Genomic DNA, 230,686 nt, shown 5'->3' with positions numbered 1-230,686 from the left:
ACCTTGTTGAACAAAAAACTTCAAGGCAATTTGATGCGTTGTTTTATTATACTGATCAGCAATTTCGACTAAAATTTTATTATTAAACATGCTATTCATCTGCCCTTGACCAAATGGAGCATATCCTTGGTGTTGAACACCATATTGAGCCATTAACTCATGCATCTGCTGTTGTTGCGATAATAAATTGGTTTCAATTTGATTAACCGCTGGGACTATTTTATTGAAGTGAATCAAATCAATTAGTTGACTCCCCGCATAATTTGAAACACCGATTGCTCGAACAAATCCCTTTTGAAATGCTGTTTCTAAAGCTCGATAAGCCTTATATGTATTCCCATATGGCCAGTGGAGTAAAACTAGATCAATATAATCTACCCCTAACTTCTTCAAAGAATTTTCCAGTGCTAACTCTGGGTTTTCAAAATCATTGAACCAAAGTTTGGTCGTCAAAAATACTTCATCTCGTTTAACTGAGCTTTCTTTGATTGCTTGTCCAACGTATGCTTCATTACCATAAGCAGCTGCGGTATCGATTAGACGATAACCGACGTTTAAGGCATTTTTAACGGTTTGTTTACACTCACTTGGTTCAGTGATTTGATATGTTCCAAAACCTAATAAAGGCATTTGAACCCCACTATTTAATTTGATTGATTTCATTATTTTATACCTACTTTATCTTTTTTATTACTTTTGCTGGATTACCAACTGCAATGACTCCAGCCGGTATGTTCTTGGTAACAATTGAACCCGCGCCAACTATTGAGTCATTACCGATAGTTACGCCCGGAAGAATTGTTACATTTGCCCCTACCCAAGCATTTTTCCCAATTTCAATTGATTCAGTATTCAAAATGTTCATCTGTTTAATATCATGATTAGCTGTTATCAAAGTAACATTGGGGCCAATTTGAACGTTGTCTCCAATATTGATGCCACCCAAAGCTACTGTCGTAAGTCCCAGATTGATAAAAACGTTTTTCCCAATAACTATTTTGTTAGCTCGATCAATTTGTGTTGGTACCCAGATCTTGCTTGAAGTCGGAAGACGATCCTTAAATAAACTTGAAAGTAATCCGTTGATATTTGTTTCATTTGTAGGATCTTCTTGATTGATTAAATAACAGAAATGCTTTGATCTTACCATTTCTGCCGTTTCTTCTTGATAGCTGCCACTATTCATGTCATATTGGGTCTTCATCACATTATCGCCTCATAAAAATTAATATTACAGTTAGCAAGTTTACAGCCATTTCATATACATGTAAAATATGAATATTGAATAGAATTCGTTTCGTTTTATGAATAGGAGAACAAAATGGAAACAAAGCATTTACAATACTTTTTAAAGATCATTCAAGAAGGTTCCCTCTCCTCCGCTGCTAATAAACTTCATATGTCACAACCGACATTGAGTCGACAACTGAAATCATTAGAAGAAGAACTGAATACGACCCTCTTTATCAGGGGTCATCGTGAACTCATCTTGACCAAATCAGGAAAAATATTTCAACGAAAGGCTGAACAGCTTCTAAAAATACTAGATCAAACAAAATCTGAAATACAACAAACAGACACAACTGAATTAGTTGGTACCATCACGATTGGTTGTACTCAAACCAATGTGGCCAAATTTATGTCCAAAGTAATTGCGCTTTTCAAAAACGAGCATCCAAGCGTAAAATTCAATATTTATGACCTTAGTGTGAAAGATATTAAGTCCTACCTTGATGACGGGATGCTCGACATAGGATTTATCATGAATCCTTCAGATACTGATAGATTTAATGTTATTCAACTTGATATGGTTGATAATTGGGGCATCATTGTCCCTAATTACTCTCAATTTAGTAACAAAAGTAGTTTTGAAATTAAGGATATTCAAAAATTACCTTTACTGATTCCACAAAATTTGGTTATTCAACTTGATTTATTGAATCAAATGAAGTTAAAGGCTAATTTAATGAATGTTGTTGGAACACAAAATCTTGTCACCAACTCATTAAATTTGTGCCGTCAAGGTACGGCTGATATTTTATGCACTAGCGGTGCTTTACCAGAAAATATAGCTGATTTGAAATTTATTCCCATAAAATCTTTACCAGATATTAGCCATTCGGTAATTTGGAAAAAAGGGATTTCTCAGGAAAGTGCCACAAAAAAATTTCTCTCGCTGATAAAACATAACTCTAATTTAGCAACTCCCCAATCGGAAATTTAGTTCTTGAAGAAGTGATATGACCTCATCAGCCTCCCAGGTAATGCTTCATGATGTAAAAAAATATACTTTATTATCAAATCTCAACAGGCTCAACTGTTGAAGTCTATTTTTGTACTTTCAAACTTTAGGTATGACCCAAAATAGCCCCCAAACCGGTTAATCAATTGGTTTGGAGACCATTTTAAATTTCGAGATTATTCCCTAAATCCCGCCGCTTTTCAAACCGCCTTAGATATCGTTCGGGTCTTCTTCGTGCCGGTCGATTGCCGGACCAATCACCAACGACTCGGCCAGCAGAATCTCGTTATACAACTGAAAAATGTAATCCTGATACTTGACTTCACTTTGCGAAATCATGTCTAGGTATTGTCGTTCTTGCGCGAAGGCGTTGATGAACGCCCGCATCTCCAGCTCCTTTTCGGCCCCGGTAAAGTCGGGGTGGCGTACCACGTCCATCCAAGCCTTGGTGAAGTCGCGCACCCGCGTTTTTTGTTTCTGCGCCCGCAAATCGAAAATCACCGACGTTTTGACGTTTTCCGGTAAATACATCTTTTGAACCGCCTCAATTGCTTGACGCACCATGGTCGTGCGCACCTCGGCTAGTTCCGTCGCCGCATCACGGTTCGTCACGTCCTTGGGTAAGATGAACCGAAAGACCACGGTCGGCACCAACAAACTCAAAATAATCAACGTGCTTTCGGCCATCAACACCAGATTAAAGTCGCCGTGGCGCACGGGCATATCGGCTAACGTGTAGGCCAACGCCAACGTGACGGCGCCGTGGACCCCGCCCAACGCAAAAATCCAGCCGGAACGGTTACTAAAATGCAGCCGCAACCGGCCGAAAACGTAACGCACCATCACATTGATCAGGTACAATAACACGCCGATTCCCAACCAGTTGAGTGAATTGGTGGTGATGCGTTCGTCGGCGATGATCTTTAAAAACATGAAGCCCAATACCACGAACACGATGCTGTTAAAGATCTCAGTAATCATGTTTTCTAAGTCGAACCCCAGGTGAATCTGCCGCGGGTTCAACAGGCGGCTCCGTTGGGCTTCCGCGTTGCTGACCAGCCCGGCGCAGACCACGGCAATGATTCCGGACACCCGAATGGCCTCCGACGCGTAGTACAGGACAAACGGCGTGACCACGTACAACAGGATCTGCGCGTTTAACGAGTTATACGACGTGCGCATCAGAATTTGGCGGAACAGGGTCATCACCCAGGCCGCCACAAAACCGAACAACGCCCCGCCCACCGCCGAAATCAGGAAGTCGACGATGGTTTCTTGGTAGTTGATGTAGCCGTTGACGTACCACAGCGCGGCCATATTCAACAGGATAATGCCGGACGCGTCGTTAAACAGCGACTCCATCTTGAGGAAGACGCCCTCCTTTTGCGGACTCCGCAGGCCGTTGGTCACCGACTCCATGGCCGTCGCGTCGGTCGGCGTGCTGATGGCCGCTAGGATAAAAGCTAACGGTAAGCTAACGCCGGCGGCCGCCCAGACACCAAAGCCCGCCAGAATCAGGCACAGCACCACCAAGATGACGGCGGTTTGGATAATGTGGCGCAATTCCTGGCCCACCGCGTTTAACCGGGTGGCCTGGCCCTCGAAAAACAGGAGCGGCGCCACGATCATCCCGATGAAGATGTCCGAGTTAAACGCCGCCACGTGGTGCCCCAGCACCGGAATCAAATAAATGATGGCGCCCCCCACCATGCTAATGTAACTGACCGAGATTCGGGGAAAGGCCTGCGATAAGAAAATACTAATCACGGCGGTCAACACCAGAATAAAGGTCGAAATCATTTGGCTCATACCAGAGCCCCCCTTCGATTGGCTAGTTAATTAACTAAAATATACCACACACCAGCCACCCCCGGAACTGGAAGACCTCGAGTGAAGGTACCAAAAAACATATTAAATAATTTATACAATCAGTTACTATAATAAGTCCGCCAAATCCCCCATGATAGTTAAGATCCTATCCTAAATTTCCGTGTTGACATCCCCCACTAACCGGCCTACCGTAAGGGGCAAGTTTGAAACCACAATATTTAACGCCAGATCAGGAAGAGTAAGTTAAGCGGCCCCGATGCAGAGATTCTCCGTTTGCTGTAAAGGAGACCCGGTCGTTAACCCAAGATGAGCCTGATTGCTAGTAACCGGTGCCAGCCGATTACCCGACCTTGTGACCCGTTATCGTCACCGACTTTTGGCAACAGAAGTTACGGAGCGGCTGGGCGTGAGTTCAGTCCAAAGCGGGGTGGCACCACGGGAAATCGTCCTCATGTTTACAACATGTCGACGATTTTTTTAGTTCTCAGAGGAGATGGCGTTCATGAAGTATCACAAGTTATACCTAAGTTTTGCGGCGCTGGGGGCAGTGAGCCTCTTGACCCTCGCCGGGTGCGGGCAACAGGCCAGTGGCCACAGCGGGCACGGCAAATACGCGGCCAACCAGACGTTGAACTGGACGGAGCTACAAGAACTCTCCACGGCCGACCTATCGAAGGTCACCGATACCGTGAGTTTCACCATGTTACAAAGCACCCAGGAGGGCCTGTACCGTCTAGACGCTAAGGGCAAACCCCAACTGGCGATTGCCACGCACGCGCGGTTGTCTAACGGCGCTAAGACCTACACCTTCGACCTACGGCACAACGCCCACTGGTCCAACGGCGATCCGGTCACGGCCCAGGACTTCGTCTATTCGTGGCGGCGGACGTTGACACCCAAGACGGCCGCCCAGATGCAAAGTTACCTGTTTCCGGTGGTCAACGCTAAGGCCATTAACGCCGGTAAGCTGCCCGCTAGTGCGCTAGGGATCCACGCGCAGGGGAAGTACCGCCTGGTGGTCAACCTCACCAAGCCGGTCGCCTACTGGAAGACCTTACTGGCCTGGCCCCTCTTCTACCCCGAAAACGCCAAGGTGGTCACCAAGAACGGCAATCGTTACGGGACCTCGTCGGCGCGCGTGGTTTCCGACGGCCCCTACCAACTGACCAAGTGGAACGGGACCAGTAAGACCTGGACGCTGGCGAAGAACCCGCACTACTGGAACCACGCCAACGTGCATCTGACCGCCATCAACTACCAGGTCAACGAAAGCACCACCACCAGCTACAACATTTTCACCGCCAAGAAGGCCGACGAAACGTTACTGAGTGGGCAACAGGTCAAAAATAACCTGAACAACCCCAACTTCGTCAAGCGTCTGCCCACTGGAACCCAACGCCTCGACCTCAACCAAAAGAAGGTGCCGGCCCTGCGTAACGTTCAGGTGCGCCAGGCGTTATCGGCGGCCATCAACCGCCAACAGTTGGTCAAAAACGTCTTACAGGACGGCTCGGTCGCCTCGAGCGGTTTAGTCCCCGTGGGGATGGGCAATAATCCCCAGACCGGTGAGGATTTCAGTCGCGAGGCCGGGGTGCCACAAGCCACCGCTTACGACCTTTCCCGCGCTAAGGCGTTACTGCAAAAGGGGTACCGGGCCACGCACACCCACCAGTTACACCTGACCCTATCCGTGGGTGATGTGGACGCCACCAAACAAACGGCCGAATTTCTCCAGAGTTCGCTGGAAAAATTGCCGGGCGTCAAAATCGCGGTCAAGGCGGTGCCCTACGTCCAGTTGATCAACCAACAAAGCGCCGGGAACTACCAGTTAACGCTAAGCGGGGCCCAGTCCGTCATGGCCGATCCCAACGAATTTCTGGACAACTACCTCACCCACACCAGCGACAACATCACCGGCTTTACCAACGCCCAGTTCGACCGGCTAATGGATCAGGCCGATAACCAAGACGGCAATCAGCCGGCCGTCCGTTGGCAAAAGCTAGTGGCCGCCGAAAAGGTCCTGATGACCCAACAAGCCACGATTCCGCTGTTCCAGCAGGCCAAGTCCCAACTCCTCCGGACGACCGTTAAGGGCATCATCTACAACCCCGCCGGCGTCCCGTTTGACTTCACCCACGCCTACATGGGACGGGCCTAACGTTTCTAACGCCTTACAAAAGCGCCATCTCGAATCTTGTCGGGATGGCGCTTGTTAGTGATCACGTCGTTAATGTAAGAAGTCCTCGCGAATCGGCGTAAAGGCGTCCAGCAACCGGCTATCGTCGGCTAACGGAATGCAACCGTGCTCGTAGTTGCTGGGGAAATAAATGCTATCGCCGGTCTGCACCTTTTGAACCTCGGTGTGGTCGGGATACTTCACCGCAAACAAAAACGTACCGCGCAACACGTACGTGGTCTGGACGTGCACGTGGTGGTGAAACGGGATCGGCGTGTCGGCGGGCACCGCGTGTTCGAAAATCACCAACGCGTCCATTAGCCCCTCACCGTGTGCGCCCACCTGGCGTAGCGTATTATCGTCGACCCGTTCTAACTTTAAATTCTCTGCTTTAAAAAACATGTTGCGCATCCCCTCATTCATCAGTTAAGCGTCCATCGATAGGCTTATGAAATCGATTTCATCCTGTCAACTTAAGGATGCCCCTTTCCCCACCGAATTTCAACACCGATTTAGTCGCGTCAGTTCTGGTGTAACCGGGTCAAAATCGCTTGTAACCGCCGATTATAGCCTAGTTGGGTGGTCAACTGGGTCAAAGCCGTGGCGTCGTGGGTGTTGACCATCCCCTCGCGCAGTTGCCGCGCATACATCGTTAAATACGGCAGTTGGCGGTTCCGTGCTAGGGCCAATTCTGCCTCAACGTCGTACGCCACGTGCCGAAAGTCAACGGTGGGCAGTGCCACACCGTGCGTGGTCACGATGGCGTACTGGGCCCGCAAGTCCGTCGTGAAGCTCGGCCAGTCGGGATAGGGCATTCCCACGGTCCCGGGATTGATGATCAGCTGCCCGGCACTACTCCAGCGCATCAGCTGTTGGTGGGTGTGCCCGTAAACGGCTACGTCCGTCGTGGGCCCCGCCAGCTGATCGAAGGCCGCCTGGTCGCCCACCGGTCGTAAGGTCTTCCCCCAATTTTGCGTGGGCAGGTTGTGGCTGAGCTGAACCGTTAGCCCGTCCACCGTTCGCGTTTGCGTGAGGGGTAAGTGGTGCAGCCGATCAATGTCGGCCGCCGTCAGTTGGGCCCGCACGTAGTCACCTAAGATGGCCAGGTAGATCTTGCGTGGGCGGGCCAGTTGAATCGGCCCGTCGATGGCCTCCAAGAGGTTATCTTCCCAGTTGCCCCGCACGTACGCGGTTAACGGCAATTGATCCAGCACCGCCAGCAGGTCGTGGGCCCCCGGTCCCGGCAAGAAGAGGTCGCCAATCAGCCAAAAAACCGTACAACCGGCTTGCCTGGCGTCGGCGACCACCGCCTTTAAGGCCGTTACGTCGCCGTGCACGTCTGAAATTAACGCAATTTTTGTCATGTCAACACCTCACCTTCTAGTTTGCCACAACTCACGGGTAAATAAACCGTTAGACCCCTACTTTTCTCGGTGAGTCGTCAAACGGCGCCGCGATCAACGGGAACCAAGCGCCCGTCCCGTAAGGCCAGCACCCGGTCACACAGGGCTAACGAACTTGGCCGGTGGGTGACCAGGATGACGGTGCCGGCGTAGTGCTGCCGCACCGTCTTTAAAATGAGGGCCTCGTTAAGCACGTCCAGGTTACTGGTGGGCTCGTCTAGGATTAATAAGGCACTCGGCTGGACCAGTGCCCGGGCCAGTTCTAAGCGTTGCCCCTCCCCGGCCGAAAGTACCGGTCGGTTGGGCGACACCCGGGTGTTCAGTTGGTCGGGCAACCGGCGTACGGTGGCAGCCAAGTCCAGCCAGTCCAAGACCTGCCAGAGCCGCTCATCCGTCAATTGTTCGTCGCGTAAGGTCAGATTTTCTCGTAACGTCCCGGTAAAAATTTGTGCAGTTTGAGGCACGTAGTTGATGGCTTGGCGCACCGCCGCTAACGATAACGTCTCGCCGGCTTGACCGTTAAACGTGACGGTCCCCCGGTCGGCCGCGTACCAGCGCATGATGAGTTTCACAATGGTCGACTTACCGGCCCCACTGGGACCCACCAGGCCGAGGCGTTCTCCCGCCGTCACCGTTAAATCGGTGTGCCGTAAGATGGGCTCCGTGGGCCGCTGCGGGTAGGCAAAGTCCACTTGCTGCAGTTGCGTCCGTTGTAGAGGCCCCAACTGCGCCGAACCCGCCGTCACCCGTGGCGTTTCGTCCAAAAAGTCAAAGACGTTTTGCGCGGCGAGAAGTCCCCCGCTCAACGATCCTGGTAAATTACCCAGCGCTAACAACCGGCTGAACGTGAAGGGAAAGAGAACTGCCCAGACCAACGACAGGTGTTGCGTAACCACGACGCCGATCACGGCCATCAAGCTCAGCACCACGATCAACTGCATGATCACGGCCGTTTGGGTCTGCCGTAACGCCTTTTGCCGGTTCACCTGCCAGTAGGCGTGCGTGGCTTGGTCGAGTTGCGCCAACCGCGTGGACGTGGCTTGATACTGTTGCAGCTCCCGTTGTCCCGTGAGGGCTTCGGCCAGTTGGCGTTGTTCCTGCAAGTCCCGGGCATTGAGCTCGGTGGTCAGCGGTTTTAACCGTCGGTGCGTCGCCAGGGGTACCCCCAGACCAATGCCCGCGTAAGCAATCAAAGCAATTAAACCCAACCAGGGCGAAGCAAGACCAAAAATGATCACGAAGCTCACTGCCGTCAGACTTCCGATCACCACCGGGGCCAGTGTGTGGGCGTAGAAGATTTCAATCAGCCCGATGTCTTGAGCCAGGAGTTTGAGGACGTCGCTACTGCGTTGATCGTCCAACTTGGCGGGGGCTAAACGTAGGAGCTGTTGGTAGGTCAGGTTGCGCAGGTGTGCCAGGATTTTAAAGGCCGCCAAGTGTCCCAGATACTGTTCGCCGAAACGACAAAGCCCCCCGACCAACGCCAGGACCAGTAACCAGACCCACCAGAACGGGATGGGGTGAAACAACACCGTAAACCCGCCCCACAACAGGCCTAGTTGAAACCCGGTGGCGGCGAGTCCGGCCAAAATACTGGCGGCCAGGACCCAGTTCAAGCGGCCAGCGGTCACTAGTAACCGTTTAAATAGGCTCATACAGTCGCCACCTCCTTGAGTAAGCGTTGTTGTGCTTGAACCAATTGGGCAAACGCCGGGACCTGCGCTTGTAGACTGGTAAAGGTCCCTTGCACTAGTCGTTGATCCGTCAAGAAGGCCAAGTGGTCGAGTCGTTGCAGGTCGTCTAGGCGGTGCGTGATCAGAAGTACCAGCTTGGTTTGGGCCAATTGCTGGATCACGGCCAAGATCTGATTGGCGTTATCCGGATCGATGTTGGACGTCACCTCGTCAAAGACATACCCGTCCTTGTTCGCCAAAACGGCGCGGGCGACGGCCACCTGTTGGCGTTGACCCGGCGACAATTGTGCCCCGTTTTCGCCGACCGGGGTGGCGTACCCCGCGGGCAAGTCCGCCACGAAGCGACAGAGCCCCAGATCGTGCAAGCGCTGCTGCCAATCGGCGGTCCGATTGCCCAATAATAAGTTATCTTGAATGCTGCCGGCAAAAAGTTTCGCCGTGGGTCCCAGGTAGACTAGATGGGTTAACCAATCGGTCGGCGCCACCGTCGCCAGGTCCGTGGTGCCGTTGACCAGCACCTTCCCGGCTAAAAGCGGTTGGCGTTGCATTAAGGTTTGGGCTAACGTGCTTTTCCCGCTCCCACTGGGGCCAGTCAGTCCCACCAGTTGCCCCGCCGTTAACGTTAAATCCGTCGTCAGTAAGGGCTGATCAGTGTGGCCCACCGTGCCGGTGAGTTGCAAGCGGGTGACCGGCGCGTCAAGCGTGACTGCCGCCGCGGTTTTCTGGGGTGCCGCGGCCGCGTCGATCACGGCAAACAGGTGCCGTAATTTTGGCAACGTCGACATGAAGACGTGCATGAAGTACCCAAACTGCCGAAAGTCGATCAGCCAGACCGCGGTTAGCGTACCGATGCCCAGCGCCGTACTCAAGGCTAACGTGTGCGCCTTCACCGCGTTGACCTGAGCCAGTAAGAAATAACCAATCGCCCCGTACAGGCAAAAATCCATGATGGTGAGCGACTGGAGCTGATAGCGTAAGACGCCCATGGTCTTTTGCCGGTAGTCTTCCGAATCGGCCGCAAAGTCGCGGGCGTAGCGGTGTTGGCGCTGGTACATGATGAGCGTACTCATTCCTAGAAAGTCGTCGAGAAACCGTTGACCCATCTGGTTAAAACTTTGAATGTAGGCCAGGTTTTGCCGGTTCCCCAGGCCCTGTAACAGGCCCATCCCCATGCCTAACAATAAAATACCGCCGACGGGAATCGCCACCGTCCGGGCGTGAACGCTCAGAACCACGCCAATCAGCACTACCCCGGTTAAGATCAGTTGCAAGATGGTCGGAATGATGGTGTCAAAAAAGATGGTCACCGCTCGCAACGTGCTGAGGTCTTGTTGGAGCCCCTGCATCACGTCGGTTGTGGTCTGCGTCGGCCGGAAGGTGGCGTTTAAAAATTGTTCTTGGAGGTCCTGACTGGCCGCGGCCGCCCACCCGTTGCGGCTCAACCAGCCACTCGCCAACAGGTAAAGTACCGTAACGACTAATTGAATGCCAATTAGACTGAGTAAGCCGACATTAACGGTGCCCCGTAACGCCCACTGCGCACCGGCCCAGACCAACGTGACCACTAACAACCGACTCAACCATTGCCCTAAAAGTTGAACCCCCATTTTCCAGCGTTGGGCCGCCCCAAGCTGCCATAACCGTTTAATCATCAGTCCATGAACCCCTTTTCAAAACTAGTTTTGGTTTAATAATCTCAGTGTGACCCTTTTAATAGGTGAAGGCAATCCGGTAAGTTCCTAATTTATCGCGAGATAATTGAAAGCCTCATCACTTAAATAAGCTAAAAAGTTAGGCCCCAAGTCCGTTTGCTCGTGACTTGGGGCCTAATTGGCTATACTGGAGATGGATAAGTTAATTCTAAGAGAATTAATCACACAACACTGAAGGGAAGTATGACCATGGAGGAACAACTAAAAACACCAGCGGTTTGGATTGACCCCTCTTTTGTCGAACACGCCACAGGAGAAGTGATCCACCTAGCCCCCCAATACTTGGAAGCCCCAAATTACGAGACCTACTTTGCGGCACTCCGGGACCGGCACTACACGCTAATTCCACAAGCGAATGGCGGCCTGAAAGCCTTAGCGCCATTACGCAATAGCCGTTCACAGGTCTCGACGATTACACTAACGCCTGTCGATGAGCATCAACCGCGAACGCCGGCACAACAATTAGCCTACGAACAACGGGACGATGTGGTTCGGGGACAGCTGATTGGTTCGGCTGATTAATTTTGACTCATAATGACTGCTAGTTTGAAGACTGGCAGTCATTTTTATGCTTAGTTTGATCCATCGAGAATGTTAATTTTCTCTACTCACATACAGGGCTCTACAATAGCAAGTTCGGAAATCAGTATAAATCATGATAACCTCAACCAATCCTAGTAGCATAGGAATTATTCTCTTTTGTAAAAGTTCACTCCCACACGCATGTGGGAAATACAAATAGTTAGTTGCCATCTCGGATTGGGCGTAGGAATCACCCCCACACATGTGGGGAATACTTAAAAGCCGTCTCGTTGGCCAGCGACATTTCGGAATCACCCCCACACGTGTGGGGAATACGAACGACCACCTACGGACTTGAGGGCGCCCACGGAATCACCCCCACACGTGTGGGGAATACATACCATACTATTTAAAGGCTTGTCAACGTTTAGAATCACCCCCACACGTGTGGGGAATACAAAAGGGCCAGACAGTTAATGCCTAACCCTTTAGAATCACCCCCACACGTGTGGGGAATACGGGCGGTGATGATGGACCTGATGACCGGTATCGGAATCACCCCCACACGTGTGGGGAATACATTTTAATTCGGATGGACTCCGCCGACCGTGAGGAATCACCCCCACACGTGTGGGGAATACATCGAGTCGGTCTTACGATCAGCCCGAAGGTGGGAATCACCCCCACACGTGTGGGGAATACTAAGAGTCAACTGGATTTTATAGACTAATCTAAGAATCACCCCCACACGTGTGGGGAATACTAATCGCCCCCAGCCAAGTGTTGGGCGATAAGTGAATCACCCCCACACGTGTGGGGAATACCGGCTTGTTTTCTTGCATTTCATGGGTTTAATGGAATCACCCCCACACGTGTGGGGAATACACATCAACACTAAAAATTGATTTCGTTGAAGTAGAATCACCCCCACACGTGTGGGGAATACAAAAAGCGGCGGGGGCGCCCGTCGCTTTCGTCGGAATCACCCCCACACGTGTGGGGAATACCCATCAATTTTAATATGATAACGTGGCAAATCAGAATCACCCCCACACGTGTGGGGAATACAACCAAGCTATCTTCATGGCATAGTCAGTGTTAGAATCACCCCCACACGTGTGGGGAATACGCCAATGGCTTGGCGGCCGGAAGGCTAACCTGAGAATCACCCCCACACGTGTGGGGAATACTTAACCGTTTAAGCGATAATGAGCAGAACTTTGGAATCACCCCCACACGTGTGGGGAATACAATCGCATCTATGAACGGAGGTACTAAATAATGGAATCACCCCCACACGTGTGGGGAATACTAACGCAAGTTGCAAAAACACTAGGCGTTTCTGGAATCACCCCCACACGTGTGGGGAATACTTTATATGGTCGTCTTTCAAAGAGTGCGGCTGGGAATCACCCCCACACGTGTGGGGAATACCATAATCAGACCCCCTTAAGATTGATGGTGATGGAATCACCCCCACACGTGTGGGGAATACTACTCGCCAAACGGAATCCCGTACTTCACGTACAAGAATCACCCCCACACGTGTGGGGAATACCGGGCCGATTCGGTCCGTATAATCCGACGTGCAGAATCACCCCCACACGTGTGGGGAATACAGACGGCAAGACCGAAGCTAGACGGATGGGTGAGAATCACCCCCACACGTGTGGGGAATACTACCTTGGGGCGGCTTGATTAGATATTTCATGGGAATCACCCCCACACGTGTGGGGAATACTTCAACGTCCGTATCAATAGCCGTGTCACCTAAGAATCACCCCCACACGTGTGGGGAATACTGAAGGATTTAGATCCGCCAGCCCGTCGACTGGGAATCACCCCCACACGTGTGGGGAATACACTAAACAAATCCCGTTAAATCGGCATTCCTAAATTCGGAAATCACCGTTTTTTATTAACTTGTCCGCTAAAGCCAGGGTTGCCTGAGCGTCAGCTAGTGCGTGATGCGGATCAGCGTTCTGAATTTTATACTTTTCTAGAACTGTCGCTAATCGGTAATTATCTAAAAATTCCTGAGCATTTTTAACCGTTGGCATTAAATCACGAAAAGTATTCGTCAAATTTGGTTGTTCAACAAATTGATAGCCAACGTTTAAGAACTTTTCGTCAAAGCCGACATTATATCCAACAATTGTCAGGTCCTGAACGAACTCGCGCAAGTCTTTCAATGCCGTAGCCAAGTCCACGCCTTGAGTCTGTAACTGTTCAGTTGTTATCCCGGTCAGTGCCGTAATCTTTGACGGGACCGTCCCCTCAATTTGAATCAGCCGTTGAAATGATTCCACCTGACCGTTGGCGTTGCGTTTTACCGCACCAATCGACATAATTTGGTCCTGCACACTTTTGAGTCCGGTGGTTTCGAGGTCCAAGACCACCAGCGGGGATGGCAATTGAACCGTCTTCGTTGCGACAGATGCTACCGCTTTCTGCACTTGACGTCGATGAGCCATAGTTTTCGCCTGATGAAATTTAGCAGCGTTACTGAATCCTGGTTTTACCGGTGTCTTCGGGTGCTTCAAATGCATCATCAATGGAACTCCATCATAGTCCACAACTTGACGGTCTTGACGCGTCGTTCGGAAAGTGTAGCCCAACTCGCTATTGGTATTGTAAGCCAGCGTGGCTTCACCATGACCGATATTTTGTACGATGCGGTCCCATAGCAAGTTGCGAATCCGTGCACTAACGTTGCCCACATAGACACCAGTTTGAATTTCTTGGGTCCATTTAGTTAGATCGCCCCGTAACGCCGCGGGGACCTTAGTTAACGTCACCACAATCATCGGTCATCTTCACCAACTTCTTGATACTGGACACCCATCTTTTGTAGGCCCAATTTATCATCCCAAAGGTTAACCAAATCAGCCTCATCAACCTCGTCAGTTACACCCATTAGGGTCTTCAAATCCGCGACCATCCGCACTAACAGTTTCCCATCGCGGAACGCATCGCGCATCGCCAAACGGGTCTTGGATCCGATATCCTTATCCTCACCGTACTGGGCAGCCATTTGAAACGCCACTGGAATCGAAGTATCCGCCTTGTACAAATCCGCAAAGTCATAAACGAAGGCCAAATCATGTCCCGTGTGTACGAAGCCTAGGCCGGGGGACGCCCCCAAGGCGACAATAACGCTATAGCTCAACCCATACAAGGCTTGATGAGCCGCAGTCAATGCTTGATTAATTGGTGTTCCTGATTCAAAATTATTGGGATCATAGGTCCGCCGCGTCCAAGCAACGTGCGTTTTTAGAGATTGTTCCCGGTATACATTTCTAACCCGCGCACCTTCTTTACCCCGTAGTTCCTGCATGCTTAATCCCGATACGTCTTGGTCGGGAAAACGCATCTGATACATCTTGCGGGCAACGGCCACGCGGGTACGTTGATTCGAGACCAGTTTAGCTTGGGCCTGTAACAAGCGCGACGAATGATTCAACGCTCGGCCGTGCGCGTATTCACGCACCCCTTGTTCGCCAACCCACACGACACCAGTCCCCGTATCACCAATCAGTTCCATTGCCCGATGAGTGACGTCTACACCCGGCCCTAACATCAAAACACTAATCATTGCTGCGGGAATACAGACGATTCCCCGTTGATCTAACACCTGAATGGCGCTATCTTGACGGTTTAACTTAGCGTGTTCCAGGTAGAGAAAAGAAATTCGGTCACGGACTCGTCCCAACTCGGACAGCTCGGGCTTTTTAGCGCCAATTTTCTTTTTCATCATTCGCTACCTTTCCGGAATTACCGTCATCAGACCCATGCCAAATGCTTTTTCACGGCCGAGGCCTTGCGTTAACGTGGTCTTAAACGCCTCAACGTCCGTTACCCGTAAAAGGCCTTCAAAAGTTACCCGACTAAGACGCACGCTATGTTCCTTTTTATGGTGTAATACCGGCCAATCCCGCGCGACGATATCAAACGCCCGGCTAACGGGAGCCTCTGGCTCATCAACGATTTCTTGTTGAACTAACTCAAACCCACTTGCCGCAGCCCGCTCAATCAGCCAGTTTCGTTGCTGGTCTACCGTAATGTGGGGCACAACCCGTCCCTGTTTTTGACCCGGACGACTAATCTTACGCGAAGGATTAGCCGTCAATCGAAATTGCATAATCTGGCCCGTCTGAATCTTATCTAAGAATGAATCATAGGTTTTGATCATAGCCGTGCCAGTAACTCCGTAGGTCACTAATTTTTGAATATCCGGCTTCTCTTCACTGAGGACTAGTAAGTATTGTTTGCCTCCCAAATTATCCAGTCGCCAAAGGTGGCGGTGACGTTCCTTTTGGGCAATCTCTTTTGGAAAACTCTGTTCAACCCAATTATGGTAAGCGCCTAAGTGAGTTAGGTCTTTTATTTTTTGACGATTACGACTATCAACTTCAACTCGTGATAGATACATACAGCTAACTCCCTTCTAAAGTACGCTAAACGGGTCATGTTCCGTGGCAACCTGGTCAACCTTTTCAACCAGTGAATTGGGCAACGTTACCCGCTCCGTCGCCAACGGTCGAAATCCATAGCGGCGATTACGTTGATCAAATGACTCAACTCGGTCTCTGACCATGACCCGATGCTTATTGGGTAATAACACCGCATCCGCGTACATATCTAACGTCACGGTCGCTGCCTGAGGGTGCCACTTGGTATACCGCTTTTGGTACCAGCCCGACGCCTGCCAAGCCAGCCTTTTTAAGATCGTAATCGGGGTCTGATCGGCAAATTCGCGAATTTGTAGCACCCCCGCGGGAACACTGGCCCGGCGACCAAGAAATAACTGGAACTTGGGGCGTTGCAGTGCCTCATGAATCCGCGTTATCGTGGTTTCATCCTCGCTCCCCACGGCCACCATAAAAACGGCATCCTGGAGATAGTCTCGGTGCGTCAACTTACGGGTGCCCTGCTTCCACTCAACCGTTTGAAACTCAGTCAGGGGCTTGCCTCCTTGGTCCACTCTGACCGCAAAGACCAGGTCATTAAGTGCCAGAATACGGTCATCGTCGCGGCGGTAACCCAGTGCTGCCGCCATCATCCCGATAATGGCGCTCTTGGACGGAAAATCGCCAGAAGTTCGGCGTTCAAAGGTCGCTTGGTTACCATACGACTGCAAAGGTGCCGTGAGTCTAAGCGTTAGTGTCTTCATCCTGAATCGCCTCCGTCAAGCTGCCGGTAACCTTGCTAAGTAAATCAGCTAAGTTCGTCGCCACTTCACCAATTTGAGAATCGGCCTTTCCTAGGACCACGTTCAACCGTGGCGTGTCGACAAATTGTTGGGTCGTTTGATACTCTGCTTCCAACCGGTCAATTGAAGCGGCAACGTAGCCATCACGTGAGTCCACTGGCTTTTCAAAGGCCGAGACCAGGTTAACCGGCGTATCTGGACGCAACGTGATCAGCACATAGCTTGGTAAGGTCTTGTTGGCAAAGGTGTTTTGCTTCCCCGTTGGCATCGACAAGAGAAAATCCTTGATGAAATCAGCAACACCGTGAACCGCATCTTCCGCATTTAAGTTGTGCACTAATTCGTTCACGTTCACGTTGGCGTAGCGATAAAGGGTTGATGAGTTGTATTCAATACTCCCCAGCATGGCCGCACCGGTTTCGTCCTCGCCTTGTAAATCATCCAAAGCCGTAAAGTAGTCATATTCTGGAACAACTTCGTGCGTGGAAATAGCATGGGCCACTTGCGCCGCTGCATCCACGTTTAGTTCCGGATTATCGGCCACCATGCGACCAAATAACGCTAAGTCTAGGGATTGATCACCCTTTAAGACCTTCTTGACTTCTTTTTTATCAAGATCATCGTTAGCCAATAAATATTGGGCCAATTTTTCAAGTTGTCCGCGACTAATCAGTAGCAGCGCACCCGTTTCATGGTCTTTGTTTAGTTTAACGCCCGCCGCCTTGAAGGCCGCGTCAGTCTTAGCCCACGCCGCATCGTCGTCTAACGTGGTGTCTTGTTGCTTCAGTTCGTTGACCAATAATTGGGCAGCTTCCTTGGTCCGTGTTCCGACATCGACATTATCTTCCCGAAAAGTTGAGCGGACGGCACGTTTCCAACTTTGCGAAGAAACCCGTGCTCGCGTCACGCCACCGTACAGAGCCGTCTTTGGGGCACCCGTATCATCTCGGTTTAAGTTAGAGGATGGGACCGTCTGTAACACGTTAATGTCGAGGTATAAGTTTTGAGTAGTCATTAGTTTTTCTTCCCTTCATTTGTCGTAGAACCATTCCAATAGTATTGTTGCCCCCAGTACAGGTGAACCTGATTTGCTTGACGGTTCCCCCACTGCGCGTTGTACAGATCCTGAGCTAGAGCCGCATAATCAATTTTTTGTCCCCGATTATGGGACTTTAAAATACTAATTAAATGGGACAACGAATTGATCATGCTCGTCACGTTCGTTGTTTCCAGCACAGCGCGAACTCGGCGATCTAAGGCAACTTGCTGGCCCTCTTGACTTCGTAATTGAGCTAGGGCCTTAAACAATGCAACACCTTTGTCATCTTCGTCTTTAGCCTTAGCGGAGCCATAAACCATGTGACCCTCGACCCCTTGTTGTTGGATAGCGTAAAACCGTAACGCGGCAAAAATCGCCATTTCCGCATAGGTGGGTTGACCGGTCTTACTCAACATCCCCTCATCCAGGTTAGCCAACATGATGGGCCAGACTGCTTGCGCCCGGTGACCGGTCAACGTGGTGGTACTTCTCAGACCCGCCAATACCGCTTTATTCGGATTACCTTCACGATAAAGCGCCCGGATGATGGTATCCGTCGTCTCCTCAACAGTTTTTTTTACTTTATTTCCCATAATCATCACGCCTTCTTAGTTAGGTTCAAATGGATGTGCACGTTGTAACTTAAGCGACTCTGCGCCGTAAAAATATTGAACGGTCGGTCCTTACTGTCCTTAATCCCCGTAATGTCGCGCGGTGAACTGGTTTCCAGGACGGCCTGTACAGCTTGACGTAACAGGCCCTGCAACTGCAACTTCCAGTCGTTAATTTTAACTTCCCGGTTATCATGACCCGTTAGTTGCGCCAGCCAGTCCTTAAACGGTGCATCTAAGTTCGCGTAGAACTGCGCACTCCATTTTCCCGCAAAGTCACGCGAGTCAATGTCGCGAATCTGTGCAATATCCGCAGCAAAGTGATAAAAATCCGTTCCAACATTCTGAGTCACCTCAACCGCGTCCTCAATTCTGACCGGCCAATGGTCTTCAATCTCCGGATCAAATAGCACATCCGCCTGCATTTGCAAGTCGTCGGCCACTTCTGCGGCCGGTGATTGAGACGTCGCGTTTCCGTCGCTAATCAAAGCAACCGAAGCTAGGGTCAACGGCTGTTCATCGGGAATCACCGTCTCTTCTTGGTGCTTCAACTTCTGCAACCAATCAACCACTCCTGGTTGCCGTTCGGTCTTTTCGTCATTGACCTTAACGTACTGACCAAAGTTCCGCCACATCGAAATTCCCAGTGACCGTAATCCCTTAACGGCGGGTCTGAACTGCTTTTCCTTCTTATCCCACCGCCAAGTGGTCATCGGTTCGATTAACGTATCTTCCGGCGCAAACATGGGGATCCCCGCACTAAAGATATTAGGTTGTTGATCAACCCATTCAATATGTAGAATTCTCGACCAGGCCGTGTAGAGTTCCGATAAATTAGTCGGTTTGGCTTGCTTTTTGCGGTCAGCCACATATTCTTGCACCGTTGTAAATTCCCACACCGGCCGCTGAACCGCCGTAACGTCCAACTTGTCGCCCACTAAAACTAGATTCAGCATCAAGGTTTCAAAGACCGTCTGCCCCTGCGCGTAGACGGGGCCTAACCGGTACAGCCAACCCGCGGGATTCGAAAACTTTTCAGTGGTGACCACTTTGGTTTTATCCGTGACCCCCGTAAAGTTCTGATAAGTAATGAGCCACCGTACCAGTTCATCTATCGGTAATTGATTCTTTAGTGCCCCAGTCTTCGGGGCAAAAACGGCGGGGGTATTGGCACTCTCTGAAATCCGTCGGTTTAACTGTTTAACGGCCACCCGGCCTTTGCCCTTAGCCACCTGCTTATTAGCGGGCACCAAAGCATCGTAATCCTGGGTCGTGACCTGATAAAAGGGATGGTCGCCAAAGAAGTCAAACCGATCAGCATACCGTTGTAAATAGCGAGTCACGATATCGGAAAAGTGGCCCGTCTGATAGACCTGTGTCCAAGTCGCTAATAGGTCGCCTGCCATTTCGGATTCCTCGGTATCATCATCCGGATTCACGTCAATGGCTTGGAACGTATCGTCGTCAAATTGCAACCAGCTATAGGCTTCACCCTCGGCATCGAATCGTGAATACACCGTGGTCAAAATTGCCAATAACAGGCGTAGAATCGCCAAATCCTGGGATTTCATTTCGCCCGCTAATTGGCGGTAATCCTGGGCGTGGGCAAAAAGCTCAATCAATGACACTTTGGTTTCCTGGCTGGTATCCCGCCGGATCACTTTAATCCACGGATCCGTTGTCAGGTTAAAATGTTGTTCAGTCATGCTCATCCTCCTTTTCATAGCTCAGTCCGAGCTTAGTTGAGTACGTTAAGGACCACCTCCCCAAAGTTGTCGTGGCCTGGTCATCTAGCGATAAGGCCAACGCCCCGCGTAACCAAGGACTTAATTGCCAATCGGCAAATTGGTCCCCCGTTCGTTGCTCCAATGTCGTGATTACTTGCGCAACCACTGAATTTCTAGGCGTCACCGCCGTTGGCAACCGCAGCACTTGTTCGGCAATTTCTTGCGGCTTAACGGTATTTAACGGTCGTCCATCGAGCAAATAGTCACCATGGGCCGTATGTTGCACTAAGACAACCTCAATCGACTCCTGAATATCCCGGACCGCCGCACTGGCATTTTGCTCATCCTTGTCCAAGCTTTGGTCATCCCAATCTAACCATCCGTGAATGGTTTGCCCCGCCTTCAACTTGGGTGGAGCCACTTGAAAGACCTTGGAACGGGCTTTTTCGCGATCACGGTCATCCTCAAAGTCTTCCTTGGCCAATTCAATTCCAGCCACTTCATCATCGGTCGCTGGGTCGTACACCTTTTGGACCAGCCGAGAAATATCTCGGGGTAAGGCCACCGTCTCACCTAAGAAATGGTCCGTTTTCATGAGTAAGTACTTTTCGTAGACGGCCTCATTGGCATCTCCGTAATCGCCCGGTCCCTGTACCCCTAGAATAAAGGTTTGGGGGTGCTGCAACGCTACTGGCCGGGTAATTTGATGCCGGTGTAACCGACCGATCCGTTGGAGGATCAAGTCCATCGGTGCGATATCGGTGTACAAAACGTCGAAATCAATATCTAAGGATTGTTCCAACACCTGTGTTCCAATCACAATCAACTTCTTCGGCCGGGTCCCGCCCTTACCAATCGCACGTTGCAGCGCTTGCTCTTGTTTAGACCGGTCGGGAGCGAGAAAAGCCGAATGTAGAACCATTAGTTGAACGTCACCTGGATGAGCTAAAACTAACTTAGCTAACGCCTGAGCCCGCTTGACCGTGTTAACAATCACTCCCGCTACTCCGCCGGCTTGAATCTTTACCATGACGGCTTTGATCAATGCGGCATCGTCCAGATTGAGTCGTTGAATCTGGACCGTGGTGTTCGCCGCTTGACGCTGATTAAAGTCCGTAGTTTGCTTAATCGTCTGGCCATCTACCAAGGTTAACAGGGGATAGGCCTGGGCTTGGTCCCAACCAGCTGGAGCTTGTAACCTTTTTTTGTATTGACGTCCGTATTTTCCTTTTAAATAGGCATAAATCAATTTGTTACGTTTAGCAATGGGAAGCGTCGCCGATAAAACAATAATGGGTACATGATAGGCGCCTAGCCAATTAATTGCTTTATACAGATAACTATTCATATAGGTGTCATAGGCGTGCACTTCGTCGATAATGACAACCTTGCCGCTAAACCCTAGGTGACGGAGGAACAAATGCTTCTTCTTGAGTCCCATCAACAGTAGATTGTCGATCGTTCCCACCGTAAAGTCCGCTAAAATCGATTTTTTCCCCGAGAACCACCCGTTCACGACCACCGCCCCGGCTTCACTTTGGGCCTTGGTCTCAGATTGGTTACCTACTAACTGCTGGTCGTGGTCATACACGTTTGCCGCGTCCGGAAGATTCTGAAAGTTTTGATTAAACTGCTTTTTCCCGTGCATCAAATTAATCGGTAGCTTCTTCCCCTCGGCATTGGCCAACTGTCGGGCCCAGGCTACCACCCGGCTAAACATGGCGTTAGTCGTCGCCTGAGTCGGAAGTCCCATAAAGACCCCATTTCTACCCGTTTTAGCGGCTAACTGTTCGGCGGCGACCAACGCAATTTCGGTCTTCCCCACCCCCATGCCGGCTTCAACGATCACCATTCCAGGGTCCGTCGTGGCTTGGACGGCCTGGGTCATGATCAATTGTACGTCTCGGGCCGTGAAGCCCCAGCGGTCAAAATAAGGATCGCGATGTTGCTGTTGATCCTGACTATCGTTTACCGCCACTTGGTGGGGTTCCCACTTATCCGTGCGTTTCCACGTTAGAATAGCGTGTTGGTAACGGGCCGTTAAATCAACGTCTTGATAAGACTCATCCAACCGAATCAACGGAAACAACGGGATGGTCTGCGCGGCATCTAAATATTCACTCGATGCCAGCCAATCGGCCATAATCAAGAGGCCCTCTAAGATAACGGCCTGGGGCTGATTCACCGTCGGGATTTCCGCGGCATCTTGGTAGCCCGCAAGCTCTAGTCCGTAAGCAAATAATCGTTGCTGAACGTCTTCCCAGTTTAATTTAATCCACTGTTCGCGTTCCCGCTCTTGTGGATCGTCCGGGATACCATCAATCTGACAATAATTGGCTGGGTAATCCTTTAGCTGGCGTTTGGGCGCCCACCGTCCCGGTTTACCGTGATGCCCACCAATAATGGCCCCGATAGCCGCCGGGACGTTAAAACGGTCACTTTCTAGTAAGGCCTCTCCCGCTAGTGCGTGCGGCGATTTTTGGGGAGAAGCTAACACCAAGTTCGTTAAATCGGCAAACCCGTGCCGACTTAACAATTCCAACAATTCGGCATCCAAAGACCGATTACCGTCGTAAGATTTCTTGGTCTGAAACGCTGGGGTGGCCTTGCCGAAATCGTGAAAGAATCCGAGAAATTTAACCAATTTTTGCATCTCTTCATCTGGTAACGTAGTCGTTAAAAACTGGCGTTGCCCCTCGTCTAGCCAATGGTAATATAGCCAATTCATCACATTCGCAGCATCCGTCAAATGGACCACGAGGGGTAACCAGCGCTGTTCCCCGTTTTCCGTATTTTTTTTGGCCCACAGGCTAGTTTCATCAGCAGATAATTTCGAATTCACTATTTTTCACTTCCCAAGTGTTTATATGTATAACGTTTCGTTTTATAATTAAATTGGTAAGCGGTATCATTTTTCGAATAAAGACAACCTTCTATTACCAATAATTTCTGATTATGCCTTGAACTTATATCCTTACTTTAGCACATAAGATTAAAAAATAAAAGATTATCACAAATTAAATATCATAATTACAAGTTCTTTTATTTTTTACCCCACACTTGTGGGGATTACTAAATGCCATCAGATAAAATAGCATAATTACAACGAATCACCCTCACAACCGTGAGGAATATTGTAATTCTAGCATTTTTCAATTGGCCAGAGCAAGCGTCGACTACCCTTTCCCCGGGAAATTCGCCCCTAAGCACCTAATGATTAAAAAACTAGACAGTTCACTTAAAAATTAATCTTTGAGCGAACTGTCTAGTTTTTTAACGTTTTTCCTAATCATCCGTCAACTTAAAAATCGGCACGTCCGGAATCCCCGCATCCCCGGCACCGCCGTCCCCGCTGCTCTTGCGCCGCGGGTGTTGGCGTTCCTGTTCTTGTTGTACCTGCGCCGCCGTGGTCAGGTGTTTTTTCTCCCAATTCAACAGGATGCGGTCCATGTACTTCAGGTTATAGACCTGATTTAACACCGCCTCGCGTAGCGCCAATTGGATCAACTCCGGCTTGTAGTGGTCGACATCCAACCACTGGCTAACCGTGTCCATCTGAATCGGCGACAGCATCTGACCGAATTCCGTTTCGATCTGGTTAAACACCGTCGCCCGTTGTGAATCCGGATTGGCCGCTGGCTGGGTCGCTGTGGCGCTGGTCGGCGCCGTCGAATCCGTGGTGGCCGTCGGCGTCGGTTGGGTCACCTCCGCGTCCGGCACGTGGCTTAGTTTTTCTTCTAACAGCTGGAAATCGTAGCGATCGACCTTTTGCCCCTGATCGTTGGTCACCGTGTTAATGGTCATCAGCTTCTGGGCAATCAGCTCGTGGAGCACCTCGAAGACCCGCTTGGTGTCCCAGCCCAGGTTCTGGGCCAACACGTCACTTTCGGGCAAGTAGTCGCCCCGGTCCAACCACCGTTTCAACTGCAGGTAGACCAATAACTGGTCGGTGGTCATCCCCACCTCTTGAAAATGATCGATCAAGAAATTGGCCACGCTGGTCTGGCCGGCCTGTAAATACCGTCGTGTAAACTCATCCATCGGTTGTTCGCTCCTCACACAAAACGGCCGAGCCCGTAAAGGCGCTCGGCCGTTTTTTAATTATCTTAGATTTAGCTTTGCATAAATTCCTTTAACCGCGTCATCGCCGTTAGCAACTGGTCGCGGTCCGCCGCGTAACTCATGCGGATGTGTTGCGGTAAGCCAAACGCCTCACCCGGCACCACCGCCACGTGGGCCTCTTCGAGCACCCGCGTCACGAACTCACTGGTTGTGGTGCAGTGCTTGATGGCCATAGCTTCACGCACGTCAGGGAACAGGTAGAAGGCCCCCTGCGGCTTGGCCACTAACTTGAAACCCGGTAACGCCGTGAGTAACGGGTAAATCGTATCTAGACGTTCCTGGAAGCTGGCGTTCATCTTGGTCACGGACGCCTGGTCACCGGTCAACGCGTCTAACGCCGCGTATTGACTGACCGCCGCCGGATTCCCGGTCATGTGGGAGAGAACCTTGCCCAACGCCGCCGTAACGGCCTTAGGACCGATGACCCACCCGATCCGCCAACCGGTCATCGCGTAGGTCTTGGAGACCCCGTTGATCACGATGGTGTGGTCGGTAATGGCGTCACTCAACGTCAACATCGACGGTTCCGGCGCCGGTCGATCGTAGACCAGATCGCCATAAATTTCGTCGGACACGATCCACAAGTCGTGGGCCACGGCCCATTCGCCGATCGCCTTTAATTCATCTGGCGTATAGACCACGCCGGACGGATTTTGCGGTGAATTCAAGACGATAGCCTTGGTGGCCGGGGTCACGGCGCTATCGAGTTGCGCCGGCGTGACCTTCAAATCGGCCGTCGGGGCCACTTCTAAGACGTGACCGCCCGCCAAACGAATTTGTTCGGCGTAGCTGACCCAGTAAGGTGCCGGTAACAACACGTCGTCGCCGGGGTCCAACATCACTTGGAACAACGCGTACAGCGCCATCTTGGCGCCCGTCGTGACCACCACCTGGTCGGCCGTGACGGTCACGTTTTGCGTGGCCTGTAAATGATCGGCGACGGCTTGACGCAACGGGGCAATCCCCGTCGTCGCGGTGTACCCGTCGACCTGGTCGGCCTCGATGGCGCGAATGGCGGCCTGTTTAATGGCAACCGGCGTTTGAAAGTCGGGTTGGCCGACCCCCAGATTGATCACATCGACGCCGCTGGCCATCAAAGCCTTGGCACGTTGCGACGCTTGAAGCGTGGCCGAGGGCTGCACGGCTCTGGCACGTTGGGCTAATTGTTTCATAGACACCCTCCTCATGAGTTAAAGGTTCGAAATTTGTTGGAGCACTTTTCCATTACTATATTGTAGCGTGAGGTAACATAATTTACCACTCTGGCTCAGGTAACTGATCTGCCAGGCCGGCTTGCCGTTAAAGATACTCAGTGCGGCCGATAGGACCTTCTTGGGATTGCGTTGCCAAGCCTTTTTGAGCGCCACGTTGCGTGACATGCCGTCGCTTTGCTTGAGCACGGTAACGTTCTTGCCCGTTTTCGGTACAATGGCGTACACGTTTTGCTTGGCCTTGTTGGTCCCCGCCACCGTGTAGTAGGTGGTGTCTAAATTCGTCCAGTAAAACTGCGTGGTCTTCGTCAGGTGGCCCGAGTTGCGCGCCACTTTTTCGGCGTGTATCTGGGCCTGGTTAAACGGATGGGTTGCCTTGTGAATCGCGTAACCGCCACTCAAAAGCAACACGAGAATCACCACCAGAATCCCTAATAAAACCCAATGCCGGGGTCGGCGGCGCCGTTGGTACTGTTGTCTCATCAATTTACCATCGTACTCCCTTGTGTTCAATCTGCGTTAATTATATCAAATTTCGGGTGGCGTCACGGACGATGTGGGCGTTTTTTCAAAAAATTTAATCAGTGCCTGCGTCAACGTTCCGACATCCCCGGTAACCCGTGGTAAATCGGCGGGTAAGGCCCGCAAGATGCTTTGGCCGTACTGCCGGTCGACCAACCGCTGATCCAAGATGACCACGGTGCCGCGATCGTTCGGTGTTCGAATCAACCGACCGACGCCCTGACGTAATTTCAAAGTCGCCGCCGGTAAGGCCGCGTTATAGAACGGGTTCTTGCCCGCCGCCTCTAGCCGGGCGTAGTTGGCCTTGACGAAGACGCGGTCGGGCGAATCGAACGGCAAGCGCGTCACAATCAATAGTTCCAGCTGGTCGGCCGGCAAATCGATGCCTTCCCAGAAACTGGCCGCCCCCAGGAGGATCGAATCGTGGCCCGTCACGAAGCGTTTGGTGATGCGCTCCCGACTGCCACTAATCCCCTGCGCTAAGATCTCACGTTGGGCAAATTCCGGTTGGCGGGTCAACTGCTCGTAGACCTGTTCGATCACGTTTAATGAATTAAACAGGATCAACGTTTGTTTGTGCACCGCTCCGGTCAGCTGCGTCAACGCACTGGTCAGGTAGGTCACGTAATCGGCCGGCGCCACTCTACTGAGGTTCGGTCCCGAGTCGGCCAACAACAACTGAGCCTGGTTAGCGTAGTCGAAACTACTGCGCATCCGGTGGGTCACGGCCGCCTCGCGGTCCAGGTCAAACTGGTCGAGCACGTACTGCGACCGTCCCGATGAGAACAACGTTGCCCCGGTCAGCAGCACCGGCTGAAAGGCCGCGTAAATTTGTTGGCGCAAGAAGCCCTGCGTCGCTAGTAAGCCACTCGCCAGTTCCAGGCTGCCCCGGTCGCCCACATGATTGATGGTGACCCAAAAGAGACTGCTGGATTCTCTAGCGGTCGCCTCGTTAAAGATGGCTAAGACGCGTTGCAGGCGCTCGTCGACCAGGTGCACGCGGGTGTCGAGTTGCTCGAATAGGTACCGTTGCGAAGCCACGAACCGCTCCCGTTGTTGGTCGAAACGCTGCCGAATCACCCCGAGCTGTACCAGTAGCTGGGTGTCCCCATCGGCGATCTGGGTCAACGCGTGCTGGAGTTCGTGGGCGTTTTGTGCCAAGTCTTCCGGCGTCACCAATTCTTCAATCGGCGTATTCTGCGCGTTTCCGCGCTTCGCCGCTAGGAAGTTTAAGAACAGCTGGTTGACCACCGCGACTAGCGCCTTTTCCACCTGCTGGCTACTCCTTAAGAGGTGTTGAAGGGTCTGTTGGGTGGCCTGATCACCGTCAAATAAGGTTAACAGACTGGGCCCGATTTCGCGGCTGATATCGCGTTGGATGTGGTGGAGTTCGTTTAAGATCTGGGCAAACTTGACCTTGGTCCGCCGCTGCCGTAACGTGCTGTCCGGTAAGTGCTGGGCCTCATCAACGACCAGGTACGGGTGATCCAGTTGGTCGCCCAAAACCGTAGCGTGTTCGCTCAAGTAGGCGTGGTTCACAATGATGAACTGGGCCTGGGCCAGTTGTTGATCCCGGCGGCGCAAAAAATCGTCGTCATAAAACGGATTATCCGTCGTGACGGTCCCCTCGTGGACGATTTCCTGGAAATACGGCGCCCGGTACGTCGCCAGGTGCAGTTCGTCGAGGTCCCCGGTGGTGGTCATGGTCAACCACACCAAGAGACGTAACTTCAATAGTTGGGTTTGTTTGGAACTTTCGTTAAGCCCTAACGTCACCGCAAACCGTTGTAGGTCCAGGTAGTGTCGACTGCCCTTGACCACCGTGGCGTTGATTGGAAACGGCACAATCTGCCGCAATAGCGGTAAGGTTTGTTCCATTAATTGTTCTTGTAATAACGTGGTGGCCGTGCTGATGACGACCGGTTTACCGATCTGCCCCAGATAAGCCATCGGTAACGCGTACCCCAGGCTCTTACCGATCCCGGTCGGTGCCTCGACCACCATCTGCTTGACGGGGTGTTGGTCACCATTGGCGTAGTTATTATAGATGTAATTCATCATCTTCGCCTGTTCCGGGCGCCATTCCAGGTTTTCCGGCATCAGCTTTTGTTTTTGTTTCTTGGTCTTCGGGTACTTGGCCGGTTCCGTCAGCGGCGTAGGCGTGTCCGCGGCCGCGTGACGGAGGGCCAACCCGTTTTTAACGTACAAATAGTCCGGTAACTTCCGCGGCTTCTGGGCGTTTAGATCCTGGGCCACGCGAAAGAGCGTCGCCGTTTGCCGGGGGAGGTCCGCTTGTAAGTCGATCATCTGCTGGAGGGTCACCAACGGTAAGGCCCGCAACCGCCGGAACAAGAAGATGAAGAGTTCCGCGGTGGCTGAGGCGTCGCTGTCCGCCGAATGCGGGTTATCGTGTTCAATGTTGAAAAAGCCACTCAAGTCCCGCAAGCGAAAACTGGGGGCCGTGGGCAACAAAATTTGACTCAATGACACCGTATCGACGGCCTCGATCTCCAGTTCCGGGTAGCCGACGCGGGCCAACTCGGCGTTAACGAACGGTAAGTCAAAGTTGACGTTATGGGCCACGAAGACCGTATTGGTCAACAGGCTGTAAAGCGTCCCGGCCACGTCGTCAAACAGTGGCGCGTGCCGGACCCGGTGGTTGGTAATCCCCGTTAAACGTGAAATGGCCGCCGGAATCTCGCGGAGCGGATTCACGTCAGTCGTGAAGTGGTTAATAATTTGATTATGCTGGACGAAGACGCACCCAATTTGAATGATGCGATCGCCATCTTGCACACTGGTACCGGTCGTTTCAATGTCGACGACCGCGTAGACCGTGTCTTGATCCATGTCTGCTCACCAATTTCTGCACAAATGCGATTATAACTGGCACTATGATACACCACTTTGCCCCCCAACGCTACGCATCTGGCCGGTAACCCCCGCGGCTCGTCAGTTTTCCGACCATCCCCGAAAAAAATCTTATAGAAAACGTTAATTTTTGCCACTTTTCGGGATTTTGACCGGCAAAACTAGCGCAATAACAATCAGTAGAGTATGATATTCTGGTAGATTAATTCGAAAAAGAAAGCGAGCGATTAGTTTGGGTAGAACGGGCAAAGGCATCAGTAATGCCAAAATCATTCTTCTCGGGGATCACAGCGTTGTCTATGGTCAACCGGCCATTGCACTTCCGCTCCCCTCAGTCACCACCCGGGTGACCATGACCCCGATTTCCAGCGGGCAGACCATGGCCAGCCGCTACTTTGACGGCCCCATCGCTCAATTGAACCACCATCTAGCCGGCGAGGTCCGGTTGATTGCTACGTTGTTGGACCGGTTCCACGGCCACAACACACCGTTTCACATGGCCATCAGTAGTGACCTGCCCGCCGAACGGGGCATGGGGTCTTCGGCCGCCGTGGCCGTGGCCATCACCCGCGCCATGTACGACTTCTTTGACCACCCCTTAACCCGCGAAACGTTGCTCGATACCGCGGCCATCGCCGAAAAGATCACCCACGGCCATCCCAGCGGCATTGATGCGGCCACGGCCAGCTCGGCTACCCCGATTTGGTTGTTGCCCCACCAAACCATCAGTCAGATTCCCTTTAACCTGGATGGCTACCTGGTGATCGCCGACAGTGGCGTCAAGGGCCAGACCGGTCAGGCCGTTGCGGCCGTTGCCCGGCGCAAGACGGTTTTTCCGCAGGTCACGACCCGGCAGATCGACCGTTTAGGTGACCTGACCTACGCCGCGCGCGACTACCTGGCGACCGGGGCCATCACCGAACTCGGGGGCGCGTTGACCCAGGCCCAGGCACAATTGGCTGGGTTAGGTGTTAGCTCGCCCGAACTGGACCATTTGATTCAAGTTGCGTTGCAAGCCGGTGCTTTAGGCGCTAAACTAACGGGAGGCGGTATGGGCGGTTGTCTCATCGCCCTGTGTGCCACCAAGGCCAGTGCCGAGCGCGTCAAACAGGCCGTCTTAGCGGCCGGCGCCACGGCCACCTGGACCGAAACCTTTCACCACAAGGAGGAAGCATGATGACCACAGCCGTTACCGCACGGGCCCACACCAACATTGCGCTGGTGAAATACTGGGGGAAGGCGGATGCCACCCTGATGCTCCCCCAGACCAGTAGTTTATCGTTAACCCTCGACCAATTTTATACGGACACCACGGTGGTCTTCGACCCGACGCTTACGGCCGACCAGATCACCGTTAACCAAGTCCTTTTAGACGAGCACGCGAGCCGCAAAGTCCGCCACGTGCTCGACTTAGTGCGCGCTCAGGCGGGAATTCAGACCTTTGCGCACGTTAATTCCGCCAACCACGTGCCCATGGCGGCGGGCCTAGCGTCTTCGGCCTCCGCTTTTGCGGCGTTGGCCGGAGCGGCGAGTCGCGCGGCCGGGTTAGACCTGAGCGCGCGCGACCTTTCCCGGCTAGCCCGCCGGGGGTCCGGTTCGGCCACCCGCTCGATTTATGGCGGGTTCGTCGAGTGGCACGCCGGTCACGACGACGCCAGTTCGTACGCCGAGCCACTAGTCGATCCGGTCACCTGGCCGATTGCCATGGTCGCGTTGGTCTTAGACGCGCACCGCAAGAAGGTCAGCTCGCGCCAAGGCATGCAAAGTAGTGTGACCACGTCGCCCTACTACCCCGCCTGGAAACAGGTGGTGGCTCGCGATTTAGCGGCCATCAAACCGGCCATTTTGGACCAGGACTTTACCACGGTCGGTGAGATCTTAGAAACCAACGCCATGCGGATGCACGCCCTTACGTTGAGTGCCGACCCGGCGTACAGCTACTTTAACGGCGCGACCTTACAGGCCATGCAAACGGTCCGGGAGTTGCGCGCAACCGGAATCGCTTGTTATTACACGTTAGACGCCGGTCCCAACCTCAAAGTTTTCTGTCAGGTCGCCGACCTCCCCGCCATTACCGCGCGCTTCCGTCAAGATTTAGGCGCCGAACAGGTCATCGTGGCCCATCCCGGCCCGGGCCTCAGCTGGCGGTCATAACGTTAATCCATCAATTTATATGACGGCATACTGATTAGTGGTTACATTAACAGTCGATTTAATAGCTGTTGTCCGCCTCAATTCATCATAAATCATGATTCTACCAGTGACTAACTGGTCAGCATTGCCGCATTAAACCTTATCTATTTATTGGCGACCTCGTGTCGCAGAAGGGACCTGATTTTTTGATTTCCGCCCAAGCACCCGGAAAACTCTATATTGCCGGCGAATATGCCGTTGTTGAGCCGGGGTACCCGGCCATTATCGTTGCGTTGAACCAATTCGTTACGGTGACCATCGAACCCAGCCACGACTACGGTCGCATCGCCTCCAAACAATACCAAGAGAACTCCCTCTACTGGCAACGCCAGGGAAGCGAACTGGTTTTTGACAACCGGGATAATCCCTTCCACTACATCTTATCGGCCATTCACCTGACCGAACAATACGCCCAATCCGTGGGTAAACCGTTAGGCGTCTATCACTTAAACGTGAACAGTGACCTGGATAGCGCCGACGGAAAAAAGTACGGCCTGGGATCGTCAGCCGCCGTCACCGTGGCGACCGTCAAGGCCCTCTGTCAGTTCTACGACATCCAGTTGAGTAAGGACCAACTCTTTAAGTTGGCTGCCATTGCCCATTTGGACGTTCAAGGCAACGGCTCACTCGGCGACATCGCGGCTTCCGTGTACGGGGGCTGGATTGCCTACCGCGCCTTTGACCGTGACTGGCTGGCCTCCGCCCGCAGAGAACTCAGCCTGACCGACCTCCTGAACACCACCTGGCCCGGCCTAGAAATCGAACTCCTGACCCCGCCCGCCCCGCTTCGCCTGTTGATTGGCTGGACGGGAACGCCCGCGTCGACGTCGCATCTAGTCGACCGGATCGCCCTGTTCAAGGCCACCCAACGCCAAAGTTATCACGCCTTTTTGGACGATAGCCGCAATTGCCTGCACCGGATGATTCAGGGCTTTCACGATGGCGACTTGACCGCCATTCAACGGGAGATCACGATCAACCGGCAATTGCTCAACCAATTGGCCCACCTGAGTCACGTCACCATTGAAACCAAACTACTCAAGACCATGTGTGACACGGCCGTCGACCTCGGCGGGGCCGCCAAGTCCTCCGGGGCCGGGGGTGGCGATTGCGGCATCGTGATCATCGACGCCGCTAAGGACCTCGCTCACCTCTTACACGATTGGGAACACCGCGGCATCGAACCGCTCAAATTAAACGTCCACAACGTTATCGAATAAGGAGAAAATCGCTATGGTACTGTCACGCCACGCCCACCGCAAGGACGAACATTTGTCGTTGGCCGAGAAGTTTTACACGCCACAAGCCACCAGTCAATTTGACCAGCTGCGTTTCGTGCACCAGAGTTTACCCGAAATGGCCGTGGCGGACACGGACCTCACGACCCACCTGGGACCGTTGACGTTACCGGTACCGCTCTTGATCGAGGCTATGACCGGCGGCAGTCCGCGAACGGGCCAGGTCAACGCCCAACTGGGACGCATCGCCGCGCAAACCGGGATGGCCGTCGCCAGCGGCTCGCAAAGCATTGCTTTACAAGACGACAGTACCATTGCGACCTTCACGCCGCTACGGGAGAACAACCCCGACGGCCTGGTCTTCGCCAACCTCGGGGCCGGACACACCGTCGCCCAAGCGCAACGGGTCGTCGACCTCCTCGCGGCCGACGCCTTAGAACTCCACGTCAACACCGCCCAAGAGCTGGTGATGCCCGAAGGCGACCGCAGTTTTCACTGGCTGGACAGCATCGGTGAAACCGTCGCGGCCCTAAACGTCCCGGTCATCGTGAAGGAAGTCGGCTTCGGCATGGCGCACGAAACGCTGGCCCAATTGGCAAGCGTGGGCGTGCGTTACGTCGATCTCGGCGGTCGCGGGGGTACCAACTTTGCGACCATCGAGAACTTCCGCCGCCCGGCCAAGGATTTCGACTATCTGGCCGATTGGGGGCAAAGTACCGTGGAATCGTTGCTCGAAGCTCAGCGGGTACCGGACGTCACCACGATCGCCACGGGGGGCATTCGTCACCCGTTAGACATCGCCAAGGCCTTCGCACTCGGCGCCACGTTGGTCGGCAGTGCCGGCCAAATCCTACACAGCCTGATCAAGACCGACGAAGCCACCACGGTTCAACACCTGTTGGCCTGGCAAACCGGCTTACGGACCATCATGACGTTGTTGGGAGTTAAAACCATCCGGGAGCTTCAACGCCAACCGTTACTGTTCTCACCGGAGCTGGAAAGCTACCGGCAACAACGCCACTTAAATTAAACTGACACGACCAAGGTCGCCCTTTTTTGGGTGCCTTGGTCGTTTTCTATCGACAACACTATTCTGGGGGAAATTATTAAATGGGATACTTATTTGGATTAGCCGGCAGTCTGATCAGTCTGGCTATGTTGGGCATCGTTTTGCTACTCGCCATCGCGCATTGGGCGTTTATTCTGCGGGTCATTGCTGGGCTAGTCATTGGCCTAATTTTTCACTATTGGGGAAAACACATCCGTTGGACAAGGCCCATCCAGCCTTACCACACCGACATTTTTCTGCGAGGATCCGACTTAGAGAAACGCCTCGTCCGGCAGCTAGCCTGGCTCGGCTACACCGATATTAAGTCCCGTTCTCGCTTCAAATTAACTTTCGTTGCCGAGTTTCGCGGGTACCGGTTGGGCTTCAACTGTTGTGGTGAGCTGACTCTGACCGAGCTACAAAAAAACGCTCAGGCGCTGACCGCACTGTATTTAGATGAAGTCATCATCGCCACCACCCACCCCATCTCAAAGGAACTGCGCGTCGCCGCTCGCAAATTGCATGTCACCCTATGGGATGAACAGCAACTCGCCAAGCTACCCTTGGTCCCGCCCACCGATACCGAACCGGATGACGTCGATTATTAAGGGAAATGAGTTGCGCTTACCGGCTGTTAGGGCCGTCCCTAGTGCCTTTTAGCTACTTACAAAGCGTTTTCCCGCTGCGAGCTTAGGGCGCTTAACTTAATGAACACTCTAAAAAAATCCGACCAGCTTGATGAGTTCTCATCAGTCTGGTCGGATTTTTAGCAATTGGCTTAATTATTGGGTTATAGCAGATCTTCTGGGTACACCGTAAACCGCAACCCTTTGGGGAAGAAGTTCTTCACGGTCGTCCCCACGACCTTACCGAAGCCCACGGATTGGGCGTCACAAGTTAGTAGGTACCAGCCCTTAGCCGGCGCTTCAGTCAGCGTCAGCGCGTCCCCGTGGACCCACTGTTGCCACTGATCGAGGTCGATGGCTAGCGTATGGGCCGTGCGTTGCGGGTCACTGGCCAACGCCAGGGCGTAAGCCGGTTCAAACCGGTTCTTCTTAAACGTTCCCAGGTGCAGGCCCGGCCGGAACACGTGCGCCCGTTTCAGATCCGGTAAGTCGCTGGGGGCTAAGAATAGTTGGTCCTTGACCGTTACGAGGTCGCCGGTCGGCACCGTCCCCAGAACTTCTCGCGCAAAGGCCTGCCAGAGTTGGCGCTGGTCGTTAGTTAACGCCTGCCCCAACTTGGCGCGTCCCTTGACCTTGTGGACCGGGGCGTCCGCTGAGCGTTGGAGCTTGGCCACAAAGTGTCCCTCACCCCGGAGCAATTGCGGGAACAACCGGGCCGCCTTCGCCAGGTCCGGATTGCCATCGGCCCATTCCGGTCGGGCATCCACCACGCCACCGGTCTTTTCGACGGGCACTAAGGAGAAGTCAGGGAAGGTTTGGACCAACCAGGCCATCATTTGTTCGTCTTCTTCCGGCGCAAACGTACAGGTGGAATAAATCAACTGACCCCCGGGCTTCACCATCTTCACGGCCTCCGTCAAGATTTCACGTTGGCGGGTCGCACAGTCTTGCACGTAGTCGAGGGACCAATAGTCCATGGCCGCCGGGTCCTTACGAAACATCCCTTCCCCCGAACACGGCGCATCCACCAGCACCTTATCGAAGAAGTCGGGGAAAACGGGACTCAACGTGTCCGGCGAATCGTTTAAGATCAACGCGTTGGGCACCCCAAAGCGTTCCACGTTCTCGGCCAGGACCCGGACGCGCTTGCGGTTGATTTCATTGGTCACCAGCAAACCGCGGCCCTGCAGATAACTGGCCAGATGCGTGGTCTTGCCTCCCGGTGCCGCACACAGGTCTAAGACCTTTTCGCCGGGCTGCGGAGCCGCCGTGGCCCCCACGAACATGGCGCTGGGTTCTTGGCTGTAGACGGTCCCGCTCTGATGGGCGAGGCTGCGACCCTTGACCCCGCCGAAGTACCCCCATGGCGCATATGGGACACCGGGGGCGGCGGTCAACTTGGCCGGCACTTGCCGTTGCGGATTGACCCGATAGCCGGCCGTATTCTCATCCGTGGTCAGACTCGCGAAAAAGGCCGGGGCTTCGTCGCCCAAGAGTCCTTGATATTTGGTTATAAAGTCATCTGGTAAATTCACCGTTATACTCCCATCTTGTTAGTTACAACTAACCATTTGTATTCTACATATATCCTATTTTTCCGGATTCAACCGTTCCCATTATACCCGTTTCCTCCGAGCCACACTAGGGAGAAATGGTCGCAATCCCTCCGCGTTTATGTTAGATTAGAAAGACTTAGTCAGTCTAATCTTGTGAGGTGTTCGGAAAATGGAACGAAAGTTAATTGCCCTAGATCTGGACGGCACGACGCTGAATCAACAAGCGCAGCTTAGTCCAAAAACCAAAACCGTCTTACGCGCCGCGCGTGAAGCGGGTCACGTGGTGAGCATCGTCACCGGTCGGCCGAACCGCCTTTCCGCGGACATCTACGATGAGCTTCATTTGGACGGCCCGATGATCAACTTCAACGGCAGTCTGGGTCACGTCCCCCACCACCAGTGGGCGGGCGAATACCAGTACACGTTTGACCGCGGGATTGCCTTTGACCTGCTGGCCCACCAACGCGAACTCGGTATCGAAATGCTGGCGGCCGAAGGAAAAAACCTTTTCTTGGCCATGCAGGATCAGCCCCGCGAAATTGGCTTTTTCCCGTCGGTCCTTAAGAGTAATCAGATTTTAAACCAACAATCGTTAACCCAAAACCCGACCAGTCTGACCATTGCGGTCGCTCGCAGTCACCAGGAACATCTGTTGAGTTACCTGCAACACCACTTCGGGGACCAGATCGATGCGGCCCCGTGGGGTGGCCCGGACTCCGTGGTTGAACTCGGCGTTAAGGGCGTGCAAAAAGCCACCGGTGTGGAGGTCCTGGCCGACCACTACCACGTACAACGGCAAAATATCGTGGCCTTCGGGGACGAACACAACGACGCCGCCATGCTAGACTATGCCGGGTGGGGCGTGGCCATGCAAAACGCCACAGCCACCATCAAGGGCTTGGCCAACGACGTCACCCCGCTAGATAACGCCCACGACGGGTTAGCCAACTACCTCGCCGACTATCTCCAATTAAAAATTGCTGAATAAATGGTTTCTTGGTGCTGCCTCGCTTGATGAGTCAGTACCTTTTTTTGAAAAAAGACAAAATTCGCTTGCTATCAAGTCAACTTGATAGTTTATACTGGCTTCTTGTCAGTTCAGAAGGGAGCAGTTCCATGACCACCTACACCACCAAACAAGTCGCCGACCGGTTAAACATGAGCGTTTCTCAGCTTCAATACTATGACCAGTTGGGAATCATCCCCGACCTGCAACGGACCGCCAACGGTTATCGCCAGTTTACCGCAGCGAACGTGACATGGTTAACGCAGGTCAAGGTGTTCATCGATTCGGGCATGCCGCTGAAAGATATTCAGCGCCTAACGACCTTGGTGCTAGCCGGTAAACGCCAAACGGCGGCTCAACAAAATGCCATCATCGCCGACCACCTGGCCCACCTCAAACACCGGCAGGCCGAAACTGCCGCTCAGATTACGTTTATCGAAAACTTTCTGGCTGAACACCCAACCGATTAAGGAGTCTTGTCTACCATGGAAACCGTATTAGTTTTAGGGGCCACGTCACCTACCGCCCAAGCCTTTATCAACTTAATGGGTCGCGATTATCCCACCGTTCAATTAAAATTATTTGTGCGTCATCCCGCTAAATTACCCGCCGATCAACGCGACCGTTTCCCAGTTATCGTCGGTGACGCCGCGAACTACGCCGACTACTTGCGGGCCTTACCGGATGTCACCTACATCTACAACTCGGTTGGCGGCGTCCACACCGGCAACTGGACCCAGCTGCTCTTACGGGCCATTCAGGAAACCCACGCCCCAATCAAGCACGTGGTCGACATTTCCGCGGGCGGCATCTACGGTGAGTTTCGCTCCGGTTTACGGCCCTACCTCTCGGCCGTACGGACCATGTATCCCCAATACACCCGGGATCAACGTCACAAGTTAGACTGGTATCGTGACTCCGGTTTAGCCTTCACCATTTTTCGCCCCGGTTTGATTCAAGATGGTCCGGAAACGCAGCTCATTACCCACACACCGGACTATCACGACATTCGGGCCAACGAATTCGCCATCAACCGCACCACCTTTGCCCGAGCCGCAGCCAACGCCTTGTTGCATAACGCTTACCCCAACCAAAGCCTATCCGTACATAACGGTGCGCCGTTGGACGAAAGCTAAAGATAATTTAAGTTATGTAAAGTAAAATCCCCAACAACGGTTAGCACCTAACCGCCGCTGGGGATTTTTGACTTACTCGAAGCTTAAGGATCCCTGTATCACCAACGCATCCGGCGCGAGATGGCGACTAAACTGTTGGGTCACCACGTCGGCTAAGGTGTGCGTTAAATCGTGGTCGCCCGTGACGATGGCGTGCGCGTTGCGATAAACCTCTAAGATCACCCACTGGGTCTCATCCGTGGCTACCGTGGCCGCATACACCGCTAACGTGTCCGGCTCACTAAAGGCCAACCGGTCAACGCGCTCACTCACCCGTTGACGAATCGTAGCGGTCTGCCCCGGCTTGGCCGTTAGGAACAGTCCCCGCACGACCAGGTCGTTCGGTCCACTGACCCGTAAGGCCGCCGCCTGGCTTCGTAAAACCTGCGGCGTCAGTTCCAGAACCGTCTTGTCACGCACCACCCGTTGGGCCACTTGCTGGTACTGCTGAAACTGAGGAGACTGCGCGTGAACCTGGTAGTGGTCGTCATCGCGGTACAGTTCAAAGATGTAGTTGGTCGCCCCAAAAACGTCTTGATGGGTGGCCCCCATGGCCAGGGTGCCGGGTTCTTGGGCGATCGAGGTTAACAGGTTATGGGTCCCCACCTGCACAAATTCGGTCCGGTCCTGAGGGTCGATTCCCAGACGATACAATCGAAGCAAGGGTGCGTGTAAGAGTTTCATGGTAAAGCCCGCTTTCTAAAAGGATTTACCTCCATTATACCGAATTAATCGTTTAAAGGGTGTAAGCGTTTTACCCTTTTTGACGGTCACGGCCGGTTTTCTTCCCACAATCAGCCACTTAAAAACGCCCGCGACGATTGTCCGCGGGCGTTTCGGCGATAGCTAGTTAATCTTGATGAAACGCTTGGGTGGCGTTAATCGCCGCTTGCCAGCCCGCGTAGCACTTCTCGCGCCGGTCGTCGGCCATTTGCGGCGTAAACTCGTCGCGTAGCTTGTGCATCTTACGGATACTGTCGATGTTTGGCCAGAAACCCACGGCTAACCCAGCCAGGTAAGCCGCCCCCAGCGCCGTGGTTTCGTTGATGGCCGCCCGCTTGATCGGCGTCTTCAAGATGTCGGCTTGGAACTGCATCAAGAAGTTGTTGTTAGCCGCCCCACCGTCGACGCTTAGGGACTGCAACGCCATCCCCGTTTCCTTGGTCATGGTATCGACCACGTCGCGGGTCTGGTACGCAATGGCTTCGACCGTGGCCCGCACGAACTGTTCGCGCGTGGTCCCGCGCGTCAGGCCAAAGACGGCCCCCCGCGTTTCCTGGTTCCAGTACGGCGCGCCCAGGCCGGTAAAAGCCGGCACCACGTACACGCCGCCGGTGGTCTCGGCGTCGACCGCCATCTTTTCGGACTCGCTGGCGTGCTCGAAGAACCGCATGCCGTCACGGAGCCACTGGACCGCCGACCCGGCCACGAAGATCGACCCTTCCAGCGCGTAGTTGATCTCGCCGTTGAGGCCGTAAGCAATCGTGGTCAGTAACCCGTTGTGTGAGAGTGTCGGCTTGGTCCCGGTGTTCATCATGATGAACGCCCCGGTGCCGTAAGTGTTCTTGACCATCCCGCGATCAAAGGCCGTTTGACCGAACAGGGCGGCCTGTTGGTCCCCCGCGATCCCGGCAATCGGGACTTGGACCCCGGAGAAGGTGTACCCGGCCGTGTAGCCGTAAATTTCCGATGAGGAGCGGACTTCCGGCAACATCGCGGCCGGAATGTCCAACCAGTCTAAGATGTCTTGGTCCCAGCTTAACGTGTTGATGTTAAAGAGCATGGTCCGGCTGGCGTTGGTGTAGTCGGTCGCGTGGACCCGACCTCCCGTTAATTTCCATAAAATCCAGGTATCGATGGTCCCGAACAATAACTCGCCGTTCTTAGCGCGTTCGTGAGCCCCGTCAACGTGGTCTAAAATCCATTTAATTTTGGTGGCCGAGAAGTACGAATCCACCACCAACCCGGTCTTATCGTGAATGGCGTCGGTGTAGCCGTCCGCCTTCAACTGATCGGCAATCGCGCTGGTCTGCTTGGACTGCCAAACCACCGCGTGATAGATTGGTTCCCCGGTCTTCTTGTCCCAGACAATCGTGGTTTCCCGTTGGTTCGTGATGCCGATACCGCGCACCTTGTAGGGCTGAATCTCGGAATCAATCAGCGCGTCGGAAATGACGGACTGCACCGCGTTCCAAATTTCGTTGGCGTCGTGTTCGACCCACCCGGGCTGCGGAAAGTACTGATGAAACTCCCGTTGGGCCTGGCCCGCAATCTGACCGTTTCGATCAAATAAAATTGCGCGGGTACTGGTCGTCCCTTCGTCAATTGCCATCATGTATTGTTGATCATCCATCGTCAGAATCTCCATTCATACGTTCATTAACTACGGGCACAAGGCACCGTGCTGTCACAATTATGTCTAGTATACCGAAAAGATACGGTCACGCCAACAAAAGCCCTCAATAAAACCGCTACCATCCCGACTACCACAGCGTTGGTGCCGGTTTATAAATTTTTCTTGCGCTCACTATCACGGCCGTTAAAAAAGACCGATCGTTCGAATCGACGCTTCCGTCGAAACAAATGACCGGCCTTTTGATGGGCTTACTTTTCGTCGCTCTTTAACACGCCGGCAACCCCGTAACGGTTCGGTTGCATTTCGCGTAAAATCACGTGAACGTGTTCGGCCGGCGCACCGGTATTCTTGGTGACCGCCGCCGTGACGTCGGCGACTAGCGCCTTCAATTGGGCTTGTGAACGGCCCGCAATCAAATCAATGTTGACGATTGGCATACTTCTCGTTCCCTTCTTAACTGAGGATAGGTTCTATTATACCGATAAATTTGGCCTAGAGCAATTCTAATGGGGGTGTTGTTCACTCTGACGGACCCGGAGTTGCTCGGTCTCGTTATAGAATTTCCCTTCAATATCCACGGTACTGACCAGGTTAACGAACGCCCCGGCGTCGGTCTCCTTGACCGCGTGCTCCAAGTCGTAGAGTTCGTAACGCGAAATCACCACCATCAACACGGCGCTGGCCTGATGTCGGTAGGCCCCGACCGACGGCATAATCGTGATCCCGCGAATCAGCGTCTGGTGCAGTTCGTGAATCACCTGGTCTTGCTTGGTGGTCACGATAAAGGCCGTCAGCTTCTGGTGACGGGTGTGAATGCTATCGACCACCCGCGACATCGCGTAAATGGAGATGATGGTGTATAGCGCACTCTCCCAGCCAAATAACGCCCCGGCTAACAAGATAATACTCAGGTTGATTAACATCATCAGCGTGCCGATTGTGCGGCCCGTGGTCTTTTCCAGCACCACGGCGACGATGTCCATCCCCCCGGTCGAAAAGCCATATTTGAGCGAATAGGCGACCCCGACCCCGGTCAAGATCCCCCCGAATAACGCCGCGAGTAACGCGTTATGGGCAATCGAAGTCACCGGAATCAAGATGGACAAGACGGCCGTGGTCCCGGCCACGATGATCGAATAGACCGTAAAGCCCCGTCCCACTTTAAACCACCCCAGTAACCCAATCGGAATGTTGAACAGGATGATGAACCACCCAGTCCCAATATGGAAGCCCATGGTCTCGCCGACCAGAGCGGCAATCTGGGCGATCCCGTTGATTCCCGCACTAAAGATCTTTCCCGGCGTCAAGAAGTCGTTCAAGGCGATCGCGTTGATCACCGACGCGCCTAAGGCCACCAATAACTGGCGCCCACGCTGTTTTAGTTCTAATGCCATTCTCATTTTCCACCCTTCCCGGCAGTGTTTATTGTCACTATTTAACCACATCCCCGGGGCCCTGACTAGCACAAAAAGCACCGTTAAGTGGGCAATTAGCGCGACCCTCTGAGTAATCCTTGGTCTTTCAGCCTATACGAGTTATGCATAAATATTTACTTTCATGAGAATAATAAACAAATTAATGAGAGTTTACCCCTAATCAACCCGGATTATGCAAAAAATGTTAGAATAAGAAGCGTAAATTTATACATATTTTGAAAGGAGCGTCGTCATGAATTATTCCGCTTGTACCAGTATCTTGATTGGGGCGAAGGCGTCCATCGATGGTTCGGTAATGATCGGTCGTAACGAGGATGCCAAGGCCGCTTGGCCCAAACACTTCGTGGTCCATCCCGCCCAAGAGACGGTCGCCGCCAAGTTTGTCAGCCCGGACAACGGCTTTACGATGCCGTTACCGGCGCACGCGGCCAAGTACACCGCCACGCCCGAATGGACGGACCAGTACGGGGTCTTTGAAGAGGCCGGCATCAACGAATACGGCGTGGCCATGAGTGCCACCGAAAGCACGTATTCCAACGACCGGGTCTTAGGCTGTGATCCCCTGGTTAAACGGGGAATCGCCGAAGAGGCCATGGTCACCGTGGTTCTACCGTACGTGCGTACCGCCCGTGAAGGCGTTCGACGGTTAGGCCAACTGGTCGAATACTACGGCACCGCCGAGTCCAACGGGATCTTATTTGCCGATCAGACGGAAGCCTGGTACTTAGAGACCGGCGCCGGGCACTACTGGGTCGCCCAGCGGATCCCGGATCACGCCTACGCCGTCGTGGCCAACCAGATGGCCATCCAGGCCGTTGATTTTCACGATCCGGCTAACTTCTTGTTCGCCACCGATCTGCAACGGTTCGTGGACGAAAATCACCTAAACCCGCACCGCGATCAGTTTAACTGGCGCGAAATCTTCGGGACCCGCGACCAGTCGGATCTGTACTACAACACCCCGCGGGTCTGGTACGGTCAGCACCGCTTCACCCCGCAGGTCGACGCGCAACCGCAATCATTTGACTTACCCTTTATCCAATACGCCGACCGCCAGCTGGACGTCACCGACGCACAGGCCTACCTCAGTAGTCACTTCGAGGGCACGCCCTACGATCCCGTGGGGGCCGGTAGCCCGGCCGACCGCAAACGGTTCCGGCCCGTCAGCTTGGCCAAAACGCAAGAATCCCACGTTCTTCAGCTACGCCCCGCTTTCGAACCGGCCTTAGCCGGCATCCAGTGGCTCGCCATGGGCGTGGGCGCGCAAAGCACCTACATTCCGTTTTACGCCGGGATCGACCAGACACCCGCGGCCTACCAAGCCGGCACGGCGACCTACGATGCCCAATCGGCCTACTGGGTCTACAAGCTGGTCAGCGTGTTAAACGACGCGCACTACCACGAAACCGTGACTCAGTTAACCGCCACCCAAAAGCAACTCCGCAGCGACCTGGCTCACCTGGTGCACCAAACCGACGCGGTCGCTCAACACTTGACTGGCCTAGAATTAACGCACTACCTGACCGCCCAGTCCACCAAAGCCGCCGCATTGGGTATTCAGCGATACCGCGACTTGGCGGCGCAATTCATCACCCAGGCGACTGACCTGGGTCCGCTAAACTATCATCAAGATTTGAACTTATAGACTTGCTGGGACGTTCGCCCCACCAAATGGGAGATTATTAGACAAATGGAAAAGCAAAAAAAGATTAAACTTTCGACTTTAATCTTAATGATTTTTACGGCCATCTACGGCTTCGCTAACACCACGGTCGCTTACGACCAAATGGGCTACGCCAGTATCATCTGGTACATTTTAGCCGCCCTTCTGTTCTTCTTGCCCAGCGCCTTAATGCTGGCCGAATACGGCTCCGCCTTCAAGGAAGCCAAGGGGGGGATTTACTCCTGGTTGGCCGGTTCCATCGGCGAGAAGTGGGCCTTCATCGGGACCTTCATCTGGTTGTCCTCGTGGGTCATCTGGATGCTGTCCACCTCGTCAAAAGTGTGGATCCCGTTATCCACGCTGATTTCCGGCAGTGACCAGACCCAAACTTGGTCGTTGTTCGGCTTAAGTTCCACGCAAACGATCGGGTTACTGGGTATCGCCTGGATCCTGGTCGTGACCTTCTTTGCCACGCGCGGGGTCAGCTCCATCGCCAAAATCTCATCGTTGGGCGGGATCTTCGTGATGTTTCTCACCGCCCTATTCTTCGTGGCCAGCATCGTGATTCTCATTGCTAACGGTGGCCACTTGGCCGAACCCATCAACGGGATGCACAGCTTCGTTGCGTCGCCCAATCCCCAATTCTCCTCGCCCATGGCGCTGATCTCGTTCGTAACGTACGCGGTCTTTGCCTACGCCGGGATGGAATCCATGGGGGGCATCACCGACTCCATGGATCGGCCCGAAAAGACCTTCCCCAGAGGCTTGATCATCTCCACGATTGCCATCACAATTATGTACTCCCTGTCGATCTTCCTGTGGGGGATCAGCACCAATTGGCACGAAATTCTCGGTAAAAACGCCGTCAATTTAGGGAACATTACCTACGTCTTGATGAATAACTTAGGGTTGGTCTTGGGGCACGCCTTACATTTATCCGCCGGTACATCCGCGGGCTTAGGCCACCTGTTTGCCCGCCTGACCGGGTTAAGCATGTTCATGGGGTACTTAGGTTCCTTCTTCGTGCTGATCTACTCGCCACTGAAGTCCTTTATCCTGGGGTCTTCGCCGAAACTGTGGCCCAAGAAGATGACCAAGCTCAACAAGGTCGGCATGCCCGCCTACTCGATGTGGCTGCAGGCCATCATCGTGGCGGTCTTCGTCTTCCTGGTCGCCTTCGGGGGCTCGGCGGCTAAGCAGTTCTACCTGATTTTGACCGACATGGGGAACGTGTCGACGTCCTTCCCGTACCTCTTCTTGATTGGGGCCTTCCCGTTCTTCAAGCGCCGTACCGACCTAGACCGGCCGTTTGAGGTCTACACCAGCCGGTTATGGACCAACGTAATCGTCACGTTAGTGCTGATCGTGTTGGTCGGGGGAATCGGCTTCACCTGTCTCCAACCAATCCTGGAACACGACTACATCACGGCCTTCTGGACCATCATCGGCCCGATCTTCTTCGGGGCCGTGGCCTGGATCTTCTACCGTAACGCCCAAAAACGTTCGGTGGATGACCAAGTCGCTAGCGAAGACTAAGCAACCGGTGCTTCGTTCGCAACCCTCAGTTTAACTAATTGTTCAATGACCTAACCAAAGCCATTTCTCTGGAAATTACCGGGGAAATGGCTTTTTGGCGATCATTTTTAAATTTTGTTCGGGTTTTACGTAAATTCCTTGCAAAATATAACGTTATTTATATTAAATTTAATTAATTTACGATTTAATCTAGACTGAATCAGCTTGAATTGGCTATAATCAGCATGAAAGACGAATAATATTCAACTGAGGAGGAAGTAATGTGCACTGGTTAACCGACTTACTCGCGGCCATTGGGGTCGTTTTAAACGGGATTCCCCAAGGCATCATGGCCATGTCGTTAGGTTTCGCAATTTTTCCCACCCTGTTTTCCTTTATTTTCGCTTCAGCGGTCAACGGCGTCTTTGGGGCCGTGGCCCCCTTATCCTTTCAGGCCGAATCCCTGGCCTTAACGGGAAAACTCGGCCGCGACCTGCGCGAACGGACGTCCATCATCTTCGGTGGCTCCGTTATCATGCTGGTGATCGGCGTCACCGGGACGTTGACCAAGATCGTCGACATTCTCGGCAACAACATCATGGCCGGGATGATGGCCGGGGTGGGCATCATGCTGGCTAAGATCGCCCTGAGTCTGGCCCAGGACCAGCGTTTAGCCGGTGGGCTCTCCATCACCATCGCCATTCTGGTTTACCTGCTCACCAAGGACCTGGTCTGGACCATCGTGGTCTCGGTGATTGGTTCCAGCCTGGCCGCCGTGTTCGGCCAACACTACCGTGCCGAGTTACCGGCCCACGTGACCGCCCGGCGCTTCGTATTCACCAAGCCCCAGGTCAACGTCCGGGTGATCCGGGGCGCGTTGAGCCTGGCCTGCCTGAACATTGGGGCCAACATCTCATACGGTCTGATTACCGGCCAAATGACCGGCCAGAAGCCCAACCCGGTCAATTTAAACCTGTTGACCGGCACCCAGGCTATCGCCGACATGGGGACTAGTCTGCTGGGGGGGGCGCCCGTCGAAGCCATCATTTCGGCCACCGGGAGTGCGCCCGAACCCGTTGTCGCCGGGATCATGATGATGCTACTCATGGCGGCCGTCTTAGCGTTCGGGTGGTTGGGAAAACTTGGCAAATACGTGCCGAGTGCCTCGATTGCCGGATTTCTCTTGATCCTGGGCGTGGCCGTCATTTTCCCGGCCAACGCCGCGACCGCTTTACACGGCGCCAACGGGACCGTGGCCGCTATCACCCTGGTGGTGACCGCCATTGCCGACCCGTTTGCCGGGCTCTTATCCGGTGCCGTCCTCAAATTTGTCTTACCACTACTTGGATTGGGGGTTTAATCCATGACCATGTCACCAACTTATACCTTAACTTTAGGGCCGTTGACCCGGCAGTTACCGATCATGCCCATTAGTCCAAAACTCGCCATCGCCTCATTCGTTCTGTTAGGCGACACCGAATTGACCGACTACGCCGCCAGCGCCCTGGCGCAGAAAATGCCCGCCGATTTCGATTATCTCATCACCATGGAAAGTAAGGGCATCCCGCTCGCCCAGGAACTCAGTCGCCTGACCAACCGCGCGCAATTCGTGGTGCTCCGCAAGTCGCAAAAAGACTACATGCGTGACCCCCTGTCGGTCCCGGTCAACGCCATCACCACCAGCGCCCCCCAGCGGTTATTTCTGGACGGCCTGGACGCCCAAAGCCTCGCGCACAAGCGGGTGGTCATCGTCGACGACGTCATCAGTAGCGGGGGCTCACTCAACGCTGCTCGCGTGTTGGTTCAACAAGCCGGAGCCACCGTGGTCGGTCAGGTCGCCATCTTAGCCGAAGGGGCCGCCGCCCAGCGCACCGACATCCAATTTCTAGCCGAACTACCGCTATTTCCGTTATAACGAGGAGGAATTTTTTATGAAACGTGCGTTACTCAGTGTCTCTGATAAAACCGGCTTAGTGGCCTTTGCCCAAACGTTGCTGGCTCACGACTACGAGCTGGTCTCCACCGGCGGGACCCAGGCCGCCTTAGCCGCCGCTAACGTGCCGGTGACGCCCATCGAAACCGTCACTCACTTTCCCGAAATGCTCGACGGCCGCGTGAAGACCCTGAACCCCCTGGTCTTCGGTGGCATCTTAGCCAAACGGGACAATCCCACCCACCAACAAACGTTACAAGACCACCACATCACCCCCATCGATTTGGTGTGCGTCAACCTCTATCCGTTCGCTCAAACCATCAGCCAACCCGACGTCACGTTAGCCGCGGCCGTGGAACAGATCGACATCGGCGGACCCTCACTGATTCGGGCGGCCGCCAAGAACTACGCCGACGTGCTAGTGGTCTGCGACCCCGCCGACTACGCCACCGTGGGGCAAGCCATCAGTGACGAAGCCACCACTCCGGAACTGCGCCGCCACCTGGCCGCCAAGGTCTTTCAGCACACGGCCCACTACGACGCCCTGATCGCCGATTATTTGACCACCGATGCCGATCGATCCGACGCGCCGGACCCGTTGACCGTGACCTACCAACGGCAACAAGCCTTACGCTACGGCGAAAATCCGCAACAAGCTGCGACCCTTTACCGGGAAAATCAACCGGCACCCTTCTCGATCCCCGCGGCCAAGCAACTCCACGGAAAACCGCTATCCTTTAACAACCTCAAGGACGCCGACGCGGCGTTGGGCCTGATCCGCGAATTTAGCGCCCCGACCGTCATCGCCTTAAAACACATGAACCCTTGTGGTGTCGGCTCGGCGACCACCCTCGAAGCGGCCTGGGACAAATGTTACGCGGCCGACTCGATGTCGATTTTTGGCGGGATCATCGTCTTGAACCGTCCGGTCGACCTGGCCACGGCCACCAAGATGCACCAGCTGTTCTTGGAAATCATCATCGCACCGAGTTTTGACGACGACGCCTACGCCGTGCTGGCCAAGAAGAAAAACCTGCGGCTCCTAACGGTGGACTTCACCACCGCGACCGCTCCCGAACCGGCCGAACTCGTTAGCATTCGCGGCGGCCTTTTGCGGCAGGAACGTGACCACGTGCTGGACGACCCGGTCGATTTTAAAGTGGTCAGCCAGGCTCAACCCACGGCCGACCAGTTACAAGGCGTGCTTTTCGGCCTGAAGACCATCAAGTTTGTTAAGAGTAACGCCATCGTGATCAACACGCCGAGTCAGACCTTAGGCATCGGTCCCGGTCAGATGAACCGCATCGACGCGGTCAAGATCGCCGTCGGCAAGGCCGAAGTCCAGCCGGCCTACGCCCAAGCCGTGCTAGTGTCCGACGCCTTCTTCCCGATGGCCGATTGCGTGGAATACGCCGCGCAACACGGCATCACCACCATCGCCGAACCCGGGGGCAGCATCCGCGACAAAGACTCCATCGCCATGGCCGATCAGTACGGTATTGCCCTGGTCTTCACGGGGCACCGGCACTTTCGTCACTAAGTCATGACGGTCAAAATTTGCGCCATCACCCAACCGTGATGGCGTTTTTTGGCTTTGTCCCTGAACCACGCTTCAATTATAAATTAAAAGTTAAAGTAATTTTTGTGTTACCGATTTCAAAAGAAAAACGATGGGGATTGCTCCATCGCTTTTCTCACTTTAATGCTTAACGCGCGTTAATTTCAATTGCGGGTCCGGTTGCTGGCCAATGAACAACGGCACGCGTTCCTCGATCACGTCACTAAATTCCAACCCGTACCAGCGTGAGGTCGAGACCGAGACCCGTTGCAGTAACAGCCGGCCGCCGATCAATAACCGGTCAATGGTCGACAGGTCGTGGGCGCTGAGGTCTTGGAACTGCTGGTTTAAGATGACAAACTTAAAGTTCCCCACCCGCCGGTGTAATTCGCTGGAATATTCCGGCGTTTGACCGTCGATTAGGCCCTTATCCAGTAATTCGTTGACGATCTGACGCAGGTACACGTTTAACCGCTGGGACTTCTTGAAACCCAGGTAGAGTTGGATATCGACCACGTTGCGGGTGCCGTGCAGGTTGACCGTGTAGTGACAGTCGGCCGGCTGATCCGTTTCGTTGACCGTGATGAACCAGTAGACCTTCGCACGTTTCGGTTGTTGGTCCAAAATCGAGTAGATCACCGAGCGTTTAATGGTCTGGTCGGGCCGGACCCGGTTGACGTAGACCAAGTTGGTCGCAAACGTCGGCACCTCCGCATCGTTACTCAACGCCTGCAGTTGCGGCAAGAACGTTGGCAGGTAAACTTCTTCGGCTTCCTTTAAGTTCGCGTCCAGTCGCCGATTGCCCTGATACCAGACCACCATGATGAGTAAGATCAGGCAGGTCAGCAGCAACGTCACGTACCCACCGTGCCAGAACTTCACCAGACTGGCCACTAAAAAGAGACTTTCCAGGGTCCCAAACCCAATCACAAAAATCGTGGCGAGTACCGGGTGCCGGGGTCGCAAGAAGGCGTGCAGCAGTAGCGTCGTCATCAGCATGGTGATCACGATGGCCAACCCGTAAGCCGCCTCCATGTGTGCCGAGGTCTTGAAGAACCACACGATGCTTAACGTGACCAGACACAGTAGCCAGTTGACCGTCGCCACGTAGATCTGACTGGCGGAATTGCCCGGAAACTTGATCCGCAGTTTCGGTAATAATTTCAACCCGATGGCCTCGTGGACCAGGGTGTAGGAGCCCGTGATCAACGCCTGCGAGGCGATGATGGCCGCCAAGGTGGCCAAGAGGATCGCCACGACCTGCCCACCGGCCGGCACCATGGCGTAAAACGGGTTAAGCCGGTGCAGTTGGGCCGTCGTCAGCGACGCGTGGGTCAGTAACCACGCCCCCTGACCCAGGTAGCTGAGCATTAACATGCCGTAGACGAACGGCCAGGTCGCGTAAATGTTCGCGCGGCCCACCTGCCCCATGTCCGAATACAGAGCCTCCGCGCCGGTCGTGGCCAGGAAAATACTGCCCAGAATAAAGATTCCCTGAGAATTGAGCGGACTGGCCAAAAATTTAATCGCGTACACCGGCGACAAGGCCTTTAGCATCCCCGGGGCCGCCAAGAGGTTCCATAGACCCACGCCCCCAATGAAACTAAACCACAAAAACATGATGGGGCCAAACGACCGCCCGATGGAGACCGTCCCGAAACGCTGGATCAGAAATAACCCCAGTAAAATTCCGGTCACGATGCCCAACACCATGCCTTGGTTGGGACTAACGGTCAGTGGTCCTAGTTTGAGCCCCTTCAGGCCTTCCACGGCCGAGGTGACCGTCACCGCCGGGGTCAACGTCCCGTCGGCAAGCAGCGCGGCGCCGCCCAGTAAGGCCGGCCAGATCAACCACTTCGCCCGGTTACGCACCAACGCAAACAACGCAAAGATGCCACCTTCGTGATGGTTATCGGCGTGCATGGCTAGGAACACGTATTTAATCGTGGTAATCAACATCAACGTCCAAAAGATCAACGAGATACTGCCCAATAGGACCGTGGGTTGGAGTGCCCCGGGTTGCCGCGCCGAGGCTAAAATGGCGTTCATCACGTATAACGGTGACGTGCCAATGTCCCCGTACACGATTCCCAGGGTGATCAACATTCCCGCGCCGGATAAAGCCTGCGTCGTTTTCCGCATAACGTCCCACCTTCTTCGCGTTCCATCTTAAACAATTTACCCACTAAATGCCCGTGAAGACGGGTGGTTAACCAGTTGACTAAACCAGAGCCCAACTAATTGAAAAATCAATTGACCCAATTGATTAGTTCGTGTGGGTTTGCTTAGTCACTACGCCTTCTAAGTGCCGCCTTCCACCCTCATCCTCACCGCCACCTACACTAAGCGTTAGAGGGAGGAACACCCATGAAATACGAATTTTTTGCGTCTCAACAAGCCCCGGGTAAACTCATCTTTCACCATAACGATTTTCACCTCGTGCCCACGCACTTTCACGCCGCCATCGAAGTCAATTACGTCTTTACTGGGGCCGAGGACTGGGTCACCGTTAACGGCCAGCGGTACCGGCCCCGCGCCCACGATACCCTGGTGTTGAACAGTAACGTCCCCCACGCCTTTACCCCGGCTAGCGACCGGACCGCCTACGATGCCGTAACCCTGATTTATCCGGCCCAAGAATTAACCGCCCTGTATCCGGCCTTGGCACAACACGTTTTCGCTCTAAACACCGTCCAGACACCGTTCATTCGCCACTCGAGAGCCTATACGCGCTTGCAAGCCACGTTTGACCGTCTACGGACCGTTCACGCGAGACAAGCCGACCTGGTGGGATTTCCCAACGAAAAGGCGTTGACCAGTGCCTTTCGAGCAGTCTATCACACCACGCCGCTGCAATACCGGCGCCAACTCACCCAGATAAACCGAAATTGACGGTTTTGTCACCTGAAATTTGCCATTTTAACGTTGCTAACGGGGCATACTTAATAATGTAAGCGGATACAAAAAACGATTAATTAAAAAAAGGAAGTCTTCTTAATGTCACTTCATGCCAATCGATTCTTCTCCAATGCGTTGGGCCACACCGTGAGCGTCCAGGTCGTGCTCCCCGAAATTAAAAACGCGCAGCTGCAACTCCCGAAGTTCACTCCGGGTACCCGGTTTCCGACCCTGTGGCTCCTCCACGGTTTGGGCGACGACGATACCGTTTGGCTCCGGCGCGCCGGGGTCGAACGCCTCGCCAACAACTTCGGCGTCGCCATGGTTATGCCCGCCGTCGACCGCAGTTTCTACGCGGACATGACCTACGGTGGCCGGTACTGGACCTATCTGACCCAGGAACTCCCCGACCGGATGCGTTTCACGTTTCCACTGGCCACCGACCGCGCCGATAACTTCGTGGCCGGCTACTCCATGGGCGGATACGGCGCCCTACGTTGGGCGTTAACCCATCCCGAGCAGTTTCAGGCCGCGGTCGCCATGTCCGCTGTCGTGGATCTGCCCAAGTTCATTAAAGGTCTTAAAGACGGGACACTAGGCTACCCCGACGCGCCCAACCCGACGGCCATTTGGGGCGGTCAGGACGTCCACCACTCTGATTTAAATATCGACTGGCTGCTCGCCCATCCGCGGGCCGCCACGGCCGATCTTAAAGTTTACACCACGGCCGGCGGACCCACCGACTTCTTAAACGCCGACAACCTACGCTACCGAACCAAGTTCGCCCAAGCCTTCGGGAACCACTACACCTGGGAACCCGGGACGAACGGCCACAATTGGAACTTCTGGACGCCCCGTCTGGAACGGATCATGTCCTGGTTGCCGCTGAATCAAGGGGGGCAAGCCGTATGAGTCTGCTCATCTTAGCGTTAAGCCTGATCGTTTTAATCCTATTAGTCACCTTTTGCAAGATGAATTCGTTTCTCGCCATCATCATGGCGTCCATCTTTCTGGGCACCTGCCTGGGGCTCCCCGTTGACAAGACCATGACCCTGATTGGCACCGGGATGGGCGCTCAGCTGGGCGGCCTGGTCTTGGTCTTTGCCTTTGGGGCCATCCTGGGTAAACTGGTCGCCAATGCCGGCGGAGCCAAACAAATCGCCGACACGTTGACCCAGAAATTTGGCCACCAGCACATCCAACTGGCCGTGGCCTTAGCCGCCTTCATCATCGGCCTGTCGCTGTTCTTTGAGGTCGGCATGGTCGTCATGATCCCCATCGTCTTTGCCATGGCGCTAGAGGTTCACGAGCCCATGCTGAAATTAGGCCTGCCCATGTTAATGGGGTTAGGCACGGCCCACGCCTTCTTACCGCCACACCCGGCGCCCGTGGCCATCAGTCAGTTACTTCACGCTAACCTGGGCCAAGTGTTAGCTTATGGCCTGTGCTTAGCCGTGCCCTACCTCTTGATCACGGCGGTCCTTATTCCCAAGTTGATTCAACATTGGTTCCCCAAGAGCTTTCGGCAGATCAAATTTTTGCCCGGCGTCGGTGATTTATCCCCCGCACCGACAACCGACCGGCCGTTACCAAGCCTGCGTCTATCGCTAGTCACCGCATTAATGCCCGTGATTCTCATGTCGCTAGGGACGCTATTTACCGCGCTGGGCGTGAAAAATGGCGCCGTGGCCGCCCTGAACAATTCCAGTTTTAGCATGTTTCTCGCGTTGCTATTCGCACTCTGGGCCATGGGGTGGCACCAACACCGGACCAATCAGGCCGTGTTGTCTTCGATCGAAGCCTCCATCAGTAGCATCGGGATGTTACTGTTGATCATCGGGGCGGCGGGCGGCCTCAAGCAGGTCATGCTCGCCGGCCACTTGGCCAATCAAATTGCCGGCTTCATGCTCCACACCGGCTTATCACCGCTGCTTCTCGCCTGGCTCATGGCCGCGTTGATTCGGGTCTCCCTGGGTTCGACGACCGTGGCGGCCCTGACGACGGCCAGCCTATTACTGCCCATCGTCGGTCATTTGACCGTGCCCCTGGCCCTTCTGGTCTTAGCCATCGGAGCCGGCTCCAGCTTCGGCTCACACGTCAACGACGCCGGCTTTTGGATGGTCAACCAGTACTTTAGCCTAACCATTAAGGAAACCTTTGAAACCTGGACGCTGCTCAGTTCTTTGTCCGGGCTGGTCGGGTTGGCCTTGGTCATGTTAATGAGTCTCGTTGTTTAAAATGAAAGCGTTCTCTAATTTAAGCCAATAAAAAAACACCGACCACGAGGGTTGGTGTTTTTTAAGTACGTGCTTAGTTCCGACGGCGTTCTGGAATCCGCGCAGCCTTACCGTTAAGTTCACGTAAGTAGTAGAGCTTAGCCCGACGTACCCGACCTTGGCGGATAACGTCGATCTTAGCAACTCGTGGGGAGTGTAATGGGAAGATCCGTTCCACACCGACACCGTTACTGATCTTACGTACCGTGTAAGTGGCTTGGATGCCCGCACCCTTACGCTTGATAACGACACCTTCGAATAACTGAATCCGTTCGCGAGTCCCTTCAACGATCCGGGCGTGAACGCGAACAGTATCCCCGGCACGGAAGTCCGGTACATCGTCACGTAATTGAGCTTGGTTAATCTTAGCAATTAATTGGTTTTGGCGCATATTTTTTCTTTCCTTTCGCCAACATTCATCCTCAGACTTCGACAGCGGAATGTTGTTTCTGTGGCTAAACAGCCAAAAATAAGTTTAGCATATCTATGAAGCCCTGTAAAGGTTAACTTCTTGACTGCTGATCACGTTTTTCCTCTTCTTCGATCCGCACGTCGGCCAACAAATGCTTCTGTTGCTGGGTCAGGTGTTGGTGGTCGATGAGGTCCGGGCGGCGTAAGTAGGTCCGCCGCAGGGCCTCTTTTTGTTGCCACTCGGCAATCTTTTGGTGGTTACCACTAATCAGGACGTCGGGGACGGTCATCCCGCGAAAGTCCGCGGGCCGCGTGTATTGCGGGTATTCCAGTAACCCGGACGAAAATGAGTCGCCGGGCGCCGATTCGGCGTTACCGAGCACGCCGGGTAATAATCGCACCGTCGCGTCGATCATCACCATGGTGGGCAGTTCGCCCCCCGTCAGCACGAAGTCGCCCAACGACACCTCATCGGTCACCAGGCTACGAATCCGTTCGTCGTAGCCCTCGTAGTGCCCGCACAAAAAGGTCAGGTGCTCCTCGTGGGCGAACGTCTCGGCGACGTGCTGGTCGAAGGTCACCCCCGCCGGATCCGTTAAGATGACCCGGCCCTTAGGGAGGCCTTCCGCGGCAGCCTGTTCCTGCGTGGCGGCTAACGCGTCAAAGATTGGTTGGGGCTGCAAGAGCATCCCCGCACCCCCACCAAAGGGGTAATCGTCCACGTTACCGTGCTTATTAGTCGAATAATCGCGAAAGTTGGTCACCGGCATGGTCAGATGACCGTTTTCGATGGCCTTGCCCACGATGGAATCGTGCATCGGGCCACTAAACATATCGGGAAATAAACTTAAAACGTCAATCCGCATTAGTCGAGCCCCTCCATCAATTCGACCGTGACCCGCTGGTTATCGAGGTCCACGTCCTTGACCACTTGGTCGATCACCGGCAACAACAGGTCGTTTTGACCGGTCCGTTGGACGACCCACACGTCGTTGGCGCCCGGCGACAAGATTTCTTTGATCGTTCCCAGCTTTTCGCCGGCGACCGTGACTACGGTCAGGCCCACGATTTGGTGGTAATAGTATTCCCCGGGCTTTAAATCGTCGGCTTGGAGTTCGTCTTCGGTGATCTTTAACGTGGCGGTCTTGAACCCTTCCACGTCGTTGATCGACGGGTAGCCGGTAAAGCTCAACAGATAAAATTGCTTGTGTTGCCGCACCGTCGCCACGGTCAGCTTAGTTGGTTGCGTGGCGTTGGGCATGAAGGCCCATAAAACGGCCCCCTTGGCGAAACGCTTCTGGGGGAAGTCGGTGGTCGCAATGACCCGCACTTCGCCCTTAATGCCGTGGGTGTTGACAATGGTGCCCACCGTATAATACGTCATGGTTCTACTCCCATCTGTTTTGGACTTGGTGCGTTGTTTATCAATCGAAGACCCCGCACCAGGTCTTCGCGTGACTAATTTAATCGATGATACAAAAAACTCGAGGGAAACGTCGCCGCCTCACTCGAGAGTCTTTGCCGGGCGGTCATCAATGATGAGCCGAACCCGTTTATTGCCGTTGACGCGCACGCTATAGACGATTGTCCGAATAGCTTGGGCGACCCGGCCTTGCTTACCGATGACCCGACCAACATCGTCCGGGTGTACGGCTAACCGATATTCGTAGAAACGATCCGTTTCCGTGGTCGTAACGACCAAATCATCCGGATGCTCCACGAGGGGGCTGACAATTGCAAGAATTAATGCCTTAAAATCGGTCATGGCTAATCACTACTTCTTAGTGTACTTAGCTTCGTGGTATTGCTTCATGATCCCGGCGTTCGAAAGTAAGTTCTTCACCGTATCTGAAGGTTGAGCACCGTTGTTCAACCAGTTCATGATGGATTCTTCGTTTAACTTAACTTCGGCTGGGGTCGCTACTGGGTTGTAAGTCCCAACGTTTTCGATAAACCGGCCATCCCGAGGGCTCCGAGAATCGGCAACCACGATTCGGTAGAATGGGCGCTTCTTAGAACCCACCCGCTTTAAGCGAATCTTTACTGACATGTAGACACCTCCTGTATTTCTTTCAACGTGTAATAATATACCAGTTTCTAGATATGATGTAAAGAGTTTTTTCTTTACACCTTAAAATTAATCGAACGGCCGGCGTAACCAAGCGATCACGTTGGGGGTCAACGCCGCCTGGTGGGTAATGATCCACTCGGAAACCGCACTATAATCGGTGAAATCTAAAACGGGCGCGTGAAAGCCGACCGCCTGTAAGTGCGCCACGAACCGTAAGTCCGCGATCGTCATCGGCGCTTGGTACAGCGGGTTTTCCTGGGCGTGACTGCCCCATTCATCATTTAAAATCGCCAGGGCGTTACGATACGCCGGCGTTTGTAAGAGGACCGCCCGTAATTCGTCGGCCGTTAAGACTGTGGTCATGTCAGATTCCCCCTTAAAGCTTGTAGTTGTGGATCGGCGGCCAGGCTAATCACCCGGCCGGGCGCGTGGTGGACCGAAAATTGCGCCACGGGACTGGTCAGTAGCCAGATGACGTCGAGCGGTAACGGACAGGTCACCCGGTCCTCACCGTAGCCGTCGGTCAACAGAATGGCCAGCTGGCCCGGTTGCCCACCTAGCAGCCGCGGCAAGGCGTCAAAGATCGCCTGAAAGATTGTTCCCCCGCCACCGACCCGGGTAACGTCGGGAACGCGGCCGTTCAGGGTGAAGCTTTGGTGGTCGTGGACGACGGTATCGAACGGGTAAACCCGAATGCTGGCCGGGTAAAGCGCTAGTAACCGGGTTAATTGACTTAACAAATAGGCAATCTCTTGGTTGCCCATCGATCCCGATTCGTCCACAAAAATGCGAATATTTTGCCAGGTCTGAACCGTCTGTCCCGGTAGCTCCATACGCTGAGGCTGGCGGCGGTTAAATCGTCCGTACGCGGGTTGCCGCCCCGCCGGCACCCGACCTAATTGCCGCTGCAAGAGGCCCTGCCAGTTCAGCGGGTGGTCAGCCGGCGTCACGGTCAAGGCCGCCTGGACCTGCCCCGGTAAGGTGCCACGTTGCTTGGCACTCAGCGCCGTCGCCGTGGTGGCGAGGACCTGCTGGCGCCATTGCTCGCGCTGGGCCTGGTCACTCAGTTGACCGGCCTGCCAGCCCAGATGCCCATCGCGCTGGCCCGGTTGCGGGGTGGCCGTCGCGAGCTGATCCACGGCCTGATCGCCCAACCGTTGAGTCGGTGCCGTCCGGCTAGTCGCGGTCGTGGTGGGCGTCTGCGTGGCCCGCCAGTGTCGTAAGGCTTGCCAATATACCGCCGAGTCCTGTTGCGCCGCGACGGGGTGGCCGATGACCTGCTGTAACGTCCGACTGGTCACGGCGTCCGCCGGTAAATCGTCGAGGTAATCGTTGACCGCCGCGTCGGTCGCCCAGCGCACCAAAGAAGCCTGTTGGGGTGAGCGCAGGGCCGCGGCGTAACGGTCCGGGTGATCCCAGACCAGATGCAACACCACGTGCCGCAGCATCGCTAGCCACTGCGCGCCCGTCCAGGCCGTTTGGGCCAAGGCCCGGGGACTGACCACTAATTGCCAATCCGTTTCTCTGGCCCGTAGTCCCAGCGGCGTGGGCCGATCCTGTAGGGTCACGGCCAACTGGCTGAGCACCCGGCCGTAAAACGGGTCGTGTTGGAGCAGGTACATGTCGCTCATTTGAATTAATTCCCGGGTAGCCAGCGCCTGTTGGTTGGCCGGTAACCGGCTTAACCGGGTCAACCGTCCCGAAAGATTCACCATCGCCTACACCTCGATTTGACTGCTACGTTTGCCGATCTGGGTCAGCACCGCGTAAAGTTGGCTCACGGCCGTCGTGGTATTGACCTGTTGGTACAGACTTTCTAGGAGCCCCGGTCGTTGGGCTAAGGTCCGGGCCACCGCAAACTGACCGTCCGGCGCACACAACATCAGTAGCTGCGTGAACCGTTCGGCGGTGGCCGCCCGGGTCAACGGCCAGTCGGCCACCGCGTCAAGGCACTGGATCAACAGGCGCTGTTGCTGGGCCGGATTCAGCGTTTGAAAGGTCGTCACCGCGGCGTCTCGGGTGTAAAGCTGGGCCACGGTCAACGTCGGGCGCTTGGTCCGCACGTAACCGGCAAAGGCCGTGCCGACCGTCGCCCCCAGGTTCCCCACGAGGAGTTCTTGGACGATGGCCGGCGTGCCTAACAATTCCTGGCGATCCAGTTCGCGTAGTAGCCGTGAGACCCGGGCCCAGGCCCGCGGCGTTGGCTGCAGGTCGGCGTCTTCCTGATCGCCCGTTGGCGCCGTAAACAGGTCACTGGGGTTTGCCGTCAGGTAGTCGGTCACTAACGGACTCACGCGCGGTTGGTCGCCCACCCGCGTTTGCGCCCAGGTCAACCAGGTCGGCGTATCGGCCTGCAAGACTAGCCGGGTCGTCCGGTCGGCAATCGCCGCGTCGCCGGGTGTCACCCCGTAATGACTGGTGGTAAAGCCCTGCATGGTCGCGTCCGGATTCTCCGCTAGAATCAAATGGACCTGTTTAGGCAACGTCAAACTATTGATTTGGCGTTGCAAGACCAGGTTCATCAACTCGCTTTGGACCGCCTGGGTTCCCCGGTTGAACTCGTCGAGAAACCAGATAATTTCGTCGTTGGGGTGGTCCTCGGCGTACCGGATCAAGCTGACCAGGGTGTGCGAATAGCCGAACTGTACGTCGGCCAGTTGACCGTAGTGGGCCGTTTGAATAAACGAATCGCTAGTCAGTGGTGGCACGGGAATCACCAAGTCCCCCTTTTCCACCAGGCTGACCACCGTGGTGAAGAGCTTGGCGTGGCGGTGTTGGGCCACGTCGGCCACCAGTGCGGACTTGCCGATCCCGGCTTCCCCCACGATGGTCGGCACGCTGCCACTCGCTAAGACCACCTGGATTGCTTGTAAACATTGTTGGTAGGTTAAAGCCACCTTGTCCGACTCCTTTCGTGAACTGCCCTGAATAATCCTCTATCTGGCAACTGTAATTATAGTCTATTTTACTATATTCCACGCAAAAGGCCCACGAGAGATCTCGTGGGCCCAGCTAGCGTCTATTTTAACTGATTAGCCCAATCAACTCGGCTTAGCCGTTAACTTGCGGCAACGTCCGGCGTTGGAAAAACTTGACGATTTCGACAATGACGACCATCAAGAGGCCGGCTAAGCCCACGATTCCCCATTGGCCCAGGGTCAGCGTCGTCACGTGGAAGATGCCGTTTAAGCCTGGCACCAGAATCGTCATGGCCAGCAAGCCAAAGGCGATCACGATCGCCCAGTTAAAGAACTTGTTGCGCCACACGCCGATCTTAAACAGCGAGCCGTGGATCGACTTGGAGTTAAAGGCGTGGAAGAGTTGGATCAGGCCCAGCGTGGCAAACGCCATGGTCAACGCATCGGCGTGGGCCAGACTGGCGCTGGCGTGTACCGGGAAGGTAATGGCCAGCCAGTACACGCCCAGCGTTAACGCCCCTTCCAGGAACCCCTGGTAGAGGATCCCACCGAGCACCCCGCCGGAGAAAAAGTTGGACTTTCGGCCCCGCGGTGGCCGGTTCATTAAATTACGTTCCAGCGGTTCCACCCCTAAGGCAATCGCCGGCAAGGTGTCGGTCACCAGGTTGATCCATAAGATGTGCACGGGGGCTAAAATCTGCCAGCCCAGCATGGTCATCATAAACAGGGTTAAGACTTCCCCTAAGTTGGCGGACAGCAGGTACTGAATGGCCTTTTGGATGTTGGCAAAGACCTTCCGGCCCTCCTCGACCGCTACCACGATGGTAGCAAAGTTATCGTCGGCTAAGACCATGTCACTGGCCCCCTTGGCCACCTCGGTCCCGGTGATGCCCATGCCGATCCCGATGTCGGCGGCCTTTAACGCCGGCGCGTCGTTGACCCCGTCACCGGTCATGGCCACGACCTTACCGCGTTTCTGCCAAGCATTGACGATGCGCACCTTGTGCTCGGGCGCCACTCGCGCGTAAACCGCGTATTGGTCGACGTTTTTTTGAAACGTCGCCTCGTCTAAAGCGTCCAATTCTGCACCGGTCAACACGGCGTTCGTCTGGTCGGCGGTGATGATCCCTAACCGTTGGGCGATAGCCGCGGCGGTGTCGCGGTGATCCCCGGTGATCATGATGGGACGAATCCCGGCGCCCTTGGCTTCAGCAACGGCCTGGGCGACTTCCGGTCGTTCGGGGTCGATCATCCCCACCAGTCCGGCAAAAATCAGGTCCTGCTCGGCGGTCGCCGAGTCTAACGGTTCCGGTACGGCGGGCACGACCCGGTACGCGAAGGCCAACACCCGAATTGCCTGGGTGGCCAGGTCGTGGTTGGTCGCCAGAATGGCGGTGCGTTGGGCCGCCGTCAGGGGCGTCACGTCACCGGCCAAATCCACGCGCGTGACCCGTTTCAGCAGTTCGTCGGGCGCCCCCTTGACGGCCACCATGAATTGGCCGTCGCCTAGTGGGTGCACCGTGGTCATCAGTTTTCGTTCCGAGTCAAACGGAATCTCGGCGACCCGCGGCAAATCGCTCAACGTTTGGGCCACCGGAAACTGGCGATCGAGTTGGTACTGGACCAACGCCGTTTCCGTGGGGTCCCCGGCCAAACCGTCGGCCAACTGCTGAGTATCGTTACTCAGTAACATGATCCGGGCCAACGGGTCATCGTCCCGGAGTGGATTTTCGGCGGCGGATACTAACTGACCGTTCTGGTACACCTGTTCAACGGTCATCTTGTTTTGGGTCAACGTCCCGGTCTTATCCGAGGCAATGATGTCGGTGCTCCCCAGCGTTTCGACCGCCGGGAGTTTGCGCACCAGCGCGTGGCGTTTGGCCATCCGCTGGGTCCCCAGAGCTAACGTAATGGTCACGATGGCCGGTAACCCTTCCGGAATTGCCGCTACGGCTAGCGAAATCGCCGTCAGTAACATGTCGATCACGTTGGCCGTCCCGCGCCATAGGCCTAAGCCAAAGACCACGGCGGCGATCACCAGGATCAAGACGGTCAAAGCCTTCCCCAGTTGCACCAGGTTGGCCTGTAGTGGCGTGGTGGTCTCGTCGGCGGCTTCCAACATGCCGGCGATGCGCCCCACCTCGGTCGCCATCCCCGTGGCCACGACTACCCCGGTCGCCCGGCCGTAGGTCACGTTACTGGCCATGAAGGCTAAGTTGGTGCGGTCCCCTAAGCCCAGATGATCGCCGGTTAGGACGTCACTGGTCTTTTCAACCGGAATGGATTCCCCGGTCAACGCGGCTTCTTCAACCTTTAACCCGGCCACCTCCACCAGTCGTAAATCGGCGGGCACCACGTCCCCGGCTTCCAGCAAGACGCTATCGCCGACCACCAACTCGTCGCTCTTAACGGTCAGCACAGAGCCGTCGCGGCGCACCGTGGCGTTAGGGGCGGCCATGTCCTTTAAGGCGTTGATCGCCTCTTCGGCCTTGGCTTCCTGAAAGACTCCGAAGATGGCGTTTAAGATTACCACCAATAAGATGATTACGGCGTCGACCAGTTCCCCGGTCAACCCGGCGATAGCGGCCGCCACCAATAATACAATGATCATCAGGTCCTTGAATTGCCCCATAAAGCGTTGTAACAGGGTTGTTTTTTTCTGTTGCGCCAGGACATTCTTACCGTCGCGGGCCAAACGTTCTTGCGCACTGGCGGCACTCAGTCCCTGGTCGCTGGTCTGTAACTGTTGGTAAATTGCGTCGACGGTCTGTTGATACAGCGGTCGTTTAGTCATTGTTAATCCTCCTAAAATTAAACAAAACGTTACCGCGGGGCCCCATTTTCCGGTAAAAGAAAATGAGACCTACGCGTCTTCACCCCGTGGTGAACACACATAAGTCTCACTATTTAAGACCATCCCGGAACGTCTTCTTGCTGACGAAATGGCCACAGACTCGCTGCTAGTTACTCCCTTATGATTAAACTTAGTATACCGGAAGTCGACTAGCCTGTCTACTATTTACGACGCTTACGTTTCAAACGTTTGCGCTTATTCTTCTTCATTTGCCGTGACATGCGGCTCATGGCCATCTTCTGCATCCGGCCACCTAAGCCGCCGCCCATGCCGGTCTGGCCCATCATCTGTTCCATCCCGGACATGTTGCCCTTGGAGACCTGGTTCATCATCTTCTTCATCTGATTGAACTGCTTGATCATCCGGTTGACTTCGTGAATGGGACGGCCGGAACCGGCCGCGATCCGCCGCCGCCGCGAGGGATTCAAGACGTCGGGGTTGGTCCGTTCCTGTTCGGTCATGGAGTAGACCACGGCCTTGAGGTGTTCGATGTCCTTGGGGTCCATCTGGACGTTCTTCAAGGCCGGATTATTGGCCATCCCCGGGATCATCTTCATCAGGTCTTCCATCGGCCCCATCTTTTGAATCTGACTGATCTGATCCACGAAGTCGTTAAAGTCAAACGAGTTCTCCTGGATCTTTTCGGTCAGTTCTTGGGCCTGCTTCTGGTCGTATTCCTGCTGGGTCTTTTCGATCAGGGACAACATGTCCCCCATGCCCAAGATCCGTGACGCCATCCGGTCGGGGTGGAAGACGTCCAAGTCGGTCATCTTTTCGCCTTGCCCGATAAACTTGATTGGTTTGCCGGTGACGGCACGAATCGACAGGGCGGCCCCACCACGGGTGTCCCCGTCTAATTTGGTCAAGACGACCCCGGTAACGTCGAGCTTGTCGTTAAACCCTTCAGCCGTGGCCACGGCGTTTTGCCCGGTCATGGCATCGACGGTCAGCAAAATTTCGTCGGGGTGCGCCAAGTCCTTGATGTTGGCCAGTTCGTCCATCAGTTGTTCATCGATCTGTAACCGCCCGGCGGTATCGATGATCACGTAATCGTTATGGTTTTCTTCGGCCTGAGCTAACCCCTGGCGAACGATATCCACGGGATTGACGTCGGTCCCCAGTTGAAAGACGGGGACGTCGATACCTTGCGCCACTTGGACCAACTGGTCGATGGCGGCTGGCCGGTACACGTCGGCCGCAATCATTAACGGACGGGCCTTTTCTTCATTCTTTAGCTTTAACGCCAGTTTCCCGGCCGTGGTGGTCTTCCCGGCCCCTTGGAGCCCGACCATCATGATAATGGTTGGGATCTTGTCGGACTTGTTCAGCGGAACCGCTTCGGCCCCCATGGTCTTGGTCAGTTCTTCGTCAACGATCTTAACGATTTGTTGGGCGGGGTTCAGTCCTTCGAGGACGTCGGCACCCATGGCCCGGTCGCGGACCTGTTTCACAAAGTCTTTAACGACCGTAAAGTTGACGTCGGCTTCTAAGAGGGCTAGGCGAATCTCGCGCATGGTTTCCCGTAAATCACTTTCGGAAACCTTCCCCTTGCCCCGCAACTTCCGCATCGCGTTTTGTAGTCGTTCGGTTAATCCTTCAAACGCCATTAAATTTGCCACCTAACTTTCATTGTTCTTCGAGATGTTCTAAGCCCGCCACCAGCCGGTTCAACGTCGCGTCGTGCGGATAGTGCTGCGCCACGTAGGTCTGAATCTCATCGGCTTGTTGGTTCCGGGCGGTGAATTCTTGATATAAATGTAATTTTGCTTCGTAGGACTCTAAAATTTTCTCGGTCCGCCGCAGGTTATCGTAGACCGCCTGGCGACTCACGTTAAATTCTTCGGCAATTTCCCCCAAGGAATAGTCGTCACCGTAGTACAGCTGCATATAATTATTCTGCTTAGCGGTCAACAAGGGTTGATAGAACGCAAAGAGAGAGTTGATGCGATAGTTCTTCTCTAGTTCCATAAAGTAAAACGCCCCCTTCGGTAGTGTCACACTCTATTAGAGTACCGATTTTTAGCGCTTTCGTCAATTTTTTTCGCGAACGTTACCGCAAAAACGTGATAAAGCTGGTCGCCTTCCGGTGCTCAATGACCATCAATCTCTGGCAACGTTGTCCTCACTCACAATAGCCATCGAACACTTCAGTCTAATTCCTAGGATAACCAAACAAAAGGACTCCACGAATTTTTCGCGAAGTCCCTTAATTGATCAGCTAAGTTCTATCTCAAAACACACTTACTGATCAGACAAAAATATATTAGCGTTACTGTTATGATCAGTGTGAACTGAAGGCCCCGTCAGAAATGGGCTCAAGGGGGAAAACGGACCCGGCTTAGACCAAGGTCGGCCTTCAAGGCTCGGTTCGGGAGGCTTGAAGCCGTGTCCACCCCGTTCCAGCCATCTCTGACGGGTTTGGAAGTGCCGAATTCGTCTGTTAAGATTCGTCCTAATCGCCGACCAAATTAATTTTATCGCTAAGACTTATTTTGCTTTATCCAACGCTGATACGTCGATCAAGCCCTTGAAGAGGCCGTAGACGAACTCGTTTGGATCAAACGGCCGTAAGTCGCCAATCTGTTCGCCCAGCCCGATGAACTTCACGGGCACGTGTAACTCGTTGCGAATCGCTAGCACGATCCCCCCACGGGCGGTCCCGTCGAGCTTGGTCAAGACGATTCCCGTTACGTCGGTGGATTCCTTGAAGAGTTTAGCCTGCGTCAACGCGTTTTGCCCGGTCGTGGCGTCCAAGACCAGCAAAACTTCGTGGGGCGCCGTTGGAATCTCGCGGGTAATGATCCGCTTCATCTTGGCCAACTCGTTCATCAGGTTGACCTTGTTTTGTAACCGACCCGCGGTATCCACGAATAGGATATCGTAGTCGTCGCGTTTGGCCTTTTGCACGGCGTCAAACACCACGGCGGCCGGGTCGGATTGCGGTTTACCGGTCACGATATCGACGTCGGCGCGCTTGGCCCAGACGTCTAGTTGTTCGGTCGCCCCGGCTCTAAAGGTGTCGGCCGCCGCCAAGAGGACCTTCTTGCCCGCTTGGTGGTACCGGTTGGCCATCTTCCCGATGGTCGTGGTCTTACCGACCCCGTTGACCCCGACAAACAGGATCACGGTCGGCCCTTCCGGCGCAAAGTTTAAGGCGTTGCTTTCTTCTTGACTGCCGGCCTGGTCGTAAATTTCGACCATCTTTTCGACGATCACGTTTTGGACGTCCGTCGACTTCTTGGCGTTTTGTAGCTTGACCTCGTTGCGCAACTCGTCGCTGAGTTTCACGGCCATGTCAAAACCGACGTCGGCCCCAATCAACGTTTCTTCCAAATCGTCGAAGAAGCCTTCGTCGACGTGGCGGAAGTTTGCCAGTAAGGCGTTCAGGCGTTCCCCGAACGTGTGCCGGGTCTTCGCCAATCCTTGGTCGTAGAGTTGTTCGTCGCTAGCCGGTTGGTCATCACTGGTGGCCGTTGGTTCAGCGGTCGTGGTGCTCGTGCTTAGCGACGCCGGGCTGGCCGTCGATGCCGTACTGGTACTGGTCGTGGTGCTGACCAGACTAGGCGTCACCGCCGAAACGGAGGCCTCACTGGCCGTCGTCAGACTCGTTGAACTGCGTACAGATGCGCTACCCGTCGAGGCCGTTGACGTCTCGCTAGCCACCGAGGTCGGTTGCGCACTCAACGTTGCGCTCGGCGTGGCCGTACTGGTCAGACTAGAGGTGCTCGTCGACGGGGTCGCGGACACACTCGTTTCGCTGTCTTCGCTGGCCGCACTGACCGAGGTCGTCGAAACGGACGCGACGTTGGTCAGACTCGTACTTGGCATGGCCGTGGTACTGGTCACACTCGTACTGGTCTTGACCCCGCTCACCGAACTGGTACTCTCACTGGTCGTACTGGTTTCGCTAGTGACGGTTTCACTGGTTGGCGTTTCACTCGCCGGGTGCTTGGCGCGCCGGCGGAAAATATCAAATAATCCCATTATGCTTGCTTCCCTTCCGCAGTGGTCTCAGAATCTTGGTTCAAATCCACGGCCACCATTTTGGAGACCCCGGATTCTTGCATCGTCACCCCGTACAACACGTCGGCTTGCACCATGGTTTCCTTCCGGTGGGTGATCACGATAAATTGGGTTTGTGCTTGGAATTGATGAATGTAACGGGCAAACCGGGTCACGTTGGCCGGGTCTAACGCCGCTTCCACTTCGTCTAAGATACAAAACGGCACGGGCTGGACCTGGAGGATCGCAAATAACAGCGTAATCGCCGTTAGCGCCCGTTCACCCCCGGACAAAAGCCCCATGTTCTGGAACTTCTTGCCCGGCGGCTGAGCCATGATGTCGATCCCGGTGGTCAACAGGTCGTCCGGAGCGGTCAAGACTAACTCGGCCGTCCCACCGTTAAACATCTGCTTAAACGTGGCCGTAAACTTGGTCGCGATTTGGTCGAAACTGGTCTTAAAGCGGTGCTTGACCTGGTCGTCCAGCTCACTCATGGTGGCGGTCAATTGGTCCTTGGCCGTCAACAAGTCGTCGCGTTGCTGGGTCAAAAAGTCGTACCGCTCGCGCACGTCCTGGTATTCGTCGATGGCGTTTAAGTTGACCGTGCCGATCTCCGCTAGGCCGCGTTTTAGCAACTTTAATTGCACGGCCAGTTGGTCGGCCGGTAAGTCGCTCAGGTCGGCCTCGGCCGCCGCGAGGCTTAGATGATACTTCTCAGACAATTGATTTTGCTGCTGGTCGATCAACGCGTCGATGCGCGTCTGGTTGACCTGGGCCGTCTTCAAGTCGTCGTTGGCCACCTGCAACAAGCCGGTCGCCCGGTCGTTAGCCGTGTTGGCCGTTTCAAGCTGGTCGTTGACCTGCGCTAAGCGGTCGTTGGCCGTCGCGAGCGCCTGCTTCGTGGTTTGTTGTTGTGCCTGAGCCGCCTTGAGTTGGGCCGCCGCCTCAGCGGGCGTGACTCCCTCTTGTTGGGCCAGCTGGGCTTGTTCTTGGACCAGTTGTTGCTGGTTCGCCTGGGCCGTTTGTAAATCGGCCTGATGTTGCCGCAACGTCTGGCGTTGCTGTTGTTGACGTTCCACCGCACCGGCCACCCAGGTTTGCTTGGTGGTCAGCGTTTGGCGTTGGGTCGCCTGGTGGTCGCTTTCCGTCTTGATTTGAGCTTGCAAGGCCTTTAAATTGGTTTCCTGTTGGGCGATGGCGGCCTGCCCCTGGGTCATCTTGGCCTGTAACTCCGCGTCGGTCGTGCCCTCGGCGCTCCCGGTCGTTTGTTGCAGTTCCACCTGTGCGGCCTGGAGTTGCCGTTTTGCCTGGTTGGCCGCGGTCTGGGCGGCGGCCAGTTGGTCGTCGAGTTGCCGACATTGCGGGTGTAGCGCGTTTAATTGGGTCTGTAACGCTTGACTCCGTTGCTCACTGGCTTGTAAGGCGTCACGCTGCGCCTTGACCTTGGTTTCCTGATCACGAAGTTGCGCTTCCATGCTGGTCAGCGAGGTTTGGAGCTGCTCTAACTCTTGACGTTGCCGTAAGACACTGGTGTGGGACTGCCGGGCTTGACCCCCGGTAATCGCTCCACTAGCACTGACCACGTCGCCGGCCAGACTAACGACTCGGTACCGGTGGTGAATCTGGCGACTAAGCGCCACCGCCGCGTCCAGGTCGGTCGCTAAAATGGTCGTGCCCAACAGATAGTTCAGAATGGGTTGGGCGTTACTGGTGATGGTCACCAGGTCACTCCCCACGCCCACGAACCCGTCGAGGCCAGCCAGCTGACGCCGCGTGGTGGCGTCGAGTTGTCGTTGCCGCACCGTAGTGACGGGCAGAAAGGTCGCCCGACCGGCCCGGTTTTCTCGCAGGTACTGCACGGCTTGCTTGGCCGTGGCCTCATCCGTGACCACCACCTGCTGCAATTGCCCGCCCAACGCGTATTCGATGGCGGTCGTGTAGTCCTTCGGCACCTTGAGCAGTTCGGAAACCGCCCCCAGCAAGCCGGTGAACCGGTCGCGCTGCCGTAAGATTGCCCGCACGCCCTGGTAAAAGCCACCGTATTCCGTGACGGCCGCCTGTTGACTGGCCGCCTGGGTCTTGGCCCGCTGATAAACCTCTAGGGCCGCCTGCCAGTTGCGTTGTAGTTGGCGGTACTGTTGCTGGTGTGCTTGGTACTGACCCGCCTCGGCGTCGTTGGCCTGTTCAGCCTGACTTAGTTGGTCGTGGGCCGCCGTAGCCTGAGCCTTAAGGTCGCTGGCCGCTTGTTGTGTGGCTTGTGCCGTGGCCTGTAAATCACTCAGTTGGGCGGTCAGGCGCTTGCCCCGTTCCTGTTGGCGCGCCTGATCCTGTTGGAGGTACTGGCGTTGGTTCCGCCAAGCAGCGACCTGCTGTTTCTGGTCGAAATAGGCCGTTCGCAGGCTTTCCAACCGTTCACGCAACTGGTCGATCACCTGCTCGGCCGTCGCCGCCTGAAGCGTCTTGATTTCGGCTTGGTGGGCCTTAATCGTGGCTTCGAGGTCCTTGATTGCCGCCGTTTCGGTCGCGATACTTTGCGTTAAGTCCTGCACCCGTTGCTTGGTCGTGACCAGTTCTTGAGCCAAACGGGCCTGTTGGGTCGCCTGGTTCCGTCGTTGCTCGCCGGACAGGTTGACCTGACCCTGGCGTTGTTCCACTAATTTAGTGGCCGTGACCAGTTGGGCCTGCAGGTCGTCTTTTTGCTTAAGCAACGTTTGTTGTTGCTGTTGTAAGGCCTGCACCTTTTGCCCGTGTTGTTGCTGGGCGTACTGCTGTTCGTGGACTAGGCCCTTCTTTTGTCGGACTTCCTTATCCAAATCGGCCTTCTGCGCCATTTCGGCATGTAGCTGGCGGACGAGTTGGGTCCGGTCCAGCTCCTCAAACCGTTTTTTTTGCGCCAGATAGTCCTGGGCTAAGTCGCTTTGCTCCTCTAAGGGCTTCAAGCGCCCCTCGAGTTCGGCAATGATGTCTTCGACCCGGTGGAGGTTGCCCATCGTCTCGTCGAGTTCGCGCTCGGCTCTTTCCTTATGCTTACGGTACTTGTACACGCCGGCGACTTCTTCGACGATGCTCCGCCGGTCTTCCGGCTTGCTGTTGAAGATGGCCGCCACTCGGCCCTGCGAAATGATCGAAAACGAGTCTTGACCCATCCCCGAATCCATCAACAGTTCCGTGATGTCCTTTAACCGACAACTCTGCCCGTTGATCAGGTACTCACTTTCCCCGGTCCGGTAGAGCCGCCGACTCAAGGTGAGCTCCGTGTAGGCACTCTTTAAATAGTGATCGCTGTTATCCAGCGTAATCTCTACCGACGCCCGGTTTAAGGCGTGGCGGTCCGCGGAGCCCCCGAAGATGATGTCGGGCATCTTAGTCCCCCGCAAACTCTTGGCCGACTGTTCGCCGAGTACCCAGCGCACCGCTTCGGCAATGTTACTTTTCCCGCTTCCGTTCGGACCGACGATGCCGGTCATCCCCGGCAAAAAGTCAATTCGGGTCTTATCCGCAAAGGACTTGAACCCGCTAATTTCTAGTGTCTTTAACCGCATCGTGAGCCATCCTTATTCTTCTGCTTTTAAATTTTCCAGGGCGTGACGCGCCGCATTTTGTTCCGCGTGCTTCTTGGAATGTCCCGTCCCTTGTCCGAGCACCTTGTCGTTGACGTAGACCGCCACCTTAAAGGCCAGGTCGTTATCCGGCCCCTCTTCGTCGAGCAAGCGGTAGTCGATGTCGACCGCACCGTGTTGTTGGACCAGTTCCTGCAATTCCGTCTTGTGGTCGAAAAATTCGTCAAACCGGCCTTCGTCGAGCTTAGGGAAGACCACTTGGGTCACGAAGCGCACCACCGTGTCCAAGCCCTGATCGAGGTACAACGCCCCGATAAAGGACTCGAAGATATCACAGAGCAGCGAATCGCGTTGCCGGGCTTGAGCCTTTTCCTCACCCTTACCCAACCGAATGTATTGGTCAAAGTGACACTCACGCGCAAAACTGGCAAAACTATTTTCGTTGACCATCGCGGCTCTTAACCGGGTCAAGCGGCCTTGCGGCATCTGGGGGTACCGCCGGAAGATGTAGTTCGAGACGACCAGTTGCATCACGGCGTCTCCTAAAAACTCGATGCGTTCGTAAAATTTCAATCCCTGGTTCGGGTGTTCGTTAACGTATGACGCCTGGGTAAAGGCCTCATCGAGTAAGGCTTGATTCTGAATGTGTATATCGAAATTATCGGCTAATTCTTGATTTAATCCTGCAATCACGTGCCATTCCTCATTTCTTTTGGTTAGATTGAAAAAGCCCGGGACGAAAGGTTGCGGCCCGGACTCGCTCAATGCTTATTTTTGTGTCCCTTGATGGGCGACAATGTAGTCCACCACTTCACCAATGGTGTTTAACTTCTCGGCGTCCTCGTCGGAAATCTCGGCGCCGAACGTGTCTTCCAACTCTAAGACGAATTCGACGAAGTCAATGGAGTCCGCGTCTAAATCCTGCTTGAAGTTCAGTTGTTCGTTGATTTGATCCCGGTCGACTTCGAACCGATCCGCAATAATGTCCGCAATTTTATCGAAAATCTCTGCTTTTGTCATGTCCAATCCCTCGCTCACAGTATTCAAATAGTAGTCTAACCGTTTTTAGTGACCTTGTCTAGCAGATTCTGCGCCGCTACTTCAGGGTGGCTTTTAGCTCCGCCATCTGGTCCGTATGTTGGTCGAAATAGGTCACCAACTGGTTCGCACTATCCGTCTTCAAGAGTTCTCTGATCTGACCGATCGTGTTCTTGACGGTCGGGGCCTTGGTCGACCCGTGGGTCTTGACTACCGGCGCCTTCAGGCCTAACAACACGGCGCCCCCGTACTGGGAGTAATCCATGGCCGCTTGGACGTTGTGGAAGACCGGCCGTAAGAGGCTGGCGCCTAACTTACCGCCCAGGCCACCGCTCATGATCTCACCCTTGATGAGTTTCAACATGGATAGCGCCGTGCCCTCGATGGCTTTCAACGTGGCGTTACCGGTAAACCCGTCGGTGACCACCACGTCGGCGGCCCCGTTCAAGAGTTCGCGGGATTCGACGTTGCCCACGAAGTTCAGCTCGTCCATCTGGGCCAGCGCGTCGTGAATCGCACGGTGATTCTGGTCGCCCTTGTCGGCTTCGGTCCCGTTGTTTAACAGGCTGATTCTGGGGTTGGTCACGTGCATCACGGACTGGGCGTAATATTGACCCATCACCGCGTACTGGACCACGTTGAACGGTTTGGTGTCGGCGTTAGCGCCCACATCTAACATCACAAAACTCGATTGGTCGGGCTTTTGTAAGACGGGTAGCGTGGTGGTCAAGCCGGGGCGGTCGATACCCTTGATCCGGCCCACGATCAGTAATCCGGCGGTCAAAACGGCCCCGGTATTACCGGCGGAGAAGAAGGCGTCAGCGGCCCCTTCGCGAACCGCCGTGGCGGCCAAGACAATGCTGGAATCCTTCTTGCGGCGCACGGCTCTGACGGGTTCGTCCCCCATCTCGATGACCTCCGTGGCCGGGACCAGCGTGATACGCGTGGTGTCGGTGAGTAACGGTTGGACCTGGTCTGGCTTCCCGTACAGTAAGAATTCCAGATCCGGGTAGGCGTCGCGGGCCAACTCGACTCCCTTAACGATTTCGTCTGGGGCGTAGTCGCCCCCCATAGCGTCAACGGCAATTTTCATGAAGTTTCGCTCCTTTATTAATCCATAGTCGTGGTTTGGTGCGCCGTGGTCGTCAAAAACGCCGCCACGGCTAAATTGGCATCTTGATTCTCCCAATCATTTTCGTCGACCACCGTCTTAGCCACCTGCTGCGCGGCACTTAAGATGTTGAGGTCGGCCACCGGGTCGCCGACCTTAAAGTCGGGCACCCCGGACTGGCGGCGACCCAAGACATCCCCGGCTCCCCGTAGTTCCAGGTCCTTTTGGGACAATACGAACCCGTCGGTGGTGCTAGTCATGGTGGTCATCCGCTCGATAGCCAGTTGGTTCTTGGGGTCGGCAATCAGGATACAGGTCGAGGCCTTCTTGCCCCGACCGACCCGACCGCGTAACTGATGTAACTGGGCTAAGCCAAAGTGGTCGGCGTCGTAAATCAGCATCAACGTGGCGTTGGGCACGTCGACGCCGACTTCGATGACGGTTGTGGCCACCAAGACTTGAAATTCGTTAGCCTTAAAGGCGGCCATGATGGCGTTTTTTTCGTCATTTTTCATCCGCCCGTGTAACAGTCCCACTTTGTAGCGCGGTTCAAATTCCGCCTTGAAGCGTTCGTAAATGGCCTCGGCGTTCTTCATGTCGACCGCTTCGGATTCCTCAATCAGCGGCGTCACCACGTAGGCCTGCGAGCCGGCGGCCAGTTCGTCCTTGACCCGGCGCAACATGGTGCTTTCCTGATTACTGCGAATCCAGGTGGTCTCAATCGGTTGGCGACCGGCCGGCAGTTCGTTGATCACCGACACGTCCATCTCCCCGTAGGCCGTGATGGCCAGGGTCCGGGGAATCGGCGTGGCGGTCATCGCTAGAATATCGGGCTGGGCGCCCTTTTGGCGGAGTGCCTGGCGTTGGTTCACCCCGAAACGGTGTTGTTCATCAATCACCGCTAAGCCCAGATGATGGTAGTGGACCTCGGGTTGGATCAGCGCGTGGGTCCCCACCACTAAGTTTACCTCACCATTGGCGATTTGCGGGAGTAAAACCTTCCGAGCGGCCGGTTTGGTGGCCCCGGTCAGTAACGCCACGTTCACGGGAAAGTCCGCGAACAGCTTGGCCAGGTTGTTGGCGTGTTGTTCGGCCAGGATTTCCGTGGGGGCCATCAACACCGTCTGCGTGCCGGCCGTGATGGCGGCGTACATGGCGATGGCGGCCACCACGGTCTTCCCGCTCCCCACGTCCCCCTGGAGCAGGCGATTCATGTGAATCGGCCGTTTGAGGTCGTAACAGATCTCGTTGACCACCTTTTTTTGCGCCGCCGTCAATTCGTAAGGCAGACTGGCGATAAAGGCCTTCAGGCGTGGCAGGTCGTAGGCCAACTGCTGACCATACAGGGTGTGGTCCTGTTGTTTCATGATCTGCAACCGCAATTCAAACAGGAAAAATTCCTCGAACTTAGCCGTCCGCCGGGCCGCGGCCGCGGCGTTCGCATTGGCCGGAAAATGCATGTCGTGAATCATCTGCTTACGGTGTAATAACCGGTACTGCTCGCGCACGGTCTCAGGGATCAGATCCACAATGACCGGCGCATAGGCCTCATAAGCGGCCGCCACCAGCTTTTTGATGGTGGCCTGGCGAATCTCCTTATTGGCCGGGTAGATCGACCCCATCGCGCCGTTAGCACTGCTTAAGATCTTCATCCCGGACAGGCTCTGCCGTTTGGCGTCGAACCGACCGTAAACAATCAGTTGACTGCCGGTCTCGATCTGATCGCGTAACCACGGCTGATTAAAGAAGGTCACCGGGATGACGTTGTGGTCGTCGAGGAGTAGCCGGAAGTTCAACCGCGTCTTCTTACGCCCGAAGCGCGTCAACACCGCTTCGGCGGCCACCGTGCCCTTCAGGGTGATTTTCGCCTGGTCGGTCAATTCGCTGGGATCCTTGGCCTGCAAGTCCTCGTAGCGAAACGGAAAGTAGGTCAACAGGTCGTTGATATTTTCAATCTCCAATTCCTTTAGGGCCTGGACCCGTTTGGGACCCACACCACTGAGTTCACCGACCGTATCGTTTAAACTCGCCATCCTGCTCGCCTCCTTACGTCTATGGTGAACTACCCGGCCGTAAACGACCGAGCTTCTGGGAACATTGAGGAGTGTTTAGGCTGTTATGTCGGTATTCCGAGTACCTAACTCACAGAACTCAACTTTTTTACCAAGGCTAGTCCCTAGCCTCATGGTTCTTATTAGACCGTTTTTAGTCCTCTATGTAGGATATTAACGGCTGCATTGATATCACGATCATGGTGTGTCCCACACTTTGGACAAGTCCATTCACGAATTTCGAGTGGCTTCTGACCACTTTGAAACCCACAGCTAGAACATTGTTGGCTGGTATAGTTGAGGCTAACTACTCTAAGCTGCTTGCCATACCACTGACACTTGTAATCCAGCATGGTTCGAAATTGGTACCAGCTGGCATTGGCAATTGACTTGGCCAAGTGATGATTGTGCATCAGATTCTTGACTTTTAAATCTTCAATCACAATCACGTCGTAGGCTTTGACTAACTGAGTCGTCAGTTTGTTCAAGTAATCTTTGCGTCGATTAGCGAATTTACGCTGGTAGCGCGCTTTGATTTGCCTAGCTCGCTGCCAGTTTTTATAGTCATTGAGTTCCAGCTTAATCAAGTGAGCTTTATCATGGTTCCACTGAATCACATTAATCTTGGCTTGATGTTTGCGCCGATCAAACTTCCGTTGCCACGTAGTCCCTTGTTGTTTCTCCCAGGGCGCTTGAAATTTAGGATACTTCTGGCCGCCAGAGGTAATCGCTAAGTTAGTTACGCCCAAGTCGATTCCCACTTGAACACCCGTTTTAGGAAAGCATTTAGGATCCGGGAATTCGACTTGAATGCTGAGATAGTAACGTCCTGTAGCGTCATGGCTAACAGTATAACGCTTAACTTGACCATTAACCAGCTGACCCGTTTTACTAGTTTTGATACTACTGAGTTTTGGTAATTTGACTCGACGCTTAGCCACCACTAGTTGCGTACTAGTAGGAAAGCGGCCGGTATACGCCTGTTTAGCTGACCGGCGTGATTTAAAGTGTGGTTGACCACCGCGATGTTTGAACAGCATCGAAAAAGCTTGTGCTAACTGATGATTTACGACCTGTAGGCTAGTTGAATCACTGAGTTTAAGAAAGGGATATTCAATTTTGAGGGCTTTGAGCAGATTATTCATGCCATATTCATTGATGAAATGACTACTTGGATTATTTTTATACCGGGCCTTGGCCATCGCTAACATTTGATTCCAAACAAAGCGATTATTGCCAAACAATTGCCATAACTGGCCTTCTTGAGCTCGAGTCGGATACAGGCGAAGCTTGATACCCTTCAGCATCGAATCACCACCTTTCGCAAAGCCTATCTCATTAGTTATTCAAGTAACTGTTCCAGTATCAGTATATAGCTGCTTTACTAGTAATACGGTTTACAAGTACACGAAAAGGTTAGGGCGATTCATCACGTCCTTAAAAAAACGTGGCTTCTCGCCCAACTATCAATAAAAAAGATTGGACACGGATGTCCAATCTTTTACGAGAATCAGGGTTATTCCACCGAAATCAAGAATGGATAAACCGGCTGGTCCCCTTCGTGAACTTCTGTTTCTAGGTCGCCGTCTAAGTCGGTGACCCGTTGCTGGAGTTGATCCGCCAAATCGGCGTTGGTGTCGGCCCCATAAATAATCGTGACGATTTCACTGTCGTCATCGAGCATGGCCTTCACCGTGTCGACCGCCGTTTCCAGTAGGTCGGCGGCGGTCACCTGAATAGTACCGTCGACGATGCCCATGTAGTTACCCTCTTTGATGTCAAAGCCATCGAGTTGGGTGTCGCGAATGGCGTGAGTCACTTGGCCACTCTTGACCGTACTGAGGTTATCTTCCATCGAGGCCTGGTTATCGGCTAATTCGGCGTCGGGGTTGTATCCCAGCATGGCGGTCATCCCTTGCGAGACCGTCTTGGCGTGCACGATGACCGTTGGGATATCGGCGACCTTCGCGGCCTGTTCGGCGGCTAAGAAGATGTTCTTGTTGTTCGGCAAGACAATGGCGCGCTTAGCCTTCGAGGCGTTAATGGCGTCGACGATGTCCTGGGTACTTGGGTTCATGGTCTGCCCCCCCTGAACCACGTGGGTGACGCCTAAACTCTTAAAGAGCGTGGCTAAGCCGTCACCGGCCACGATCGCAATGATCGCGGTATCCGGCGTTTCGGCGGCTGGTGCGGCTACGGCCGGCGTCGCGGTGGCGGGTTGATCATCGTCTTTATCCATGATGGTCTCCTGTTGCATCCGCATGTTGTCGACCTTGACCTTCGCTAGGTCCCCGAACTCTTGACCCCAGGCAATCACCTTGCCGGGGTGTTCCGTGTGGACGTGGACCTTCACGATTTCATCGTCGTTGACCACCAGCAAAGAGTCGCCTAAGTCGGCCAGATAGTTGTAGAACGTATCGTAATCGAACTTGTGGTCGACCTGCTTGCCACGGCCGATCCGCACCATAATTTCGGTACAGTAACCGTATTTGATGCTGGCCGGGTCCAACTTCCCCTGGGCGCTTTGGTGGTGGGTGGCGTTGATCATTTCGTCCATCTCGGCGTCGTCGGGCTTGTAATCGGCGGTTTCCGCCACCCGGCCGTTCAACGAATCGTCAAAGGCTTCCAGGACAAAGCTCAAGCCTTGACCCCCGGAATCCACGACCCCCACCTGCTTTAAGACGGGTAAGAGGTCCGGCGTGGTGGCTAAGGCGTCGGCCGCAGCCTTGCGGACCGCATCCATGACCACTAAGACGTCATCGGTGTCCTTGGCGGCGTTCAACCCCGCCTGAGCACCTTCCCGCACAACGGTCAAAATGGTCCCTTCGGTCGGCTTCATGACCGCCTTATAGGCCGTTTCGGCCCCGGCAGCGAATCCGTCGGCCAGGTCCTGGGCCGTCAGGGTGGTCTTATCGGTTAATTTCCGCGAAAAGCCCCGGAAAATTTGGGATAAGATGACCCCGGAGTTGCCCCGCGCGCCCATCAAAAGGCCCTTGGCCAGGGCGACCGATAATGCCCCGACCGCCGTAGTATCGGCATCACGTTCGTATTTGGCCCCACTGGCCAGTGACAAACTCATGTTGGTTCCCGTATCCCCATCGGGCACCGGAAAGACGTTTAATGAATTAATAAAATCAGCGTTTTGGTTTAGTTTTTGCGAGGCGGCCTGAACCATCTTACCAAACTCAAGATTAGTAATTTCTGTGACTTTCAACTAAGTATCCTCCTTGACTTTCGGTCGTCTGGTTGGCTAATCCGCCAATACCCGTACCCCTTGGACGACGACGTTCACCGAGTTCGCAGTGACGCCCAGCATCGTTTCCAGGTTATATTTGACTTTAGATTGAACGTTACGTGAGACTTCGGAAATCTTGGTCCCGTAGCTGACGATGACGTACACGTCGATCGCCACACCGTTATCTTCTTGGCGAACGACGACCCCCCGGGCGTAGTTTTCCCGGCGGAGAATATCGTTGACGTTATCCCGAATTTGATTCTTGCTTGCCATGCCCACGACACCATAATTATCAGTCGCGGCACCCCCAACTACGGTCGCAATCACTTCATTGGTAATATCAATTGTTCCGTACTGAGTCTTAATCTTTACGGCCATGGAAATAGCCTCCTTGTCAAAGAATAGAATCTGTTACCATATAGGACGAGTCATGCCAAGTTTAGTGATTCATCTTCCGGCTGAAACCGACTCATCAGCCGCTCATCGACCCACTAAGCCCTACAGGTAAGCTTAACAGAAATTAATCTTACCACAACCCACCGAAAAATAGAAATAGGAACACCAAAAACCACGAGTTGACGCTAATTAAGTGTCAAGTAAAAATCCTTGAAAGAAAATATTGCGTTCCGTAAAATTGTATGGTAAATTAGTCAGGTGAGTAAAAAGCACCTGCTTTTTAAAAAGTAATGAATCCACAAAGGAGGGTTTACGCCATGGCAAAGGATTTTATCAACGGCAAGCGGACGCGCTTCGGTAACAAGCGTTCCCACGCCTTAAACTCGACTCGTCGTGCTTGGAAGCCGAACTTGCAAAAGGTTCGCATCTTAGTAGACGGTAAGCCAAAGAAGGTTTGGGTTTCTGCCCGGACTTTGAAATCAGGTAAGGTAACCCGCGTTTAGTTTTAAACACGGCTTATAAAACAAATGCACGGCTCGGATTTTTCCGGGTGGTGCATTTTTTTGTGCCTGGATTGCCCGCTCATGACCTGACGCCCCAATTCACCACTACTTAATAGGAAAAACAAATTAATCCCCCATGCTAAAATGGCACCCCGACCAACGTCAGGATGCCATTTTTAAGTTACTTATTCGTGGTGCGCCTCGTAGGTGTCACTACTCTGGATGACACACAACAACCCGGTATCGAACCGAAAACGCCCCGTTTCGCCCACAAACTCGTTGCTAGCAAAGGAAATCGCGTACGGAATCGGTTCGTCGTGCAGTTCGTACTTCTCGTCGCTTAAGGTCAGGTGATCGATCGGCGTCAACGGCACGAAGGCCAGATAACGCTTATCGGGCTCCTTATGAATCGTGTACTGGCCCGGCAAGAAAAATGAAATCGTATTCTGTCGGTCAATCAAGCGAATCTGCCCCGCATAGCGCTTGTATTGGGGTTCCAGTACCAAAAACAGGTTGGCCAAGAAGTGATCCAAGCGGCCGCCCGTGGCGCCGTAGATGTCGACCCGTTCGGCGTGGTAGTCGCGAAAGGCCACCATGACCGCCATCTGGGTGTCCGTGAAGTCCTTTTCCGCCTGAGCGGAGCGGACGTCCTTGACGTTACGTCGCACCAGTTGCAGTTCCGGTTCCTGTAAAGAATCGAAGTCCCCGATGGCTGCGACGGGCTGGATATTTTGCTCGATCAACCGTAAGGTCCCCCGATCGACCCCGATCCAGGTCCCGTCAATTTGGGTCAGGTTCGCCGGCCATTCGGCCTTGGGACCGCCCACCAATAGATTAAACGTTCCCCCCCGTGGCATTACTTCGTGGCGTCCTTTAACGCTTGAACCCGGGCAGCCGGATCATCGGCGTTGAAGACGTAAGAGCCCGCAACGGCGACCGTCGCACCGGCCTTAGCACATTCAACCACGGTCTGGTCGTTGACCCCACCGTCGACTTCGATGTCAAAGTTGTAGCCCTTGGCCTTCTTGATGGCGTCTAATTGGGCGATCTTTTCGACCGTGCTGTGCAGGAACTTTTGGCCCCCAAAGCCAGGGTTGACCGTCATGACCAGCACTTGACCGACCATGTCTAAGACGGGTTCGATGGCACTAACGGGCGTCCCGGGGTTGATAACCACTTCGGGCGTCACACCGGCGTTTTGAATCATTTGTAAGGCCCGGTGAATGTGCGGCGTGGCTTCGACGTGGACCCCGATGATATCGGCGCCGGCCTTGGCAAAGTCATCCACGTAACGTTCTGGATTTTGCACCATCATGTGGACGTCTAAGACCATCTTGGTAATGGGCCGGATGGCCTTGACCCAACCGGGACCGTAGGATAAAGCGGGCACGAATTGACCGTCCATGATATCGATGTGTAAGACTTCGGCACCGGCCTGGTCGACCTTTTCGATATCTGGTTGTAAGTTGACATAATCCGCACTTAAAATGGATGGCGCTACTTTAATCATAAATTTTCTTCCTCATTTCTTTTTATTGTAAACAGGTTTTTGGTTCTTTAACAACGTGAGTAACTGCAGGTAGTTATCGTAACGACTCTGCAGGAGGTCGCCGGCCTCTAACGCGGCCTTGACCGCGCAACCAGGTTCGTTAACGTGCACGCATCCCCGGAACCGACACTGATTGGCCAGCGCCAAAAATTCGGGGAAATATTGCCCCAATTCCCGGTAGTCGATGGTCAACGTATCGTAAGACGAGAACCCCGGCGTGTCGGCCACTAAGCCGCCCGCCACGGGCATCAGACTTACCTTACGGGTGGTGTGCCGGCCCCGGTTCAACGCGGTCGAGATTTCACCGGTCGCGAGCGTCAGATCGGGTGAGATGTGGTTGAGCAGGGTGGATTTTCCCGCCCCGGTCTGCCCCATGATCACGGTCTCCTTGTTCGCTAGCAGGTCACGCAACTGGTCTAAGCCCGCCGCGGCGAATGGTTCCCGGCTCAAGATGACCGGATAGCCAATCCGCCGGTACCCCGCCGCCAGGGTCTCAAACGCCTGGTACTGCTGGTCGTCGATCAGGTCGGTTTTGGTCAAGTAGATCACCGGTGCGATGTGGCTGACCTCTAAGGCGATCAGTTGCCGGTCCAACAGGTTGGTGGAAAAATCGGGGGCCTTAACGGCGGTGACCACTACGCCCTGGTCGATGTTAGCGACCGGGGGCCGGGTCAACGCGTTATCCCGCGGCAAAATCTTTAAGATGTAGCCTTCCTTGGGGGTGGAACTTTCGAACTCGACTCGGTCCCCCACCAGCGGGGTCACCCGCTTCTTGCGGAAGTTCCCCCGGGCGCGGGTCCGGTAAAGCTGCCCGTCACTGAAGACGTCGTAAAAACCGCTCAGCGATTGGCGAATTTGTCCCTCCATGACGCACCTCCTTTGACTAAAAAAGCTCAGTTCTCTTTTATTATAAAAGAACTGAGCCATAAATGCAGGTTTTTTCTTAATCTTTCGTGACGTGTTTGTCTTCGGCAATCACGGTCCCGTTCCGCACAATCTTATAAGCGCCGGCTTTCCCGCTGGCCACCGTAAACGGTAACGTTACGGTCGCATCGCTGGTAATGGTCATTTGTTTATAAATTGAACTGAGTTGGTGATCCTGATCCTTCAAATAAATCTGAATCAGGTTCTCCGTCGCCGACGAGGCTACGGCACTGCTGTCGTCACTCGCCGTGTCGCTGGTACTCGACGAACTACTGTCAAACGGGATCCGTACCCGCACGTTGAACTGATCAGTCTCTGGGCCCTTACTTTCGGGACCTCGAGACAGGGTCAGGGTGATTTCGTCCCCCTCCTGCACCACGGCGCCCTCACCCGGCGACTGCCGGATGACCTTACCCTTGTCCACGTCGTTCGAGTAGGCGTAGCGAAAGGCCAGGTTTAGGTTATGCCCGGCGGCGTAGTTCTGCGCTTGGGTCTTGGTCTTATCGGTCAAATCGCTTAACGTGACCGTTTGGGACCCGGTGGAAACCGTAAAGGTGATGGCGGTGTCCTTAGGAATCACCTTTTGGCCCGCCGAGACGCTTTGTTGCATGATGCGCCCGGCCGGCACGCTGGTCGAGTGGACCGATTCGCGGTGGACCTTAAACCCTAACGCCTGAAGCTTCGCGGCCGTACTGGCGTACGCGTCGCCCTTATAGTCGTTGAGCTTATACCGTTGGGGTCCCGTACTGATCCACAGGTCAACCGCGGTATTGCGTTTCAACTGGGTGCCCGAACGGGGTTCCGTCCGGATGATCCGGTGGAGCTTGACCTTGGCACTGGCCGTATGGTGAACCTCACCGACCTTGAGGTGGGCCGCCGTTAGCGTGGTCTGGGCGCTGGTTTGTTGCCGGTCGACCACGTTAGGCACGCTGGTCATTTGGGGCCGAAACAGTGCCACCCCGATCAAGATGCCAACGAGCAGGAAGAACAGGATCACGGCCGCCCAGATGAACCGGAACCGCCGCGGATGCCGCTTGCGATAACGGCCCTTGGCCTTATCGGCGGCCTTTTCACTCGTGGTGTTGGCTGGTTCCGGGGCCGCCGCATCGGTTACCGCTGCCTTGACGGGCTGGTCGGCCGCCGTCAGCTCGCTTAACGCGCTCAACGGCAAGACCTTGGTCTCCCCGTCATCGTCGCCGGCCGGGTTAAAGCGTTCTTCCCCCGCACGACTGGGCGACAGGGCCGTTTGTAGGTCTGTGGCCATCGCCGCCACATCGGGATACCGATCCTGGGGGCGCTTGGCCGTGGCCTTAAAGACCACGTTTTCCAACGCCTGCGGAATCTGAGCGTCCACGGCGCGCACGGACGGGATTTCCGACTGGAAATGTTTTAACGCAATGCTCACGGCGGTCTCGCCCTCAAACGGGACGGTCCCCGTCAGCATTTCGTACAGAATGATTCCCAACGAATAGATGTCCGATTGCTTAGTGGCCATCCCCCCGCGGGCCTGTTCCGGTGATAAATAGTGCACGGACCCCAACACCGTATTGGTCTGGGTCAGACTGTGTTCTGACAGGGTCACCGCGATTCCGAAGTCGGTGATCTTGGCCACCCGTTGCGGATCGATGAGAATGTTTTGTGGTTTTAAGTCGCGGTGAATGATGTTGTGTTCGTGCGCCAGCTTCACGGCACTCAAGATCTGTTCCATAATCTCGATTACTTCTTGATACGCAATCGGAAAATGGGTCTTGATGTACGCCTTGAGGTCGGTACCCTGCACGTATTCCATCACCAGGTACTGCATGCCGTTTTCTTCCCCCACGTCGTAAACCTGGACGATATTGGGGTGTAACAGCTCGGTCGCCGCCAACGCCTCGCGTTGAAAGCGCCGCACGGTACTGGGATCATCGCGTAAGTCTAAACGTAACAGTTTCACGGACACATCGCGGTCTAAGATGAGGTCGTGGGCCAAATAGACGTTGGCCATCCCGCCTTCACCTAACGCCCGGATAATCCGGTAGCGTCCGTTCAAAGTGTATCCGGTCCGCATCAGCTCGCCGCCTTCCCGTGGTTCACCACGATCAACACGGTAATGTTGTCGAGGCCCCCCGCCGCGTTGGCTAAGGCCACCAGGTGGTCACACTTTTCGGCCGCCGTTTGTTCGCTTTGCAAAACGTCCTTGATCTGCGCGTCGTCGACCATGTTGGTCAAACCGTCGGTGCACAGTAGCAACTGGTCGTTTGCAACTAACGGATAGGTGTTCAAATCAAAGTTCGCGTCGGCCGAAATCCCTAACGACCGCACGATGATGTTTTTTTGGGGGTGGTGCCGGGCCGCTTGACGGCTCAGTTCCCCCCGTTTGACCAGTTCGTTGACTAACGAATGGTCCTCGGTCAGTTGCCGTAGCTTGCCGTCACGCAACAGGTAGGCCCTAGAATCGCCAATGTTGGCGACCACGACCTCCGTGGTGAAGTAGACCGCCGCGACTAACGTGGTCCCCATGCCGTTCAGGTCGGCAAACTGGTTAGATTTTTCAATAATGGAGCGGTTTTCGACCGTAATCTGGCCGCTGATCCAGGCGCGCGCGTCTTCGGGCGTTTCCCAGGTCGTGGCTTCAAACTTGTGCCCCAAGTGGGAGACCGCCATGGCACTGGCGACGTCGCCGCCCTGATGGCCGCCGATGCCGTCCGCGATAATGGCGAGGTGTTGGCCCGCCCGGTTGGTAAAGACGTCGACGTAATCTTCGTTATCGGCCCGTTGTTCCCCAATGGCCGTCCGATAAGCAACTTCCATGGTTGACCACCCCTAGTTCTTCCGGCGCAGGGCACTCACGAAGAACCCGTCCGTATCAAAGTCGTCGGGATAGATGGCTAGCGTGTCCGTTTCCCGGTCGCCCTTAACGTTGAGCGTCGTGGTCACCCGGACGCTTTCAAAGTTATCGTGGGTGGCCAAGAACTGCGCCACCACGTCCGCGTTTTCCGTGTCCAGAATCGTGCAGGTACTGTAGACCAGTAACCCGTTGCGTTTCAGTTTCCGGCTGACGGCGTCTAGGATGGCCAGTTGAATTGTTTGGAGGTGTTGGCTGTCTTCGGGCGTCTTATCGTAGCGAATCTCGGGTTTCCGACGAATCAGGCCGATTCCGGAACACGGCGCATCCACTAAAATTTTATCGAAGGTCTGGTTGGCAAACTTCTGATCCACCTTGCGGGCGTCTAACGCCATGGCGTTGACCCGGTCGGCAACCTGTAACCGCGCCGCGTTGCGGGCGATCAGTTTGACCTTCTTTTCGTGCAGGTCCAGCGCCGTGACTTGGCCGCCCTGGTTAGGATCTAGGGCCGCCGCGATTTGGGTGGTCTTACCCCCTGGGGCCGCACAGGCGTCTAAGACCTGGTCGCCGGGTTGAATCTGTAAGGCTTCGACCGGTAACATGGCACTTTCGTCTTGAATGGTCATTTGGCCCTGGTTAAAGAGCTCGCTACGACTAGCGGGTTGCCCGTCTAACCGCAGGCCCTCGCCCGCAACCTGACTCTCCTCAACCGAGAAGCCGGCGATTTCGAGTTCGGCCTTGGCCTCGGTCTTGGTGGTCACCGCGGTGTTGACCCGCACGGATTGCGCGGCGGGTTGGTTGATCGTTTCTAAGATGCTAACGGTCTTGTCCTCACCTAGTTGGTCGATCAACCGCGTCACTAGCCATTCGGGCATCGAATAGGTCACGCTCATCCGCTTTAGCGGGTCGCTGATCTTGGCGACGTCGGGCACGCCTTCACGGTCGATGGCGTGTAAGACCCCGGTGACGAAGCGGCGAATACCTTCGTGGCCGTTATCCTTAGCGTATTGAATGGCCTCGTTAAAGATGGCCCGGTTGGGAATCCGGTCCAGGTATAACATCTGGTACAGCGCCACTAAGAGGACGTTTTCCACCCAGGGTTCGAGTTTTTCGCCGGGTTTCACGAAGCTGCGCAAATAGTAGTCCAGCGTTAAGCGGTGCTGGATGGTCCCGTAGACCAGGTTGGTCAACAGGCGCCGGTCCGCGTCGTTTAAGTCGCTGTGCGCGATGGTTTTATCAAGTTGTAAGTTGGAATAGGCCCCGTTAGCCACGCGGGTCAAACTTTCTACGGCTAAGGAACGTGCGTTATCAATTGTCATTATTCAGCCACCTGTTCGCCCACTGTGAGCGCATCCGTTGAACCGTTCAGAAAGTCCGTGACGCTTAGCTTGGGCTTGCCGGCCGGTTGTAGTTCGTCAATTGCCAAAACCCCGTGTTCGCCGGTCGCAATGGCCAAATGGTGCTTGTCCTTGCTGACCAGTTGGCCCGGTTTGAGGTCGGTCGTTTGATCCAAGACGCGAACCTGCCACAACTTGGTCCGCACCCCGTTAAGGTAGATGTGCGCCGTCGGGAACGGCCGCAACGCCCGGACCTTGCAGTCGATCAAATGAGCGCTCAAGTTAAGGTCGACCCGTTCTTCGTTCGATTTGATGGTCGGCGCGAAGGTCACCAACTTTTCGTCCTGCTTGACCGGCGTAATCTCACCGGCTAACAGTTTCGGTAACGTGGCTAACAGCAGGTCGCGCCCCAGGTCACTGAGCTTATCGAACATGCTGCCCACGTCGTCTTGTTCCGTGATGGGAATGGCGCGTTGGGCCAAGACGTCCCCGGCATCCATCTTCTTTTCCATAAACATGATGGAAACCCCGGTCTCCTCGTCGCCGTTCATGATGGCGTAGTGCACGGGCGCCCCACCGCGGTACTTCGGTAGTAACGAGGCGTGGACGTTGACCGCCGCGACCTTAGCCGCCTTGAGCAACTTGGTCGGCAAGAATTGGCCAAAGGCCGCCGTGACGATCAAGTCGGGCGCTAGGTCGATGGCTCTGGCGAGTTCGGGACTCCCACTTAATTTAGCGGGTTGGAGCACCTCCAAGTGGTTGGCCACGGCCACTTTTTTCACGGGTGAAGCGGTCAACACGTGCTTACGGCCGACGGGCCGGTCGGGTTGGGTCACCACGGCTAAAACGTCGTAGTCGTGATCGATTAAGCTTTGTAAGATGGGCGCGGAAAATTTCGGCGTCCCCATAAAGATAACTGAAGTCATTTTGACACCATACTTTCTTAAATTAAGGAGCTACATAAAGTTCATGGGTTCGGCATCGATGGTCACCGCTAAGCCGCGAGCGGCGCGTTGTGATCCCTGCCGGATCTGGTCTAAGACGGCTTTTAAATGCGGTTCGTGTTTATACTTGATGACTACTTGATAATAATACTTCCGCTTGACCCGCGCAATCGCTTTGGGCGTGGGGCCCAACACGATGGCCTGATCACTCAGACCAGTTTTAACGGCCGCTAGGATCTGATACATCGCCTGCGCCGCGACCTTTTCGTCTTCGTGACTGGCCGTCAGCTGGACGGCGTAGTAGTACGGCGGGTAGTTGCCTTGGTGACGCATGTGCATCTCGGTCACGAAGAACCGCTCGTAATCCTGCGTTTGGGCCAACTGAATCGCGTAGTGGTCCGGGTTAAAGGTCTGAATATAGACCTCGCCGGGTTTCTCGGCCCGGCCGGCCCGGCCACTGACCTGCGTCAATAACTGGAAGGTCCGTTCGCTGGCCCGAAAATCGGGTAATCCCAGGGCGGTATCGGCGTTAAGGACCCCGACCAACGTCACGTTAGGGAAGTCCAAGCCCTTGGCAATCATCTGGGTGCCCAACAAGATGTCGGCGTCGTGGCGACCAAACTGCTTGAGCAGGCGTTCGTGGGCGCCCTTGCGCCGGGTCGAATCGACGTCCATCCGTAAGATGCGGGCGCTCGGTAACAACTTCTGCAGGGCCTCTTCAACCTTCTGGGTCCCGGTCCCGTAGTAGCGGATCTTGCGACTGTGACAGTTCGGGCAAACCTGCGGCACGGCTTCTTCGTGACCACAGTAGTGACACTTCATCAGCCGCGGATTGACGTGGTAGGTCAACGAGATGTCGCAGTTGGGGCACTTCAAGACGAACCCACAATCCCGACACATCATAAACGACGAGAACCCCCGCCGGTTAAGCATCAACACCACCTGTTCGTGCCGGTCAAGCCGTTCCTGGATGGCGGTCATTAACGGCGCCGAGAAATCATCGTCGCCGCTGTGCTGCTTGACCTCCTCACGCATATCCACGATGTGCACCGTGGGCAGCGGCCGGTGGTTGATCCGGTGATCCAGGACTAACCGGGTATACAGGCCCTTGGCCGCCCGCGCCCGCGTTTCTAACGATGGTGTCGCACTGCCTAAGACCACCGGGCAATCGTGATACTGACCACGCCAGAGGGCCACGTCGCGGGCGTGGTAGCGCGGATTTTCGTCTTGCTTATAGCTGCTTTCGTGTTCCTCGTCCATGATGATCAGCCCGAGATGTTGAATCGGGGCAAACACCGCCGAACGGGCGCCGACCACCACCGTGGCCTCGCCCCGGTCGATCCGGCGCCATTCGTCGTACTGCTCCCCCTTGGATAAGCCACTGTGCAACACCGCCACCTGGTGACCAAACCGCGACTTCACGCGGTTGGTCATCTGCGGCGTCAACGCAATTTCGGGCACCAGCATGAGTGCGCTACGGCCCAGCTTTAAGGCCGTGGCGATGCTTTGCAGGTAAACCTCCGTCTTCCCGCTACCGGTGACGCCCTCGACCAGGAAGGTCTGCGCAGCGTGTTGGGTCACCGCCGTATTGATGGCGGTCACGGCGGCGTGCTGCTGGTCGTTTAACGTCAACGGTTTCGTCGGCGCGACCGGTTGTTGGAACGGATCGCGGTAGACCTCTAGTGGTTGGCGTTTGAGCCAGCCCTTGGTCTCCCCGGCCCGAATCACCTCAGCACTCACACCGGCATCCTTGATGACCTTGGCCTGAGCGACCGGCTGGGCCGGTAACTGCTGTAAATACGTTAACAACGCCGCCTGCTTGGGCGCTCGTTTGGCCACGCTGGTCGCTAGTTCCTGTAACTGGCTGGTCGGTAACGTGGTGGTAATTCCCGGCGTGGTCTTCACCGCCGCTTTATCCTTGACCTGGTAGGTCACCGTCACCTTCCCCGCCTGGCGGAGTTTCAACAGCCCGGACAACGTGGTCGGATCGAGCTTAGTGCTGTCAAAGGGCCGCGCCATCCCGTCCGGAAAGTAGGTGGCCCGTTCCTGGGCCGTCAGCTCGGCGGTGGGCGCGATCTCGCGTTCTACCTGGGCCTTCAGCAGGTTAGGCAACATGGTTTGAATGCAGGTGATCCGAAAGGCGTAGGTGGTGGTCGCCAGCCAATCGGCTAACTGCTGTAATTCTGAATTTAATACGGGGGCCAGGTCCAACACCGCTTGAATCGGCTTTAGCTGACCCTCAAATTGCGTGTCGTCGGTAATCCCGACCACAAACCCCGAGACCACCCGATGGCCAAAGGGCACCGTCACGCGCATCCCCGGTTGGAGTTGGTCGCGTAAGGCGTCCGGAATGGCGTAAGAGTAGGGCTCGTTGGTCTGCATGGTCGGCACATCGACGATCACTTGGGCGATTTGCGCCACAATATCGCCCTCATTTCTGGTTAAAGATTTCGGCCACGTGGGTAATCAGGGTCGTGGCGATGGCCCGCTTACTGGTCACGGGCGTCTGCTCGTTGTGACCGTCGGCAAACAAAAAGGTGACTTGGTTATTATCCCCGTTAAAGCCGATGTCGGCTCTGGAAACGTCGTTAGCGGCCAAAAGGTCTAAGTGCTTTTTGGTCAGCTTCTGGCGGCCGTTTTCGAGTAAATGCTGGGTCTCGGCGGCAAAGCCCACCACCACCTGGTCGGGCCGCTTCTGAGCGGCGACGGCCTGGAGGATATCGGGGGTCTTCTTGAGCCTTAAGACCAGTTCGTCGTTAGCGTTGGTTTTTTTGATCTTCTGGTCCGCGGACTCGATTGGCTGAAAGTCCGCCACGGCCGCGGCCATGACTAACCCGTCGGCCGCCGGCAACCGCGTTAACACGGCGTCGGCCAGGTCCTGGGTGCTTTCGATGGGCACCACGGTCACGCCACTGGGAACGGGCAGTTTGGTCGGCGCCGTGATCAGCGTCACGTCCGCGCCGGCCCGCTGCGCCGCCGCGGCGATTGCGTACCCCATTTTTCCCGAGGAATCGTTGGTCAAAAACCGCACGGGATCGAGGCGTTCCCGGGTTCCGCCGGCCGTGACTAGCAGCCGTTTACCCGTTAGGTCGGCGGTCCCGGCAGCTAGGGGCAACGTCGCCAATTGGGCCACGATGTCGGTCGGTTCCAAGAAGCGCCCCTGGCCGGCATACCCTTCCGCCAGTAACCCGGTCGCCGGGGTCAACACTTGCACCCCGTCGGCCAACAGTTGCCGGTAATTCCGTTGCGTCGCGGCGGCCTGCCACATGTGGGTGTTCATGGCCGGCACCACGACCTTGGGCGCCGCGGTGGCTAACCAGGTGGCACTGGCCGCATCGTTGGCCAAGCCGTTGGCGAACTGGGCCATCAAATTAGCCGAGGCCGGTGCGGCTAACGCCAGATCGGTCCAGTCGGCCAATTCGATGTGGTCGATTTTCCCGTCGGCGTGCCACCAGCCGGTGTCGGTCAAGACCGGCGCCTTAGTCAGTGCCGCAAACGTTTCGGCGGTCACAAACCGACTGGCGGCGGCCGTCAACACCACTCGAACCTGGGCGCCGGCGCGTTGGAGTTCCCGCGCCAATACGGCCCCCTTGTAGCTGGCCACACTGCCACTGACGGTTAACGTCACGTGTTTATCCTGAAGCATCGCTAAACCTCCCATTCTGAACAAAAAGGCCAGATCACCCAACGGCAACCTGGTCTTTTCTCAGCCCCAAACTTAGGCGTTCAAATCCTTTTCGTCCGGATCAATCATCAATGCCCCGGCCGCAATTTCTTCTAAGGCCCGGCCGATGGTTTTCGGCGACTTGTAGTCGGTCAGCAACGGCTTAGCGCCGGCGTCCAACTCGTGAGCGCGCTTGCTGGCTAACATAATCAAAGAATACCGTGAATCCACTTGTGCTAATAAATCATCAACTGAAGGATAAAGTAGCATTGTCTATTCGTCTCCAATCATCTGTTCGTAATCCGGCATCACCCGGGTTACCCGTAACCGTTCACTGCGAATAATCATCTGAATGCGTTCGACGGCCTGACTGACCTCGTCGTTGACCACGGCATAGTCGTAGTTGCGCATCATGCGAATCTCACCCACAGCCTTTTTAATCCGCTTGTTAATCACGTCCATGGCATCCGTGCCCCGGCCGATCAAGCGGTGCTTTAATTCCATCAAATCAGGGGGGGTTAAGAAGACAAAAACAGCGTCCGGGCAATTTGCTCGCACTTGCATCGCCCCGTTAACTTCAATCTCCAAAAAGACGTCTTTACCCTGATCGAGGGTCTCATTTACATATTTTAACGGGGTACCATAGTAGTTGTCAACATACTTGGCGTACTCGAGCATTTCCCCGTTGCGAATATTCTCTTCAAACTCTTCCTTAGAAACAAAATAATAGTCGACGCCATTAACTTCCCCCTTACGAGGTTTACGAGTGGTCATCGAAATGGAGTAGGAAAAGTCGGTCGCGCCCGTTTCAAAGAGCGCCTTACGCACAGTTCCTTTACCGACTCCCGAAGGACCCGAGAGTACAATGAGCATTCCACGTTTCGCCATTGTCTAAAAATCCCTTCATTATTTGAATTCTAGTCCGCCCAGTCACGCGTCTTGGCGCCCTTGGCATTTAATCTATAGTTTACTATATTACCACTATTTAAGGTTTTATGGCGGAGTTCGCCCGGATTTTTCATAAAAAAACTTGTTCGCCTAAAAGCCTTGCATTTTAGAACGCACGTTCGTATAATGAGAATACAAACAAACGTTCGAGGTGATCAGCATGCAAAACTCAACCGCGACCCGGTTAACCAATTTAACCGAACGTGTCGCCACCGTTTACAAGGAACTGTTCAACGAGCTCCCCGTGATTAACGGTCAAGTCGTTTATCCGCAGATGCCAGACTTTCAATTAACCTACTTCATTCAACAGGCGCTGAGTCGCCATTACTTCGTGCAACTCCAATTCAAAGCTGCCCCGGAAGTCGCGCCGATGACGGTCAGCGGTCACCTCAAACAAGATGCGGCCGGTCACCTGATTTTGCGGGCCCCACAATTCACCACGATTGTGACGCCCGAATTACTCCGGTCTATTCAACGCGTAAAGCTTTAAACCCGGGATCAAAAAAAGTCTTGCTCAACACAACTGCGAGTGTGTTGAGCAAGACTTTTTAAACGCTATTTGACCTTTTAATTAATCACGGTTACGCCGCCATGCCGTGTAGCTGAGGGTGCCCCCCAGCAATAATAAGCCTAAAAAGACTACATCTGCTTTTTGATCATCAGTTTGTGGTAACCGACTGATAATCGGTTGCTTGCTGGAATCGGTTTTTGCCGTCATCGTGGCCGTAATCTCGGGATGATCACCAACGCCACCGTTTCCCGACTGACTCACGCTTTGTGCCGTAGAGGTTGGTGTCGATTGTCCCGTATCGCCTCCCGTTGTCGTCACGATCACACGGCTAGACGATGAACTAGGCTCACTCGAGTCATTCCCACTTGGCTTGGATCCCGACGGCGTAGAACTAGAATGGCTCACTGACGGAATTTCTGGCACTGAACTAGTCGTGCTTGATGAGGGAATTCCCGGTACCGAAGTCGAGCTACTTGATGGCTCACTTGGCACTGAAGCTGAACTACCCGATGGCTCGCTTGGCACTGAAGCCGAACTACTTGATGGCTCGCTGGGTACCGAACTCGAACTACCTGTCGACTCGCTGGGTACCGAACTCGAACTACCTGTCGACTCGCTGGGTACCGAACTCGAACTACCCGTCGACTCACTGGGTACCGAACTCGAACTACCCGTCGACTCACTGGGTACCGAACTCGAACTACCTGTCGACTCGCTGGGTACCGAACTCAGGTCATCATACTGGCTGACCGGAACGGTACTGGTCCCATTTTCCGGTGCAATCGTAAAGGATACTTGCTTTTTATTCACCGCGTAACCACTCGGGGCTTCAGCTTCACTAAAGTAATAGGCTCCCGCTCTTAATCCCGGAACGGTCAGGTTCCCCTCAGGTCCCGTCACGTACTGCTGACTAAACGTCTTATCGTTCGTACTGTACAGATTATATTTGGCGCCCGACAGCTTTTTATCCGGAGAAGTCGCACTCGTTTTCGCGGCATACTTCGTTAATTGGACGCTACCAAAATAATCACCACTCAGATCGGCTTTAAGTCCCCAATTTAGGGCGGCTAACACCTGCGCACTGGTAGTGGTGCCAGACACTCCCGTATCTCGGCCGGCAGGATAACTGTTGGTCGTCGTCATAATGGCCGTGTTGTACCGTTCACCGTAGCCCGTTAAATCAGAAAGTTTCGTTCTAAAGGTAAAGCCCACTGGTTGATGTACCGCGGTAAAGTCAAACATGATGTTGTTTCCAGAGGGGTTAATTGTATAACTGACATTCTTACTGTAATCATTCATCACAAACGATCCTGGAATGTACGTCTGATACGGGCCTAATTCGTCTAAGATCGTCGTATCGCCAAAATCGTCGCCCCGACCATCAAAAATAACGTTCCAGACGATTTCGCTCGGTGCTGATTCGACTTCATTTAGAGCGACTGATGAAGCACCCCACCCGACCTTATTTAAGTCGTAGCTGCCACTCCCAGCACTACCTGAGCCGCTAGGACCGGTCGTTGAGCCGTCAGAGCCACCCGTACCGCCCCCAGAACCGCTTGGTTCGGTTCCCGTACTGTCGCTAGGACTGATGCTGTTGCTATCCTGACCACTAACCGCGGTGCCGTGGCCCCAAGCACTAATCGAAATGTGACCCTCACGTTTAACGTTAGTGTCCTTCAAGGCGTCATTAAACGTAATCGTCGCTTCATAACTATCCGCCGACACCCTTAACACACCGACGTTAACGTCCTTGACCCCATTAACGGTCGCCTTCACGTAACCAGACGCCGAATCATGGGGGTTATCATTTTGGGGCAGGTAAACCTTCGCCGTATCCCCCGCGTTAACCTGAACGCCATCCGGAATCTTCCAAGTATAGTCAATTCGGTAACGGGTTCCATCTTTTAGGACGCTGTCGTTTGCAACGACCGACCCGTCAGATAAGAGAACAATTTGGGCCGAATCGGCATCCAGACCCGTCGCCTCTATTTCTTTGGCCTGAGCGCTTAAATTGCCAATCATGCATATCGCAACGACCAGCGCTCCCAGCGCCAAACTCAACCACCGTATTTTCCGCCACATACCAATTACCCCTCTTCAACGATTTGTTACACTTTATATTTTCATTATAGCGCAATGGTAGCAATCGTTTAAGAGCAAATTCGTTAACCATAAAAAATAATTCGACAATAAAAAGTACCGTCCACTAGCGATTATTAGCGGACGGTATCATTTACTTAATTGATTGGCGTTTCGCCTTGACCTCGTCCGCCAGCGTCAGCAGTTCGTGCGCGTGCTCCACGGCGAGCTTAGTCACCTGGGTGCCGGCCGACATCCGAGCCAGTTCGTCGATCCGTTTCGTGGCGCTCAAACGGGTCAACTTGGTTTCCGTTCGGTCACCCACGATTTGTTTGGCGATAAAGAAGTGGTGGTCGGCCATCGCCGCGACCTGCGGCAGATGGGTAATACAGAGGACCTGGGAGTTTTGCGCGATCCCACTGATCTTTTCGGCAATCGCCTGGGCCACACGCCCACTGACCCCGGTATCCACTTCATCGAAGATAATCGAGGTCACCCCTTGGGATTCCGAGAAAATCGTCTTTAACGCCAGCATGATCCGGGACAGTTCCCCGCCGGAAGCAATCTTGGCGAGGGGCCGCATAGCTTCGCCGGGATTGGTCCGCAGGTAAAATTCGACCTGGTCCACCCCACTACTCAACAACGGGTGCCCCGTGGGCCGCTCGAAATGGACCGCAAACACAGTCTTGGCCATGTACAGGTCGGCCAGTTCGTGATGAATCGCCGTTTCCAGGTGTTTGGCCGCCGCTTGCCGGGCCGTACTTAACTGGTCACCCAGCGCTTGCAACTGCGTTTCCTGGGCGCTCACCCGGTCTTCCAAATCGTCGGCCGTTTCGTCGGTGGCTTCCATCTGCTTCAATTCCGCCGCAATCTGGTCGTAATATTTTAAGACCTGGGCTTCCGAGTCCCCATACTTATACTTCAACTGGTTGATGACCTCTAAGCGCCGTTCGATCTCATCTAGCCGGCCCTCATCCCATTCCAGCGAATCCAACTGCGACGACACGTCGCCGACAGCGTCGCTTAAGGTGTAGTAGGCGTTCTCCAGGCTGGTCGCAATTTCCTTAAAATCCGGGGCAAAATCCGCGATACCCTGCATGGCCTGCATGGCACTGCCGATTTGATCGTTGGCCCCCGGGACCGTGTCTTCCCCGGTCAAAATGACCTGGGTGCGCTGTAAGGCATCGTTAATTTTCTGGAAGTTATCCAGTCGGTCGCGCTCGGCGATCAGGGCTTCTTCTTCGCCCTCCTGCAGCTGGGCATCCTCAATCTCACTCACCTGAAACTTCAGCATATCTAAGTGCTGGGCCCATTCCTTCTCGTTGGCCCGCCGATTTTCGAGCGTGGCCTTCAACTTTTTATAGGCCCGATACAAGTCCTGGTACTTTTGCCGCAACTGTGCGACCTTCGTCCCGGCAAATTCGTCGAGCATCCCCAGGTGCTTATCCGGTTGCATCAGTTCCTGGTGTTCGTTTTGCCCGTGAATGTCCACGGCGGTCTCCCCGATACGCTTCAACGTACTGGTATTGACCAACATGCCGTTGACCCGGCAGACGTTGCGGCCGTTGGCGTGAATCTCTCGTTGCAAAATCACGCTACCGTCCTCGTGATCGATCCCCAGGTCGTCTAAGACGTGGTAGGTCACCCCGTTTTTCGGAAAAACAAAGCTTCCCTGGATCACGGCCTTGCTGGTGCCGGTCCGTACGAAGCTGGCCGACCCGCGGCCCCCCGCGAGCAAGCCCACGGCATCGATGATAATGGATTTTCCGGCCCCGGTTTCCCCGGTCAGCACGGTCATCCCGTTTTTAAAGGTCACGTCTAAGTGATCGATAATCGCAAAATTTTTAATGGACAGCTCTTGTAACACGTTCTGGCCCCCTATAAACTAAACGACCACCGCTACGTCGTCAGCGGAAGCTGGTCGTGAGTCGTGGTCGTTGCTGATTAATCCGCAAGCATGCGGTCAATCGTCTTTTCTAATTGTAAGGCACCCTGATGGGAAACACAAATCGTCAAGACCGAGCTGTCGTCGCCCACCGTGCCAAAAATAAAGTCGTAACGCATCTGGTCTAACAGTGACGCAATCACCGGACCGTTGCCGGGCAAGACCTTTAAAATCGTAAACTGATCTTGAACGGCAAAGGAGACGTAGGCGTTGCGCAAAGTCCGTTGCAGTTTTTTTTGCGTATCGATCTTTTTTTGCACCGGTAAACTGTAACGGTAGCCCCCGGATTCGGCCGGTAACTTGACCAGTTGCATTTCCTTGATGTCCCGGGAAATGGTGGCCTGCGTGACGTGAATGCCCTCCGCGGCCAGTAGGCTGACAAAGTCCTCCTGCCGTTCGATTTCGCGGGTCGTCAACAATCGCTTCAACAACTGTTGTCGTTCTTGCTTCTTCATACCTAGCCCCCCTTAGCTGCTAAAAAATGCATAAACCTATCATATACCAGCGCTAAGGAATTGGAAAGCATATTCTCATAATTTTCTCATAGTCTATTGTTTTAGGCGCTCATAGGCTGCCGTCACGGTTTGTTCCACCGAAACGGTATGCGCACAAACTGCATTTTTATCAACCGAGCGTAAATGGATCAAAAACTCAATGTTCCCTTCGCCCCCCTTAATGGGCGAAAAGTCCAAGCCTAAAACGCTGTAACCGGTCTGCAGGGCAAAGTCGATGATGCTTTGCACGACGGCCAGATGCACGGCTCTGTCCCGGACGATTCCGTGGGCCCCGACCTGGTCACGGTCCGCTTCAAACTGTGGCTTGATCAATGCGGCCACGTCGCCGCCCACCTTGAGGATGCCCTTCAACGGGGGCAAAATCATTTTCAACGAGATAAACGACACGTCGATCGAGGCGAAGGCCGGTTGCCCGTGAGTAAAGTCGTTCAACTTACTATACCGAAAATTGGTATGCTCCATCACGATGACTCGCGGGTCTTGCCGCAGTTTCCACACCAGCTGATTGCTGCCGACGTCTAACGCGTAACTCAACTTCGCCCCGTTTTGGAGCATCACGTCGGTAAAGCCCCCCGTCGACGAACCAATGTCTAGGACCACCTGGTCGGTCACGTCGATGCCAAACACGTCTAGGGCCTTAGCTAACTTGAAGCCGCCCCGCGACACGTACGGCAACGGGTGTCCCTTACGGTGTAGCTCCGTATCGATGGGCACCAACGACCCCGGCTTATCCAACCGTTCTTCGTTCGTCCCCAGGATCTCGCCGGCCATCACGGCGCGCTTGGCCTCGTCGAGGTCCGTGTACAACCCTTGTTCCACTAATAAATCTGCAACCCGTTTCTTCTTCATCTATTGCACCCGATCCGTCTTAAAGTAACTAAAGAATGCAGCCAACAACGTGGCGTCCTGGTCGGCCGGTAAGTCCGCTAAGGCGTCCTGGCCGTCCGCAATGGTCGTAATCAGTGCCTGGTTGGCCCCGGTCAAGCCCAGCTTCCCCGGGTAGGTGTTCTTGGCCTCCCCGGCATCCTTTTGCGTGGCTTTCCCCAGTTCGGCCGGGGTCGCCACGACGTCTAAAATGTCGTCATAAATCTGGAAGGCCAGCCCGAAAGCATCGGCAAACCGTAAGTACGGGGACCATTGCGTTTGTGGCACTTGGCCCAAAATCAAGCCCGCCTGGACCGCGTAGTGTAACAACGCCCCGGTCTTTTCCCGGTGTAACGTCCGCAACTGGGCCATTGGCAGGTCCACGTGCTCGGACTGAATGTCGCGCGCTTGACCGGCCACCATCCCGTTAGGCCCGGCCGCGTGGGCCAGACCACTTACCAATGCCGTTTGCACCGTCGCCGGTAATTCCGTGGCCGTCAGCCACTGAAAGGCTAACGTCAATAACCCATCCCCGGCCAGCGTGGCCATTCCCGCGCCAAACTTCATGTGGTTGGTGGGTTCACCCCGCCGCAACGGGTCGTTGTCCATGGCGGGCAGGTCGTCGTGAATCAGCGAATAGGTGTGCAGCAACTCCAAGGCCATGACGGGCCGCCAGTCGCGCACCTCGTCAAACGTACCGCCCACCGTGGTCAATGTGGCCACCGTGAGCAGCGGCCGGAGCCGTTTGCCCCCCGCAAGTAGCGAGTAGGTCATCGCGTCGGCCAACCGCGCGTCCGTGGTATCTTCCTTGACAGCGGCGGCCAACGGGGCGTTTAACCGCGGCACCCAGGCCTGTTCAAAGTCACTGAGCCGTTGGCGGGCTTCACTTGGCATCCGAAGTGCCCCCTTGTGGCGTTTCAAACGGCACCTCTTGGTCGTCGTCCGTCATCATGGTGGTCAACGTCTTTTCGGCGTCTTGCAGCGTGGTCTGCAGGTCCTTACTCAGCGCCACGCCCTTTTGAAATTGGGCCAAGGCCTGTTCCAACGGCACGTCGCCCTTTTCCAATTGGGCCACAATGTTTTCTAAGGTACTTAAATTTTCTTCAAAGGTTGGTTGTTGTTCAGTCATGATTTTCCTCCGTTGCTGGTGTAATGGTCTTAATCTCCGCGCTGGCCGTCCCGTCGCTTAGATGAATCGTCGCGGGCCCCGGCTTTAACGCCGCCGTTTGCCGAATGATCTGATCGTCTTGGGTCACGTAACTGTACCCGCGACTCATGATCTTCAGTGGGCTCAGATAATCCAACCCGCTGGCCAACTGCGCCACGTGGGTTTCCTGAGCCGTTAAATACCGGCGCATTTCCGTTTGTAAACGGGTCTGGGTCTGTTGCACCGTTTGTTGTGCCTGGTGAATTCGCGGCACCGGGGACTGACTGGTCAACCGCTGCTGCGCCAGTTGGGTGCGCTGTTGCCAGGTCTGCAGTTGCGTGTGCATCTGCTGGGTCAGTCCCTGTTGGGCCCGGTCTAAGCGCTGGACGTAGGTCTCGTACAACCGTTGGGGCTGCCGGAATACGTAGGCACTCAGCAGTTGGTTGAGCCGCTCTTGTTGGAACTTGATCCGGTTAGCCATCGCGTTGACCAAGCGGGTCCGCTGCTGCTGGAGCTTGATTAATTCGTCGCTTAACACGGGCACCGCCAGTTCGGCCGCCGCGGTAGGCGTCGCGGCCCGCACGTCGGCCACCAGATCGGCGATCGTGGTGTCCGTTTCGTGACCGACCGACGAGATCACGGGCAGTTGGCTAGCCGCAATCGCGCGGGCCACCGCCTCCTCGTTAAACGGCCAAAGGTCTTCGATGGAGCCACCGCCCCGACCGATGATCAGGGTGTCAAACGTGCCGTTGGCGTTCGCCCGTTGAATCTGCCGGACGATGTCGGCCGCCGCGTCGTTCCCCTGCACCAAGGCCGGGTACAGCACGATCTGAGCGATGGGGTACCGCCGCCGGGCCGTGGTGATGATGTCACGAATCACGGCCCCACTGGGACTGGTCACCACCGCAATTCGTTTGGGAAACCGGGGCAAGGGCCGCTTGGTCGCCGTAAACAGGCCCTCTTGCGATAATTGCTTTTTTAACTGTTCGTAGGCCTGGTAGAGTTGCCCCACGCCGTCGGGTTCCATGCGTTCCACGTAGATCTGGTAACTCCCGCTGGGTTCGTACAACGAGATCCGACCCACGACCAGCACCTTCATCCCGGTTTCGGGCGTAAATTTTAATTTTTCAAACGCCGAGCGAAACATGATGGCACTAATCTTGGCGTGGTCGTCCTTTAAGCTAAAGTACTGGTGGGCGTGCGGCCGTAACCGGAAGTTCGAGATTTCACCGGTCAGATAGACCTTGCCCAAATACGGGTCCATATCAAATTTGCGTTTTAAATACTGGGTCAACGCTGTGACCGTTAAGTAATCAGTTGTTGCCACGTTGCTCACTCCACTCACATAAATCAACCGTCTGTTGCATCAACGTCGCGATGGTCATGGGCCCCACACCCCCGGGGACCGGCGAGATGGCACCCGCCACGTCCTTAACGGCGTCAAAGTCGACGTCGCCGGTCAGCTTCCCGTCGGCGCCACGGTCCATCCCCACGTCGATCACGATGGCGCCCGGTTTGACGTCTTCGGCTTTGATTAAATGAGCCACCCCGGTCGCCACGACCAGCACGTCGGCCAGCGTCGTCAGGTCCCGGATCTGAGGGTCGTGCCGGTGCGTTACCGTCACGCTCAAATCCGCGTTCAACAATAAGGCCGCCATGGGCCGCCCCACGATGTTACTGCGGCCCACGACCACGGCACGTTTACCGGCCAGCGGTTGATGCAGACTGTGCAGCATGGTCATAATCCCCTGCGGCGTGCAGGAAACCGGGTAGTGGCCCGGTAAGTTACCGAACAATTTCCCGGTGTTCACCGGGTGAAACCCGTCAACGTCCTTAATCGGAGCGATGGCGTTAAAGATGGCCCGTTCGTCTAATTGCGCCGGTAACGGCGACTGAACAAGGATGCCGTGGACCGTGGGATCAGCGTTATAGGCCGCCACCACGGCCAATAACTCGGCCTGCGTGGTCGTTGCCGGCAGTTCTCGAACTACCGAGTGAATTCCGAGTTGGCCCGCTTTACGGTGCTTATTCCGTACGTAAATGGAACTGGCGGGGTCCGCCCCCACAATAATTACGGCCAGTCCCGGGACCACGCCCCGTTGGGCTAACCGGGTGACGCGGGCTTGCGTTTGGGCGTTTAGGTCTCGTGCGAGTTGTTTTCCATCGATAATCGTTGTCATTTTGCGAACTCCCCTATGTGCTTAAAATTTAATCGGCAACGCTTTCGTCATTGCCCGCCAGATGCGATTAGGTCTAGTGTACCCCCGATTAACGGGGGACCTTAATTGAATCTGCCAACTACCCGTTATAGGCAGCGGCTATCAGAAACAAGTCCTGGGGTATTCGCCAAAGTCATAGGTCAATTTTAGCATATTTGCCGGGGAAATCCCTAGGGTCTGGCTTAAAAGACGACGCGGATAGACAAAAAACGACCACCGCCCTAGACGGTAGTCGTTTCGTTAAAAGTTAAGGTTAGGCTTGTGTCTCGTCCGACGCGTCATCGCCATCTAACGTATGGGCCAAAACCCCGTTGATGAAGCGGCGGGACCGGTCGTCACTGAAGTTCTTGGCCAATTCCAAGGCTTCGTTAACGGCCACCCGGTTCGGTACGGCTTCAACGTGGTCGATTTCGAAAAAGGCCATGCGTAAGATGACCAAGTCGGTCTTGGCGATCCGCTGCAGTTGCCAGCCGGCGCTTAGGTACTGGTTGATCTGCGCGTCTAGTTCCCGTTGGTGGTCTAAGACCCCGGTCACTAAGGTTTGCAGGTAGTCCGGTACCGGCACAATCTGGTCAGGGTCGTCCGTTAATACCCGTTGGTACAACGCCTCTTGATCGGCGTCGCCGTTGGCATTAAGGGCGAATAACATCTGAAACGCCCGCTCCCGAATTTGATGTCGTGTAAGTGTCACGATTGCTCACTGTCTCCTTCATCTGGCTGGTTGAACAGGTGATCAGGATCAACCTGCTGCGCCGTCTTTTCGGGAATGACGCCTTCCACGTGAACGTTGACTTCACGCAAGTCAAGGTCCGTCATGAACAACAATTGTTGCTTCACGCTATCTTGAATGGCTAAAGCAACCTTGGGAACAGCGACACCGTAATTCAGGTAAACGTAAACGTCCACGGCGAGTTCATCACCATCGAACGTCAACTTGACCCCCTTACCGTGTTCCTTACGTCCAAAGAGTTCGTTGACACTATTGGCCAAAGAGCCCCGCATCCGCGCAACGCCTTCGGTTTGACTAGCCGCAATGCCGACAATGATTTCAAGCACTTGTGGCGCGACTTCGATCTTCCCCAAGGCCGGTTCCTTTGATTCTAAAATGATATTCGTATCTTCTGCCATTCGTTGACCCTCCCTTACAGGTTAAACTTTGGTTCAGCCAGATAACCCCTAGGCCCGTGAAATGTAGGTCGAGTCTTGGGTGTTGATGGATAACTTGTCGCCTTCGTTAACGAAGAATGGCACTTGGATAACCAAGCCCGTGGTCATGGTTGCTGGCTTAGAACCACCAGAAGCCGTGTTCCCCTTGATACTTGGTTCCGTCGAAGCGACTTCCAAGACCACCGTGTTGGGCACTTCAATCCCTAAGACTTCGGAATTGTATTGGACTAAGTCCACGTTCATGTTTTCTTGCAAGAATTGGAGTTGGTCCTTGATCTTTTCGTCGGGAACGGAGATTTGTTCGTAGTTGTCCGTGTCCATGAAGACCCGGCTGTCGCCGTCTTCGTACAGGTATTGCATGCTGCGCGTTTGGATGTCGGCTTGTTCCATCTTAGCGCCGGCCCGGAACGTCTTTTCTTGCACGGCACCGGTCCGTAAGTTCTTCAGCTTCGTCCGGACGAACGCGCCACCCTTACCTGGTTTAACGTGTTGGAATTCCAAGATCCGCCAGATTGCGTGGTCCACTTCGATGGTTAATCCGTTTTTAAAATTAGCAGTAGAAATTGCCATAATATTGTCAGCCTCCTAAAAGATGTCTTCTTTATAATATCAATTCTTCCCCCTAAAAAGCAAGACAGGGGGTTAGTTTACAAGATAATTAAATTTCGGGGCACCGTGGTCAGTTTCCGGTGGCCGTCAGCGGTCACCAGTAAGTCGTCCTCGATGCGAATCCCGCCTTGATTCGGGAAGTACACGCCCGGTTCCACGGTGATCACCTGGTTAACCGCTAACACGTCCGGCCAGTTGCGGCCGATGTTCGGGCCTTCGTGGATGTCTAGCCCGATGCCGTGCCCGGTGCCGTGGATAAAGGCGGCGCCGTAACCCTGTTCACTCAGGTAATCGCGGCCCAGCTGATCGAGTTGCCCGCCCGTCACGCCGGGCCGGACCGCCGCCTTGATGGTCTCCTGGGCCGTCTGGACGGCCTGGTAGGCCTGCTTGAGAAAGGTACCGGGATCGCCCAAGGCCACCGTCCGGGTCAGATCGGACGTGTAGCCGTCCACGTAAAAACCACAATCGATGGTGACCAGTTCATGGGCCGCTAACAGCTTGTCGCTGGCCTGACCGTGGGGCCACGCCGAGCGAACACCACTGGCCACGATAGTGGGAAAGCTCTCCCCGCTGGCCCCGTGGTCTTGCATCCACCGGGTCAACCACAACGCGGCGGCGCGTTCCGTCATCCCGGGACGCAAGACTTTAAACAAAGCTTGGACGCCCTGGCTGGTTAACGCCGTGGCCCGTTCAATGGCCGCTAGTTCACCAGGTTCCTTGACCTGCCGCAAATGATCGACCACGTTGGCTAAGGGGACCGGATCAGCCGTAAGGTGTTCGTCTAACCACGCAAATTCCCGTAGGCTTAACGTGTCCTCTAACCCTAACACCGTAGCGTTATCGGCCTGTAAGACGTCGTTGACCGCCTGTAAGTAATTCCGCGTAATCACCAGCGGTACGTCCGGAATCGTGGTCGTTAGCTCGGTTTGATACCGCGCGTCGGTGATGAAGACCACCCGTTTGGCCGTGACCAGAACGTACCCGTCACCGGGCAACACACTGGTGCCGACCAGGTACCGTTGATTGCTCGGGTCCTGAATCAAGAAACTATCGATACTCAAGGCTGTGAACTGGGCGCGTAACCGCTCGATGCGTTCTACCATCGTACATCCCTCCTCAAGGTTGTGAAGCAAAAGAAGAGCCTAAAGCGAATTGGTCTCGCCTCAAGCTCTTCAGTCGTACGAGGAAAACCTCGTGATTATTTAGCTGCTTCTTCGGCAACTGGGTAAACGGATACTTGACGCTTGTCCCGGCCAAGACGTTCGAATTTAACGACGCCCGCAACCTTGGCAAACAACGTATCGTCACCACCGCGACCAACGTTGACACCTGGGTAGATGTGCGTTCCACGTTGACGGTAGAGGATTGAACCACCGGTTACAGTCGAACCGTCGGCAGCCTTCGTCCCAAGACGACGACCAGCAGAGTCCCGACCGTTAGCAGTGGACCCACCACCTTTATGGTGAGAGAAGAATTGTAAGTTCATGTTCATCAGCATTTGTTTCACCCCCGTAGGTTTATTCGGTGACCTCGTTAAAGGTAACGAAGTCTTCATAATTAGTCGCGACGTCCCGTAATCCATCCGCAAAACTCTGGAGTAACGTTTGTCCCTTAAGTTCAGCCGTTGCTTCCAGCTTTGGTGGTAGGTGAACTTCCAGAAAGCCTCCTGCCTGATCACGATTATCGACGGTCACTGGAATCTTAGCGATTCGTTGTAAGCCGTTGACGGTCGTGATTGCAAGCACCGAAACTGCGGCACAAACGATGTCCTGACCATATTCGCCGGCATCGGCGTGGCCAGTGATTTGAAATGAATCGATTCGATCGGATCCGTGATGGATCGTAGCGTGAATCATCCGGACTCGCTCCCTTTTAAACTTTAGGCTTTAGGCGTTGATAGCGTCAATGACAACCTTGGTGTATGGTTGACGGTGACCCTTCTTCGTGTGTTGGCCCTTCTTAGGCTTGTACTTGTAAGTGACAACCTTCTTTTCCAGGCCCTGCTTTTCAACAGTCCCAGTAACAGTTGCGCCATCTACAGTTGGCATCCCAATCTTTGGCGTTTCGCCGCCGACAAAAACGACTTGGTCAAAAGTGACCTTAGCGCCGGCCTCAACGTTTAACTTTTCGACGTAAACAGCTTGGCCTGCTTCGACCTTGTACTGCTTACCACCAGTTACGATAATTGCGTACATCTATGTGCACCTCCTTATAATTAAAGACTTAGACTCGCCGAAGACAAGTGATCGGTTACCCGGTACTTCGAAACTTGTTTCGAGCGGTTGCAGCTGTGGAAGTCCACAAATACAACATGAAAATTGTACTGGAAACCAGTAAGGTTGTCAAGGATTATTTTCAGCACGCTCATCCCCCTTACCAGCAGACTAAAACGAGCCTGGGACTAACGTTCCAGACTCGTTTTTCGTCTGCCACAACGGGCATTAGCGGTTAGTAATCCGACGCCTGCCGGTTTAAGTTCACTTGACGTTTCGCTTCGTATGCCGCCTGGATCTCGTCTTGACTAAAACCCAGGTCAACGAAACCCCACTTGAGGAACAGCCGCCAGGCGTGGCGATAGTCGTCCTGTCGGTGGTCAAAGTGACTGTTGAACAGCATGCGTTTTAAAATTAAGTATTGTTGGTCTAAATCCTTGGCCGGACGACTCTTTTCCAGCGTCATCAGGTCCTCTTCGGTCAGCATCACCAGGTGCGTCCAGGTTTTCTTGGCCGCCACCAATAAGAAGAAGTCTAAGGCGTCCGTGTATTCGGTCAATAGCGTTTCGCGCGCCGTCTTCCCAGTATCGGCCTTGCCCCGGTGGGTCTTCCAAACCTTGAACCACTCGGAGGTGTTGGCCACCTCGGCTAGTTCAACGTCCAGTGCCACGTAGGCGTTTTCAATCTGGCGGGGCCGGGAAAGTTCGATGTCGCGTTCCCGGGTAATCTGTTCGTCGAGCGCAATCGATTGCTGAACCAATTTAGCAAGTTGTAACACGCAAATTCCTCCTAGCTAAAAATCAACGGATCCGACACGATCTCTAAGTCGTCGAGGTTTTCTAAGTACCAGTCCCGCATGAACGGGTAACGCAACAAGATGTCGAACCAGGAAACCTTCTGGTCATCGTCGTGGACCGTCAAGACCCATTCCGGTTGACCCTCTAACTGGTTGTTGAAAATATCGACCACCACGTTGCGATCCAGCTGAATTTGAGCCCCGTTGCCGTTGACCCCGTTGGTTAACATGTACTCGTTCTTGGCGGCCGCCACGAATAACCGGTCCACCACGCCGGCCGGCAAATCGGCCGATCGAACGGCGTAGTTTTGCTGGTTGGCGGCGTCTAACACGTTAAAGTCCACGGAGTACCCGTAGTCTTCCTTCAGGTAGCGGGCAAAGTCCACCAAAATCTGGACGGACGCCTTAACCGTATCGGCGGGCACCGTGTCGTGCAGATCGATAATGAACAACTGGGTCAAAGCGTGGCTGTTGAACCGAAACATCTTCCGGTCCAGGTTCAGGTAGAACAGGGATTGCCCCGTCGCCCGTTCCCGGTAGAAGACGCCCCCGTTTTCGGAGGTCTCCACCCGAAAACTAAAGGTGCCCCGGTCCCCTAACGGCGTTAACTGCTGGGTCAACTCCTCGTGGTGGTCCCGGGATTGGACCATCACGTGCTTCCCCTGGTCGTGGAGTTCTAGCATCCGCGACATGAATAATAGGTAATAATCCGCGTTGCTGTATTGGTGCGGGAAGGTCACGTAATCCGAGTCCAACTTAAAGTCGGCGAGCTGCGTGGCGGCCGCCACGAGTTCGTCGGCATCGTGGGTCTTGATCAACTGATCCATTAATTTCGTAAACGTCAGGCCCGTTTCCAGACCACTCTTGATGGCTTCGTTGTAGTTGAGTAACCGGCCACTCGTCGTCAAGGTTGACGGATCGTTTTCGTTAATCATTCGTCTTCACCCCGCCTTCACTCTTGCCAATCAGGCTGTTCAGGTAGTCCGCATAGAGGCTTTGGTTGTGCGCTTCGAAATGTTCGAAGTCGTCAAAGGCATCCCGAATACTCTGCTTTTCGTAGTTCAAGATGGTGTCTTCCTTGGACAGTACCAAAATCTTGTCATCGTTTTCCTTGATGGCCTTGTGGGCGTTTAGGGCCTTTTCGTCCTGATCGGCCAGTTCGGTCAGTTGGTCCACGATTTGTTGCCGTTCGTCCTTGATCTTACTGGTATCCCACGGCATGCTACTCTTCTGACTGTTTTCCTTGAGTTGCTCGCGGAGCTGGGTCTTTTGGTTGTCCCGGACGGACTGTGCGTCCATGAGCTTCTGTAAGGCTTCACTTTCACTGGAAATCTGTTCGATTCTGGCGGTGTTTAACCGTTGGTGTTGGGCTTCCAGTTCAAACGATTGTTGTAATTTCTGATATTCGGTTTGGTCGAAGTTAAAGCGGACACTGACCACGTCCAGATCTCCGAATAACCGCCGATCCCACCAGTTCCCAAAGTAAATGTGGAAGCGACCGGTCGTGTATTCTTCGTAGTAGAAGAACGGGTAAACGTGGCCTAAGTAGTCAATCAGGTTATCGCTTAAATAGTGGCTGATCTGGGGGTGAATGTTATCGACCAGTTCGGCCAAATGGTTAACGGTTCTTGCGGCGCGGGTTTTTTTGATTTCTTGATAGTAACGGGCCTGGTCGAGTAACTCGTACACTTGCCGGTCGTCACCATGTTGAACCGCTGCCTGTAACGTGCTCAAGTAATCGAGTTTGTTGGCGATTGCCTGGGTTAAGACGTCGGCAGCACTTGCTTGCTGTTCTTGATTTTCCATGAATTATCCCTCATTCTCGTGTTCTTAGGCACTGCCGTGAACATTGGTTATACGTTTATGTTACCAAAAAAACGCGGAGAATAAAGCAGTTTGCGCGAATTTTGGTTAAAAACAACACTTTTTTTATAATCACTTTAATGCCGCGCCGGCCGCCAAAAAACCGTTGGAAACCCTAAGGCTCCCAACGGTTGGTCAACTCAGTTTCAGTTAAATCTGTGACCCTTGACGGTGGCATCACGGCGTTTAGTACAGTTCCAGGTACTGGTCGCGTTCCCATTCGGAAACTTGCGTCCGGTAAGAATTGTATTCCAAATTCTTGGCTTCGATAAAGCTTTGGTAGAGGTGGTGGCCCATCGCGTTACGCATGACCTCGTCAGCCGCCAAGTCCTTCAACGCGTTGTGCAACGTATCCGGCAGGTTGGTGATGTGGTTTTCTTGCCGTTCTTCGGCATCCATCCGGTAAATGTTGCGGTCCACGGCTTCTTGGGGCGCTAACTTGTTGCGTAACCCATCCAAGCCGGCTTCCAAGACTGCCGCAATCGCCAAGTAAGGGTTGGCGGCCGGGTCGACACTCCGTAATTCAAGTCGCGTGGATAAGCCCCGCGAACTTGGGACCCGAATCAGTGGGGAGCGGTTAGACCCGGACCACGCCACGTAAACGGGAGCTTCGTAGCCGGGAACTAAGCGCTTGTAACTGTTGACGATCGGGTTGCAGATGGCCGTAAAGCTCCGGGCGTGCTTCAATAACCCACCCAGGAAGTGGAACGCGTCTTCGGACAGCTGCATGTTCCCCTTCTCATCGTAAAAGGCGTTGCCCTTATCGTGGAACAGTGACATGTTCAAGTGCATCCCCGACCCGTTGATGCCGGCTAACGGTTTGGGCATGAAGGTCGCGTACAGACCGTACTTCCGAGCGATGGTCTTGACCACCAGCTTAAAGGTCTGAATGTTATCCGCAGCCGCTAGAGCGTCGGCGTACTTAAAGTCGATTTCGTGTTGGCCCGGGGCTACTTCATGGTGCGCCGCTTCCACGTCAAAGCCCATTTCTTCTAGGGTCAAGACGATTTCCCGGCGACAGTTTTCACCCAAGTCCATCGGGGCCATGTCGAAGTAGCTTCCCTTATCGTTCAATTCCGTCGTCGGCTTGCCGTTTTCATCCATCTTGAATAAGAAAAATTCCGGTTCCGGACCGATGTTAAAGTCGGTAAACCCGGCCTTACGCATGTCGGCTAAGACCCGAATCAAGTTGTTTCTGGGGTCGCCTTCAAACGGCTTGCCGTCCGGCGTGTAAACTTCACAGATGACCCGCGCAATTTTGCCTCTTTCCGTACTCCACGGGAAGATCATCCACGTGGATAAGTCCGGATAAAGGTACATGTCACTTTCTTCAATCCGCACGAAGCCGTCGATGGACGACCCATCAAACATGAGCTTGTTATCCAATAATTTTCCTAATTGACTAATTGGAACTTCCACGTTCTTGATGGTGCCGAATAAGTCCGTAAACATCAACCGTAAGAACTTCACGTCTTCATCCTTGGCCATCTGGCGAATATCGTCCTTGGTGAATGCCGCTTTTGCCATGCAAATCGCTCCCTATCAAAATTTTATGCCCAAATATCCATTGCTACAGAGGTCGGCGTTGATCCAAGCCGTTTGGGGTGTGCCCCAAGCCGCCTTGCCGAATGAATTCATCCTGCAAGATCCGCCGGACGTCCGCATCCGTTAGCGGGCGTTCCTGCGCCGCTTTACGGGCGGCGGCGGCCTTGGCCTGTTGGTCGTAAATGGCTTTGATGCCCGCCACGTTCACCCCATCATCGAGGTAATCCTTAATTTCCAACAACCGGTCAACGTCGTTTAGCGAATACATCCGTCGATTGCCGTCGTTACGTTGTGGGGTCACTAGCCCTTGTGCTTCGTAGTAGCGAATCTGCCGGGCCGTGAGACTCGTTAATTTCATCACGGTCCCAATCGGCAAAACAGCCAGTGACCGCCGGAGTTCTTTTCCTTTCAACCTACCGGCCCCCTTCAACTATACCGATATCATACCACGCCACCGAAGGGAGTCAAGCTAGGATGTTACCTTTTGTGACATCTACGGCGGAATTTTGCCAATCTTTAGTTAATCGTAAGAACTAATGGGCCAACCACTGGGCGACCCACTGATCGATTTCCTGGCGTTGCGTTGGGTGCTGCACCAAATCGTACCAAACCGCGGTCGTCTGGTGTTTGAACCAGGTTAATTGTCGCTTAGCGTAGTGCCGGGAGTCCTGTTTCACCCGCTCAATCGCCGCTGGTAGTCGGTCGGGCTGTGCCAGAACCGGCAGTAATTCACGGTAACCGATGCCGCTAGCGGCCGGTAAATCGGCCCCTCCTTGTTGGGCCAACCACCGAACTTCGTCAAGTAGACCACTTTGCACCATCCCGTCCACCCGGGTGTTAATTCGCCGATAGAGCAATTGCCGATCGGTCGTCAAGGCTAAGTAGCGTTCATCATAGGTGGGTCCCCCGTTCGCCTGATGGGAGAAGAGTTGCCCCGTGACCTGGATAACTTCTAACGCGCGTACGGTACGGCGAACGTTGGTCGGCGGAATCTTCGCGGCGGCCACCGGGTCCTGGTCGCGTAACCGTTCCCACAGAGCCTGTGGGCCGTGGGCCGTGGCTTCGGCGCGCAGTTGCGCCCGGAGTGCGGGATCACCGGGTGCGGCGGCTCCCAGCGCCAAACCGTCGAAGAGGGCCTGCAAATAAAAGCCGGTGCCCCCGGCGATGATCGGGAGGTGTCCGCGAGCCGTGATTGCCGTGATCAGTGGCCGGGCCGCGGCCACAAACTGGGCCACGGTGAACTGTTGCGTGACGTCACACACGTCGATCAAGTGATGCGGGGCCTGTTGCTGCTCGGCCGGGGTGGCCTTGGCCGTCCCGATATCTAGATGCCGGTAAACCTGCATGGAGTCCCCGGAGATGATCTCCCCGTTAAATTCTTGGGCCAAGGCGATGGCCAGGGCGGTCTTACCAACCGCCGTCGGGCCCACGATGGCTAACACTTTTTCCATAATTCGTCGCTCCTCGTTAACTGCTAAGCTAAGGTTACCATAGGTTTTCTTCCCGTGCCGAGGAAATCGCCGTGCCCCTTAACTTTTCCGCCGCTCAAAGCTAAATCACTAGCTATTTTTCTAAGAACCTTGCATAATGGAAGCGGATAACTAAGTCTCTCAATGAAAGGGGTCTTCTGACCATGAAACATTTTACCAAGGGTTTTCTCTTCGGCGTAGTCGCCACCGCCAGTGCCGTTGCCGGCGCCGTGTTCTCCTTTAAGAAAAAGGTCGTTCAACCGATCGAAGATCAAGAATCCCGGTTCGAAGAAAACCGCAAAAAGGCTAACCGGAAGAGCCATTCCGCTCACCACGGCTACTAGGCCTAACGAAAAAGGGATCATCCCCGTTTAACCCACGGTGATGATCCCTTTTTTGACGATTAATACTTCGTTTTTTTGGTTTTACCTTCCCAACGCGCGTAGCCGGTCTTTAAGATATAGATTTCCTTAAAGTCGTCCTTCCCCAGCGTGATGGCGGCCCGGGTACTCAGCGATTTCCCCTGATCATAGAGGTAAACCGGTAAGTCCGGCCGCAACTGAGTGTGATAAGCCGCAAACGTGGAAAAAGGAATGTTCCGGGCACCCAAAATGTGACCAGCATCAAAATCCTTCTTTTCCCGTAAATCAATGACTTGGGCCTTCCGCATGCCTTCCTGAAAGGTCTTTTCGTCGATAAGCGTGGCGACACGGTTACGGCGCAGAATGGTACTGAGCTGCCAACCGCCCCAACCTACTAAAATTAAAATCAAGATGATGGTATAAATTGTCCACCCGGAAACTGCAATTACCAAAACAAAATCGTCCTTCCTTAACAGCTAGTGCTTAATTAGTTTTTTGGAACCGTAACGCTAACGAAGCGGCCCCGATTACCCCGGCATCGTTCCCCAGTTGCGCTAACCGCAACTTGGTCGTGTCCCGGGCAGCAGGAAAAGCGTTTTCCTGGAAGTAACGCGTCGTTGGTTGTAACAACGTGTTCCCCGCGTTAGAAACGCCCCCGCCGATAATGATGTTCGCTGGGTTCAAGATGTTGGCCACGTTGGCCAGGGCTAACCCGAGGTAGTAGGTCACCCGATCGACCACCTGGTTGGCTAAGATGTCGCCGTTATCGGCCAAGTAGAAGATCATCTTGGACGTGATGCTTTCCTGATTATCTTCCATTTCCTTTAACCGCGACGTGCCCAAGAAGTCCTTGGCCATGTCGGCAGCCACGTGAACGATCCCCGTAGCGGATGCGTATTGTTCGAGACAACCGCGCTTCCCACAGTTACACAGGTACCCGTTCGGTTGAACGGTCACGTGGCCGAGTTCTCCGGCTCCACCGTTGACCCCGTGTAACAGCCGGCCACCGGCGATGACCCCACCACCGACACCGGTACCTAAGGTCACAAAGACCACGTCTTCGTCCTTCTCGCCGGCACCCTTCCAGTATTCTCCGAGTGAGGCGACGTTCGCATCGTTGTCCAACACGAATTGTAAGCCCAGTCCTTCTTGGATCTGGTCGCGGACCCGTTGACGCGTCTTCCAGTTCAGGTTGACTGCAAAGAGAACGGTTCCATTTTCAATATCGACCGGACCGGGGACACCCATGCCAATGCCTAAGAAATCGGCCTTGCTAAATTCTGAGCTCGTGATGTGCTCGTTGATTGATTTAATGATGTTTGGAATAATGTGGCTGCCGTCGTCGTTGGTATCCGTCGGAATACTCCACTTCGCCAGGATTTCCCCGTCGACCGCAATAAAGGCCATCTTGGTGGTGGTCCCACCTAAATCGATCCCAATTAAATTCCGTGCCATAATTCTAAATCCCTCCAATGGATTGGTGCTGATCTTTTGCCCGTTGTTCCTCGATTCGGTGTTCATGCGTGAGAACCAATTTGGCCTGAACGAAGGTTGGTTCGTCGACCACCTTTGCTTGCCGCAGGTGATCTAATTCCAACGCCATGACCTCAATGTCCCACATACGCTTGCCGACGTACACATAAATACCAAAGTTTTTAAGTAGCTGCTGAACATCATATAACGTTCTCATTGTGCCACAACCTCCGTCAAATTGCACGATACATTTTGCAAAATTACTGCGCCATTCCGTGAAGTACTAACCAAACGAAGCCGCCAATCAACACCACGGTAGCGATGAGCCGTTTCACCAGGTTAACTTTACCAATTCTTGGCACGCCCATCAAGTAAGCCGCCAAGAAACCGGCCACCAGGCCCCCGATATGGCCCGCTAAATCAATGCCCGGGGTAAAGAGGTCAAACGCCAGGTTCATCACGATAAACGCTAAAAACGTGTTGGCTAACTGCCGAATCACCGCGTTTTGCCAGAACGATTCACCCAACATCAGAAAGGCCCCAAAGAGCCCGAAGATGGCGGTACTGGCCCCGGCCGATAAACTATCGGAGAAACAAAAACTGGCGATGTTGCCCCCCACACCGGCTAACAGGAAAATGCCTAAGTACCGTAAATGACCGAAAGCGGCCTCCAATTGAATCCCCACGAAGTATAACGTGATCATGTTCATCAGGATGTGGGTAAACCCGATGTGTAAGAAAATCGGCGTAATTAAGCGCCACCACTGACCCTGCTGAATCAGCGCGTTGACCTTAGCCCCAAACGTGATCAACACGTTGATGTTCGTGCTTCCGCCGGCTAAGGTCATGGCCAGATAGACCAAAACCATGATGGCAATCAACCCAACCGTGATAAACGGGGCCTGGTCGAGTTGCCGAATGCGTCGCTGCCAATTTGTCACCAAAAAACTCCCCTCGTTATCCGTTAAGTACCGCGTCTAATAACACGTCAAACGCCTCGACCGGCCACGTGGGCCGAACGGCCTGCTGGGCCGGCAGCGCTAACGCCACCTTATACCCCGTCGTTTGGGGTAAGTAGCGGTCATAGTACCCGCCCCCAAAGCCCAAGCGTTCCCCCGTAGTCGCAAATTTAAGTCCGGGGACCACGATCAAATCAAAGTCCGCTGGGGCAATGACCGGCCCGTCCTGCGGTTCCTGTAAGCCAAACTTGGTGGTCACTAGCGTCGTATCGGCCGTTAACGGGCGAAAAGCCATCTGCCGATGGGGCAGCGTCTGCGGGACCGCCACCGTTTTACCTTCCGCCTGCGCCCGGGCAATAATGGGCTGCGTATTGAGCTCAATGGCGCTACTTAAAGTTGTCGCAATCGTTTGGGCGGCCTGCCACTGGGGTAAGGCCCACAGGGCTTGATAGAGCCGCTCACTGGCTGCTTGTCGTTGGTCGGCCGGCAGCTGGCTTAATGCCTGAATCGTTTGTTGGCGTAATGGGGCTTTTTCCATGTCCGCCACCTCCTTAAAAAATTATGGCACGGGTCTGGGACCAAAGTCTCAGAACTTTTTGTTCTCCGAATATCTAGTATTGAAACGTGCGCTCAAAGGCAGCTGGTTTCGCTTAACCCCGTAAGTCAGATAATCCAGGTTCAGGATTATCCGCCTTACGAACCGTTGTCCATGCTCGCCAGCTAATCGCCTTTTAGCCCACTCTTGTCACTTTATCTTCGATATTACCCGGCTCCCGTAAGAATAGCAACTGACTTGGCGGGACCGGTTCTCAGGTTTTAATGACCGGCCGCTGACGGGAGTAGCTGACCGGTAAAAATTAGCACAAAAAAAGGTGCGGACTTTCGCCCGTACCTCTTACTTAGTTTCACGATGCAACGTTACTTTCCGTTCGCGAGGGCAGTATTTCTTGAATTCTACCCGGTCCGGGTTATTACGCCGGTTCTTGCTGGATAAGTAATTGCGTTCGTGGCATTCCGTACATTCTAAAGTGATGTGGACACGCATGTGGGTAACCTCCCAACTTGTTCAGAATTACAGGCTTGAGCCTTAACTCGTAATATATTACCATTAATCGGCCATAATTACCAGCCCTTATCCAAATAATGTTAAGGAAAATTACTTTACAGGCGTTTAACCCGCCGTATTCTGGGCAGAACCCGCCGTCGTGGCCTTGGTTGGGTTCGTCAACGTCGACGTTGACTGCACCGTCTTCCAGTAGGCCGCATAAATCTGCTTAGCCAGCTTCATGTTGTTGTCTTCATCGCTGGTACTCAAGTTAGGCATGGCTAACGCGACGACCACTTGCGGATCGTTCGATGGCGCGTAGGAGGCCAGACTCAACGTGACCGTCGAATGCCCCTTGTAGTAGGTTTCGGCAGTCCCCGTCTTGGCGGAAATTCCCGGCGAGATCGACGCCAACTCGGCCCCGGTCTTGTAGGTGTTGGTCCCATGAACCACGTCATAGAGCCCCTCTTTGACCAGTTTCTTCTGGGCGGCCGTCATGTCGATGGTGTTTAGGACCTTCGGCGTGACCGTGGACTTCACCGTTCCTAGCTTCCCATCGGACGTGGTCCCCCGGATGGCTTGAACCACGTGTGGCGCGATCCGGGTTCCCCCGTTGGCCACCGTGGACATGTACTGCGCCACCTGCATGGTCGTGTAGGCGTCGTAGTTCCCAAAGGACAAGTCCAAGGCACTCCCGATGTTGGTCCGTGAACTGGACCCTTCCAAGCCGGTGCTTTCGCCCGGTAGGTCAATCCCGGTCTTAACCCCCAACCCGAACTGGTTAAAGTAGCCCCGTTCGATGCTAAAGGCCTTGGTGCTCATGTTGAGCGCCGCCCCCGCCGAATACTTAAACCCGGCTTCCTTCATGGCCAGTTGCATCATGTAGGAGTTAGACGACACTTCCAAAGCGGTTGGTGCGTCCACCGAAATGTTGGCACTCCCGCTGTGGTTGAACCAGGAAGACTTCTTAACGCCCCCGATGTTAATCACTTCATCGGTCAACGTATTGTTCTCGGGTGTGATGACCCCCGACATTAACGCCCCGGAGACCATGGCCCCTTTGACCACGGACCCCATGACGATGTCACTGTTGATGGTCCCTAAGGCGTTTTCGGTCAGTTTCCCGGTCGACGGATCCCGGTCAACCCCGGCGATCCCAATGACGGCCCCGGTATTGGGGTTCATCACGACCGCGTAGGTTCCCGTAGAATACCCGCCGGCGTTAGATTCCGCCGAACGGACCAACTTCTGAAGCTGGGACTGGAAGGTCGAATTAATGGTCAATTGGAGGTTATCCCCCTTCTGACCACCGTACTTCTTAACTTCCTTGGTAATGGTGTTGTTCCCGGCCACTTCAACCTGCTTTTCGGCCTTGGTTCCGCGCAAGACGGACTCATATTCCTTCTCCAGGTAGGACTGGCCCACACTATCGTTTCGAGAATACCCCTGAGCTAACAGTTGGTTGATTTCGTCACTTGGCAGCCCCGTCTTTTCGGAAGACACCGTCCCGATGATCGACTTGATCGATTCACCGTTCGGGTAATTCCGGGACCAACTGGTGCTGACCTTGATTCCCGGCATCTCGGATAAATGTTCCCCAATCTGCGCAATTTCTTGACTGGAAACGTTGGAATCCTTGATGTAGGTGGTCGACAACGCGTAGGCGCCACTCATCTTGGCGAAGATTTCGGCCGCATTCTTCTGCGTCGCGGTCAATTTAAAGCCCGAGTCGTTTTCCAAATAACTCAACGCCTTATTATACCGTTCCGTCGCCGAATACTGCTTGATGTTCGGAATCTTCTTCTCCACGGCGGCCAAATTCTTGGTATTGGTCAAATAATAGTCGATCGATTGTCGCGGCGTCAAAGTACCGGTCGAGACCGTTAAATACTTTCCGAGCCGGTTGGCAATCGAATACATATCCGTGGATAAGACGTTGACGCCCTTGGTATACGCAATGGCCTGGTGGGCCTGGTTACCGACTAAGACCTTCCCGTTGGAATCATAAATCATCCCCCGTTGGACGTTAGTGGTTTCAATGGTCGTATCCGTTTGGTTCACGACCGCCTTGAATTGCGCACCATGAATCACTTGCAGATACGCTAACTGACCGATTAGCGCCGCAAATAACAGGGCAACAATAATGAAAAGAAAGTTTAACCGGAACGGAATCGAGGACTTTTGTGGGCCCCGCGATTGCCGGTTGCGGTTACTAACGCGATTATAAAAATTCTTCACAACAGCTCTGCTCCTTATTGTACTGCTCCTATTTTACCAAACTTCGACAAAGTCCACTATCCTGCCGTCGGAATTTAATCAAAATCTTTAGGTCTCGGCCTAATCGCTCACCCTTAACTGGGCGCAGAAAAGGTAATTTGGTGAGCGACTTTGCGCAAACTCCGGCTCCAGAACCCTGGTTGGGTGAAGCTTAACTGAATCTTTAGCTTCGCCGTCCCCGTTCGGATTGCCCACCGACCTTACCAACTCTCCCTGATCAAGATGAGTTAGCGACTGGTCGGTCACCACTTCGAGCCGGGGTGACCCGGGTGCTGCCGCTGACGGCCCTTTATCTGCCGAAAGCAATCAGCGATTTTAACAAGTTGTAAACTGCCGTTGGTAGGTCCTTACCGGATTCTATGCTATTCTAGATAATTGAAAGCCAAATGTACAGGTTCACTTAGAACCTTTTATAATTTCTAAAGATTGAGGTGGCTAACATTGCCAAAAAAGAAACGACGTTGGGTCCTAACGTCTAAACAGTGGACGTTATGGGGGGCCTTTCTCACGCCTTTAATCATTATGACGGTCTACTTTGCCTACCGGCAGATGGCCCCCTTTGGGTCGAGCAGCTTGCTCACCGTCGATTTAGGACAACAATACGTGGATTTCTTTGCGTACCTACGCCGAACCATTCTGCATGACCCGAGTGCCATTTTTTACTCGTTTAGTAACGGCCTCGGCGGCGAAATGGTCGGTAACTGGGCCTACTACTTACTAAGTCCGTTGAATCTGCTCTTATTATTTTTCCCGGGTGGCTCACTGACCAGTGGGATTTTTCTGATTACCGTCCTGAAATACGGGTTGGCCGGACTCAGCTTTGCGTGGCTCTTACTTAAGGTCACCAAGCAAGACGGTCTGATGGCCATCACCTTTGCCACAGCCTACGCGCTGATGGGCTGGGCCATCGCCAACCAACTCAACATCATGTGGCTCGACGCGCTGATCTTTTTACCGTTGATTTTCTACGGCCTCATGCAATTAATGACGACCGGCCACTGGAAACCCTACATCATCTGGCTACCCATCATGCTAGTCGTCAACTACTACATGGCGTACATGATCTGCTTGTTTCTCGTCCTGGCCTTTATCTGGCTGGCCGCCGACAAGTTTACGACCTGGCGACGCTTCGCCGCTCAAACGGGGCGTTTCGCGGTGGCCTCGCTGATCAGCGGCGCACTAGCGGCCGCGGTCTTACTGCCCACCTGGTGGTCGTTGACGCAAAGTAAGGCCCAATACACCGTGCAAACCTTCAAGTGGCGCTTCGAGCTGTTCCCGTTAAAGACGCTCTCCAAGTTCTTCCTGGGGGCCTTTAACTTCGACCAGATGCCCAACGGTCCCGCCAACATCTTTATCGGGGCGTTAGCCCTATTAGGGGCGCTGTTCTTCTTCGTTGATCGGCGCGTGGCCTTACGGAGTCGGCTAGCGGCCGGCATCGTGACCATCTTTCTGGCCCTCTCGACTTGTGTCCAACCCTTAGACTTACTGTGGCACGCGGGCCAATTTCCCGTCTGGTACCCCTACCGCTTCTCGTTTGTCATTTGTTTTTGGCTCATCTGGTTAGCCGCGCAGACGCTCACGCTCGACTTTCGGCCCGGGCCCATCGCCATCGGACTGGTGACGTTAGTGGTCGCGCTGGGGTGCTACTACGTGGAAACCAACCTCAAGACCTTTAAGTATCTGAAACCCAACCAGTTCTGGTTAGGCATCCTGTTCGTGATCTTCGCCCTAATGCTGACCACCTTCCCGTTCAAAAAACACTGGACCTACCCGTTGATGATCTTCGTCATCGGGGTTACGGAAGTCACGGCTAACGCGTATTTAGACTTAAACAACATTAGCTACGTTTCCCAGTCCGAATACGGTAACTACACCGCCGAACTTCAACGGTTGGTCAACAAGACCCAACAGGCCGATAAGGGCTTTTATCGCATCGGGAAAACCTTCCTGCGAACCAAGGGCGATGCCTTTCAGACCGGCTTTAACGGTGGGTCCGTCTTCTCCTCGGCGCTACCGAAAGCCACGCCGACGTTTATGGGCCACATCGGGGTGCCCGACGGTGACGGGTTCGTCGAATACAGTAACGGGACGCTGCTGACCGATTCGCTGCTCAACATGAAGTACTACTTCAAGGACAAGCAACTGTCCGGCGCTTTGAGCGGGTCCAGCATGCTGCCCGCCTCCAGTAACAAGGCCGACCTGGCCGATTACCGCATCGTGGGCCAGGATCACTGGGCCACGCGCTACCAAAACCCCTACGCCCTACCCATGGGCTACGCAGCCAGCAATCAGATCCTGTCGTTAAAGGATACCACGGCCGATCCCGCCCAGTATCAGGCGAACTGGTTGGCCGCGCTGACCGGCAACGCCCAGGATCAGCACCTGTTCACGGCACAGAACTTTAGTCAGGTCGCCTTCCAAAACATCAACCAGCAAAGCAAGATCACCGGGGCCATGCTACAGAAGAAGGACCTGTTAAAGCCCGGTAGTATCACGTTATCCTTTAAGCCGCAAGACAACGCGGCCTACTACCTGACCATGGGCTCCACGGTCAATCCGCAAAACGCGACCTTCACCTTAAACGGGAAGTCGTTAGCCCAATACCCGACCTACCGGAATACGATCATCGTCAGTGCCGCCGACCACGCGAAGGGCCAGACCATTAAGCTGACCATTCAGCTCAAGAAGGGCTCCCTGTGGTTACAAAACTTCACGCTGTACCGGTTGGACACCACCCGCTTAAAGCAGGCCACCACCCAACTGAAAGAACACCCGTGGCGTTTATCACAACAGTCGGACCGCAAGTTTAGCGGCACCGTCACGGCCACCGCGAACCGGCAGGTGCTCAACACGTCCATTCCGTATTCTCAAGGTTGGCACGCGACCGTAAACGGTCATGCGGCCAAGACCTACAAGACGGTGGACATGTTTACCGCCGTTAAGCTGCGCCGCGGCACCAATCACGTGACCCTGGCCTACTGGCCGCCGTTCTTAAACTTAGGACTGCTAATCAGTGGTGTTACGTTGCTACTGGTTTGCGGTTGGTGGCTGGTGATTGTCCGTCGGCGGCGTTAATCTCACGTTTCCAAACACGTAAAAACGCGAGTACAGCAAATGTACTCGCGTTTTTGTTTGTTCTAAAGTTCGCCATTTTCCGTATAGATGTAGGTCGGACCGTCCGTCTTGGGATCATAGTCCACCGTAAGGTCGTACCCCACGAAGAACCACTCGTCACCTTCAGTAATGTAGTAGGTCACGTCGTCCTTTTTTTCGGTGACCACGGGATCACGGGGCGCATCGTCGGGGGTCATCCCCAACGAGAAGCCTTGGTGCACGGGCGTTTTCCCGTAGACCTTGCCAAAGAAGCGAATTCCCCGTCCCGTCATGCCCATTTCTTCGCGGAACCACTTGCTTGCTGCATCCGTTACCGTAATCTTCATAGTTTTATGCTCCTCTTAACCAGACTGTGAATCCGTTTTCAGTTTCCTTTATACCATGTTTAGGGGCGGTTTGACAAGCGGAATACATCAATTTAATTGTTAACAATTAAATTGATAGCATTATAAAATAACGGAACCAAAAAGGGCCGGCACCCTGGCCGACCCCTTACGCGTTAATCGCGCTTATTCAACTTTTAAGACTTCGACGGTCATGTCGCCACCCGGCGTTGGGAAAGTAACGTTTTCCCCCACGCGGTGCCCTAACAGGCCCTTGGCAATCGGTGAGTCGTTCGAGATCTTCCCCGCCATTGGATCGGCTTCTGCCGCCCCCACGATGGTGTACTCTTCGGGATCTTCGTCGGGAAGTTCCTTAAAGGTTACTTTCTTCCCCACGGTAATTTCATCCTTATCCGTGCCATCGTTATCGATGATTTGGGCGTATTGGAGCATGCGTTCTACCGTGCTGATCCGGGTTTCTAACATACTTTGTTCGTCCTTGGCGGATTCGTATTCGGAGTTTTCCGAAAGGTCCCCGTATGACCGGGCAATCTTGATCCGGTCAATGACCTTAGGCCGTTGAACCATCTTTAAGTCTTCCAGTTCCGTCTGAAGCTTTTCCTTACCTTCTTCAGTCATTGGATACATCTTGTCTTCTGCCACAATGGCCACCCCTTTTACAACTTTAATTTTTTTGAGTTAACGGTTGTCTCCCGTCACGTGTCTGACGTGAACGCGTCAGAGCTGACTCCCCCATCTTAAATGGTGGTATCTTGATTGTCAAAGACTTCTTTGTTCCCGTGCGCTTCCAAAATTGCCCGAATCTTAGTCACCAGCAGGTCGATGGCCACCTGGTTTTCGCCCCCCTCGGGAACGATAATGTCGGCGTAACGCTTCGTGGGTTCCACGAATTGGTGGTACATGGGCTTGACCGTCTTGAGGTACTGACCGATCACGGACTCTAAGGACCGGTCCCGTTCGTTCATGTCCCGTTGAATCCGCCGAATGATGCGAATATCGTCGTCCGTGTCGACAAAGACCTTGATGTCCATCAGGTCGCGGAGCCGTTCGTCATCCAAGATCAAAATCCCTTCCAGGATAATGACGTCGCGGGGTTCCTGGTGAATCGTCTCGTCACTTCGCGTGAACAGGTTGTAATCGTAAACGGGTTTTTCGATGGGTTCGTAACGAAGCAATTGTTTTAACTGGTCGATCAACAGATCCGTATCAAACGTCAAGGGATGGTCGTAGTTGACCGCCTTACGTTCTTCCATGGTCATTTCCGCTTGGTCCTTGTAGTAGGAATCCTGCTGTAAGATCATGATGGAGTGTCCCACTAATTGATTGAAGATGGCCCGACTAACGGTCGTCTTCCCACTGCCGGAACCCCCGGTTACCCCAATGATGATTGGTCGTTTCTTATCTGCCAACACTGTCGCCATCCTTTACTTATTATCGCTTGCTAATGAACTGGTTAATGATTGATGCTGGTCATACGTGGTCGAGAAGTACACCTTCCCGGTCTTGGTATTTGCAATGAAGTAGTAGTAATTCTTGCTCCGAGCCGCGGGGTGCAGCACCGCCTTCACGGAAGACACACTCGGACTATCGAACGGTCCGGGGCCGTAACCCGTGTGAACGTACAGGTTATACGGCGATTTGACCTTCAAATCCTTATAGGTCAGGTTCTTCTTGGTGGTCTTCAACGCGTATTGGACGGCGATATCGGACTGCAAGGCCATGTTAGCGTCGATCCGGTTCAAGAAGACCCCGGCGATCTTATCACGGTCGGTCTGGCTGACCCCTTCGCGTTCGACCAACGAAGCCAGCGTCAACGTCTCCTGGACGGTGAGCTTTTGCTTCTTAATGGTCTTATAACTGGGCTGTAAGTTCTGGTCGGTCTTGGCCACCATCGACGTGATCAGTTGCTTCAACGTCATCTTCTTACCGGCCTGATACGTGGCGGGCGCCAGGTAACCTTCTAAGCGGTAGCGCACGTTTTTGGCTTGCTTGGCCGAGCTCAGTAATTGCGGGTAGCGGGCGGCCAACTGGTTAAAGAAGGTCTGGTCCTTCATCAAGCTCAAGAATTCCTTCTTGGTGAAGTCCGTTTGCACCGGAATCTCGGTGGCCAATTGGTCGACCGTCTCCCCTTCACGAACTAGGACTTTACCGGCCGTACTCTGAATCGGTTCGGCCGACCCCCCGAGTTGTAACCGCTTGGCGATCGTATTGAGCGTCATCGACGGCTTTAACTGGTAGTAGCCCGCCCGAAAGTTCGTGAACTTGTGGGACTTGACGTAGTAGTTAAAGACCATCCCACTCTTAACCACCTTTTTATCTTGTAAGATCTGCCCGATCTTATTCGACGTGGCCCCCATCGGGACGTGCACCTGCACCACGTTTTCGTTGCTGGTGTCTAAGGGTTTTAAGGCCGACTGGAAATACTGATACCCAAAAATACCAATCGCCACTGCTAAAATGACTAATAAACTGGCCACACCCACCATGATCCGGCGACCAAACGAACTACGTTTGGGGCTCTTAGATTGACGAGTAGGCGTAGGATCCGTGCCATTATCCAACTTTTTTCCTCCGTTCTATGCCATAGTCTTCTACATTATACAGAACTTCGAGGCTGACGAAAACCGGCAAGACCCACTTTGACAAAAATGTAATCTTTTAAATCGCTAAAAACGCGCACGATCCCGGAGGACCGCCCGCGTTTTCACCGGTTTTTAACGAACTTTAACGAATTTCAGCGTCCAATTCGTCCTGTAAGCGTTTCGTGACCTTTTCAAAGGCTTGGGTCACCGCATCGTCGACCAACGTGGCGTGCTTGTCCTGATACGTCAAGGTGTAGGCCAAAGACTTCTTGCCCTTCGGTACCTTCACCCCGTCGTACACGTCGAACAACTTCACGGACTGCAGGTAAGCCCCGCCGCGGCGTTCGATCAACGCAACAACCTGTTCGTTGGTCACGTCATCGGCCACCAACATCGCAATGTCGCGGGTAATCGCTGGGTAGCGTGAGATCACGTCGTATTGGTTTTCTTGCTTCGGCATGTCGATGATGGCTTGCAGGTTCAGGTCAAAGACGTAGGTCGCCCCAATCTTGAAGCGCTTGGCAATCGTCGGATGGACCTGACCCATGAACCCGATCTTGTGACCGTGGATTAAAATGTCCGCGGTCCGACCCGGGTGCATTTCCGGCATCTCGGTGTTAGGTTCGTAGGTCACGTCGCCCTTAACCGCCATGTCTTGCAGGTAAGCCGCCACGATGCCCTTCAATTGGTAGAAGTCCACGTCTTGGGCCGGTTGGTTCCAAGCGGCGGGAACGAGTTGGCCCGTGATGGCCCCGGCAATGTGTTCTTCTTCGGCCGGCCGGTCCTGACCCTCTTGACGGTAGAAGACCCGCCCCTGTTCGTACAAGGCTACGTCTTTAACCTTCCGAGCGGTGTTGTAGGCGATATCGTCTAACAACCCGGTGACCATATTCATCCGTAAAACGGCGTGGTCGACGCTCATCGGCCAAGCCAGCTTGGTCAGTTGACTGTCCGGATGGGTCAAGAACATCTGCGCCTTGTCTTCGGTGGTCAACGCGTAGGAAATGGCCTGGTTCAAGCCTAAGCCTTCCAACGATTTGCGCGTGGCGCGCATCAAGCGTTGCGCCGGCGTCAAACGGCCCTGGGTCATTCGACCCGTTGGTAACGTGACAGGTAAGTTATCGTAACCGTAGATCCGCGCAATTTCTTCGAGTAAGTCGGCCGGGATGTGAATGTCGTTACGGCGAATCGGCACCGTGACGGTCAGGTCATCTCCGGCAACCTTAACGGTGAAGCCTAGCGTTTCTAAGATGTGGCTGACCTGGTCCATGGTCAAGTCGGTCCCGAGCACGGCGTTCACGTGCGTCAAGGTCAACGGGATCACGGCAGCTTCGGGCTGGTGGTTACTGCCCACGGCCGTCCCGGTCTGCACCGTCCCGGCTGCCAGGTCGTTTAACATCTGAGCGGCGGCGTCCAAGGCGTCTTGGACCCCGGCCTGGTTGACCCCCCGTTCGAACCGTTGGGAAGCGTCGGTGTGCAGGTGATGCCGTTGGGCGGCCTTACGGATGTGGTCGTGTTCGAACACGGCGGCTTCGATGGCAACCGTGACGGTCTGATCACTGATGGCCGTGGATAAGCCCCCCATGACCCCGGCCAAGGCGATTGGCGCCTGGCTGTCGGCAATCACGATGTCCGTTGGGTCCAACTCGTGGTCGTTTTCGTCTAAGGTGGTCAGGGTTTCCCCGGCCTTGGCGGTCCGCACGTAAACGTCTTGACCACTGAACTTGTCGTAGTCGAAGGCGTGTAAGGGTTGGCCGTACTTCAACATGATGTAGTTGGTGATGTCCACCACGTTGTTGATTGGCCGTAACCCGGCGTTCCACAGGTGCACCTGTAACCACATTGGGCTGGGTGCTAGCTTGATATCGCGCACTAAGCGCATCCGGTATTGCGGAGATAAACTGTCGTCGACGTGCAGGCTCAGTTGGCTGTCGATGGCCTCGCCAGCTTCGGTCACGTGCGGCGTGTCTAACGTCACGGGCCGGTCGTAAATGGCGGCCAAGTCGCGTAACGTCCCGTTTAGACTCAACATGTCCCCGCGGTTGGGCGTCACGTCCAGATCGATTAAGCTATCGTTCATGCCTAAAATGTCGAAGACGGGAGATCCCGGTTGCGCGTCGGCGGGTAAAACGTAGATACCGTCGACGTAAGCCTTCGGGACGACCTCTTCGGGGAAGCCGATTTCCTGTAAGGCACACACCATGCCGTCGGATTCGACCCCGCGCATCTTGGAACGCTTGATCTTCACGTTATCAGCGATTCGGGACCCCGGTAAGGCCACGATCACATTTTGCCCTTCAGCAATGTTCGGTGCCCCACACACGATTTGAGAAGGTTCGTCATCCCCGACGTCGATCTCACAAATGTGTAAATGGTCGGAATCGGGATGGGCCTTGACGCTTAAGACGTGGCCGACCACGATCTTCTTCAGCCCGTCGCTAGGTTTCACGACGCTGTCGACTTCCACGGAAGTCCGTTCAATTTTTTCCGCCAAGTCAACGGCGGAAACGTCTAAATCGAGATACTCTTTAATCCAGTTGTATGAAATCTTCATAGTTGGCGGTTATCCTTTCTTCGTGAATTGGGTGAGGAAACGCACATCGTTTAAGTAGAAGTTCCGAATGTCGTCCACCCCGTACTTCAGCATCGCAAACCGGTCGGGTCCGACCCCAAAGGCGAAACCGCCGTAAACGTCGGGATCCACGCCGGCCATCTTCAAGACGTTCGGGTGGACCATGCCGGCCCCTAGGACTTCGATCCAACCGGTGTTCTTGCAGACGTTACAGCCCTTACCGCCACAGTTGAAGCAGGTGATGTCGGCTTCCACGGATGGTTCCGTGAACGGGAAGTAACTCGGCCGTAGCCGCACGTCGAACTTGTCACCGAAGAGTTCGTGGGCCAGGACTTGTAGGGTCCCCTTCAAATCGGCCATGGTGATGTGTTTGTCGATGACCAGCCCTTCCACTTGATGGAATTGGTGGGAGTGGGTCGGGTCATCGGTATCGCGCCGGTAAACCACCCCGGGGGAGATCATCTTTAACGGGCCCTGGCTAAAGTCGTGCTTTTCCAGCGTCCGGGCCTGCATCGGCGAGGTCTGCGTGCGCATCAAGATTTCCTTGGTGATGTAGAACGTATCCTGCATATCGCGGGCGGGATGGTTCTTGGGTAGGTTCATCATTTCGAAGTTGTACTTGTCTTCTTCGACTTCCGGACCACTTAAGACCTGGTAGCCCATGCCCAAAAATAGGTCTTCAATTTGATCGATAATTTGTTGGATCACGTGAGGTTCACCCTTGGCCACCGGCGTTCCCGGTAACGTGACATCCAGGGCTTCCTTGGCTAACCGCGCGTTGAGCACGGCGTTTTCCAATTCTTCGCGCCGTTTAGTTAACGCGTTGGTCAGGTCATCGCGCACTTCGTTAGCGAACGCCCCAACCTTGGGCCGTTCACTAGCATCTAAGTCGCGCATTCCCCGTAACACTTCGGTGATGGGTCCCTTTTTCCCTAACAAGCTGACCCGGATCTGATTAACATCCTTCAGGTCGCCAGATTGTTGAATATCCGTCAAGCCCTTTTGGCGCAGCTCGGTGAGTCTATCCTTTAACGACATGTTTCATCCTCCATTTCTTCTCATACCAACGATGGGCGGAAGCCATAAAAAAAACGCCCCGTCACTCAATTAAGAGGGACGAAACGCTTCGCGGTACCACCCTGATTCAGCGACGACTAGCGTCACTACACTCAGACATGATAACGGTCATTCACCGGTGGGTCATTCATTACGGTACGTAATTCCCGACCACAACTCAAGAACTGAATTCACTGAGTCCGTTTTGAGGTTTCCTTCCAGTCGTGGAAAACCCTCCCTGACAAAACGGCCCGGTTACTACTTTTCTATCATCGTTTTTAGCTATTGAACTCGGTTTAAGGTTACCGGTTTTCGCGAAACCTGTCAACTACTTCTCGGCCGGTGTCGGCGAACACGACCATTTATCGGACCACGCGTGCACCGCCGTCATGACGCTTTGGAGCTCCTGACCCTTCTGTGTCAATTCGTATTCGATCAACGCGTTATCCGGGAACGTCTGGCGGACGATGACGCCGTTTTCTTCCAGTTCCTTGAGTCGTTCGACCAACACCCGGTCACTACAACGCGGTACTTTATGCGCCAGATCCCGAAATCGTTGGGGTCCTTCCTGTAAGAGGACGTCGATGATCAAGCCGTTCCACTTCTTGCCTAGGAAAGAAAAGGTCCGTTCAAACCGGGGACACAGGGTAAAGTCAACGGTAGCGTCGGTCCCCTGAGTAGACATCATTTGCATCATCTCTTCGCCTCCTTTGCCGTTAAGGTGTGTCGTTCTTGCTTAAGCGTTGGGCGTCAGCTTAGCCCACCACGTGTGCACATGTTGGCGAGCCGGTCCCGAAAATTCGTGAACGGCTTCGTAATCATCCACTAACGAAACGATCATGCTTTCACGGTATTTAGGCACCGCCAGCGTAGCCCCCCACATGTGCTTTAAAATAATATCCTTTTCCATCGGGCTTAAATCCGTTAATTTTTCGGCGTTCCGTAACGCCACGCGTGGATGGATAAAGGCGTGGGAGCCCAGGTTAAACTTCGTGGTGCGCCAGTCGTAATAAAACAAATCGTGCAACAACCCGCCCCGCGCCGTGGCCCGGGTATTTAAATGCAGTTTCTTAGCAATCAAATAACTGTTGTAGGAAACCGAAATGGAGTGATCCAAGCGGTTTGAATGGTGATGTTGGGTGTAGTTCGCCAGTCGTTGAACGGGTTCCTGCGCCAACAAATCAGAAACAAGTGCAAGATATTCAGGGTCATCACGCCAAGTCAGTTTGGTCATAGAATGCTTCCTTTTCATTTAAAATTTGCGATTCTCTCACTATGCTTTAATTACCCTATATCATACTGACTTTTCACCAAATTGCAATGAAAATGTTCTATTTTACGAGGGATTAACCCTTTCTTAACGTTCAGCCAAACAACCGAAACATCACGATTCCGGCCGCGACCGCCACGTTCAACGACTCCGCTTGACCCTTGATGGGAATGTAGAGGTTCCGGGTGGTCAAGCGTTGGAGGTCTGGGGCCATCCCGTTGCCTTCGTTGCCCATCACGACGGCTCCCGTCGTGACCGGGTCCACGTTACGGTAGTCTTGGGCTTGTGGGTCTAAGTTGGTGCCGTAGACCGGCAGGTGCCGGGCCGTGAACGTTTGAATCCAATCGTGCAGGTCGGCTTCAACGAGTTGAATGTGAAATTGACTGCCCTGCATCGACCGTAACACTTTCGGCAGGTAGCGACTCGCACTGCCCAAGCCAAAGACTACGCCGGTCAAGCCCGCCGCATCCGCCGTCCGGACCATGGTCCCGATATTCCCCGGGTCTTGGACCTGATCCAAAAATAGCCAGCCGCCCTGAACCGTTTGCGGGTCGACCGGGGCCGTGGCAGTGATGGGCACCGTGGCAAAGATCCCCTGGGGCGTGTTAGCATCCCCGATGGTCTTAGCGATGCTGTCCGTCAGTTCGAATTGGTCAACGTCGGCCGGCAAGACGTCGGCGTGCGCCGCCAGTTGGTCGGCCGTTCCCAGGATCGCCGTTAAGGGGTGGCGGGCCTGAATGGCCTCCTGGACCAGATGCCACCCTTCTAATAGGTAAGTTTGGGCCTGCTTGCGACCCTTTTTGGTGGTCAAGGCCCGCCACTGCTTGACGCGTTTGTTTTGACTTGATGTAATTTTTTCTTTCACCGCTAGTTACTCCCGTTTTCAAATTTAGCCTAATTTTACCATATTCCTAGGCACACCGGGACGGTCGCTGTATGATGGGACTAAAGTTTTTCGAAAAGAGGTCTCCGTTGGTGCAAACACAACGTTATTTAATCTCGGGTCGTGTCCAGGGCGTGGGCTTTCGCTGGACGGCCAAACAACTGGCCGACCGGTTAGGCGTGACCGGCACCGTACAGAACTTGGGTACCGGTCAGGTCGCCATCACCGCGAGTGGAGCGACCGATGCGTTAGCAAACTTTCGCCGCCACCTGCAACATCCCCAATTGTCCCCCTGGATCAAGGTCGTGGCCTTTGACGTGACCGACCTGCCCTTCCACCGATTCGCCGACTTTTCAATAATTATTTGAAAAAGGCCGCCAAATCAAGTAAGATGTTGGTTGTTCACGGCGTTGACGCCGCATGAGTCCGGGGGAACCCGGGCCCATCGTTAAATTGATAAAGGGGTTCAGAAAAACATATGAAAATCTCCAAGAAAGTTTCGGTGACCGCCGCCTTAGCGAGCCTCGCCCTGGTCCTTAGTGGCTGTGTGCAGACCAAAAACGGTAAGCCCTACGGTTTCGTTTACGACTACTTAGCAGTTCCCGGACAACACGTCATGGACTGGTTAGCCAACATCTTTGGCAACAGCTACGGCTGGGCCATCATCATCCTGACCGTGATCGTCCGGATGGTCCTCTTACCACTGATGGTCAAGCAGATGCGTAGCGCGACCGTTCAACAAGAAAAGATCTCCATGGTTCGGCCCCAGATGACCGCCTTACAGAAGCAACAAAAGGCCGCCAAGACGCCCGAGGAACAGGCCGCGGCTAGTCAGGCCATGATGGCCCTCTACCGCAACAACGGGATTAGTATGACCGGGGGGATCGGCTGTTTACCACTGTTGATTCAGATGCCGATCTTCGCCGCGTTGTACGCCGCCATTCGCTACTCTCCCGAATTGTCTAAGGCCGTCTTCATGAACATTCCCTTGGGGAAAGCCAGTTGGATCTTAGCGTTACTGTCCTTCCTGTCCTACCTGCTGCAAGGGTACCTGTCCATGTTGGGAATGCCCGCGGACCAGAAGAAGCAGATGCGCTACACCCTGCTGATGTCACCCGTGATGATCCTGTTCTTCACCATGAGTTCCCCCGCCGGATTAGGGTTGTACTTCTTCGTGGGTGGGTTGTTCGCCTGCCTGCAAACGTTGATCATCAACTTCTACCGGCCCCGGATTCGCCGCGAGATCAAGGAAAAGATGAAAGACCAACCGGCCCCCGTCATTCCCGAACCCGTCAAGCCAGAAGTTAAACAGGTCACGGCCGCTGAGGTGCACGATCAGAACCGTAATCGGAACCGCAACGCCGGTAAACAGCAACATCACAATCACTAAATGTTAACCAAAAAACACCGACAACCGCATTTAAGCGGCTGCCGGTGTTTTTGCGTTTAACGAAGCCTCAACCCGTGATGCCGAGCTGAGTCTCCCATTTTATAAGTGTATTAATTAGTTGCGTCGGTGACTCCCTGGCGCCGGGCTTGCGTTCGTTGCACTAACCCGCCGTAAGCACACCCCATGCCCACGCATAACACCAGGCAATACAGGGGCAGCCGTTGAATCGAGACACTGTGCAGGAGGCTCATACCGTAGGTCAGCGCACTGACCAGCAAGTAATACCCCAGTCTAAACCAACCACTCGCACTCCCCATGACGGCTTCGTAGCCGATCAAGGCCCGGTTCAGGGCGTTGGGTAGCGCGATGTTCAGGCCCAAAAAGACCAGGAAGAACCCGCCGACCATGCCAAAGGCTAAGTCCCAAGCCGCTGCAACCCACAACAACAGGGCCGCCCCACAGCTCAGTAGCAAGCCACCGACAATGATCTGTTCCGGCGTCCACCGGTTGAGTAACCGGCTCACCAGCAGTGCGCCACTCAAGCTCGCCGCGGCGATACTTAGGCCCAGGGCCCCGTAAGCCAGCGCACTAAACTGAAAGTGGGTTTCAAAGATGAACGGGGCCTCGGCGTAATAGCTAAACAGAATGCCGTTGATGCCCCCGATCAGGATGCCGTAGCCCCAGACCACCGGATCGCCCAGTAAGCGCTGCACGATTGGCCACTGCCGGCTGGTCGCCGGGGCCACTTGACTCGGTCGCGTTTCCGGTAACCGCAAGGCGCTATAGCTTAAAACGGCGCTGGCCATGACGACCAACGTGCCGAAGACGGCCGAGTAGCCGCCCAGCGTCTGCATCAGGCCCCCGATCAACGGGCCCAACGCCGGGGCCAGTGCCATGGCCGCACTGGTCTGGGCAAAAATTCTGGCGCCCACGATGCCCGTAAAACTTTCGCGCATGATGGTCTGGGTCACCACGGACCCGGCGCTGGCGCCAAAGGCCTGGAGCAACCGAAAACCGAGTAACCAGCCAAAGCTGGGGCTCAGTAATAAACCGAGATTTCCCAATAGGTAGAGCCCGACACCACCTAACATGGCGGGACGGCGGCCGATGCGGTCGGCCAGTTGGCCCCACCACAGGACCCCCACGGCGAAGGCCACGAAGTAACTACTCATGGTCCACTGGATCTGACTGGCACTGACCGCCATGGCTTGACTTAAAGCCGGCAAGACCGGCGTAAAAATTGATTCACTGATTTGCGGAAAACCCACCAACACGATAATTAATAATCGGGTCGGGGCTTTCTTCTGGACGTTTCTCACAACAATTTCTCCTTTAAAAGTTAATTTGCGGAAAAACGTCCTGGGCCATCTACGGCCACGCACACCAGAATCTGGTTGTAATTCATGGTGTCACCTCATTTCTGAGGTCTTACTCTACCGGAAAACCGCGAACTTGTCAAAACAGAGTGCGACAAAGGGCGATTTGCTGGCGAGCATGAACGTCGTAAGATGGACAATCCTGAGCCTGGCTTACGGAGTTCAGCGGAATCAGCAGCCTTTTGGCGCACGTTTCAACACCGAATATTCGGCGCACAAAAGAGCCTGAGACTTTTGTCCCAGACTCTTAATGATGACCCTTAATTTTCTGAATGATGATCCTCGTCGTCCTTGGGGGTGTCCTCCAGGAGCGCCGATTTAATGCCCGGAATCTCGTTATTTTCAGCCTGCGCCTGTTCCTTCTTATGCGTTAAAACCTGCGCCTCGTTAGCCGAGAGGATCGGTAACGAAATCCGAAAGACCGAGCCGTGCCCCACGGCACTTTCGATGGTGATCGAGCCGTGGTAGCCTTCAATCAACCGTTTCGCAATCGCTAACCCCAGGCCGTTACCGCCCTTAGTCCGCGAACGCGCCTTGTCGACGCGGTAGAACCGGTTGAAGACCCGGTCCCGGTTGGCCTGCGAGATACCTTCCCCGAAGTCCTGCACGGCAATTTCCACGTTCCGCGAGTCCCGTTCGTAGGACAGATGTACTTCCTTGCGGGTGGTGGAATACTTCACCGCGTTATCCAGGAGGATGATCAGGATCTGTTCGAGGTGATTCCGGTAGATCTGGGCTTGAACCGACTGGTGCACGTCGTCATCTAAGATGAAGACAAACTCCGGATGGATCATCTTGAAGTTGTCGTAAACCTGCGTCACCACTTCGGTCACGTCGGTCACCTCATTGGTAAAGGTAATCTCGATCTGTTCGGCGCGTTGTAAGTCCAACATCTCTTGCACCAGACTCTTCATCCGCTTGGTCTCCTGTAGCGAGGCCTTGATGGACTCGTTTAAGACCTCGGGATCGTCCTTGCCCCACCGGTCCAACATCTCCATGTGACCCTGGATAATCGCCACCGGCGTCCGCAACTCGTGGGAAACGTCCTCGACGAACTGCTGCTGTTGGTCGATGTAGCGCTGGGTGGTGTTGATCATGTCGTTTAACAACTTGGTCAAGTCGCCCAGTTCGTCGTTACGCTTCGATTCGGGCACCCGTTGATCCGTCTGGGGATCGTCGCGGACCGCGTGAATCGTATCGCGAATCGCATCCATCGGCCGCAGTAAAAACGACGCCAGGATGTAACTCAAAATCGCGGCGGCCAACGCGGCGATCAAACCTAAGACCACAACGACTTGGACTAACGTGGCCTGGGTCTCGTGGTAGTCTTGCAGACTATCGACGACCTGCACGTAGCCTAGGATTTGATTGCCCTGCTTGGCGCGAATCGGCGACCGACCGATCAAGCCCGAGCGCCCATTAATTTGTTGGGTCCGGATACTCTGTTGGGTCGACCGTTTAAACGCCGTGGTGGCCGCGTTGCGACTGGTAAACAGGAGATTGCCCGTCCGATCGTAAACCGTGACGGTTTGACTATCGCGGGCCAAGCTGGTGATCACCACGTTACCGTAAGGATTGCCACCCCGCTTAGCTTTGTTATTGACCACCGTAAAGTTCTTCGGCCGTAACAGGTTGTTCACCGTTGAGCCGGTCAATTCTTGTTTCTGCGTGTTCAACTTCTCGACGACGACCCCCAACGTGTCGCTCACGTGGTTGCGTTCTTGGCGCATCAGGACCGTTAGGAAGCTGTTGAAGATCAAAAGAGCGATCACCCCGAAGATGACCAACACCGCCGCGGCCGTCGACAGTGACCATTTCCACTTTAACGAAAAGCGAAAGGTTTGGGGCCGTTTCTCTTCGACCTCAGAGTCTGGTTCTCTCACGACCGCATCACGTACCCTGTCCCCCGGACCGTCTGAATGTAGCTCTTCTGGCCAGGGACATCAATTTTGTTGCGAAGGTACCGGACGTACACGTCCACTACGTTAGTTTCGACTTCGGATTCGTAACCCCAAACCTTGGTTAATAAGACGTCCCGGGCTAAGACCACGTTGACGTTTTCCATCAAGGCCAATAGGAGTTCGTATTCTCGCTTAGTCAGGTTGATCACGTCGTCACCGCGCCGGACAATCCGGTTTTCCTTTTCGATTGTCAAGTCCTTAAACTTCACCGTGGTCTGCTTGGTGTTCTTCTGTTCGCCTTCCAGGTGAATCCGGCGTAACAGGGCCCGCACGCGGGCCAACAGTTCTTCAATGGCAAACGGCTTGACGATGTAGTCGTCGGCCCCGTGATCCAAGCCGGAAACCCGGTCAATCACGGAGTCGCGGGCCGTCATCATGATGATGGGCGTACTCTTGACTTCGCGCACGCGCCGGGCCACTTCGATCCCGTTTAATTCGGGCAACATCAAATCTAACAAAATCACGTCAAAGTCTTGCGATAGGGCGGCTTCTAAGCCCGTCCGACCGTTAAACTGAACGCTGGTTTCGTAACCTTCATGCTTGAGTTCCAGCTCAACGAAGCGGGCCAGATTCTTTTCATCTTCAATAATTAAAATTCGACTCATTACTCTTTAACTCCTCTAGGGCGATTTAGCTGTGTTCACCGGGCTCAGACTTGCTAGCTCGCGAACAACCGTGATTCATTCCAATATTTAATTTTATCATATTTCTTCCTAATTGTGCGGCTTTTGCCTGACCTTCCTGTGAGAAACTCCCTCCACGTAATTATTGAGCAACCCGGCTGAAATGCAACCGGTTGTATCCGTTTTTAAAAAAGTTTATGAAAAGTTAGAAATCGGTTTCTTTCACAAGAAAGGAAGCTCAACTCCCTTTGTTCCGGGATAGTGTGGCCCCTAATTGGTCATGCTGCCTAAATATTTTTAGTTTTTGTTCATTTTTTCACTTGTATTTGCTCACTTTTTAAGTATACTGGGATTGTAGACAAAAAAGAAAAGGGGTTCTTTTCATGAAAGCTGCTGTTATTCGCGATTCTGTTGATGGTTACGTTGATATTAAGGATGTTACGCTCCGCCCAATTACTCACGGTGAAGCCTTAGTTAAGATGGAATACTGTGGGTTATGTCACACCGACCTGCACGTTGCTGCCGGTGACTTCGGTAAGCAACCTGGCCGGATCATTGGTCACGAAGGTGTTGGGAAAGTTATCCAAGTTGCCGACGACGTTGACAACTTGAAGATCGGCGACCGGGTTTCCATCGCTTGGTTCTTCAAGGGCTGTGGCCACTGTGAATACTGCTTGACCGGCCGCGAAACGCTTTGCCGCAACGTTCAAAACTCCGGGTTCACCGTTGATGGTGCCATGGCCGAAGAATGTATCGTTGACGCCAACTACGCCGTTAAGGTCCCAGAAGGCTTGGACCCAGTTGAAGCCACTTCCTTAACCTGTGCCGGTGTGACCATGTACAAGGCCTTGAAGGTCGGTGAAACGAAGCCTGGCCAATGGGTTGAAGTTGTCGGCTGTGGGGGCTTAGGGAACTTAGCCGTTCAATACGCCCACAACGTCTTTGGTGCTCACGTCGTTGCCGTTGATGGGAACCCTGACAAATTAGCTGCTGCTAAGAAGGACGGCGCTGAAGTGCTGATCAACCGGCACGACGGTGACGTCGCTGAACAGATTCAAAAGAAGGTCGGCGGTGTCAACAACGCGCAAATCACGGCCGTTACCCCAGACGCCTTCACCCAATCCGTAAACGCTTTGCGTCCCGATGGGAAGTTAGTTGCCGTGGCCTTACCACAAGGTGACATGCAATTAAACATCGCGAAGACGGTCTTGGATGGCATCTCCGTTCAAGGATCCTTAGTGGGGACCCGTCAAGACTTAGCCGAAACCTTCCAATTCGGGGCTGAAGGCTTAGTTCACCCAATTGTTAAGACCCGTCGTTTGGACGAAGTTAACAATATCATCGACGAAATGAAAGCTAACTCCATTGTTGGCCGGATGGTTGTTGATTTCACGAAGTAAACCCTAATTAAAAACATAAGTTTCACAAATCCCAGCGAGTAACGTACTCGTTGGGATTTTTTGTAGTTCTTTTAATTAAAAATAACTAATGGCTACCCATCGATTAAGCTTCTGGTTTAACCGGTACCCCGGACTAATCGTTCCCCCGTTAAACGGTCAATCTCCCCAATCCAATTTCGACAAAAAACCGATAACTTCATCAGTTATCGGTCGTCAAACGTCTTAACGGATCGCGTATTTAAGGGTGTAAGTCCGGTGATGCTTTTCCTGAACGGTATACGTGAAGTACTTGCCACCCCGGTTGAGCGCCTTAGCCTGTTTCTTCGTCAGTTTAACCGTGAAGGTTCCCTTCTTGATGGTCACCCGTTTAACGATCTGGTGCTGCCGGTTCTTTAAGGTGACCTTGGCCCCCACCCGGCCGTTAACAAATCGGACCTGCCGCGAATTCTTGTGATAGATTCGACCACTAGCTAACCGTGGGGTAGCCGTCGATGCGGGTTTATTGGGCGTGACGGCGACCGGCTTAGTATCATCTTCTAAATGACTGACGTCGCGAGCATAATTTTCAAAAGCTCCCGAAAGGTCATCCGCAAAGGCGGCTAAATCGGTCGCCTGGTCGTCCCAGTCCTCATCCGATTCAACGGTGGCTAAATCCCGCTCCAAGGTCGCCTGATCCCGGGCAGAAAACCGCGAACGAAAGTACTGATAAAGAGACATAAGGCCTTGCTTATCTTGATTATATTCAATCTGTGAATAGGCATTGTTTAGCGATTCCGAATATGCCGCAAAGACACTGTCAAAGGTATCAGACTCAATATCCCCGGCAGCGTAAGCATTAATCCCGTTATCTCGAATAGCGTTAATATTGGTGATGTTCAGGGTCTGACGAATCCACGGACAGCTAAGATCCGCGGCGTCCCGCACGGCCGCTATATCTCGTTCAAACTGGCTTTGCCAGATGGTCGTGACCCCACTCGCCTTAGCTACGTTCTCATGATTAGCCGTATTAAAAGGAATTCCCTGAAATCCTAATTCGCTGCTAATCAAGGTGACTCCCAACGCAGTTGCCATCAATGTCCAAGCCTTTAACTGTTTCTTTTTCAACTCATTCTCCTCCGAAAATCTAATTATTAAGTTAACCCCCTATTATGTTAGCAAAATTTCCGAGGTTGCACCACCTTTTTTCGTAATGGGACGCAAAATTCAGAATAGCGTCCTAATGTTAGCCGAGCTGCCACGGGCTCGGCTGCCGCTGATTCCTTGAACAGGGCTGAGATCATCGGTGTAACTTAAAAACGACTAAGGAGACGGCGGTCCCCTTAGCCGTTTTGCGTAATTCTAGTCAGACTTACTTCCCCCACAGGAACTGAATCATGGTCCGATCGACCTGCGGGTTACTGTGTAGCTTACTGTGCCGGGCGAGCTGCCCCGTAAATTGCTTTTCCGTATACGACTTCTCCCGGTCAGCCACCAGGTACTTCAACGCTAACGACGAAACGTTCGGCACCGTCCCGTCGGTGTGACCGCCAATGTTGCCATAGAGGTTTAAGACCCGCAGCTGGTTAGTTGGCAGCGTGTGCCGCAACTGCGTCATCTGGCGGTACGTGGCGTTCATCCGGTTAGGTTTACCGTTAGGCGCTAATTTTAACCCGGCCGGTTGCCGAATCGCCGCCGGTACCCGACTAAAGTTTAATCCCGCAAAATGCCCGGCGATGTCGACCTGCTTGACCAGCTTGGGCATTTTGACGTTTTGATCATTCTGCAGAGAATAGTAAATCAACGAGATGTTCCCCAGCGAATGGCCGACCATGTTCATGGTCTTAAACGGATACCGTTGCGCCACCGCCCGCACCACGTTGGTCGCCCACTGACCGTGCTTGACGTAATCGAGTTCCGCGTTATTGGCGTAATTAACTTCTACGATCGGATTACGGGCCGAACGGGGAATCTGCCCCACTAAGCGCACGTGGCCCTGCCGATCCACCATGGCGCGAATCACGGTGGTCGTCACCCCGGCGCGTTTCGCGGCGTTCACCATGTGCTCCTCGGCGTGGTAACTACTGCCACCCCCGTGGAAGAAAAACGTCGGCGTCATGGCCTGACGGTACTGTTGCGCCCGTTGCTGGCGCCAAACCCCGATACCGCCCAAAATCACCACTAGTGCCAGGATGATGCCGATTATCCAACGGCGAATTGTTTTAGTCATTGTTAAATGCCCCCTACTTCTGTTCTGAATACCTCCTAGCTTACGCCTTAAAGGCCACTCGAAGTCAAGGGGAAACTCCCCGTCGCCTCTGCCACCAGCGGTTTAAACCACAAAAAAACTCCTAGAAGCCGCGGACTTCATAGGAGTTTTTTCATTTAGGTTTAGTTGTTTGCAGTTGCCTTTGCAACGACCTGACGGCCATCGTAGAAGCCACAGCTAGGGCAAACCATGTGTGACTTACGAAGTTCACCACAGTTTGGGCATGGTGTCAAACCAGGGACATTCAACTTAATGTGACCCCGACGCATACGCTTTTTCGTCTTAGACGTTTTCCGTGCTGGTACAGCCAAAGAAAACACCTCCTTTAATTAAAATTATCCACTAGTGAAAAAATTTTTAAGGCTTACAAAGTGACTACTTATCATCCTGATCAGGGAAGAAGTCTTTGAGCTTTGCAAGACGTGGATCAACAGTTTGATTTTCCGCCTCAACCTTCGCGAGGTCCGCCTCGCTGACAACTTGCCAGCCAGTGCCTTCCGGCATCGCGGCACCTTGCTTTTCGGTATCGGACAGAATGTGCATCGGAATCTGCAAAATGAGGTTATCACCGACAGCCTTATCGAAATCGATAACGTCGTCGGGAACCACCATCACCACGTCGGTTTTTTCAAACCGCTGTGTGGCGGCAGCGTCCGATACGTAATACTCAGTCATCTGAAAATCGACTGGTAAGGTCACCGGTGCTAACGACCGGCTCGACGGAACGGTCAGGGTGGCCTTAATCTGAGCGACCACCACGACGTCCCCTTCGGAAACCACGGACACCAGGCCCTTGGCTTTCACGGGCGTGAGGTCCAAGACCTCGTCGCCGTACCGCGCCATTAAGTCTGCTTTGAGATCCAAAGTTTCCTCGAAGGCTAACGGTTCACTCCGGTGAGTCTTACGTAATTCGGTCAACGACCATTTCATCGTTATCCCTCCAATGCAACGTGATAAATTATACCTGTCAAGCGAAATGATGTCAAGGGAATTTCCTTGATAGTCATTCAGAAAGCGGAAACTTCACCGGGATTCGACCATCGTCTTGGTCGATGCCGGTGATCAGGGTCCGCAAGGTGCCGACGCGAGTGTCTAGGGCGCCGACGCCCCGCTGCCAATCCCGGTCTGCTCTGCTGACTAACGGTAAACTCACGTGCTTTTTAATTTGATGTAAATATTTTTGGCCGACCGGACTATAGCCGAGAACCCGCAAATACCGCGGTCCAGTCAACATCTCGGTCGGTTTCGTTTGTAAAAGGACTGACGCCGCCTGCCGCTGCAGGCGCGTGTAGGTGTAACGCTTAGTTTTCACGGCGTGCATGAAGGTAGTAAAGCTGGTGGCCGTTAACGCCGCTTTCTTCAAGCGGTACTCGACCCCTTCCGTCAACTGATAGAGCTGACCCAGATCCGCCACGTCACTACTGATTAGTTGATACCGCAGCAACGGCCAGAAATCGGCCCAGCTGATCAACTGTGTCGCTTGTAAGGCCGTGAGGGTCGCTGTGGGTACCACGGGTGCCACAAGCGACCAATCACCCGCCAAGGCCGCCGTACGGATCGCCGTGGCACTGGCAAACTGACTATCCGCCCCAATCGTTGAGTCGTTATGCTGACTGCCCCGCCGACTCAACGGCACCAAAGTCAATGGGTCGCCCTGTCGCCGGTTCGCCAGCGCGTAGAAGAAACCCAGGATATCGTTGGCCGCGTTCAGGGTGATCCCCGTTTGGTCGCGCAGATACCCCTGAAACAACGTGGCGTAGGTCTGATCGAAGCGTTTAAACGTCACCGGATCCGTGGGTAAATGCGCCATCAAGCGCTCGTAATCGAGGTCCGGGTGTTCGGTCCCAAAAGCCAACCAGCGACAGCTCAGTGCGCTTAAAAGCCGCACCCCACCCGCCGCAAATAAATGGGCCGGCTGCAGGGCACTGGCCGTGGGAAGCTCGACAATCAGGTCGGCGCCGCCTGCCAAAGCCAGTTGCGCCCGTTGCCACTTGTCCAGTAAGGCCGGTTCACCCCGTTGGACCCAGTTACCACTTAACGCCACGACCACGGCGTCGGCGCCGGTTGTGGCTTTAACCCGGCGAATCTGATCGGCGTGGCCGTTATGAAACGGATTGTATTCGGCAATGATGCCCGCCGCTTGTAACGTCATGCTTACGCCTCCCGCGTGACCTCGAAGAACCAGCGGGTAGTCTGATCGTCGACTTCGGCGTGACCAAAGTCCGCGCTGACCCGGTTCAACGTCAATCCCGCCAACCGCAACGCCTTACGGTAGTCCGGTAGCAGGTAGGTCCGTTCGTGATGCAGCTCCGTGACCTTCCGGTAAGCGTCATCAGCCACATCCTGAATAAAGAAGGTCAGGTCGTGGTCGACCGCGTGGGCTTCGTCCTCAATGCCGTAGCTGGTCCAGATGAAGGCCCGGTGGTCGTCGACGTAGTTGTACATGTACCCCGGGTACACGTCGTCGGTCTGGTGGGGCGTGATCACGTCAAACAGGAACTTCCCCCCCACGTTGAGGTGGTCGTGAACCTGCGTGAAGGCCTGCGTCACGGCGTCCAGATCCGGCAGATAACAGAATGAATCGGCAAAACAGGTCACCGTCTGGTACTGCCCGATGGCACTGAGGTCCAACATGTCACCAGCCATCAGAGGGAAGGTCACGTCGGCTTCCTGCGCGTGCTTAGCGGCTAACGCCAACATCTCTTCGGACAGGTCCAAGCCGCTGACCTGATACCCCTTTTGGGCCAATTGCACGCCCAACCGGCCGCTCCCACAAGCCAGATCCAACAACTCGCCGCTAGTTGGATCGATTCGTGAGGCGACAAAATCCAGCCACTGCGTGTACATGGCTGGATCGAATAAGTCGTCGTAAAGTTGTGCGAAGGACTGGTAAATCAAGCCTCTTCCACCCAAGCACTCAGGTCGACGAGCGGCGCGTCGGACCAGAGCTTTTCGAGGTTGTAGTGGGCCCGTTGTTCCTTCTGGAAGACGTGAATGACCACGTCACCTAAGTCCAGTAAGATCCAACTGGCATCACTCTTGCCTTCGATATCGCGAACCGTGGCCCCATTTTCGGCCAACTTATCGTTGATTTCGTCAGCAATCGCCTTGACCTGGCGACTCGAGTTGGCTTCCATGATCAGGAAGTAGTCGGCCATCAGGCTCACCTTTTGCATGTCTAAGGCCACGATGTTTTCGGCCCGCTTGCTTTCAGCGGCTTTGACCGCAATTTCTAGTAATGCTTTACTTTCCATATAAGTGTTGTTCTCCTCTCAAACGTTCGGGTAGCGTTGAATCCAAGCATTGTACGTCACGAGTGACTTCGGGTAAACGACCTTGCCGCTATGAATGAGATATTCTAGCGTGTGCTTGGCTTGATACGCCACACCTAAACCGAGCTTGTCGGCGGTCAACTGCCGGGCTTGCTCCACCCCGGGGAAATCGCGCGCCGGTTCGATGAAATCGGCCATGTACACGATCTGCTCCAGTGGGGTCATATAAGCGGCACCGGTGGTGTGATGCCGCGTCGCGTTTAAAATATCCTCGTCGGTAATGTGCAATTCGCGCTTAATCAATTCGGCCCCCACCACCCCGTGCCAGATGGGATTGCCATAGGCTAGTAGTGCGGGGTCTAAATCGTAGCGGTGAATCGCGTCGATAAAGTCCTGATCCGGCCGTTGCTTGGCGTAGTCGTGGATCAACCCCGCGATGCTGGCCTTCTCCAAATCAACGTCATTGGCCCGGGCCAACGCCATCGCCGTGGCTTCCACACGTAACACGTGTTGGTAACGACTGTCATTGAGCTGCTCACGTAAGCGTGCTAATAAGTCCGCCCGCGTCCCGGGAAACAGGTGGTGCGTATAGGTCATCTCAGTCACGATATAACAGATGCTCCTTTATATATAAATCCACCATGGTCGGCACCAGATACCGCACGGACTGGCCGTTACGGACTCGTTGCCGAATCATGGTCGAACTAATGCCAATGTTGGGCACGTCGACCCAGAGCACCGGATACGGTGATTCGTGGGCGTAGCCTTGGCGGCAGACCCCCACGAATTGAACCAGCTTGACCAGCTCATCGATGCGGTGCCATTTCGGTAGGTAAGCCACCATGTCCCCGCCGATGATGAAGTAGTACTGATTTTCGGGATGCTGCTGCGTCAACTGCAACATGGTATCGTAGCTATAGCTCAACCCACCCCGTTGCACCTCGGTTAGTTCCAGGTCGAACCGCGGATTATCCGCAATGGCCGCCTTGACCATCGCCACTCTATCGGCCGCGGGAATCGTGAGTTTCCGATCAACGTGGGGTGGCTCGGCATCGGGCATAAACAGCACCTTGTCTAACCCTAATTGGGTGGCCACTTGATCCGCAATCACCAGGTGTCCCAGGTGTGGCGGATTGAAGGTCCCCCCTAAAATTCCAATGCGGCGTTTCTTCGCAGTGGCCGTCATCTGGGTCACCGTTTGCGTACTCGTCCGTTCTGAAATCTTAACCACGCTGTCAAACCTCCCTACATATCTTCAACCACTGGTGAAAAGCGTTGGTTGTCGGCGTCCGTCGCGGGCCGGTACAAAACCAGCACCCGACCAATCGTCTGCACGACTTGAATATCGGTGTTGCCTTCAATGTAGGCTTTGGTATCCGCCACCGTCACCTCGGCGCTTTGTTGCAGATTGATCTTGATCAATTCCCGCTTTTCCAGCGCCCCGGTCAGTTGGTCCAACCAAGTTTCGTTGAGACCGTTCTTGCCCACGGAAAAGATGGGCCGTAAACTATGGGCTTGTGCCCGTAAGTAGTGTTTCTGCTTACCTCGTAACAAATTAGTTTCCTCCATATATATTAAATCATTGCTCGGCGTAACAACACCCCAACGCCTTCGGGGGCCCAACCGGTCACGTTGACCCCGGCGGGCACGGTAATCCATCCTAACCCTTCAAAGACTAGGTCACTCTTGACCGTGGTCTTGAAGGGATGAGCGACTAACGGTGGGAAATCCGTGTTATCCGCTACCGGCGGCGTCAATAAGTCGCCCCGTTGCCGCGCGTAGAAGTCATCGGCATTGGCCAACTTAGTCCGGTGCAGGTACAGGTTATTTTCGAAGTAGGCCGTAAAGCCCGTCTTCGGCCCCTGGTTGTAATCAAACCGGCCGACCCCACCCAAAAAGAGTGTTTGTTGGTCGTTTAACTGGTACACCTTGGGCTTGATCGCCTTTTGGGGCGTCACAATCTTCAGGTCCTTGCCCGTCAAGAAGTGCGCCATTTGTTGGTTTTGAATGATCCCGGGGGTGTCCACTAACACGTGGTCGTCATCCAGTGGCAATTCAATCTTATCCAACGTGGTCCCGGGGAACCGTGACGTGGTGATGAGGTCCTTAACGCCGGTGTTTTGCCGGATAATTTGATTAATTAACGTGGATTTCCCCACGTTGGTGACCCCAACCACGTAGACGTCGCGGTCGCCCCGGTACTTGTCGATCTTTTTAAGTAAATCGTCGACGGATTGGTTGGTCTTGGCACTCAGTAACGTCACATCGATGGGCCGTAAGCCCGCCTCGTTCGCACGTTGACGTAACCAGTCCTGTAACTTACCGCGCTTGAGTGAGCTCGGCATCAAGTCTTCCTTGTTACCGACTAACAGGACTGGGTTTTCCCCGACGAACCGGTGTAGTCCTGGAATCAGACTCCCGTTGAAGTCAAAAATATCCACCACGTAAACGATCAGGGCGTTGGCGTCCTGAATCTGGGTCAGTAACTGCAAGAAATCATCGTCGGTCAAGCCAACGGGCACGATTTCGTTGTAGTGCCGCAGCCGAAAACAGCGTTGGCAATACACTTCTTGGGTTTCCGTTTCCAGGCCCTTGTCTAACGCCGATTGGGGCGTATAGCCCGGCGCCGTTTTGTCCGTCGTTTGGAGCATGGCGCCACACCCAATACACCGTAAGGGTTCCCCGTCAACTAATACGGGGTCAATGTGCTTTTCGTTCATTCAAATCCTCCTGCCAAGTTAATTCTGGGTAGACGTGGCGTAACCGCCACATCACAAATTTTTCGATTAGCCGGTTGCCCTTGGTAATCCAAGCGTCCGACTTCAAGATGGGTTGGACCAACACGCTGCGAATGCCGCTGCGGTTAGCCGCCCAGACGTCCGTCATGATTTGATCGCCAACCATAATGACCTCATCACGGCGAAAATGCCAACGGCGTAATGCCCGTTTCAAGCCCCACGCAAAGGGCTTTAACGCCCGGTGAATGTAGGGTAACCGAAACGGGGCCACCGCGCGGTCGACCCGTTGGCGACTGTTGTTGGACACCACAATCACCTGAATCCCCGCTAATTCTAATAAGTTCAACCAATGACGAAGCTCGGGTGTTCCGTCCGGATTATTCCACGCAATCAGCGTGTTATCCAAATCCGTCAAAACCGCCCGCACCCCCTGGGCTCGTAAGTCTTTAGGGGTCAAATCATAAATGTTGGTAACCATCCACGTGGGTTTTAATCCAGCAACCATGCGGGTGACTCCTCCCTTCGTCCCAATAATATCTAGCACTATATTATACGCAATCTCAACGGATTTTACCACTCCGACCCCTTCACCGGACCCGGTGTGGTTCACCACCCGCTCCGTGCTTTAGGGGTGGTCCACCTTATTAAAAAAGACCCCGCTGATCGCCAGCGAAGTCTTTTTCTCATTAACTGAATTAAGCAGCCAATGCGTCCTTAGCTTGGTCAGCTAAGGCCTTGAAGGCAGCAGCATCGTTCACTGCTAAGTCGGCTAACATCTTCCGGTTAACGTCAATGTTGGCTAACTTCAAACCGTGCATCAACTTGCTGTAGCTCAGACCGTTGATCCGGGCTGCGGCGTTGATCCGGGCAATCCAAAGTTGACGGAAGTTCCGCTTAGTCGCTTTCCGGTCACGGAATGCGTATTGACGGCCCTTCATCACTTGGTCCTTAGCAACCTTAAACAAACGGTGCTTGGAACCCCGGTAACCCTTAGCTAACTTTAAAACTTTCTTACGACGTGCGCGTGTAACAGTACCGCCTTTAACTCGTGGCATAATCTTTTCCTCCTAAATCAATTCAAACATTATGGCGACGATTAACTCGTCAACCCGAAATTTTAACGACCGAATTACTTTTGTAATAAACTCCGGTAAGTCTTGATGGTCGTTTGGTCCATCATCCGGGTCCCACGAAGGTTCCGGCGTTGCTTCTTGGTCTTACCGTGGAAACGGTGAGACGTGTAAGCATTGGCACTCTTGATTCCGCCCTTAGCAGTTACTTTAAAACGCTTGGCTGCAGCACGGTTGGTCTTCATCTTTGGCATAGTACGAAATATCCTCCTTGTGTCGGTAATCGCAAGTGATTACCGCATCAATCCTTACTTTTTCTCAGCGATGGGCGAAAGCATCAGGAACATGCTCCGGCCGTCCATCTTTGGCCGTTGTTCAACCGTTGCGACGTCAGCAGTTTCCTGCGCCATCCGGTTCAACACTTCGCGACCAATGTCTTTATGGGTAATTGCCCGACCCTTAAACCGAATCGATACCCGCACCTTTTCACCCTTAGTCAAGAACTTCTTAGCGTTCTTCAACTTAAAGTTAAAGTCGTTGGTATCAATGGTAGGACTCAAGCGAACTTCCTTAACACTGACCACTTTTTGTTTCTTACGCGCTTCGCGTTGCTTTTTCTGCAACTCGAACCGGTATTTCCCGTAGTCCATGACTTTGGCTACTGGTGGCTTGGCTTTCGGTGCAACCAAAACTAAATCGAGGTTGGCGTCTTCGGCGATCTGCAATGCATCTCGCTTGGACTTGATTCCTAATTGGTCACCGTTGTCGGCAATCAACCGGACTTCGCGTGCGCGAATCCCCTCGTTGACAATCGTGTCGTTTGCTATGGTAATCCACCTCCAAAATAATCTTGAGAATCACATGAGACAAAAAATGCGGGAACCTTTGATGAAAATCAAACGGCTCCCGCAAGAAATTCCAATCTAAAAGATGGAATTAACGTGCATATCCAGCCCAGCAACATGGGGTCACTAGGCGAGAAGCGGTAGCCTCTGCTTAATTTCTCAACTCAACCATCATATCAGGATCGATTGAGCTTGTCAACCACCTTTTAGGGGTTTACAGCGACTAAGGCTTTAATTGTTCCGGCGGCCCACCGTTTAGCCTGGCAGAGAAACGGTTGACGCCCTAACAATCAAACTCACACTTTTTTGACTGACTCTAGACTTTTTTTAGTCTTGGTCTAACTTCTTTTCAACTTTACGTTCTTCACCCTTAGCATCGCCTTCACGACTGTAAGAAGCGATGTCGGCCAAGATTTCCTTCATGAAGGCGTCACTGCTCATAGAAACGGCGTCGTCTTCCCCGTACTTCCGCACGGACACACTGTCGTTGGCCATTTCTTGTTCCCCAACAACCAGGGTGTACGGAATCTTGTGCGTCTGAGCGTCTCGGATGAGGTAACCCATCTTTTCGCCCCGCTTGTCGACGTTGACCCGAATATCAGCAGCCTTCATTTCGGCAGCCAACTTATCGGCGTAAGCCCCGTGCTTTTCTTCGGAAACCGGGATGATCGTGACTTGCTTAGGTGCCAACCAGGTTGGGAAGGCCCCCTTGTAGATTTCGGTCAGGTAAGCGGTGAATCGTTCCATCGTGGAAACCAAGCCACGGTGAATCATGACTGGACGGTGTTCTTCACCATCGGCACCGATGTAGTGTAAGTCAAAGCGTTCTGGCAACATGAAGTCCAATTGGATAGTGGATAACGTTTCTTCGTTCCCCATGGCCGTCTTGGTTTGCACGTCCAACTTAGGACCGTAGAAGGCGGCTTCCCCTTCGGCTTCGACGTAATCCAAGCCCAGGTCGTCCATGGCACCCTTCAACATGTGTTGGGCCTTGTTCCACATCTCGTCATCATCAAAGTACTTTTCGGTGTTCTTCGGATCACGGTAACTCAACCGGAAAGTGTAATCGTTGATGTCAAAGTCCGCGTAGACTTGGACCATCAAGTTCAAGATTCGCTTAAATTCGTCTTGGATTTGGTCTGGCGCCACGAAGGTGTGCCCATCGTTTAACGTCATTTCCCGAACCCGTTGTAACCCACTCAGGGCACCGGACTTTTCGTAACGGTGCATCATCCCAAGTTCAGCGATCCGTAATGGTAATTCCCGGTAAGACCGGATGTGGTGGTTGTAAATCTGAATGTGACTTGGGCAGTTCATCGGCCGCAATTCCAACATTTCGCCATCACCCATGTCCATTGGTGGGAACATGTCTTCGCGGTAGTGAGCCCAGTGACCGGATTGCTTGTACAGATCCAAGTTAGCTAGCACTGGCGTGTAAACGTGTTGGTACCCGTTAGCGACTTCCTTGTCGATGATGTACCGTTCGATGGTCCGCCGAATCGTAGCCCCGTTTGGCATCCAGTAAGGTAAGCCGGCGCCGACCTTCGGATCAACGAAGAACAGATCCAATTGGTTCCCGATCACCCGGTGATCCCGTTCGCGGGCTTCTTGGCGCTTAGCCAAGTCGTCCTTTAATTCGCCATCCTTGAAGAAGACGGTCCCGTAAATCCGTTGGAGCATGGGGTTCGAGGACTTGCCTTGCCAGTAAGCACCAGCAACGGACAAGAGCTTGAAGTGCTTCACATCACCGGTGTTGGCGAGTTGGGCACCGTCACTTAAGACTTGGTAGTCCCCAATTTGTAGGAATGGGACTTGGTCGCCGGCCACGGCCTTGATCAAGTCGGTCGTGAAAGGATCGTCCTTGGCTTGGGCTAAGGCGTCATCCTTGCTTAAGGCAATCCGCTTGATGGCTAACTTATCCTTGGCTAACTTTTCAATGACCACGGCCAAAGCGTCTAATTCGTCGGCGCTGACTTGTTGGTCGTCCTTGTCGGTATCCACGTAGAACCCGTCGTCTTCAGCACTGGCGGCCCCTAAACGAATGCCGGGAAAGTCTTTCTTTAACGCAATCCGGAGCAAAGCGGCAGCGGTGTTCCGTAAAACAACTAGCCCATCCGCGTCACTCTTCGTTACGATTTCGATTTCGCCGTCGCCCTTGAGTGGGGTCAGGTAGTCGACCAAGTCACCGTTATACTTAGCGGCAACGGCCTTTTTTGCTAAACTGATTGAAATGGACTTGGCAACGTCTTCCGGCGTCGTTCCTTCGGCAAAGGATTGAACCTTGCCATCAGGGAATTTAATTGAAATATCTGCCATAATATCTGATCTCCCTTTTCTATATTTGAGTGTCGACGCAAAAAGTCCCCAGCATCCAATTAAGGACACTGGGGACGTCAATAACGTGGTTCCACCCGATCTTCTTCACGGAGACTACGCCCCCGTGAACTCTAGTCGTCGATAACGGAACGAACCGGCCGGAAATTTCCTTCCGACTGCTACCAGAGCGGTAATTCTAACGGGCGTTTAAGGGAACTTCCAATCAAGGCTCCCTCTTCCTGGAAACGGCACCGCTAAAATCGTGTCTCTTGTCTAAGCATTTGTTGCTTCAACGTCTATTAAACACTCGTGGCTAGTCCTTGTCAAGGATAAGTCGTCATTTTTATTGTGGTCGGCGATTAGCCCCCACCATAACGATTTCTCGCGCCAAGAACCGAATTCGTTGCATGAGCCGTTGGGCCTTTAGGGGCTCGTCATCCCCGCGCGTAGAGATCCGCAGGTGTTCGTTTTCCAGTTGGGCCATGGAGAAGTTCGAACTGAAAAACGTCGGCAGTTCCTCTTGCATCCGGTACTCCAGGATCACACCCAATACGTCGTCTCGAACCCACGCGGACATAGCGTCGGCGCCAATATCGTCGATCATCAGGATGGGGGCTTTTTTGATGGCATCCAGTTTATCACCAACCCCGTTTTTGGCGATGGCGTTTTTCATTTCGACCGCAAAGCTCGGAAAGTGAACGAGCGTACTGGAAAACCCGTCGGCGGCCAATTGATTGGCGACCGCCGCTAAAAGGTAGGTCTTCCCCACACCAAAACTTCCCGAGAGATATAACGCCTGGTGCCGGTGATGGGGGCTGTTTTCGTAGTTATCAATGAACTCCGTGGCGGCCATCAACGCTTCCATACGATCGTTATCGTTATCAAAATTATCCAGTTCGGCATTGCGAATGTCCTTGGGCATCGCAATGGCGCGGACCCGGCGTTGCAATTGCTGCTGAGCCTGTTTTTCCATGGTGGCCGCGGTCGGCACGTAGGCGACATCGAGCAGGTGGTTGGCGACGATTAGCCGGGGTTCGTACCCCGCCGCAAACGTCTGGCCGCCCTGTCTGACCTTATCACGCTCCGTGACGAACTCGTAGATCTTAGAGGCCGAACGGGCCAAGACGTCCTCCGCGAGGTCGGCTTGGTTGGTCTGAATAAAGGCCGTGACCTCCGGATCCGCAAACGCTTGGTCCATCAACTGACGGTAGTTATGATTCAGGTGACGCTTACTCATCATTTCCTGCATGGTCTTACTGATATCTTCCATTAGGACTCCTCCTTTCCTTCACGGCGCTGTTTGAACCGGGCAATGCGTTCCGCCAGTTCTTGTTTCTGTTGCGCCGTATACTGAGCCGGCTTCCCCGTCGGTGTCGGGTTAGCCGTCGTTGGTTTCTTCGCCCAATCCGGTAGCGTTTCTCTGACGGTCGGGGTCCCCCCGTTGCGCCGATTTCCCGTCCGGCGGGATTTCGGCTGCTGGGCGGCCTTTTGCCGGTCCCGAATTTTCGCGATGGCTTGCGCCGGCGTTTGAATGCCCGCCTTGCTCCAATCGTTGGCAATCGTGTCGAGTAGGTTTTTATTCAACGTGGGCCGATCCTCATCGACCAGCACGTGGTAGATCATCAAATTCAAGACGCTGGTGGGAAACAGCTGCCGCCCGACCAAATCCCGGACGATGCGTTGTTCCCCGTCCGTGATGAAGCCCCCCGTTTGTTTCTTGATGGCCTGCAAAAAGTTGACCGGTGGGGTCGCCGTGGCGACCTGGATCAACGCCCGCTCTGCCTGACTGGTCTTGGCCGTGGGCGTTGTTGCGGCCGGTGTCGCGGCGGTCGTAGCACTTTGGCCGCGGTGTTGTTGGCCGAACTGCTGGGCAATCAACCGTTTAAACTGCTCCGCGTTGAACTGATTGGTCGCCAAATTAGTGGCCTCCCCGATAAATCGTGCCATGGTGGGTTCATCGATGCCGTAGGTCACGTGTTCCGTCAAGAAGAGTTGACGGTGCACCTGTAACGCCGTTGCGTCGACGTAGGAATGTTCCAGGATTTGTCCCAGCAATTGCCAGTCAAAATCCGTCGGGGCCGCGCCCAGTTTAGGGGTTGTCGGGGTCGCCGGTAAATGTTGACGACTAGCCGTTATTGCTTTCGGCAACTGTTTGAGTTCCCCACCGACCACCTGGAACACGTCCAGAAAGGTCTTGGTAATGTCTTGGCCGTCGGTAGGGGCGACCGCCGGCGTATTTTGGGTGACTAGTTCCTGATAAAAGTCCTCCCCCACGGCGTCTAAGAGTTGCACGCTCAACAGATCGTCGTTAAAGAAGGCCGCCGGCAACAACGGCGCGTGCAACGTATAGGTAAACGTGGTCAGGTCACTGGCCTGCGTCACCGTGGTCGTTAGCAGCCCCGTGGCTTCTAACCGGACCCGCGCGTCGTAAAAGTGGGCCAGATCGACGCCCAGCGTGGCCAAAAGCACCGCATGGCGGTGTAAGTGGTCGCGTTGCGGTAACCAAAAGAGACCGCTAAACGCTCCAGCGGCCAGCGGTCCAATCACGGGTTGGTACAACTGGCTTAACGTCTGCCAGCTTTGTTCCGTGAGGCGATCGGCTAAGCGGACCTCAAAGCCCGTTTTGGGACTTAATTGGTGCCAAGAATCCTCCATTGCCTACTTCGCCTCGCTTTGCCCCTTTTTGTGGTGATTTTCTTTGAGTTTATCCTTATCCAAAATATCCTTCAATTCGTTGAAGAACACCCCGGTATCCTTAAATTGCCGGTAAACACTAGCAAACCGGATATAGGCGATTTCATCCACGTCGACCAGTCGGTTCATGACGTATTCGCCAATCACCTGACTGGAGATTTCATTGACCCCTAAGGCCCGAATCTTATTTTCCACCTCGTCAACGATCGAGGTCATGGCATCCATCCCCACCGGTCGTTTCTCGGCGGAGCGGATAATCCCCCGTAAAATCTTTTCGCGGTTAAATTCTTCGCGCGTCCCGTTTTTCTTGATCACCAGTAACGGGGTCACTTCCACGCGCTCGAACGTCGTGAACCGAAAGCCGCAGCTCTCGCACTCCCGACGGCGACGAATCACCCGGCCGTCGTCGGTGGGACGACTATCGACGACCCGGGAGCCATTGTGATGACAGTGCGGACACTGCATAATTGGTCACCTCATTTGATGTTAAAGTCTATTTTTTAAAATTTGTTCGCGTCAAGCCATTTTACCACTTGTTGATGCGTTTGGGTAATGTCACCGCGATTGTCGATCACCGTATCCGCGGCCGCCACCTTGCGATCAATCGGCCATTGCCGGTCGATTCGGGCCTGAGCCTCGGCGGCGGACAACCCATTTCTGGCCATCAACCGCTGCTTTTGTTGCGCGGGCGTGGTGGCCACGACCATGATCTGGTCGACCCAATCTTGTAGGTACCCCACCTCAAACAGCGTCGGGGCATCCACCACGACTAAGGGGGCCTCTCGGTGGCGATACGCGGCAAGTTGCCGGCGAATTTCGGCTTGAATCAGCGGCGTGGTAATCGCCGTTAAACGGGCTAGCTGGGCTGGATCGTTAAAGACCAATTGGCCCAAACGTCGCCGGTCCAACGTACCGTTAGCTTGGAGGTAGTCGTCTCCAAAGGCCGCCGCAATTTTTTCGAGCCCCAACGTCCCGGGCGCTTCCACGTCACGGGTAATCAAGTCCGCATCGATGATCGGAATACCGGCTTGTCGTAACCAAGCACTCACGGTCGATTTCCCGGTGGCAATTCCTCCGGTCAAACCCCAGACTCTAGTCATCATCGAACATCCCCTCAGCCGATGGCGGTAATGGTTGACAGTGCGGGCAATAGTGCGTGCCCCGCTGGGCGACCTTGATCTTCACGATCTCGGTGCCACAACGCTCACAGGGTTCGCCCTCGCGACCATACACGTGCAGGTCATTTTGAAATTGCCCGGCTTCCCCGAAAGCCGTGGAAAAGGAGTGCACGGTGGTGCCGTGCCCGGCAATGGCCTTCTTGATTTCGGCAATGATGGCCTGCCGCAACGTTTCCAATTGGTCGTCGGTGACCGTATCCACTGGCGTTAACGGGTTGATCTTGGCTAACCACAAGACTTCATCGGCGTAAATGTTGCCCAACCCCGCGATCCGGGATTGATCCAACAAAAACGGCTTAATGATCTTATGGGATTTACCGAAGATTTTTTGCATGTAGGTTAGCGTTAAGGTGTCGGCCGTGGGTTCCGGGCCCATCTTAGCCAACGATGGCAGGGCTTCGGCCTCCGTACCGGTCTTTAACAGGCGCATCCGCCCAAATTTCCGGGTATCCGTGTACCGTAATTCCCGTTCATCGGTCAGGTGAAAGATCACGTGGGTGTGCTTGGTCACGGGACTGCCTTCCGGTTGGACGTCGTACTTGCCTTCCATCCGCAGATGCGACACCATCGTCAGGTTTCCACTAAACCGAAACAGCAGGTACTTGCCCCGCCGATCGATTTTTTCAATTTTGCGGCCAATCAGTTCGGCCGTAAAGACTTCCGGTTCCGGCGTGACCATCTTGGGATAAAAAACCTCCACGTGGTCGATGGTGGCCCCCGCGACTAACTGGGTCAGTCCCCGTCGAACCGTTTCCACTTCTGGTAATTCTGGCATACTGTTTCCTTCTTTCCGCCTACTTCACGTCGTACCAGGTCGGCCCGTAATGGCTGTCGACCTTTAACGGAATCTCCAGTGGCACGGCCGAATCCATGATCTTCGGGACCAGTTTTTCTAACGTCGCCATTTCTTCAGCGGGCGCCTCGAAGATCAGTTCATCGTGGACCTGTAACAGCATGGTGGCCTGCAAGTCCTTAATGGCGTCTTCCATCCGGATCATCGCAATCTTGATGATGTCCGCCGCACTCCCCTGGATCGGCGTGTTCATGGCCGTCCGTTCGGCAAAGGACCGTTGGTTAAAGTTACGGGAATTGATGTCCGGTAAGTACCGCCGGCGGTGCGCGATGGTCTCGACGTAGCCCTGTTCGTGGGCCAGTTGAACCATCCGTTCCGTGTAGGCCTTAACGCCCGGATATTCCTCGAAGTAGGTGTCAATAAATTGTTTTGCTTGTTTGCGGGGAATGCCAATGTTTTGGGACAACCCAAAATCACTGATGCCGTAGACGATCCCAAAGTTGACCGCCTTAGCTTGCCGCCGAATGTTCGGCGTGACCTCTTCATCGGGTCCCAGCTTAAAGATCCGCCGGGCGGTGGCGGCGTGAATGTCTTGGCCTTCCCTGAAGGCTTCCTGCATGTTGGCGTCGTGACTCATGTGGGCCAACACCCGCAGTTCAATCTGCGAGTAGTCGGACGAGAAAATCTGCCAGCCCGGGTGCCGCGGAATAAAGGCCTTACGAATCGCCTTGCCTTCCTCGCTACGAACCGGAATGTTTTGTAAGTTCGGGTCCACGGACGACAGCCGCCCGGTCTGGGTCAGCGTCTGCAGGTAACGGGTGTGGACCTTGTGGTCGTCGGGGTGGATCACCTTTAACAGCCCTTCCACGTAGGTCGACTGGATCTTGGCAATCTTGCGGTACTTCAAGATATTCTCGGCGATTGGCGCATCAGCCGCCAGTTTCTCCAAGACGCCCACGGCCGTGGAGTACCCGGTCTTGGTCTTCTTGATGACCGGCAATCCCATCTTTTCAAACAGGATGTGGCCCAGTTGCTTGGGTGAGCCGATATTGAATTCTTCACCGGCCTCGTTATAAATCGTTTGTTCGATTTCGGCCAACTGCTCGCTAAACTTGCTGCCCATGGCTTCGAGCTCCCCGGCATCCACCGTGATCCCGGCAATTTCCATCCGGGCCAACACGAAGGCCATCGGCAGTTCGATCTCCCGGTACAGTTTAACCTGGTCGTTAGTCTCCAGATCCTTGAAAAGTTGCGCCTTGAGGTGTTCGATGGCGCGGGCCTTGCGCGCGAGATGACTGAAGAAGACGGGATCGTCGTCCGGAATCGCGCGTTTAGCGCCCCGGCCGTAGACGTCTTCGTCGGTCTCCACCTGATCGTAACCGTGTTCGGCGGCCACGCGGCCCAGGTCGTTACTGTTATCGTAGGTGTTCAACAGATACGAGGCCAATAGTAGGTCCCCGTCGACCCCGGTTAAGGTGATGTTCAGCCGGTTTAAGCCCACGTAGGTCCGCTTGGCGTCAAAGACCTGCTTAGGCCGTTGTGCGTCTTCCAGATACCCTTTCAGTGGTTCCTGTTGTAACAACCGCACGTCGCGACTGACCCACCAGTGATCCTGAGCACCAATCACGAACCCGGCAAACTCGGCCAGGTGGTAATTGTCCCCGTCCATTTCCAGGTAGAAGGCACACTCCCCGTCCAACTGAACGCTATTGAGGTTGTCCGCTGTTAACTCGGTGTAGGCGATGTCCGCCAAGCCGGGTAAGGCACTGGGCGTTTCGCCGTCCACGGACAGACCCTGAAGGAACTTCCGGAAGTCCATTTGTTGATAAAAAGCCACCAACGCGTCCATGTCGGGGCCGTTGTAGACCAAATCGTCTAGCGTCAGGTCCACCGGTGCGTCGCGGTTGATCGTCGCTAATTTTTTCGACAAAACGGCGTTAGCGTGATCTTCAACCAAGTGTTCCTTAAGCTTCTTGGCGGTGATTTCGTCGATGTGGTCGTAAACCCCTTCGACGCTGCCGTACTTGTCGATCAGGTCGACAGCCCGTTTCGGCCCCACGCCGGTCACACCGGGATAGTTGTCGGACGTGTCGCCCCTAAGCCCCTTGATATCAATGATCTGTTCGGGCGTGACGCCCAGCTTTTCCTTGACGTAGGCCGGGGTGTAGCGTTCGATCTCGCTAACGCCCTTTTTCGAAATCGCCACCGTGGTGCGCTCGTCGGCCAGTTGGGTCAGGTCCCGGTCCCCGGTCACAATCGTGGTCGTGAAACCGGCTTTCTCGGCACGCTTGGCCGTGGTTCCAATGATGTCGTCGGCTTCGTAGTCGGGCAACTCGTAGGTCTTAATGCCCCGGGCCGTTAAGAGGTCCCTTAGGTAGGGAAATTGTTCGGAGAGTTCCGGGGCCGTCTTGGCCCGGCCGCCCTTGTAATTATCGTACATTTTAGTCCGAAACGTCACCTTGCCGGCATCAAAGGCTACCAGCACGTGAGTTGGATTAACGTTATCTAACATGGTTTCTAGCATCGTATTGAAGCCGTAAATGGCATTGGTGTGTAATCCCTCACCGTTGGTAAACCGGCTCAGGGAATTATACAAGGCAAAAAATGCCTTAAAGGCCACACTGTTCCCGTCGATCAATAATAATCGTTTCTCCGCCATAATGGGCTCCTTTCACGCAACTTAACCGCCGTCGCGTTCGCATATTCTGGCTCTATTTTACCAAAAAAACGGGCAAACCCGAAACAAAACCTAGGTGCTGCCCCACAAAAAAAGTCCCGGCACGCGGCCAGGACTCCTAACACTTCGTTTCAACGGGCTTAGTGAACCTTAGTCGCGGCTGCCACCAAAGATCCCGAAGATTTGTAACAGTTGTAAGAACAGGTTGACGAAGTCCAAGTACAATTGTAAGGCCCCGTTAATGGCGAGCCCCGTCATGGACACCTGATCACCGTATTGTAAGTACATCTTTTGCATTTTCTGCGTATCCCACGCGGTCAAGGCCGCAAAGATAATCACGGCGATAAACGAGAAGATCAACGCAATCATGCTACTCCGCAAGAACATGTTGATGATCATGGCGACGATCAACCCGATCAACGCGGCCGTGGCTTGCGTCCCGATCCGGGATAAGTCACGCTTGGTCGTTAACCCGATGGTCGCCATGGTTAAGAACACGGCGGCACTGGAAACGAACGCTCCGGCCATCGCGGCACCGGTGTACACGTAGGCGTACATCGACACGACCGCTCCGGTCAAGACCGCGTAGACCATCAACCCCACGATGGCGGTGGTTGGCCGCTTCATGGACTGACCCGAGATCACAAACGGTAAGATAAACCAAGCAATCAAGGCAACTAACATGCCCCCACTACCTAACCGCACATTGCTAGCCACCATCAGGTAGGCCGTCAAGGCGGATACTAAGACTGAAGCCCCCATCCAACCGAACATCCGGGTCAAAAAGGCGTTCAGGCCGACTTGGGTATTAATCGTTTCACGGGGCTGTTGTTGAAAATTGTTCATAAAAGCGCTCCTTCTTTCAAATCAATTCCCGACTTAGCTACTGGGTAAACCAGTAACCACTCTTTAAATTTACTAAGATATATTCTACCAAATCTATTCACAAAGGGCCAATAATCTATCTGAAAGTCATCGTTATTGGTCAAAATTAGTTAAACTGGGCGCCGGACACGCCACTAAAAAAGGGACGGCCGTAGCCATCCCTTCGTCAGTTAACTTTAGTTGTTTTTCAGTGATAAATGACTCAGTAATTCTTCGTAAGACCGTTCGTACTTCTGCACGTCACCGGCACCCATGAAGACCACCACGGCATCGTGATAATCCAGTAACGGCGACATGTTGTCGACCGTCAGGATCTCGCCACCCTTAGTGATCTTGGCGGCAAGGTCCTTACTGGACACGGCCCCGTGACTTTCCCGCGCGGAACTGAAGATGTTGGTCAGGTAAACCTTATCCGCTAAGTTCAGGCTCTTGGCAAAGTCGTCCATCAAGGCAATCGTCCGGCTAAACGTATGTGGCTGGAAGACGGCAATAATTTCCTTGTCCGGATACTTTTGCCGGGCAGCGTCCAACGTGGCCTTAATTTCGGATGGATGGTGCGCGTAGTCGTCGATGATGGTCATGTCGGCCATCTTCCGTTCGGTGAACCGACGCTTAACGCCCTTGAAATCGGCTAATTCGTGTTTGATTTCGTCCATGTTGACCTTTTCAAAGTAGGCCACGGCGATGACGGCCAAACTGTTCAGTACGTTGTGTTCGCCGTACAAGTGAATTTCAAAGTTGCCTAAGAGTTCACCGTCATGGTAAACGTCAAAGTTCGAACCCGTGGTCGAGCGCTTGATGTTCTTGGCTTGGAAGTCGTCGCGATCCTTGGTCCCGTAGTAGTACACCGGTACGTCGGTCTTGAGCTTCCGCAATTCGGGATCGTCGCCCCAGGCAAAGATGCCCTTCTTGACCTGATTAGACCAGGTTTCAAAGGCGCTGTAGACGTCGTCGATTCCCTTGTAATAGTCGGGGTGATCGAAGTCGATGTTGGTCATGATGGCGTAGTCTGGCTTGGTGGCCAGGAAGTGCCGCCGGTATTCGTCGGCTTCGTAGACGAAGAACCGCGCGTTCGGCGTGCCCTTCCCGGTTCCATCACCAATCAGGTAAGACGTCGGTGCCACGCCACTTAAGACGTGGGATAACAGACCCGTGGTACTGGTCTTCCCGTGAGCCCCGGCCACCCCGATACTGGTGTAGCCTTCGATCAGGTGACCTAAGAATTCGTGGTAACGGTAGACGGGCAGGCCCATTTCGCGAGCCTTCTTGATTTCGGGATGGTCATCCGTAAAGGAGTTCCCCGCGATCACCGTCAAGCCCTCGTGGATGTTGGCTTCGTCGAAAGGCATAACCTTGATCTTCGCCTGTTCCAACCCGCGTTGGGTAAACGTATACTGCGTGATATCTGACCCCTGAACCTTAAAACCCTTATCATGTAAAATCAGGGCGAGGGCACTCATCCCTGATCCTTTAATTCCGACAAAATGGTACACCGTTGCGTTATCCATTAAATGATCCTCTTTTCTACTCAACTCGGTTCAACTCCAATACCTAAAGTTCCTGACGAGTCGCTCTTCATTTATTTTAGCATATCCCCCACCCCCATAAAAGAACTCGTCCCTTAAAGGAGGTGAGGACTATTCATTTTAAGATGAAAAAGGTGCACCCTGGTCATGGGGTTCGGGCAGATCTTTGCCCAAATCGTCCGGCGTCAGGTAAACTTCACGGGGTTTTGACCCATGTTGGGGTGAGACGTAATGCCGTTGTTCTAGGTCGTCGATGAGGTTAGCGGCCCGATTATACCCGATGGAAAAGACCCGTTGAAGCTTGGAAGTCGAGACGGTTTTTTCCTGGGAAATATACTGCAAAACTTCCGGTAAGAGCTCGTCTTGGTTCTCTTCGTTGGTTTCTTTTTGTAACAAACCTTTTGGCTCGAACGCGTATTGGGGCTTTCCCTGGGTCCGGACGAAGTCGGTGACGCGATCCACCTCGGCCTCGACGTAGGCGCCTTGCAACCGCATCGGCTGGCTGGCCCCGTTACCCAGGTAGAGCATATCGCCGCGGCCCAGTAGGCTTTCGGCCCCGGTGGTGTCCAGAATCGTCCGCGAATCGATCTGACTGGAGACCATGAACGCGATTCGCGTGGGAATGTTGTTCTTGATGGTCCCGGTCACGATGTCGACACTCGGCCGTTGCGTGGCCACTAGCAAATGAATGCCGGCGGCGCGGGCCTTCTGGGTGATCCGCACGATGTAGTCTTGAACCTCGCTGGCCGCCATCATCATCAAATCGGCCAATTCGTCGATAATGATCACGATGTACGGCATCTTTAAACCGGGTTCGTCGTTGGCGTCCGCCCGATCATTAAACTGCTCGATATTGCGGACACCCGCAGCGGCGAGTTTTTCGTAACGTTGATCCATTTCGGTGACGACCCACTTGAGGGCGGCCGCCGCGGCCTTGGGATCGGAAATCACCGGTGCCAACAGATGGGGTAACCCGTCGTACGGCGCCATTTCCACGGCCTTCGGGTCGATCAACAACAACTTGACCTGTTGCGGATTGGCCTTGTAGAGGATCGACAACAGTAACGAATTAATGAAGACACTCTTCCCGGAACCGGTAGCCCCGGCAATCAAGCCGTGCGGCATCTTCCGCAGGTCGGTGACCTGTGGTTTGCCGAAGAGGTCGACCCCGAGGGCCACGGTCAGGGGGGAATCGCTCTGTTTAAAGGCCGTCGAATTCAGGATCTCGGACAGCATGACCGGTCGCGACTTCAGGTTCGGAATTTCGATACCGACCGTGGTCTTGCCCGGAATTGGGGCTTCGATCCGGATATCCTTCGCTGCTAAGGCCAGTTTCAGGTCATCGTTTAAGTTGGTGATCTTATTGACCTTGACCCCTAGCGCGAGGCTGATTTGAAATTGGGTGACCGTGGGCCCCACGGTCCAGTCGGTGACGTGCGCATCCACGTGAAAGGCCTGCAGGGTTGCGTCGAGGACCTCCCCTTGATGTTCGATCCATTCGTCTAAAGCCGCCTCGTCCGGAATCACCGGCTTCGGTAACAGGCTCAGATCCGGGAAGTGATAGCCCCGGGTCGGGGCCGCCTCGGTCGGCGTCACTGGTGCGGTCGTTGGCGCGTCGGCAAAGAGGGCCAGGTCCCGCTGGTCGTTCCCCTCTTCTTGCATGATATCCCCCAACGCCATGCCTAACCCACGTCGGGGCTTAGCCTTCGGTGTCGGCGCGGCTGATGTTTGACTGGGCGTCGCTGACGCGGACGCCGAAACTTGCGTCGCGGTCGCACTGGTTGGGGCGCCGGCTGACGTGGTGTTGACGGGTTCGGTCGCCTGACTGGTGCTCAGCGACTGACTGGATCCCGTTGCCGGGGCACTCGCCGTAGATTCTTCAGTGCGGTCCAGCAACCGTTGAACGTCCCGGTCGCTGGTGCTGGTCTTACTTTCTGATTCCGAAACATCCGCTACTGCCGTCGTCTTGACCGCCTTAGGGGCCGCAACGGGCGTTCCCACCGGCAGATAGTCGACGGGCCGCCGAGTGGGCGTCGTAACGTCCGACACACTACTCGTCGCGGCACTCACCGGATCGGTCGTCGACGCCACTTCTAAGCGTGTGGCCGACGCACTCGGATAAATAATCTCGGTGGGGATCGGTTCCACGAATTGGGCGGCCGTCACCGTACTGGTTGTCACGGTGGTGGCGCTCAGCGAAGCGGACACTGGCGGTTGCGTCGAGATGCTCATCTTCGCCGATTGATTAGTCACCGACTGCTCGCTTGCCTGTGCGGAACGTGCGGGCTCAGCGATCGCCTGGCTAGTCGGCGTCGCCAATTGCGTGGTCGCACTAGCCGTTAAGCTCGTCGTGCTCCCAGACGTCGCTGCAGACGAGACGCTCGGTGTAAAGACCACCGTGGGCGTTTCACTTGCCGGTGCGGTCTCCCCCGGTTGGCCAAAGGTGAAAAACGACGCCAACGGCTTATGTAACCGGTCGATCAACCGTTGGTAACGCTGCCGTTGCGGGGTGGTCTGCTGGGACGACCAATGCAGCTGACGGGGAATTTCGGTGACCTGAAACGGGCGATAACTCCCACTAGCCGGCTGACTTGGTTGTGATTTGGTCGTGGTGGTTGGTTGTAAGTTTTTAACCGCAGCGTGCGCCGCTTCCGCTTCTCGCTGCGTTCGGGCATTACGTTCCTGTCGGTGCTTGACCTGTGAGGCTGCCCGTTGGGTTAAGGGTTCTTCGTGTTGTACAGGGGTTGGTTTTACCGGAAATTTACGGTAAAACGCCGGCCCATCATAGTGTTCCATGTGGCATCCTCCTTGACGCCAGGTGCGCGTCAGTTTTATCTTTTCAGAGGAGCGGGCGTCGCAAAGACGCATTCCCCGATTCCATTGGCAACTCGCTATCGTTGCTAATCTTCCCTATTGTACACAAAAAAACGGGTTGGCGACAAGGCCTGACCCGCTTTCCCTAACATTTCTTAGACAGTTTGTCTTTTCGTTGAAATAACCGCATTAGTCGGCCACGAAGATGGTTTGACCCCGGTCGAAGTCAAAGTCATCACCGACCTGGTAATCATCCGGCAAGATTAACGCACCAGGACGTTGGGGTGCATTCGCTAAGCCCAATTCACGTCCTGAACAGATCATCCCGTTACTTGGCACGCCGCGCAACTCACCGGGCCAGATGATCAAACCGTTGGGCATCATGGCCCCCACCTTGGCAACGACCACCTTGATGTCGGCCTGCATGTTCGGTGACCCACTCACGATTTGGACCGTCTGGTCGTTATCCACCACCGTTTCGGTCACCAGCAGGTGGTCCGAATCGGGATGTGGCGTGGCCGTTTTCACGTACCCCACCACGAATCGTGACCGCGTTTCGGCAACCAATTCACCAGCAAATCCGGCGGCCTCTAACGCCTGGTTTAGCGCCGCGACGTCGGCTGTAGAGAGGGGCACTTGGCCCTGGCCCTGTAGTGCGGGTAAAATTTCGGTGGCCGCTAAGAAGTTGTACCCCAGGGTCTTTTCGGTCGCGGGATCATAAATCCGCGCGATACCGTCGCGGACCGTGTGGGCCTGTTCTGGCGTATCTTGTGCAACGATGACAATCAAAGTATCCCCTAACTCACGGGGATTGTAACTAGCAATTAACATGTCGGGATCCTTTCAAACGGGTTTAGTCGGCAGGCGTGGATAACGAATTAATGAACGTTTCCACTTCCGCCTGGGTCTTACGATCCTTGTTTACCAACCGGCCAATTTCTTGACCGTCGGCGTAGGCAATAAAACTCGGAATACCAAAAACATTTAATTCAGCAGCTAAATCGATGTTCTCGTCACGATCAACCGCCATAAACTTAAAATCGGGATATTCGGCTTCAATCGCCGGCATTGCGGGCTTAATGAACGTGCAATCAGGGCACCAGGTGGCCGAGAAGAACAGCATGGTTTTGCCGGACTTCACAACATCTTTTAACTCCGTCGCTGACATCTTGGGTAATTGTTCCATAAAACAACACTCCTTTATTTAAGTTTAAAAATATACGCCCACCATTATAGCATTTTTAGGCAACTTGTCGAACTTTAAGTTTACAACCGTACACCCTGACACTCCTTTCGCCGGCGCACCCAGTTTCTGACCAGTCGCCACCGCGTCTAAAGTGCCCCCTCAGCCACCCCAACCACGGCGACCGAACTTTTTCGGCTTTTTCTAGCTTTTTACGGGAACTTCCCCGCAATCATTGCTATACTAAAGACAGAAGTGGTGGTAACATTGCCCAATAACCTATTTGCTTAAGGAGGCGGTCGTATGGCTGCTAAAAATGGTCAACTTTATCAATTAAGTCTCGGCGGGGTACTCGGCGGCATCATGGGCATTTTCATCACCCGCTTGTTCAGCGGTCTCACCCATTTGGATCCAGATACGATTTTGGATCAAGTGAAGCGCCAATTTCGCCAAGAATCCCCCATTGAAGGGGCTTGGATTGAACGGCAAACCGTGCCGTTTCAAAAATTCGCGGTCAAGACCCGCGTCTACTACGGGGGCATCACCCGCTATGAAGATGACCAACTGGTCCAATATCAATTCATTGCCGACGCTAAGACCGGTAGCGTTTTAGATATTCACCGTCTCTAAACCGACTTTAATTATTTAATTTATATAGCGTGACCCGAAGACGGGGCCACGCTATTTTTGTGACACAAAAACGGCTAAGCGCAACTAAACGCTTAGCCATCTGGGGCTTAACCTAATTGATTGACTTTAATTTTACTGGCGCGATTGTGGTTGTCGGTCCGGACGACCAACACGTCACACACGGCGTTGGTCACGACGTAACTGGCCGTCGAGCCCATCATCATGCGTTCGACGACGTTCGACCCCGTCGCCCCTAGCATGATCAAGTCGATATCAAACTCCTGGGGTAACGTCCGGGCCAAATCGACCTTGGCGTGCCCGTAGTACACGGACGTGGTAACGTTCTTAACGCCCGCCGCTTCCGCCTTTTGCCGATAACTATCGACGATATCGCTGAACTCCTGACGTGCTTCGTCCATCACCTGTTGGTCGACGTACCCGAACCCAACTTCGGTGGTGCCTAAGCCCACGTAACGGCCACCACTCATGACCGCCGCAATCACCAATTCAGCCCGGTTTCGCTGCGCGACCGCAATGGCTTTTTCCGCCGCCCGCCGCGAGGGCCGCGACCCATCGACACCGACTAAAATCCGCTGATATTGTTGTGCCATCTCGTTTCCTCCTTCGGCCCTACTTGGTTAATTCGTAGGTTGCTTGACCGTAAATGGCCATCGCCTTCAAGAGGTCGGCTTCCGGTTGGAACTCGTCGGCTTGGTGCATGGTGTCGGCCGTGCCGGGGAACAAAGCCCCGAAGGCCACGCCCCGCTTCATCAAGCGACCGTAAGTCCCCCCGCCAACCACCTCGGGTTGGGCCGTGGTGTCCCCGGTCTGTTGCCGGTAAACGTCCATTAACGTGGCCACGATCGGGTCACTCGGATCGACGTAATGGGGCACCATTTCGCGCCCTTGTTCGACCGTGACGGTCATTTGCGCGGTGGCCCGTTTGAGCCCCGCTAAGATCTGCGCCGCACCGGTGCCGGTCGGGTACCGGAAGTTGGTGTTGACCAGTCCCGCCTGGTCGGCCTTAAACGTCATGATTCCGACGTTCATGGTCAAATCACCCATCACGTCATCGGTGTAGTTCAAACCTAACCGGTGTGCCCGGGAATCGTCATGCAGGTCGTTGGCAATCAGGTGCAGGAAGTCCGCGGCGTCGCCCCCAAATTCAAACTGACCCAGGAAGGTAGCCAAATACGTTCCGGCGTTGATGCCGTTCTTCGGTTCCATCCCGTGAGCGGCCTTCCCGACCACTTGAAGGTGCGCCGTGGTCCCGTCAACCGTGAGGTCCCCGGTGACCGGTGCGTGGGCTAAGAACATGTCAAAGCTGGTTTTCAGTTTAGCCGGATCCGGGACCGTGACCGTGACCTCGGCGTCGCGTGGCACCATGTTCATCCGCAGACCGGACTCGAAGGTTTGTAAGGTGAACGGGCCAACGTTGCGACCGCCAAAGTGGGTCTCGAAGGTCACGTTACCCTTTTCGCCGTTGATCAGTGGGAATTCGGCGTCCGGTGAAAAGCCCAGTGTCGGTGCTGGTTCCAAGTCGAGGTAATGGGTCATCCCCGTCCAATCACTTTCTTCATCGGTCCCGATGATAAACCGAATCTTCATCTTCGGGTCGATGCCTTGGTCCTTTAACATTTTTAAGCCGTAATAAGCGGCCAGGGCCGGGCCCTTATCGTCGGAAGTTCCCCGACCATAAAGGTTGCCGTCTTTAGCCGTGAGTTCGAACGGGTCGGTTGACCAGCCCTTCCCCGCCGGCATCACATCGGCGTGTCCCAGGATGGCCAACGTCTGATCGCCGCTCCCGTACTCGACGTAACCCACTAAATTATCTAAATTTTTAACCGTAAACCCATCGCGTTTAGCTAGGTCTAAAAAGGCGATCAACGCCTTGGCGGGCCCGGGACCTAACGGGTAGTCAGCCGTGGCCTGCGAGTCGTCACGCGAACTGTCGATGCCGACTAACGTTTTCAGATCCGCCAGGTAAGCGTCGCGGTAGTGCTGTGCTAATTTTTGCCAATCAATTGCCATGATTGAGCCTCCTCACTGATATCTTGCGGACCGTGCCGCAGGTTACTTATCCCTCATTTTAGCATACCAAGAGAACGTTTTCACTGTAACTTTTCAATCATGCTATACTGAAACTACTTGAAACCGAAAGGAGTCCTCAGGATGCAAACCCTGACCGCAAAAATTTTACCGCAGACCATTCGGCAACGTCCGGCCGATAGTTACAAGGGGACTTACGGACGCATCGTCTTGATTGGGGGTAACCAGAACTTCGGTGGTGCCATCATCATGGCCAGTGCCGCGGCCGTGTACGCCGGCGCGGGGCTGGTGACCACCCTCACCGATCCCAGCAATCAGGGAAGTCTTCATGCCCGGTTGCCCGAAGCCATGTTTGCCGACTATCACGACACTGCCTTACTCACCTCGTTAGTCACCGGTGCCAACGTGATCGTCATCGGTCCCGGCTTAGGCACGGACGCCACGGCGCTGGCCACCTTACAACGGGTCTTTACTTTAGTGACCCCACAACAGACCCTAGTCGTAGACGGTTCGGCCATCACCCTGGTCGCCGAACACCAGTTGGCCCTGCCCGCCGTGCCATTGGTCTTAACCCCCCACCAGATGGAGTGGCAACGGATCAGTGGGATTCGCATCGCCGATCAGACCGAAGCAGCCAACCGACAAATGGTCGACCGCCTGCACGCCACGGTGGTGCTTAAATCCCACCGCACCGAGATCTACACGCCAACTGGCACCTACGAGAACCCACTGGGAACCCCCGCGCAAGCGACCGGAGGCATGGGCGACACCCTCGCCGGCATGGTCGGCGGGTTTCTCGCCCAGTTCAGTAATCCCACCGACGCCGTGTTAGCGGCCGTTTACAGCCACAGCGCCATCGCCGAAGAATTGGCTCGGACCCAATACGTGGTTTTGCCCCACCAGATCACGGAACAGTTGCCCACCTTCATGAAGGCCCACGAGGCCCAAGCGTAGAGCCACACCAATTTCAGCTCAACCAAAATCAGGGACTTCACGTTTTTCGCGAAGTCCCTGATTTATATGCTTTAATTTTTAGCAGCCCATTGCTGAGCGGGTTGGTTCGGAAGCGCTGAATCCTCCAGACCGGGCTTTCAAGACAGGCCCTTAGTCTTCAGACCGCGTTGTCACATCTAACGGCGCGACCAGTGCATCGATTTCCGGCGCGAAGAGCCCCCGATAGGTACCCACGGGTAAATCCCCGGGTAACGCCAAGGGTCCCACGCCCGTTCGGATCACCGGACCGATCAGCTCCGGTAATTGGCTTAGGGCGATCACCGCGGCGGCTACACCCTTGGTGGTACCCACGATGGTCGTGGTTTGTCTCACCGCATCCGGCGTCACCGTTAGATCTTGCCAGGCCACGGCAGCCTTGACCGCCGTTAAATCGGGGGCCACCGGTCCCGTTAACTGGGCGGTCAGCTGGCTGGGCCAGCCGATTTGTTGCAGATCGGTCAAGAAGTGCGGGTCGTCACTGGCCAAGACCAGCCCCGTGGCCTCCTTGGGTAGGTCCGCTAAGGCGGTGAGTTGCCACTGCCGATCGAAGTCGTTGAGCAGGCCGCCCAGGCTCCGGGGAGTCGTCGGGGTCAGATCATCCTGAAACCCTAACGGCCGGTTAAACACCAAGTATTGCGGCTGACGGCCCGTCACGGTCAATCCGTCGACGCAGACGCGATCCGTCTTCGCGACGGTCGTATGTCCCGTGACCACCACGGCGTCGTTAACGGTCACTCGTTCTTGGCGCAACAGGCGCACGATTTGTCGCCGGGTCCCCTGGTGATGCTCGGTTAAGTAGTGTTCCAGATTCATCCTGATTTCCTCCTAACGAATGTGTAAACGTCGGCGTAAGCCCGCGACTCGCGGTCCCATGATGTCGTCGGCCAAGCGGCTGTGGAGCATGGTGTACACGTAGAAGTACCCGCCCACAACGGCGGCCACGGCGACCACCACAAAGCTCATGATCCGGTTATCGCCTAGCAACCAGGTTCCGGCCCAAACCACGGCCCGTGCCAAGCCAAAGGTCACGATCGAGGAGAGTAAAATCCCGTTGGTCCGTTTGGCAATCGTGGCGTAGTTGATCCCGAATTGGTAGTTGAGTGAATGAATAATTAGATAACAGGTGACTAAGAATCCAAGACCGGTCGCCACTAACGGACCAAACGTCCCCAGGAAGTAAACCAACGGCCACTGCACCACGAACTTGACGACGGTACCGACCAAGAAGTATTTTACCGCCCGTTTATTTTGCGAAATGCCCTGCATCAACGCCGACACCACCGTGTACAGGCCCAAAATGATGGACAGATAGGATGAGAACGCCAAAATTGACGCCCCTAAGGCTTCCTGCGCGTGCCCGTAAAAGACGATGTTTAACGGCCGGGCGACCGCCGACATCCCTAACGCACTCGGAATCATCACGAATTCAAACATCAAAAACGCGTTGGTCAGTTGACTTGAAATCTCGCGTTTATTGCCCCGCGTGTAGGCCTCGGAGAGTAGCGGCACTACCGTGATTGCCAGCGCCGAGGCTAACGAAATGGTGATCATGATGATCTTGTTGGCGTTCACCCCGAACAGTGCGAACAAGTCGTTTAGGTAGGCGTCCGTGTAGTGCCCCGCCGCGTGCATGATGGGCGCGAAGGTGTACTGGTCGATCAATTGGAAGATGGTGATCCCGGCGCCCAGGACGATGAATGGGACGGCCTGGGTCACGATTTCTCGGTACAGCTGGTTCGCCGGAACGACTAGTTGGTTGTTACTATGCTGGACTAACGACCGGAAATACCCGCGGCGACGCCAATAGTATACGCCTAAAATCAGCAGGCCACACAACGCCCCGACGGCCGCCGCTAAGGTCGATTGCGCCACGGCGGTGACCCAGTTGCCCTTGAGGACCCGCATGATCAGAAAGGCCGTCACCAGCATGTAAATCACCCGCGCAAGTTGCTCGACAAACTGGGAGATGGCCGAGGGCGCCATTTGCTGGAATCCTTGGAAATACCCTCTGGTCAGACTCATCGTGGGAATGATTAAGATCGCCCAGGCCAACGAATGCAAGACCGGCACCAGGTTGGCATCGCCCCCGGTAAACAGGGAGGCCCCGAAAAACATTAACGCCGCAATGGCGACCCCGGTCCCGAGGGCGATTACCAACCCCCGCTGGTATAATCGCACACTGATCCCGTACTCGTTTAGCGCGTTATAGTGGGCCACCTGTTTGGCAATCGCCGAGGGCACCCCCGCAATCGCCGCAATTAAGAAGAAACTGTAAATGTTATACCCTTTCCCGTAAAGGGCGTTTCCTTGTAAGAAAAAGGTGCCAAACCAAATACTCCAGGGAATAATGTAGACCGCACCTAAAATCCGCGAAAAAATACTTCCTGCCGTCATCCACGCCGATCCCGCAACCATTTGTTCCTGCGCATCCACACTCTGGTTGCCCGGATTATCAGACTTTGCCGCCATTTGACACCCTACTTTCACTTGGTTAAAATTCGAAATTTAGTGACCACGATCTCCCCCATGAAAGACGTGGTAATCAAACCAATATTATACCATAGGGATTTTCTTGCAAGCCCGGGCCTCCGGTTAAGTTTTATGTAATACTTAAGTAAATCCGCCGAGAAAAGTCCGGTTCCCGGCGACCTTCAATTTACCGAATCGCGTCAACAGTGGTATTCTAGAGTATAGGAAGTTAGAAATTAGACACACTGAGCGTTTTTTAAGGAGGCAGACCAGTATGGCACAAACAGTATCTGGAGCAACTGCTACCCCGAAGATGCAAATGTCCCCGGAGCGTGCACAAGAAGTCATTCAAATGACCAAGCGAGTTCGTCAAGGATTCCCGGAACTAAAGGACGTCCCTGACGATCAGTTGCTCTACGCAACTTGGCGGAGCTTTAAGCGGATCGACCAGACCAGTGATAGTGATTATCACCGCATGGCCAACGTATTCTTCCGTGAATTTGACCGCCACTTGCTGAATTACCAATTCTCTAAGGCTGGTGAAGACGACGTGGTTCGGCACCGATTCTTCGCCATCATCACGGAACTGTTCCAATAAGAAATTGATTGAGGACCGGGGCGACCCGGTCCTTTTTTGTGCCTCGTTATGAGGACCACCAATTAGCTAATCGCCTGATAACACTGGCTTTACGGGGGTTCCCCAATTGCTTCTTAACTGGTTTTTGTAGTAGACTAGTCGCAGTCTTAACGAATGGGGGGATGACCTTGCGTTATCTAGCCTTACTAGGCAGTCACGAACAAACGGGCATCACGGCCGGTTACCTAAAAGCCGTACTGGCCGCCTTACCCGCCGACGCGCAAGTTGAAACGGTCTTTTTACGGGACTACGAGATTTACCCGGACACACCCGACCAGCCGTGTCCGGCCCTGGATACGCTGGAGGCCAAATTAGCGGCCAGTGATTTTTGGATTATTTGCGCGCCCACATACTGGGGCGGCCTGCCGGGCGTGATGAAACAATTTTTCGATTGTATGCGGTTTCGCCTAGTCCGGATGAACTCGGTGGGTGACACCCTACCGGGCAAGTACCAGAACAAGCATTACCTGAGTATGACCACCTGCTTTATCAGTTCTTGGGACAATTTCTTTACCGGCATCACCGACCAGACCTTCGTCACCATCGACCGAGTCTTAACCGGCGCCGGCCTGATCAAGGTGGGCGAATTCGTCGGGACCGGCACCTGGGGCACGGAAACCCCTCGACCGGAAAAACTGGCCGAATGTACCCGCTGGGGGCACAAAATCGCTCACCGACCGCGAAAGGATGATAATACCTTGAAACGTTACATATTGCTCTTCGTCATGATTGCCGCCATGGCGCTAGTCACCATGGGCTTGCAGGCCTGGTGGTTCGGGGTCTTTACGCCGGGCAAGTTCTGGTTGACCTACGTCAGTTTCGTGGTGATCTTCTACGTGTTACTGGCGGGTTTGTTACACTTCTTTACCTTTGTACGGCACCGGCGCCGCTAGTCACCTCACGGGTACTGTTTCGTTGGGCGGTCAGTGCCAAAAGCAAATTGCTAGCCGTTGCGCGACTCATCGGCTATACTAATCAGCAATCATGACTACTTTTGCTGAGGAGGTCTTAACGATGAGCCAAACGACCACGATTCCGACCCGCGAGTTACCGTTCAATTCAACCCGCCGATCCCAGGCCAAGCAACTGACGAGCTTCTTTGGTCCCAACCGACCAACGCCCAAGCCAGCGACAAAATAACGTCAAAAATCCCACGGTTACCGGAGCGTCCTTCGGTAACCGTGGGATTTTATTTTAGCTTAGTTTTTAGTTTGCCACGATGTTGACCAACTTACCCGGCACCACGATGACCTTGCTGATGGTCTTGCCAGCCACGTGGGTCTTGACCGTGTCGTCCGCTAAAGCAGCCTGTTCGATGCTGTCCTTGTCGGCGTCCTTTGCGACCTTCAGGTGCGCTCTGACCTTACCGTTGACCTGAACCACCAGCTCAACAACGTCTTCGACCAATTGTTTCGGGTCGTAAGTCGGCCACTTCGCGTAGGCAATCGTGTCGTCGTGACCCATCAAGGACCACAACTCTTCGGCGATATGCGGCACGATTGGCGAAATCAACTTGACGAAGCCTTCCATGTAAATTAACGGTAGGCTGTCCATCTTGTAAGCTTCATTGACGAAGACCATCAATTGAGAAATCGCCACGTTGAAGCGCATCGCTTCGATGTCTTCCGTCACGGTCTTAACGGTCTGGTTGTAGATCTTGTCCAGTTGATTGTCGTTGATCATGGTGACGCGATCACGTAAGTGGTTGTTGTCATCGATCAATAAGCGCCAAACGCGATCCAACCAACGCCGTGAGCCGTTGATACCTTCCGTACTCCATGGTTTGGAAGCCTCTAACGGCCCCATGAACATTTCGTACAGCCGCAAGGTATCGGCCCCGTGTTGTTCGACGATTTCGTCGGGGTTGATCACGTTGCCCTTCGACTTGGACATCTTTTCGTGGTTGGTCCCCAAGATCATCCCCTGGTTAACCAACTTCTGGAACGGTTCCTTGGTCGGCACTACGCCGAGGTCATACAGGAACTTGTGCCAGAACCGCGCGTACAATAGATGCAGCACGGCGTGTTCGGCACCCCCGATATAGAGGTCGACGGGCATCCAGTACTTCAGCTTAGCCGGATCGGCAATCATCTTGTCGTTGTGCGGATCAACGTACCGTAAGAAGTACCACGAACTCCCAGCCCATTGTGGCATGGTGTTAGTTTCGCGTTTCCCCTTACGACCGTTCTGATCCACGACGTTAACCCAGTCATCCAGGTTTGCCAGTGGGCTTTCACCCGTTCCCGAAGGTTCGAGTTGCTTAGCGGCCGGCAGGCGTAACGGTAATTCGTCTTCCGGAACCAACGTGGTTTCGCCGTCTTCCCAATGAATGACAGGAATCGGTTCACCCCAGTAACGTTGCCGTGAGAAGATCCAATCCCGTAACCGGAAGTTGACCTGCTTGTGACCCGCGTCGTGGGCTTCCAACCAGTCGGTGGCCGCGGTCATCGCGTCGGCCTTATCCATGCCGTTTAAGAAGTCGGAGTTGACGTGTTTGCCGTCGCCCGTGTAGGCGGCCGTTTGCACGTCCACATCGCTGCCATCTTCGGGCGCGATGACTTGGACGATCGGTAACTTAAACTTCTTGGCGAAGTCGTTGTCCCGTTCGTCGTGGGCGGGCACGGCCATGATGGCCCCGGTCCCGTAAGACGCTAAGACGTAATCCCCAATCCAGATGGGTAACTTCTTACCGTTGATCGGGTTGATCCCGTAAGCCCCGGTGAAGACGCCAGACTTGTCCTTGTTCAGGTCGGTCCGTTCCAGATCGGACTTGCTTTCGATGGCTTCCTTGTAGGCTTGTACGGCGTCGTGTTGTGCCGGTGTCGTAATCTCATCGACCAGCTTGTGTTCCGGTGCTAAGACCATGTAGGTCGCCCCGAACAACGTATCCGGCCGCGTTGAGTAAACTTCGACCTTCGCGTCGGCGTGACCATCCACGTTAAAGAAGATGCTGGCCCCTTCGGAACGGCCGATCCAATGGCGTTGTTGTTCCTTGATGCTTTCTGGCCAGTCCAGATCGTCCAGGTCGGTCAACAACCGGTCGGCGTAAGCCGTGATCCGCAAGACCCATTGACGCATTGGGACGCGGTAAACGGGATAACCGCCCCGTTCGGTCTTACCATCGACCACTTCTTCGTTGGCCACGACGGTCCCACCCATGAAGTCGGGAGCCCAGTTGACCATGATCTTGTCTTCGTAGGCGAGACCCTTCTTGTAGAGTTGTTCGAAGATCCATTGCGTCCATTTGTAGTAGGATTCGTCGGTGGTGTTCACTTCGCGACTCCAGTCGTAGGAGAACCCTAACGAACGAATCTGTCGTTTGAAGTTCTTGATGTTGTGGGCGGTAAAGTCCTTAGGGTTGTGCCCCGTCTTTAACGCGTATTGTTCGGCCGGTAACCCGAACGCATCCCACCCCATGGGGTGCAAGACGTTAAAACCTTGCATCCGCTTGTAACGGGCCATGATGTCGGTTGCGGTGTACCCTTCGGGATGCCCCACGTGCAGTCCCTGCCCGGATGGGTAAGGGAACATGTCTAGGACGTAATACTTAGGCTTGGTCGTGTTATCCGAAGCCTTAAAGGTTTCGTTGACGCGCCAGTAGTGTTGCCACTTGCGTTCAATAATTTGGTGTTTGTATGCCAAAATGAATCTTCCTTTCCTCTAAGTCCACGTTGTGTCAAAAAAAGCCCCCAGAAATCGCCAATTGGCCAATTTCTGTAGGGCGTTTGAGCGCGGTACCACCTACGTTTTCCCAATGTCTGGGACTCAGTGGCGGATAACGGCGCCAGACGCCCACCTTGCGGCAGAATCACTCGGAGATAAGTTCGCCCACCCGGGTAACGGATTTTCAGCGCCATCCGCTCTCTAGATACCTCGGGTTAACTACTACTTCTCGTCAACGTTTCGTGTTACGTGGTAATTGTCCTAATCTTAGCAAACCCCCTAGCGAAAAGCAAGGCAGCCCCGGGAGTTTTCCCGCCAAATTCCCCGAATCGATTATGCTATACTTGACTCATCAAATTTAATCCAAAGGAACGATGACTTGTGCCCAAAATTTCCCGCTGGCGCTGGGCCCTTACCTGGGGTGCCGGCTTACTTTTTCTTCTTGATTTAGGAGGCATCGTGACCCATCAGGCCTGGATAACGACCCTTGATACGTCCCTGATCCACCTGATTCGTCGCCCCGTTTCAACGGGGGTCACGCAGGGGATGATCGCCATCACCTCGGCGGGTAATCCCCGTTGCGTGGTCTGGATCACCCTCCTGCTATTAGCCGTTTTAGTGATTGCTCGCCGGTTCCGCGCCGCGTTGATGATTCTCATTAACGTCGCCGGTTGGGCCGGGCTGGGCAACACCGTGATCAAGAACCTCGTTCAACGCCCCCGTCCGACCGTCCACCGACTGGTTGCCGCCAGTTCCTATAGTTTTCCCAGCGGGCATTCGATTACCGCCATGCTCCTGTGGGGGGCCGTGATTGTGTTGACCGCCTACTACCTGGCTAATCACCCCGTCTGGAAAACGCTGATCATTGGCCTGGCTAGTTTCTGGATTTTCGCCATTGGCGTTTCGCGGGTCTTCGTGGGAGTTCATTATCCCACCGACGTCTTGGGCGGCTGGCTGCTGGGTTTCTTCTGCTTAACGTTGACCCAGTGGGCGCTCACCCGTAAAGGAAGCGACTTGTAACCATGAATTTACCCAACGCCTTAACTTATAGCCACACCCTGCTTACCGATTGCGTCTATGCGGGCGCCACCGTGGTGGATGCCACGGTGGGCAACGGCCACGATACGGTCTTTTTGGCCCAACTCGTCGGGCCCACCGGTCACGTCATCGGGTTTGACGTCCAAGCCGCCGCCCTGCAACGGACCCACACGCAACTAGTCTTAACGGGCACCGAAAAGCAGGTCGACCTGCACTTGACGGGTCACGAACACGTGGCCGACTACCTGACCTCCACGACTCAGATTGCGGGGGCCATCTTCAACCTGGGGTACCTCCCCGGTGGCGATAAAACCCGGATCACGCAGGCGACCACGACTTTGACGGCCGTGCGAGCCATCCTCCCGCACCTCACTCGGGGTGGTCGGTTACTCTTAATGGTGTATTCGGGCCATCCCGGGGGCTTAGCGGAAGCCACCGCCGTGCACCAATTTTGTACGGCATTACCGCAGCAGACCTACCAGGTTCTTCAGTACGGGTTCATCAACCAGATTCACCGCCCACCATACTTACTGGCCATCGAACGCCGGTAACTCAAAAATCGTCAGTTCCCAACCGAGGGGGAACTGGCGATTTTATTTATGCGGGGCTTCCGTATCCGGGGCCACGATGGTCCCAACGACCGTTTCAATCGACGCTACCAGCGGGCTATCCGGGTTAATGCCGGTATCCGCAAACTTGTCTTCCCACCACCCCACGCGAATCTGTTGGATGGTGTGGACGACCGTGTGACCCTTGGCGGTCAAGTTCAATAACTTGGTCTTTCCCGTGCCGTTTTCCTTACTCAGGTAATCGAGCTTTTCCATCTTATTGATTTCCCGCGTGGCTAACGCCTTATCGATCACGAGCAAGCGAGCTACGTGATTTTGCGTGATGGCCGGGTAATCCCCCACCGATAATAAAATACAGGCTGCCGTCGGGTTGAGCCCTAATTCATCGAATTGACGCTTGGTATCCTTATAGTACTGCCGGTGCAGAATCGAAATGTCCTGCGCCAAATACCCAATGTTCTTCATCAAAATTCCCCCTTTCGAGGCTTACGTGTTGACAAATCAACACAAACGTTTTATCTTTAAACCATAACATGACATTACTACTTACACAAGGAGACGAGTCTAACCATGAAAAAGAACGGTGCCGAAGCTTTAATGCAGTCTATGATCAACCAGGGAATCAAGTACGTCTTTGGTCTTCCGGGGGCCAAGGTCGATCAACTCTTCGACCTGCTTGAATACAGCCAGGATCCCCGAACGCCTAAACTGATTATCACCCATCACGAACAAAACGCCGCCTTTATTGCTTCCGGCATCGGTCGATTGACCGGCAAACCCGGCGTGGTCGCCACCACCTCGGGTCCCGGCGTCTCAAACTTAGCCACGGGCCTGATCACGGCCACGTCCGAAGGCGATCCCGTGATTGCCTTAGGGGGCCAAGTGCCTCGTAACGACGTGGCGCGCTTAACTCACCAGAGTATCCCCAGTAAAGAACTGATGGCCGCGGCCACCAAGGACAGCGTCGAGGTCCAAGACGCCAATAACCTCTCCGAAACCTTCGCGAACGCTTACCAAACGGCGATTGCGCCTAAGGCCGGGGCAACGTTTATTTCATTACCTAAAGACGTCTTAGACGACGCGGTCGACACGCCCGACATCAAGGCCTTAACCCCGATCCAACAGGGAAGTGCCGATGCCGCCGTCATTGATGAGATGGTCACGAAGATCAAGGCCGCGAAGTTACCGGTCATCTTAGCCGGGATGCGGTCCTCCAGTACGGCGGTCACTAACGCCATTCACGCGCTGCTTAAACAATTCTCGATTCCCGTCGTAGAAACCTTCCAGGGCGCCGGGGTCATCTCCCGCGACCTCGAAAAGGACTACTTTGGTCGGGTCGGGTTATTCCGTAATCAAATTGGCGACGCCATCTTAAAGGAAAGCGACCTGGTGATTGCCGTGGGTTACGATCCCGTGGAATACGAGGGCCGGTTATGGAACGTTGATCGGACCGGCGAAATCATCAACTTGGACAGCATCGCCCCCGAAATTTCGAACGACTACCAACCAGACTTAGTAATTCAAGCCGACATCGCCAAAACCCTGACGGCGCTCAGTCAAAGTTTACCAGAAATCGCGTTAAGTGACGCCATGGTTGCTCATTTGAACCAGCTGCGGGCGCATTTCGTCTCCAAGGATGCCGTCCCAGCTACCACGGACGGTCACGGGGTCCATCCCCTAGCCATTGTGCGGGCCTTACAAGACCAGGTCGACGACGACACCACGGTCACGGTCGACGTCGGGAGCCATTACATCTGGATGGCCCGGCACTTCCGGAGCTATAAGCCACGGCACCTCCTATTCAGTAACGGGATGCAGACGCTCGGGGTCGCCCTACCGTGGGCCATCGCGGCCGCTTTGGAACGCCCCAAACAACACGTGGTTTCCGTAGCCGGGGACGGGGGCTTTCTCTTCTCCAGTCAAGAATTGGAAACGGCCGTGCGGTTACACTTAAACATCGTGCAATTAATCTGGAACGACGGTCATTACAACATGGTCCAATTTCAAGAACAGGCCAAGTACGGGCGCGACTCCGGCGTGAACATCGGCAACGTCGACTTTGCCAAGTACGCCGAAAGCTTCGGCGCCACCGGCTTACACGCCGAAACGCCGGAACAAGTCACGGCGGCCCTCAAGCAGGCGTTTGCCACGGACGGTCCGACCGTCATTGACATCCCCGTAGACTACCGTGATAACATTAAGTTTGCATCCACTTTGCTTAAAGATGTTTTGAACTAACTGGAAGAAGGCTAATCAGATGTCCAACACAACTACACTTTATCAACACGGGACCCTCGCGCTTCTGGTCCCCGGGCTACTTGACGGAACCCTGACCATGCGGGAACTCCTGGCTCACGGCGATACCGGGATTGGGACCGGCGAAGGCCTCGACGGGGAACTCATTATCTTAGACGGGACACCGTACCAGATCGACAGTCACGGGAACGTCAACTTGGTCTCGGCCGACTTTACCCTGCCCTTCGCCAACAGTCATTTCGCGGACTACGGGGACTTGATGGCGGTCGAAAACGCCACCCGGGCCGACCTGCAACAACAAATCATGGCCGAAACGCACAGCGCTAATACCTTTTTCTCCGTTAAGATCACGGGGACCTTCACGCAGATGCGCACGCGGGCCGTTCAAAAATCCAGCCAGCCGTACCATTCCCTGGCGAAGACGGCCGAAAAGCAGAGTATCTTTTCTCGTGACACGGTCACCGGGACTCTGTTAAGTTACTACTCGCCACAACTTTTCGACGGCGCCGCGGTCGGAGGCTTCCACAGTCACTTCCTGTCGCAGGATCACGACTTTGGTGGCCACATCTTAGACTTCGCAACGGTCGACGGTAACGTGACCTGGCAACAATTCGACAGTCTCGAACAACACCTACCAACTCAAAGTTCGGCCTACATGACCCACGATTTCGCCCATGACGACATCTTAGGCGATATTCACCAGGCCGAAGGGTAGCTCATTAAAATCAGTGTCCCAATAACGGGGCACTGATTTTTTCTTGCCTTTTTAGTCTAATTAGACTATGATAATTTAGTCCAATTAGACTAAAGGAGTTTTTAGCCATGCAATCCATCTTAATGGTCGGCCAATCGAACATGGCCGGCCGCGGTTTTTTAACCGCCGTTCCCCCCATTTTAAACGACCACCTACGCATGTTGCGTAACGGGCGGTGGCAACAGCTCGCTGAACCGGTCAACGTCGATCGCGAAGTGGCCGGCGTGGGTCCCGCCCCCGCCTTTGCGCAAGCCTGGTCCGCCGACCATCCGGCCGACACGTTAGGGCTCATCCCCTGTGCCGAGGGCGGCAGTGCGCTGGCCGACTGGGCGCCCGACGCGCCGTTGATGCGTCACGCCATCAGTGAAGCCCGGTTCGCCCAAGAAACCAGCGAGATCGTCGCCATTCTCTGGCACCAGGGTGAAAGTGACAGCCTCAATCTGCACTACCGAACGTACCGCGACCAGCTGCGTCAAACGTTGACTCACCTGCGAACGGCCCTCAACCTCCCCACCGTGCCCCTGATATTAGGCGGACTTCCCGCTTTTCTGGGCCAACACGGGTTCGGTCTAAGTGCGACGGAGGCCCCACAAATCGACGCGTTGATTCATCAAACCGCCAGTGATCTCCCTCACACCTACTTCGTCACGGCGGCCGACCTAACCGCCAATCCGGACGGAATTCACTTAGACGCGCCGTCACAACGCCGGTTTGGGGTGCGCTATTACCAAGCGTTTCGGCAACGGGCCGACGTCTTAGCTCCCCTGCCGGATGAACCGCAACGCGTGGCCCAATTGACCGCTCACCCGCTAACGCCCGCCGAGACCCTTTACCTACAGAGTAAGCGGTTCGCCCTAGGTCAGACCACCTTTACCGAATTCATGGCCGCCGTTCGGGCCAGCCAGACGCAGGGGGCCGACGCATGATTCCCTTCTTGATTCTCGGTCTCCTCAAGGAAGAAGCCGGTTCCTACGGCTACGAACTGCTGACCTACATGCGTGAGCGCCACTTCGACTACGTCATCCACTACACGAAAGGGTCGTTTTACTACAATCTGCAGCAGTTAGCGGCCAAGGCCCTCTTGGAACAACTGCCCCCCACCACGTCGGGAACCAAGGAGACGCGCTATCAGCTGACCGCCACCGGAGAGACGGAATTTCGCCGCCTCTTTCAAAAGTATGGCCGAATCAACGACACCACCGCCATGGCGTTCTACGCGGTTCTCCTCTTTGCCGATCAAGCACCCGACTTGATGCCCGACCTGCTTAACTTTCAGATTACCGCGGCACGGGAAAAGATTCGCCTCACGGAGCAGTCCCTGCGCACCACGCCCAACCTGCCCAACAACTATTCTCGGATTCTGGCCAACACGGTCGAACACCACCGGGTCAACCTGCAGTGGTTCCGACAGTTGCAGCAAACCTATCATTAGTTTAGTGAAAACAAACTGCCCGACTAAAAATAGCCGACTGCTCACCCGAGCAATCGGCTATTTTGGCTTCTCTTGACCCTGTAACGACCGCCGTTTAGGACTGACCCAGGTTCCCGAGCCAAAGCCCAGGATCGTTTTTAGAGCCGGAATAAAGGTCATCACCACGGTAATCGGGTTGACCATCCAGTAAAACAACATGTACAACGGCGCAAAAATCAGGTACTTCAGCTTGGCGCCGTGGTGGTCCAGAATTAAGGCCGCTAGCAGCTGCATGAACCCGGCAAAGAGTTCAAAGGTCACGAAGATAAACGACATCACGAACCCGTGAAACAGCCGCTCGTCGTTCCCGGTCACCGCAAAATAAGCCATCAACAACAAAAACGCCACGCCGGTGATCACGAAGAAAAATGACCAGACAATCGACAACGTCGAATCCACGAACATTGATAGTTGGTAGCGGTGTTCAACCGGGTGACGGAGAAATTTTTTGATGTTAGTCAGCCAGACCTCCGTGCCCCCCTGCGCCCAGCGCTTGCGCTGATGGTACAGGTCCCGCAGCGTCTCGGGGACGTTCATGTGAAAGACCACGTTGGGCGCAAACCGTGGCACCGCCCCAATCATCTGGTGGTCCCAGGCGATACTGATGTCTTCGGTGGCCCGGTTTTGCCGGAAGCCCCCCACGTCGATCAGAAATTGCTTGCGGTACAGCGTGTTGGCCCCACTATAGGCGTACATCGAGTCGTTGACCGAGGTCTGGCTCCGCTTGATGACCCCCACGATGCTGGAAAATTCCACGGTCTGGGATTTTCCCAGTAACGTCGTGCGGTTCTGGACGTCCATGTTGGCCGTGACCGCCGAGGTGTTCATGTCCCGCGCGTGGGTGAAGAAGTTCATGTACTTCATCAATGCGTCGGGTTCCGGGATCGTGTCGGCGTCGTTACTCAGGATGTACTCCCCCTTCGCGAAGTACATGCCGATGTTAAAGGCGTGGGCCTTGCCCTTATTTTTAACGATCTCCACGGTCCGTAACCGTGGGTAGCGTCCTTGCAGGCGGGCGATGATGGCGGCGGTGTGGTCGGTCGATCCGTCGTTCATCACCAGGACCTCGAAGTTTTGATAGTTTAATTTTTCAAACAGGTAGGTGATGGTCTCTTCAATCATGACCTCTTCGTTATGCGCCGGGATCATGATGGTGATCATCGGTTGGCGCTTGACCGGAAGGTTGTGCCAATCGGTATCGCGCTTGTTGGTCTTTAAGAACCGGTACGACAGGGAACCCGCGAACCAGAAGAACGACCCGACGACGGGGTACAGGCACAGGACCAACAGACACACATTGATGAGCGTTTCCACCCAGGTCGCTTTTAAGAGACTATCAATAAATAAATTACCCATGGGGTTACTCCTTGTCTAGGTCGTTCAAGTCTTGCTTGGCATACAGGTCGTGAATCTGGTCGGTATCTAGGTTTTGTTCGGGTTGGACGTGGTAGGTCCGCACGTTTTCCCGGAACTCGGCTGGGCCAAACCGCTCATCCATAAACTCGTCTAAAACGTTCTTCCGTTTGCGCTGATTGATGGGGTTAAAGGTGGGCCACTGTTCAACCAAGCGATCGCGCTTGCGATTCTGGATGATGGTCATGCTGACGGCGAAGATACTGGCCATCACGAAGGAAAACAGGAGTAAGACCCCAATAAATTTAATTTCAAAGATCCCTTCACGGTACGACCAGATGTGCCAGATGCGCGGGTCGTAGGCGCCCCAAAAGGCGGTAATGGTCACGCCACAGGGAATAATGACGGCTAACCACCCCAAGAGCGCCACAATCGTTTGCCAGATTTTGCGGCCCCAGTGGCCCTTGGCAAAGTAATCGTCGGTATACAGTTGTTGACGTTGGCGGTCCGTTTGCTCGGTATCAGTGGTGGGACGCGTCGGTTGGGTTTGTTGCGGCACGGGGGATCACTTCCTTTTCATGTTCGGCCGTCGCTTGCGGGTCAACGGGGCGGCCAAAGCGGTACCCCTGCCGTAAGCGAATGTTTAGTTGTTCGGCCAGCTGTTCGTCGGCCTGGTCTTCGATGCCCATCAAGACCAGATTGATGTGGCGGCGCTGGGAAAGCTGGTGCCAAAATTGAAGGTTTAAATCCAGCCAGACGTTGGGATCAGTCTTACGAAAGACCCGCATGGAGCACTTTAACGTATCCACTTCATCTAGTAACCACTCAATGTTACGCAGGTTGTCTAAATCGGCCCCTACGTTGTCAATGTCAAAATGCATTCCGTATTGGCGGGCTTCATGAATGCGCCGTAAGAACAGTGGCTTCTGGTACCCCTGGGTGGGCTTACGGGCGGTGTACTCCACCGCTAGCTTCATGGGTTCGATTTTCGACAACGCCCAGCGGACGAAGTAGCGAAACTCGGGACTCACGATTTGCTCATATTCGAGGTTAATGGATAACGTAATCGGCTCACTGGGTAAGGATTTAAACGTGTCTTCCAGCAGAAAGATCACCCGTTGTAAGGGAAGCGAGCCTAACTCTTGGGGGAGCCGCCAACTGCCATCGGCCTGACGTTGCCGTAAGAGGCATTCGTACCCGGTGACGCGCCCGCGATAGTCGACCTGTTTTTGGATAAAGTAGCGCAAATCAAAATCCTGATTTTCCAGATAATTGTTCGATTGCCGCCGAGAATACCAGAAATAAAAGGTGACTAATCCGGTAAAAAGGAGTGCCGCAACGATAGATACCCAAAATAAAACGTGAATCAATTGATCTAAGCTCATCAGCACACCCCCTTCTCATCCCTACTGCGGAACCAGTTTAGCCGTTATTCAATGAATTTACTCTGTATTAGACTTATTGGATAATTTATTAAGCATTAACAATTATAGTGATTAACGATTCGTTTGGGAAGGAATTTATGAGTTGATGGTGACTCGGCCCTTCGATTAGTCACTATTTGTCTTGGCCTGATTTACTATTGCAATCGTTAATTCGTGATTGGCCGCCGTTCATCTGGATTGTGCTATGATTTAAAGCAGGTAAGTTAATAAAAAATGGTAATTGCGGATTTTTTGAATGCCGACGTAACGGAATTTGTTTAGTGTATTCCCCACATGTGTGGGGGTGATTCTCAGGCCCGACAAATCAACGTACTGGTAGTTTCGTATTCCCCACATGTGTGGGGGTGATTCTAACGACGATCAATTTAAGTATAGCACAAAACCGTATTCCCCACATGTGTGGGGGTGATTCTGATTAAGCAAATTGTCAAACAGTCTTCTGAGAGTATTCCCCACATGTGTGGGGGTGATTCTACTTTTGCCATTTTTACATGCCCTTTCCTGGAGTATTCCCCACATGTGTGGGGGTGATTCCAATTTAATATTTGCTTAAACGCAAGTAAAAAAGTATTCCCCACACGTGTGGGGGTGATTCCGAACCGGTTAATAAACGGGATTGAACGGTCGCGTATTCCCCACACGTGTGGGGGTGATTCTGACCTAGAATAACCGTGCCGCCCTTGTCGGGGGTATTCCCCACACGTGTGGGGGTGATTCTATGCTACTTGCATCATTTCATTTCCTTTCCTTGTATTCCCCACACGTGTGGGGGTGATTCTATCTACGCGTTTGACACGTCGATTTCTAAACGGTATTCCCCACACGTGTGGGGGTGATTCTACCTAATTCATGGGAATCAGGAATTGCAACATGTATTCCCCACACGTGTGGGGGTGATTCCGCCAACGTACTGCAAATGCTGAGATGGAGAAAGTATTCCCCACACGTGTGGGGGTGATTCTCACAAGGGCAAACGGCTGGCCATTCTGTACAAGTATTCCCCACACGTGTGGGGGTGATTCTCCTGACGGGCCTAAGTTCCCTGCAGGGACGACGTATTCCTCACACCTGTGAGGGTAAGCTTCTACCATTACCATCAACTACAAAAAACCGTTAGGCTATAATAGTCTAACGGTTTTTATAGTTATCGTATTCTAAGCCTTCGCGCTGTCTCCTAAAAAGTAAAACCGCGCTACTTTCAAATGGCTTTAAATCAACGTTTGTTTCAAAATATTGTTCCTATTTTGTTCCTGCCGGGCTAGGCGATACATAGATACAGAAAAAAGCCCATTCATACCCCACATTAGAGAATGAACGGGCTTTTCAGTTATGCGTTACGTACCTTGGCAATAACGGCCCAAAGCACATCGTAACTAATTGCTTCCACTAATATCGTCATCGTCACCATGATGCCAAGAACCAACGCATTTTGGAATCCTTGACTCGTAATGCCTCCCAAGATTCCCCCCATAATATAAAGTATAAGAGCAACCGGTACCCACTTAAACGATAATTCAACGCCGCGCAGGGAATAGTGAATCATTAAAACGTAAATCACCAATGCAGTCTCAATGGGTGCTCCGTTGTTATACTCACCAGAATATACCAGCAGGATTAATACCATTGCTAACCAAACTGATGCCAATAGCACATTCGAAATTCTTTCTACCATAATATTTCCTTCTTTCTATTAATTGACACTATGGTAGTAAATATTTATTTTGAATAGCAACCCTAATCCCGGTGATATTATCCTACTTCAATTTTCGAACAAATTTGTTGTTACTCGTAATATACAAACCATTCGCTAATTTCAGTCTCGTAATCTTCCTGTATTTAACGACACGCTTAACATCAAAAATTTGTCCTTTTGGAAATTTATCCACCGACTTATGAAAGGCTTTGTCCCGATAGCGAGTAATTGACGTACGTGCCTTAACTTGCTTGGCAGCTTTCAGGTACGTCGCTTTCTTTGACTTGGCCTTTTGAGTAACAATCCCACTGAGCGAGCCGTCAAAGTCCAAGCTCCCATCAACATGCAGTCCTTTCCAGTTGTCCGTGTACTGCCATGCATTGGCACCATTAACTCCCGGCTGACTAACGCCATAAGCAGCTGGCCAAATGTGCTTGTCAACCAACATACCGCGATGGATACGACTACCGAACCAAGAACCGGGCCCATACACAATAACGTGTGTGTAGCCATGCTTAATCAGATACTTTAGGAAGGCGTTAACCTGGCCCGTCGGATTGTAGGCTAAGCTGGGATCTTCCACATCGATAGCAAGTACCGTTGATTTATCCAGACCAAACCTCTTCACCCATGCTAGGAAATAAGCAGCCTCCGCGCTTCCTCGTCCCTGGAAGTAGTGGTACACGCCCACCGTCTCAAAAACTTTTAGGCCTCGGGCAATCTGATTGCCTGCCTTAGCGTTCAAGTACGTTGTTCCCTCGGTCAACTTAACCATCAACGACTTAGCACCGTGGGCTCGGAGACTTTTCAAATAGGCCAACGAATCATTTTGGTAAACGGCAATATCAACGACGTTCCTAGTCATCCTGATCATTCCCTTCATCGGACACAACTTCTTCTGTAGGTGCTGGGGTCACGAGTGGCGCGTGATTATCCCCACCAGAAACCTTGTAGGCTTGATAGGCCTTTTCTACCAGGCCAGTGATTGTTTGGGCATCGAAATCGAAGCCGCGCTTCTTAAGTTCAATGTTTACGTACCGTTCAGCCTCTTTTCCCCGGTCAGTCTTAGATAAAGCCGATAAAACTGCCATCGTGGGAACCGCGATATCAGCGAGTTCATGGCCCAATTCAAGACCTTTTGAGGTGTCCACAGACGACGCATTCACCTTCTGGGATTCAGAACTACCCGCAGAAGTGTTTCTCGTGAAGCCTAGTCCAGATAAAATCAGCAAAATAATTTGGGCAATTGAATCTATCTGGTCGGATGAAATGGAAAATCCTAATCCGTTGAAAACTGCGACCACAATTGCCGCAAAGAAAAAGACGACCGATAAAATATCGACCGTCGACCGTTTGTTAAAACTCAGCTTAAATTTCTTATCCATTATTAGTTATCTCCTTTAATTGTGCCATATCGATTTCGATAGGCTGCGTTCTCCTGCTTCAATGCCGCGTTCTTCTTCCGAAGGCCGGCATTTTCTTTTGTCAGTAATGCCACTTGCTCCTGCAGACGTCCGACAATCTGGTGATGCTTATCCTGGAAATCATCGTACTCGTTTCCCATCGCGGTGTACTTGTCCTCCAGGTCAGAGTATCGGGACTGCCAGTTAGCATTCTCATCACGCACCGTCTTAAGAATGTACTGCTGCATTTTGTCCTGCTCTGTCTTCGCCTCGTTATTCTCATGTCTAGTCGACCGTCGCGTTTCGAGAATAACGGTCACTAGTGTTACAAATCCCGCAAAAATCGCCGACAGATTTGCTTTCAACCAATCATTCAATCATGTCTACCCCCTTGACTCGCCACCTTAAAAATCCAAGCGAGTGCCAGGATAGAGAAAATCCAGGTCAAATTAAAATGGTAATCAAAAAGCCCACGTAAAGTGAATACGCAGGCTAAGGCACCATAAAGTGGGGCAATCCAGGCAAGTCCAATATTTCGGATCAGACGTTGGTCCCTTAAGACACCATAAAGTAAGATGGCACCACCGATTACCAATGCTACAGCGAACCAGCTACTGGTAATAAAGACTGACCCAGTATTCTCGATACCCGTCGGTGGGGGCGGTGGGGTAACCCGGGGGTCAGCAAGGTAATTATCATTTCGAAAAATGTAAATACCAGCAATTACGCTGATGGTACCAAAACAGAAATAATCATAGTATTTGGTCAGCTTAGATTTCATATAACACACCTCTTTCCATAATCTAGTACATTACGCCATAGATTCAGTATTAGCAGAGGAGATTTTAGCCTCATTAACATCAGTTGTGGCCGACTCGTAATCTTCCCCAGTAATTGATTTAAAGTCGGCCTCAGTAATGCCATCGATTTTGCCTACCTGCCCTCGTAATTTTTCAAGCGTAATGGTTTTCCAAACTTGATAAGCCCACGTATAAATTTGTACCATTTCTAATCATCTCCTTCTGTACTTGAAGCCGTTTGCTTCAACGCCAGTGTGGTGATCGCTTGCTGTACCTGACTTAACCCAGTTGATAAGTTAGTTTGATTTTCCGCCAACTTTGTCGTAGCCGTAGTAGCTTGTACAGTTTTGTCCTGCAAACCTCTCATGGTTGATTCTAGGCTAGTCACAGTGGCAGCTGGTAGGTTTCCCGGATTAAGCAACTGCTCTCCGTCATACCGAAATTTCTTAGAGTATTTCATAAAATTTGATAGCCACCGATTAATTAGAAACACCTTTGTATATCCTTCAGTGTTTTCCGTTTTAAAATCGGTAATAAATCCATCTTCTCCATACAGAATATAAATGAACATTAAACCATTTCCCTTCCTATTTTGCGACCCGCCAACCGGCCCAGGCTGGGTTCGCACCAGAGTAAACATTGATATAGTGATTATATGAAGTATCCAAAAAATCGATATCTTTTGCACCTAATTGTCCCCATGAGCGAACTTTAACAATTGCCCACGGCTCTGACGGCGACGGAGCATTTTTAGGGTGAGAGCCACCAATAATGTATTCACCAGCAGGTAAGGTGTAAAGATCGTCATTATCTGTTAGCCCTCTTCCCCCTGCAATCAATTGCCACGGACCCCATCCTGCACCGGAAACAAAGTTTCGTACTGCGGTGTCACCAGGTTGATTAATGGCGATTTGTGTATAAGAAGCCGCTTGAGGCAAATCTAATGTGGAATAGACAATCCAACTAATATAGCTTCTTCCATTTGGAAAACTTGGACCATTAGTAACACTCTTCATAGAAAAATAGTTCCCCGGAATTAGTTCATCATTTAGATTCGCGCCATCATGAACAATTCCCATGTTTACCATAGGAGACCACTTAGTAAAATTTTTTGTTCCATTAGAGTAATTCCATGCTCTAATGAATCCCATGCCGCTATTAGTATCGTAATATTTTTGGACGCCATTAGACTTTGAATTATCCAAATTTTCAACTTCTAATTCAAACCATCCATAATATCCATCAGGGGTATTTGTGATTCCGTTGGTAGAAGCGCCTGCGCTATACAAACCATTTTCCACAACATCGTTTAAATTTGTTTTATCGGCCAGATGAGTGGTGCGATTAGCATCTTCTATTTTGTTATCTGTATACATATTGGCTGCATTACTGGCTTTAATCACATCATCATTTGTAGCATACCCGCTCAAATCTTGTGCTGGTCCTTTGGGCCCGACTAAAGTCCTCAACCACTGAGCTTCGGTACCCACATAGCCAGCGCCCGTGGCAACTTGATAAGCCGACTTACCATCGGCCCCTTGTAACCGGCCGACGTCCGTCCACTTACCGTCCGTCGACGTGTACAGTTCACCGGCCACCAGGTATCCCGTGCCGTCTGGCTGGTCAACCGGAAGATCCGCAACGGCCGCAACTGTGCCGACCAAGTTTAGTCCAGCCCCGGTCGGCCCGGTATCACCTTTTTCACCCTTGAGGCTTGCCAACCAATCAACCTCGGTACCCGTATAACCACCAGATACCGCCACTTGGTATGCTGAATCACCCGTGGCACCTTTATCCCCGGTGTCACCCTTTAAGCTTGCCAGCCACTCTTCTACGGTACCCGTGTAACCACCGGCCACAGCTACCTGGTAGGCCGAGTCACCTGTGGCTCCCTTAGCGCCGGTATCACCTTTGCCGCCTACGAAGTTCCCTAGGTCGACCCAGACACCATTGGTCCAGGAATACAGCTCAGTGCCAACAAAAAAGCACTGACCCTCTTGCGCCAGTGCCGGTAACTTATCCACTTTACCCATCATGCGGGTGTTGGCCCCGGGTTCCCCTCGGTCACCCTTATCGCCTTGTGGTCCGATAATGCTAGCAAAGTACGTGAACCCTTTGCCGTTATAAAAGAAGACCTTGCCACGGTCAGCACTGGTACCGCCAATCAAAACAAAGTCACCTTGAACAATACTCCCTTGAACATCGTCGTACGCATTCATCTCATCAATCGAGGCAAACGTCTTGGTAAACATTGGCCGATAACTCATCGTATCGTCACCACCTCCCGTTTCAATTGTCGTCCCATCTGATTTATGAAATAGCGGCACATCGGCGGGCGAAATACTTAGTGTGTAAGCCGCGGCTGTATTGATATCCAATCCAGCGAGCGTGATCACAAAAGGTCCACTGAACGTGATATACATACCGTCGGGGTATACAATTTTCCAGTCGTACACTTGCCGATTGCCACTCTTGGTGTAGATAGTATTCCACTCTGGCCCCTTGTAAATAACGCTAAACGCGAGCAAGGCCGTGTTGTTCATCCCGAGATCATAGTGTTGCGTCTCATCACCAAGATTGGTGGTCTCCAACTGCTGCGGTTGTATCCCCATTTCCGGGGTGCTCTTAACGTTGGCGACCTCGATAAAACCGATATCACCATGATTGGCGTAATACAGGCGGGTCCCACTTGAAGACAGCCCCGCCGTCGAATTTACCGTCATGCGGCATCCCCCTAATCTGTTGAATCCGTCGTGTACTTACTCCAAAAATTATCGATAAACGTCTGCAAGTCCGCCTTAACAGCATCCTTGTTGGCGGCAAACAGGTCACGGTCGACGATGGTCATCTGCAAACTGTTGTTGGCGTTGGTCGGTCCCACGCTGGCGTAAAAGTTGGCAACGACCTTATCGTTGGCGTCCTTCGACGTGGCGTTCAGCGTGAGTGATGTGTTAATTGCTAAAGCCATGGGCTAGTCCTCCTTTACAGTGGGAACAACGGTATCGTTCGACTTAGGCTTGGCCTTTAACGCATCGTTCTCTTCCTTGAGCTTCTTGTTCTCCGTCTGTAGCTGAGCGGCCAACACAGTCAGTCGTGCATTCCGCTGTAACAGTTCGGCAATTTCTCCACCGGCCGCACTGCTTACCTGGCTAATGATGATGTCCTTTTGGTCTGGTGCTGATTGCTTTTGTTCATTGTTCATTTTTGATAACCCTCCATTTTTGCGATTTCCTTTACATCGATATCTTGCTTAACTAATCGGTCATTCTCATATCCCCGCCGTTTAGCCATTACCTGCCAAACAAATGAGGCGTTCGGCTGATCAGACTGTACGACAAAATAGGCCTCGCACCGTTGCGCGACCCATACGTGGCTTGAACTATAAGACTGTAGGAAAACCTGGTACGGAATAGTAGTGTTCACAGTGTCACCAAATAAGGATTCGATAGGAATCATTACCTGGCTACTATCATCTGTTGTCGCCTCACCCATATCGCCTAAATAGCTCTCAGCCATTTCGTAAGCTGGGGTCGCGCGAACGCCATCTCGCGTAACATGAATGGCATTTTTTGAGCCGGTTACACTGAAATTACCAACAACACGAAGATCGCCACTAGTGAGCAGTTCACCATTTATGTGAGCTACCGGACCGCCACTCGTGCTAAATCCAATGTCTAAGCCTGAGTAATTTGAACCATCTGCTGAATACGATCTAAGCAAAATACTACCTAACTCTAATACGTCATTATCATCACGATTGTACGTTGAAACATTTAACCCAGATGGACTAAAATCCATGTTTGGGTGTGCTGTATAAGTTCCTCCAAAACCATCAGTAACTTCATGAGGTGTATCATTGTAAATCGTAACTCCGTTTGGAGTAATTGTAATAGCATTTTTCTCAGTAGGGTCGAGAGTTTGCTCACCAATATCACTATCTGATACAAGATTTAAATTCCATCCCGAACTCAATGTAATTGCTGGGGCTCCACCCACAACCGTTTTCCAGTTGATTCCTAGCATACCGGCATACTCTGCATCTGACGAGCTATTCTTGTAATAAATACCACCATTGTCAATTTTCATTACGCTACCTGAATTACTAAAAGACTGAATATCACCAGAATCTACATTGATTTCAAATAAACCCGTACTGTTCTGAATGCTCCCACTCTGAAATTTAACCTGTCCCGTATCGAGATTCAGGCTCAAATTTTTTCCAGACAAAGTGCCTGCCGTAATGTTACTAGCATTCATATTAATCAAGTTAATTACATCCGCGTCCAATGTCCCAGCTGTCAGCTTGCTTGCTGATAACTCTTTAATAGCGGCTCCGGGAATGAATGCATTCCCAGTAAAAGTCACATTAGGAGCATCAAGTAGAATTTCTCCCGATTGAATTAAGGTACGCCCAGCTTCCATATTAATCTGATTGATCACATCACCCGACGTCACCCGCAAATTAATATCGTTGGACAGCTGCGTAATCTTCGAGTTGTACTCATCTTCGCCGACCTTGGTCCCCGCTAGAGCATTGGCCGCGTCCGCAACGTCCCGGGCCGCCGCAATATCTTTTTGCGCGGCATCGACCTTCTTACTAATTTCATCCCCGGTAATGTCAGACGCCAGCGGAATCCATTGCCCCTTACTGTACATGTACAGCTCGGTTGCCGTCCCGTCTGGCTTGTACCACAAGTCGCCCTCGTGCGGCGTTGCTGGTTGCGTTGGCGTATTGTATGTGAACGTCCCCGTCGCGTTAAGTTGCCGAACAATGCCCTTGATGGTCTGCATCAACTGGCCGTGATAGTCCCAATTAGTCGGTGAGGTCACGGTCTCCCCAGTACTAGACACCGCACTGAGACCACCTTCAAACGTCAGTGAATAACTGTTATTCGGCACAATAAACTTGTGACCCGCCGTGTCGGCCACCGTCAACCAGTCCCCAGCTTCCACGGCCGGGTTACCAGCCCAATTAAGCGTGTACGGGTAATACTGCATCTCAGCTAAGACTGACCATATATTCTTCAAGATACTCTCAGTAACAAAATCGTTCTGCAACGTCAATTGTGTCCCGGTGGTCGCCCCGACGTGTAGCGACTTACTGGTCGTATCGTTGGCAGTAGCCTCCCCAGTTGTTTCATCCTCGGTGGTCGTATCCGTTGCCGAGTAGTTATTGGTCTCGGTCAATGGCGTTACTGTTATCCCCGCAATCGCGTAGGGATTTTCGTTTTTGGTCAGTCCATTCATCTCGTAATTGTCCGGGCCAATGGCATACTGGCTCTGGGTAAGACCACGCAAGCACAATTGGCCGCTTCGATCAAACACTACATAGCCCGGCACCAGCATCGCCAATAACCCAAGCACCACCCGATAGGTCTGCCCACTCGGGAGCGTCGTAATCGGGATATTCGGCAAGCGGTCAAAGTTGTCCTGATTAATGGGCACCCCGGCCTGGTTTGCAATATCCAGTGCCATATCGGCTAACGTCGTCGGTACGGTTACCTTCGGCACGTAGACACCTTCCAGCCAACACATCGTGTCCACCGCACTAATGGTCGTCAGCTTATTGTTTCGGTCCATCGAAATATCACCGTCGACGTAAAATACCCCCAGCGGCGCGTACTCGTACGACTTATCCGGCAGTTGAATACCAATGGCGGCCGTTACCTTATCCTTGGCCTGAATACCCTCGACCAAGTCCGAGAACGCAATTTTAAGCGAATCCTCGTAAGTCGTTCCCAGGCCCATTTGTTCCCCGGTCATGGCCGCGGAGTCATAGGTCACGGAAATTAGATCATTGGCGGTAAACTCGCGGTCGCCCACGGTTAGCTTGATTGCCAGTGTTCGCTGGGTACTAGCAAACGCGGCATTAAACGCATCCGATTGTTTTATCAAAGAATCACCTCTTTACTGTTCAACGAAATCACAACTCAGGCCCGACCATGTATACTTGTTTAGATTATCGTTCCAGCTATACGCCGGAGTGGTTCGGTCGCCCACATAAAATGTCTTGGTGACCATGCCGCCTTCTTGCGCGTCCAGGTAGGTGCACTGAAAGAACTCCCCCGTGATGGCCTGTAAAATTGTCTTACACTCTGCCACGGAGAGTGGCGGCCAGCTCAGCGTGAGCTTGACCTTCGACGTGATGCGGTCCCGCGTCATGGTGCCGTTCGCATTCCGCGTCGTTTTACCGTCAATATCTTGGTTGCCCCAAGTAAAATCCTTGGGATTGGGCATGGTGGCCCCGTTGATTGCCAAATAATAACTCACCACTTTCACTCCTTTAGAGGTTCAGCATATTCTTACCATTCTTGCGATTGACCGCGCTAATACCCTTGATGACGTGCGTCGCCAGCGTCTCATCCCCCAACTTAACGATCACTTCGACCGGCTGTTGGTCATTCGACGTTGTTGCCGTTGCACTCGGGTTACTCATCCCCATCATCACGGCATTAACGATGGCCTGTTGCATCCCAGACATACCGTCGCCGCGCATGTCCCCCGTCCCATTGGTTTCGGGCAACTGAGTGTCGGGCACCGCCATGGCTTTCGGCATGGTGATGCCGCCCGCAAAGTTAGCGTGCATGTACTGGTAGGCCTGCCCCATCAGTTTCATAGCCCGTTGCGGCTGACTGAGCGGTAGCACAACTTCGGGGGTGTTGCCCTCCGCGAGGTTGTACAGGCCTTCCTTAGACGTAAAGCCACCATCACGGAAACCATCGAATAAATGGTACAGGCTTGAGAAATCGAAGCCGCCAAACAGATCACCCATGGAAGAGCTGCCCGATGAGTTGCTCTTCTTCTGTTTCTTGGTGACCTTATCGGCGAATGCCTTCAACGCCTTCTCAATCGTGTCAACGGCCCCGCGTTCCGTCATGTCAACGCCACCTTTGGCAATGGAAAGACCGGCCCCACTCAAATTACCGAAACCAACGTAGCGCTCGGCTACCGACTTGATAACTTGAAGCGGGTTCTTAACGTCATCCCAAACGGACCCGATGATGCCGGCCACGTAACTGATGGCACTTGAAACACCCGAACTGATTGATTTACCAATCCCGCCGAGGTCGAAATCCATCTTCGGCATCTTGAAGCTTGGAATATCAATCTTGGGCATCTTAAAGTTAAAGCTTCCAATACCGCCTTTGTAATGGGGAATCGAGCGTAACGTATCGGAGGCACTCTTAATCTTGGTACCCGCCGGAAGGTTGACCATCAAGTTTCGGACGGCCGGGAAAATCCCCTGTTGCCCGTTAGGCAATTGGTAACTTTCCTGGTAAGCGCCGCCCAAACTGTCGTTGACCATCGCGGGACCCCCACGGTGACGACCACCCTGGGCGAAGTGTGGCACGCTCCAGTAGCTTAAGCCACCGGCCATGCCGCCCGCGCCGACGTGATTTAGAATCCATTTCAAACCAGTGATAACACCGTTAACCGCCTTACCGATGGTGCCGACAATCGCGTTAGCAATGGAGGCCGCGGCGCTCTTAATGGCGCCGACACCCTTCTTAAGACCGCCGGCAATCTTGCCACCAAGCGAACCAGCCCAAGAGGCAATCTTCTTGGCTGTCGGCGACTTGAAGGCTTGAATCCAGGTCCCCAACTTCGTACCAGCTTTCTTGACTAGTGACTTGGCGCCGTCGACGCCTTTGTGAATCGTACTGCCGAGTCCCTTGGACCACTTTTTGAGCGTTGATGATGCCTTCTTACGAAAACCATTCACCCAGCCGCCCAGTTTGGTCCCGGCCCTAGTTGCCAACGACTTAGCACCAGCGATTCCAGTGTGGATGACCGAGCCTAGACCCTTCGCCCATTTCTTAATGGTTGAAGAAGCTTTTTTGCGGAATCCGTTCACCCAGCCACCAATCTTAGTACCTGCGGCCGTTGCTAACTTCTTGGCACCGGAAACGCCATCGTGAACCTTGCTGCCAAGCTTACCGGCCCAGGTCTTAATCGTCTTCGAGGCCTTAGTACGGAAGCCGTTGACCCACTTGCCGACCTTTTCACCGGCTTGCTTGGCCCACTTCTTCCCGGCCTCGACCTTCTCGTTAATTCCTTTGCCGATACCTTTGGCCCAGTTAACGGCATCCTTAAGGCGCTTCTTGCCCCATTTAGTGATGGCCTTACCGGTCTTAGTGTCTTTTAGGAACCACGTGGCAATGGTGCCAACCGGATTAATAATGAACTCGGCAATCTTACCCCAGTTCTTCTTGATCCAGTTAATGGCACTGCCCAGCCACTTGGTCACCGCCTTGTAGATGTTGTTCACGAAGGTACGGAATTTCTTGTTGTGTTTGTACAGCAGCACGAAGCCCGCAACTAACGCGGCAATAGCAGCGGCCAACAATACATACGGATTGATAGCCATGACAGCATTTAAAGCACCTTGTGCCACAGCTGCGGCCTTACTCCAAATTGACCAGGACTTAAATCCTTTAACCAAATTCAGAACATTAGTGGCACCCGTTTTGAGTTTTCCCCAGCCCACACTGATCAAACCGCCAGCTGCTTTAGTACCATCTTTTAGTTTCGTCCATGGTGTTGCAGCCAAACTTTTCGCGCTGGCTGCCCCTTCCTTGAACTTACCCCAACTAAGTCCTGAGGTCATATCCTTTAGGGTGCTCCAAGCTTCTTTCAGCTTGCCTAATCCAGTAATTTTATTAAACAATTGCTGAAGTATCGGACCCTTCATTTTCATGAAGTCTAACTTCTCGTTAACCTTGGCTAACCAAGTAACACCTTCTGAAATCTTCTTGGTACCAATCTTGAAGGCAAAAAGGCTAGCCAGGATCCCAGCGAATACTCGAACTGCGTGTTGGTGCTTATCAATCCAGTTTGAGAGCCCGTCAAGTGCCTTGGTAATAAGTTGTAGCGTTCCTATACCCTTACCGCCGGTGTACCCAGCAAATGGCTTAAGAAACGCATTAAATAACGACTTTGCTAGTGGCGCTAATGCCTTTAAAACTGAGTTAACGACCTTGATTACCGCGGCTAACAGCTTAAAGAATGCGGGTAGTGCATTAGTAATCGTAAACTTGGCTAGTGGTAACAGTACATTCTTGTAGCCCCAATCCAGCGCATCCCACACTGTCTTGTTCAATCCACGAATAGACTTAAACAGCGTCTGAATCGACTGCAACAGTGGCCGAAAATCGAGCTTCTTAGCCCATTCAGCAGTCGCCCCCGCCATGTCCTTAATATCGCCAGTAACGTCCTTAACGATACCCAGAATGGTGTGGAAAATGCCTTGCCCAGTCTTACCGGACTTCCAGGCCTTATCCAGCTGACCGGCCAAGTTGCCAATCGTCTTACCAATATCGGTGATGACTTTCAGAATGTTATTGAAAATCTTCGTGCCGTAATCGGCCTGTTCCCACGCTCGCTTAAATGAAACCACAAGCGTATCAGCAAACTTAACGATTTTGTCAAAGGCCTTCAGCCAAGCACTAAATAGCTTGGTCCCGGTGTCGCCCTCGGTCCACGCTTTACGGAACGAGTTGGCTAGGCCACTGACCAGCTTGGCAATATCCGTGAAGAGTTTGAGCAGATGGGCCGCGATACGTTCCCCGGTCCCATCGTTCCAGGCTTCACGGAATGATTTACCAATTTCAATCAGTACCTTAAGCACGGAATCCAGCGCATTCAGAATGGCCCGAATCATCTTAGTACCCGCGCCGTGGTCCTCCCAAGCCTCAGCAAACGCCTTCGCGATATCACCGATGATCAGGAGGACTTGTTTCAGCAGACGCAAGATATCCGTGATTAGGCGAACCCCCGTCTTGCTATCCCAGACCTTGATGAAGGAACGGCCAATATCACCAAGCAAGCGTTCGATCTCTTTGAGTGCGTACTTGAACGCATCAATGACGCCCTTGCCTTCCTTGGCCCAGGCCTCCTTCATCGGCTTGAACAGCTCACCCAGAATCTTCTTGAACTCCTTAGCGGCTGCAATAGCACCACCATAGGCCGCCATGGGTTGCCCAAAGGCGTTGTCCACGTCGTCCGGCATGTTGGCCGCGTCACTCGTTGGCTCTGTGGCCTCCGCAGTCGGCGCCGCCTTGGTCTGCTCTGGCGTGAACGTCTTCGTCTTTTCTAAATCCAAATCAGACGTCGATTTCGTCGGGGTCGCCTTAAAGGTCTTGAGAGCTTCCTTTTTAGCGGTCTTCGGCGTGTAGTCGGGAATATCCTTGCTGACGTCCAACGTATTGATCTCATCGAATCCCATTAAGGAGTTCTTGTATTCCTGATACTTCTTCTTCAGGTCTGCAATCTGCTTCTTCTGCGCGTCGTTCTGTTTCTTGACCGCGGCCGCAGCAGCGGCATTCGATTGTTTAATCTTCTCGTTCTCCGCCTGGACGGCGGCCCGACGCTTAGCGTTAGCCTCACGAATCTGCGCATTTTCTTGTTGCAACGCCTTTCGCTTGGCATCGTTACGGGCCTTTATCTGCGCGTTCTCTGCCTGGACGGCCTTACGACCAGCAGCGTTTCGGGCCTGAATTGCGGCGTTCTCTTTCTGCACTGCCGCCTGCATGGCCTTGTTGTGGGCCTGGATAGCGGCGTTGTGTTGTTGAATCGCCTTGGTGGCCTGACTGGTGGCGGTGGAGGACGCCCCCATTGCCTTTGTCTGTTTGTGCAGACCGGCCGCACCAGCGCGGGCCGTTGCGTTGCTCATCCCAAACAGAGCAGCACTGAAATTAGCTAGCCAGCCCGTGGCCTTAGCCAGCATCTGCATGAACTCATTGAGCCATGGCATGATGGTCGAGTACAGCGGATAGAAAGCGGTCATCAGGTTAGCCTTAATCTGTGCCAGGCTGGCCGCAAACTGGCGGTTCGTCTTGGCGGCGTTAAGTAACCCCTGACTGAACTTCGTGATAGCTTCAAAGCCAACGCCCCATACCAGAAACTGTGCGGGCAGTGACCGCATGCCTTCCTTAAGTTCGGAAAGTGACGACCGAGCCTTCTTGGTTCCCCGGCTAAACTTGTTCATAGAACTAGCGCCGCGGGTGCCAATCTGGCCGATGGGCCCGAGCAACTTACGAGCCTGGCTGCCCATAGAGCGGAGACCAGCCGTGACCCGTGAGATACCTGTAACCCTGCCGAGTGTCGTCATTAAGGTTCGCATCCGGCCCGTTACTGAGCTAATCCGACTGGATAACTCCGAGAATGACTGACGCAGTGTGCGCGTCTTAGCGGACTGCTCGCCCAGTTCAGTGTCAACGTGGGCGGTGGACGACTTTAACGCCTTCTCGCGGTCAGCCAAACGGCCGTATTGATCTCCCAGTGCATCACTGGTATCAATGGCCCTTTGCATCTTGGCCTTAAGCTTAGAGATTTCATCCCCAATACGACGAGACGCGTCGGTCGCAATCGTGGCCTCGGAGTTGAACCCCTTGGACATGTCGTACTTCATGGCGTCCTTCTCGGCTACCTCTAGGCCTTTAATCTTCCGGCGCATGCTCTCGATGTTACCTTCGTTCTCGTCCATCTTGTGAGCGATACGGTCCATCGCGCCTGGAATCGCGGCCATCTCTGACTTAAGTTGACCGGCTAATTGTCGAGCTTGCGTCTGGAAGCGGTGCATCCGGGCTTCGGCACTGGCCGCCTGTTCGTTAATCCGGGACGCCTGCTTCGGGTCCCCAGCGGACAGCGCGGAACTGCCCAGGCTCTTAAGATTCATCATGCGCTCTTGCGCGGCCCGGGCCTGTTCCATCTTGGAATCGATCTCAGACATCATCGCGTCGACCGATTTTACAGTGGTCGTTTTCATTCGGCCAACGTTCCCCGCCATAGTCTTGGCGGCCGTACCGGACCCACTATCGATAATTTCCTTGAACTGGTTCATGGCACTGGACATCTTCTCGTTGAGTCCCTTAACCTGCTCGGCAATTTTATCGATACCTTTATCTACGCTCATTGAATCGCTGGCCTTGTCAGACTCGCCCTTTAGCTTGCCGACAATCCCAGAAAACTTCTCCTGTAGCTCGTCCAATTTTGGTTGAATGTTCGCGGTGTTGATATCGAATAACACTTGCAGTGTTTCCAAATCCATTAGCTCTCACCTCCTTGTTTAGCATTGCGGGCCGCGCGAATCGCTTCGGCCTGCTTCATAAATTCGAGACGGTCCTGCTGCCACTCAGGAACTGCTTCCTTCGGCTGGGCCTCAGTTGGGTCATCGTAGTTCAGGAAACCATACATCTTCTGGATGCTCGGCATCTTGTTAGGTTCATTCATCGCAAAGGCAATCAACTCAGATAGTTTGTGGTCCATGATGCCGCGTTCTCGCAGAGCGTCCATATGCCGTAGACGATTGGCCTCAACTTGAATCACAACTTCTTTGAGCGTCATGTCCCAGTAATCATCGGCGCCCACTCCGGCCCGGACCGCTAGCGGATACATGGCCGTCAACATCTCTGTGACGGTATTGTAGGTCTCTACAGGCTGTTCTCGTCCTGGTCCATCGGTTCCGCGTCCAGGGTAATCTCTTCCGCTTCCACCTTCTTGGCCTTGGAAGTACCCTTGCTGTTGAAAAAACCTGCATCATTGAAGAGGTCGCTTAATGCCAGGAACAGATCCATTGGTGAGTTGCCGTCATCCAAGTATTCTTGGAAAGCCTTGACCATTTCACTATCCTTGACGCCATGCTTTTGATTGGCCCCCTTAAGGACGATCATGATTTCGTTAACTGGGGGGAGTTTCATTCCACCGTCCGCATTCATGAATAGAGACATCGCAGACTTCCCTAACCGCTTTTCAATATTCACCAATGCCTTGCCATCCAGCTTCAAACTCAGGTTTAAGCTACCAAATTGAAACGGGGTTCCCATGCTTGCTACTTTTGCCATAAATATTTTCCTCCAAATTAAAAAGCCGCCCCAGCCAATGCCAGAACTGTGCATTTCATAGGCGACTAAAGTTCTATTCTGCTAAGCGGCGGCCGTTACGGTTACCGCAGTTGTTGCTGTCTTACCACCCGCCGTAGCGGTGACCGTGGCAATACCATCCTTCACACCAGTAATAGTCCCGTCAGCCGTGACTGTGGCAATCGTGTCATCATCGACGCTGTACGTCACCGTCTTGTCGGTCGCATCAGCGGGTGTCACCGTGGCGGTCACCTTAACGGTCTTGCCAGCTTCAACGGATACCGTTGTTGGGTCCAGCGTTACGCCGGTAACCTCAACCTTAGTTGGTGCCACTACTCGCCGCACCAGCCGCGGGTGAATCCCCGAAGTCGGGCCCGTCGGAAACAACCACGGTAATGGTGTAGGTAATCCCACCGTTGACAGCCGCTTCACCCATTTGAATGGAGAAGGACCCGGTAAAGGTTACTTGCATGCCATCAGCGTAGGTGACCCGCCAATTGTATTGCTTCCGGTCCCCAGACTTGCCATGAATAACGTTCCAGGATGGCCCCTTGTATTGCACGGAGAATGCCAGGGAACTTGCGGCATCAATCCCGGCAATTTGCTTGACCCGGGTATCTGATAACGTGGTCACGTCGATATCTTGTGGCGCCCCACCTAAAGCAGGTACCGTCTTGATGTCGGCAACTTCCTTGTAGTCCGTCGTGCCTGGTTCAGCGTATTCCAGCTTAGTCCCGGTAGCGGCCAGTCCTTTAGCAGAGTCAACAGTAGCCGTTGGTGTGTCGGCGAACCGTTGCAGGTTCAACCGGTCAGAATCTAATTCTAAACGCATATTTTTCCTCCTATCGCGTCGCTTGATAGACGCGTCTTAATTCATTATCAACAACACCACTCGCCGTGATGATTGACCGCGAAAATCCGGCTTGATTAGCCTGCTGCACGCTGGTAGCAAAGCCAATTGCTCCGAACTTGTCGGTAATCTCATCAGCAATGGCGGTAATGCTGCCTTGCTTCTTAAACACATCGATTGCGATTTTCCACTTGGTATCCGTCTCGGTCATGTTGGCATCCCGAACGTAGGGTTCCCGCTGGGTGCTGTAGATAGCCATCGGAAACACGGTGATTTTGTCGGGGTACTCGGGGTGGACCTCCTTCAACGCGCTCACCGATTGCAAAATCTCCGCAGTCTGCTTGTTCATGTTGTAGATGTTACTTGCCAAGTTCGCCCAACTCCTTCTGTACGTGTTCCTTGATAACATCTGGTCCATCTTCACCCGCGGTCTTGATTGCTGGTGCCATGAATTGCCGGGCCGGTTGCCCGTTCGTCCGGTAGAACTTACGGTGATTGATGGTAATTTCCGGCAGGCCGTACACCGCATTCAAGTCCGTGTCGACCAGGTCGGCTGGAATGAACCACGGGTGTTGCGTGTACACCGGATTAATCCCATCAGGTAAGTTCTTGGGCGACGCCTCACCAACTAGCCCGGTACCAAGTTCACGATAAGTAGCGACGGGATTGTCGGACCATAGACGGCCGACTACCTTGCCATCGGTATCTTCCATGACTTCGTACTTAAGGGAACTACTCAGTTCACCAGTACTGTGTTGCATGCTCGATTGCAGCTCTCTGACTGCTAGTTCATCGGCCTCTTGCACAATATCGAACGCCGAATCCCACAAGGCGTTGTGGAGCTTCTCCGGCATCTGTTCCAGCTTATGAAGTAGCTTGTCAGTGCCAAGTACCTTAATCTCCATCGTCACTCACCACCCGTTTAATCATCACGTTTACATGGTCCGAGTATGTCAGAATGGCTGTAATGGTGTAATCAGGGTTGGCCACGGCCGGAACGTTCAGGCAAATACCATCATTCTCGTTCTGGCCTTCTACAATCGTATCGCCCTGATACAGCAGGCGCTTCATGTAAGCCAACTCTTCGCCATAAATGGCGGCATTGACCTGGCCCCCCGCTGGCTGTGCATTCACCTTGACTGGCACCGCATCGGCCCAGTTAGTAATAACGTTGCCTTCATCGTCCTTACCGTCCACTTTGCGGCGCAAATAAACCGTTCGCAGGCTCTTACGCGTTAATCGCATCACAGATCACTCCATTTCGCGACCCGGTACCGCCGAAGCGGCCGCTGAATACTCTCAGGAATATCGGTCACGAACGACCGGACAACGTTCCCCTCCGTTCGGGCTGACTCACCCTCGGTATCCAGTCGATTAAAGTACACAACGGCTAACTGTTTGGCGTAAGTCGGCATCCCGCCGGTCAGTACGTCACGATGGGTAAAGTCCAGCACAACGGCCGTCGCATCCTCATACAGGGTAGTGATTAATTCCTTGTCAGAATCATCTGCACCCAGCCGGACCATCAAGTGCTTGATTGCTTCATCATCAACCATTCAGCTCACCTCTAAGCTAACTTGATTGGCTTTGCTTGGAATACTTCATTGGCACCAGGGAACGATGGCAGAGCCACGGCAGAGGCCTTTTCCCAAACGCCCACTGGGTCTTCGCCCGCACTGTAGACCTTGGCAAAAACGTTACCGATGGATTGCTTTTGAACGGCCGGATCATTGAGACCAGTAACTTCGTCAGGTGTTGGGCCAAAAACCTTTTCACCCGGCGTGTCGTCCGACATGATGACAAAGGCATCTTCTGGGAAGTAACGGTGGGAAACCAGCGTGTTACCAACCTGTTCGTTGTACTTATCGTCGTACGTCCGAATGATTGGCAAGCCTTGTGCCTGCATGAAGGCATCGAAGTCGCTTTGACCCAGTGCCCGCGTTGAAGTCCCATAGACCGCCTTTAAAACATTGGCATTCCGCGTCAACAGCCGGTAAATCTTCTTAGACGTCAGAACACGCGTTCCGGTAACGTCCATGGCATCGGCCCAGTCGGTGATATCCTTGATTGGGTCCGCGCTGTCGTTATCCCAGGTCGTGCCACTCTTGCCCGTTAAATCAGCCTTATGTGCGGCCGGCACCTGGTAATCGAAGGTCGCCTTTTGCTTGGTGTCAGGGTCAATAACTTCAACAATCCCAGTTGCCAGGGCGTCCATTGACATCTTTTCAACTTGGGCCAACACGCCTTGTACTAGTGAATCGATATCGTCGAATACCCGGCTTTGCATGTAATTTGCTTCGGCCGCATTCCGGGGACTTTGCAGTGCAATCAGGTCTTCTTCCTTCAATTGCATCTTCCGCTTGATCAAAGCCAGCTCGAGGGAAAGCTTATCGGCTTGCCGACTACCAATCTCGGCTTCCGTATCAAACGCGGAAACGTGCGCAATAACTGGAATCCGATTACCAGCATAGATTTGGTCCAGCTTTAATGACTGGGTTCGTCGTGCCGGGAAAAGTGCATCCCCCATAAATGGCTTGTATTGCCGGTTTCGCACGTAGTCCAATACATCTGGTTGACTAAACAATTCCGCAATCGAGGCGAAACGTTGTAAATTAATAAATTGTCCTCGCATTATCTAATAATGCCTCCCTTACTTAGTTGCGCTGCTGCCTGCGTCCGTGCCACTTTGTGTGGTACTGGTCGTAGTAGCCAACGCGTCAGCGTCCTTGAAGTGAATAGCCGTCATTGCCTTCATGGCATCAGCAGACGGTGCCACTGGCAAGTTCTGGCCCAGTAACCAGCCTCCCACTAACAGTGACGTCATTTGTGGGCCTTCGTTAACGTCGGCCCCATTCAGCAGAATTCCCTTGGCCTTAGCGTCATTGCTTGGCCAAACAGTCCCGGCCGGGATTACCTTGTGACCCAGTTCATCGGTGATGACAGCGGCATTGGTGTCGTCAACCATCGTTGGGAAACTCGTAAACTTCTCCGAGGCCAGGAAATTCGTTTCATTCCACGTAACCTTCTTACCAACGTACATATTGCAAACCTCCTAATTGATTGCCCAGGGGTTACTACCCGCGGGCTTCTGAGCATCGTTGCGCTTATCAGCGATTGTTTCGCCTGCTGACTTCTTGCCTGCGGCGGCACCCGCGGCGCCCGGCGTATTAGCGGACTCAACCAGCTTCTTATCGACACCTTCTCTAACGGCACCTTGATAGGCGGTCTTTAACGTCTGGTACAACGGGTCCAGGTCTTCTACCTTCTTGACGTTCAATGACGCATCAGCAAAGACATCAGCAAGGGACGTCGGAAGACCATCGGCACTCAGGCGCGAGACAATCCCAGCCCGATTGAGCTTGATGTTCATGTCCTGTTCCTTTTGGTCAAGCTCCTTGGCCCGCTTGTCATTGTCGAATGCCTGTTGCTCGGCTGGGGTCATCTTGTCATAGTCCTTTTGCTCGTGGGCTTCTTTCTCCCATTTAGCCTTGGCTTTCTCCAATGTTCCCGCGGTCTTCTTGTCGTACCAGCTATCTAAATCGGACTGACTCTTAAAGACAATCGCGTTAGGATCCGTTTGCTGACTATTCGGATTGTCGGTACCTTGGCCATCGCCCTGGGTATTGGTGTTTGTGTTTTCCGCACCAGTCCCCTGGCCGTCTTCACCGTCTCCATCGCCCTCGGCAAAACGTTGCAGGTCTAACTCCTCGCTATAATTAAGCATTGTGTATCCTCCTCGGCCCACGCACGCTGATTCACTGCATGAAAAAAGCACCCCACACACGCCGAATGGCTCATGTACGATGCTCAGTTCGTGATTGCAGTAGTAGCAGCTCACGCACGCCTATTTAATTGGGTAGTTTTATGACCTGCCTGGGTCAAGTATTAAACAATTGCCAGGTACATCCCCAGCAGAATGACGGCTGCCCACGAAACAATCCCAGCGATACAGATTGCCGCGAATTGTTGGTAACGCTGACGGTCGCCCAATAAGTCTCTATCAAAAAGAGCCAGCAGTGAAATAATCACTACCAGCCCCATAACGATTTGAAATCCTATCACATTATCAGTCCTCACATCGCAACGATTTTAATCTCTCGCCATTGGTCGCGAATCTTCTTGCCATCAATTACATAGTCGAGAATCTCGTCTGGATCATCGTTTGATTTAAACTGGTGCTCGAAGTCACCATTATCTTTTGAAATAATGCTGTTACCTTTGTCGTCAGAACCGATATACCACTCAACACCATTGATTTTAATCTGGACTTCCATGTGAACATCCAATGCGAAACGCAACTCCTCAAGTGAAGTCAATCGGTCTGAATCAGTCTTTACTCGTCTTTCCGTCATCTTTGTTCACAATCCTTTCCGCTAGTGTTAAGGGCCGCCCTGGTGCTTCACGATGTGGCACACTCTTGCCATTCTTCTTGGTAACTTGTAACCACGAATGCGCATGGGGCACTACCTGGTGCACCTTTGGATTACCATGGTCCGTAAAATCAATATCTAAACGTGCCTTACCAGTTTTACCGTAATAACGACGAGATGTCAGCTGGTCATCAACGTATCGGTCAAACACCGAGTTAGCTTCCTGTTGATAAGGGACACTATGCACCTCACCAGAAACCCGCAAGTTATTCAAGGCCGCACGCTCCGTACTAACCTCTCGAACGGTTCCGACTAACTCGTGGTACCCTTCAACATCATTATACTTCATCGCCTGAAACTTATCGAAAGATTCGGGCCCGTTATCCACACCTAAAACATCCTGGTAACGCCGATACTGCTTTAGGTCTTGAGAAGCATTCTGGGACTTGGCACGCGTCGCCGTTATTTCATCTTGGCCATGTTTCTTAATCAGCAGCTGTTCCCAATCTCGATAAGTGGCATCGACCGGTATCTTAATAGCCTTGTTAGCGATTGGGTCCCGCGCTGTCCGATAACCACCGCGCTTAGTCCTGGTAAAGTGGGCCACCGCAATTGTCCGGCAATACGGATGAAATGGCGGATAGGTACCGGCGAAGCCTGCACACTTGGCGTCCTTCACATCGTAGACCCGGCCGTCATGCTCCCGGCAAAACTCGGACGTACGAAAGTCCAACACCGCGAGTAGCGAATACTTCTCGGTGCCGTGCTCCTGCCAACCGCGTAGCTTGGCTTGCCCAGCAAAGTAGGCTGACTCCGTACGGATGAGGCGCCGGGCATCGCTGGCACTGCTGCCAAACTGTTTCATAATGGCTTGCCGCATGTCACGCTCGCTCATGCCACTCATTTGCTTGGCGGCAAAGAGTTGTTGCAACGAATCGGCCAGCTTGTCGGTATCATGCCAGATACTCTGTGAGTAGTTTTTGCCATACCAAGGCGTCTTAAGCATCTGATCCACATAATCGGTACTCAATTCTTTAAAGTGTGTGACCGGCTTATCGTGGGCCACGTCAAGACGCTGTACAACATCCCCCGTCTTAGGCTCAACAAAGTTAATGACCTCGTGTTTATCAATATCGATTGTCGGGACCGTGTCACCTTGATACACGCCGAAATCTCGTTGAGTTCGGCCAATAATTGACTCGGCCGCCGCACGGTCGTAAGCGTCTTGCATAGCATCGATATAATACGGTTTAGACTCCGTTAATTCAACGTCGGCCAATCGCTTAGCGACCACATAAGACTTTGCTCGGAGCAGTTCCAACTGAGTGATACGGTGCTTTACCGCCAGTCCATCAAGATACGTCTGCAATTGCTTCTTAACTTGTTTATCCTGAGTTGACTTAATCAAAGCGTGCAACTGAGCCAACTGCGCGGGAGTTGCCTGGGTATTTAGAATCTTCGCGACCTCATCTGGTGTTAGCTCAGACTTGTCGAGATATCGCTTATACACTTTATCGACCTCACCAACTAAATACTGTTGAGCTTGCATGTAAGCACGTATCAGTACATCAATGTGGTCGGAGCCTTTATCGTACGTCTGTTGTTCTAGCCACAGCGCCCGGCGTTCCCAGTAGGTCAGCTTATCCTTGTCTGCCATGGGCGTCCACCGCTTCAAAGCTAACATTCTTAGGATACTGCTCGGATAGCTGCTGTAATGTGCCCTTAACGGCAAAATAGATTCGTTGGTTACCATGGTCTTTTAATCCAGCCACTACTCGAAAAACGTTTCCGTCATCAGCCACGATTGAACTAACCAAATTGTTAGCTAATAATGAGCACAACGTTGAGACCGACGCGCAAACAATATCATGGCCGTAGGGAGCCTCTAAAGCATGTCCGGTAATTTCAATCATCCCCATTCGCTGACTTGCGAACGTCTTGGTCTCTGTCACCTTTACCTTGATCATCGCGGAATCCCTCCTGTTCGTCATTATCGGTGTCTGGTGCTTGTGGTTCGCCGCCCATGGCTTCCTTTTGCGTCTTAATCTGGTCGGCCGTTTGTTCCTTCATGAGTTCGACCAATTTCTTCGGGTCGTAATCATCAGGCAACCAGCCGTAACTGATGAGCCGTGGAATGATCCCATCAGCGTTCTTGATGTTGGTAATAACATCACTCATATTGATCGGAATGTTCAACGTGAATTGAATCTTAATATCCGTCACATCAACATTCTGTTCCTTCAAGTTCAGCATATTTTGCATCAACTCTAAGCGCCGACGAATGGCTTTCTTTAGCAATGGTTCCTTAGATGAGATCAGATTGAGTAGCGCAAAAAGCTTGTACTTCATAGCCTCGCCGCTTACATTACCAGCGAAGTTCTCATCGTTCATGTTAGGGACATTGGACATCTCATGAATGTCAGCCGTAATGGAATCGGCCAGTACTTGCTGTTGAGACTCATCGAGCGTCTTAGTTAGCCACTCAATTGATGTTCCCTCGTCCTTTGCTGGGAGGTCGTCGAGCATCTTACGCTTAGCTAAATTGCCTTCGATTGCAGTCCCATATGCCAGCAGGATGGCATCAACGAAATTATCCTTATCGGTAATACGATCAGACTGTAGCGAGTTGTACGCATCAATCTGTGAAATTAGTTGCTCGTAGTCACCTTGCTGTTGCCGATTATTTAAGACTTCGGTAATGGGCTCTGATCCCCAGTAATGGCTAGAGTATCGCGGATACCCTTCAGCGTTATTTGAACCATCTACAATATGGCCTGACACGGTCCGATATTGAATCAGACTGTGTGGTGTATAGACACTCACCAAGGCACCATCCTCCGTACCATTGAGTTTGAACTTAGGTACCCAATAAACGCCGAATAAATAATTTTCGTCCTCGGAGTCATCGGTCACCACAAACGTCCGCCGTGGGTCTAGCGTTGCGATGCGTTCCTCCGTAGTCGTGGCATCCACAACGTGTAGGTATAGCATTTCGTACGCCACTCCGTAGCAAGATAGGTCATGTTCTAAATCTGTGTCGTGCGCCGCAATATCCATGCGAGTGAACGCCCGAGTAATTGGATCAACTGGCCCACCATCTTGCGCAACATAGGTAATTGGGCGACCGGTCATCATCCCCACGACCATATCCGTCACATACTTGGCGTAGTTGACCATCACACGATTGTCATGCGCCTGGTTACTACTAAGCGTTCGATCCATGATGGCGTGCTTACCAAGATAGTAGTTATCAAGCTTATCAAAACGTGCAACACGGCTATCCTGCTTATTCATCAAGTCTTTAAGCAGCTCAACTGGTGGATTATCTAAATCCTTTAGCAAAGCCGCATCAATTTTAAATGCCATTGTCATCCCCCTTTCTATCTGAACACCTTCGGCTTGGCCTTGGCAACGGCCTTACCTTGCTTCAATCCCAACTCTTTAGCGTTATCAATTGCAAAATACTTAAACGCATCAGGCGTATGGTCATTTTCCTTGACCACCTTAGGATTGTCGCTGTGAACAGTCTTCTCATCCCACTGGTACTGTCGGTGCTGTTCGATAAAGACCTTATTGTTCTCGGTGTCCAAGTAATACACGCGACCTTGTGCCAGCAGTGACGAAACATAATCAATCATGTCAGCTTCGTCAGTCTTCTTAACGCCGTGCCAACGCTCACTCTTTTCCTTAACAAATTCGTTTCGCAATGCACCTTCAGCAGAATCAATCGTCCGGCGGCGGATACGAACAGGAAACCTCTCATCATTGGCCTGCTCATAATCATAAATTTCCGGTACCAGGTCGCTTGGCGCCTTTTTAACAACCTTCTTAGCTGGTGAGTAATAATAGGTGTCCAACACAATTACCTTGCCCTTAGCAGTTACACCTACGGCAAGACACGTCGTCGCTGAATTAATATGCCCAGCGTCAATTGAATAACTTTTCCAAGCCAACGGATCATCATCAGGCAATTCCTTAATTGGATGAAATAAGTCAGCATTGTATACGTTAGTACCTAATCCAACCTCTTCGCCTAAGTACATCCATCGGTAATAATCGGGGTCATTCTTCTTAACCACTTGGATTTCATCTAAGTAGTCTTGCGACAGAAACCCCAGCACGTCGTCCTTATAAGTCGAGTGATCCACATACCAATTAGTCATCCCTCGCCGTGAATCCGCCCATTGGTTAATCCACTCGTATGGGTTACGTGGCGGGTTATAACTGCAATAGGTAATAACGTGCATCCCCGGTGGCAGCTTCTTACGGGTAAAAGAGAGCCGAACTGTATCGATTTCTTCCCAACTGCCGAACTCCGCTAGTTCTTCAAACCAGAGCCACCGAACATAGCCGTTGGCAATGATGATTGACTTCAATTTCTGTGGATCATCGACACCGCTAAAGTAAAATGCGGTCCCCGTTTTCTTGTGCATGATACGGTATGGGGACGTCGTGAACCTAAATTGGCTTTCAACGTGCAGTTCGTAAATGGCCCACTTGATTTGCTCGTAGACAGACAGCCCGATGTTCTTGCCAACCTTACGCATAACCAAGGCATTGCCGTGTGAATCCATTAAAAAATCCGTAACTAGCTGAATGCTAATCACGGATGATTTAGTTGACCCCCGGCCGCCCTCTAACACCTTATTGAGTGCACCGGAGAACAGAACATCATCGAAATGAGGATTAATCAGATTGTCCAGATTCACGTTGATTTCCATCCTTATTCCTCCGATCGCTCCGAATCAAGTTAATGGTGACGTCATCACCGTCAGCCTTGTTATCCTTCAAATACTTCATGAGTTCAGCCTTAGCCCTCTGGTTATCAAATAGTTTAACCACCAGGCCATCTTTACCACGATGCACCTCTTGCACCAGAGACCAATCAATTTGGTCGCTTGGTTTCAAATAAATATCGGATACATGCTTTTTAATCGGTTTGTCGTTCGTATCAAGTAAGACGTTGCCGTCACTATCCGTAACCAGTTCCGTGTGCACCTTATAATCAATCACATCACCCAAGCTGGCAAACGCCTGTTTTGCATAGCCTTGGGCAATATCTTCAGCAGTCACGTATAGGTCAGCCTTCTGTTGTTCCTTAAGCTCGGCCAATTGCTTCTTTACACTAGTTTTCGCCAGTAGGCCACTACCATTAACATTGGCCGTCTTCCAACCAGACTTATACGCCCTCATGTAGGCCTGAGTGGCATTAAAATCCTGCAAATAAAAAAGGCAGAACAGTTTCTGCTTCTCAGTCAGCTCACTGTTTGCCTCTAGTTCTTTTACCGCTTCTGGTATCTGCTTGGGTGCACCTTTTGATTTTGGATGCACCTTTTTCTTTTGGGGTGCACCCCGCTGCCACCCATTACGTCGCTTCCACGATTTGAAGGTGTTTACGGATATGTCATGTTTATCCGCGATATCTGCGTACGACATCCCCAGCATATAATCTTCGTAAACTTGTTTCTGCTTATCTGTCATGACATATCACCATACCTCCATTAATCAACATTATTGCGAAAACTTCTGTAGTACCTCAATAATCTCTGCGTAGTTTTTTATAAGTTCGCTTTTTACAGGGAGTTTATCTATGTAGTATAAAACTTCTTCATTTAAGGAGCTCGGTGCGTAAATTGACTTGTACTTGAAATTTATTTTCATCAATCGCCCGTTGATGATTCAACTTGGAGAACGTTACGGTCGTTACAAAATATGAAACCGCAGCCGCGACAATCGCACCAATGATGCCACCGATAATATTTCCCCAATATCCTAACCAATCACCAAAACTGCCATGAGGGTCAGGAATAACCTCCACGAGCTTCGCAGCTAATAACGCAACTGCAAACAGAACTATTATTGCCATCGTTGTCCGTAGAATCAGTTTTCGCTTCTTTAACACATTTTTAAATCCATACGCTGCTGATAGTCCTACCAGCAATCCAATCAATCCTGATACGATAATGCGAATTGTGGTCATTATCCTCACCTCATGATAAATACTATCAAAAATACGTATTCATCACAAAGTACTACAAGTTCCATCCAGTCACTATGCGCAAAGAAAAAGGCATCGCCAGCTTTGGCTATGCCTACTCCAATTCTAATAATAATCTTCCGATGAATTGCTAATGGTGGCCGAATCATCCCCAAGGTCATATTGTAATTCATGAACTTCGCCTTTAAGATTCTTCACTTCAATTTTTTTATTGTCACGCATAGCAGTGAGTAATCGGTCACCCATTCCAACCATAATTGCTCCGGGATTCCCGAGATTAGGCGCAACATGTCCAAGCGAAACGCCACCATCTTCAAACTCTTTGCCGTCAATAATGAATTTCATAAATGACACCTCCTGCACCTAATTATACATTGACAGCAAACAAATAGCCCGGAACATTGTCCGGGTCGAACCAGCGTAGTTTCATTTTTGTATTGTTTGTTCTGGTTCTATAAGACCGACGGGACTCGAACCCGCATAATAAAATTGCCCACCAATTAGACCACGGCCTTGCCAACTCAACGAAAGGATCACGACTGAGAAAATTTCTAAAAGCAGTCGCTATGGATTGACGTGGGTTCGGACCACTATCTTTCATCCTCCTGGAGATGAACGCTCTACATTGAGCTACCAATCCAAAACCAGTCTTTCGACTGGCAACTAGATGACCACACACCTACAGTCACAATCAGGCTCTGTTAGACCTGACTGCTATACCGTCAACGGGAATTGGACCCGCTATCAACCACCAGGTGACGGACACATAAGGGGAAAACAACTATGAACCAAATCACAAAGTCTCTTGCCACGCCGGGCAAACCTCTAGGCGAGGATTTGCACCTCGCATGACATGTTGTAAACGGCTTAGGCGCGGATATGGTCGTCATTGACTACTCCACGGGAGAATTACTATCCGTTTACTTTTGTAGGTTGGCAACTACTCGGACCATTTATGCGCCGCCATTTACCATTGCCTTATTCCAAACCTATGTCACTCTCCCACTGCGTCTACCTTTTCCGCCACTAGAGTAAGCAATGTGGGTGAGGTTACCCGCTCCACTATCCCAAGCCGCCGTATACAGCAGACTCGCTTTTGACAACTAGCACCGCAGTTGCTTACTGCGTGGTTGTCACCACATAACGGTAATCCAGGGATTCAAACCCTGGCGCCCTTTTATGTTACGGGCGTAGTTCGTCTACAATTACGGTTAATCGTTTCTATGTTCTGGGTAGGGATTTGCACCCTACAGGATGTGCACTCTGGACTTTCTAAGAAGGCTGCATCCAATCATCTACTTCTCATAGCGTCTACCTATTCCGCCACCAGAACCAAGTCAGCTTATCGTCTCCGATTACCAATCATCTCATGCTACAAATTTACCATCAAAACGGGGTTCAGTTTTCTCGAATTTTTCCACGACTAAACATCGTACAATCCTAACCCCGCCGCGCACTCCTCAATGAACCCATTTCGCAACTCGTAGGCCTTCGCCTTTCCAACGCTTACTAGATCATTGTCAACTAGGCCAGTTAACGTGTACCGTGGATGTCGGCGAAAATACAACTCGGCAATAATCGTCTCAGTATCGTGTCCCACACCGTCTAAGCAATTATCCACGATGGTTCGCTGACGTTTAAGTGCATTAATGCGGCGATCATCATCAATCGTGATAATGGTCCGCAATGGGGCTTCGTTACGGCTAAATGATGCCCGACCACCGCCAATATTTTCGTCGTCCGGCGTCATCGGGTAGCGTAGTTCTTCCTCCCGCCGCTCAATGTACTTGTCAATCTTGGGATAGTCCCGAAGGATGTCCTCCACCTTTCTAACGGTTGATCTCTTCAAGTCGCATCCCCCTAATAATTTTCGTCTCCACCGATTTCACCATACTCATAGCCAAAATTATTGTCAGCACTACCTTCATTTTTCTTTACACAGTACAAAGCTGCTTCGGTTTGACTCTCAAACACGCCAACTACAACAGCACCGTCTTCATCCTCATAGAGAACTACCCACATAGAATCACCACCTAATTTTATCCAAGTCTTCGCCCACATTTAGGGCAATAGTTAATACGAACGCCACACTTGTCATATACCCAGACGTACAATGATTGGCCTGATACCCATACGTCCGCTTCGCTAGTCTCTGAGTCCATAAGTGTCCGTGAATCACCGTGACAATATGGACACTCTTTTTGCTCCTTAGTTTCGTTCAAAATATTTGTCCCTTCCATAAATTAAAAGCTTTAATTAGATTATCTTAAACCGCGTCTCTTTCAATCATTACGGTTGCAATTACCTTTCGTTCACCAGCGCGGTGCGTTTCGCTGTACAGTTCATCCAATCCGCTGAATGTCCCAGTTGCTGTGCCATCAGCAAGATCAACAACGGTATAGTCTCCTTGATCCGTCTGAACAATCATGTAAGTAGACGAATCATCTTGAACCACGTCGCCGACACCGTAGCTCTTTACCATCGCATGTGCCTGATTATCAACAATTTTCATTTTTTGCCTCCTACATAAAATAAGAATTCTAATCAATCGTGATTATGCCCATAATCTCCTAGAAGATCATGGTTTTCCGAAGTTGTTCCAAGAACCACATATCCTGGTTTCTGCTGATAGTCAGTCATATAGGTGATCCAGACAATCCAACAAAATCCGGTATACTTCTTTCCATCCCATTCGCGTAGGTTTAGTTGGTCACCTACTTGATAATCACGATCATTCTTGCGAATTTCAAAACGCTTTCTTCCTGCCATTTGTTCTTCGAAATACTCCGGTAGCACCTTTAAATTATGAATTCTCGCCATGTTCGTCACCGCCAACTACGTCATACGTTCGCTTAAAAATATCCTCGCGAATCGGATACAATTCACCATCGACGCCACGCACAATAACATCACCCAAGTTGGCGTGCATCTTGCCTTCAAGTGTGTTGATGTTCCACCCACCATTGGGCACTTCGTTAATTTTGCGATTAGCCATGGCATTGAATACCCAAACCGGGACTTCATCATCAATGGATAAGTCGATTGCACGCCAAGCATCTAACGTGATTGGCTTCTTACGGATTATCACACTTGTCATTCCTTTCTAATCAGTTTTAAACGCTCGCAATTTTTCTCACACGGCCATTTAACATTTTGAATCGATTGCCATTAACACCGACGCTGGTAACATGCAGTCCAAATTGATTAGCAACTATAAGCGCATCTGCTGCATCCTCAATATCGCTATACTCTTTATTGGTCGTGGTATATTCCTTTACCTTTTTTCCATGTTCAAATAAGCAAATAGTTTTATAGTTCTCATTGTCAAAGTGTGATAACCACCATCGGTTAAATTCACTTTCTTCTGGTCTTAATTTCCCCATTTACTACACCCCCAACGAATCCATCGTGTAGATGGTGAAGTCACAGCGGTAGATAAATAGCCGCTTGCCATTAATCAGTAACGACGTACTACTGGGAACTCTGGTCGCCTTATAACTAACTGTCTTACCCGCAAAGGTCGCAATTGGTTTCCCAGTTTGCGTACGAATTAAAATCACCTTGCTGGCGCCCGTGAACGCATTCTGACACCGATTAACAAAACGATTCATAAATGGGATTGAACTGTCACCATTCGTAACGTTCTCTCGCTTAGGGTATTTGTCCAGTACATTAGTCAAACCGTCCTGATAGGCTACAAGGCTGCTGCCTACGTGGGTAATCTGCTTTCCCCCTAGAGTCAGGTCCAACACGCTAGACTTCTTGATGGTCTTACCTTCCGTATCCGTCTGATCAAACTCAGCATCTCGTTTAATTGATAGCGACTTACCGTGGACAGTATCGATTTTCTGCGCATCGTAATCGTACGTCTGAACGGTCATTGGTAGACCAATAGTCTGCTGCGTAAAGTCCGACTTCAAATTACTAATAGCCTGACAGCCGCCTAACATGATTCCCGTACTAACAACAAGCAAGGCCACAATTAATTTACGCTTCACTTCTCTACCTCCAACTCAACTTCTGGTCGAATTTTCAATGATCCCGGAACAATGGTGTTCAGGTTTAACGACATGCAGCCAGCGTGCAACCATACGCCTGATGCTGAAATCGTTGGCGTTTTGTCGCCTTCATAATCGTAGACGTGCAGCACCTCTTCCATCCCAAAGACAGAGGCCAATACCGGCGTACCATCTACCCGTTTCTGACCGGTTGGCTTGCTACTTACTCGACATTTATCAAGCCGCTTAAATTCGATTCTCATTCGGCCACCTCCGTAACCTGTTCTAGTGGCACTTCTGACATCTTTCCAGTACTTCCTTCGAAGACAGCCATCACAGTTTTTCCACCCGGTCTCGGTACAACACCAAAGCACGTCCCTTTAATGTCTTCCCGGCCATGGTGTACCTGATGTTCCTTCGTATTACCGTCGTTCATCATGAGGCGGCCATCTCGATGTAGACGCATCGCCTTACTGTCAAATGATGATCGATGCCAAATGATTTTTGTCCCACGTTTAATCATGTGTAATCTCCAATCTGAGTTGCTCTAGTGGCAGCTCAATGTACTTTTTCTGATGTTCAATCATGGCGGTCTGGTAGGCCGCACGACTCACCAAGCACCGAACAAATCCGTAATAGCGCCGTTTACCTTCTAGCCAACTCACCTTATCGTGTGGTTCAATCATGGCGTACTACTCCTTCCCGCCGCTTTAATCCCCGTTTGTTCAGGAACCCATACACAGAGCTTCGAGTAGCAAACGCTCGGCCGCCAAAGGTGAACTTTTCATCAGCATTCAGAGCTAGTTGAATTTCGTTAAGTGTCATCTTGCTTGTATCCAGCTTGCTAAGCGCCTCGTCAATCATCTTTTTACTGCGGTGTGGTTCCTTAAAGCCATTTTCATATCTAATTGGTGCCGCAATTTTTTGAATCCGAGCAACGACTTGTTGGGGTGCCCGGCTAATGCTGCCGTAATCATTTTCAACTTTATGCAGCTCCGGCATTAATTCCCGTATAGTTTGGTTACTCATAAGATCACCTCCAAATACAGATAATCGAGTAGCGATGCGCGGCGTCTCGATTAACTCGCATACAGCGCTCACGAGCGTCAGTTAGTGACCCGTAGACAGGTGCAGCATGGACGCCAGTTACCCAGCGTGGCCACCGGGCGGTGTAAACTAGCAAACCATTAATAGAGGTTCTTTCGTAGTGAGTGCCCTCTACAACGGCGACTGCAAATCCAGCCAACTTATTCTTCATATTTTCACTCCTTTAGCGGTTATATACATGATTTTGCTACCGCCAATCCCAACACCTATTCCTCCGTTGAGATAATCGGCTCACCCTGCTCCGTGCGCCAGTTGCCTAGTCGCAGCATCTCCGCAATTTCCGGTGTGACCCGGACACCCTTTAATTGATTTTTCTGCATGAAGGTTGTAATTCCAATGCGATGCTGCTCTTGGTGATGGTCCCGGCACAGTGCCATGACTGAGTTACCAACGTGAGAAATGTGATTCCGATTCCGGCCAATGCCGACTGCATGGACATGGGCAATATCTGCCGGTTTGCCACAAATCATGCACCGATGGAATTTTAAGCACTGAATGTCCCAGCCGTACTGTTCGCGAATGGCGTCCACCGTACGACTAGCAAACGGCACGTTATTCTCGAAACAGAACGCCAGCAAAAATTCAATGAACCGACTAGCCGTTTCAATTGAGCAATCACTTAACGAAAAGTCTTCGTACAATCCCTTTCGTAATGCGTACATACGTTTCAATTGGCTCTTGGTCAATTCGGGGATGTAATTACCACACCAGCGATCAACTTCACCAATCATGGCGTAAATCTTGCGGCGTTGGTCAGCAGTAATGTGACGGCCGTCATCAAATCGGACTTCTACCAGTTGGCCGATGTTCTTTTCGATGAGCCGCCGGTCGGGCGGATCAACATCATTTAAATCGATAATCAAATAGTGATGGAATATACGCCGAATCTTACCGAATAGTTGCATTAGCCAAGTACCACTACAGTCTCTGGCTTCAAGTCAACAAACGCCGTGTTGAAGTATTCCTTAATGGATTCAATCGCAACACTGCGCCATGCACCCGCGTCCGCTTCAAACAATCCACCTTGCATCCCCTGTTGCATCCTGAAAATAAACTCGCTTTGTGGTTGTTCTACCTCGGTAAAAGTCCGGTATGGCGCCAGCAACACCGGATTGGGAACCTTGACCGTGTCTACGTTAGCTGCACCCGTTTGGACGGTAGCGGTCTGCATAACGCCGTCGTCAGATGCCGTGTTTTCGGTTGCCTCCTTGTAGTTCCCGATAAACTTCAACAGGGATGCTCGATCGTCTGTTGGCACGAATTGTGACTGCAGAGCAATGTTTAACGACTCACGGTCGTACCACTTATCAAAGCGGAAACCTTCAAACGTTGGTTCGGCCAACATAAACTCTGCACGTCGACCGTATTCATCTAATGCCGACTTAACAATTACTTGTTTGGGACTCACGACTTGTACCAGCAGTTGTCCACGGCTCCCTGCGTCCTTCACACGCTTTACAAAGTTCACAACGCTGGACAGTGTACTTGTTTCGATGGCTTCAGGCATGTCATTGGGCGTGTAGTGATGAACGTTATCGCCAACGATAAACTCGCGGCCCTTGTCGTCCACTTGAATGGCCTTTTCTGCCCCGTTAACTGCTTGATCGCGTAAAAACTCTAAAGATTCTTTGTCCATCATAATTAGTTCGTCTCCTTTTTCTGTTGTTGAAAGTCAATGACCTTAGGCGCTGGCTTAGCCGATGATGCTTCTTTTTCGACTTGGTCAACATCTTCGCCCGTATCAGTCTTAAGCTTGCTGTCAGTTGAATCGAAGTAGGTCTGGCCCTTGGCCCCACTCTTCAACTCGTTGGCCTCGATGTACCCTGAATCATTACGCCCAACCAACACCGTTGTAGTTGCCGCGTTTTCCGGTACTAGCGCTGCCTTCACTTGGGCATCTAACGTGAGCGTATCCCGGTTCTCACTTGGCGCCATGGTCAGGGTGATTGTGACCTTCCGTTTCTTCTTGGCGTCCGTGTTAGGGTTCAAAATATTGGTCATCACGTCCTTCATGGTGTGATCCAGCTTCTCTTGAATAGCCCCGTTAGCCAATTCAGTCAGGTCAACGTTAATTAGCTTTTGCTGCTTGCTCATACTCATTACCTCTCTTTTCGTGTTCAAATTCTTGTTTCATTCGCCGCTTAAAATTCTCGTTACAGTTAGGACACGGCCCCACCTGCATGCCAAATGGCGACATGGTGTGGATCACCTTTGTTCCGTGGCATAAAGGGCACTCACTCAAAATTCCACACTCCTTCGGTCCGGGGTCACCTCGGTAAACTTCACGATATGCCCCTTAATTCCCTTTTCAATTCGTGATAGCAATTTTGGATTATAGATGGCCGATAACTCACGACTATTCAAGTTTGTAGTCACTATCGTTCGATTCCGGCGATTAAGGACGCCAAAGAGTACGTTCTGGGTAAACTCACTAGCCTCTCGACTGGCACGCTGAAAACTACTCTCAGACCCCAAATCGTCCAACACCAGAAAATCAACGGTCCCCAAAAGGTCGACCATATTTTGTTCCGTGTATTTGCTGTCGGGATAGTCGAAACTACTCTTGATTAGGCGCATTAGTTCATTAATGCTGACAAATAAACACGAAACTGGTGTCTTGGCGTTCTCATTGATGGCCTTAAGCATGGCCAGAGCTAAGTGCGACTTACCTCGTCCCGGTAGTCCCGTAAATAGCGTGTTGTACTTGGCTCCTGCAAGATAGTCGTAGGCAATCTTACGAGCCATGTTCCAATTGGTCTCGGCTTCGGGACTCGCGGCCTTATCGTAGGTTCCAAAGGTTGCCGTCTTCAAATCTGGGTCATCAAAAATGCTGTCTCGAGACAGGACGTCTGTTGTCTTCCGCCGATGCCAGTAGGTCTCAGCATCTTGGGTGACCTTCTGATTACGTTGTGCAATCTTCTCCTTCTGGCACTCAGGGCAGAATGGTTCCTTGCCTGGTAGTCGAATCATGGGGATGTGGTGTGTGGGGCACTTTTGGTTCAGCTTTTGAACTTGGTCCAGCAGTGCAAAGTGCATCGGCCCCTTAGAAGTCGACTCCTCCATACGATTGACCACCTCCTTGTGCTTGATTATTCCGTTGATCACGTCTAGCCCAGTTCCGAATGGTCGCTAGATGATTTTTATATGACTTGCCAGATTGTGCCATGTAACTAGATAAACGCTCAATCCGTGCTTGCCAATCTGGAAATTCCGCTTGGACCTTCTCCATATCCTTATCGCTCAGCAGGACATTTTTGTATTCTCCGTACTTGTGTCTTACCGGCTTAGGCTTCTTGGGCGTGGGAGTGGGTTTGCTAGGTGAGGGACTATTCTCTTCACTCTCCTTAACTAACCTATACTTACCTAACCTAACCTTACCTAACCTAACCTTACCTAACCTATGCGGTCCATTGACCGTCCATTGGTTGTCCACTGGACGTCCAGTTAGCTTTCCTGTGTCAGCACGCGGTTTAGGGGCTGTCAACTCAGCATTGGGAATTACTTTTAGTAGTAAATCCTTATAGATTGAATCAACTTTCCTATCCGCCCGAATACGATTATTTTCTGTCCAATCCGTAATGTAGGAAACCAGATCATCATTCAGCACTGTGACGAATCCCTTTGCCATCAGTAAACGAAGGTCGTCCTCAACGGCACCCGTTTGCCGCATGACTGAGAAAGCCTCAACTACGCCATCATCATCGGCATGTAATCCCAAATGAAAGTACAGTGCTTGACTACTCAACGGCATTTTTAGGAACTTTGCGCTATCCGTTACACGATTACTAAACATTCTTCGTTGCGCCATTTAATCACCTCGTTTTCAGAAGGGTAAATCGTTATCGTTAACATCGATTGAGTCGCCCGTGTTAGCAAACGGATCATTAGTAGTCGAAGGCGGCGTCTGCTGCGGCATCGGCGAGTTCCCGCTCACCCCATTCGAGTTGCTCTGATTTCTGCTTTCCAAGAAAGAAAAATTTTCAACAATCACCTCAGTGACATATACACGATTGCCTTGCTGGTTTTCGTAATTCCGAGTCTGAATTCGGCCTTCAATACCTACTAGTGACCCCTTGTGGAAAAAGTTCGCGAAATTTTCCGCTCCCTTACGCCAAATAACGCACTGCACGAAATCTGCCTCACGCTCACCTTGCTGATTTTTAAATCGCCGATCAACGGCTAAGGTGAAAGTTCCTACCGCCGGCCCTGACTGCGTGTACCGTAAGTCAGGGTCCCGCGTTAGACGCCCGGTTAGTGCTACTTGATTAATCACTTATTACCATCTCCTTCTTGTGGCTTCCCATCCGCCTTATCGCTTAACTGACGGGACACCACATCGATGAGTTCGCGACCTTGGTCATAACTTAGTTTTTCAATCCCACTAACGCCTGATTTGCTGAGATAGAACTTTTGAATCTCAGCAATAGTTTTTTTGCCAAGCTCTGCCATAGACTTAAATAACTTCATTAACTGAGTCATTTGGCTGTTGCTGATTGGTCGTACACTTGGTTGACTCTGTCCACCATTACGTCCATTGGATTGACGTGCTTGCTGGCTTCGCGAGTTACTCTTTACTCCATTCTGCTGGTACTGATGATTGCTAGCCTGTTCTCCATCGTCGTCAACATCTGATGAAATCCCGAACGCGGCCGACAATGAGTATCGGCGCGCATAAGTCTCGGCGGACCCGAAGCGTTGCGCATCTCGCTTGTCGGCAGGAATTGTAAGTGGCTCAAAAACCATGTACTCACCACTGCTGTGGATAATGAACGTCGATACACTTACCGAGTGATCATTAGAGGTAGCCTCTTGCCCCCAACTCAGTCCTTCAGGCAATGCCTCATCGATGGCCGCCTGTACACCTTCTAGGTCAACATAGTTCTTCTTGAAAAAAGGATTCTCGGCCGTCTTCTTTGGCTGCTTAACCTTTGTACGGAATTCGTGCAGGGACTTCGCAATTTCTTTAATAGAATCGCTGGTCTTCATTTTTAATCTCCCTTGATTGGCTTAACAACTAGTGACATAGTCGCTTCCCGCTCTGTGGCACCAGCCAACACCTGACCATCTTCGTTGACGTAACGTCCCGCAACAAAGTGGAACTGCTTCTTAATGGCCGCCTTATCTGGTTCCTCCTTGATTCGTAGCAAGTCGTTCAGCCCTTGTTCCTTGATGCTCTTCACCAGAGCATCTTCGGACCAGTTCACACCAGCCGCTTTTTTTCGGGTTGATACTGTGCCATACGGCGTTTCAATCCGTGCTTTAGGATCTGACTGACGAAGCTCCATCAGGTAATCGCCAAGTAGCCCCTCAAAGAACCCACGGCTATCCTTATTGGCCTGTAGCTGGTTATCGCGCCACTTCTCAATGCTATTAATTTGCTCCTGAGCAATTTGTTTAACATCAGCATCTTTGGTATCTAGTGCACGATACTTGCGCATCGCCCAGGTCGCTGAACTGAGACTGTCAATCTTAAAGCCAGTATCAGTAGATTGTGCTTCATCTAGATCGTGCTGCTCTAGTGCATCCATGTGATTTCCCCCTTAGTTTTCAATTCCAGCAATTGACGTTTCGCCTGATCCAGGTCACGGAAACAAGCTTCAAGGCCTTCATGATTACTCGGGTCCACTGTGGTGTGATTAATAAAGAGCTTTGCGAGACGAATCTCCCCCTTCAGGCACCAGCCCATTAGCGTTTCAAAAGTTCGTTTTATCATTGAAAAATCCTCCGTTTCCGTCTACTATCGGAGTAGACAAGTCTTTGTTTGAGCATTGTCGTCAGGCTCGCTAGCGGTGCAACGCTAGCGGGCTTTTTTGACGTCCGCAAATTAAGTTCACGGAAATACGTCCGTCTTAAATTACGTGTCGTCTCTGGTTTAATGATGATTGCTCCTTTCCAATAAATTCATGACGCGTCATTAGCCACGGAATGTCTGTTTCCAGCACATCAGCCAACCGCTGTAGCGTCTCCACGCCAACGCTACTTAAATTGCCATGCCGCAGATTATTTAATGTTGTACTCGATACGGCACCATCGCTTAGAATGTCCGAATATTTAACATTTCGAACGTCCATCAACACTCGAATATTCAAAGCAACGTTCTCGCCTACGATTACTTTTTCCATCGATGATCACCTCTTTTCATTGACCATCTTTCATAACCAACTCTTATGACACCACCGATGCCGAATACGACAATAAAAATCAGTACCGCGCTCATTTGTCACTCGCATCCACAATAGTGAAGGTGTACTTAAAGCTGTTTGCGTCCATGACCGTGTTAGCGATGAGAATGCCATAGCGGCTGAGATTCTTGATAGATTCTTCTGAAATTTCATTGTGAACGCGCACCGTAGCTTCTGACTTGCCTACAGCGGCAGCCGTTTTGATTGCCGATGCAATCATGTAACTTTCATGGTTCAATTGCTCCCGCTTGGCATCCAATGCCATCTGGCGGGCATAATCGTCTGTGATTGTGATCATCATTGTTCTTCCTCCTAATTAATCAAAAAGTTCGTGACGTACGGCCTTCCAGCTCCCTAGTCTTTCAACGTAACGTCCCACTTCAATACCAATAAAAAGGACAAACCCAAACTTAAATGCAAATGAGATGGATTCCGTTACATACCATCCAATATTCATATCGATTACTCCTTTCACTAATCACCATCGCCTAGCCCGGCATTTTAAATGTGATAATCCTGGTGATCAGCAACAAATTTTTCAACGGCCTTACGCGAATACTTGGGGTACTTGCTTCCCGGAATCGGCGTTTGCGGAAAGCCGTGTTGATTCACAATACTTTGCGTTAAATCATTGCCAACGTGGTAATACTCACGATTGACCTGACTAGCAGTGAGAAGGTCATCTTGTGGTTGCAAGCGTTCCTGTACCTTAGCTGTTACTTCTGGAATCAGAGCCTGCAGCAGTGTCTGAATGACCACCTCACCGATTGCTGAGGTATCTTGCATGTTGCCACCTTCTTTGCGATATAATTTAGTTAATCAATTTATCTGGAGGCTTTAAATATGGCTAGCACTGTTTGTCCTTTCTGTAATCACACTTTCTTAATGGATGGAACGACTTCGAGATCCTTGCACCTTGAATTTGGGAGGAGTGGAGATATGTCTAGACTCGACTTTTCTCCAGTAGATCCTGCGTCATCAGATCGGATTATGCTTAGAATGAATAGATGTCCTAACTGTCATAAAGTTACGGTTTATACTCTAGGACTAGGTGATCAATACAGAGATGTTAAGACTAATATCTATCCCAATTCTGAAGCTAAACAGATACCTGAATATGTTCCTGAGGCCGTACGCAACGATTATTCTGAAGCATATGCCATTCTTCATCTAAGCCCTAAAGCCTCGGCTACATTGGCTCGTCGCGCTTTACAAGGAATGATTCGTGATTACTTTGGTGTTAACGAAAATACTCTTTATGACGAAATTAATGACATTCAGGATCAAGTAACTCCATCAGTCTGGAACACAATTAATGCCGTTAGACGTATCGGTAATATCGGTGCGCATATGGAAAAAGACATTAATCTTATCGTAGATATTTCAGATAACGAATCTGAGAAGCTTCTTAAATTAATCGAGTATCTCGTTAAGAGTTGGTACATTCAACGGCATGATGCCGAACAACTTATGCAGGATATTCAAGGCATTGATGACGATAAACAATCTCAACGCCATAAAGACTAAAGACTATCCTTCGTATCATGTTGCGCTAACAACTTTCCCTCCTTTGAAAAGAATTGCCGAAGCGTACGCATCGGACGTTTATCTGTTCCAGTTCCAATGATCGAGTCAACTTGAATCACGCTCACTAATTCAACATGCTGTACTTTGGAGTTTTCAGAGGGCCATTCTTCTGTGAAACTCTTTTTGCTATCTGACACATTGCATTTCTCCTTCGCCTAAAAACCCATGATTACCGCATATAGTCCTGTGATGGCCGTTACCATTTCTGGAGTTTTATCACCCGAATTAATCAATTCATGAATGTAATCAACAAGCTCTTGTTCAATGTTCTTTTGTTCTGCCAAAATAAGTCCCCCCTATTGTTATGATCTAAAGTTTTAAAAAATTAGATTCGTACTTGATCCTGTTATAGGCGTATTGAAGGCTTGCGTATGCTACATCATGCGTTAAGTCTTCTTTTTTCATGAGTTCAACAATCTCATCACCAACATGTCGACTTGTTTCACCAAACAAATCGCTAACGGGATTCTCTCTTCTAAAATCCTGCAGGTAAGTTGAACGGTTTGCTTCTAATTCGTTCATTCAACCTCGTCCTCCATTCCCAGAAATTTATTGATAAAGTACTGCTGCCCTTTCCCAGTCACCTTGGTGGTCACGCTGACCGTCGATCGCCCATCTGAATGGGTTACAACAGTTTCTTTGACATCAAACAGTTTCATATCCATAGACCGTTGCGTTGGTGTGTTGTACGAATCACCCTTGCGACTGCTGAGGTAATTGTTCTCCCGCATCCACCGGAACAAACGATTCTGACCAATATCGATGCCGTTCTGCTTGATGGCCTTAGCCAACGTGCCAATCAGAATGGATTCTTTAGAGGAAGTCACCGCATCGGCAAACAACGCCTTAGGCTGCATAACTGCATTCTCATCGTGGAGTCGCTGATTCTCGGCTTTCGCCTCTTTGTAGCGCTCTAGTGCGGCAATCATCATATCTGGATTAGACAGCCATTCGGCGGCCGTGTCGGGTGCAACGTACGCACCGTCGCTGCGAATAGATGGAAGAACCGTCCCGGTGACCCAATGCTTAAACCGCTTAGCAGCCGGTAGTTTGCTCGACATGATTAGCGAGTACACACCGGATTCGGTGATAGTAGTCAAATTCTGCCTACCTCCGGGGGTCTCCAAAACGGCGACCCCTTTGTCCTCTGCGTCAACGTGTTTTCTAACCGCATCAGCAGCTCGTGCATAACCTAAGATATTTGCTACATCACGAGCTACGAACTGTGGTAAGCCATCAGCAACAATCGTTCTTACACGAGCCCCTTCAAAATCAAATGGTGTAACCTTATTCATTTTTACTCATCCCCTTTCGTAAAATATTCAATTGAAACACCTAACGCATTAGCAACTTTAGTAATGCTGTCGAAGTTAGGATTGCTATTTTTCCACTTGTAAATAATACCGTTGGCAAGTCCTGCATCATGTTCGATTCGATAAATACTTGTGCCTCGAAGCTTTGCTAATTTTTGAATACGTTGGTAAATATCAATTGCCATACTTCCACCTCCTAAATAGAAAATATTCTACTGATTTCATCAAGCCTCATTGACAATTAATAGATAATAATCTATTATTAGAGCATACGAAATAGCCCAATAACAGGGTATATTTCATGATGAGCTAGATAATAATTCTGTGTGCCCTTCCCAAGCACAAATTCAGTATATTAGATTATTGTCAGCGAGTCAAGCATAAATTAGATTTTTATCAGCTAATAAAAGGAGTATTACTATGCCCTCGCTAAAAGACAGAATAAAGGAACTTTCAGCTAAGCATCATATAACTGTTGCTGAACTTGAACGGACGCTTAACTTTGCTAATGGTTCTATTTCAAAATGGGGTAAGCAGTCCCCTTCGGCCGAAAGACTTCAAAAAGTTGCTGATTATTTTGGAGTTTCCACAGATTATCTTCTTGGTAGGACTAATACACCAAGTTTTACTGCTAAGGATGAGATGGATATACATAAAGTCGTAGACGATATGATAAGCGGACTTTCCAACAAAAATTCCTTAGCGTTTTTAAAAAATAACGGCTCTCCCGTTGATGAAGACGATGCTGAGTTATTAAAGATTTCACTTGAAAACGTAGCCCGACAATCGTTACTATTGAGCCGTAAGCGCAATCGCGAAAATAACGATAAATAAAGCCGGTGGATTAATGCAACGCAGTCAAATTAGAAGAATGGTAGTAGATTTAGTCAAAAAGTATCAAACTAATGATCCCTTAGAGCTTTGTCAGGATCTGGATATCCCTGTGAATTTTTGTGACCTTGGTGAAAATATTATGGGGTTTCGTACAAAAATATATGGCGTTTCATCTATTACTATAAATTCTCGATTAAACTCAACAGAACAAAAAATAACTTGTGGTCACGAACTTGGCCATGATCGATGTAGTCATGACGACAATGCAGATTTCTTGCAGGAATCTACCCTATACTCGCGTACTCTATATGGCACGGAATATGAAGCAAATTGTTTCATGGTAGAATTAATGTTTGCCGATAACAATATCGATGATTATGCAGATACAGACACCGAAGAAGGCGTCCTACGCATTGCCAAAGTTCCCGAGTGGGCAGCCCCTTACGTTGATTGGTCCTATGTACGAAGACTAATCGTTAAACGAGCTTGTGGCGTTAAATGATAGCGATAGCACTATTAATGTAATAATCGTCCAAATACTGATGACGTTAAAAGCTGATTACATAAGGGGGTTGTTTTCTTGAAAACAACAAAGTTAGTAACAGGAATTTTGATGATTATCCTGTCGGTATTTATTTTTATTCAATCATCTGCTGTCGGAGTCAGCGATGCCATCGAAGGTGGGCAACATGCTTCTGGTACATCGGGAATGTTTGTCGCTATCCTTTATTTGGCTAGTGGGATCGTATATCTGTCTACCAAAAAGTCCACTAAAATGGGCGGCGACATCGCATCACTAGTGATGATGGTATTTGCTTGGATTATCGGCTTAGTAGATGTCGGAATCTACGCTGACCTCGTAATTTGGGCATGGTTGGCACTGATTATCGGTGTTGGGTTCTTCGTTTGGCATTTACGTGCCAATCATAAGTCAGAAAATGACGCAACTCATCACGCTGCATAGCAGTCTTAACCAACAATAAAAAATGCGCATCCCCTCCCGCCAAGAAGTTGGATGCGCATACCAAAATACATATCAGTCAGCGAATTTGTTCACTGGCTAGTTTTAAGCAACACATATAAGTGTGTTCCCTTAACATATCTAATTCTAACCTAAAGGAGGTGGTTCCGAAAGACCTATCTCAAAAACGCCTAGCCCGGCAACTTTTGAGAGGAGAAAATTAAAATGAAAAAGTTAAAGAAAGACACTCGTATTTTTGTTTATGAGAATACTCATGGTAGAAAATATGGTGTGAATTTTTATCGCACCGTCATGGGTGTTAAAACCCGACTGCACCAACAAGGATTTGACAATTCTGCTGATGCCATCGACTGGGCCAATCGGTCCGAACGTGAATTACATTTAAGAAACGGCGTAGCACGTAACGTTACCGTCCTGGAGTATTACAAGCAATGGTTAAGACGCAACGAATCATACTGGTCCCCTGACACTTATCACAATTACGTTCAGAAATTTGAAAGTTATATCTTGCCAAAATTCGGCAATGCAAAACTGCGTGATATTAATCGTGAAAACTTTCAGAACTATATTCTCGAACTTGAGACAGTTAAGCGCTCTGCTGGCCGAGTCGGGTACTCTTCCAAAACAATCAGCATAATCAAGGGGTATCTGTCAACCATGCTAAATGATGCCGTATACTCCGGTGTCATCCCCAGCAATAAGTTACGCAATCTCCGTGTAAAAGAAGGCATTGGTATTCGCAACAGTGCTATTTCAAAGGAAAAGTATATCTACGCCATCAAAACGGCGCAACGTGTTCTCTCTCCCATGGCACTCGCCTCATTCTACTTGTCTTTAGTTGCTCTTCGTCATGCAGAAATCCTAGGGATGCAACCTAAAAATATCTTCTCGGATCACGTTCATGTAGAAATTGCGCGGACTCACTGGAAGCCAGAGGGCGGCCCCACAAAGACCCCTGCCGCGGTCCGTGACGTTCCCATCTCGTCTAAGACCTATCAGTTGCTCCAGGAAGCGGTTAAATACTCTCGTCAGGTATATCTGGATGCTGATAAACAATTTACGTCAGACAGCTTTATATTCGTAAATAAAGATGCAACGCCGTGGAACTATACCCGTCTCAATCACATCTTTGATGAGATCTCCGAAGGCATGGGGCAACGAGTTGGTGTCTATGCCACAGGTGATATTTACGTCGATGATAAAGATAACCATCGCGTAGTTATTCGCCACGATGGACATGTTCTGTACAAGTTGGTAGCTGGCAAGACACAAGGTAACTCTAATCAAGTAAAAGTGATTAAGAATATCATGGGAGATGTCACCGGTGCCGAAGTTTCAAACAGTGATGGTTCTAAAGTTATCGTTGACCGCACTATCAGCGACGGTGTTGCCCGAGTCCAATCCGTGAACGCTGCGGGAAAACAAACGGATGACAGTATCATCCCTGAGCACAAGCGCGTTATCATTACCAACAATGCGCACATCTTTCCCCACATGATGCGCCACGCCTTCGCAACGTTTTCAATTCCAGGCGCTGACGATCCCGTCGACGTCATGAAGATTATGGGACACACCGACATGCGGATGACCCGCTTTTACGATAACGGAACTAAGGATGGCCAATCCAAGATTATTTCCATGATGGATAAATTAGCCGAATAATTTTGTTCCTGTTACTTTAAAACAAAAAAATCGCTGTATTCCCTACTACACAAGGGATACAGCGACTGAGGAACAAAATTCGACCGAATTCTCCAATTTTGTTCCTTTTTTGTTCCTTTTATAGGAAAATATAGGATTTAATGGGAAATAAAAAAATCGAAAACGCCGTTAAATCAACGTTTCCGACTCCTAACGAATCCTATTTTGTCTCAATAAAATAGAACCGCGTTAATTCCAAGGCACTGTGTTCCATGACGAGTTCGCCGTGTTCTGCTAACACGTCGGACGCCATCTGGGACCGGTCGGCATACTCGTACGCCACCGCAAGGTCATCCTTGATGGCTTCGCGTGACGTTTCGTTGGTAAAGAAGATTAGTTCTAAGTAGTAGTCGCCGTTGTACCGGTACAGGTTCGACGCGGCACTATCTAAATGCAACACACGCGCGAGACTGACCATATCTTCAAAGGAATGTAGTTTCACGACTTGCGACACCGTTGGTTGATCGTCGTCGTTCAGGTAATCCGCAACATCGTTGGTTTCACTAGCCGCTGGCATCTTCATACTCGAGAAGATATCCTTTTGGCCGTCTTTTTCAAGTAAATGTTCTTTTAACTGATCCGAGACTTGATCGGGGTGCTCCGCATCGACGCTGGCATCCCCTTGTTCATCGTTGTTCTCGGCATCTTGGTCGACGTTCTTACTGATAAACAATTCCAGACCGTTCCGATTAGGCAACACTTGGAAAGTGACCGCATCGTTGTCTTGGAATTGATGATCAACATCGACTTCTTCCAAAATACTATAGAAGAAACTTTCGATTTGTTTGTGATTACCCAGGAGATCCAGGACGGTAATCCCGCGTTCGCTTAAATCATCGTTACCGATAACCACGCGAATCGTATTTTCGTTGATCCGTTCCATTTCCATGAATAACACCCCTTTCTCATGGGTTGGGTATTGTCCTTGATACTCATTCTAAACGTTTTTAATGGCTTGTAAAGTAATGCTCACTAAAAAACTGGACTGCAAGTAGTATTCTCTCACAAATCCAGTTAGATGCAACTAATTCAGCTTATTTTAGCCTTCTGCCCGTTGACGCGCACGGTACCGCGCCAACTCCCGAATCTGTCGGGGTAAGAAGCGGCGGATTTCTTCGTCGTTATACCCCACCTGTAATCGCCGGTCGTCCCGGATAATTGGGCGCCGCAGCAACGTCGGGTGCTTTAGAATCAAGTCATAGAGTGCCTGTAACGGTAAATCGTCCAACGTGCCTGCCAGGTCCTGATAGGCCTTTGAACGCGTCGAAATGATTTCCGCGGTCCCCTCTTCGGTTAACCGTAAAATGGCCTTAATATCGGCAATCGTCAAGGGGGCCGTCAACATATTCTGCTCACGGTACACGATACCGTGGGCGTCGAGCCATTGGCGCGCCTTGCGGCAAGAAGAACAACTTGGGGTCGTATAGAGCATCACAGTCATGGTGGTGGCCTCCCTTATATAACTAATATTTTATAAGAACCATTATATCATGATTAACGTCAGAAAGTAACCCATTGTGCCAAATTTAATCGTAGGGCCGGTTAAATTCGGTACGTGGTGCCCGCTTGCACGACCGCCGTTGGAATTGCGGCCCCCGCTGCGGCCTGGGCTTCGGCCTGTAACTGCGCTAACGAACCCGTTTGGGGCAGATGTGTCAACAACAAACGTTTAACCGCCGCCTCGTGGGCTAATTGCCCGGCCTGCGTCGAAGTCAGATGCCAGGCGGTTCCCTGGTGATCCGCATAAAAGTTCGTGTCGGCTAGGAGCAGATCAACGCCTTGCGCCCAGGTGGCTAGTGCCGGGAAAGCCGCCGTGTCGGCCGTAAAAGCGAGCCGTTTGCCGGTGGCCGTTTCCGTGATGATGGGCGCGTAGGCCGGGACCGGATGATGCGTAGCCCCAAACGTTACGGTCAAGGGACCCAGGGTCAATTGCTGCTGGGGATCGTAGGCGACACCCTTGGTGGCATTTGGCCAGGTCAGCCCCGCAAAGGCATCCGCATCAGCGGTGTGCCCGTAAATGGGTAAGACGGGTTCTTTTTTCGCGCCCGGCGCCAGTTGCCACAGGTACTGTAAAACCCCGACGTCCGCCGTATGGTCGTGATGGTAATGCGTTAACAACACGGCGTCCAGTTGTAGTGGATCCAGATAGCGCTGGAGGGCCGTTAACGCCCCGCTCCCACAATCGAGTAACAAATGATACTGACCACTCGTAATCAGGTAGCTGCTGGTTCCGATGCCATTATACGGGTACCCCCCGTAACATCCTAAAACCGTTAAATCCATGACATTCACCCTTTCGTTAGATGGTTCTTCCTTAGTTTAGCGCGGTATTTTAAAGGTGTAAACGTTTCAGGTCCACCGGTGGCTGGGAGTATAATGGAATTGACAACGAGGAGGGAGTCGTTATGTTACAAAATCTTGCAGTAACGTTTGGTAGTAAGGAAATTCTGACTAAACTGATCGCCGCGCATCCCGACCGTCACCTGATCCTCTTAGGTAGCTCGACCGGTGATGCTGAAGGCCTTCAATTATTAGATGTCTCCGGTCAACCCAGTTTCTTCACCACGCATCTCGACTATCGCGTAAAGCTCCACCAAGGCGCCACCGATTGGCGCGGCTTCTTTAGCTTCAGTTATTTCAAATTCGATCCGGACACCGCCGACGTGTTTGACGCGAAACTCAACCGGTTGGCCGCCAATCCGTTACCCGCCGGTATGCGGGCCCTGTACGTGCTGACCAAGACCACCGATAGTGGGAGTTACGTTCTGTTGACCCTCTGGGACGACGGTCAAGCCTTCTCTCTGTGGCGGCATTCCCCGGCGTTTGCGCCACTCGACATTTACGCCACCAGTGCCAATCACTATCACGCGGCGGGATATCAGCGTTTAGCCACAAAAGCCACCCACTAATCAACCAACTAGGTTCCGGAAATTGCCGGGACCTTTTTATTTTTAGCTGCCGCGCGTTACAATGATCCTATGACTTCATGAAAGGTGGCGATGGCGTGTCGTTTTCATCCGCCAACGCAGCAACAACTAAAATTTCACCGGCTTTACCCTTAACGGCGTCCCAGGCCCGCTTGGTACAAAGGATACTTGATTTCACCACGACGCATCTGGCGACTCCTCAACCTGCTATTTTTACGCTTTACGGGGACGCGGGAACCGGCAAAAGCGTGGTCTTAGCGCACCTTTTTGACCAGCTACAGGTCCGCGCCCGCACAGCGCCGAATTCGCCTTTAGCGGGGACCACCAACTACTTTTTGGTCAATCATCCAGAACTCTTAAAGGTTTACCGCGCCATTGCGGGATCCCAAGCCCACCTGTTCAAAAAGGACTTTCAGCGGCCGACCACGCTGATCAATCAGATTGCTCTGGGTAAGACCACGGCTGACGTCTTAGTGATCGACGAAGCCCACCTGTTACTCTCCCAAGCGGACCATTACAATAACTTCTACGGCACTAACCAATTAACGTCGCTGTTAGCCACCGCTAAAGTCATTATTCTGGTTTTCGACGAAACTCAGGTTTTACGCTTCAAGAGTTTCTGGACGGCGCAACGCTTAGAAGCGCTGTTAGCCCCTTACCCGCACCAAAGTTACCGCTTGACCCATCAATTTCGGATGCAAGCAAGTGACGCCCTCGTCCGGTGGATCAACGCCTTCACGCATCACCAGTTACGGCCGTTGCCCGCAACCGGTGGCCCCCATTATGATCTACGCGTCTTTGATGATGCCGAAGCCATGCGCCAAGCCATTGTTGCGCGGAACCGCACTGTCGGGTTATCGCGAATCGTGGCGACATCGGGCTATCCGTCCACCTTAGACGGCGGAAAACACTACGTTACGGAAGGCCGGTTTCACCTGCCCTGGGACCAATATAATTACACGACCACGCCCTGGGCGGAACTCCCTCAGACCATCGATGAGGTTGGGTCCATCTATACCTGTCAGGGCTTTGATTTAAACTACGTGGGGGTAATTCTGGGCCCACCGATCCGGCTAACGGCTCAAGGCTTAACGGTTGATCTGACAAAATATACCGATGTAGAAACTTTTAAACGGCGTGATGACCTAGATCCCCACCAGGTTACCGCCATCAAACAGCAATTAGTGCTCAATTCAATCAACGTTTTAATGAAACGCGGCGTGCACGGCTTATACCTGTACGCTCACGATCCGCAGTTACGTCACTTTCTCCAACAACGCTGAGACGTCAAAAGGGCCACCTGACAGTCGTCGGGTGGCCTTTCGTATCTGCTTAATCAAGTTGCTCTGCTATGATGTGTAACCGGCGCCAATCAGCCGCATGCCCGTCAACGACACCGGTGAACACCGCCCGCGTTCGCTGTTTCATAAACATAACGGCACCAAAAAAGCCTTCCACTCACGGGAAGGCTTTACCGGACGGTCCGTACGAGACTCGAACTCGTGATCTCCTCCGTGACAGGGAGGCGTCCTAACCAACTAGACCAACGAACCAAATATTGCGGGAGCTGGATTTGAACCAACGACCTTCGGGTTATGAGCCCGACGAGCTACCAGACTGCTCCATCCCGCGATAATAGAATATAAAATTAAGTTTGCAGATAAGTCTCTGCAATGACCCGTACGGGATTCGAACCCATGTTACCGCCGTGAAAGGGCGGTGTCTTAAACCACTTGACCAACGGGTCATATAAAACGGAGAAGGAGGGATTTGAACCCTCGCGCCGCTTGCGCGACCTATACCCTTAGCAGGGGCACCTCTTCAGCCACTTGAGTACTTCTCCATAAATGGGCCTAAATGGACTCGAACCATCGACCTCACGCTTATCAGGCGTGCGCTCTAAACCAGCTGAGCTATAGGCCCATATAAAGCGGGTAACGAGAATCGAACTCGCGACAACAGCTTGGAAGGCTGTGGTTTTACCACTAAACTATACCCGCATTTATATGAGGTTAAGCAATGGCGCGGGACGGAATCGAACCGCCGACACATGGAGCTTCAATCCATTGCTCTACCGACTGAGCTACCGAGCCATTTAAACGGTCCGTACGAGACTCGAACTCGTGATCTCCTCCGTGACAGGGAGGCGTCCTAACCAACTAGACCAACGAACCAAATATTGCGGGAGCTGGATTTGAACCAACGACCTTCGGGTTATGAGCCCGACGAGCTACCAGACTGCTCCATCCCGCGATAATTAGAAAAAGGAGGATGAGAGATTCGAACTCTCGCGTGGTTTTACCCACCTGACGGTTTTCAAGACCGTTCCCTTCAGCCAGACTTGGGTAATCCTCCATATCGCATTGTATCAATGTCCAAAAATGGACCTTGTAGGACTCGAACCTACGACCGGACGGTTATGAGCCGTCTGCTCTAACCAACTGAGCTAAAGGTCCAGTTCAAGTCCAAATCGCGGCGGGGGGGATCGAACCCTCGACCTCTCGGGTATGAACCGAACGCTCTAGCCAGCTGAGCTACACCGCGAAGTGTTAAATAAAATATTCTTATTTAATCGGGAAGACAGGATTCGAACCTGCGACCCCCTGGTCCCAAACCAGGTGCTCTACCAAGCTGAGCTACTTCCCGTTACTATGCACCCAGTAGGAGTCGAACCTACAACCTTCTGATTCGTAGTCAGACACTCTATCCAGTTGCGCTATGGGTGCAAAATAACTTAATTGACTTAACTTAATACCTTTCGGTATTAAGCGGAAGACGGGATTCGAACCCGCGACCCCCACCATGGCAAGGTGATGTTCTACCACTGAACTACTTCCGCATAATAATGCCGACTAGAAGATTCGAACTTCCGACCCCCTGTTTACAAGACAGGTGCTCTACCAACTGAGCTAAGTCGGCATAGTCAGTATCATCTTCAATAATAATCTCAATCGCCTCGCGGCGAATGAGCCCTGACAGGCTCGAACTGTCGACCCTCTGATTAAAAGTCAGATGCTCTACCAACTGAGCTAAGGGCTCAATGGAGGATACAGGGCTCGAACCTGTGACCCTCTGCTTGTAAGGCAGACGCTCTCCCAACTGAGCTAATCCTCCATATACGCGTGGCAACGTCCTATCCTTGCAGGGGGCGATCCCCCAACTACTATCGGCGTGC

Annotated in this window: 239 protein-coding genes, 18 tRNA genes, 2 CRISPR repeat arrays and 2 other annotated features (1 of these 261 cut by a window edge); of the genes, 44 read left to right on the top strand and 213 right to left on the bottom strand. The window is 52.9% G+C overall.

What is annotated here, in order from left to right:
* On the bottom strand, positions 1-663 hold the 5' portion of the coding sequence (locus FD25_RS08770) for an aldo/keto reductase (RefSeq protein ID WP_057803358.1). It extends 174 nt beyond the left edge of the window; 663 of the gene's 837 nt are visible here — the first part of the coding sequence; it begins with the start codon at positions 661-663; its stop codon lies beyond the left edge, outside the window.
* A gap of 10 nt (positions 664-673) precedes the next feature.
* Entirely contained in the window at positions 674-1,204 is a 531-nt protein-coding gene (locus FD25_RS08765) for a DapH/DapD/GlmU-related protein (RefSeq protein WP_057803356.1), read from the bottom strand.
* 117 nt (positions 1,205-1,321) lie between these two features.
* Here FD25_RS08765 and FD25_RS08760 point away from each other — a divergent pair, with 117 nt between their 5' ends.
* Complete coding sequence (locus FD25_RS08760; RefSeq protein ID WP_057803354.1) at positions 1,322-2,224, top strand: LysR family transcriptional regulator; 903 nt, start codon at positions 1,322-1,324, stop codon at positions 2,222-2,224.
* Positions 2,225-2,452: 228 nt separating this feature from the next.
* On the opposite strand, the gene FD25_RS08755 is transcribed toward FD25_RS08760, so the two are convergent.
* On the bottom strand, positions 2,453-4,051 hold the full coding sequence (locus FD25_RS08755; protein ID WP_057803352.1) for a cation:proton antiporter: 1,599 nt from the start codon (positions 4,049-4,051) through the stop codon (positions 2,453-2,455).
* A gap of 523 nt (positions 4,052-4,574) precedes the next feature.
* Between FD25_RS08755 and FD25_RS08750 the strand changes: the two genes are divergently transcribed.
* Positions 4,575-6,230, top strand: a complete 1,656-nt coding sequence (locus tag FD25_RS08750; protein WP_057803350.1) for a peptide ABC transporter substrate-binding protein — start codon at positions 4,575-4,577, stop codon at positions 6,228-6,230.
* Positions 6,231-6,299: 69 nt separating this feature from the next.
* On the opposite strand, the gene FD25_RS08745 is transcribed toward FD25_RS08750, so the two are convergent.
* From FD25_RS08745 to FD25_RS08730, 4 genes are all read right to left on the bottom strand, one after another.
* Complete coding sequence (locus FD25_RS08745; protein ID WP_057803348.1) at positions 6,300-6,650, bottom strand: cupin domain-containing protein; 351 nt, start codon at positions 6,648-6,650, stop codon at positions 6,300-6,302.
* Positions 6,651-6,769: 119 nt separating this feature from the next.
* Positions 6,770-7,612: a metallophosphoesterase family protein gene (locus FD25_RS08740; protein WP_057803346.1), complete on the bottom strand. Its 843-nt coding sequence runs from the start codon at positions 7,610-7,612 to the stop codon at positions 6,770-6,772.
* Between the two features lie 77 nt (positions 7,613-7,689).
* Positions 7,690-9,306, bottom strand: a complete 1,617-nt coding sequence (locus tag FD25_RS08735) for an amino acid ABC transporter ATP-binding/permease protein (protein WP_057803344.1) — start codon at positions 9,304-9,306, stop codon at positions 7,690-7,692.
* Positions 9,303-10,997: an ATP-binding cassette domain-containing protein gene (locus FD25_RS08730; protein ID WP_057803342.1), complete on the bottom strand. Its 1,695-nt coding sequence runs from the start codon at positions 10,995-10,997 to the stop codon at positions 9,303-9,305. Before FD25_RS08730 ends, FD25_RS08735 begins: the two co-directional genes overlap by 4 nt.
* Before the next feature lie 249 nt (positions 10,998-11,246).
* On the opposite strand from FD25_RS08730, the gene FD25_RS08725 reads away from it, so the two are divergent.
* Complete coding sequence (locus FD25_RS08725; RefSeq protein ID WP_057803340.1) at positions 11,247-11,579, top strand: hypothetical protein; 333 nt, start codon at positions 11,247-11,249, stop codon at positions 11,577-11,579.
* Between the two features lie 247 nt (positions 11,580-11,826).
* Positions 11,827-13,442: direct repeats of the CRISPR family, unit length 28 nt; unit sequence GAATCACCCCCACACGTGTGGGGAATAC.
* A 29-nt stretch (positions 13,443-13,471) separates the two neighbouring features.
* On the opposite strand, the gene cas2e is transcribed toward FD25_RS08725, so the two are convergent.
* The 12 genes from cas2e to FD25_RS08665 all read right to left on the bottom strand — a co-directional run bounded on the left by cas2e (position 13,472) and on the right by FD25_RS08665 (position 28,873).
* Complete coding sequence (gene cas2e, locus FD25_RS08720) at positions 13,472-14,386, bottom strand: type I-E CRISPR-associated endoribonuclease Cas2e (RefSeq protein ID WP_057803338.1); 915 nt, start codon at positions 14,384-14,386, stop codon at positions 13,472-13,474.
* On the bottom strand, positions 14,383-15,333 hold the full coding sequence (gene cas1e, locus FD25_RS08715) for a type I-E CRISPR-associated endonuclease Cas1e (RefSeq protein ID WP_057804294.1): 951 nt from the start codon (positions 15,331-15,333) through the stop codon (positions 14,383-14,385). Before cas1e ends, cas2e begins: the two co-directional genes overlap by 4 nt.
* Positions 15,334-15,339: 6 nt before the next feature.
* The gene (gene cas6e, locus FD25_RS08710) at positions 15,340-16,011 is read right to left on the bottom strand and encodes a type I-E CRISPR-associated protein Cas6/Cse3/CasE (protein WP_057803335.1); all 672 of its coding nucleotides are present in this window, start codon (positions 16,009-16,011) and stop codon (positions 15,340-15,342) included.
* A gap of 15 nt (positions 16,012-16,026) precedes the next feature.
* Entirely contained in the window at positions 16,027-16,752 is a 726-nt protein-coding gene (gene cas5e, locus FD25_RS08705; RefSeq protein ID WP_057803333.1) for a type I-E CRISPR-associated protein Cas5/CasD, read from the bottom strand.
* Positions 16,733-17,806 (bottom strand): type I-E CRISPR-associated protein Cas7/Cse4/CasC, encoded by a 1,074-nt coding sequence (cas7e, locus tag FD25_RS08700; RefSeq protein ID WP_057803331.1) that lies wholly within the window; start codon positions 17,804-17,806, stop codon positions 16,733-16,735. The genes cas5e and cas7e overlap by 20 nt, the downstream gene beginning before the upstream one ends.
* Entirely contained in the window at positions 17,806-18,423 is a 618-nt protein-coding gene (gene casB, locus FD25_RS08695) for a type I-E CRISPR-associated protein Cse2/CasB (protein ID WP_057803329.1), read from the bottom strand. Before casB ends, cas7e begins: the two co-directional genes overlap by 1 nt.
* Before the next feature lie 5 nt (positions 18,424-18,428).
* Positions 18,429-20,147: a type I-E CRISPR-associated protein Cse1/CasA gene (locus FD25_RS08690; RefSeq protein ID WP_057803327.1), complete on the bottom strand. Its 1,719-nt coding sequence runs from the start codon at positions 20,145-20,147 to the stop codon at positions 18,429-18,431.
* Positions 20,140-23,010, bottom strand: coding sequence for a CRISPR-associated helicase/endonuclease Cas3 (locus FD25_RS08685; protein WP_057803324.1), 2,871 nt, complete (start codon positions 23,008-23,010; stop codon positions 20,140-20,142). The genes FD25_RS08690 and FD25_RS08685 overlap by 8 nt, the downstream gene beginning before the upstream one ends.
* Positions 23,011-23,453: 443 nt before the next feature.
* Positions 23,454-24,209 carry a DnaD domain-containing protein gene (locus tag FD25_RS08680; RefSeq protein ID WP_057803322.1) on the bottom strand — a complete coding sequence of 252 codons (756 nt, stop codon included), beginning with the start codon at positions 24,207-24,209 and terminating at the stop codon, positions 23,454-23,456.
* Positions 24,210-24,280: 71 nt separating this feature from the next.
* Entirely contained in the window at positions 24,281-25,462 is a 1,182-nt protein-coding gene (locus tag FD25_RS08675; RefSeq protein WP_057803320.1) for a pyridoxal phosphate-dependent aminotransferase, read from the bottom strand.
* Between the two features lie 18 nt (positions 25,463-25,480).
* A complete protein-coding gene (locus FD25_RS08670) occupies positions 25,481-25,984 on the bottom strand; it encodes a cell wall elongation regulator TseB-like domain-containing protein (protein ID WP_057803318.1) in 504 nt (167 codons plus the stop codon).
* Positions 25,985-26,029: 45 nt separating this feature from the next.
* Positions 26,030-28,873 (bottom strand): helicase C-terminal domain-containing protein, encoded by a 2,844-nt coding sequence (locus FD25_RS08665; RefSeq protein ID WP_057803316.1) that lies wholly within the window; start codon positions 28,871-28,873, stop codon positions 26,030-26,032.
* Positions 28,874-29,126: 253 nt separating this feature from the next.
* Here FD25_RS08665 and mvk point away from each other — a divergent pair, with 253 nt between their 5' ends.
* From mvk to FD25_RS08640, 5 genes are all read left to right on the top strand, one after another.
* Positions 29,127-30,071: a mevalonate kinase gene (gene mvk / locus FD25_RS08660; protein ID WP_057803314.1), complete on the top strand. Its 945-nt coding sequence runs from the start codon at positions 29,127-29,129 to the stop codon at positions 30,069-30,071.
* On the top strand, positions 30,071-31,048 hold the full coding sequence (mvaD, locus tag FD25_RS08655) for a diphosphomevalonate decarboxylase (RefSeq protein ID WP_057803312.1): 978 nt from the start codon (positions 30,071-30,073) through the stop codon (positions 31,046-31,048). Before mvk ends, mvaD begins: the two co-directional genes overlap by 1 nt.
* Positions 31,049-31,233: 185 nt before the next feature.
* A complete protein-coding gene (locus FD25_RS08650; protein WP_057803310.1) occupies positions 31,234-32,307 on the top strand; it encodes a phosphomevalonate kinase in 1,074 nt (357 codons plus the stop codon).
* Between the two features lie 13 nt (positions 32,308-32,320).
* Positions 32,321-33,355 carry a type 2 isopentenyl-diphosphate Delta-isomerase gene (gene fni, locus FD25_RS08645; RefSeq protein WP_057803308.1) on the top strand — a complete coding sequence of 345 codons (1,035 nt, stop codon included), beginning with the start codon at positions 32,321-32,323 and terminating at the stop codon, positions 33,353-33,355.
* A gap of 80 nt (positions 33,356-33,435) precedes the next feature.
* Positions 33,436-33,981: a hypothetical protein gene (locus tag FD25_RS08640; protein ID WP_057803306.1), complete on the top strand. Its 546-nt coding sequence runs from the start codon at positions 33,436-33,438 to the stop codon at positions 33,979-33,981.
* A gap of 182 nt (positions 33,982-34,163) precedes the next feature.
* On the opposite strand, the gene FD25_RS08635 is transcribed toward FD25_RS08640, so the two are convergent.
* Complete coding sequence (locus FD25_RS08635) at positions 34,164-35,534, bottom strand: RsmF rRNA methyltransferase first C-terminal domain-containing protein (protein ID WP_057803304.1); 1,371 nt, start codon at positions 35,532-35,534, stop codon at positions 34,164-34,166.
* A 190-nt stretch (positions 35,535-35,724) separates the two neighbouring features.
* Between FD25_RS08635 and FD25_RS08630 the strand changes: the two genes are divergently transcribed.
* The 3 genes from FD25_RS08630 to FD25_RS08620 all read left to right on the top strand — a co-directional run bounded on the left by FD25_RS08630 (position 35,725) and on the right by FD25_RS08620 (position 37,697).
* On the top strand, positions 35,725-36,543 hold the full coding sequence (locus FD25_RS08630) for a Cof-type HAD-IIB family hydrolase (RefSeq protein ID WP_057803302.1): 819 nt from the start codon (positions 35,725-35,727) through the stop codon (positions 36,541-36,543).
* Between the two features lie 128 nt (positions 36,544-36,671).
* The gene (locus FD25_RS08625) at positions 36,672-37,031 is read left to right on the top strand and encodes a MerR family transcriptional regulator (RefSeq protein WP_057803300.1); all 360 of its coding nucleotides are present in this window, start codon (positions 36,672-36,674) and stop codon (positions 37,029-37,031) included.
* 15 nt (positions 37,032-37,046) lie between these two features.
* Positions 37,047-37,697, top strand: a complete 651-nt coding sequence (locus FD25_RS08620) for an NAD(P)H-binding protein (RefSeq protein WP_057803298.1) — start codon at positions 37,047-37,049, stop codon at positions 37,695-37,697.
* 72 nt (positions 37,698-37,769) lie between these two features.
* On the opposite strand, the gene FD25_RS08615 is transcribed toward FD25_RS08620, so the two are convergent.
* The 4 genes from FD25_RS08615 to FD25_RS08600 all read right to left on the bottom strand — a co-directional run bounded on the left by FD25_RS08615 (position 37,770) and on the right by FD25_RS08600 (position 41,486).
* Complete coding sequence (locus FD25_RS08615; RefSeq protein WP_057803296.1) at positions 37,770-38,420, bottom strand: antibiotic biosynthesis monooxygenase; 651 nt, start codon at positions 38,418-38,420, stop codon at positions 37,770-37,772.
* A gap of 166 nt (positions 38,421-38,586) precedes the next feature.
* On the bottom strand, positions 38,587-40,089 hold the full coding sequence (gene glpK / locus FD25_RS08610) for a glycerol kinase GlpK (protein ID WP_057803294.1): 1,503 nt from the start codon (positions 40,087-40,089) through the stop codon (positions 38,587-38,589).
* A 251-nt stretch (positions 40,090-40,340) separates the two neighbouring features.
* Positions 40,341-40,529, bottom strand: a complete 189-nt coding sequence (locus FD25_RS08605; RefSeq protein ID WP_057803292.1) for a 2-hydroxymuconate tautomerase — start codon at positions 40,527-40,529, stop codon at positions 40,341-40,343.
* Positions 40,530-40,595: 66 nt separating this feature from the next.
* Positions 40,596-41,486, bottom strand: a complete 891-nt coding sequence (locus tag FD25_RS08600) for a YitT family protein (RefSeq protein ID WP_057803290.1) — start codon at positions 41,484-41,486, stop codon at positions 40,596-40,598.
* 274 nt (positions 41,487-41,760) lie between these two features.
* Here FD25_RS08600 and FD25_RS08595 point away from each other — a divergent pair, with 274 nt between their 5' ends.
* From FD25_RS08595 to purH, 5 genes are all read left to right on the top strand, one after another.
* Positions 41,761-43,173 carry a C69 family dipeptidase gene (locus FD25_RS08595; RefSeq protein ID WP_057803288.1) on the top strand — a complete coding sequence of 471 codons (1,413 nt, stop codon included), beginning with the start codon at positions 41,761-41,763 and terminating at the stop codon, positions 43,171-43,173.
* A gap of 45 nt (positions 43,174-43,218) precedes the next feature.
* The gene (gene yjeM, locus FD25_RS08590) at positions 43,219-44,727 is read left to right on the top strand and encodes a glutamate/gamma-aminobutyrate family transporter YjeM (RefSeq protein WP_057803286.1); all 1,509 of its coding nucleotides are present in this window, start codon (positions 43,219-43,221) and stop codon (positions 44,725-44,727) included.
* Positions 44,728-44,989: 262 nt separating this feature from the next.
* A complete protein-coding gene (locus FD25_RS08585; RefSeq protein ID WP_057803284.1) occupies positions 44,990-46,066 on the top strand; it encodes a hypothetical protein in 1,077 nt (358 codons plus the stop codon).
* Positions 46,067-46,075: 9 nt separating this feature from the next.
* Positions 46,076-46,621: a phosphoribosyltransferase family protein gene (locus FD25_RS08580; RefSeq protein ID WP_057804292.1), complete on the top strand. Its 546-nt coding sequence runs from the start codon at positions 46,076-46,078 to the stop codon at positions 46,619-46,621.
* A 16-nt stretch (positions 46,622-46,637) separates the two neighbouring features.
* Positions 46,638-48,179 (top strand): bifunctional phosphoribosylaminoimidazolecarboxamide formyltransferase/IMP cyclohydrolase, encoded by a 1,542-nt coding sequence (gene purH, locus FD25_RS08575; protein ID WP_057803282.1) that lies wholly within the window; start codon positions 46,638-46,640, stop codon positions 48,177-48,179.
* Positions 48,180-48,338: 159 nt separating this feature from the next.
* On the opposite strand, the gene FD25_RS08570 is transcribed toward purH, so the two are convergent.
* On the bottom strand, positions 48,339-50,339 hold the full coding sequence (locus tag FD25_RS08570) for a KUP/HAK/KT family potassium transporter (protein WP_057803280.1): 2,001 nt from the start codon (positions 50,337-50,339) through the stop codon (positions 48,339-48,341).
* 225 nt (positions 50,340-50,564) lie between these two features.
* Between FD25_RS08570 and FD25_RS08565 the strand changes: the two genes are divergently transcribed.
* From FD25_RS08565 to FD25_RS08555, 3 genes are all read left to right on the top strand, one after another.
* Complete coding sequence (locus FD25_RS08565; protein WP_057803278.1) at positions 50,565-51,089, top strand: AraC family ligand binding domain-containing protein; 525 nt, start codon at positions 50,565-50,567, stop codon at positions 51,087-51,089.
* A gap of 105 nt (positions 51,090-51,194) precedes the next feature.
* Positions 51,195-52,007: an alpha/beta hydrolase gene (locus FD25_RS08560; protein ID WP_057803276.1), complete on the top strand. Its 813-nt coding sequence runs from the start codon at positions 51,195-51,197 to the stop codon at positions 52,005-52,007.
* Complete coding sequence (locus FD25_RS08555) at positions 52,004-53,332, top strand: gluconate:H+ symporter (protein WP_057803274.1); 1,329 nt, start codon at positions 52,004-52,006, stop codon at positions 53,330-53,332. The genes FD25_RS08560 and FD25_RS08555 overlap by 4 nt, the downstream gene beginning before the upstream one ends.
* A gap of 73 nt (positions 53,333-53,405) precedes the next feature.
* Here FD25_RS08555 and rplS read toward each other — a convergent pair whose 3' ends face one another.
* From rplS to FD25_RS08455, 20 genes are all read right to left on the bottom strand, one after another.
* Positions 53,406-53,762 (bottom strand): 50S ribosomal protein L19, encoded by a 357-nt coding sequence (rplS, locus tag FD25_RS08550; protein WP_057803272.1) that lies wholly within the window; start codon positions 53,760-53,762, stop codon positions 53,406-53,408.
* A gap of 112 nt (positions 53,763-53,874) precedes the next feature.
* Positions 53,875-54,648 (bottom strand): tRNA (guanosine(37)-N1)-methyltransferase TrmD, encoded by a 774-nt coding sequence (trmD, locus tag FD25_RS08545; RefSeq protein WP_057803270.1) that lies wholly within the window; start codon positions 54,646-54,648, stop codon positions 53,875-53,877.
* Positions 54,648-55,166 carry a ribosome maturation factor RimM gene (gene rimM, locus FD25_RS08540; RefSeq protein WP_057803268.1) on the bottom strand — a complete coding sequence of 173 codons (519 nt, stop codon included), beginning with the start codon at positions 55,164-55,166 and terminating at the stop codon, positions 54,648-54,650. Before rimM ends, trmD begins: the two co-directional genes overlap by 1 nt.
* 120 nt (positions 55,167-55,286) lie before the next feature.
* Positions 55,287-55,547 (bottom strand): KH domain-containing protein, encoded by a 261-nt coding sequence (locus tag FD25_RS08535; RefSeq protein WP_057803265.1) that lies wholly within the window; start codon positions 55,545-55,547, stop codon positions 55,287-55,289.
* Positions 55,548-55,556: 9 nt separating this feature from the next.
* Complete coding sequence (gene rpsP, locus FD25_RS08530; protein WP_057803263.1) at positions 55,557-55,832, bottom strand: 30S ribosomal protein S16; 276 nt, start codon at positions 55,830-55,832, stop codon at positions 55,557-55,559.
* A gap of 87 nt (positions 55,833-55,919) precedes the next feature.
* Entirely contained in the window at positions 55,920-56,216 is a 297-nt protein-coding gene (locus FD25_RS08525; RefSeq protein ID WP_057803261.1) for a hypothetical protein, read from the bottom strand.
* On the bottom strand, positions 56,213-57,568 hold the full coding sequence (locus tag FD25_RS08520; protein ID WP_057803259.1) for a vWA domain-containing protein: 1,356 nt from the start codon (positions 57,566-57,568) through the stop codon (positions 56,213-56,215). Before FD25_RS08520 ends, FD25_RS08525 begins: the two co-directional genes overlap by 4 nt.
* A gap of 3 nt (positions 57,569-57,571) precedes the next feature.
* On the bottom strand, positions 57,572-58,750 hold the full coding sequence (locus tag FD25_RS08515; protein ID WP_057803257.1) for an ATP-binding protein: 1,179 nt from the start codon (positions 58,748-58,750) through the stop codon (positions 57,572-57,574).
* Between the two features lie 154 nt (positions 58,751-58,904).
* Entirely contained in the window at positions 58,905-61,565 is a 2,661-nt protein-coding gene (locus FD25_RS08510; RefSeq protein ID WP_057803255.1) for a cation-translocating P-type ATPase, read from the bottom strand.
* A gap of 221 nt (positions 61,566-61,786) precedes the next feature.
* Complete coding sequence (gene ffh, locus FD25_RS08505; protein ID WP_057803253.1) at positions 61,787-63,232, bottom strand: signal recognition particle protein; 1,446 nt, start codon at positions 63,230-63,232, stop codon at positions 61,787-61,789.
* Positions 63,233-63,251: 19 nt separating this feature from the next.
* The gene (locus FD25_RS08500; protein WP_057734328.1) at positions 63,252-63,593 is read right to left on the bottom strand and encodes a putative DNA-binding protein; all 342 of its coding nucleotides are present in this window, start codon (positions 63,591-63,593) and stop codon (positions 63,252-63,254) included.
* Positions 63,594-64,112: 519 nt separating this feature from the next.
* Positions 64,113-65,609, bottom strand: coding sequence for a signal recognition particle-docking protein FtsY (gene ftsY / locus FD25_RS08495; RefSeq protein ID WP_057803250.1), 1,497 nt, complete (start codon positions 65,607-65,609; stop codon positions 64,113-64,115).
* A complete protein-coding gene (gene smc / locus FD25_RS08490) occupies positions 65,609-69,169 on the bottom strand; it encodes a chromosome segregation protein SMC (protein WP_057803248.1) in 3,561 nt (1,186 codons plus the stop codon). The genes ftsY and smc overlap by 1 nt, the downstream gene beginning before the upstream one ends.
* Positions 69,170-69,181: 12 nt before the next feature.
* The gene (gene rnc, locus FD25_RS08485) at positions 69,182-69,880 is read right to left on the bottom strand and encodes a ribonuclease III (protein WP_057803246.1); all 699 of its coding nucleotides are present in this window, start codon (positions 69,878-69,880) and stop codon (positions 69,182-69,184) included.
* A gap of 75 nt (positions 69,881-69,955) precedes the next feature.
* Complete coding sequence (gene acpP, locus FD25_RS08480) at positions 69,956-70,207, bottom strand: acyl carrier protein (RefSeq protein WP_057803244.1); 252 nt, start codon at positions 70,205-70,207, stop codon at positions 69,956-69,958.
* A gap of 76 nt (positions 70,208-70,283) precedes the next feature.
* Positions 70,284-71,318: a phosphate acyltransferase PlsX gene (gene plsX, locus FD25_RS08475; RefSeq protein ID WP_057803242.1), complete on the bottom strand. Its 1,035-nt coding sequence runs from the start codon at positions 71,316-71,318 to the stop codon at positions 70,284-70,286.
* Positions 71,319-71,335: 17 nt separating this feature from the next.
* The gene (recG, locus tag FD25_RS08470; protein WP_057803240.1) at positions 71,336-73,369 is read right to left on the bottom strand and encodes an ATP-dependent DNA helicase RecG; all 2,034 of its coding nucleotides are present in this window, start codon (positions 73,367-73,369) and stop codon (positions 71,336-71,338) included.
* 161 nt (positions 73,370-73,530) lie between these two features.
* Positions 73,531-74,694 carry an RNA-guided endonuclease TnpB family protein gene (locus tag FD25_RS08465; RefSeq protein WP_057803238.1) on the bottom strand — a complete coding sequence of 388 codons (1,164 nt, stop codon included), beginning with the start codon at positions 74,692-74,694 and terminating at the stop codon, positions 73,531-73,533.
* A 209-nt stretch (positions 74,695-74,903) separates the two neighbouring features.
* Positions 74,904-76,601: a DAK2 domain-containing protein gene (locus FD25_RS08460; RefSeq protein WP_057803236.1), complete on the bottom strand. Its 1,698-nt coding sequence runs from the start codon at positions 76,599-76,601 to the stop codon at positions 74,904-74,906.
* A 36-nt stretch (positions 76,602-76,637) separates the two neighbouring features.
* Positions 76,638-77,000 (bottom strand): Asp23/Gls24 family envelope stress response protein, encoded by a 363-nt coding sequence (locus tag FD25_RS08455; RefSeq protein WP_057734312.1) that lies wholly within the window; start codon positions 76,998-77,000, stop codon positions 76,638-76,640.
* A gap of 335 nt (positions 77,001-77,335) precedes the next feature.
* On the opposite strand from FD25_RS08455, the gene rpmB reads away from it, so the two are divergent.
* The gene (gene rpmB / locus FD25_RS08450) at positions 77,336-77,521 is read left to right on the top strand and encodes a 50S ribosomal protein L28 (RefSeq protein WP_057734310.1); all 186 of its coding nucleotides are present in this window, start codon (positions 77,336-77,338) and stop codon (positions 77,519-77,521) included.
* A gap of 185 nt (positions 77,522-77,706) precedes the next feature.
* Here rpmB and FD25_RS08445 read toward each other — a convergent pair whose 3' ends face one another.
* The 11 genes from FD25_RS08445 to gmk all read right to left on the bottom strand — a co-directional run bounded on the left by FD25_RS08445 (position 77,707) and on the right by gmk (position 89,654).
* Positions 77,707-78,378 (bottom strand): thiamine diphosphokinase, encoded by a 672-nt coding sequence (locus tag FD25_RS08445; protein WP_057803234.1) that lies wholly within the window; start codon positions 78,376-78,378, stop codon positions 77,707-77,709.
* Entirely contained in the window at positions 78,378-79,031 is a 654-nt protein-coding gene (rpe, locus tag FD25_RS08440) for a ribulose-phosphate 3-epimerase (protein ID WP_057803232.1), read from the bottom strand. Before rpe ends, FD25_RS08445 begins: the two co-directional genes overlap by 1 nt.
* A gap of 12 nt (positions 79,032-79,043) precedes the next feature.
* Positions 79,044-79,937: a ribosome small subunit-dependent GTPase A gene (rsgA, locus tag FD25_RS08435; RefSeq protein ID WP_057803230.1), complete on the bottom strand. Its 894-nt coding sequence runs from the start codon at positions 79,935-79,937 to the stop codon at positions 79,044-79,046.
* 76 nt (positions 79,938-80,013) lie between these two features.
* Positions 80,014-82,044: a Stk1 family PASTA domain-containing Ser/Thr kinase gene (gene pknB, locus FD25_RS08430; protein ID WP_057803228.1), complete on the bottom strand. Its 2,031-nt coding sequence runs from the start codon at positions 82,042-82,044 to the stop codon at positions 80,014-80,016.
* Positions 82,044-82,787, bottom strand: coding sequence for a Stp1/IreP family PP2C-type Ser/Thr phosphatase (locus FD25_RS08425; protein ID WP_057803226.1), 744 nt, complete (start codon positions 82,785-82,787; stop codon positions 82,044-82,046). Before FD25_RS08425 ends, pknB begins: the two co-directional genes overlap by 1 nt.
* 12 nt (positions 82,788-82,799) lie before the next feature.
* Positions 82,800-84,140, bottom strand: coding sequence for a 16S rRNA (cytosine(967)-C(5))-methyltransferase RsmB (gene rsmB, locus FD25_RS08420; RefSeq protein WP_057803224.1), 1,341 nt, complete (start codon positions 84,138-84,140; stop codon positions 82,800-82,802).
* Entirely contained in the window at positions 84,140-85,084 is a 945-nt protein-coding gene (gene fmt / locus FD25_RS08415) for a methionyl-tRNA formyltransferase (protein ID WP_057803221.1), read from the bottom strand. The genes rsmB and fmt overlap by 1 nt, the downstream gene beginning before the upstream one ends.
* Before the next feature lie 30 nt (positions 85,085-85,114).
* Positions 85,115-87,523 carry a primosomal protein N' gene (gene priA, locus FD25_RS08410; RefSeq protein WP_057803219.1) on the bottom strand — a complete coding sequence of 803 codons (2,409 nt, stop codon included), beginning with the start codon at positions 87,521-87,523 and terminating at the stop codon, positions 85,115-85,117.
* A 10-nt stretch (positions 87,524-87,533) separates the two neighbouring features.
* Positions 87,534-88,748 carry a bifunctional phosphopantothenoylcysteine decarboxylase/phosphopantothenate--cysteine ligase CoaBC gene (gene coaBC, locus FD25_RS08405; RefSeq protein WP_057803217.1) on the bottom strand — a complete coding sequence of 405 codons (1,215 nt, stop codon included), beginning with the start codon at positions 88,746-88,748 and terminating at the stop codon, positions 87,534-87,536.
* 72 nt (positions 88,749-88,820) lie between these two features.
* The gene (rpoZ, locus tag FD25_RS08400) at positions 88,821-89,036 is read right to left on the bottom strand and encodes a DNA-directed RNA polymerase subunit omega (protein ID WP_020089007.1); all 216 of its coding nucleotides are present in this window, start codon (positions 89,034-89,036) and stop codon (positions 88,821-88,823) included.
* Between the two features lie 3 nt (positions 89,037-89,039).
* Complete coding sequence (gene gmk, locus FD25_RS08395; RefSeq protein WP_057803216.1) at positions 89,040-89,654, bottom strand: guanylate kinase; 615 nt, start codon at positions 89,652-89,654, stop codon at positions 89,040-89,042.
* Positions 89,655-89,874: 220 nt separating this feature from the next.
* Here gmk and FD25_RS08390 point away from each other — a divergent pair, with 220 nt between their 5' ends.
* On the top strand, positions 89,875-90,204 hold the full coding sequence (locus tag FD25_RS08390) for a hypothetical protein (RefSeq protein WP_057803213.1): 330 nt from the start codon (positions 89,875-89,877) through the stop codon (positions 90,202-90,204).
* Between the two features lie 81 nt (positions 90,205-90,285).
* On the opposite strand, the gene FD25_RS08385 is transcribed toward FD25_RS08390, so the two are convergent.
* The 21 genes from FD25_RS08385 to miaA all read right to left on the bottom strand — a co-directional run bounded on the left by FD25_RS08385 (position 90,286) and on the right by miaA (position 108,638).
* Complete coding sequence (locus tag FD25_RS08385; protein ID WP_057803211.1) at positions 90,286-92,247, bottom strand: prealbumin-like fold domain-containing protein; 1,962 nt, start codon at positions 92,245-92,247, stop codon at positions 90,286-90,288.
* Positions 92,248-92,458: 211 nt separating this feature from the next.
* Complete coding sequence (gene recN / locus FD25_RS08380) at positions 92,459-94,171, bottom strand: DNA repair protein RecN (RefSeq protein WP_057803209.1); 1,713 nt, start codon at positions 94,169-94,171, stop codon at positions 92,459-92,461.
* 77 nt (positions 94,172-94,248) lie between these two features.
* Entirely contained in the window at positions 94,249-94,704 is a 456-nt protein-coding gene (locus tag FD25_RS08375) for an arginine repressor (RefSeq protein WP_057803207.1), read from the bottom strand.
* Between the two features lie 93 nt (positions 94,705-94,797).
* A complete protein-coding gene (locus tag FD25_RS08370; RefSeq protein ID WP_057803204.1) occupies positions 94,798-95,613 on the bottom strand; it encodes a TlyA family RNA methyltransferase in 816 nt (271 codons plus the stop codon).
* Positions 95,614-96,522, bottom strand: coding sequence for a polyprenyl synthetase family protein (locus FD25_RS08365; protein WP_057803202.1), 909 nt, complete (start codon positions 96,520-96,522; stop codon positions 95,614-95,616).
* Positions 96,512-96,757, bottom strand: a complete 246-nt coding sequence (locus tag FD25_RS08360; RefSeq protein WP_057803200.1) for an exodeoxyribonuclease VII small subunit — start codon at positions 96,755-96,757, stop codon at positions 96,512-96,514. The genes FD25_RS08365 and FD25_RS08360 overlap by 11 nt, the downstream gene beginning before the upstream one ends.
* Positions 96,750-98,039, bottom strand: a complete 1,290-nt coding sequence (gene xseA, locus FD25_RS08355; RefSeq protein ID WP_235807927.1) for an exodeoxyribonuclease VII large subunit — start codon at positions 98,037-98,039, stop codon at positions 96,750-96,752. Before xseA ends, FD25_RS08360 begins: the two co-directional genes overlap by 8 nt.
* A 49-nt stretch (positions 98,040-98,088) precedes the next feature.
* Positions 98,089-98,955 carry a bifunctional 5,10-methylenetetrahydrofolate dehydrogenase/5,10-methenyltetrahydrofolate cyclohydrolase gene (locus FD25_RS08350; RefSeq protein ID WP_057803195.1) on the bottom strand — a complete coding sequence of 289 codons (867 nt, stop codon included), beginning with the start codon at positions 98,953-98,955 and terminating at the stop codon, positions 98,089-98,091.
* Between the two features lie 292 nt (positions 98,956-99,247).
* Complete coding sequence (gene nusB / locus FD25_RS08345; RefSeq protein ID WP_057803193.1) at positions 99,248-99,685, bottom strand: transcription antitermination factor NusB; 438 nt, start codon at positions 99,683-99,685, stop codon at positions 99,248-99,250.
* Positions 99,682-100,122: an Asp23/Gls24 family envelope stress response protein gene (locus tag FD25_RS08340; RefSeq protein WP_057734269.1), complete on the bottom strand. Its 441-nt coding sequence runs from the start codon at positions 100,120-100,122 to the stop codon at positions 99,682-99,684. The genes nusB and FD25_RS08340 overlap by 4 nt, the downstream gene beginning before the upstream one ends.
* Positions 100,123-100,170: 48 nt before the next feature.
* Positions 100,171-100,731 (bottom strand): elongation factor P, encoded by a 561-nt coding sequence (gene efp / locus FD25_RS08335; protein WP_057803191.1) that lies wholly within the window; start codon positions 100,729-100,731, stop codon positions 100,171-100,173.
* A gap of 77 nt (positions 100,732-100,808) precedes the next feature.
* A complete protein-coding gene (locus tag FD25_RS08330; RefSeq protein WP_057803189.1) occupies positions 100,809-101,873 on the bottom strand; it encodes a M24 family metallopeptidase in 1,065 nt (354 codons plus the stop codon).
* A 95-nt stretch (positions 101,874-101,968) separates the two neighbouring features.
* Positions 101,969-102,268, bottom strand: coding sequence for a 50S ribosomal protein L27 (rpmA, locus tag FD25_RS08325; protein ID WP_011667706.1), 300 nt, complete (start codon positions 102,266-102,268; stop codon positions 101,969-101,971).
* A 19-nt stretch (positions 102,269-102,287) separates the two neighbouring features.
* Positions 102,288-102,626, bottom strand: coding sequence for a ribosomal-processing cysteine protease Prp (locus FD25_RS08320; RefSeq protein ID WP_057734263.1), 339 nt, complete (start codon positions 102,624-102,626; stop codon positions 102,288-102,290).
* Positions 102,627-102,656: 30 nt separating this feature from the next.
* Positions 102,657-102,965 (bottom strand): 50S ribosomal protein L21, encoded by a 309-nt coding sequence (gene rplU / locus FD25_RS08315; protein WP_057734261.1) that lies wholly within the window; start codon positions 102,963-102,965, stop codon positions 102,657-102,659.
* Positions 102,966-102,985: 20 nt separating this feature from the next.
* Positions 102,986-103,064: a sequence feature (ribosomal protein L21 leader region), on the bottom strand.
* Between the two features lie 154 nt (positions 103,065-103,218).
* Positions 103,219-103,761 (bottom strand): dUTPase, encoded by a 543-nt coding sequence (locus FD25_RS08310; RefSeq protein WP_057803186.1) that lies wholly within the window; start codon positions 103,759-103,761, stop codon positions 103,219-103,221.
* Between the two features lie 11 nt (positions 103,762-103,772).
* Positions 103,773-104,714, bottom strand: a complete 942-nt coding sequence (locus FD25_RS08305; RefSeq protein WP_057803184.1) for a hypothetical protein — start codon at positions 104,712-104,714, stop codon at positions 103,773-103,775.
* Entirely contained in the window at positions 104,707-105,585 is an 879-nt protein-coding gene (locus tag FD25_RS08300) for a hypothetical protein (protein WP_057803181.1), read from the bottom strand. The genes FD25_RS08305 and FD25_RS08300 overlap by 8 nt, the downstream gene beginning before the upstream one ends.
* Positions 105,586-105,828: 243 nt before the next feature.
* The gene (gene glnA, locus FD25_RS08295) at positions 105,829-107,169 is read right to left on the bottom strand and encodes a type I glutamate--ammonia ligase (RefSeq protein WP_057803179.1); all 1,341 of its coding nucleotides are present in this window, start codon (positions 107,167-107,169) and stop codon (positions 105,829-105,831) included.
* A 43-nt stretch (positions 107,170-107,212) separates the two neighbouring features.
* The gene (locus tag FD25_RS08290; RefSeq protein ID WP_057803177.1) at positions 107,213-107,599 is read right to left on the bottom strand and encodes a MerR family transcriptional regulator; all 387 of its coding nucleotides are present in this window, start codon (positions 107,597-107,599) and stop codon (positions 107,213-107,215) included.
* 121 nt (positions 107,600-107,720) lie between these two features.
* Positions 107,721-108,638: a tRNA (adenosine(37)-N6)-dimethylallyltransferase MiaA gene (gene miaA, locus FD25_RS08285; protein WP_057803176.1), complete on the bottom strand. Its 918-nt coding sequence runs from the start codon at positions 108,636-108,638 to the stop codon at positions 107,721-107,723.
* Between the two features lie 182 nt (positions 108,639-108,820).
* Between miaA and FD25_RS08280 the strand changes: the two genes are divergently transcribed.
* Positions 108,821-109,000, top strand: a complete 180-nt coding sequence (locus FD25_RS08280) for a DUF3042 family protein (RefSeq protein ID WP_057803174.1) — start codon at positions 108,821-108,823, stop codon at positions 108,998-109,000.
* 59 nt (positions 109,001-109,059) lie between these two features.
* Here the strand turns inward: FD25_RS08280 and FD25_RS08275 are convergent, their stop codons facing one another.
* From FD25_RS08275 to FD25_RS08250, 7 genes are all read right to left on the bottom strand, one after another.
* A complete protein-coding gene (locus FD25_RS08275) occupies positions 109,060-109,470 on the bottom strand; it encodes a rhodanese-like domain-containing protein (protein ID WP_083484122.1) in 411 nt (136 codons plus the stop codon).
* A 31-nt stretch (positions 109,471-109,501) separates the two neighbouring features.
* The gene (locus tag FD25_RS08270) at positions 109,502-110,473 is read right to left on the bottom strand and encodes an ROK family glucokinase (protein ID WP_057734243.1); all 972 of its coding nucleotides are present in this window, start codon (positions 110,471-110,473) and stop codon (positions 109,502-109,504) included.
* A gap of 4 nt (positions 110,474-110,477) precedes the next feature.
* The gene (locus FD25_RS08265; protein WP_057803169.1) at positions 110,478-110,708 is read right to left on the bottom strand and encodes a YqgQ family protein; all 231 of its coding nucleotides are present in this window, start codon (positions 110,706-110,708) and stop codon (positions 110,478-110,480) included.
* A 43-nt stretch (positions 110,709-110,751) separates the two neighbouring features.
* Positions 110,752-111,360: a rhomboid family intramembrane serine protease gene (locus FD25_RS08260; protein WP_164480501.1), complete on the bottom strand. Its 609-nt coding sequence runs from the start codon at positions 111,358-111,360 to the stop codon at positions 110,752-110,754.
* 88 nt (positions 111,361-111,448) lie between these two features.
* Complete coding sequence (locus tag FD25_RS08255) at positions 111,449-111,988, bottom strand: 5-formyltetrahydrofolate cyclo-ligase (protein WP_057803168.1); 540 nt, start codon at positions 111,986-111,988, stop codon at positions 111,449-111,451.
* Positions 111,989-112,345: 357 nt separating this feature from the next.
* On the bottom strand, positions 112,346-112,495 hold the full coding sequence (rpmG, locus tag FD25_RS13920) for a 50S ribosomal protein L33 (RefSeq protein ID WP_081721478.1): 150 nt from the start codon (positions 112,493-112,495) through the stop codon (positions 112,346-112,348).
* Between the two features lie 126 nt (positions 112,496-112,621).
* A complete protein-coding gene (locus tag FD25_RS08250; RefSeq protein ID WP_057803167.1) occupies positions 112,622-114,733 on the bottom strand; it encodes a peptidoglycan D,D-transpeptidase FtsI family protein in 2,112 nt (703 codons plus the stop codon).
* Between the two features lie 480 nt (positions 114,734-115,213).
* Here FD25_RS08250 and FD25_RS08245 point away from each other — a divergent pair, with 480 nt between their 5' ends.
* Positions 115,214-117,847 (top strand): YfhO family protein, encoded by a 2,634-nt coding sequence (locus tag FD25_RS08245; RefSeq protein ID WP_057803165.1) that lies wholly within the window; start codon positions 115,214-115,216, stop codon positions 117,845-117,847.
* A gap of 62 nt (positions 117,848-117,909) precedes the next feature.
* Here the strand turns inward: FD25_RS08245 and FD25_RS08240 are convergent, their stop codons facing one another.
* From FD25_RS08240 to FD25_RS08200, 9 genes are all read right to left on the bottom strand, one after another.
* Positions 117,910-118,212, bottom strand: a complete 303-nt coding sequence (locus FD25_RS08240; protein WP_057803163.1) for a HesB/YadR/YfhF family protein — start codon at positions 118,210-118,212, stop codon at positions 117,910-117,912.
* Between the two features lie 183 nt (positions 118,213-118,395).
* Positions 118,396-118,872 carry a transcription elongation factor GreA gene (greA, locus tag FD25_RS08235; protein ID WP_057803161.1) on the bottom strand — a complete coding sequence of 159 codons (477 nt, stop codon included), beginning with the start codon at positions 118,870-118,872 and terminating at the stop codon, positions 118,396-118,398.
* A 95-nt stretch (positions 118,873-118,967) separates the two neighbouring features.
* A complete protein-coding gene (gene udk / locus FD25_RS08230; protein WP_057803159.1) occupies positions 118,968-119,651 on the bottom strand; it encodes a uridine kinase in 684 nt (227 codons plus the stop codon).
* A 3-nt stretch (positions 119,652-119,654) separates the two neighbouring features.
* Positions 119,655-120,791: an endolytic transglycosylase MltG gene (gene mltG, locus FD25_RS08225; RefSeq protein WP_057803156.1), complete on the bottom strand. Its 1,137-nt coding sequence runs from the start codon at positions 120,789-120,791 to the stop codon at positions 119,655-119,657.
* A 163-nt stretch (positions 120,792-120,954) separates the two neighbouring features.
* Positions 120,955-123,366, bottom strand: a complete 2,412-nt coding sequence (gene pheT / locus FD25_RS08220; RefSeq protein ID WP_057803154.1) for a phenylalanine--tRNA ligase subunit beta — start codon at positions 123,364-123,366, stop codon at positions 120,955-120,957.
* A gap of 9 nt (positions 123,367-123,375) precedes the next feature.
* Complete coding sequence (gene pheS / locus FD25_RS08215; protein WP_057803152.1) at positions 123,376-124,422, bottom strand: phenylalanine--tRNA ligase subunit alpha; 1,047 nt, start codon at positions 124,420-124,422, stop codon at positions 123,376-123,378.
* Between the two features lie 71 nt (positions 124,423-124,493).
* Positions 124,494-124,722: a binding site (T-box leader), on the bottom strand.
* Positions 124,723-124,768: 46 nt separating this feature from the next.
* Positions 124,769-125,137 carry a winged helix-turn-helix transcriptional regulator gene (locus FD25_RS08210; RefSeq protein ID WP_162256269.1) on the bottom strand — a complete coding sequence of 123 codons (369 nt, stop codon included), beginning with the start codon at positions 125,135-125,137 and terminating at the stop codon, positions 124,769-124,771.
* 39 nt (positions 125,138-125,176) lie between these two features.
* Complete coding sequence (locus tag FD25_RS08205; RefSeq protein ID WP_057803150.1) at positions 125,177-125,674, bottom strand: HD domain-containing protein; 498 nt, start codon at positions 125,672-125,674, stop codon at positions 125,177-125,179.
* 130 nt (positions 125,675-125,804) lie between these two features.
* Positions 125,805-126,575, bottom strand: coding sequence for a TrmH family RNA methyltransferase (locus tag FD25_RS08200; protein ID WP_057803148.1), 771 nt, complete (start codon positions 126,573-126,575; stop codon positions 125,805-125,807).
* Positions 126,576-126,685: 110 nt separating this feature from the next.
* Between FD25_RS08200 and FD25_RS08195 the strand changes: the two genes are divergently transcribed.
* Positions 126,686-126,961 (top strand): acylphosphatase, encoded by a 276-nt coding sequence (locus FD25_RS08195; RefSeq protein WP_057803146.1) that lies wholly within the window; start codon positions 126,686-126,688, stop codon positions 126,959-126,961.
* A gap of 110 nt (positions 126,962-127,071) precedes the next feature.
* Entirely contained in the window at positions 127,072-127,983 is a 912-nt protein-coding gene (gene yidC / locus FD25_RS08190; protein WP_057803145.1) for a membrane protein insertase YidC, read from the top strand.
* Between the two features lie 110 nt (positions 127,984-128,093).
* On the opposite strand, the gene FD25_RS08185 is transcribed toward yidC, so the two are convergent.
* The 3 genes from FD25_RS08185 to FD25_RS08175 all read right to left on the bottom strand — a co-directional run bounded on the left by FD25_RS08185 (position 128,094) and on the right by FD25_RS08175 (position 131,925).
* A complete protein-coding gene (locus FD25_RS08185) occupies positions 128,094-129,302 on the bottom strand; it encodes a multidrug effflux MFS transporter (RefSeq protein ID WP_057803144.1) in 1,209 nt (402 codons plus the stop codon).
* 317 nt (positions 129,303-129,619) lie between these two features.
* On the bottom strand, positions 129,620-131,242 hold the full coding sequence (locus FD25_RS08180; RefSeq protein ID WP_057803143.1) for a HAMP domain-containing sensor histidine kinase: 1,623 nt from the start codon (positions 131,240-131,242) through the stop codon (positions 129,620-129,622).
* Positions 131,239-131,925 (bottom strand): response regulator transcription factor, encoded by a 687-nt coding sequence (locus FD25_RS08175; RefSeq protein WP_057803142.1) that lies wholly within the window; start codon positions 131,923-131,925, stop codon positions 131,239-131,241. Before FD25_RS08175 ends, FD25_RS08180 begins: the two co-directional genes overlap by 4 nt.
* Positions 131,926-132,326: 401 nt before the next feature.
* Between FD25_RS08175 and adhP the strand changes: the two genes are divergently transcribed.
* The gene (adhP, locus tag FD25_RS08170) at positions 132,327-133,343 is read left to right on the top strand and encodes an alcohol dehydrogenase AdhP (protein WP_057803141.1); all 1,017 of its coding nucleotides are present in this window, start codon (positions 132,327-132,329) and stop codon (positions 133,341-133,343) included.
* Between the two features lie 222 nt (positions 133,344-133,565).
* On the opposite strand, the gene FD25_RS08165 is transcribed toward adhP, so the two are convergent.
* From FD25_RS08165 to FD25_RS08040, 27 genes are all read right to left on the bottom strand, one after another.
* Positions 133,566-134,447, bottom strand: coding sequence for a hypothetical protein (locus FD25_RS08165; RefSeq protein ID WP_057803140.1), 882 nt, complete (start codon positions 134,445-134,447; stop codon positions 133,566-133,568).
* A gap of 244 nt (positions 134,448-134,691) precedes the next feature.
* Complete coding sequence (locus tag FD25_RS08160; protein ID WP_057803139.1) at positions 134,692-135,549, bottom strand: alpha/beta hydrolase; 858 nt, start codon at positions 135,547-135,549, stop codon at positions 134,692-134,694.
* 161 nt (positions 135,550-135,710) lie between these two features.
* A complete protein-coding gene (gene rpmF / locus FD25_RS13915) occupies positions 135,711-135,899 on the bottom strand; it encodes a 50S ribosomal protein L32 (RefSeq protein WP_081721480.1) in 189 nt (62 codons plus the stop codon).
* Between the two features lie 64 nt (positions 135,900-135,963).
* Positions 135,964-136,518, bottom strand: a complete 555-nt coding sequence (locus FD25_RS08155; RefSeq protein WP_057803138.1) for a DUF177 domain-containing protein — start codon at positions 136,516-136,518, stop codon at positions 135,964-135,966.
* Positions 136,519-136,591: 73 nt separating this feature from the next.
* Positions 136,592-137,740 carry a nucleotidyltransferase gene (locus tag FD25_RS08150; protein WP_057803137.1) on the bottom strand — a complete coding sequence of 383 codons (1,149 nt, stop codon included), beginning with the start codon at positions 137,738-137,740 and terminating at the stop codon, positions 136,592-136,594.
* A gap of 2 nt (positions 137,741-137,742) precedes the next feature.
* Positions 137,743-138,486 carry a class I SAM-dependent DNA methyltransferase gene (locus tag FD25_RS08145; protein WP_057803136.1) on the bottom strand — a complete coding sequence of 248 codons (744 nt, stop codon included), beginning with the start codon at positions 138,484-138,486 and terminating at the stop codon, positions 137,743-137,745.
* Entirely contained in the window at positions 138,483-138,842 is a 360-nt protein-coding gene (rsfS, locus tag FD25_RS08140) for a ribosome silencing factor (protein ID WP_057803135.1), read from the bottom strand. The genes FD25_RS08145 and rsfS overlap by 4 nt, the downstream gene beginning before the upstream one ends.
* A gap of 18 nt (positions 138,843-138,860) precedes the next feature.
* Positions 138,861-139,469 carry a bis(5'-nucleosyl)-tetraphosphatase (symmetrical) YqeK gene (gene yqeK, locus FD25_RS08135; RefSeq protein WP_382309063.1) on the bottom strand — a complete coding sequence of 203 codons (609 nt, stop codon included), beginning with the start codon at positions 139,467-139,469 and terminating at the stop codon, positions 138,861-138,863.
* Entirely contained in the window at positions 139,459-140,091 is a 633-nt protein-coding gene (locus FD25_RS08130) for a nicotinate-nucleotide adenylyltransferase (protein ID WP_057803133.1), read from the bottom strand. The genes yqeK and FD25_RS08130 overlap by 11 nt, the downstream gene beginning before the upstream one ends.
* Before the next feature lie 14 nt (positions 140,092-140,105).
* Positions 140,106-140,429 (bottom strand): ribosome assembly RNA-binding protein YhbY, encoded by a 324-nt coding sequence (gene yhbY, locus FD25_RS08125; RefSeq protein ID WP_057803132.1) that lies wholly within the window; start codon positions 140,427-140,429, stop codon positions 140,106-140,108.
* 5 nt (positions 140,430-140,434) lie between these two features.
* Positions 140,435-141,580, bottom strand: a complete 1,146-nt coding sequence (gene yqeH / locus FD25_RS08120) for a ribosome biogenesis GTPase YqeH (protein ID WP_057803131.1) — start codon at positions 141,578-141,580, stop codon at positions 140,435-140,437.
* Positions 141,561-142,103 carry a YqeG family HAD IIIA-type phosphatase gene (locus tag FD25_RS08115; protein ID WP_057803130.1) on the bottom strand — a complete coding sequence of 181 codons (543 nt, stop codon included), beginning with the start codon at positions 142,101-142,103 and terminating at the stop codon, positions 141,561-141,563. Before FD25_RS08115 ends, yqeH begins: the two co-directional genes overlap by 20 nt.
* A 190-nt stretch (positions 142,104-142,293) precedes the next feature.
* A complete protein-coding gene (rplT, locus tag FD25_RS08110) occupies positions 142,294-142,653 on the bottom strand; it encodes a 50S ribosomal protein L20 (RefSeq protein ID WP_057803129.1) in 360 nt (119 codons plus the stop codon).
* 74 nt (positions 142,654-142,727) lie between these two features.
* Entirely contained in the window at positions 142,728-142,922 is a 195-nt protein-coding gene (gene rpmI, locus FD25_RS08105; RefSeq protein ID WP_024746525.1) for a 50S ribosomal protein L35, read from the bottom strand.
* Between the two features lie 54 nt (positions 142,923-142,976).
* On the bottom strand, positions 142,977-143,480 hold the full coding sequence (gene infC, locus FD25_RS08100; RefSeq protein WP_057803128.1) for a translation initiation factor IF-3: 504 nt from the start codon (positions 143,478-143,480) through the stop codon (positions 142,977-142,979).
* A gap of 360 nt (positions 143,481-143,840) precedes the next feature.
* Positions 143,841-145,829 (bottom strand): threonine--tRNA ligase, encoded by a 1,989-nt coding sequence (gene thrS / locus FD25_RS08095; protein ID WP_057803127.1) that lies wholly within the window; start codon positions 145,827-145,829, stop codon positions 143,841-143,843.
* Positions 145,830-146,172: 343 nt separating this feature from the next.
* Positions 146,173-147,099, bottom strand: coding sequence for a primosomal protein DnaI (dnaI, locus tag FD25_RS08090; RefSeq protein ID WP_057803126.1), 927 nt, complete (start codon positions 147,097-147,099; stop codon positions 146,173-146,175).
* The gene (locus FD25_RS08085) at positions 147,099-148,484 is read right to left on the bottom strand and encodes a replication initiation and membrane attachment family protein (RefSeq protein ID WP_057803125.1); all 1,386 of its coding nucleotides are present in this window, start codon (positions 148,482-148,484) and stop codon (positions 147,099-147,101) included. The genes dnaI and FD25_RS08085 overlap by 1 nt, the downstream gene beginning before the upstream one ends.
* Positions 148,485-148,487: 3 nt before the next feature.
* The gene (gene nrdR, locus FD25_RS08080) at positions 148,488-148,988 is read right to left on the bottom strand and encodes a transcriptional regulator NrdR (protein ID WP_057803124.1); all 501 of its coding nucleotides are present in this window, start codon (positions 148,986-148,988) and stop codon (positions 148,488-148,490) included.
* Between the two features lie 35 nt (positions 148,989-149,023).
* Positions 149,024-149,623 carry a dephospho-CoA kinase gene (coaE, locus tag FD25_RS08075; protein ID WP_057803123.1) on the bottom strand — a complete coding sequence of 200 codons (600 nt, stop codon included), beginning with the start codon at positions 149,621-149,623 and terminating at the stop codon, positions 149,024-149,026.
* The gene (gene mutM, locus FD25_RS08070; protein ID WP_057803122.1) at positions 149,616-150,476 is read right to left on the bottom strand and encodes a bifunctional DNA-formamidopyrimidine glycosylase/DNA-(apurinic or apyrimidinic site) lyase; all 861 of its coding nucleotides are present in this window, start codon (positions 150,474-150,476) and stop codon (positions 149,616-149,618) included. Before mutM ends, coaE begins: the two co-directional genes overlap by 8 nt.
* A gap of 19 nt (positions 150,477-150,495) precedes the next feature.
* Positions 150,496-153,153, bottom strand: a complete 2,658-nt coding sequence (gene polA, locus FD25_RS08065) for a DNA polymerase I (protein WP_057803121.1) — start codon at positions 153,151-153,153, stop codon at positions 150,496-150,498.
* Between the two features lie 168 nt (positions 153,154-153,321).
* Positions 153,322-154,017 (bottom strand): Bax inhibitor-1/YccA family protein, encoded by a 696-nt coding sequence (locus tag FD25_RS08060; RefSeq protein WP_057803120.1) that lies wholly within the window; start codon positions 154,015-154,017, stop codon positions 153,322-153,324.
* Positions 154,018-154,232: 215 nt separating this feature from the next.
* The gene (murC, locus tag FD25_RS08055) at positions 154,233-155,564 is read right to left on the bottom strand and encodes a UDP-N-acetylmuramate--L-alanine ligase (protein WP_057803119.1); all 1,332 of its coding nucleotides are present in this window, start codon (positions 155,562-155,564) and stop codon (positions 154,233-154,235) included.
* Positions 155,565-155,702: 138 nt separating this feature from the next.
* Positions 155,703-158,378, bottom strand: a complete 2,676-nt coding sequence (locus FD25_RS08050) for a DNA translocase FtsK (RefSeq protein ID WP_057803118.1) — start codon at positions 158,376-158,378, stop codon at positions 155,703-155,705.
* 207 nt (positions 158,379-158,585) lie between these two features.
* Positions 158,586-159,227 (bottom strand): YtpR family tRNA-binding protein, encoded by a 642-nt coding sequence (gene ytpR, locus FD25_RS08045; protein ID WP_057803117.1) that lies wholly within the window; start codon positions 159,225-159,227, stop codon positions 158,586-158,588.
* A 22-nt stretch (positions 159,228-159,249) separates the two neighbouring features.
* Positions 159,250-159,582 carry a thioredoxin family protein gene (locus FD25_RS08040; RefSeq protein WP_057803116.1) on the bottom strand — a complete coding sequence of 111 codons (333 nt, stop codon included), beginning with the start codon at positions 159,580-159,582 and terminating at the stop codon, positions 159,250-159,252.
* 300 nt (positions 159,583-159,882) lie between these two features.
* Between FD25_RS08040 and FD25_RS08035 the strand changes: the two genes are divergently transcribed.
* Positions 159,883-160,209, top strand: coding sequence for a PepSY domain-containing protein (locus FD25_RS08035; protein WP_057734157.1), 327 nt, complete (start codon positions 159,883-159,885; stop codon positions 160,207-160,209).
* A 107-nt stretch (positions 160,210-160,316) separates the two neighbouring features.
* Here the strand turns inward: FD25_RS08035 and FD25_RS08030 are convergent, their stop codons facing one another.
* Positions 160,317-160,820, bottom strand: coding sequence for a universal stress protein (locus FD25_RS08030; RefSeq protein WP_057803115.1), 504 nt, complete (start codon positions 160,818-160,820; stop codon positions 160,317-160,319).
* Positions 160,821-160,839: 19 nt separating this feature from the next.
* Entirely contained in the window at positions 160,840-162,240 is a 1,401-nt protein-coding gene (gene pepV, locus FD25_RS08025) for a dipeptidase PepV (protein ID WP_057803114.1), read from the bottom strand.
* A 141-nt stretch (positions 162,241-162,381) separates the two neighbouring features.
* Here pepV and FD25_RS08020 point away from each other — a divergent pair, with 141 nt between their 5' ends.
* Positions 162,382-163,212 carry an NAD(P)H-hydrate dehydratase gene (locus FD25_RS08020; protein WP_057803113.1) on the top strand — a complete coding sequence of 277 codons (831 nt, stop codon included), beginning with the start codon at positions 162,382-162,384 and terminating at the stop codon, positions 163,210-163,212.
* 150 nt (positions 163,213-163,362) lie between these two features.
* On the opposite strand, the gene FD25_RS08015 is transcribed toward FD25_RS08020, so the two are convergent.
* Both FD25_RS08015 and FD25_RS08010 read right to left on the bottom strand, forming a co-directional pair.
* The gene (locus FD25_RS08015) at positions 163,363-164,064 is read right to left on the bottom strand and encodes a pseudouridine synthase domain-containing protein (RefSeq protein ID WP_057803112.1); all 702 of its coding nucleotides are present in this window, start codon (positions 164,062-164,064) and stop codon (positions 163,363-163,365) included.
* A 12-nt stretch (positions 164,065-164,076) separates the two neighbouring features.
* Positions 164,077-165,720: a putative polysaccharide biosynthesis protein gene (locus FD25_RS08010; protein ID WP_057803111.1), complete on the bottom strand. Its 1,644-nt coding sequence runs from the start codon at positions 165,718-165,720 to the stop codon at positions 164,077-164,079.
* Between the two features lie 274 nt (positions 165,721-165,994).
* Here FD25_RS08010 and FD25_RS08005 point away from each other — a divergent pair, with 274 nt between their 5' ends.
* The 3 genes from FD25_RS08005 to FD25_RS14400 all read left to right on the top strand — a co-directional run bounded on the left by FD25_RS08005 (position 165,995) and on the right by FD25_RS14400 (position 167,497).
* On the top strand, positions 165,995-166,318 hold the full coding sequence (locus tag FD25_RS08005; RefSeq protein ID WP_057803110.1) for a hypothetical protein: 324 nt from the start codon (positions 165,995-165,997) through the stop codon (positions 166,316-166,318).
* Between the two features lie 167 nt (positions 166,319-166,485).
* A complete protein-coding gene (locus FD25_RS08000) occupies positions 166,486-167,250 on the top strand; it encodes a flavodoxin family protein (protein ID WP_057803109.1) in 765 nt (254 codons plus the stop codon).
* A 121-nt stretch (positions 167,251-167,371) separates the two neighbouring features.
* Positions 167,372-167,497 carry a hypothetical protein gene (locus FD25_RS14400; protein ID WP_263862335.1) on the top strand — a complete coding sequence of 42 codons (126 nt, stop codon included), beginning with the start codon at positions 167,372-167,374 and terminating at the stop codon, positions 167,495-167,497.
* Between the two features lie 66 nt (positions 167,498-167,563).
* Here FD25_RS14400 and leuS read toward each other — a convergent pair whose 3' ends face one another.
* Positions 167,564-169,999, bottom strand: coding sequence for a leucine--tRNA ligase (gene leuS / locus FD25_RS07995; RefSeq protein WP_057803108.1), 2,436 nt, complete (start codon positions 169,997-169,999; stop codon positions 167,564-167,566).
* A gap of 402 nt (positions 170,000-170,401) precedes the next feature.
* Here leuS and FD25_RS07990 point away from each other — a divergent pair, with 402 nt between their 5' ends.
* Both FD25_RS07990 and mnmM read left to right on the top strand, forming a co-directional pair.
* The gene (locus FD25_RS07990) at positions 170,402-171,040 is read left to right on the top strand and encodes a phosphatase PAP2 family protein (protein ID WP_057803107.1); all 639 of its coding nucleotides are present in this window, start codon (positions 170,402-170,404) and stop codon (positions 171,038-171,040) included.
* A gap of 2 nt (positions 171,041-171,042) precedes the next feature.
* Positions 171,043-171,609 (top strand): tRNA 5-(aminomethyl)-2-thiouridylate-methyltransferase MnmM, encoded by a 567-nt coding sequence (gene mnmM / locus FD25_RS07985; protein WP_057803106.1) that lies wholly within the window; start codon positions 171,043-171,045, stop codon positions 171,607-171,609.
* Between the two features lie 42 nt (positions 171,610-171,651).
* On the opposite strand, the gene FD25_RS07980 is transcribed toward mnmM, so the two are convergent.
* Positions 171,652-172,092, bottom strand: a complete 441-nt coding sequence (locus FD25_RS07980; RefSeq protein WP_057803105.1) for a MarR family winged helix-turn-helix transcriptional regulator — start codon at positions 172,090-172,092, stop codon at positions 171,652-171,654.
* Positions 172,093-172,197: 105 nt separating this feature from the next.
* On the opposite strand from FD25_RS07980, the gene alsS reads away from it, so the two are divergent.
* From alsS to FD25_RS07960, 4 genes are all read left to right on the top strand, one after another.
* Complete coding sequence (gene alsS, locus FD25_RS07975; RefSeq protein WP_057803104.1) at positions 172,198-173,865, top strand: acetolactate synthase AlsS; 1,668 nt, start codon at positions 172,198-172,200, stop codon at positions 173,863-173,865.
* A 19-nt stretch (positions 173,866-173,884) separates the two neighbouring features.
* Complete coding sequence (gene budA, locus FD25_RS07970; protein ID WP_057803103.1) at positions 173,885-174,598, top strand: acetolactate decarboxylase; 714 nt, start codon at positions 173,885-173,887, stop codon at positions 174,596-174,598.
* 107 nt (positions 174,599-174,705) lie between these two features.
* Positions 174,706-175,563, top strand: coding sequence for a sialate O-acetylesterase (locus FD25_RS07965; RefSeq protein WP_057803102.1), 858 nt, complete (start codon positions 174,706-174,708; stop codon positions 175,561-175,563).
* Positions 175,560-176,069 carry a PadR family transcriptional regulator gene (locus FD25_RS07960; RefSeq protein WP_057803101.1) on the top strand — a complete coding sequence of 170 codons (510 nt, stop codon included), beginning with the start codon at positions 175,560-175,562 and terminating at the stop codon, positions 176,067-176,069. The genes FD25_RS07965 and FD25_RS07960 overlap by 4 nt, the downstream gene beginning before the upstream one ends.
* Positions 176,070-176,126: 57 nt before the next feature.
* Here the strand turns inward: FD25_RS07960 and FD25_RS07955 are convergent, their stop codons facing one another.
* From FD25_RS07955 to FD25_RS07680, 58 genes are all read right to left on the bottom strand, one after another.
* Complete coding sequence (locus FD25_RS07955; RefSeq protein ID WP_057803100.1) at positions 176,127-177,464, bottom strand: glycosyltransferase family 2 protein; 1,338 nt, start codon at positions 177,462-177,464, stop codon at positions 176,127-176,129.
* Positions 177,465-177,468: 4 nt separating this feature from the next.
* Positions 177,469-178,020: a hypothetical protein gene (locus FD25_RS07950; RefSeq protein WP_057803099.1), complete on the bottom strand. Its 552-nt coding sequence runs from the start codon at positions 178,018-178,020 to the stop codon at positions 177,469-177,471.
* On the bottom strand, positions 177,983-178,846 hold the full coding sequence (locus tag FD25_RS07945; RefSeq protein WP_057803098.1) for an EAL domain-containing protein: 864 nt from the start codon (positions 178,844-178,846) through the stop codon (positions 177,983-177,985). Before FD25_RS07945 ends, FD25_RS07950 begins: the two co-directional genes overlap by 38 nt.
* 322 nt (positions 178,847-179,168) lie before the next feature.
* A CRISPR array of direct repeats spans positions 179,169-179,928; the repeat unit is 28 nt; unit sequence GTATTCCCCACACGTGTGGGGGTGATTC.
* A gap of 305 nt (positions 179,929-180,233) precedes the next feature.
* On the bottom strand, positions 180,234-180,578 hold the full coding sequence (locus FD25_RS07940) for a hypothetical protein (RefSeq protein WP_057803097.1): 345 nt from the start codon (positions 180,576-180,578) through the stop codon (positions 180,234-180,236).
* An 82-nt stretch (positions 180,579-180,660) separates the two neighbouring features.
* Positions 180,661-181,482 carry a GH25 family lysozyme gene (locus tag FD25_RS07935; protein ID WP_371862425.1) on the bottom strand — a complete coding sequence of 274 codons (822 nt, stop codon included), beginning with the start codon at positions 181,480-181,482 and terminating at the stop codon, positions 180,661-180,663.
* Entirely contained in the window at positions 181,457-181,984 is a 528-nt protein-coding gene (locus FD25_RS07930; protein WP_057803096.1) for a hypothetical protein, read from the bottom strand. Before FD25_RS07930 ends, FD25_RS07935 begins: the two co-directional genes overlap by 26 nt.
* Positions 181,985-181,986: 2 nt before the next feature.
* Positions 181,987-182,379 carry a hypothetical protein gene (locus FD25_RS07925; RefSeq protein WP_057803095.1) on the bottom strand — a complete coding sequence of 131 codons (393 nt, stop codon included), beginning with the start codon at positions 182,377-182,379 and terminating at the stop codon, positions 181,987-181,989.
* Positions 182,376-182,783 (bottom strand): hypothetical protein, encoded by a 408-nt coding sequence (locus FD25_RS07920; RefSeq protein WP_225428578.1) that lies wholly within the window; start codon positions 182,781-182,783, stop codon positions 182,376-182,378. The genes FD25_RS07925 and FD25_RS07920 overlap by 4 nt, the downstream gene beginning before the upstream one ends.
* Positions 182,784-182,813: 30 nt before the next feature.
* Positions 182,814-183,008: a hypothetical protein gene (locus FD25_RS07915; protein ID WP_057803094.1), complete on the bottom strand. Its 195-nt coding sequence runs from the start codon at positions 183,006-183,008 to the stop codon at positions 182,814-182,816.
* Positions 183,009-183,010: 2 nt separating this feature from the next.
* A complete protein-coding gene (locus FD25_RS07910) occupies positions 183,011-183,373 on the bottom strand; it encodes a hypothetical protein (protein WP_057803093.1) in 363 nt (120 codons plus the stop codon).
* A 16-nt stretch (positions 183,374-183,389) separates the two neighbouring features.
* Positions 183,390-185,525, bottom strand: coding sequence for a pyocin knob domain-containing protein (locus tag FD25_RS07905; protein ID WP_057803092.1), 2,136 nt, complete (start codon positions 185,523-185,525; stop codon positions 183,390-183,392).
* A gap of 11 nt (positions 185,526-185,536) precedes the next feature.
* Positions 185,537-185,770 carry a hypothetical protein gene (locus FD25_RS07900; RefSeq protein ID WP_057803091.1) on the bottom strand — a complete coding sequence of 78 codons (234 nt, stop codon included), beginning with the start codon at positions 185,768-185,770 and terminating at the stop codon, positions 185,537-185,539.
* 3 nt (positions 185,771-185,773) lie between these two features.
* Positions 185,774-186,004 (bottom strand): hypothetical protein, encoded by a 231-nt coding sequence (locus tag FD25_RS07895; RefSeq protein ID WP_057803090.1) that lies wholly within the window; start codon positions 186,002-186,004, stop codon positions 185,774-185,776.
* Positions 186,001-188,697 carry a hypothetical protein gene (locus FD25_RS07890; protein WP_057803089.1) on the bottom strand — a complete coding sequence of 899 codons (2,697 nt, stop codon included), beginning with the start codon at positions 188,695-188,697 and terminating at the stop codon, positions 186,001-186,003. Before FD25_RS07890 ends, FD25_RS07895 begins: the two co-directional genes overlap by 4 nt.
* Before the next feature lie 12 nt (positions 188,698-188,709).
* Positions 188,710-189,072 (bottom strand): DUF6711 family protein, encoded by a 363-nt coding sequence (locus FD25_RS07885; RefSeq protein ID WP_057803088.1) that lies wholly within the window; start codon positions 189,070-189,072, stop codon positions 188,710-188,712.
* A gap of 13 nt (positions 189,073-189,085) precedes the next feature.
* Positions 189,086-194,851: a hypothetical protein gene (locus FD25_RS07880; protein ID WP_057803087.1), complete on the bottom strand. Its 5,766-nt coding sequence runs from the start codon at positions 194,849-194,851 to the stop codon at positions 189,086-189,088.
* Positions 194,851-195,147 (bottom strand): hypothetical protein, encoded by a 297-nt coding sequence (locus FD25_RS07875; protein ID WP_146999955.1) that lies wholly within the window; start codon positions 195,145-195,147, stop codon positions 194,851-194,853. Before FD25_RS07875 ends, FD25_RS07880 begins: the two co-directional genes overlap by 1 nt.
* Before the next feature lie 86 nt (positions 195,148-195,233).
* The gene (locus tag FD25_RS07870) at positions 195,234-195,644 is read right to left on the bottom strand and encodes a DUF6096 family protein (protein ID WP_057803085.1); all 411 of its coding nucleotides are present in this window, start codon (positions 195,642-195,644) and stop codon (positions 195,234-195,236) included.
* Between the two features lie 81 nt (positions 195,645-195,725).
* Positions 195,726-195,995 carry an Ig-like domain-containing protein gene (locus FD25_RS07865; RefSeq protein ID WP_162256268.1) on the bottom strand — a complete coding sequence of 90 codons (270 nt, stop codon included), beginning with the start codon at positions 195,993-195,995 and terminating at the stop codon, positions 195,726-195,728.
* Positions 195,982-196,494 (bottom strand): phage tail tube protein, encoded by a 513-nt coding sequence (locus FD25_RS07860; protein WP_057803084.1) that lies wholly within the window; start codon positions 196,492-196,494, stop codon positions 195,982-195,984. The genes FD25_RS07865 and FD25_RS07860 overlap by 14 nt, the downstream gene beginning before the upstream one ends.
* Positions 196,495-196,504: 10 nt before the next feature.
* On the bottom strand, positions 196,505-196,882 hold the full coding sequence (locus FD25_RS07855) for a hypothetical protein (RefSeq protein WP_057803083.1): 378 nt from the start codon (positions 196,880-196,882) through the stop codon (positions 196,505-196,507).
* Positions 196,872-197,417, bottom strand: a complete 546-nt coding sequence (locus FD25_RS07850) for a hypothetical protein (protein WP_057803082.1) — start codon at positions 197,415-197,417, stop codon at positions 196,872-196,874. The genes FD25_RS07855 and FD25_RS07850 overlap by 11 nt, the downstream gene beginning before the upstream one ends.
* Positions 197,407-197,757 (bottom strand): hypothetical protein, encoded by a 351-nt coding sequence (locus tag FD25_RS07845; protein ID WP_057803081.1) that lies wholly within the window; start codon positions 197,755-197,757, stop codon positions 197,407-197,409. Before FD25_RS07845 ends, FD25_RS07850 begins: the two co-directional genes overlap by 11 nt.
* A complete protein-coding gene (locus FD25_RS07840; RefSeq protein WP_057803080.1) occupies positions 197,757-198,068 on the bottom strand; it encodes a phage head-tail connector protein in 312 nt (103 codons plus the stop codon). The genes FD25_RS07845 and FD25_RS07840 overlap by 1 nt, the downstream gene beginning before the upstream one ends.
* An 11-nt stretch (positions 198,069-198,079) precedes the next feature.
* A complete protein-coding gene (locus FD25_RS07835; protein ID WP_057803079.1) occupies positions 198,080-199,144 on the bottom strand; it encodes a major capsid protein in 1,065 nt (354 codons plus the stop codon).
* An 18-nt stretch (positions 199,145-199,162) separates the two neighbouring features.
* Positions 199,163-199,552, bottom strand: coding sequence for a hypothetical protein (locus FD25_RS07830; protein WP_057803078.1), 390 nt, complete (start codon positions 199,550-199,552; stop codon positions 199,163-199,165).
* A 12-nt stretch (positions 199,553-199,564) separates the two neighbouring features.
* Positions 199,565-200,236, bottom strand: coding sequence for a capsid assembly scaffolding protein Gp46 family protein (locus FD25_RS07825; protein WP_057803077.1), 672 nt, complete (start codon positions 200,234-200,236; stop codon positions 199,565-199,567).
* A gap of 161 nt (positions 200,237-200,397) precedes the next feature.
* The gene (locus tag FD25_RS14100) at positions 200,398-200,574 is read right to left on the bottom strand and encodes a hypothetical protein (protein WP_162256267.1); all 177 of its coding nucleotides are present in this window, start codon (positions 200,572-200,574) and stop codon (positions 200,398-200,400) included.
* An 11-nt stretch (positions 200,575-200,585) separates the two neighbouring features.
* Positions 200,586-200,828, bottom strand: a complete 243-nt coding sequence (locus FD25_RS07820) for a hypothetical protein (RefSeq protein WP_225428577.1) — start codon at positions 200,826-200,828, stop codon at positions 200,586-200,588.
* Between the two features lie 10 nt (positions 200,829-200,838).
* Entirely contained in the window at positions 200,839-202,539 is a 1,701-nt protein-coding gene (locus FD25_RS07815) for a minor capsid protein (RefSeq protein WP_057803076.1), read from the bottom strand.
* Positions 202,523-202,795, bottom strand: coding sequence for a ribosomal-processing cysteine protease Prp (locus FD25_RS07810; protein ID WP_235807922.1), 273 nt, complete (start codon positions 202,793-202,795; stop codon positions 202,523-202,525). Before FD25_RS07810 ends, FD25_RS07815 begins: the two co-directional genes overlap by 17 nt.
* A complete protein-coding gene (locus FD25_RS07805; protein WP_057803074.1) occupies positions 202,788-204,248 on the bottom strand; it encodes a phage portal protein in 1,461 nt (486 codons plus the stop codon). The genes FD25_RS07810 and FD25_RS07805 overlap by 8 nt, the downstream gene beginning before the upstream one ends.
* A 14-nt stretch (positions 204,249-204,262) precedes the next feature.
* Positions 204,263-205,603, bottom strand: a complete 1,341-nt coding sequence (locus tag FD25_RS07800; RefSeq protein WP_057803073.1) for a PBSX family phage terminase large subunit — start codon at positions 205,601-205,603, stop codon at positions 204,263-204,265.
* Entirely contained in the window at positions 205,569-206,363 is a 795-nt protein-coding gene (locus FD25_RS07795) for a terminase small subunit (protein ID WP_057803072.1), read from the bottom strand. Before FD25_RS07795 ends, FD25_RS07800 begins: the two co-directional genes overlap by 35 nt.
* Before the next feature lie 127 nt (positions 206,364-206,490).
* Positions 206,491-206,862, bottom strand: a complete 372-nt coding sequence (locus FD25_RS07790; RefSeq protein ID WP_057803071.1) for a hypothetical protein — start codon at positions 206,860-206,862, stop codon at positions 206,491-206,493.
* Positions 206,863-206,985: 123 nt separating this feature from the next.
* The gene (locus tag FD25_RS07785; protein WP_057803070.1) at positions 206,986-207,225 is read right to left on the bottom strand and encodes a hypothetical protein; all 240 of its coding nucleotides are present in this window, start codon (positions 207,223-207,225) and stop codon (positions 206,986-206,988) included.
* A 1,078-nt stretch (positions 207,226-208,303) separates the two neighbouring features.
* Positions 208,304-208,729, bottom strand: a complete 426-nt coding sequence (locus FD25_RS07780; RefSeq protein ID WP_057803069.1) for a transcriptional regulator — start codon at positions 208,727-208,729, stop codon at positions 208,304-208,306.
* 11 nt (positions 208,730-208,740) lie between these two features.
* Entirely contained in the window at positions 208,741-208,902 is a 162-nt protein-coding gene (locus FD25_RS14095; protein WP_157050058.1) for a hypothetical protein, read from the bottom strand.
* A 244-nt stretch (positions 208,903-209,146) separates the two neighbouring features.
* Positions 209,147-209,392 (bottom strand): hypothetical protein, encoded by a 246-nt coding sequence (locus tag FD25_RS07775; protein ID WP_057803068.1) that lies wholly within the window; start codon positions 209,390-209,392, stop codon positions 209,147-209,149.
* Positions 209,393-209,424: 32 nt separating this feature from the next.
* The gene (locus FD25_RS07770) at positions 209,425-209,700 is read right to left on the bottom strand and encodes a DUF3850 domain-containing protein (protein ID WP_057803067.1); all 276 of its coding nucleotides are present in this window, start codon (positions 209,698-209,700) and stop codon (positions 209,425-209,427) included.
* Complete coding sequence (locus tag FD25_RS07765; RefSeq protein ID WP_146999954.1) at positions 209,684-209,977, bottom strand: hypothetical protein; 294 nt, start codon at positions 209,975-209,977, stop codon at positions 209,684-209,686. Before FD25_RS07765 ends, FD25_RS07770 begins: the two co-directional genes overlap by 17 nt.
* A gap of 16 nt (positions 209,978-209,993) precedes the next feature.
* Complete coding sequence (locus FD25_RS07760; protein WP_057803065.1) at positions 209,994-210,263, bottom strand: hypothetical protein; 270 nt, start codon at positions 210,261-210,263, stop codon at positions 209,994-209,996.
* Between the two features lie 3 nt (positions 210,264-210,266).
* Positions 210,267-210,878, bottom strand: coding sequence for a DUF5052 family protein (locus tag FD25_RS07755; RefSeq protein WP_202814015.1), 612 nt, complete (start codon positions 210,876-210,878; stop codon positions 210,267-210,269).
* Entirely contained in the window at positions 210,875-211,141 is a 267-nt protein-coding gene (locus FD25_RS07750; protein ID WP_057803064.1) for a hypothetical protein, read from the bottom strand. The genes FD25_RS07755 and FD25_RS07750 overlap by 4 nt, the downstream gene beginning before the upstream one ends.
* 252 nt (positions 211,142-211,393) lie before the next feature.
* The gene (locus FD25_RS14090; protein ID WP_157050057.1) at positions 211,394-211,564 is read right to left on the bottom strand and encodes a hypothetical protein; all 171 of its coding nucleotides are present in this window, start codon (positions 211,562-211,564) and stop codon (positions 211,394-211,396) included.
* Positions 211,557-211,907 carry a hypothetical protein gene (locus tag FD25_RS07740; RefSeq protein ID WP_057803062.1) on the bottom strand — a complete coding sequence of 117 codons (351 nt, stop codon included), beginning with the start codon at positions 211,905-211,907 and terminating at the stop codon, positions 211,557-211,559. The genes FD25_RS14090 and FD25_RS07740 overlap by 8 nt, the downstream gene beginning before the upstream one ends.
* Before the next feature lie 284 nt (positions 211,908-212,191).
* Complete coding sequence (locus FD25_RS07735) at positions 212,192-212,890, bottom strand: putative HNHc nuclease (protein WP_057803061.1); 699 nt, start codon at positions 212,888-212,890, stop codon at positions 212,192-212,194.
* Entirely contained in the window at positions 212,890-213,624 is a 735-nt protein-coding gene (locus tag FD25_RS07730; RefSeq protein ID WP_057803060.1) for a hypothetical protein, read from the bottom strand. Before FD25_RS07730 ends, FD25_RS07735 begins: the two co-directional genes overlap by 1 nt.
* Before the next feature lie 2 nt (positions 213,625-213,626).
* Positions 213,627-214,079: a hypothetical protein gene (locus FD25_RS07725; RefSeq protein ID WP_057803059.1), complete on the bottom strand. Its 453-nt coding sequence runs from the start codon at positions 214,077-214,079 to the stop codon at positions 213,627-213,629.
* A 144-nt stretch (positions 214,080-214,223) separates the two neighbouring features.
* A complete protein-coding gene (locus FD25_RS07720; RefSeq protein WP_057803058.1) occupies positions 214,224-215,048 on the bottom strand; it encodes an ATP-binding protein in 825 nt (274 codons plus the stop codon).
* Positions 215,029-215,793, bottom strand: a complete 765-nt coding sequence (locus FD25_RS14320; protein ID WP_057803057.1) for a hypothetical protein — start codon at positions 215,791-215,793, stop codon at positions 215,029-215,031. The genes FD25_RS07720 and FD25_RS14320 overlap by 20 nt, the downstream gene beginning before the upstream one ends.
* Positions 215,794-215,808: 15 nt before the next feature.
* Complete coding sequence (ssb, locus tag FD25_RS07710) at positions 215,809-216,258, bottom strand: single-stranded DNA-binding protein (RefSeq protein ID WP_057803056.1); 450 nt, start codon at positions 216,256-216,258, stop codon at positions 215,809-215,811.
* A complete protein-coding gene (locus FD25_RS07705) occupies positions 216,255-216,971 on the bottom strand; it encodes an ERF family protein (RefSeq protein WP_057803055.1) in 717 nt (238 codons plus the stop codon). The genes ssb and FD25_RS07705 overlap by 4 nt, the downstream gene beginning before the upstream one ends.
* A 2-nt stretch (positions 216,972-216,973) precedes the next feature.
* Positions 216,974-217,513 carry a host-nuclease inhibitor Gam family protein gene (locus FD25_RS07700; RefSeq protein WP_057803054.1) on the bottom strand — a complete coding sequence of 180 codons (540 nt, stop codon included), beginning with the start codon at positions 217,511-217,513 and terminating at the stop codon, positions 216,974-216,976.
* The gene (locus FD25_RS07695) at positions 217,501-217,698 is read right to left on the bottom strand and encodes a hypothetical protein (protein ID WP_057803053.1); all 198 of its coding nucleotides are present in this window, start codon (positions 217,696-217,698) and stop codon (positions 217,501-217,503) included. The genes FD25_RS07700 and FD25_RS07695 overlap by 13 nt, the downstream gene beginning before the upstream one ends.
* Before the next feature lie 136 nt (positions 217,699-217,834).
* The gene (locus tag FD25_RS07690; RefSeq protein ID WP_057803052.1) at positions 217,835-218,107 is read right to left on the bottom strand and encodes a helix-turn-helix domain-containing protein; all 273 of its coding nucleotides are present in this window, start codon (positions 218,105-218,107) and stop codon (positions 217,835-217,837) included.
* Positions 218,108-218,198: 91 nt separating this feature from the next.
* Complete coding sequence (locus FD25_RS07685; protein WP_057803051.1) at positions 218,199-218,468, bottom strand: hypothetical protein; 270 nt, start codon at positions 218,466-218,468, stop codon at positions 218,199-218,201.
* A gap of 200 nt (positions 218,469-218,668) precedes the next feature.
* Positions 218,669-218,953, bottom strand: a complete 285-nt coding sequence (locus FD25_RS07680) for a hypothetical protein (protein ID WP_057803050.1) — start codon at positions 218,951-218,953, stop codon at positions 218,669-218,671.
* A gap of 153 nt (positions 218,954-219,106) precedes the next feature.
* On the opposite strand from FD25_RS07680, the gene FD25_RS07675 reads away from it, so the two are divergent.
* Positions 219,107-219,694 (top strand): DUF4145 domain-containing protein, encoded by a 588-nt coding sequence (locus tag FD25_RS07675; RefSeq protein ID WP_225428575.1) that lies wholly within the window; start codon positions 219,107-219,109, stop codon positions 219,692-219,694.
* Here FD25_RS07675 and FD25_RS07670 read toward each other — a convergent pair.
* From FD25_RS07670 to FD25_RS07655, 5 genes are read right to left on the bottom strand one after another with little or no spacing between them, the layout of a single operon-like run.
* A complete protein-coding gene (locus tag FD25_RS07670; RefSeq protein ID WP_057803049.1) occupies positions 219,691-219,891 on the bottom strand; it encodes a hypothetical protein in 201 nt (66 codons plus the stop codon). The two genes, FD25_RS07675 and FD25_RS07670, sit on opposite strands and share 4 nt — an antisense overlap.
* Before the next feature lie 18 nt (positions 219,892-219,909).
* Positions 219,910-220,038, bottom strand: a complete 129-nt coding sequence (locus FD25_RS14395) for a hypothetical protein (protein ID WP_263862338.1) — start codon at positions 220,036-220,038, stop codon at positions 219,910-219,912.
* A 25-nt stretch (positions 220,039-220,063) separates the two neighbouring features.
* Positions 220,064-220,276: a hypothetical protein gene (locus tag FD25_RS07665; protein WP_057803048.1), complete on the bottom strand. Its 213-nt coding sequence runs from the start codon at positions 220,274-220,276 to the stop codon at positions 220,064-220,066.
* Positions 220,273-221,049, bottom strand: a complete 777-nt coding sequence (locus FD25_RS07660; protein WP_057803047.1) for a phage antirepressor — start codon at positions 221,047-221,049, stop codon at positions 220,273-220,275. The genes FD25_RS07665 and FD25_RS07660 overlap by 4 nt, the downstream gene beginning before the upstream one ends.
* A gap of 2 nt (positions 221,050-221,051) precedes the next feature.
* On the bottom strand, positions 221,052-221,252 hold the full coding sequence (locus FD25_RS07655) for a helix-turn-helix domain-containing protein (RefSeq protein ID WP_057803046.1): 201 nt from the start codon (positions 221,250-221,252) through the stop codon (positions 221,052-221,054).
* Between the two features lie 235 nt (positions 221,253-221,487).
* Between FD25_RS07655 and FD25_RS07650 the strand changes: the two genes are divergently transcribed.
* The 4 genes from FD25_RS07650 (at position 221,488) to FD25_RS07640 (ending at position 224,545) form a co-directional block, all read left to right on the top strand.
* Positions 221,488-221,901: a helix-turn-helix domain-containing protein gene (locus FD25_RS07650; protein WP_057803045.1), complete on the top strand. Its 414-nt coding sequence runs from the start codon at positions 221,488-221,490 to the stop codon at positions 221,899-221,901.
* Positions 221,902-221,914: 13 nt separating this feature from the next.
* Positions 221,915-222,403, top strand: a complete 489-nt coding sequence (locus FD25_RS13905) for an ImmA/IrrE family metallo-endopeptidase (RefSeq protein WP_083484118.1) — start codon at positions 221,915-221,917, stop codon at positions 222,401-222,403.
* 78 nt (positions 222,404-222,481) lie between these two features.
* The gene (locus FD25_RS07645; RefSeq protein WP_057803044.1) at positions 222,482-222,865 is read left to right on the top strand and encodes a hypothetical protein; all 384 of its coding nucleotides are present in this window, start codon (positions 222,482-222,484) and stop codon (positions 222,863-222,865) included.
* A 222-nt stretch (positions 222,866-223,087) separates the two neighbouring features.
* Positions 223,088-224,545 carry a site-specific integrase gene (locus FD25_RS07640; RefSeq protein ID WP_057803043.1) on the top strand — a complete coding sequence of 486 codons (1,458 nt, stop codon included), beginning with the start codon at positions 223,088-223,090 and terminating at the stop codon, positions 224,543-224,545.
* 199 nt (positions 224,546-224,744) lie between these two features.
* Here the strand turns inward: FD25_RS07640 and FD25_RS07635 are convergent, their stop codons facing one another.
* From FD25_RS07635 to FD25_RS07625, 3 genes are all read right to left on the bottom strand, one after another.
* On the bottom strand, positions 224,745-225,473 hold the full coding sequence (locus tag FD25_RS07635; RefSeq protein WP_057803042.1) for an adaptor protein MecA: 729 nt from the start codon (positions 225,471-225,473) through the stop codon (positions 224,745-224,747).
* Positions 225,474-225,623: 150 nt separating this feature from the next.
* Complete coding sequence (gene spxA, locus FD25_RS07630) at positions 225,624-226,025, bottom strand: transcriptional regulator SpxA (protein WP_057803041.1); 402 nt, start codon at positions 226,023-226,025, stop codon at positions 225,624-225,626.
* Positions 226,026-226,126: 101 nt separating this feature from the next.
* Positions 226,127-226,867: an MBL fold metallo-hydrolase gene (locus tag FD25_RS07625; RefSeq protein ID WP_057803040.1), complete on the bottom strand. Its 741-nt coding sequence runs from the start codon at positions 226,865-226,867 to the stop codon at positions 226,127-226,129.
* 122 nt (positions 226,868-226,989) lie between these two features.
* Between FD25_RS07625 and FD25_RS07620 the strand changes: the two genes are divergently transcribed.
* Both FD25_RS07620 and FD25_RS07615 read left to right on the top strand, forming a co-directional pair.
* Positions 226,990-227,493 carry an antibiotic biosynthesis monooxygenase gene (locus tag FD25_RS07620; protein WP_057803039.1) on the top strand — a complete coding sequence of 168 codons (504 nt, stop codon included), beginning with the start codon at positions 226,990-226,992 and terminating at the stop codon, positions 227,491-227,493.
* A gap of 77 nt (positions 227,494-227,570) precedes the next feature.
* Positions 227,571-228,794, top strand: coding sequence for a DUF2075 domain-containing protein (locus tag FD25_RS07615; RefSeq protein ID WP_057803038.1), 1,224 nt, complete (start codon positions 227,571-227,573; stop codon positions 228,792-228,794).
* A 196-nt stretch (positions 228,795-228,990) separates the two neighbouring features.
* Here FD25_RS07615 and FD25_RS07610 read toward each other — a convergent pair.
* The 18 genes from FD25_RS07610 to FD25_RS07525 all read right to left on the bottom strand — a co-directional run bounded on the left by FD25_RS07610 (position 228,991) and on the right by FD25_RS07525 (position 230,625).
* Positions 228,991-229,064, bottom strand: a tRNA-Asp gene (locus FD25_RS07610).
* A gap of 5 nt (positions 229,065-229,069) precedes the next feature.
* Positions 229,070-229,143: transfer RNA gene (locus tag FD25_RS07605), tRNA-Met, on the bottom strand.
* A gap of 42 nt (positions 229,144-229,185) precedes the next feature.
* Positions 229,186-229,258: transfer RNA gene (locus FD25_RS07600), tRNA-Glu, on the bottom strand.
* A gap of 8 nt (positions 229,259-229,266) precedes the next feature.
* Positions 229,267-229,354, bottom strand: a tRNA-Ser gene (locus FD25_RS07595).
* A gap of 5 nt (positions 229,355-229,359) precedes the next feature.
* Positions 229,360-229,434, bottom strand: a tRNA-Ile gene (locus FD25_RS07590).
* 6 nt (positions 229,435-229,440) lie between these two features.
* A tRNA-Gly gene (locus tag FD25_RS07585) sits at positions 229,441-229,511 on the bottom strand.
* Between the two features lie 20 nt (positions 229,512-229,531).
* Positions 229,532-229,604 (bottom strand) — tRNA-Phe (locus tag FD25_RS07580).
* Positions 229,605-229,611: 7 nt separating this feature from the next.
* Positions 229,612-229,685, bottom strand: a tRNA-Asp gene (locus FD25_RS07575).
* 5 nt (positions 229,686-229,690) lie between these two features.
* Positions 229,691-229,764: transfer RNA gene (locus FD25_RS07570), tRNA-Met, on the bottom strand.
* A 12-nt stretch (positions 229,765-229,776) separates the two neighbouring features.
* A tRNA-Ser gene (locus tag FD25_RS07565) sits at positions 229,777-229,866 on the bottom strand.
* Positions 229,867-229,893: 27 nt separating this feature from the next.
* Positions 229,894-229,967: transfer RNA gene (locus FD25_RS07560), tRNA-Ile, on the bottom strand.
* A 14-nt stretch (positions 229,968-229,981) separates the two neighbouring features.
* A tRNA-Met gene (locus FD25_RS07555) sits at positions 229,982-230,055 on the bottom strand.
* 28 nt (positions 230,056-230,083) lie between these two features.
* A tRNA-Pro gene (locus FD25_RS07550) sits at positions 230,084-230,157 on the bottom strand.
* A gap of 6 nt (positions 230,158-230,163) precedes the next feature.
* Positions 230,164-230,237, bottom strand: a tRNA-Arg gene (locus tag FD25_RS07545).
* Between the two features lie 41 nt (positions 230,238-230,278).
* Positions 230,279-230,350 (bottom strand) — tRNA-Gly (locus FD25_RS07540).
* 7 nt (positions 230,351-230,357) lie between these two features.
* A tRNA-Thr gene (locus tag FD25_RS07535) sits at positions 230,358-230,430 on the bottom strand.
* A 47-nt stretch (positions 230,431-230,477) separates the two neighbouring features.
* Positions 230,478-230,550, bottom strand: a tRNA-Lys gene (locus tag FD25_RS07530).
* A gap of 2 nt (positions 230,551-230,552) precedes the next feature.
* Positions 230,553-230,625 (bottom strand) — tRNA-Val (locus tag FD25_RS07525).
* Between the last annotated feature and the right edge of the window lie 61 nt (positions 230,626-230,686).

It is taken from the genome of Levilactobacillus acidifarinae DSM 19394 = JCM 15949, from assembly GCF_001434835.1.
Classification (GTDB): domain Bacteria; phylum Bacillota; class Bacilli; order Lactobacillales; family Lactobacillaceae; genus Levilactobacillus; species Levilactobacillus acidifarinae.
This window is presented reverse-complemented; position numbering and strand designations above follow the sequence as displayed.

Coding starts and splice junctions, on each gene's coding strand:
- FD25_RS08765 (WP_057803356.1), bottom strand. CDS start 1,204: ATGAAGACCCAATATGACATGAATAGTGGCAGCTATCAAGAAGAAACG.
- FD25_RS08760 (WP_057803354.1), top strand. CDS start 1,322: ATGGAAACAAAGCATTTACAATACTTTTTAAAGATCATTCAAGAAGGT.
- FD25_RS08755 (WP_057803352.1), bottom strand. CDS start 4,051: ATGAGCCAAATGATTTCGACCTTTATTCTGGTGTTGACCGCCGTGATT.
- FD25_RS08750 (WP_057803350.1), top strand. CDS start 4,575: ATGAAGTATCACAAGTTATACCTAAGTTTTGCGGCGCTGGGGGCAGTG.
- FD25_RS08745 (WP_057803348.1), bottom strand. CDS start 6,650: ATGTTTTTTAAAGCAGAGAATTTAAAGTTAGAACGGGTCGACGATAAT.
- FD25_RS08740 (WP_057803346.1), bottom strand. CDS start 7,612: ATGACAAAAATTGCGTTAATTTCAGACGTGCACGGCGACGTAACGGCC.
- FD25_RS08735 (WP_057803344.1), bottom strand. CDS start 9,306: ATGAGCCTATTTAAACGGTTACTAGTGACCGCTGGCCGCTTGAACTGG.
- FD25_RS08730 (WP_057803342.1), bottom strand. CDS start 10,997: ATGATTAAACGGTTATGGCAGCTTGGGGCGGCCCAACGCTGGAAAATG.
- FD25_RS08725 (WP_057803340.1), top strand. CDS start 11,247: ATGGAGGAACAACTAAAAACACCAGCGGTTTGGATTGACCCCTCTTTT.
- cas2e (WP_057803338.1), bottom strand. CDS start 14,386: ATGATTGTGGTGACGTTAACTAAGGTCCCCGCGGCGTTACGGGGCGAT.
- cas1e (WP_057804294.1), bottom strand. CDS start 15,333: ATGAAAAAGAAAATTGGCGCTAAAAAGCCCGAGCTGTCCGAGTTGGGA.
- cas6e (WP_057803335.1), bottom strand. CDS start 16,011: ATGTATCTATCACGAGTTGAAGTTGATAGTCGTAATCGTCAAAAAATA.
- cas5e (WP_057803333.1), bottom strand. CDS start 16,752: ATGAAGACACTAACGCTTAGACTCACGGCACCTTTGCAGTCGTATGGT.
- cas7e (WP_057803331.1), bottom strand. CDS start 17,806: ATGACTACTCAAAACTTATACCTCGACATTAACGTGTTACAGACGGTC.
- casB (WP_057803329.1), bottom strand. CDS start 18,423: ATGGGAAATAAAGTAAAAAAAACTGTTGAGGAGACGACGGATACCATC.
- FD25_RS08690 (WP_057803327.1), bottom strand. CDS start 20,147: ATGACTGAACAACATTTTAACCTGACAACGGATCCGTGGATTAAAGTG.
- FD25_RS08680 (WP_057803322.1), bottom strand. CDS start 24,209: ATGGATGAGTTTACACGACGGTATTTACAGGCCGGCCAGACCAGCGTG.
- FD25_RS08675 (WP_057803320.1), bottom strand. CDS start 25,462: ATGAAACAATTAGCCCAACGTGCCAGAGCCGTGCAGCCCTCGGCCACG.
- FD25_RS08670 (WP_057803318.1), bottom strand. CDS start 25,984: ATGAGACAACAGTACCAACGGCGCCGCCGACCCCGGCATTGGGTTTTA.
- FD25_RS08665 (WP_057803316.1), bottom strand. CDS start 28,873: ATGGATCAAGACACGGTCTACGCGGTCGTCGACATTGAAACGACCGGT.
- mvaD (WP_057803312.1), top strand. CDS start 30,071: ATGACCACAGCCGTTACCGCACGGGCCCACACCAACATTGCGCTGGTG.
- fni (WP_057803308.1), top strand. CDS start 32,321: ATGGTACTGTCACGCCACGCCCACCGCAAGGACGAACATTTGTCGTTG.
- FD25_RS08640 (WP_057803306.1), top strand. CDS start 33,436: ATGGGATACTTATTTGGATTAGCCGGCAGTCTGATCAGTCTGGCTATG.
- FD25_RS08630 (WP_057803302.1), top strand. CDS start 35,725: ATGGAACGAAAGTTAATTGCCCTAGATCTGGACGGCACGACGCTGAAT.
- FD25_RS08625 (WP_057803300.1), top strand. CDS start 36,672: ATGACCACCTACACCACCAAACAAGTCGCCGACCGGTTAAACATGAGC.
- FD25_RS08620 (WP_057803298.1), top strand. CDS start 37,047: ATGGAAACCGTATTAGTTTTAGGGGCCACGTCACCTACCGCCCAAGCC.
- FD25_RS08615 (WP_057803296.1), bottom strand. CDS start 38,420: ATGAAACTCTTACACGCACCCTTGCTTCGATTGTATCGTCTGGGAATC.
- glpK (WP_057803294.1), bottom strand. CDS start 40,089: ATGGATGATCAACAATACATGATGGCAATTGACGAAGGGACGACCAGT.
- FD25_RS08605 (WP_057803292.1), bottom strand. CDS start 40,529: ATGCCAATCGTCAACATTGATTTGATTGCGGGCCGTTCACAAGCCCAA.
- FD25_RS08600 (WP_057803290.1), bottom strand. CDS start 41,486: ATGGCATTAGAACTAAAACAGCGTGGGCGCCAGTTATTGGTGGCCTTA.
- FD25_RS08595 (WP_057803288.1), top strand. CDS start 41,761: ATGAATTATTCCGCTTGTACCAGTATCTTGATTGGGGCGAAGGCGTCC.
- yjeM (WP_057803286.1), top strand. CDS start 43,219: ATGGAAAAGCAAAAAAAGATTAAACTTTCGACTTTAATCTTAATGATT.
- FD25_RS08580 (WP_057804292.1), top strand. CDS start 46,076: ATGTCACCAACTTATACCTTAACTTTAGGGCCGTTGACCCGGCAGTTA.
- purH (WP_057803282.1), top strand. CDS start 46,638: ATGAAACGTGCGTTACTCAGTGTCTCTGATAAAACCGGCTTAGTGGCC.
- FD25_RS08570 (WP_057803280.1), bottom strand. CDS start 50,339: ATGCGGAAAACGACGCAGGCTTTATCCGGCGCGGGAATGTTGATCACC.
- FD25_RS08565 (WP_057803278.1), top strand. CDS start 50,565: ATGAAATACGAATTTTTTGCGTCTCAACAAGCCCCGGGTAAACTCATC.
- FD25_RS08560 (WP_057803276.1), top strand. CDS start 51,195: ATGTCACTTCATGCCAATCGATTCTTCTCCAATGCGTTGGGCCACACC.
- FD25_RS08555 (WP_057803274.1), top strand. CDS start 52,004: ATGAGTCTGCTCATCTTAGCGTTAAGCCTGATCGTTTTAATCCTATTA.
- rplS (WP_057803272.1), bottom strand. CDS start 53,762: ATGCGCCAAAACCAATTAATTGCTAAGATTAACCAAGCTCAATTACGT.
- trmD (WP_057803270.1), bottom strand. CDS start 54,648: ATGCGGATTGACGTTTTAAGTTTATTTCCCGATATGTTTAGTGGCCCG.
- rimM (WP_057803268.1), bottom strand. CDS start 55,166: ATGACGTATTATACGGTGGGCACCATTGTCAACACCCACGGCATTAAG.
- FD25_RS08535 (WP_057803265.1), bottom strand. CDS start 55,547: ATGACCGATTTTAAGGCATTAATTCTTGCAATTGTCAGCCCCCTCGTG.
- rpsP (WP_057803263.1), bottom strand. CDS start 55,832: ATGTCAGTAAAGATTCGCTTAAAGCGGGTGGGTTCTAAGAAGCGCCCA.
- FD25_RS08525 (WP_057803261.1), bottom strand. CDS start 56,216: ATGACCACAGTCTTAACGGCCGACGAATTACGGGCGGTCCTCTTACAA.
- FD25_RS08520 (WP_057803259.1), bottom strand. CDS start 57,568: ATGGTGAATCTTTCGGGACGGTTGACCCGGTTAAGCCGGTTACCGGCC.
- FD25_RS08510 (WP_057803255.1), bottom strand. CDS start 61,565: ATGACTAAACGACCGCTGTATCAACAGACCGTCGACGCAATTTACCAA.
- ffh (WP_057803253.1), bottom strand. CDS start 63,232: ATGGCGTTTGAAGGATTAACCGAACGACTACAAAACGCGATGCGGAAG.
- FD25_RS08500 (WP_057734328.1), bottom strand. CDS start 63,593: ATGGAACTAGAGAAGAACTATCGCATCAACTCTCTCTTTGCGTTCTAT.
- ftsY (WP_057803250.1), bottom strand. CDS start 65,609: ATGGGATTATTTGATATTTTCCGCCGGCGCGCCAAGCACCCGGCGAGT.
- smc (WP_057803248.1), bottom strand. CDS start 69,169: ATGCGGTTAAAGACACTAGAAATTAGCGGGTTCAAGTCCTTTGCGGAT.
- acpP (WP_057803244.1), bottom strand. CDS start 70,207: ATGACAAAAGCAGAGATTTTCGATAAAATTGCGGACATTATTGCGGAT.
- plsX (WP_057803242.1), bottom strand. CDS start 71,318: ATGAAAATTGCCGTTGACGCTATGGGGGGCGACTACGCCCCAGACGAA.
- recG (WP_057803240.1), bottom strand. CDS start 73,369: ATGGCGAGTTTAAACGATACGGTCGGTGAACTCAGTGGTGTGGGTCCC.
- FD25_RS08465 (WP_057803238.1), bottom strand. CDS start 74,694: ATGCTGAAGGGTATCAAGCTTCGCCTGTATCCGACTCGAGCTCAAGAA.
- FD25_RS08455 (WP_057734312.1), bottom strand. CDS start 77,000: ATGGCCGTAAAGATTAAGACTCAGTACGGAACAATTGATATTACCAAT.
- rpmB (WP_057734310.1), top strand. CDS start 77,336: ATGGCAAAGGATTTTATCAACGGCAAGCGGACGCGCTTCGGTAACAAG.
- FD25_RS08445 (WP_057803234.1), bottom strand. CDS start 78,378: ATGCCACGGGGGGGAACGTTTAATCTATTGGTGGGCGGTCCCAAGGCC.
- rpe (WP_057803232.1), bottom strand. CDS start 79,031: ATGATTAAAGTAGCGCCATCCATTTTAAGTGCGGATTATGTCAACTTA.
- rsgA (WP_057803230.1), bottom strand. CDS start 79,937: ATGGAGGGACAAATTCGCCAATCGCTGAGCGGTTTTTACGACGTCTTC.
- pknB (WP_057803228.1), bottom strand. CDS start 82,044: ATGCGGACCGGATACACTTTGAACGGACGCTACCGGATTATCCGGGCG.
- FD25_RS08425 (WP_057803226.1), bottom strand. CDS start 82,787: ATGGAAGTTGCTTATCGGACGGCCATTGGGGAACAACGGGCCGATAAC.
- rsmB (WP_057803224.1), bottom strand. CDS start 84,140: ATGACAATTGATAACGCACGTTCCTTAGCCGTAGAAAGTTTGACCCGC.
- fmt (WP_057803221.1), bottom strand. CDS start 85,084: ATGACTTCAGTTATCTTTATGGGGACGCCGAAATTTTCCGCGCCCATC.
- coaBC (WP_057803217.1), bottom strand. CDS start 88,748: ATGCTTCAGGATAAACACGTGACGTTAACCGTCAGTGGCAGTGTGGCC.
- rpoZ (WP_020089007.1), bottom strand. CDS start 89,036: ATGCTACTTTATCCTTCAGTTGATGATTTATTAGCACAAGTGGATTCA.
- gmk (WP_057803216.1), bottom strand. CDS start 89,654: ATGGCGAAACGTGGAATGCTCATTGTACTCTCGGGTCCTTCGGGAGTC.
- FD25_RS08390 (WP_057803213.1), top strand. CDS start 89,875: ATGCAAAACTCAACCGCGACCCGGTTAACCAATTTAACCGAACGTGTC.
- FD25_RS08385 (WP_057803211.1), bottom strand. CDS start 92,247: ATGATTGGCAATTTAAGCGCTCAGGCCAAAGAAATAGAGGCGACGGGT.
- FD25_RS08375 (WP_057803207.1), bottom strand. CDS start 94,704: ATGAAGAAGCAAGAACGACAACAGTTGTTGAAGCGATTGTTGACGACC.
- FD25_RS08370 (WP_057803204.1), bottom strand. CDS start 95,613: ATGAAGAAGAAACGGGTTGCAGATTTATTAGTGGAACAAGGGTTGTAC.
- FD25_RS08365 (WP_057803202.1), bottom strand. CDS start 96,522: ATGCCAAGTGAAGCCCGCCAACGGCTCAGTGACTTTGAACAGGCCTGG.
- FD25_RS08360 (WP_057803200.1), bottom strand. CDS start 96,757: ATGACTGAACAACAACCAACCTTTGAAGAAAATTTAAGTACCTTAGAA.
- xseA (WP_235807927.1), bottom strand. CDS start 98,039: ATGGACCCGTATTTGGGCAAGGTCTATCTGACCGGTGAAATCTCGAAC.
- FD25_RS08350 (WP_057803195.1), bottom strand. CDS start 98,955: ATGACAACGATTATCGATGGAAAACAACTCGCACGAGACCTAAACGCC.
- FD25_RS08340 (WP_057734269.1), bottom strand. CDS start 100,122: ATGGCAGAAGATACGAATATCATTTTAGAATCAAAGGAACCGGCCTTG.
- efp (WP_057803191.1), bottom strand. CDS start 100,731: ATGGCAATTTCTACTGCTAATTTTAAAAACGGATTAACCATCGAAGTG.
- FD25_RS08330 (WP_057803189.1), bottom strand. CDS start 101,873: ATGGTAGAACGCATCGAGCGGTTACGCGCCCAGTTCACAGCCTTGAGT.
- rpmA (WP_011667706.1), bottom strand. CDS start 102,268: ATGCTGATGAACATGAACTTACAATTCTTCTCTCACCATAAAGGTGGT.
- FD25_RS08320 (WP_057734263.1), bottom strand. CDS start 102,626: ATGATTCACGCTACGATCCATCACGGATCCGATCGAATCGATTCATTT.
- rplU (WP_057734261.1), bottom strand. CDS start 102,965: ATGTACGCAATTATCGTAACTGGTGGTAAGCAGTACAAGGTCGAAGCA.
- FD25_RS08305 (WP_057803184.1), bottom strand. CDS start 104,714: ATGATTAACGAAAACGATCCGTCAACCTTGACGACGAGTGGCCGGTTA.
- FD25_RS08300 (WP_057803181.1), bottom strand. CDS start 105,585: ATGGAAAATCAAGAACAGCAAGCAAGTGCTGCCGACGTCTTAACCCAG.
- glnA (WP_057803179.1), bottom strand. CDS start 107,169: ATGGCAAAAGCGGCATTCACCAAGGACGATATTCGCCAGATGGCCAAG.
- miaA (WP_057803176.1), bottom strand. CDS start 108,638: ATGGAAAAAGTGTTAGCCATCGTGGGCCCGACGGCGGTTGGTAAGACC.
- FD25_RS08280 (WP_057803174.1), top strand. CDS start 108,821: ATGAAACATTTTACCAAGGGTTTTCTCTTCGGCGTAGTCGCCACCGCC.
- FD25_RS08270 (WP_057734243.1), bottom strand. CDS start 110,473: ATGGCACGGAATTTAATTGGGATCGATTTAGGTGGGACCACCACCAAG.
- FD25_RS08265 (WP_057803169.1), bottom strand. CDS start 110,708: ATGAGAACGTTATATGATGTTCAGCAGCTACTTAAAAACTTTGGTATT.
- FD25_RS08260 (WP_164480501.1), bottom strand. CDS start 111,360: ATGGTTTTGGTCTATCTGGCCATGACCTTAGCCGGCGGAAGCACGAAC.
- FD25_RS08255 (WP_057803168.1), bottom strand. CDS start 111,988: ATGGAAAAAGCCCCATTACGCCAACAAACGATTCAGGCATTAAGCCAG.
- rpmG (WP_081721478.1), bottom strand. CDS start 112,495: ATGCGTGTCCACATCACTTTAGAATGTACGGAATGCCACGAACGCAAT.
- FD25_RS08240 (WP_057803163.1), bottom strand. CDS start 118,212: ATGAAGATTACGGTAACGGATGCAGCAAGCAAGTGGTTCCGCGAAGAA.
- udk (WP_057803159.1), bottom strand. CDS start 119,651: ATGGCGACAGTGTTGGCAGATAAGAAACGACCAATCATCATTGGGGTA.
- pheT (WP_057803154.1), bottom strand. CDS start 123,366: ATGAAGATTTCATACAACTGGATTAAAGAGTATCTCGATTTAGACGTT.
- pheS (WP_057803152.1), bottom strand. CDS start 124,422: ATGTCGTTAAAGGATAGACTCACCGAGCTGCGCCAAAAGGGCTTGACG.
- FD25_RS08210 (WP_162256269.1), bottom strand. CDS start 125,137: ATGATGCAAATGATGTCTACTCAGGGGACCGACGCTACCGTTGACTTT.
- FD25_RS08205 (WP_057803150.1), bottom strand. CDS start 125,674: ATGACCAAACTGACTTGGCGTGATGACCCTGAATATCTTGCACTTGTT.
- yidC (WP_057803145.1), top strand. CDS start 127,072: ATGAAAATCTCCAAGAAAGTTTCGGTGACCGCCGCCTTAGCGAGCCTC.
- FD25_RS08175 (WP_057803142.1), bottom strand. CDS start 131,925: ATGAGTCGAATTTTAATTATTGAAGATGAAAAGAATCTGGCCCGCTTC.
- adhP (WP_057803141.1), top strand. CDS start 132,327: ATGAAAGCTGCTGTTATTCGCGATTCTGTTGATGGTTACGTTGATATT.
- FD25_RS08160 (WP_057803139.1), bottom strand. CDS start 135,549: ATGACTAAAACAATTCGCCGTTGGATAATCGGCATCATCCTGGCACTA.
- FD25_RS08155 (WP_057803138.1), bottom strand. CDS start 136,518: ATGAAATGGTCGTTGACCGAATTACGTAAGACTCACCGGAGTGAACCG.
- FD25_RS08150 (WP_057803137.1), bottom strand. CDS start 137,740: ATGACGTTACAAGCGGCGGGCATCATTGCCGAATACAATCCGTTTCAT.
- rsfS (WP_057803135.1), bottom strand. CDS start 138,842: ATGGAAAGTAAAGCATTACTAGAAATTGCGGTCAAAGCCGCTGAAAGC.
- yhbY (WP_057803132.1), bottom strand. CDS start 140,429: ATGGAGGAAACTAATTTGTTACGAGGTAAGCAGAAACACTACTTACGG.
- yqeH (WP_057803131.1), bottom strand. CDS start 141,580: ATGAACGAAAAGCACATTGACCCCGTATTAGTTGACGGGGAACCCTTA.
- FD25_RS08115 (WP_057803130.1), bottom strand. CDS start 142,103: ATGGTTGCTGGATTAAAACCCACGTGGATGGTTACCAACATTTATGAT.
- rplT (WP_057803129.1), bottom strand. CDS start 142,653: ATGCCACGAGTTAAAGGCGGTACTGTTACACGCGCACGTCGTAAGAAA.
- rpmI (WP_024746525.1), bottom strand. CDS start 142,922: ATGCCAAAGATGAAGACCAACCGTGCTGCAGCCAAGCGTTTTAAAGTA.
- thrS (WP_057803127.1), bottom strand. CDS start 145,829: ATGGCAGATATTTCAATTAAATTCCCTGATGGCAAGGTTCAATCCTTT.
- dnaI (WP_057803126.1), bottom strand. CDS start 147,099: ATGGAAGATATCAGTAAGACCATGCAGGAAATGATGAGTAAGCGTCAC.
- FD25_RS08085 (WP_057803125.1), bottom strand. CDS start 148,484: ATGGAGGATTCTTGGCACCAATTAAGTCCCAAAACGGGCTTTGAGGTC.
- nrdR (WP_057803124.1), bottom strand. CDS start 148,988: ATGCAGTGTCCGCACTGTCATCACAATGGCTCCCGGGTCGTCGATAGT.
- coaE (WP_057803123.1), bottom strand. CDS start 149,623: ATGACTAGAGTCTGGGGTTTGACCGGAGGAATTGCCACCGGGAAATCG.
- mutM (WP_057803122.1), bottom strand. CDS start 150,476: ATGCCAGAATTACCAGAAGTGGAAACGGTTCGACGGGGACTGACCCAG.
- polA (WP_057803121.1), bottom strand. CDS start 153,153: ATGGCGGAGAAACGATTATTATTGATCGACGGGAACAGTGTGGCCTTT.
- FD25_RS08060 (WP_057803120.1), bottom strand. CDS start 154,017: ATGAACAATTTTCAACAACAGCCCCGTGAAACGATTAATACCCAAGTC.
- murC (WP_057803119.1), bottom strand. CDS start 155,564: ATGGATAACGCAACGGTGTACCATTTTGTCGGAATTAAAGGATCAGGG.
- FD25_RS08050 (WP_057803118.1), bottom strand. CDS start 158,378: ATGGAACACTATGATGGGCCGGCGTTTTACCGTAAATTTCCGGTAAAA.
- ytpR (WP_057803117.1), bottom strand. CDS start 159,227: ATGTTAATTGCTAGTTACAATCCCCGTGAGTTAGGGGATACTTTGATT.
- FD25_RS08040 (WP_057803116.1), bottom strand. CDS start 159,582: ATGGAACAATTACCCAAGATGTCAGCGACGGAGTTAAAAGATGTTGTG.
- FD25_RS08035 (WP_057734157.1), top strand. CDS start 159,883: ATGGCTGCTAAAAATGGTCAACTTTATCAATTAAGTCTCGGCGGGGTA.
- FD25_RS08030 (WP_057803115.1), bottom strand. CDS start 160,820: ATGGCACAACAATATCAGCGGATTTTAGTCGGTGTCGATGGGTCGCGG.
- pepV (WP_057803114.1), bottom strand. CDS start 162,240: ATGGCAATTGATTGGCAAAAATTAGCACAGCACTACCGCGACGCTTAC.
- FD25_RS08020 (WP_057803113.1), top strand. CDS start 162,382: ATGCAAACCCTGACCGCAAAAATTTTACCGCAGACCATTCGGCAACGT.
- FD25_RS08015 (WP_057803112.1), bottom strand. CDS start 164,064: ATGAATCTGGAACACTACTTAACCGAGCATCACCAGGGGACCCGGCGA.
- FD25_RS08010 (WP_057803111.1), bottom strand. CDS start 165,720: ATGGCGGCAAAGTCTGATAATCCGGGCAACCAGAGTGTGGATGCGCAG.
- FD25_RS08005 (WP_057803110.1), top strand. CDS start 165,995: ATGGCACAAACAGTATCTGGAGCAACTGCTACCCCGAAGATGCAAATG.
- FD25_RS14400 (WP_263862335.1), top strand. CDS start 167,372: ATGAGCCAAACGACCACGATTCCGACCCGCGAGTTACCGTTCAATTCA.
- mnmM (WP_057803106.1), top strand. CDS start 171,043: ATGAATTTACCCAACGCCTTAACTTATAGCCACACCCTGCTTACCGAT.
- FD25_RS07980 (WP_057803105.1), bottom strand. CDS start 172,092: ATGAAGAACATTGGGTATTTGGCGCAGGACATTTCGATTCTGCACCGG.
- alsS (WP_057803104.1), top strand. CDS start 172,198: ATGAAAAAGAACGGTGCCGAAGCTTTAATGCAGTCTATGATCAACCAG.
- budA (WP_057803103.1), top strand. CDS start 173,885: ATGTCCAACACAACTACACTTTATCAACACGGGACCCTCGCGCTTCTG.
- FD25_RS07965 (WP_057803102.1), top strand. CDS start 174,706: ATGCAATCCATCTTAATGGTCGGCCAATCGAACATGGCCGGCCGCGGT.
- FD25_RS07960 (WP_057803101.1), top strand. CDS start 175,560: ATGATTCCCTTCTTGATTCTCGGTCTCCTCAAGGAAGAAGCCGGTTCC.
- FD25_RS07955 (WP_057803100.1), bottom strand. CDS start 177,464: ATGGGTAATTTATTTATTGATAGTCTCTTAAAAGCGACCTGGGTGGAA.
- FD25_RS07945 (WP_057803098.1), bottom strand. CDS start 178,846: ATGAGCTTAGATCAATTGATTCACGTTTTATTTTGGGTATCTATCGTT.
- FD25_RS07940 (WP_057803097.1), bottom strand. CDS start 180,578: ATGGTAGAAAGAATTTCGAATGTGCTATTGGCATCAGTTTGGTTAGCA.
- FD25_RS07935 (WP_371862425.1), bottom strand. CDS start 181,482: ATGAAGGGAATGATCAGGATGACTAGGAACGTCGTTGATATTGCCGTT.
- FD25_RS07930 (WP_057803096.1), bottom strand. CDS start 181,984: ATGGATAAGAAATTTAAGCTGAGTTTTAACAAACGGTCGACGGTCGAT.
- FD25_RS07920 (WP_225428578.1), bottom strand. CDS start 182,783: ATGAAATCTAAGCTGACCAAATACTATGATTATTTCTGTTTTGGTACC.
- FD25_RS07915 (WP_057803094.1), bottom strand. CDS start 183,008: ATGGTACAAATTTATACGTGGGCTTATCAAGTTTGGAAAACCATTACG.
- FD25_RS07910 (WP_057803093.1), bottom strand. CDS start 183,373: ATGTTCATTTATATTCTGTATGGAGAAGATGGATTTATTACCGATTTT.
- FD25_RS07905 (WP_057803092.1), bottom strand. CDS start 185,525: ATGACGGTAAATTCGACGGCGGGGCTGTCTTCAAGTGGGACCCGCCTG.
- FD25_RS07900 (WP_057803091.1), bottom strand. CDS start 185,770: ATGGCTTTAGCAATTAACACATCACTCACGCTGAACGCCACGTCGAAG.
- FD25_RS07895 (WP_057803090.1), bottom strand. CDS start 186,004: ATGAACAATGAACAAAAGCAATCAGCACCAGACCAAAAGGACATCATC.
- FD25_RS07880 (WP_057803087.1), bottom strand. CDS start 194,851: ATGGATTTGGAAACACTGCAAGTGTTATTCGATATCAACACCGCGAAC.
- FD25_RS07875 (WP_146999955.1), bottom strand. CDS start 195,147: ATGACGCTCAAAGAAGTTGTGATTCAAGTTGAGGCCAATCGTCTACGG.
- FD25_RS07870 (WP_057803085.1), bottom strand. CDS start 195,644: ATGGCAAAAGTAGCAAGCATGGGAACCCCGTTTCAATTTGGTAGCTTA.
- FD25_RS07860 (WP_057803084.1), bottom strand. CDS start 196,494: ATGCGTTTAGAATTAGATTCTGACCGGTTGAACCTGCAACGGTTCGCC.
- FD25_RS07850 (WP_057803082.1), bottom strand. CDS start 197,417: ATGGAGATTAAGGTACTTGGCACTGACAAGCTACTTCATAAGCTGGAA.
- FD25_RS07845 (WP_057803081.1), bottom strand. CDS start 197,757: ATGCGATTAACGCGTAAGAGCCTGCGAACGGTTTATTTGCGCCGCAAA.
- FD25_RS07840 (WP_057803080.1), bottom strand. CDS start 198,068: ATGGTTGATGATGAAGCAATCAAGCACTTGATGGTCCGGCTGGGTGCA.
- FD25_RS07835 (WP_057803079.1), bottom strand. CDS start 199,144: ATGCGAGGACAATTTATTAATTTACAACGTTTCGCCTCGATTGCGGAA.
- FD25_RS07830 (WP_057803078.1), bottom strand. CDS start 199,552: ATGTACGTTGGTAAGAAGGTTACGTGGAATGAAACGAATTTCCTGGCC.
- FD25_RS07825 (WP_057803077.1), bottom strand. CDS start 200,236: ATGCTTAATTATAGCGAGGAGTTAGACCTGCAACGTTTTGCCGAGGGC.
- FD25_RS07815 (WP_057803076.1), bottom strand. CDS start 202,539: ATGGCAGACAAGGATAAGCTGACCTACTGGGAACGCCGGGCGCTGTGG.
- FD25_RS07810 (WP_235807922.1), bottom strand. CDS start 202,795: ATGATTGAAATTACCGGACATGCTTTAGAGGCTCCCTACGGCCATGAT.
- FD25_RS07805 (WP_057803074.1), bottom strand. CDS start 204,248: ATGGCATTTAAAATTGATGCGGCTTTGCTAAAGGATTTAGATAATCCA.
- FD25_RS07800 (WP_057803073.1), bottom strand. CDS start 205,603: ATGGAAATCAACGTGAATCTGGACAATCTGATTAATCCTCATTTCGAT.
- FD25_RS07795 (WP_057803072.1), bottom strand. CDS start 206,363: ATGACAGATAAGCAGAAACAAGTTTACGAAGATTATATGCTGGGGATG.
- FD25_RS07790 (WP_057803071.1), bottom strand. CDS start 206,862: ATGACCACAATTCGCATTATCGTATCAGGATTGATTGGATTGCTGGTA.
- FD25_RS07785 (WP_057803070.1), bottom strand. CDS start 207,225: ATGAAATTCATTATTGACGGCAAAGAGTTTGAAGATGGTGGCGTTTCG.
- FD25_RS14095 (WP_157050058.1), bottom strand. CDS start 208,902: ATGTGGGTAGTTCTCTATGAGGATGAAGACGGTGCTGTTGTAGTTGGC.
- FD25_RS07775 (WP_057803068.1), bottom strand. CDS start 209,392: ATGAAAATTGTTGATAATCAGGCACATGCGATGGTAAAGAGCTACGGT.
- FD25_RS07770 (WP_057803067.1), bottom strand. CDS start 209,700: ATGGCGAGAATTCATAATTTAAAGGTGCTACCGGAGTATTTCGAAGAA.
- FD25_RS07765 (WP_146999954.1), bottom strand. CDS start 209,977: ATGACAAGTGTGATAATCCGTAAGAAGCCAATCACGTTAGATGCTTGG.
- FD25_RS07760 (WP_057803065.1), bottom strand. CDS start 210,263: ATGGGGAAATTAAGACCAGAAGAAAGTGAATTTAACCGATGGTGGTTA.
- FD25_RS07750 (WP_057803064.1), bottom strand. CDS start 211,141: ATGAGAATCGAATTTAAGCGGCTTGATAAATGTCGAGTAAGTAGCAAG.
- FD25_RS14090 (WP_157050057.1), bottom strand. CDS start 211,564: ATGATTGAACCACACGATAAGGTGAGTTGGCTAGAAGGTAAACGGCGC.
- FD25_RS07740 (WP_057803062.1), bottom strand. CDS start 211,907: ATGAGTAACCAAACTATACGGGAATTAATGCCGGAGCTGCATAAAGTT.
- FD25_RS07735 (WP_057803061.1), bottom strand. CDS start 212,890: ATGCAACTATTCGGTAAGATTCGGCGTATATTCCATCACTATTTGATT.
- FD25_RS07730 (WP_057803060.1), bottom strand. CDS start 213,624: ATGATGGACAAAGAATCTTTAGAGTTTTTACGCGATCAAGCAGTTAAC.
- FD25_RS07725 (WP_057803059.1), bottom strand. CDS start 214,079: ATGAGCAAGCAGCAAAAGCTAATTAACGTTGACCTGACTGAATTGGCT.
- FD25_RS07720 (WP_057803058.1), bottom strand. CDS start 215,048: ATGGAGGAGTCGACTTCTAAGGGGCCGATGCACTTTGCACTGCTGGAC.
- FD25_RS14320 (WP_057803057.1), bottom strand. CDS start 215,793: ATGGCGCAACGAAGAATGTTTAGTAATCGTGTAACGGATAGCGCAAAG.
- FD25_RS07705 (WP_057803055.1), bottom strand. CDS start 216,971: ATGAAGACCAGCGATTCTATTAAAGAAATTGCGAAGTCCCTGCACGAA.
- FD25_RS07700 (WP_057803054.1), bottom strand. CDS start 217,513: ATGGATGCACTAGAGCAGCACGATCTAGATGAAGCACAATCTACTGAT.
- FD25_RS07695 (WP_057803053.1), bottom strand. CDS start 217,698: ATGATAAAACGAACTTTTGAAACGCTAATGGGCTGGTGCCTGAAGGGG.
- FD25_RS07690 (WP_057803052.1), bottom strand. CDS start 218,107: ATGGAAAAAGTAATCGTAGGCGAGAACGTTGCTTTGAATATTCGAGTG.
- FD25_RS07685 (WP_057803051.1), bottom strand. CDS start 218,468: ATGATGATCACAATCACAGACGATTATGCCCGCCAGATGGCATTGGAT.
- FD25_RS07680 (WP_057803050.1), bottom strand. CDS start 218,953: ATGCAAGATACCTCAGCAATCGGTGAGGTGGTCATTCAGACACTGCTG.
- FD25_RS07675 (WP_225428575.1), top strand. CDS start 219,107: ATGTCTAGACTCGACTTTTCTCCAGTAGATCCTGCGTCATCAGATCGG.
- FD25_RS07665 (WP_057803048.1), bottom strand. CDS start 220,276: ATGAACGAATTAGAAGCAAACCGTTCAACTTACCTGCAGGATTTTAGA.
- FD25_RS07660 (WP_057803047.1), bottom strand. CDS start 221,049: ATGAATAAGGTTACACCATTTGATTTTGAAGGGGCTCGTGTAAGAACG.
- FD25_RS07655 (WP_057803046.1), bottom strand. CDS start 221,252: ATGGCAATTGATATTTACCAACGTATTCAAAAATTAGCAAAGCTTCGA.
- FD25_RS07650 (WP_057803045.1), top strand. CDS start 221,488: ATGCCCTCGCTAAAAGACAGAATAAAGGAACTTTCAGCTAAGCATCAT.
- FD25_RS13905 (WP_083484118.1), top strand. CDS start 221,915: ATGCAACGCAGTCAAATTAGAAGAATGGTAGTAGATTTAGTCAAAAAG.
- FD25_RS07640 (WP_057803043.1), top strand. CDS start 223,088: ATGAAAAAGTTAAAGAAAGACACTCGTATTTTTGTTTATGAGAATACT.
- FD25_RS07635 (WP_057803042.1), bottom strand. CDS start 225,473: ATGGAAATGGAACGGATCAACGAAAATACGATTCGCGTGGTTATCGGT.
- spxA (WP_057803041.1), bottom strand. CDS start 226,025: ATGACTGTGATGCTCTATACGACCCCAAGTTGTTCTTCTTGCCGCAAG.
- FD25_RS07625 (WP_057803040.1), bottom strand. CDS start 226,867: ATGGATTTAACGGTTTTAGGATGTTACGGGGGGTACCCGTATAATGGC.
- FD25_RS07620 (WP_057803039.1), top strand. CDS start 226,990: ATGTTACAAAATCTTGCAGTAACGTTTGGTAGTAAGGAAATTCTGACT.
- FD25_RS07615 (WP_057803038.1), top strand. CDS start 227,571: ATGAAAGGTGGCGATGGCGTGTCGTTTTCATCCGCCAACGCAGCAACA.